Consider the following 168,066-nt stretch of genomic DNA (forward strand, 5'->3'; position numbering starts at 1 on the left):
CCAGTTGATCCGCTCCAGCCGGGCGCCATTGCCCAGGTGAAAGCGGGCAACCGGGTCAAGCGGACGAATACCGCTTTTCTTTTCACGCACCAGGTAATGCGCGCAAAGGGCCCGTAGCGGCTCGCACAGCCCTTCTTCCGGCGCCGTGCCACCGGCTTCCTTCAGCGCCTCGATCTGGGCCGGCGACAAGACCGCACAGGCGACACTTTCCGGATCGGCAAGCGCCCCGGACAGCCAGGCGCGGAATCCGGGTACCGGCGACAGGGTGACGAAGGTCTTCAGGTTCGGCAGGTCGCGGCGCAGTTCCTCCACCACCTGCTTGATCAAGAAGTTGCCGAAGGAAATGCCGCGCAAGCCCTCCTGGCAGTTGGAAATCGAGTAGAACACGGCGGTGGTGGCCTCACCGGCGGACACCTCGGCCCGCTCCTCGGCCAGGATCGGCGGGATCGCCTCGGGGATTGCCCGGGTCAGCGCCACTTCCACGAAGATCAGCGGATCATCGACCAGTGCCGGATGAAAGAAGGCATAGATCCGCCGGTCGGGCAGATCGATCCGCCGGCGCAGGTCCTCCCAATCACTGATCTCATGTACCGCCTCATAGCGGATGATCCGCTCCAGGATCGCCGCCGGGGTCGACCAGTCCATGCGCTGCATGACGAGGAAGCCACGGTTGAACCAGGAGGAGAACAGATGCTCGAAGTCCCGGTCCACGTCCTTCAGGGATGGATCGGCCCGCATGGCCGCAAGCAGGTCCGTGCGCATGCGCACCAGCGCCGAGGTTCCGCCCGGAGCAAGGTTCAGCCGACGGATCAACTCCTGGCGGCGCGGCTCGGACAGGGCATGCAAGCGGCGCAGCAAGGCCTCTTCACCCGGCGTCTTCAGCACCGCCGCCGCCACTTCGGCCACCCCATCGACATCCGGCCCGAACCGGGTCTTCAGGTCGTGGAAGAATGCGTAGCGCTCCGCGTCCGACAGGCCCGCGTAGCTGGTCAGCACATCGCGGGCCAGCGCCACCCCGGAGGCCTCGCCGCGCTGCGACAGCAGCGCTTCGCACAGGTCGCCGAGCCCCTTCCCGCTCGGCACCCGTTCCCGGCGAAGATCCAGCAGGTTGCGGCCCTGCTCGGCGATGGAGGACAAGAGGTCGTTGAAGAAGCTGGTACTGCTCATAAGGCGGTTCCCATCACGAGATTGGGCAGCCACAGGGCGATCCCCGGCATCAGACACAACAGCACGATTGCGGCGACCATGCAGCCGACATAGGGCAAGGAGCCCCGCAATATCTCCCCCAAAGTGATGTTCGGTGCAATGCCGTTGATCACGTAAAGGTTGAGCCCGACAGGCGGCGTGATCAACCCGATTTCCATATTGATGGTCAGCACCACCGCGAACCAGTAGGGATCGAAGCCGGCCTGGATGATGATCGGCAGCAGGATCGGCGCGGTCATCAGGATCACCGCCACCGGCGGCAGGAAGAAGCCGGCGAACAGCAGGAACACGTTGATGATCGCCATCAGAACCCAGGCGTTCACGTCAAGGGCGGCGATCCATTCGGCGATGGTCTGGGTGATGAACAGCGACGACAGGGCGAAGGAGAACAGCTCCGACGCGCCGATGATCATCATGATCATCACGCTTTCCTTCAGCGTGTCGCGGAACAGCGAATTGTAAAGCGACAAGCGCCACAGGCGATAGATCACGGCGACGAAGATCAGGCAGAACAGCGCGCCGACGCCCGCTGCCTCGGACGGGGTCGCGATGCCGCCATAGAGCACGAACAGGATCGCCGCGATGATGCCAAGGAACGGCAGCACCCGCGGCAGGGCGGCGAAGCGCTCGCGGAAGGTGAACCGCCGGCCCAGTGCATCAAGGCCGATGCCGCGCCGGCGGCAATCGAAGATGGTCCAGGCCATGAACAGCGCGGTCAGCAACGCGCCCGGCAGCAGACCAGCGAGAAACAGGCGGCCAATGGAGGTTTCCGTGGCGATGCCATAGACGATCATGGTGATCGACGGCGGAATGAGAATGCCCAGCGTCCCGCCGGCGGCGATCGAACCGGCGGCAATCTCGTTGGGATAGCCGCGCTTGGTCATCTCCGGGATGCCCATCTTGCCGATCGCGGCACAGGTGGCGGGCGAGGATCCGGACAAGGCGGCGAAGATCGAGCAGGCGCCGAGATTGGACAGCACCAGCCCGCCGGGCACCCGGTTGAGCCAGCGGTCAAGCGCCTCGTAGAGGTCCTTGCCGGCCGGCGAGGAGGCCACCGCAGCCCCCATCAGGATGAACATCGGGATGGACACCAGCCCGAAGGAGGCCAGCCCGCCGAAGAAGGTTTCGCCGAGGATCGACAGGCTGCCCCAGCCATCGGCGAGGATCAGCGCGGCGATGGAGACAAAGCCCAGCGCGAAGGCGATCGGGGTTCCGATCCCCAGAAGGAACAGGAGCGCGACGAGAACACCGGCCCCCCACAGCATCGGCGTCATCGCGCGCCTCCATAAAGCTTCATGATTTCGGCGATATACTGAAGGACCAGCAGGCCGACGCCCAAGGGCAGCGGCAGCACCGGGATCCAAAGCGGGATCGCCCAGACCGTGTCCGTCCGCCAGCCGCCGACCAGCGCCTCGTGAAAGAAGGTCCAGCCGGACCAGCCGAGAAGTGCGCAAAAGGCGATGCTGACGAGCGCCGACAGCAGTTGCATCAGCCGGCGCAGGGGCGGCTTTGCCTGCAGTTGCAAAAGATCGACATTCACATGCCCCTTTTCCAGCAGCACATAGGGCGAGCCGAGGAAGGTGGCGGCGACCAGCGCATAGATCACGTATTCGGTCTGCCAGATGGTGGATTCATTCAGGAAGTAGCGCAGCACCACCATCTGCGTGACCACCAGCGCCGCCGAGGCGGTCAAGAGCATGGCCAGAACCCCGAACACCCGCGACAGCGCCGAGATGGCGGAAATGTAAAGTTGCATGACGGAAGTCTTCTGATGCGACCGGACGACGAATGCCGGTTCGGTGTCGATCCGCCGCGCGGGGCCGGTGGTTGTCCGGCCAGCCGACGCGGCGTTCGGACCCGCAAGGGAGGGGGCGCCGGATGCTCCGACGGCCCTCCCCGCTGGGCGCGGCTTATTCGACGGCGAGCGCCTTGGCGATCAGCTCGTCACCGCCCGGAACCTTCTCGGAAAACTCCTTGTAGGAGGTCTTCTTGGCGATCTCCAGCCAGGCGGCATAGTCGTCGGCAGACATCTCCACCACCTCGACGCCCGCGTCCTTGTAGGCCTTGATCAGCTTGCCATCGAGCCCCTTGGCCTCTTCCAGGAAGTAGGCTTCCGCCACCTTGCCGGCAGCCATCAGCGCCTTCTGCTGGGCCTCGTCGAGCCGGTCCCAGCTGCGCTTGGACATCAGGATCGGCTCATACATGAACCACAGCGCATTGGCGCCCGGCGCGGTCAGGCACACCACCTGCTCGTAAAGGCGGTAGGAGACGAAGGAGCCGGAGGAGGTGTTGGCCGCGTCGAGAACGCCGGTCTGGAGCCCGGTGTAGATCTCCGAAGAGGGCATGGAGGCAATCGACGCCCCTGCCCCGACCAGCATCTGCTCAAACGCCGGACCAGCGGCGCGGGTCACCTGCCCCTTCATCGTCTCCGGCGAGGTGATGCACTCTTTCTTGGAGGCAAAGCCGCCGGCAAGCCAGGCATCGGCCAAAACGACGACGCCCGCATCGTTGACGATCTTCTTGATGTCATCCATGAACGGCGAGGCATTGAGGCGCGCGGCCCGGTCATGGTTGCGCACCAGACCAGGCATCAGGGTCGCGGAAAACTGCGGGTGACGGCCCGAGGCGTAGTCGAGCGGGAACGCGGCAATATCGAGCTGCCCCTTGGTCATCGCCCCCCACTGCTCACGCGCCTTGAACAGGGACTGGCCGGGATAGACCTTGATCTCAAGGCCGACATTCGCCTTCGCCACTTCGCGGGCAAGGATCTGCACCATCTCGTCGCGCACATCGCCCTTGCCGCCCGGCCATTGGTGCGACGCCTTCAACACCTTGTCCGCCGCCTGCGCCGCCGGAATGGCAAGCGCCAGCGCAGTGGTCAGCCCGAGGGCCGCCTTCGCCAGTTTCTGCAACATGTTGTTCCTCCCATCACCGTCCGACGGCCTTGCCGACGCCCGGCGTTTCTTTTGAAAATCCATTCCGTGGCTTGCGCCCAATGGCGGATCGCCACCAATCCCTGGCCGGTTCCTCCCGCCCGGACTGTAAGGCAATCACGCCCCACGCATTCAAGTCAACGGTTTTTGTATACAAGATGGAAGAATGTGCATATTCTGATCCTATGAGCACAGAGACCGCCCCCCATGCCCCCACCGCGACCCGTACCGCCAAGGCGCTGCGTGAAGTTCTGGAAGAGGACATTGCCGGCGGCGTCTACCCGCCGGGCACCCGGCTTGACGAAGCTTCGCTGGCGCGGCGTTTCGCCGTGTCGCGCACGCCGATCCGCGAGGCGCTGATCGAGCTTGCGGCCTCCGGGCTGATCGAGATTCGCCCCCGGCGCGGCGCCTTCGTGCGCGAAATCGGCATTCGCCGGCTGATCGAGATGTTCGAGGTGATGGCGGAGCTGGAGGCCATGTGCGGCCGTCTCGCCGCCCGGCGCATGACGGCCGACGAGCACACCCGGCTTGTCGCTGCCCATGAAGCCTGCGCCCGAGCCACCGAAAGCGGCGACCCCAGTGCCTATTTCGAGGCGAACGGCCAGTTTCACGAAGCGATCTACAGCGGCAGCGGCAACGAGTTTCTCGCCGAACAGGCACGAGTGCTGCAAAGCCGGCTGAAGCCCTATCGCCGGCTGCAACTGCATGTGCGCAACCGGGTGGGCACTTCATTTCAGGAGCATGAGGCGATCGTCGCGGCCATTCTCGACGGCGACGACGCGCGTGCGGAAGAGGCGCTGCGCGCCCATATCCTGATCCAGGGCGAGCGCTTCAACGACTTCGTCGCCTCGCTGCGCCCCCGGGGCGGCGCGGGCTAGGGTCCGCCCCCAAGCCGCGCCGTTTCCGTTTCAGCCCACTGCCATCAACTGGTCGAGTGGGCCTTGTCGAGCACCACCACCTTGGTGTGCAGCGGCACCCGGTTGAACAGGTCGATGATGTCCTGATGCCACATGCGGATGCAGCCGCTGGACACGCTGCGGCCAATGCTGTCCGGCTTCTTGGTGCCATGGATGCGATAGAGCGTGTCGACACTGCCCTGCCACAGGTCCATTGCCCGGGCGCCGAGCGGGTTCTTCGGGCCGCGCGGGTAGCCGTCCTTCCAGTATTTCTCCAGAGCCGGATTGCGGGCGATCATTTCCCGTGGAGGGCGCCAGATCGGCCACACGCGCTTCACCCGCACCTTGGCATCGCCGTTCCAGGCATAGCCGGCCCGGCCAACGCCGATGCCGTAGCGCAGAGCCTTGCCGCCGCCGAGCGTCCAGTACAGAAACTTGCCGTAAGGGTCGACGATGATCGTCCCGGCCCGCTCGCTGGTGTCGTAGTCCACCACCTGCCGCCAGTACTTGCGGTCATACTTCTTGTAGTTCAGCGCCGGGACCTTGAAGTCGTAATCGGTCGTCGCCGCATAGGCCGCCGCGTAATCGAACCCTTCCCCCGGCAGCGCAGGCTGATTGTGCAGCCCAACGACCGCGCTCGTCGCAACGCCCGAGGTCTGACACGCGGCCAGCACCAAGGGGGCCCCAAGAACGAGGCTGCGCCGCGTCAACGCGCCACTGGCGTCAAGGCGCCGTTTCATTTCCATGGATCACTCCCGAATACCCGATGTCCGGATCGTCCGTGTTGTAGCCGATCCCGCGACAAAGCGCGAGCGTGCATTCATGCGTCAACGACCCTGCCGTGCATCGGCTCCAGCGCGGCCGCCGCGATCAGGTCGCGCGTATAGGGATCGCGCGGCGCCTCGAAGATCGCCGCCGTCGGTCCGGCCTCCACCACCTTGCCGGTTTTCATCACCACCACCGTATCGGCCAGCGCCCGCACCACCGCCAAATCGTGACTGATGAAAACGTAGGTGAGCCGGTGTTCGGCCTGAAGTCCGCGCAACAGCTCGACGATCTGCTTCTGCACGGTGCGGTCGAGCGCCGAGGTCGGTTCGTCCAGCACCACCAGCCTTGGTTTCAGCACCATGGTGCGGGCAATGGCGATGCGCTGGCGCTGTCCGCCGGAAAACTCATGCGGGTAGCGGTTGCGCATCGCCGGGTCGAGCGAGACCTCTTCCAGCACCTGACAGGCCCGGCGATCGCGCTCGCCCGCCGACAGGCCCGGCTCATGCACCAGCAGCCCTTCGGTGACCACTTGGCCGACGGTCATGCGCGGGCTGAGCGAGCCGAACGGATCCTGAAACACAAGCTGCATCTGGCGGCGCAGCGGGCGCATCACCTGCTTGCCGGCGTTGGAGATGTCCTTGCCATCGAAATGCACCCGTCCGGAATGGGGCAGCAATTGCAGAAGCGCCCGCCCCAAGGTCGATTTCCCGGACCCGCTTTCGCCGACGATGCCAAGGGTCTGCCCCTCGCGCACCACCAGCGATACATCCTCCACCGCGTGAAACAAGGCCGGCGGTTTCATGAAGCCTCGCGGAATGGCAAAGGACACCCCGACCTTCTGACCGTCGATGACAATCGGCTTGTCCTCACCGACCGGCGGCTTCTCGCCCTCCGGCTCCGCATCCAGAAGCATCCGGGTATAGGGATGGGCCGGGCGGTCGAAGATCTTCGCCGTCTGCCCGGTTTCCACCACCTCCCCGTCCTTCATCACCACCACCCGGTCGGCGATGCGCCGGACGATGCCCAAATCATGGGTGATGAAGACCACGGCAATGCCGATGCGCTTCTGCAAATCGGCGAGCAGGTCCAGGATCTGCGCCTGGGTGGTCACGTCGAGCGCCGTCGTCGGCTCATCGGCGATCAGAACATCCGGGTCATTGGCCAGCGCCATGGCGATCATCACCCGCTGGCGCTGACCGCCGGACAGCTCATACGGATAGGCTTTGATCTTGTCTTCCGGCGCGGGAATGCCGACGAGCTTGAGCAGGTCCAGCGCCCGGGCGGCGGCCGCCTTGCGGCCCAGCCCGCCATGCTCGATCATCGGTTCGCACAACTGCCGCTCGATGGTGTAGAGCGGGTCGAGCGAGGTCATCGGCTCCTGGAAGATCATGGTGATGCGGGCGCCGCGCACCTTGTTGAGGCGCTTCAGCGGCAGGCCGAGGATGTCCTCCCCCCGGTAGAGCACCCGCCCCTCGGCCCGGCCGTTGTCGCTGAGCAGCCCCATCGCCGCCATCATGGTCTGGCTCTTGCCGGACCCGCTCTCGCCGACGATGGCGACCGTTTCGCCCTTGCTCACACTGATATCGACGCCGCGCACCGCCGCCACCGGACCATCGTTGGTCTGGAAGGTGACGCGCAGATCCTGAATGTCGAGAACGGTTTCCGCCGCTACCGCGTCCGTCATTGCCGTCATCTTTATCGGTCCTTCGGGTCGAGCGCATCGCGCAGGCCATCGCCGATGAAATTGAGGGCGAACAGCGTCGAGGTAAGGAACAGCGCCGGGAACAGCAGCATGGTCGGGTTGCCCTCGATGTCCCGCGCGCCTTCCGCGATGAGAACGCCCCAACTGGTCATCGGCTCCTGCACGCCAAGACCGAGGAACGACAGGAAGCTTTCCAGCAGGATCACCTTCGGCACCAGGAGCGTCATGTAGATCACCACCGGCCCGGTCAGGTTGGGGATGATGTGCCGGCGCAGGATGCCGATATTCTCCACCCCGAGCGCTTCGGCCGCCTGCACGAACTCCTGGCGTTTCAGGGTCAGGGTCTGGCCCCGGACGATCCGCGCCATGTCGAGCCATTCGACCGCGCCGACGGCAATGAACATCAGCACGAAATTGCGCCCGAAGAACACCACCAGCAGGATCACGAAGAAGATGAAGGGCAGCGAGTACAACACATCGACGATGCGCATCATCAACAGGTCCGCGCGTCCGCCGAGATAGCCGGACAGCGAGCCATAGGTGACGCCGATGACAATCGCCACCACCGTCGCCAAAAGGCCGATGGTCATGGAGATCCGCCCGGCGATCAGCGTGCGCGTCAGCAGGTCGCGGCCGGTCGCATCGGTGCCAAACAGGAAGGTGAGCTGCGCGATATCGGCGACGATCACCGCAGAGCGGCCATCGGCGGAAAGGTTCTCCAGCCGGCCGCCGGAGAAGATATCTCCCCGGTCGATGTAGCGCACGACGCGCTGGTCGAGTTCGCCTTCGGAGGAGACCGGAATGCGCACGATGCCGTCGCCGATGACGATATCCTCGCCGACCTCGACCCGGGCGCGGCGCAGCGCCCGCCGGGCTGCCGGCGCCACCGTCTCCGCTCGCGGATAGGGCGTCAGGCTCGGCCCCACCTTCACATAGGAGCGATACACCTGATCATAGCCATGACCGGTCAGCAGCGGCCCGATGATGCAGGCCAGCGCCATCGCCACGAGGAACCCCAGGCTGACGATTGCCGCCCTGTTGCGCTTCAGCCGGATCAGCGCGTCATCCCAGAGCGAACGCCCGCGAACCGGCGCGGCTGCGGTTGTGTCCATGGTCGCCATGTCGCTACCCCAGCCGCACGCGCGGGTCGATCAGCGCATAGAGCAGATCGACCACAAGGTTGAAGATGATGATGAAGATGGCGATGACGATCACCGTGCCCATCACCAGCGTGTAGTCGCGATTGAGCGCCGCCTGGACGAAATACCGGCCAATGCCAGGAATGCCGAAGATGGTCTCCACCACCACCGAGCCCGTCAGCAGCGCCGCCGCCGCCGGTCCGGAATAAGACACCACCGGCAGGATCGCCGAGCGCAGCGCATGCACGACAACGACGGTCCAGGGCTTCAGCCCATAGGCGCGCGCGGTGCGAATATGGTGCGAGCGCATCGCCTCGATCATCGCTCCGCGCGTCAGCCGGGTGACCACGGCGATCTGCGGCAAGGCCAGCGTCACCACCGGCAGGACCTTGTTGGCGAAGGCACCATCGCCCCAGCCGCCGGCCGGCAGCCACCCGAGCCAGACGCCGAAGACCAGCGACAGGAGCGGCGCGATGACGAAGGTGGGAATGGTGATGCCAAGGGTGGCGAGGCCGACAACGCCGTAATCCGCCGGCTGGTTCTGGCGCAAGGCGGCGGCAACGCCGAGCAGCGTGCCGAACACCAGCGCCAGCACCAGCGCCGAGGCGCCGATCTGCACCGAGACCGGCAGGCCCGAGGCGAACAGTTCGGACACCGAGAAGTCGCGATAGACGAAACTCGGGCCGAAGTCGCCGCGCATCAGATTGCCGAGATAATAGAGGTACTGTTCCCAGAGCGGCTTATCGAGATGATAGATCTTGTTCAGGTTCTCCATCACCTTGGCTTCGAGCGGCCGTTCCAGATTGAACGGTCCGCCCGGCGCGACGCGGATCAGGAAGAACGCCCCGGTGACAATGAAGAACAGGGTCGGGATCGCCGTGAACAGCCGGCGCAGCACGTAGCCGAGCATCAGATGCAGGCTCCAGGTTTGTCAGACAACGGGCGTCCACCGGTGGATGTCACGCCGGCGGAGCGACAGACGAGGCGGCGGGGCGGTCCGCGAAAGCCGGAACCTCCCCGCCGCCGGCCCGTCAGTTGCCGATCGACAGCAGCCGCGTCGGATGCACATTCATGAGATTGTCCTCCCAGCCGGACAGCTTGGGCGATACCAGGCTGTGCGAGGAGTAGTAGAGGATCGGCAGGAATGGCAGATCCCGAAGGAACATGGTCTCCGCCTGGCGCAGGATCTCCGCCCGTTTTTCCAGATCCGTCTCGGCGACGGCCTTGTCCATCAGCGCGTCATACTCGGGGTTGGCGTAATTCGCGTAGTTGAAGCCGACGTTGTCCGATTCCACCAGGAACAGGAAGTTCTGCGGGTCGGAATAGTCACCGATCCAGCCGGCACGGGCGATGTCGAAATCGCCCTTTTCACGCAGGTGGGCATAGTGACTGGCAAGGTCACGGTTGACCATCGAGGTCTCCACGCCAATGGTCTTCCACATGTCGGCAATGGCGATTGCCGTATTCTTGTGGTTCTCCGAGGTGTTGTACATGATCTCCAGCTTCAGGGGCTTGTCCGGACCGAAACCGGCCTCGCCGAGAAGCTTCAACGCCTCGTCCTCGCGGTCGAGCATCGCCTTGCCCTTGTAATCCGCCTCGACAGCCTCGCCGTAGTTGTTGATCCCCGGTGGCACCAGCGAATAGGCCGGCACCATGGTTCCGCCCCAGATGTCCTCGCCGATATATTCCCGGTCGACCACCAGGGACAGGGCGCGGCGCACCCGCGCATCATCAAGCGGCGGTTTTTTCATGTTGAACGCGTAATAATACGTTCCGAGATAAGGTGGTGTGTGCACCTGATCGCCAAACTTGGTGCGCAAGGCGGCGATCTGATCGGTCGGCAGGTCCGAGCAGGAATGAATTTCCCCGGCCTCGAAGCGGCGCACGCATGAAGCGCGATCCTCGATCGGATAGAAGATCACCTTGTCGATGGTGACGCTGTCGGCGCCGTGATAATTCGCGTTCTTCACCGCGACCAGCTTGTCGTTCGGCGTGAACTCGGTGAGCGTGTAGGCCCCGTTGGTGACAATGTTCTCCGGCTTGACGAAATCCGTTCCATGAGCTTCGACGCTGCCCGGATGCACCGGAAGGCTGGACTGATGGGTCAGGAGCTCCAGGAAATACGGGGTCGGTTGTTCCAGGGTAATTTCCAAGGTCTTGTCATCAAGAGCGACAGCCCCGAGCGTCTCCGGCTTCGCTTCGCCCTTGTTGATCGTCTCCGCATTCTTCACCGGATAGAACATGTTGGCGTATTTGGCACCGGTTTCCGGCATCATGAGGCGGCGCAGGGAATAGACGAAATCACCAGCGGTCACCGGCTCGCCGTTCGACCATTTCGCATCGCGCAGCTTGAAGGTATAGACCAACCCGTCATCCGACACCTCCACGCTTTCGGCCACGCCCGGCACCACCTTCGCCCTGGCATCGTGGAGCATCAGCCCCTCGTAGAGATCGCGCAGGATATGCCCCTCCGCGACGGTCGAGGTCTTGTGCTGGTCAAGGGTTTCCGGATTGCCGTCATTGCCCCGGTGATACACCACCTCGGCGGCGGCGGTCAGCGAAGTTGCGGTCAGCAACGCCCCGGCCAGCAGTGTGGCGCAGAACGCCGAACGGACAGTCTTGGTCATTGTTCTCTCCCTGGTATTTGCAATTCATGTGCCCGAAATCCGCAGACCCGCCCGTTTGCCGGTCGGCATCGACCGTGGCGCGCGCCCCACCTCTCCTCCAGGCTCGGGCAGCACACACCAGCGGTGGCATTTTTCAAACATTCCACCCTTGCCCCAGGAAGACAATAGCCCCGCCGCTCTCGATCCGGTAAACCACGTTGAAAACATATGATTTTCCGAAACTTCGAGGACTCCGGAAAATCATTCCTCTCTCAAGGATTCCGGCCGCATAATCTTCCCATTCGAAGGAGGCAGCTTCCCTCCGCGTCCCCGCACGTCCAACCGCGACTTTTCTGCGTCTGTCATGGGCGAGGCGGACACGCCCCTTGATTTGCAGGCGACAATGCGTGATGCCTTTGCCTGACCAATTCAGCGGATCCGCCGCAAGACAGAAGACGGACGCCATGCAGGATGTTGCGCCGCAGCTTCGCGGCAACCTCAAATCCGCCGTAGCGGAAACCATCGCACTGCGGATTCTCGACGGAACCTATCCGCCGGGCACCACGCTCCCCACCGAAGTGGACCTGCTCGCCGACCTTGGCGTCAGCCGCACCTGCCTGCGCGAAGCCTTGCAGACACTGGTCGGCAAGGGGCTGATCACCTCCCGGCCAAAGCATGGCACCAGTGTGCGCCCGGCGGTCGACTGGAACTACCTCGATGATCAGATGCTGCACTGGCGCCGCAAGGTGGTACCGCAGCATCAGATCCTGGACGAGCTTCTCAGCATCCGCGACCTGGTCGAACCGGAGGCCGCCGCCCTTTCGGCGGAGCACGCCAGCCCGCAGGACCTCGCCGATCTGCGCGAGGCCCTGGAGACCATGAGTTCGGCCGATGGTGGCCGCACCCAGGCGACACTCGATGCCGATGTGCGATTTCACCGGCTGCTGCTGGCCGCCAGCGGCAATGCGCTGATGTCCGGCCTCGGTGCCTGCATCGAGAATGCCTTGCGTGCCTCGATCGTCGTCACCTCCGATCCGCGCATCACCGACCCGATCGCTCTCGATCAGCATCGGCTGGTGCTGGAGGCGGTAGAGGCTGGCGACGCGGACCGCGCGCGCGCGGAAATGCGCAAGCTGATCGACATGACCCGCGTACTGCTGGAACGCGCCCGCACACTCACCTGACGCTCTGCGTCCGTTTCATCCACCGCATGCCGGAGCCGGTTCCCGCTTCGGCCATCTCTCAGGGTTTCAATCGGCTCATTCATGGCGCCTCCCGTTCTGCATCTTCGCGACATCTCCCTCACCTTTGGCGGCACGCCGCTGCTCACCAGCGCAGAAATCCAGGTCGGTGAAGGCGACCGGATCGGCCTTGTCGGCCGCAATGGCTGCGGCAAGTCCACGCTCTTGAAAATCGCCGCCGGTCTGATCGAGGCTGATTCCGGCGAGCGCTTCGTCCAGCCGGGGCGGACCATCCGCTATCTGCCGCAGGAGCCGGATCTCAGCGGCCATGACAGCGTCCTCGACTATGCCAGCGGCGGGCTTGCCCCCGGCGATGATCCGTACCGGGCGCAATATCTTCTGGACGTCCTTGGACTGACGGGGGCGGAGGATCCGCGCACCCTGTCAGGCGGCGAGAAGCGCCGGGCGGCGCTCGCCCGCACCCTGGCGCCGGAGCCCGACATTCTGCTGCTCGACGAGCCGACCAACCACCTTGACCTGCCGGCCATCGAATGGCTGGAAGGCGAAATCGCCTCGATGCGCTCGGCGCTGGTGCTGATCAGCCATGATCGCCGGTTCCTCGCCGACCTGACCCGGGCCACGGCCTGGCTCGACCGGGGCACCTCGCGGCGGCTCGACAAGGGCTTTGCCCATTTCGAGGCCTGGCGCGACGAGGTGTTCGAGCAGGAAGAACGGGACCAGGCCAAGCTCGCGCAGAAGATCAAGCGCGAGGAACACTGGATGACCTATGGGGTCACCGCCCGGCGCAAGCGCAACATGCGCCGGGTGCGCGAACTGGCCGATCTCAGGAGCCAGAAAAAGGCCCATCGCGGACCGCAAGGCAGCGTAACGCTCACCGTCGGCGAGGCGGAAACCTCCGGCAAGCGGGTGATGGAAGCGCGCGGGATCAGCAAGGACTTCGGCACCGGACCGATCGTGCGCGACTTCTCCACCCGGATCCTGCGCGGCGACCGGGTCGGACTGGTCGGTCCGAATGGCGCGGGCAAGACGACATTGCTGAAACTCCTGACCGGCTCGCTCCAGCCCGACGAAGGCACGGTCATCCTCGGCACTGCCCTGGAAATGGTGACCATGGATCAGGCGCGGGAGTCGCTGAAGGATGACGACACCGTCGCCGGCGTGCTGACCGGCGGCGGCGGCGACATGGTCACCCTGCCCTCCGGCACCCGCCATGTGATGTCCTACATGAAGGACTTCCTGTTCGCCCCCGAACAGGCCCGCACTCCCGTCGCCGCCCTGTCCGGCGGCGAGCGCGGCCGGCTGATGCTGGCCCGGGCCCTGGCCCGCCCGTCGAACCTTCTCGTGCTCGACGAGCCGACCAACGATCTCGATCTGGAAACCCTCGACCTGCTGCAGGAGATGCTGGCGGATTACCCCGGCACCGTGCTTCTGGTCAGCCACGACCGTGACTTCCTCGACCGGGTGGCAACCTCGCTGATCTTTGCCGAGGGCGATGGCCGCTGGACCGAATATGCCGGCGGCTATTCCGACATGGTCGCCCAGCGCGGCGCCGGCGTCGCGGCCCGCAAGGCCGCCTCCTCCGCGCCGGCGAAGGCGGCCGCGAAACCACGCCCGCAAGAAGAAAAGCCGAAGAAGAAGGCCCGCCTCAGCTTCACCCAGCAGCATCAGTTGAAGACCCTGCCCGGCGAGATCGACGCGCTCACCAGCCGGATCGCCACCATGCAGGGCGAGCTTGAGGACGCGAATCTTTTTGCCCGCGACCCGAAGCGCTTCGACAAGCTGATGGCCGAGATTTCCAAGGCACAGGACAAGCTGGCGGAGGCGGAGGAAACCTGGCTGGAGCTGGAGATGCTCGCCGAGGGGGACGGCGACTGAGCACCACCGGCCCGGCCCGTCCGCGAAACAGAGCGTTATCAAGAGACGACCGGGCCGCCCACGGGCGGCCCGAAACACATCAGAAGGCGCTGTCTTGCAGCAGCACCTTGCCATCGGCCAGAAGGCGCAGCGGCGCCGAGCGCCCGTCCGCGCTGACGGCCACCACCAGCCGCAAGGTGCTGGTATCCAGCCGTTCGATCTCGCGGCCCCGCCCCTCCGGCACGAAGAACGCATCAAGCCCGTAGTCGATGAGAACGCGGCCTCCCGCCGCAATCCGCCGCACCGTGCCGCTCAGGGCGACGCGCCCGGCGGCGGGCGGCGCGTGGAGCAGGTCCACCGCCCGGAAAATGCCGTCCGCATCCGGCTCCACCACGGTCCAGACCCGGTCGCCGGCCTGAAGGTTCTCGGGGCGCCCGACCTCGGAGACATCCACCTCGCCGATGGCCGGATTGAGGATCACATAGTCGCCGCGCAACAGATCGCGCGGATCGACCGGCCGCAGGGCCAGTGTCACCTCCACACCGGAATAATGCACCGACAGCCGGTCGGCGAGCGGCAGGGCGACCAGCAGGAGTTGGATCAGCGCGGCAAGCCCCCAGCGAAGCCAGGAAGAGCGCAAGGCGGTGCTCATGTCCGCTCCTCCGCCGTGGTCGCCGCCCGGCGACGCATCATCATCCGCGCGCTGACAAAGGCCACCGCAACCATCACCAGACCGGCAACCAGGAAGAACGCCGACTGCCCCAGGAGCGAGCCGATGGTCTCGTGCAACAGCAAAAGCAGCAAAATGGCGAGCCAGAGATTGCCCGCCACGGTCCAGGCCCCGACCGAAAGATAAACGCCAAGAGCGCTGACGGCGATCAGCGCCGCGCAGGCAATGGCGGCATGGAGCACCGTGGCATAGGGCAGCACCAGAAACAGCAGCGGCCCGGCAAGGTTCAAAAGGGCGACGATGCAGACCGCCCGCCGCGCCTTCTTGTCGGCGCCACCGGCCAGCATCAGGCCGCAGCCGATGAGGGCCGCCGCCAGCATGACCAGCACCGGCAGCAGATCGAAGATCACCGCAGCATCGAGCGCCAGCGGATCGCTCCGGCCGTCGAACAGCACGGCGGAGATGGTCAGAATGCTGGAAATCGACAAGAGCATGATGCCGCTGTTTTGCACCAACCCGGCGAACAACGGCAGGCCGGCCAGCATGGGATGCGAGCGCCCCAGCACCCGCCCGCCGCGCAGCAGCGTGCCCCAGACGGCAAGCGCGGCGGCAACGGCGGCGATGGCCAGCAGATATGGCCCCTCGTCATGGATCGCCGGAATCCACCAGGCCGCAACCCAGCCATAGACCGCCACCCCTTGCACCAGAACCGCCACGCGGCCGGCGAAGGAAGAAAAGCGCAGGACATGCAGAAGGCAGGCGACAAACAGTGCCGCCGAGGTCCAGAAGATCGACATGAGCTCCGTCGCCGGATCTTCCCACCAGGGAATGGCTGCAAGCGCGGCGATGGCGGCAATCACCAGCGCACCGCGCGACCGGGTCAGCCAGGCGGCAGCGAGCGCCCCCAGCGACACCAGCAGGGCGCCGCCTTCCCAATCGGCGGGCAGGTGATAGATCTGCCCGACCAGCGCGATGCCGGATATGAAGACGAGCGTTGCGAACATGGTGGCCATATCCGCCGCCCATTTGCGCCCCCGGCCCGCCAGCACAGCGGCGAGGCCATGCGCACCGGCAATCGCGGCGAAAATGCCGATCAGTTTCGCCACACGGGGGATGCCGTCCCAGTTGGCAGCCACGAAGGCGGCAATCGACAGGGCCAGGAAGATGACGCCGATTGCGCCAAGCAGCATCGGCACCCGCAGTCCGGCGGGCGCGCGTCCGGCGACGTCGGCCCGTAGCAGCCCCGCCGTCTCGGAGCTGATCAGCCCCTCGCCGGTCCAGCGCGCCAGATCCGCCTCGATCCTCTTCCGGTATCTCGTTTCAAACATGTTTCCTGCCTGCCGGCGTTGGGGCCACACCGCTCTGCTTCGACATTTCGGAACCCGTGCGAAGGATCAGCGAAGCCACTGCAAAGCGTACCAGATACACGCCGCCAGCGCCCCGGTCGAGGGAACCGTCACCACCCAGGCGGTGACGATCGTCAGCACATGGGCGCGGCGCACCAGCTTGCGGCGGCGCAGATCCGCCGGCTCCGCCTCCCTGAGCACACCGCGCTCATCGAAGGGCGAGCGGCGCCGCACCGCCTTCTGCAACCGGTCCCGGTTCATGAACCATTCGCGGTAGAAACCAACGCCGAACACCGCTCCGACCGCGATATGGGTGGAGGACACCGGCAGACCAAGCCCGCTCGCCATCAGCACCGTGATCCCGGTGGCCAGCGCCACGCAAAACGCCCGGATCGGATTGAGCCGGGTAATCCGCTCGCCGACCATGCGCACAAGGCGCGGCCCGAACAGCAGGAGACCGAAGGAAATGCCCGCCGCTCCGACGAGCAACACCGAAAACATAAGGCCGGAGCCGGACAGGCCGGGCCCCGCCCCCGCCAGACCGTTTGTCCCGCCGAGTGCGCCGACGATGGCCGCGACCGGGCCGACCGCATTGGCCACATCATTGGCGCCATGGGCAAAGGAGAGGATCGCCGCCGCCAGGATCAGCGGCCAACGAAAGAGATAGCGCAGTGACTGATTGCGATTGTCCAAACCTTCCGCAGCGCGCGCCACCATCGGTGCGGTCAGGGTCGCCGTCAGACCAGTCGCTGCAAGCCCGGTTGCCACGACCGCCGGTAGCGGAATGCTCGCCCCCGGCATGCCAATGGCCAGCAGATAGACCGCGAACACCCCGACCATGACGCCAAACAGCACCGGCACCCAGCATTTCGCGGCGGCGATCTTGTCCTGCCGGTAGATGATCCGATCCTTGATGAACGCGAGGCACAGGGCGGCGATCAGCGCCCCGAGCAGCGGCGAGGCCATCCAGCTTACGGCAATCGCGGTGATGGTGTGCCAGTCGAGCGCCACCGCCCCGGCAGTGGCCAGCGCCGCACCGAACACGCCGCCCACCACCGCATGGGTGGTGGAGACCGGTGCCCGCAGGATGGTCGCCAGATTGATCCAGAGCGCAGAAGCAATCAGCGCCGCCATCATCGCCAACGGAAAATCGGCCGGATCGGCGAACATCGCAGGATTGACGATGCGCGCGGAAATGGTTGTCACCACTTCCCGGCCGGCAATCAGAGCGCCCGCGCTTTCGCACAGGGCGGCCAGCAGCAGCGCACTGCCCATGGTGAGCACCCGCGCGCCCACCGCCGGGCCGACGTTGTTGGCCACGTCGTTCGCACCGATGTTCAGCGCAAGATAGCCACCGACGGCGATGGCCGCCGCGATCAGCAGCCAGTTCGGATTGCCCTGAAAGACAAGCGCGGCAACGCCGGCGCAGACCAGAAGGAACACCAGCCCCGCCGCCTGCGCCACGCGCGACCGCGACAGGAAGGTGGTGGCCTCCTCCACGTAGGTGAATTTTTCCAGATCCTTGTCGAGGGTCGTGGTCGAGGGCGGGCGAAAGACATTCATGGTCACCTTCCGCCTCTCACGTTCCCCGCACCGCACTGCCCCTCGCCAGTCTGGGCTGCGTCCGAGTCATCATGATGACAGATCGGCCGTGGAGATCATGCGCAGCAGCGCGGAAAGCTCCGGCTCGTGGACACGCCGCGCCGCCTCTTCCGGCGAGAACCAGCGCATCTCCCGCTGTCCCTTTTCCGGGAAGCTGTCCGCCTGCGAGGTCACCCGCAACGGAAAGACCGAGACGCGCACGCGGCGGTCGAAGCCATTGTCGAGGCGCTTGTTATAACCGTAGCTGCCCATGGCCTTCTCGCTCATGGTGCCGACCATACCGACCTCTTCCCAGGCCTCCTGCGCCGCCGACTGGCTCAGCGTGCGCCGCTTCTGCGGCCAGCCCTTGGGCAACACCCAGCGTCCGGTATCACGGCTCGTTGCGAGCAGCACCTCGACCTGGCCGGATGGCATCCGCCTCCAGGGCAACGCCGCCACCTGCACGGCCGGTGGCTTGCCACCAAGCCACAGGCGCACCAATTCGATGGCGCGGCCAAAGCGCATGGACAGAGTCGGGACAGGTGTGCTCGTCAGGGCCAAGATACCCGGACCCCCTTTCTGGTTTCCAAGAGAGATCGACAAACAGAGTCGCGGCGCCTTAAATATTCGCCGGCGAACATCCTAAGTAGTCGCGTTCGTCTCGCATTGCAAGAAAAAGCGCACAAATTACGCCTTTTTCACGAATACGTCAGAAACGTGGCAACCTCCGCCTCATTTCAGAGGCGGAGACCAGCGTTGCTGTCAGTCGGGCGTATGAACAATTTCCCGAGTTTCACGGAATCGAATCTCCGGATTCTTTTCGCCTACATAGGAGACTTCCCACGCGTTCTTGAACAGGAACACAGGCCGGTCATCCCGATCATAGGCAAGACTGCCCCGGCTGGCATCAAGAAAGCGGCGCAACACCTGGTCATCGTCGCACTCGATCCAGCGCGCGGTGTTGTACTGCACCGCATCGAAGCCGATTTCCGTCTGGTACTCGACCTGCAGCCGGTCGATCACCACATCGAGCTGCAGCACGCCGACGACACCGACGATCCAGTTGGAGCCAATGCTCGGCTTGAAGATCTGCACCAGCCCCTCCTCGGCCAGATCCTCCAGACCCTGGCGCATCTGCTTGACCCGCATGGTGTCGCTCAGCCGCACCCGCCTCAGCACCTCCGGCGCAAAGGCCGGCAGCCCGGTGACGTGGATTTCCTCGCCCTCCGTCAGCGTGTCGCCAACGCGCAGCTGGCCGTGGTTGGGCACGCCGATGACATCGCCGGGATAGGCGGTTTCGGCAATCTCGCGCTCTTCGGCGAAGAAGAAGATCGGCGCGGAGACGGCGATGGTCTTGCCGGCGCGCACATGCTTCAGCTTCATGCCACGCTTGAAGGTGCCCGAGCACAATCGGACGAAGGCGATCCGGTCCCGATGCTTGGGATCCATGTTGGCCTGCACCTTGAAGACGAAGCCAGACACCTTCGGTTCCTCGGGACGGATAACCCGGGCGGTGGCCGGCTGGGCGTGAGGTGCCGGGCCGAACGCGGCGATGAACTCGATGATCTCCTCAACGCCGTAGTCGCGCAGTGCCGAACCGAAGAACACCGGCGTCATATGTCCTTCGAGGAAGGCCTCGCGGTCGAACTCCGGATAGGCTTCGGCGCCCAGTTCCACGTTCTCCTCCAGCTCGGTCATCACGTTGGCAAAGACCGTCTCCGTCAGCACCGGATCCTCAAGACCCGATACCTCGCGCATGGTGTCGAAGCGCTGGCCACGCCCCTCGCTGGAGGTGAGAAAGCGTTTGTTGCGCCAGTCGTAGACACCGAAGAAGTCCGAGCCCATGCCGACCGGCCAGGTCATCGGCGTGACGTCGAGGGCCAGCGCCTCCTGGATCTCGTCCAGCGCCTCCAGCGGATGCCGGCCCTCCCGGTCGATCTTGTTGACGAAGGTAATGATCGGGATATCCCGCAGGCGGCAGACCTCGAACAGCTTGCGCGTCTGGGTCTCGATGCCCTTGGCCGCGTCGATCACCATGATCGCCGCGTCGACGGCGGTCAGCGTGCGATAGGTGTCCTCGGAGAAATCCTCGTGGCCCGGCGTGTCGAGCAGGTTGAAGGTGATGCCGCCGCGCTCGAAGGTCATCACCGAGGAGGACACCGAGATGCCGCGTTCCTGCTCGATCTTCATCCAGTCCGAACGGGCCCGGCGGCGCTCGCCGCGCGCGCGCACCTGACCGGCGGCGCGGATGGCGCCGCCCGAGAACAGCAGCTTTTCCGTCAGCGTCGTCTTGCCCGCATCCGGGTGCGAGATGATCGCGAAGGTGCGCCGCGACAGATAGGGGGCATTCTTGCCGGGCGCCTCGGCCGGCTGCGGAAGTTCGCTGAGGCTCATGCCTGCTCCTTAGAAATCGACTGCGGCGGCTTGCGCGGGTCCAGCGGACCGGGCTAAAGCTCCGGTCCTTGCCCATTACAACCGGCCGGGAGGGACCGGCTTCCCGGCCAGCCAGCCGGTTCGATCCCACCTCCGGGCCGGCTCATCGCCGCGCCACCCTTTGTTTCGTGCGCGGGACCCTAGTCAAGACCGGCGCAAAATACCAGTGCCACGAATGCGGGGCAGCATTCGTGGATTGCCTGCCCCATCCTTCTCCTCGCCTGCAACACCGGATCCGACGATGACCGCTTCCTCTTCCCGGCTTCTCCCCTTTTTCGTTGCTACGGCGCTGCTCGCAGCGACTGCGGCCATCTTGCTGGCCATGGGCCGGGTGCCGATCTGCACCTGCGGCGAGATCAAGCTGTGGACCGGCGATGTGATCTCAAGCGACAACTCCCAGCACCTGTCGGACTGGTACACCCCCTCACACATCATCCACGGGATGATCTTCTACGCCCTGTTCCACTTCACCGTGCCCCGGGTGCCGCTGGGCTGGCGGGCGGTTGGCGCCATTCTCATCGAGGCCGCGTGGGAGATCCTGGAAAACAGCCCGATCATCATCGACCGCTACCGGGAAGCGACCATTGCCGTCGGTTATGTCGGCGACAGCGTGATCAACTCGGTGGCCGATATCCTGTGGATGCTGGTCGGTTTCTGGCTCGCGGCCAAACTGCCCTGGCGCGTCACGCTCGGCCTCGCCCTGGTGATGGAGGCGGTTGCCGCCCTCGTCATCCGCGACAATCTCACCCTCAACGTCATCATGCTGCTGTGGCCGGTCGATGGCATCCGGGCGTGGCAATCAGGCCTTTGATCCCGCCCTCCCGCACAGATTTGCCGGACAGCCCGACCCGATCGCTCAGCACTTCGTGTCGGCTGAAACCGGCAGGGGACGATTGAAGACGAGCCTCAGGTTGCGCTTGATGACATTCGTCCAGAACAGGAACGGCAGGCCCTTGAAAAAATCCCCTGCCGCCCCCTTGCCCGCGCGCCTCAGGGTCTTGTGGACCGTGGCTGGCCGAGCCGGGCGGAAGTAGCTCTTGGCACGAATCGGCTTGCCGGTGATCAGGCTCTTCAGCGCACTGCGCGTTGCGCCTGGATTGTTCCACTCGGCCTTGTAAACGACACAGCCGTTCTTGTTGATGATGTAGACGGCATTGGGCATGCTGCCATAGGCCTTGTGTGCGGTCCCTTGAAAATCATCGACATAGACCAACCGGGTTTCGCCATCCTCCTCCTTGAGGCGGCGGGCGCAGGCTCGTTTGTCTGCGAAGGTCTTGTGCCCCTGGATGCCGGCTCCCGGATGCGCCTCGCGCACATAAAGCACAGCGCTTGAGACGTTGGGGAATTCCTGGCTCAGCGGGCTCATCACGCCACGGCGGCTTTGAAACAGAGGGCAGGTGATGCTGCCGAGCTCCAGAACCAGAAAGTCGCCCTCGAACTCCAGCAGGTTGCGGATTTCACCGTCACTTGTTTCCAGCTTGAAATCTGGAGCCTTGCGGCCAACCTCAGGCCCCGCCGCACGTTCGAAATCATAGTCATCGGTCGAAAAAGCATCGTAGTTGTAGCCAGTCATCTTGGTTTTCCTGACTTTTCGGGTTTCCCGGTCAGCGTTCCGGCATCAGATTTTGCGTCATCTGCCGGAGGGTCCGGACGGTGATCGCCAGATCGTTTCCAGAAATCCCGGCAACGGCCCTGGCGATCAGCGATTGGGCGATCGGGATCAGCAACGGCCGCAGACGTTCTCCCTCACAGCCAAGGCCGATCAGGGATCGGCGCCGGTCCGCGGGATCCTCGCGCCGTTGCGCCAGCTTCTTTGCGACCATGCCATCGACCAATCGGGTGATTGTCGTCCGGTCGCGTATGGTCATGTTGGCCAGGTGGCTTGGCGTCTGAGCCCCACGGCTCCAGAGAACGAGCAGAACCGCCCATTCTTCCGCGCTGACATCGTGCCCCGCCTCCCGGAACGCCTGCGCGAGCTCCTTGCGCACGAGAAAGCCGAGGCGGTTGACCCAATGCAGCGGGATATCTTCGTGATCGAACTTCATATGTGCATGATACACTAATTGTATCACACACGCAATATGACCCCATGCGCCCGGCCAGACCTTGACCCATGCGCCCCGACACAAGACCGCAACACCGGGTCTTGACTCCGAAGGCCCGGACCGCGACCTTCCGCGGCCCAGGTCCTCAAATTCACTCGGTTGCCATGTCCTTCGTTCTGCCGCTTGCCCTTGCCGCCGTCGGAGGCGGTATCGCCACCGCGATTTCGGTGCATGACTTCTTCGAGGGCGAAACGCTGATCGCCGACCTGCGGCGCGCGCGCCGGCTGTCCCGGCTCGACCTGGCAGAGCTCGACCGGAAAGTGGCCGCGACTGCGGTCCGCAGCCCGGCGATCGTCTCGCTGACGACGATCCCGAGCCGGATCGGCCATATCGCCATGACGCTGAAGAGCCTCATGGACCAATCGCTGCCGCCGGCTGAAATCCGCATCAACGTGCCCCACCATTCACGCCGGGAGAATTGCGGATACGAGATTCCACCGGAACTGGAAGGGCTTGCCACCGTGCGGATCATCCGCTGCGAAGATGTCGGCCCGGCGACCAAGCTGTTTCCGACCCTGACCGCCGTCGACGCCGACGCGCCCATCATCGTTGTCGATGATGACCGGATCTATCCGCCGGGCTTCATTGCCGGGCTGACCGCGGCTGCGGAAGCAGACCCAAATGCCGCGCCGGCGCTGTCCGGCTGGGTGGTGCCGGAGGATCTGACCGACCGCCCCACCACCATCCGCTCAAACCTTTACATGTTGCCGCCGGCGCCAATCCGCGCGCGGCGTCTCCGCCAGCGCCGGGAAATCGACATCCTGCAAGGGTTCTCCGGGTATCTGGTGCGCCCGCGCTTCTTCCCGGACATGGCCGGGATGCTGTCCCATGAGGGCGCGCCGGAGGCGGCATTCTTCGTCGACGATGTGTGGATCTCCGGCCATTGCGAGGCCCCGAAATACGTGATCCCGGCCGCCCGGGCCGGCTTTCAGCTCTGGTCGCACAAATCGCTGTATCGCGCCTCCAGCCTCGGGCTGATCAATCGTGGGGAAGGCGGAGACGAAGGCCGCAACAACACCATCGTCATCCGTCACATGGCTGAACGCTGGCGTGTGGGAGGCCCGGCGCAGCGCGCACCCCTAGGGTCTCAAGACGGCTGACCGCATCGGCGACAGCGGCGGTCACTGACGGGTCGCCGGCAAGAAACCGCTTTGCCACCGGGTCGATCGGCGCAAGACGCGGGCCGATGCCCGGCAGGCCGGAGGCAAAACCGAGCCGGTCGCGCACATCGAAGGTCACCGCCCCCTCACACATGGCCACATGATGCGGTGAGACCAGCGCCACCAGATCGGCGAGCGGATGACCGCGTCCCACCGGCGTTTCCGCGTAAGCCTCAGGCGTGAGCGGCGCGATCCGGCGCACCTCGGCCGCCTGGCCGTAATAATCCGTGTTCTTCTGGATCACCCGCATCGGCCCGTCCGCATCAAGGAACAGACTGCCGGCGCCGCGCCCATACCCATGCGAGCCATCGGCGAAATGCCGCGCCTCGTTCACCGGATGAGCGGTCAGCGCACCGGTCTCCAGATCGTCGGTGGAAAAGACATGAAGGGTCCGCGCGCCCTCCCCGCCCGCGCTCATGCAGGTCACCAGCCACCACTTCCCACCGCGGTGAAACACCTTGGTGTCGACCGCATCCACGTCATGGAAGAACCGGCGCACCCGGCGCCATTGGTCTGGAAAGCCGACGCATTCATAGAGATCGAGCGCACCGAGGGCACAGGTCTCCGGCACCATCATCAGACGCTCGCCGATCTGGAACAGATAGGGAAATGAGGAATGCTCGCGCAGCGGCAGCACCGGCTGCACCGGCCCGGGTCGCAGCGCGTCATCCAGCTCCATCGCCACCAACCGGCCGCATTGCTCCAGGTATTCAAACTCCTCGACGAACAGCCAGAGCCGGCCATCCCGGCGCATCAGGAACGGATCGGCATAGTAGCTCAAGGCTGGCGCACGCACCGGGGTCGGTGCCCTGTCACCGGGCCGCATGACGAAGACCTGGAAATGCTCCTTCGGCCAGCGGTGCAGGCCCAAGAGGCGCCGGGTGCAGAAATCCTGCCAGCGCAGATTGATCCTGTCGCCGACCTTGTAGGCTCGGTAGCCGAGACGCACCAGCGGATCGGCCCAGAGGGGCTGACCGCCAAGCACCTTGTTGCGGGAGCTGAGCCAGCGCACCGGGCGGAACGAACTGATGTCGATGTCGCCGGGGTTGAGCACCAACTCGCCGGCCTGCTCCATCCGGAATAAGACCACGCTCAGCACCGTCTGATCCGCATTGTGGCCAATCCGTTCGGCGGTAAAGGCGCGCGGATCAAGCGCCAGATCGCGCCAGGTGGCGATCAGCTTTCGCGCCGCCGGGGTGGCGGTATCCAGCCCCAGAACCCCGCCGATGCGCACCTGACGGTGCAGGAAATCCGGCTCGATCCGCAGATAGTCCCGCACCGCCGGTTCGCAGCACTGGTCGATGTTCGACTGCCCCTCCAGCGTATAGACCTGATGGCGGGCTAAGACCTCCAGCGGCTCACGAAGGTCACCGTGAAACAGGGTGGCGCTGTCGAGCCAGAACACCGTACCGCCGAAACGCTCGGCAACCTCGGCGATGATCAGCGGCTTCCAGGCGAAGGTCTTGGCCTCCACCGCCACATGCGCCGGATGATCCTCGAAGCGGAAGCGAACGATCTCGCACCAAGGGAAACGCGCGCTCAGATCCCGGCGCTGCTCCGGCGTCAGGCCGAGATCATAGGCAAGGATCCGGTGTTGGCTGTGCAGCCCCCGGCGCCTGACACTGAGCAGAAACTGCGCAAGAGTTCTGCCGAAAACCGCATTCGCGGCGGTGACGATGGTAACGGTCATGAAGGCTGCCAAATAGAGAACAACTTGAGCGGTTTCTTGTCACCGACAATCGTCGCGATGGCAAGGGCACGCCGTCACCCGCATTGATAGACTGGTGTGGACACTTGCGGACGTGGCACGCACTCCTCCCGCTTGTCACGACCGCCCGAGCCGCCGCAGCGGCCTGCCGGCAATCACCTTCTCCTCGATTTCCTCAAGGGCGCAGCCCCGGGTTTCCGGGATCCAGATCACGGCCACCACCAGCGCCAGTGCGCAGATGGCCGCAAACAGCATGAAGACAACCGCAAGGCCGAATGCCGTGACTCCCGTCAGGAAGAAAGCCGCCACCAGCGCGTTGAAGAGCCAAGAGGTGGCCGAGGCTGCCGACAGACCGCCTTCCCGATAGGTTGATGGCACCAGTTCGGCCATCAGCACGTAAGGCAGCGGCCCAAGGCTGATGGCGAAGGCGGCGATATAGACGCACAGGCCGGAAAGGCCGAGCAGCGGCAGGTCGAAGAGATTGGCGGCCACCACAGCGCACAGTCCAAGCACCATCACCGCCGCGCCGTAGATTGCCAATGGGCGGCGGCCCAGCCGGTCGACCACCAGGATGGCGATGACCGTCGCCACCACATTGACGAGCCCCAGGCCGAAGGTGGCGCCGAGCGCCGCCACACCGGCGGGAAAGCCCAATTCGATGAAGATCTTCGGCGCGTAATAGAGGATGCCGTCGATGCCGCTGAGGTTTTGCAGAATGAACATCGCGCAGCAAAGCGCCAGCACCGCCACGGTGGTCCCCTGGCGCAAGGAGCCGAACCGATCCCGCAAGGAAGAAGGAGCCGGTCGGTCCCGTTCTGAAAGCGCATTCACCGCCAGCACCGCCGGTTGATGCTCCACACCAAGGGCGGCGGCGGCACGCCGGGCCCGCTCGCTCCGGCCCGCGCTTTCCAGCCATAGCGGACTTTCCGGTACGCTCGCCAGCGCCGCAAGGCCCAACAGAGTGATGATCGCCCCGCCGCCGATGGCCGCCGGCCAGGCGTCAGGGTCCTCCAGCCACAACGGCACGGCATAGGCGGCGAGGATGCCGAGGGTCACGGCAAGCTGGAACAGCGACACCACGCCGCCCCGCCGGTGCGCCGGGGTCGCCTCGCCCGCATACATCGGCGCGACGGTGGAGGAGATGCCCACCGCCAGGCCCATCATCACACGGGCAATCACCAGCCAGCCAAGTCCCGGTGCCAGCACGGTGATGGAATACCCGCCGAGCGCCAGCAGGAAGGCCACCAGCAGGGCCGGACGGCGCCCGAACATCCGCGCCAATGGCGCGGCGGTCAGGGCGCCGGCGAAGCAGGAGATCACCAGCGAAACGGTAAAATACTCCTGTCCGGCGATCGACAGGTTGTAGGTGCCGGCGATCGGTTCCAGCCAGCCGGCGATGCTGGCGGTGCTGTAGCCGAACAACAGGCCGCTGGCGACGGTCAGCAGAGCAACACGCGCCAGCGAAAACGCCATCGGTCCTTCTATGGTCGGCAGGGGCTTCATGCGGTGGCCGCAAGCCCCCGCTTTTCCAGGTCCTCAAGGCTTGCGCCCTTGGTTTCCGGCGCCCGCGCCCAGGCGTAGACGGCTCCGAGCACGCAAAAGCCGCAGAAAATCGCGAAGGTGACCGCCGCGCCGGCCTCGGCAACCACGACCGGGAACAGGAACACCACCAGGAAGTTGCAGCCCCAATTGGCCACCGAGGCCATGGCCATGCCCCGGCTGCGCATGGACAACGGGAACAGCTCGGACATGTAGATCCACGGCAGCGGCCCGAGGCTGACGGCGAAGAAGGCGATGTAGACAAACAGGCCGACCAGCGCGACCGGCGCCATCTCCGGATCGCCCGAATTCATGGTCATGGCAATGACCGCGAGGCTGGCGGCTGCGCCGAGAAAACCGATGATGAACAAGGGCCGACGGCCGAGCCGGTCGACAATGAACATCGCCACCACGGTCATCAGCACATTGACGATGCCGATGCCGACGGTCGCGGCAAGCTGGGTGCTGGCACCATCGAACCCGGCATGACCGAGGATCGTCGGCGCATAGTAGATCACCGCGTTGATGCCGCTGACCTGCTGCAGCAGAAAGGCGATGATGGCGAAAGACGCGATCGGCCGCATCCGCGCCGACAGGAACCCGGACCAGTCCGGGCTCTTCGGTGCGGCGGCCTGCGCGGCGGCGATATCGCGAACCATACCGGCCGCAGCGTCGCGGCCCAGTCCGGGTTGTACGGCGGCGATGACCGCTTCCGCCTCCTCGTTGCGGCCGCGCATCACCAGCCAGCGCGGGCTTTCCGGCGCGAACCAGATGCCACCGAGCGTGACAATGGCCGGCACGGCACCGAGCGCCAGCATCCAGCGCCAGGCCCCGAGCGGCTCCAGCATCATATCGATCAGATAGGACACCAGAATGCCGATGGTGATCATCAACTGGAAGGCGGAGACCACCGCGCCGCGCTGACGCGCCGGAGCCAGTTCCGCCAGGAACATTGGCGCGGCGAGCGCCGAGGCACCGATGGCAATGCCCAGCAGCAGCCGCGCGACGACCAGAACGACCTCGCCGCTGGCAAGGCCACTGGCGAGCGCGCCGATGCCGAACAGCAGCGAGCAGATAATCAGCACCATGCGGCGACCGAGCGCATCCGCCCAGATCGCCGCCAGGACCGCACCGGCGACCGCACCGAGCGGCACGGCGGAGGTCACCATGCCCTCGCCCGCCGCGGTGATGCCGAACAGCTTGGTGATGAATGGCAGGGCGCCGGCGATCACCCCTTCGTCAAAGCCGAAGAGGAAGCCGAACAGCGCGGCCAGCGCAACAAGACGAATGAGCATGATCAGGCCTTTTCCTCAAGCTGAGCGGCAACGCCCTCGGCATGGCGCAAGGACCAGGCCGTGATGGTGAGATAGCTGTTGGCGGAGCCCTGCGACGGCCAGGCGGCGGAATCGGCAACCGACAGGTTGCCCAGCGACCAGAACCGCCCGTAGGTGTCGGTCACGCCGACGCCCGGCTCCGCCGACATGCGCAAGCCGCCGATCTCGTGCAGCGCTGCGCCCGGCGGGTTGATCTGGCTGCGCACCAGCTCCGCCCCCATGCCCTGGGCCACCTGCGGCAGGAAGGCGTTCATCTCGTCGAGAATGCGCAGGTCGCTCTCGGTCCGGTCGGCCAGCACCACATACTCGCCCATGCTCCCCGGCCCATCGCCGGCCTGCCCGGTCATGCGCACTTCATTGCTCTTGGCCGCCTCGCCGACGCCGAAGCAATAGGCCAGCAGGTAAAGCCCTTGCGGATCGCAATCGAGCCAGACCGTCGCGTGATACGGCGAGTACCAGGTTTCATCGAACGGCCCCTGAACCTGGATGTGATAGGGCCGGTTTTCGGCGGCTGGAATGAAGGTATAGATCGGCTCGTTCACCGGCGCGTTCAGCTTGAACAGGCCCTGAATGAACAGATGATCGGCAATGTGACTGCCGACCAGCGGATGCACGTCCTTCAACCCCGAGGCCAGGGCCAGCCGGGTCGACTGGATCGCGCCGCCGGCAAAGGCGTAGTGGCGGGCGACGAGGCGGAACCGCCGGTCATCCTGCGTGCCCCGGGCAATCAGGCCGGTGACCGCGTGACCATTGTGGTCGACCCGTTCGGCCAGCGTGTCCGGCACCAGAGTGATGCGCCCCCGGGCGACCGTCTGGCTCAGGAGGCCACTGCGCAGCAGGCGGTCGGCGGCGCAGTCGAACCCGCGCGGCACGTAGCCATTGCGCGATTCCTGCGTGTCGACACCAAGCGAGGCATGCTCGGCCTCGATACCGGCGCCGCGCAGACGCTCCAGGATCGTGTCCTGCGCCGCGCCGCGAAAGAACGGCGGCCGCTGCTCGCTGCGCCCGGAGACATGCATCAACGCCTCGGCGTGATCGTAGTAGGGGGCGAATTCCTCATAGTTCAGAGGCCAGTCGCCGAAATCCCACTCGGAAAAGCGCGGCGTGCAGCCGCCCCAAAACAGGGTGCGCCCACCCACCGCCGACCAGGCATCGTTGTTGAGCGGCGAAGCCACATCCTCGCGGTAGTTCGCCCGGTCGCTCCAGGCGGTGCGGTAGCGCACCAGATTGTGGATCTGCGGGGTGATCTCGCCCCGGCTGCGGAAGGGCGAGGAGCCGACGTGGTTCGGCAGGACAAAGGGCCCCGCCTCCAGGATCACCACCGAAAGTCCCTTGCGGGCCAGCTCGATGGCGCTGGTCACGCCGGCCGTACCCGAGCCGACGATCAGCACGTCGATGTTGGTGGTGGATTTCGAAATGGAAAAGGGATCGGACGCGAGAATGGATGAAAGAGTAGACATGGTTTTCCCGTTTTTAGCGGCGGAACAAGGCATTGGCGACTTTGCGGAAGGCCGCGACGATGTCGTCCACATCCGCGTCGGTCAGCTTCGAGGCAATCGTCAGCAACATCGACCGGCTGCAGAGATCATCGCAGCGCGGCAATGCACCCTTGTGATAGTCGATCTCATCGGCAAAGGCGTTCAGCGGATGGGTCCAGGGGAAACCGTCCCGGCTGTTGGACCGCTTTTCCGTCAGGCTGGGAATGTTGAAATACCAGTGCAGCCCCCATTCGCGCATGGCGAGGCACCCGAGCGAACCTTCCGGACCGTGAATGCCCTCAGCCCGCAGCGCGGCGACAAACCGGTCGCACAGATCCCCATCCGCGAAGCTGGCGATCAGGAACGGACCGCTGTCGCCATCCGGGTCCGGCACGGTGCGGAAGGTCAGTTCGGGAATATCCGACAGCGCCTCGCGGATCCGCCATTTGGCGGAGCGCATGGCACCGGTGATCTGCGCCAGCTTGCGCGACTGGGCCAGTGCCATGGCGCCCGCCAGATCGGACATACGCGCGCCAACGCCCCAAAGCTGGCAGGTTTCGTCCGAGGGATCGAGCCGGCCGGCGCTGTTTCGGGCATAGCCGAGGTCATGCAACGCGACGATGCGACGGAACAGGGCATCGTCATCGCTGACCACCATTCCGCCATCGCCGGCAGTCATGTTCTTGTTGAGCTGGAAACTGAAGGTCGCGATATCGCCGAACCGGCCAACCGACGTGCCATTCTGGCTGGCTCCCGCCGCCTGGGCACAATCCTCGACCAGCTTGATCCCATGCTCGCGGGCAATGGCGGCGATGCGGTCGACATGCCCCGGCGCGCCGCTCATGTGCACCAACAGGATCGCCCGGCTGCGCTCGTTGATCTTCCGCTTCAGATCCTCCGGATCCATGCAGAAGGTCTCGTCAATATCGACGAGACGGGGAATGGCGCCGCAGCGCACAATCGCTGAAACACAGCTGACCCACATGTAGCCGGCGATCAACACCTCGTCGCCCGGACCGATTTCCAGCGCCGAAAGGGCGATAGATAGAGCCGCGGTGCCGGAGGAGACCGCCAGCGCATGGCGATGGCCGTGGGTTTCGCACCACTCCCGCTCCAGCGTCTCGACCATATGTTGCGGATCCGGCCCGTAAAACCGGAAAGGACTTTGCGCCAACACCACCTTCTCGACCAGTGCGCGCTCTTCCTCACCGATCCAGTGGGCCCCCGGCAACTCCCAGGGCAACGGCTCGGTACGCACCGGATCGCCGCCTTCGATCGCAAGACGGTTCGCCATCACGGTATGATTATGGTCGGTCAAACGGTGTCTCCCCAAGCCGTAGAAGTCTGCGTCTTCCACCGTGACGGGGCCCCCTCCGGCGCACCCTTCACGGCGCCAGCCGAGGCTGGCAAGCGCCCGGCAGCGAAGGAATTCAACACGGAAGGTGTTATTGCTTTATTTCCAGACGTGTAAATTTTGACAGATACACCATGATTGCGAGAGGCGGTTGGCATCGACCGCGCCGCCCTGCGACCGGTCAGAAACGATAGGTGATACCGAGAACCGGCCCGCTGAGGGTCGTATCGAAGACATGGCCATTACGGGCATAGTCGGTGTCGAGAAGCTTGTACCCGGCGGACACCGAAAGATGGTCCGAGAACGTATAATTGGCAGTGACCAGGGCGGACCAGGTCATATCGGCGCCGACCCCGAACCCGCCGACATCGGCTTGCGCCTGTAGCGACAGGTTCTCGGCGACACGAAGAAAAGCACGCGCACCGATCACCGGATCGACCCAGCCAAAATCCTCGCCGTATTTGACGTTGCGCCCGGCCACCCGAACCCGAACATCATTGGAAACATGCCAAAGGCGCAGACCGCCCAAGGCATCCAGGGTGAAATCCGAACCATCGACCAGCCGATAGCCAGCCTGCCAGGTGGATGTGAACTGCCTGCTGTCGACCGAGGTATCGACCGCCCCCACGACCGGAACACCGCGCACAAACTTGCTGTCCGTGGTCGCGACATACAGAAGATCACCGGAGAACACGAAGCGCTCGTGGCGTCCCCAGATGTTGACGAAGCCACCAAGATTGAGATCACCGAGAACATCGGCGAAACTCTTCCGGGTGCCGATCGTCGGACCTCTCCGAAATGGCGAGATATCTCCGCTGATACCAGCCCCCCAGACATAGGGAGTAACCTGCAATGCCCAGGACCGGACGGGCACCACGTGGTTCACCTCTCCCGCTGAGGTTTTAGTCCCCTCCTCCGCGAGCGACACGGTGGCGCCGAGGACAGTCAGAAGAACAACCAACAACGTACGCAAGACTATGCCCCCAAAATGTTCTTCTGGATTTTCCCATCCTTCATGATGAGCTTCATGTTCGCATCTGGATCGGCGATAAGGCTAATGTCTTCCAGCGGGTTACCATCGAGTACCAGAATATCGGCAAGCGCACCGGTTTCGATCACCCCCAATTTGCCAGGATAGGGATTTCGTGGGCCGGACATCGCGAGAAGCTCTGCATTTCGGCTGGTCAGGAGCCGCAAGACATCGGCGTTTTCATACCATCTGGCGAATTTCACGAGCTGTTTGCCTTGAGTGCCCGTGGCCTTGGGATTGAACAGGATGTCGGTCCCAAGGGCCAGGTTCACATTGTGCTTCCGGGCGAGATCGATTGCCCGCACGGTGCCTTCCGCAATCATTTTCTGCTGCGCCCGCTGCTCGGCCGTCGCGTAGACGTTGGCATCCTCATCGGCGAGGAAGGGCTGAATGGACCACCACGCTCCCAGGTCAGCGATCTGGCGTACTGTCTCTTCATCCGCGAGCTGACCATGTTCGATCGACCTGACGCCACAGGCCAATGCGCGCCGGATACCCGGCGACGTGTAGACATGGGCACACACATAAGTGCCCCAATCCGCCGCCGCCGTTACCGCTGCGCGCATCTCATCTTCTGAAAACTGCAAGCTGTCGATCGGGTCATAGGTCGAGGCGACACCGCCCCCCGCCATGATCTTGATCTGGCTGGCGCCCAGCATGAGCTGTTCACGGACCCGGCGCAGCACCTCCGGAACGCCATCTGCGATCGCGGAGATCCCGGCCTTTTCCGTAGGGCTCAAATTGGTCAGCGTGGACCAGGGCAGTTCGCTGCGTTGACGAAAGTCGCCATGCCCCGATGTCTGCGACACCATCGCGCCCGAGGGGTAAATCCTGGGGCCGGCGATGCGTCCTTCGTTGATGGCCCGCTTGATCGCGAAAGATGGCCCACCCACATCACGAACCGTGGTGAAACCGCGCAGGACCGTGCGTTCGGCCTCCTGAGCCGCCACGAGATGCACATAGGCCACATCGGCCGTCGCGGCTGTCATCTGCGAAATGCCAGCAAGAATCGTATGCCAATGTGCGTCGATCAGCCCCGGCATGAGGGTCCCGCCGGAACAATCAATGACCTCGGCCCCCGCCACCTCATCACCAAGGCCCGGCAGTGCCGCGATCTTGTTGCCATCCACCAGAACGTTCCGACCTTCGGTCAATTGCGCCAACAGACCATCGAAGATCCGCACATTCTTGAGCAAGATCGGCTTGGCGGAGGACTGCGCGAAGGTTGGCGTCGCCATCCCCAGAGCGGGAGCCGCCAGGCTCGCGGCAATGCCGCGCAGCACGGAGCGACGCGACAACCCGTCTTCCACACGCTTGAAGAGATCGAGAGCTTCAGGGCTATGGCAAGCACAGTTCAGTCCATGAACCAGGTGCCCGTATTTTTCCCCTAGACGCAGCCGCATCCATCTCTCCATCGCCGATACAACCAGATGTGTGTCATGCCATCACCGACCCGAAGGGACAAGGCGTTTCACTCTGCTTTCAATACACCCGACATGTCCCGGTCACATCAAAACCGTAACTCTCGTAACGTCTGGAATTTCCAAAGAATTCACCGTCCCCGCAAATCGCGGCAATCCTCTTTGCACCATGCTCGCGCTTCGTCTACCGTTCAGTGAGTCGCGCGTCCTACTTCGCGTCTGAGGGGAAATGGCCAGGAGTAACGATGGCTTCCAGTCTGGTTTCGTCCACAATGTCGATGGCCCCTTCCGTCCCGCTTTTCGGAAGCTTCTTCCCGTCCTGGCTGATCAGCCTCTTCGCTGCGGTGATCTTCACTGTTGTCCTACGCGGCGTGTTCGTCGTCACGGGCTTTGATGACATTCTGCGCTGGCGGGTGCCGATGTACATGAGCATGGCGCTCGCGTTGACCTATCTGATCTCCCTTCTGTTCTTTGGACGCTGACTCATGACTTCCAAGACGACCGGCCGCATTGCCATCTTCGCCGGTACGGCCATCAGCCTCCTCGTGATCGCCTCGGCTGCAGGGCTTGCCTATCGAAGCCATCTGGTCTCCGAGGACAACCCCATGTCGGATGACGCCTCGGTCCTGGCGGAGGTCATCAAGGTGGCAACCGGTGTCGCGGGGCGGGTCAAGGCGGTGCACGTCAGCGAAAACGCCTTCGTTCGCAAGGGCGACATCCTGATCGAGCTGGATGACACCGCCTACCGGCTCGCAGTCGAGCAGACCCATGCCGACCTGGAGATCGCCCAGGCCGCCGCGAGCGATCAATCCCGCAACATCAAGGCCGAGCTTGCCAACGCGGAAATCGCAAACGAACAGGTCACCCGGGCACAGTCCAATCTCGACCTGGCCTCTCAATCCCTCGAAAGGCTTCTTCCCATGGCCGCCAAGGGGTATGTCTCGGCCCAGCAGGTGGACGACGCCCGGACGCTGAAGCGCGATGCGGAGGTAAGCCTGCGGGAGGCGCAGCGCCAACAGGAAGCCGCTCAAGCGCTGATCGGGGATGAAGTCGGTGCGGAAGCGCTGGTGCGCGCTCGCCGCGCCGCTCTGGCCATCGCGGAACATGAACTCGCCGGCACGGTTCTCCGCGCACCGCACGACGGACGCGTGGTCGGCCTCACGATCTCGGAAGGCGATTATGTCCTTCCGGCACAGGGCCTGTTCTCTCTCATCAAGACCGATGTCTGGTACGTCAACGCGAACTACACCGAAATGGTGATCCCGGGCATTTCGGTCGGAAACTGCGCCACGGTCTACGTGCTCGCCGACAGCAAGAGGCATATCAAGGGCGTGGTCGATGGCGTGGGCTGGGGCATTAGCTCAAAGGATCTGATCAATCTGCCCGTTTCGCTTCCCATCGTGCCGAAGTCGCTCGAATGGGTCCGTGTCCAGCAAAGATTTCCGGTGCGCATCCGTCTGACGGACCCGCCGCAAGACCTGATGAGGGTCGGAGCGTCCGCGGTCACAACCATTCATCGCGATAATGACGGCTGCTAGATCGCCCCTCGCTGAGTTGGTCGTGCAGGCCTGGCGCGACCTGCAACCGTTCGACGGTCGCCTTGCAATGACGTGGCGCATTGCGCTACTCTGCGCACTGGTGACTGGGGTGGCGATGGCCTACCACATCCCGGAAGCGGCGATCAGTTGCTATCTGGTCATTTTCTTGATGAAACCCGATGCGGTGATGAACTGCCTGCTCGGCGTCGGACTCATCGGCCTCGCCTCGTTTGTCGTGCTGCTGATGATTCCCGTGATCAACCTCAGCATCGACAGTCCGGCCATTCGCCTGGCCATCATGTTCTTTGCCTCCTATGTCTTCCTGTTCCTCAGTTCGACAACGCCGCTGGGAGAGCAGGCAGCGATCGTGGGCCTGATCATCGCCTTCATCATGACCCTGGTTACGGACGTTCCCGTCGGGCAGATCGGTGATCAGGGGCTTCTTGCTGCCTGGAAGATGGCCTGCATGCCGATGGCACTGATGGTGCTGTTCAACCTCCTGCTCGGCACACCATCGCATACGCACGTGCGGAACAGGATCGTCGACCGGCTTCGCGCTGCCGCCGATGCCCTTGAAACGCCTGAAAATCATGACAGGCTCGATGAGCTGCTGGCGGAAGGCAATGATGCTTCCCTTCAGCAAATGCTTCTGGTCAAGCTACTGCACCTTGTTCCGAAAGCTCAGGCGAGTTGGCTCAACGGTGCGGTGGAGACAAGCTACCGCATCGCGCTGACGGCGCAGGCTCCATCCGATACCATCTCCCCGCAACGGCGCGCAGCGCTCGCAGGAAGGCTGCGCGATGCGGCGGAACGCATCGCCGCGAGGGCGCGTCCCGAAGCACCGACTGCGGAACTTCCGGCAGAGAGTCGGGCTGAGCGGACCATCCTTGAAGCGCTTGGCAAGCTGAGTCAGGCGGACGGCGGCGGCAACCCGAAACCCGTGCCCGTCCCGCCGTTGGTCGCCGATGCCTTTTCCTCCCCCAAGCACCAGAGATATGCGCTGAAAACGTCGATCGCCGCAGTGCTCTGTTATCTGATCTATACGGCCATTGATTGGGACGGGATCCATACCGCTCTGATCACCTGCTATGTCGCCGCGCTCGGCACCACCGGTGAGACGGTGCGCAAGCTGACATTGCGGATTGTCGGATGCCTCGTCGGCGCGGCAATGGGCGTCGCTGCGCTGCTCTTCGTGATGCCCCATCTGACCAGCGTGGGCGGCCTGATGGCTCTCGTGTTCACCGCCGTGTTCATCGCCGCCTGGGTGTCCTCGGGCAATGAGCGAATTTCCTATGCCGGCGTACAGATCGCACTGGCGTTTTTGCTGACAACGCTCAATGGCTTCGGGCCGAGTTTTGAATTTTCACAAGCCGGCGACCGAATCCTGGGCATCCTGCTCGGCATCTTCGTGATCTACGTTCTCTTCACGCAGTTTTGGCCCACCAGCATCGTCAGCGACATCCGTGTCCGCCTCGGCAAGGTGGTGGACGCCCTTGGCTCGCTCGCGGAGCGCACTCCCGACGCGCGCATGGCCGATGTCACAGCCTCGGCCGACGTTCTAAAAACGCTGGAAGAAACGACCAACCTCCTGAGCATGGCCTATTTCGAACCGCGTCGGCATCGCGTCAGCAACGACCAGCTTCGGCGATTGCAGGCCATCCGGCAGGACCTGCTCGGCCTCTATTCCGAAATCCGTTTCCGATCGCAGATGCCCGCACAGGTGTCCACCAAGCTCGCCCGACTGGCCGAGGAACTGGCCAATGAACAGCCAGCCATCGCGCCGGCCGTCTCGCACGCGTAATCCCGATCCGCACTTAGAGAAAAGGTCATCGAAGCCATGTGTACCTCCCTCATCTACCGCGATGCTTCGGACAAGGTCTATTTCGGCCGGACCCTGGAGCTGACCATGGACCTTCCGTATCAGGTCGTCTATTTCCCGGCCGGCCTGCCCTATGCGTCCCAGCTCGAAGGACACCCGGCGCTGGAATACACCGGCAAGTACGGTCTTCTGGCCGTTACCATGCCCGCACGGATGCCCACCGCCGATGCGCCTCTCGGCATCGCCGATTTCAAGCCGTTGGAAGGTATGAACGATCAGGGGCTTACCTTCAGCCTGCTGTCCTACCCGGCGGCCGGCGGCGCGTCGCAATCCGTCTCCGCGACGCAGGCAGTGCTCTCGGCCTCGGATCTCGGGACCTGGGCACTCGGGCAATTCGCCACCGTGGCCGAGGTCAAGGCCGCGCTTGAAACTCAGCCTGTGTTGCTGGAAGCGCTGACGCTGCTGGGCGGCGTGGAATCCCCCTTCCACTATGTCGTCCATGACACGAGTGGCGCCTCCCTGGTGATCGAGTTCAACAACGGCAAGATGTCCGTCTATGACAATCCGGTCGGCGTGATGACCAATGGCCCCGACTTCCCCTGGCACCTGACCAACCTCAACAACTACACTTTCCTTACCAATGTCGACGCTTCCAGCGCCACCTTCGGCAGCTACAAGGCTGTTCAACCCGATTCCGGCATCGCCACGGCCGGACTTCCCGCGTCCAATACCTCCGTCGGCCGGTTTGTCCGTGCGGCCTATTACGCTCAATTCACCGAAAAGGCGGCAACGCCCGACCTGGCTGTTCTGACGCTGGCCCATGTCATGAACAACTTCGACCGCCCCCGAGGCGCCACCATCGATTATCCGAGCGCGGGCGGCGGTCATCTGGAGGTCGCGGGCCTTCCGCATGCCGACAACGAGACCTACGCGACCGAATTCACCTGCTGGACCAATCTGTCCGACCTCGATCGCAAGCGCTTCCATCTGCGGACCTATCGCAGCCTGAACTACGCCAGCTTCGACCTGGCCGCGCTCGCCGATGCGGGCCGTGTCTGCGTCCTCCCGATCGACCGTCTTGATGGTGTTTCGGGCGATACGACCGAAGCGCTCAAACAGGCCAAGGCGGCCTGACACTCCTCCACCTGCTTCGGGCCTTGCCGGAGACGCCCGATACGACCGCCTCTTTCCATTGCAACGGAGATCCCGATGAGCCGCAAATTCGATAGCCCGTATGACGAAGTCTATGGCGCGAGGGAACTTTCCCTGTCATTGCCAAAATCGGACTTTCCCGGGCGTGAGGAAGACCCGAGGCGGGTCTATTCCGCCGTACGCGACGAATTGATGCTCGACGGCAATGCCCGTCAGAATCTCGCGACCTTCTGCCAGACCTGGGAAGAGCCCGAGATCCACGACCTGATGGACCTGTGCATCGACAAGAACATGGTCGACAAGGACGAGTATCCGCAGACCGCCGAGATCGAAGCCCGCTGCGTGCGCATGCTCGCCGATCTCTGGCACGCGCCCGAGGGGCCGGCCACGGGCTGTTCCACCACCGGATCGAGCGAGGCGGCCATGCTTGGCGGTCTGGCGATGAAGCGCCGCTGGGAGGCCAAACGCCGCGCCGAGGGGAAACCGACCGACAAGCCGAACCTGATCACCGGACCGGTTCAGGTCTGCTGGCACAAGTTCACCCGCTACTGGGATGTCGAGCATCGCGAAATTCCGATGGAGAACGGCCGCTTCCTGATGACCCCAGAGGAGGTGCTGAAACTGTGCGACGAAAACACCATCGGCGTGGTTCCCACGCTCGGTGTGACCTTCACCGGCGAGTTCGAACCGGTGAAGGCGGTCAGCGATGCGCTGGACAAGCTGGAGCAGGACACCGGGCTGGACATTCCGATCCATGTGGATGGCGCCAGCGGAGGCTTTCTCGCTCCCTTCTGCGCCCCGGAACTTGAATGGGATTTCCGCCTGCCCCGGGTCCATTCGATCAACACCTCGGGCCATAAATTCGGTCTGGCTCCGCTCGGCGTCGGCTGGGTGATGTGGCGACAGGAAAGCGATCTGCCCGAGAACATGGTGTTCTGGGTGAACTACCTGGGCGGCGACATGAAGGACATCGCCCTCAACTTCTCCCGCCCCGGGGGGCAGATCGTCTGCCAGTACTACAACTTCCTGCGCCTCGGGCGCGAAGGGTACAAGAAGGTCCATGCGGCCTGCTATGACAGCGCCACCTATCTGGCCCGGGAGATTTCCGCGCTGGGGCCATTCGACATTGTGTTCGACGGCGACCGGAAGCGCGGTATTCCCGCCGTCTCCTGGAAGCTCAAGGATGGGACGGATCCCGGCTTTACCCTGTTCGACCTGGCCGACCGGCTGCGTGTGCGCGGCTGGCAGGTGCCGGCCTATACCCTGCCTGCCAATTGCGAGGAGCTGGCGATCCAGCGCATTCTCGTGCGCAATGGGGTGAGCCGGGACCTCTGCTCTCTGCTGATCGATGACATCAAGGCCGCACTCACTCATCTGGAAGCCCATCCGCGCAAAACGCCACTCGGCGAGGAGGATGCGTCGGGGTTCCATCATTGATGGCACCCCTGGCGGCTTACCAAACGCTAGAGCGCCCGCGATGAACGAAACGCTCTCCGCCAAACGCCCGGCCGACATGACGCTGGCCGGGCCGGCGCCCTTCATCACCTTGCGCCGTTTCCGGCTGCACGGGCGCCGCGCCCTCTGGCGCGCGCGCCAGAGCCGCAAGGGCCTGCTGCGGCATCCCGACCAGACGGAGGTCCCCTTCTGGCACCGCCCCGCCTACAACTGGTGGATCGGTCTTTTGTTCTCCGTGGGATCGCTCCACTTCATTGGCGCAGCGGTTCTCTCGATGGTGCCGACATCACTGACCCTCTGGCAGATCGGGCTCGTCTTCTTCCTGGGCTCGATCTTCTTCACGACGGCAGGCTTCCTGCAGAACCTTCAGGCAGCAAACGCGCCGGATTTCTCGCCCGCACCCCCTGCCCCAGTCAAAGCGGGAGAGCTTCATCTGATCGGCTGGCGCCCGTCCAATCTGGGCTGGCTCAGCACGATCACCCAGTTCGCCGGCACCGTGATGTTCAATTTCAACACCTTCGATGCCATCGTCCCGCCACCGGACTGGTACATCGCCGACCTGACGATCTGGCTTCCCGGCATGATCGGCTCGGTTCTGTTCCTGATTTCCGGCTCTCTTGCCTTCATGGAAATCAGTCATGCCTACTGGTCGTGGAAACCGAAAGATCTGGACTGGCAGATCGCCTTCGCCAATCTCCTGGGCTGCATCTTCTTCATGACCGCCGGCATTCTCGCCTATATCCCCAGAGGCCCCGAACCGGGGTGGATCGCGACCGTCGCCAACCTTCACCTGTGCCTCGGCGCCCTCGGCTTCCTGACCGGCGCACTGCTGATGATGCGGGAAAGCAAACAGACCGCAACAATGACGGCCTGAGCGAGGGGCAGGAGCACGTCCAGCGACCCGACCGCCTCCGTGCCTCAACTCATTTCAGGTAGATGCCCCGCAGCAGATGCCCCGCATCAGGGCATCGCCAGTCCCGGCGCTGTGCTCGATGTCATATTGCCGAGTGTAAAGGCGAGCGTGGATGCGGCAATCAGCGAGGCGGCATGCGCATCCGCCTGCGCTTGCCTGGCATCGAGCAAGCCACTTTCCGAAGTGGAAACGTCCGTCAGAGTGCCCAATCCGTTCCGGTAGGCTTCGAACGCGGCATCATAGGTCACCGAGGCCGCGCGGCGCAGCTCGCTCGCCGCCTCATAGGAGGCCAGCGCGGACTCCAGCGTGTTGGAGGCGATCAGGATTTCGCGCACCGCAGTATTTCGCGTCTGCTCATGTGCGGCTTCCGCAGCTGCCGTGGCGGAGGCCGCCTGACGTTCCTTATTTGCGCGGATATTGCCGTCATAGATCGGGATTGTCGCACCGAGCATGACGCCACTGGTCGTGCCCTGGAGACCAACACCGGGAAGACCTCCCGCTTGAACCCGGCCGCGATTGGCGGCGGCAACTGCCCCAAGATAGACCTTTGGCAAGAAGGCCGCCTCGGCCGCGCGCTCGTTCGCCTCGCTCGCCTTCACTGCGGCGTAGCTTGCCAGGACGTCCGGGCGGCGAGAAAGCGCCTGTTCGATGACCTTGTCCGTCGGCACGGCATGCGATTTGGGCAGTCGACGTGCAGCGGACGTCGCAATGCGAATGGTCGATTTCGGCGACAGGCCAACGGCACCGATCAGGCCCTGATATGCATCCTTCACGCTTTCCTGCGCCTGCACCATGCGGAAATTCGACTGGGCAACCAGTTGCTTTGCCTGCGCGGTCTCGATGCTCGTTCCCAACCCGTTCGAAAAACGCGCCTCCGCCGCCGCCTGCACCTTTCGGCTGTTCGCCAATGTCTGCTTGGCGATTGTGAAGTTCTGCTTGGCAGCGCCATATTGATAATAGGCCCGCGCAATGTTGTAGATCAGCGCCTGATGCGTGCCGTTGAAATTCACATTGGCCGCGTAAGCCGTGTGTTTCGACGCCTCAAGCAATGCCTGGCGCTCACCGAAATCGAAAAGCAGCCATTGCAGCGCGATATTTGGGGTAACCCCACCCGCCTGTGTGCTGACGTAATCCGTCCCTCCCCTAAGATTTGGAAGAGGCGTCACCACATCCTGATAGCCCGCGATCACATTCGCGGTGATGAGCGGCAGGAAGGTTCCCTCCACCATGCCAACGGCGGTCGCGGCCTGCCGCGCCTGCTGCCAGGCAATTCGAGTTGAAGGATGCCGTCTCTGGCCAAGATCAATCAACTCGACCAGACTGTAGGCTTTTCCGGTTTGCACCACGGCCGGTTCTTCGCGCCTGGCCTCCAGCGTCCCGCTAACGCCATAGTCGCCGGCTTGCCCCGACGAGGACCAGGGCTGATCGGGCGCCGCCGATGTCAGGCTCTCTGTATCGCTCAGGCAGCCCGATAGGATCGTGCAGGCACCGATCATGGCGAGGCGCCTCCACAGCGTAGGTTTTGCATGAACTACCATTTAAAGGCGATCGTGCATTTGCGCTGAAAATTCACTCGCGGCAACCGACTCATGGAGCAACTCGACGTTCCGAACGAAAAAATCATTCTATCAATGACATAGCATCAATGACCGGGCAATCTGTCGCCCGTTCATTTCTTAGCGCTTCAAGCCAATTCCAGTCCTAGGTACCCCGACACAAGACTGAGGGGGCCGCCTCGCCTGGAGCGCCGTCACCGCCTCGCGAAATCCCATAACCCAACCCGCGGCGGACCTAGGACTATCAGTCGTGACAAGATAGGCGCTTCAGATTGGCGGCGCGAAAACCAACACTTGCAGTAACAGGTGTGAAGCAGCACTCATATCCCGAGCGGGACGGCCAATCCCCCGGTTTCGCCGAAGCCTGACCTGCGACAGCCACAGGCCATGAGAATTTTCGGCCCGACCTGACCGCGGCCGACTTCTTTGCACTGAAGAGAGGGGGTGGTGCCCAGGGCCGGAATCGAACCAGCGACACGCGGATTTTCAATCCCGATGGACTTTCCGGACGCCAGCGCTTTAGCCGAAATTCCCCTGTCAAACCGACGACACGAAATCAAGCACTTAGCGGCGATTTGTCAAACGCGATTTCGGAGGAAATCCGGGATCTGGCGCGCCTTGTCCTGCGCATTGGAATGCGCCGGCACGCGACGCCGGAAAGCTACCTTGAGGACAAGCACGACGCGGCCGACCGCCTGCTGTTGCTCGCCGACCGGCTGGAGTGCAGCCGATGAACAGGGTCACGTCTCTGAAGGATCGCGGGCGCAAACCCGCCACCTACCGCATCCAGTATTCGGACAAGGCCAACTGGATGATGGCGCTTGGTATCGACCAGAGACTAACGCCAGCCGAAATGCGCATCGGCATCGTTCTGTGCGGCTACATCAACGCCCGATCCGGTAGAGCATGGCCAACGGTGCCCACCCTGGCGGAAGCCACGGGCACAAGCGACAGCAGCGCCAAGCGCGCTATTCGGAAGCTGGAGAAGGTCGGCTTGATTTCCGTGCATCGCAAGGGCGGGCGCGGGCACCCCAACTACTACGAACTGCGCTTTGATCGTCTCGTGGACACAGCCGAAAAGGGGGTCACCGGTGAACCCTTTTGTTCTGAAAAGGGGGCCAGCAATGAGCCGAAAGGGGTTCAAAACCACCCTGTAAAAGGGTTCACCGGTGACCCCCAAATAGAAAAGAAAGAAATAAAAAAAACGCGCGCGCATACGCGCGAGGAACACCCGCGACCGGAGAGCCCCGCACCAGCTCAGGGCGAAAGCGGCACCGACAACGCATCGCCTGCCCCGTCCTCACCTCCATCATCGGCAGAACAGGCGGGACGCCAGCGCGCCGAATTCGTGCCCCGGTCTGATCCGCGATGGGATCGGCTTTCGGAGGTCTATCACCAGCGCAAGGGCAAGCCGCCAATGACTATCCGATTGCATGGAGAAAAGGGGTGGCTGTTTCCCGTGGACGTTCTCGACGCCCTGGAGGACTGCCAGCGTTTGGGTCCTTCCTAGGCTCAGGCAATGCGGGGAGACACAGCCCGGCGTTTTTCTCGCTGAAGTCAAATTGATAGCTAAAAGCAAATGATGCCAACGGGTTAGATATGCGGAAGGTGCATATGTCGGACATGATCGGGGAGCCCCGGACCTTGCGGAAGTCGGATTTCGCCAAGGTCGCCAACGTGTCGCCGGGGCGGGTGTCACAGATGATCCGCGCCGGCCTGCCGGTGGAGCCGGACGGGCGGATTGACGTTGCGCGCGGCCGGCTGTGGATCCAGTCCAACATCGACCCCAAGCGATCCGCCGCCCAAAGCGACCAGGGCGACTTGCCGCTTGCCGCCCGCACCGACGCGGCGACCGAACGGGCGCGGCTGGTGAAGGAACAGGCGGACCATGCCGCGCTCAAGAACGCGCTGTTGCGCCAGGACCTGTTGCCCGCCGCCGATGTGGAACGGGAATGGACCGACATGCTGCGGCGCGTGCGCTCCCGGCTTCTCGCCGTCCCCTCCCGGCTGCGGCAGGTGCTGCCGCACCTGACCGCCCATGACGTCGGCGCCATCGACACGGAACTACGCCACGCGCTGGAGGACCTTGCCAATGCCGAATGAACCGCTTTCCCGCGTTCGCCGCGCCGCGCTGCGGGCGCTCCAGCCGCCGCCGCGCCTGGCGCTGTCCGACTGGATCGAAACCGAAATTCGCCTGCCGGCGGATGTGTCCGCCCTGCCCGGCCCGATCCGCCTCTATCCGTTCCAGCGCGGTATTGCCGATGCCATCAGCGATCCGGGCATCGAGCGGGTCACCGTCGTGAAATCCGCCCGCATCGGCTACACCACCTTGCTGGTCGGCGCGCTCGCCTCGCATGTGGTCAACGAGCCGGCGCCGGTGCTGTTCGTGCTGCCGACCGAGGACGATTGCCGAAACTTCGTCGTGACCAACGTGGAACCCACCTTCGAAGCCTCGCCGGTGCTGGCCGGGGCGCTGACCGGCGAAGCCGGCGGGGAGAACCGCAACACGCTGCTGTCGCGCCGGTTCCCCGGCGGATCGCTAAAGGTGGTGGCGTCGAAATCACCGCGCAACCTGCGCGCCCACAACACCCGCGTGCTGATCGTCGATGAGGCCGACGCCATGGAAATGACCGCCGAGGGCAGCCCCATCCTGCTGGCGGAAAAGCGCACCCTGTCGTTTCCTGATCGCAAGATTGTCATCGGCTCCACGCCGATCTTCGAAGAAACCTCGCATGTGCTGAACGCCTACGGCCGCTCCGACATGCGGGTGTTCGAGGTGCCTTGCCCCGGCTGCGGCGCGTTTCAGGAAATCACCTGGCGGGATATCCACTGGCCGGAGGGACAGCCGCAAGACGCGCATTGGGCCTGCCCGGCCTGCGGTTCGGTGGTGGAGGAACGGCACAAGCCGGCCATGATCGCCGGCGGCCGCTGGCGCGCCACCGCGCCGGAGGTGGAAGGGCATGCCGGCTTCCGCGTCAATGCGCTGGTGTCACCGCTGGCGAACGCCTCCTGGGGCAAGCTGGCGGCGGAATTCCTCACCGCGAAGGACACGCCGGAACTGCTCCAGACCTTCGTCAACACGGTGCTGGGGCAAGGCTGGCGCGCGGAAGGCGAGGAACTGGACGAAGCCGCACTTGCCGCCCGCGCGGAAGGGTTTTCGGTCGAGGCGCTGCCGGAAGACGTACTTGCGGTGACGGCGGGCGTGGACGTGCAGCGCGACCGGCTGGAAATCACCTTCGTCGGCTGGGGCCGGACGGGCGATGCCTTCGCCCTGGGGCATTCCGTGGTCTGGGGCCTGCCGGCCGATGGCGCCACCTGGGCGGAGCTGGACAGCCTCCTGAAAACCCGCTTCCCGCACCCCTCGGGCGGCACGCTGGCGCTCGATGCGGTGGCGATTGATTCCGGCGATGGCGAGACCATGGAAGCGGTCTATGCCTTCGCCTTCCCGCGCGCGGGGCGCAAGGTGCTGGCGATCAAGGGCGCGTCCGGCGCGCGGCCATGGATCGAGCGTTCCAAGAGCCGGATCAAGGGCGGCCGGCTGTGGATTGTCGGCGTGGACGGGATCAAGAGCCACCTGGCCGGCCGGCTTTCGTCCGGCACCAGCGTACGCTTTTCCCGGGAGCTGCCGGCGGTGTGGTTCGAACAGCTCGCCAGCGAGCGCGCCGTGGTGCGCTATGCTCGGGGACAACCGCAACGGCGGTTCGAGCGCATCGCCGGGCGACGGGCGGAAGCGCTCGACTGCATGGTCTACGCCTTCGCCGCCCGGCAGGTGATCAATCCGAATTGGGACGAACGGCGGGACGCACTTGCGCGGCCGGAGGTGCGGCCGACGAAGCCGGCGGGGGTGATCCGGTCGGGGTGGATGGGGTAGCGAGGTATTCGTGCCATACGAACACCCGAAGGGGCCTGCATGATGCAGGCCCCTCGCCATTGCCATCATGGCAATCCCTTCGCCGTCAACTGGTCGACCGATATAGTTCCAGTGCCTCTCTTTGCTCGGAATTGATGACCAGAAAACATCCACTTCCGCCATCGCCACCGAGGGCGTCATGCACTTCATTTTCGGTGCATCCGAGCTCCAAAGCGATCATCCGGAACGACAACTGTTGGTGCTTGCTCGGATCATCAGCGATCTGATGATTCACGTAGTTGACGATCTTCTCTACCAGCTTGTTCTTCCTCATAACTTCATCGTGGCTACGACCACGGCCAGGAGGGTAATAGACACCTCGAAAGGGGACGGTAGGGATCACTCGCCAAACTCCAGAATTATTTCACTTACCTTCGAGATAAAGGAAAACCATCCTCATCAGTTACGCGACGACCAAACGCTTGCCAAACTGCGGATACAGCGGAGTTAAAATTTCTCTCCGTTGCAGTTTTTATACGTCCAATCGATCTTTTTTCTTCATTCGTCAGAGATATATTATCTAGCTCAATTGTAATTTCGCGAATACGGCCCCAATCTAGGGGGCGTTTCATTTCTTTAAGCTCGTGGAGGATAGCCAAGGCAGTCATGTCTTCCGCAACCTCACGCCCGCCCCTTCGCCGTTCTCGTCAATGAAGATCACGCCGGCCGCCTCCAGGGCGGCGCGGATCGCCTCGACCGTGCGCGGCTTCAGCTCTTCCCCGCGTTCAAGGCGCGTGACGGTCGTGGGAGAGACCTTCGCCAAATCGGCAACCTCCCTGATTCCCAAGCCCAAAGCTGCACGCGCCATTCGGCATTGAGCCGCATTCATTGTGTTACCCTGTGACTATTTTGTCTTGACGTGACCGTTTCAGGATGCCTAATTGGTCACGTCGTTACACTTTTCATACCACAGGAGACACGGATGGGCATCCATTTTCGTGAACGGGGAAGGTGCGTCCCGGTCTGGCTGACAATCGAGCCGGCCACCCGCGCCCGCATCGAAGCGGCGATTGAGAACCTTGTCGCCCTGCTCGACCAGATCGACGGGGATTGTGACTACGAGGAAACCGGCGACGGCGAGCCCTACCTCTCCTGGCCGGGCGATGGCCCGCACCGGGAGCGCGGCGAGCGCGATCCCTCCGGCGAGGGCGAGTATCCCCACGGCTGGACGGTGCACGGATCGGAGCGGCAGGACAGCCGCTTGCACTTCTGGTCCTTCGATGAGCTGCACGCCCCGGCACTGGAACACGACCCAGCCGACCACGAGGACGACGGCACCGCCCCCGCCACGCGGCACGATCAACGCCAGTGGGCGCATGGCCACCAGGAGGGTTCCCGATGACTGACTGTCGTGTTGCGGCCATCGGCCGGGAACTTGCCGAGCTGTCGCGTGAATGGGCGCGGCTGGACGGGGAAGGATGCGCCGTGCAGGGCGCTCGCAAGATCCGGCTGGACCGCATGGAACGTGAGGTGCTGGACCGCATCGACCTGTTGCAGGCGGAAGCCTGCGGCACGCTGGCGACAAGCCCGGCCGGCGCCATGGTGCAAACCATGCTCGCCTATGATCTCGCCAACAAGCTTTACGAATTCATCCCCGACGACGCGCCGGCCTACGAGGTCTCCGCGCTTCTGCGGGCACTCACACGCGCGCTCTATTCCGCCGTGGACGCCATCGCCGCAACGACCGGCGAGGACCCCAATAGCCTCGGCGCCGATCACTTCATGGCCCACGAATGGCACCCGTTCCACCTGTGCGAAAGGGCGCACACCACAACTTCCAACAAATAATGTCACAAACAATTGACAGAGTGCCCCGCACCACCTATCAATATGCAACATTTATTGTTGGGAAAGGTGATCTTATGAGCAGGATGAGCGTCAAGGACATGACCGCACGTCTCGCACGCTGCACAGGTCAGGAAGAGGGCTATCTCGCACGGCAAATCCGTCACTGGACGGTGAACGGCCTGTTTATGTTCGAACCCCCGGAACGGTCGGGGAATGATCCTCATTCCCGATCCTACTACAACGACCGTCACCTGGCGGCGGCGAGGCTCTACAACTTCTTCGTCAACTCGGGCGTTCATGTATCCCGACTCGAAGGCCTGGGACGGGCCTTCAAGAACCTCGATCACAGATATCCGTGGATCCAGGAAGATGGATACCTGCGCCAGCCGAGCGGTATCGAGACGGTTGTAGACGCGGCAAAGCGGGGCGAACTCCACTGGCACTTCGTTTACGGGGGCGATCTGGAGGGCAACCTCATCGGCTTCTACTTCACGGAACATCCGTGGCCGAACGAACGGCTCATTTACGCTCTGGAAGGCGGCGGGGAAGACCTGTCGGAAGCGGACAAAGGGCTTATCCGGATGGCCCATAAGCGCCGGGCGCTGCGATACCCCCTCCACGGCGTGCTTTCTCTTGCCCCGCTCTTCCGTCGGCTGTTCACCCCGGACGCCGGCGGCGAGGCCTGACCCATGCGCCCCCTCGCCCGCCGCATCTTCGATGCCGTCTTCCCGAAACGCTCGCTCGACGCGGGCGGCGGCGGCCGCCGCTGGCGGGATGCGCCAACCGTCACCAGCGCCGGCACGCTGCACGGGGTTGCCTCCACGGTCGCCGCCCGAGCCCTGCACTACGGCCTCAACAACCCGACCGGGGTGCGGATGCTGGAATGCCTGGCGACCAACATTGCCGGCGACGGGATCAAGCCCCGCTCCGAACATGAGGACGAGGCGACCCGCCAGGCGCTGCACCGGCGCTTCAAGACCTGGACCGATGCGGCGGACGCGGACGGTCTGACAGACTTCTACGGCCTCCAGCAACTGGCGGTACGCGACCTTGCCAGCTTCGGCGAGGCGCTGTTCACCTTCACCCCCGATCCGGACACGGGCGCGCCGCAACTGCGCAGGCTGCACCCGGAACAGCTCGACCGCTCCATGACGCGCACCCACGAAAGCGGGGCCGCCGTTTATCAGGGCGTGGAATTCGACACCTTCGGGCGGATCACCGCCTATCACATTCGCCGGGCAGCGCCGGGCGATACGCTCGCCGGCCTTCCAAGCGCGCCCGCGCGGATGCCGGCGAGCGACATCATTCACCTGTTCCGTCCGCTGGTTCCCGGCCAGGTGCGCGGCCTGTCCTGGTTCGCCCCTGTCCTCTTGCCGGCACGGGAGCTGGATGCCCTTTGCGATGCGCTCTTGATGCGGGCCAAGGTCGCCGCCCTGCACGCCGGGTTCATCACCGAAACCGATGGCAGCCCCCTTTATGAAGGGGAACAAAGCGGGACCGTGCTGCAAGCCGGGCTGGAACCGGGCGCGCTCATTCCCCTGCCGCCGGGCAAGTCGGTGGAGTTCCCGGAGGTGCCCGACCAGGGCGGCGCGGGGGCGCTGATGGGCACCACCTTCCGCCTGATCGCCGCCGGCATGGGCGTCACCTACGAACAGGCGACCGGCGATTATTCCCAGGTGAACTATTCGAGCGCCCGGGCGGCGCTGCTGGAGTTCCGCCGCTTCTGCCAGTCGATCCAACACCATGTGATGGTGTTCGGCCTGTGCCGGCCGGTCTGGCGCTCCTTCATTCGCCACCAGGTGCTTGCCGGCACCATTCCGGCGACGGCCTATCAGGCAGACCCCGCCGCCTTCGAAGCGGCCAAGTGGCTTCCCCCGGCCTGGCCCTGGGTGGACCCGGAAAGCGATGCCAAGGCGGCGGAAGTCGCCTTGAACAACCGGCTGCGCAGCCGCTCCGAAATCATCGCCGAACGTGGCTATGACGCGGAAGACGTGGACGCGGAGATTGCCGCCGACGCGGCGCGGCTCGACCGGCTCGGGATCGGCCAACAGGAGGCAGTACAATGACCGCTCCGACCCTGATGCGGGCGGGTTTCACCCCCGCCACCGTGGACGACAAGGCGCGCACCGTCGAGCTGGTCGCCTCGACCGGCGCAGGCGTTCCCCGCCACGACATGCGCGGAACCTTTCTGGAGGTGCTGGAGGTCAGCGAAGGCGCGGTGGACCTGACCCGCCTGGAGGGCCTGCCGCTGCTGGACAGCCACCGGCAAGACGGCCTCGACAATGTGCTGGGCGTCGTTCGCTCGGTTCGCTTCGAGCCGGGGCGGCTGATCGTCAAGGTTCAGTTTTCCACCCGCCGCGATGACGTCTGGCAGGACGTCCGCGCCGGGATCATCCGAAACGTGAGTGTCGGCTATCTCCCGAAGACATGGCGCGACGGCAAGGACCCGAATTCGGGCGCACGGGTCCGCACCGTCACGCAGTGGGAGCTACGCGAAGTCAGCCTTGTGGCGGTCGGAGCCGACCCCGCCGCACAAATTCGAGGAACCACCATGCCCCCCGAAACACATACTCCGGACGCGCCCCCGGCCAATGCGGCGCCGGCGGCCACGCCGCCCGCCCCCACGGAAACCCGCGCGGCGGCAAATCAGGAAATCCGGGCGCTCGCCAATACCTTTGATCTGGGGTCCGATTGGGCAAATGCGCAGATCGACCGCGGCGCCAGCGAAACCGAGGCACGCGCCGCGGCGCTCGACACCCTGCGCACGCAGCGCGCGGCCGCACCGACCGCCCGCACCAGCGCAATGCACCACCATGATGACCCGGCGACCATCGCCACGCGGATGGGCGAAGCGGTCTATGCAACGCGGGTCAACCCGGCACATGAGCTGTCGGATCAGGCGCGGGCCTTCGCCGGCATGACGACGCTGGACATGGCGCGCGATTGCCTGCAGCGCTCGGGCGTCTCCACCACCGGCCTCAACCCGGCCGACACGATCACCCGGGCGCTGCACACCACCAGCGACTTTGCCACCATCTTCGCCGACACGGCGAACCGCACCCTGCGGGCGGCCTATGCCTCGGCACCGGGCACGCTGAAGCGGCTGGCACGGCAGACCACCCACAAGGACTTTCGCGCCAAGACCAAGGTGCAGGCGGCCGATATCGCCAGGCTGGAGAAGGTCAACGAGCATGGCGAATACAAGTATTCGGGCTTCGTGGAGGCGAAGGAAACCTACGCAATCGGCACCTACGGGACGATTGTCGGCCTGACCCGGCAAGCGCTGGTCAACGACGATCTCGGGGCCTTCACCGATCTGGCCGGCAAGCTCGGCACCGCGTCTTCGGAATTCGAGGCGCAATTCCTGGTGGACCTTCTCACCAAGGGCGGCGGCATCGGCCCGGTGATGGATGACGGCAAGCCGGTGTTCCACGCCGACCACGGCAACCTTGCCGCCGCTGGCGGGGCGCTTTCCAAGGACGCACTGTCCGCCGCACGGCTCGCCATGCGCCGGCAGAAAGGCATCAACGGCCGGCCGATCGCCATTGCCCCGAAATTCCTGGTGGTGCCGCCGGAGCTGGAGACCACGGCGGAGGAAATCCTTGCCGCGATCCAGCCGACCAAGACCGCCGACGTGAATGTGTTCGGCGGCAAGCTGGAACTGGTGGTGGAACCCCGCCTGACCGACGTGAAGCGCTGGTACATCGCCGCCGATCCGGCCACGGTCGAGGGGCTGGAATATGCCTATCTCATGGGTTCGGAAGGGCCGCAGACCGACAGCCGCGCCGGCTTCGAGGTCGATGGCGTGGAGGTCAAAGTTCGGCTCGACTACGGCGCTTCGTTTCTCGACTGGCGCGGCTGGTACATGAACGAGGGGCAGTAATGGCAACGCTCGCCGAGCTGGCAACACGGCTGGAGGCGCTGCGCAAGATCCGCGTCGGCGGCCGCCGCGCCATCGATTCGGATGGCAGCAAGGTCGAGTATCGCAGCGACGGCGAGCTTGCGGCAGCGATTGCCGACCTGGAGCGGCAGATATCCGCACACTCGGGCAAGCCCGCTGCCCGCGTCGTCTACATCAATTCCTCGAAAGGCACATGACATGAAGAACTTCGTGCAACAGGGAAAATTCGTGACCGTCACCGCGCCGGCCGGCGGCCTCAACGCCGGGGATGGCGTCCTGGTCGATCACCTGTTCGGCGTTGCCGCAAATTCGGCGCTGGAAGGCGAACAGGTGGAAATCGCCACCGATGGCGTGTTCGACCTGGACAAGGATGCCGGCGCCTCCCTGACGGCCGGTGCGCCGATCTACTGGGACGACACCGCCAAGGTGGTGACCACCACCGCAACCGCCAATCTGCGGATCGGCACCGCGCTTGAAGCCGCCGCGCTGGCGGCCGCCACCGGGCGCATCCTGATCACCGGCCACGCGATCTAGCGGCGGGCCTCCTGGGCGGCGCGGTCCCGCCTGAAGCCCATGCCCGCCGCCGCTGGCACCTCATGACGGGCATGGGCAGACCGCTTTTTTCAAGCGAGGTGAGACGATGAACAGAGCCCTTATTGAAGTGAATGTTCCCCCGTTCCGGATGCTCAAGAAATCCGCTGCGGCCAGCTACTGCGGAATGGCCGCCAAGGCATTCGAGGGCCTTTGCCCGGTCACCGCAGTGGAAATGCCGAACGGCCTGCGCCTGTGGGACGCTCGCGACCTCGACGCATGGCTTGATGGTCTCAAGGCGGGAGACGCCGACAGCGACGACGCCATCCTCGACAAGTTGGGCTGATCCCATGACCGTGGTGCGCGTGCGCGGCTTCCAGATCTTCAAGGACCGCTTCGGCAAGTGGCGGTGCTACCACCGCAAGACGCGGCAGAAAGTCAACCTGGACCGGGCGCCGCTTGGTTCGGCCGCCTTCTTCGCCGAGTGCCAGCGCATCACCGACGCGCTTGCCATCGCCGGCGAACCCAAGCCGGGAACGCTCGGCAAGCTCATTGAGAAATACCGCGCCAGCCCTGATTTCATGGAAAAGGCACCACGCACCCGCGCCGACTATCAACGGGTGTTCGATTACCTCTACCCGATCCGCGACACCGAACTTGCGAAATTCACCTCGCCGCTGGTGGTCAAGATCCGCGACCGGGCGGAAGCCAAACGGGGCGCGCGCTTCGGCACCTATGTCAAACAGGTGATTTCCCTTCTCTTCTCCTGGGGCAAGGAACGCGGGTTCGTGAAGGTCAACCCGGCGCTTGGTGTGCGAGGTGTGCGCCGGAAGCGCGGCGCACCCATGGCGAACCGCCCCTGGAGCGATGCCGAACGGCATGCGGTGCTGGAGGCTGCCCCCGCGCAAATGCTGCCGGCGCTCGGGCTGATGATGTTCACCGGCCTGGGACCGCAAGACGCGCTCACCCTGCCCCGCACCTTCTTCAAGAACGGCGCCATTGCAACGGAACGCTCCAAAACCGGCGCGCCGGTCTATTGGCCCGTTATCGCGCCGCTGCAAGACATCCTGGACGCGGCGCCGGCACACGACGCCCTGACGCTGTGCGCCAACTCAAAAGGCCGCCCCTGGACGGTCTCCGGCTTCCGGGCCTCCTGGACGACCTTGCGCCGAAACCTGGAGGATGCCGGCAAGGTGCAACCCGGCCTCACGCTCTACGGCCTGCGCCACACCGTGGCGACGATCCTTCGCGAAGCCGGCTGCGATGACCGCACCATTGCCGATGCACTCGGGCAGAAGACCGAGGACATGGCCCGGCACTACAGCAAGGCCGCCGACCTTCGCCGAAAGATGGGGGATGTGGGCGCCATTTTCGAAACCGCCGTGAACGACCGGCGAACAAAAACTGTCAAACCGGATTGAAAATCCCGTCAAACCGAGGGGCAACAGCGATGCCACCCGAAAAATCTTCTAACGATTTCAATGGGGTAAGTGGTGCCCAGGGCCGGAATCGAACCAGCGACACGCGGATTTTCAATCCGCTGCTCTACCAACTGAGCTACCTGGGCCCGAGCGCTGCGAAAAGGTGCTGAGCGCTTCGAAGTGCCGGTTTTATAGAAGACCCTTGCGGACCTGTCCAGTTGCCGGCTTCAAGTTTTACACAAGTGACTTTCACCCCGGGATTTTTCCGCCTCCCGCCGCCGCCGCCGTCCGGCAGCGCGCCCGGCTCCCTCCTTGCAAGAATGGCGGTTTTCTGTACCTTCCAGTACCCACCTCCCCCGTTGCGCTACTGGGAAGATCACCGGACGGAGAGACCCGGACCATCGACGCCCGGGGCGCTGCTCCTGTGCAAACCTCCCGCCCCTTGGCGAAGAATCAGCACCACAAACCTGCCTCAGAAGGTCTTGATGACGCTCAACGCCGTCGAGAAATTCGAAAAATCCTTGATCTGGTAGTTGGACTGCATCCGCCGGAATTCGGCGCTCAGCGCCAGGGCAACATCGAAACGCAGCGGAACCGTCACCGCACCGCGCAGCCAGAACTCATTGTCGTATTCGCTTTCGGTGAGGCTCACCGATGGATTGGGCGCCGCGAACTCGCGCCGGATGTAGCCTGCGTCGGCGTCCAGCAGCCAGGGCAAATCCAGCCGCTCGATGGGTGAGGCGAAGGAATAAGTGGCGCCGAGTGCGACGCCCAGTTCCCAGCTTTGCTCGAAATTGGCGCTCGCTTCCTCGAAATCCCCTAGCAGCTTGCCGCGCACCGCCCAGTTTTCTGTCACTTGCCGGGTATGGGTGATCTGGGCGAGCAGTTGATAGCCATCCCGATTGCTGATCGTGGGATAGGTCAGCGTGTCGCGGAACCAGCGCCGTCGGAACTCGACCCGGCCGGTCACGCTGGACAGCGATGACGGCAGGATGGCAAACCGCGTGCCCGCCCCCAGCGCGCCGGAGTAGTTGCCCTCGTTCAGACGCACGCCGCCAATGATGCCATAGACGCCGAGCCGGGCATCATCGATGTCGAACCGCGCCAGATTGAAGGACGGTCCGACGGTCAGTTCGGCCAACTCGGTATTGAGCCGGGTGATGTCCAGATAGCGCCCGCCATAGAACAGGAGATCGGCTTCCAGCAGGTCGCCCTGATTGCCAAGGTCATAGGCCCCATGCACGTTGCCGGCGACGAACACGTTCCAGTCCGGCTTGCCCGAGGAGGTGTTGTCGAGCAGATAGGGAAGTCCGTTCAGGACCACCACGCGCCCGCCGGGACCGGCATTGGCATTGGTCTGATAGCGCACACCGGTCATCAGCGTCGCGGACAGCGTCGCCGGCGCCTCTTGCCCGTCGATTTCCGTCAGGAAAGTCGCCGCGCGCGCGGCGACCTCCTCAGGGACGCTGGGCGTCTGAGATACTGCCTCGAAATGCGTCCGGGCCATGTCAAACGACCCGAGGCGGAAATAGAGCGCCCCCAGCTCCAACCGGATACGCGGCTGGTCGGGAGCAAAAACCAGCATCCGCTCAAGGGTCCCGACCGCAGCTTCCAAATCCCCGATCCGCGCGGATAGCGCGGCGTATTCGAAGGCGATGTCGAGATTTGCCGGATCACGCAGCATCGCGGCAAGAAGCTCCGCCTGGCGCGCAAGCAGCGCGGGATTTTCCACCTCAAGACCTGTCGTTCCGGGCAGATCCGCTTCCGCACATGCGGGCGCGCTCACCGCCCCGCAGACAACAAGCAACGCAAGACCGGACACCAGACACAGATTCGACCGGCCGCGCACTGCGCTCACCGCACCCTCCCGGAGGCTTTCAGGAAACCGAACATAACTCTAGGTCATGCCGTCCGATGAGTCCCACCCGGCGACCTCGCCCACCCCGGTTTCTCGCTGCATGTTGCCTTGTCACAACACCGCGCATTCCCTTGGCTTCAGAGCGAAGGCAACAAAAAACGCCGCCCGGGGAAACCGGACGGCGTCATAAGGCAGCAGGCGTAGAGCGCGCTCCACCTCCTGGCGCGGCGCTATTTCACCTCGCGCACGCGCCCGTCCAGATAGGGCGTGTATCCGCCTTGCAGGTTCCCGACATAGTCGGCGACCACCTCTTCAAGGCCCGGGCCATAGTCATAGGCATTGGCTCCGGCATCGGCGAAGATGCGATAGCCATCGCCGCCGCCGCGCATGTAGTTGTTCGACACGACGCCATAGACCTTCTCCGGGTCGAGCGGCACCCAGGTACCCTCCTCATCGACCTCAACGGAGATGATCCGCCCCTCCTTGGGCTTGCGCGCCCGGGTCCAGGAGTAGCGAATGCCGGCAACTTGCGGGAAACGGCCACCCGCCTCCTCCACCAGCGACACACCGTTTTCCAGCGCGGCGATCACATCGCTGCCCTTGAGCTGGAAGGTGGAGAGCGTGTTCTGGAACGGCAGGACGGTGATGACCTCGCCCATGGTCACCTCCCCAGCATCGATGGAGGCGCGCAGCCCGCCGCCGTTCTGAATGGCGATCTGCACGCCCTGGTCCTTGACCCGGGCCAGCATGGCATCGGCCACAAGATTGCCCATGGTGCATTCCTGCAAGCGACAGCTGTCGCGCGATCCGTCGATCGTGTCACTGGTGCTGCCTATGACCTTGGTACGCAGTTCCTCCAGCGGCACGGCGAGTTCCGCCACCCGGGCGGCGACCGCTTTGTCCGCCGGGACGGAAGCATCGAGCAGGATCGGGTTGCCCGCAGCGGAGACAACGTTGCCATCGTCATCGAACACCACCTCGATTTCGCCGAGGTACTTGCCATAGGCATAGGCCTGGACGACCGGCACCTGGCGGCCGCGCGGGTTCTGCACCAGCACCGGATAGGGACCAGCCGCCTTCTTGTCGGTATTGGAGAGCAGCGTGTGGGAATGACCACCGACGATCAGGTCGATGCCCGGCACCCGCGAGGCCACCTCCAGATCGCGCGGCAGACCCACATGGGTCAGGGCGATGATCTTGTCGACCCCTGCGGCCTCCATGCCCTCGACCGCCCCCTTGAGATAGGTCTCCGCCCGCAAGAAACCGACATTCTTGCCCGGCGAGGAGGTTTCGGCCGTATCCTCGGCCAGGACCGACACGATGCCGACCCGCTGCCCGCCGACATCGAGGATAACCGACCCCGGAACCTTCCCCTTCAGTGACGGCTCGTTCTCCACGCCGATGTTGCCCGACAGAACCGGGAACTCGACCTTTTCAAGGAAATCCGCCAGCCCTTGCGGACCATCGTCGAACTCATGATTGCCCACGGCCATGGCATCGAAGCCGATGGCATTCATGAACTCGGCCGCCGCCTTGCCCTTGTAGGTGGAGTAGAACAGCGAGCCCTGAAACTGGTCGCCGGCATCGAGGGTAATGACGTTCTTGCCTTCCGCCGCCAGCGCGGCGCGGCGCTCGTCGACCTTCGCCTTGACCCGGGCGATCCCACCAAAGCACTTGCCCTCGGCATCATCGTCGGCGGCGCAAGTGGAATCGTATTTGGTGATCGGTTCGAGGCGGGAATGCAGGTCGTTGATATGCAGGATGGTCAACGCATAGTCGGCCTGTGACGGTGTCGCGCCCAGCCCGAGCAGCGCCAGGCTCAATCCATAAACCAATTGTTTCATAGACCATCTCTCCCAATTGACATGCCGGCCCCACTGACATGCCGGGGCCTTCCGGGACGCCGTGAAAAAGAAGGCAGCGCCCCCCGAAACCGGCAGGCAAACAGTGCCACCATGGCTTGAAGAGGTCCAGTGAAAGCACTGCGACAGAGCGGGTTCTCTTCGCAATTCACCGCTGGTATCACGCAGCCAACAGCGCCGCAGGTAGGTTCGATCAGCGGCAATCAGGAGTGGTGGTCAGGCAAAGAAGAAGGAGCCAAGACCAAGCGTACCTCAGCACCCGTAGGTGCAAAGAACCTTTCGGGGGCCGGCATAGGCCTGGTTGGCGCGGTTGTAGTCGACGTAGCCATCCGGCGCGCGGCGCGGCGTGGACAGGATCACCGGCGCCGGGATCGGCTGACCCGGTTGCGGCGGCGTCGCCGAGTTGACGCTGGAAAAGCGTTGCAAGGCGGCTTCGGAGGGGGGCCGGCCAGATCCGCCCCGCCCGGTCAGCAATCGCGCCACCTCGCGGGTCATTGAGGGAGGCGTCCGGATCACACGCCCGGCGCCGCCGCTGGCCTCGATCGCGAAACCGGGCCGATAGACGCGCAGCTTGCGGCCATCCCGACCAACAAAGGTCAGGTCCTTGCCAAACAGGAACGAATAGATTGAGCGATCACCGCGATCGAGCAGGTTGGCCATGCCGCCGCGCACGCCGATGGTGCCCTGACGGGTGCGGATCGTCACGCCGCCGCGCGTCTTCGACAGCTTGCCACCGACATAGCGGGCAACGCCCTTGCCGAAGGTGGCGATCATCCGGCTGGTGCCCGCCGGCTGATAGACGAACTCGTCGATCACCAGATCGGAATTCGGCCCGATCAGGAAATTGGACCCATCGGCGAGCAGCACCTGCACAAGCCCCTTGCCGCCGGTTCGAATGCGCTCGTTCTGGAACACGGCCTTGCCGATCCGCACCGTTTTCAGCGGGCCGGCGCCGCGCTGGCTCCGGGCGCTCTGGTCGACAGCGCTGGCGACCCCTACCCCGTCCTCGGCCCGAGCTCCGGCAACGCTGCCGACAAGCAGAAGAGCCGGCAGAAGCAGAACAGCGGCGCGGGATAGGCGAAGAGGACAACAACGGCGCATCGTATCAGCCTCCAGAACGTTCGCCGCATGTCACCATGCGCAGAACCAACACTATACCTCTGAGCAGCGAGACGACGTGACCGGGATCACAGTGATCCGCAAGGTATCGTCCCGGCTCCCCGGCCAGGGTCAGCCTTCCTCCTGCCGGCGCGCCAGTTCCTCAAGGTCTTCCGGCTCGAGCTCGACAACAGGCACACTGTAGCTGCCGGACAGCCAGCGATTGAGATCCACATCGGCACAGCGCTTGGAGCAGAAGGGATAGAAGGCCTCCAACGACAGCTTTCCGCATTGCGGACAGGGCCGCACGGGCCGCTGTGCGGTCTTCTTGTCCTCAGAATCCGTCATGCCATTTCCCGTGTGGAGCGAGCCATGCCTGGCTCAAGTGTATGTCAGTGTGGCACGACCGTCGACCGCCCGCTATGCCAAGCGTGCGTGCATCGGCCTGCAAACGATCAGGCGCGGACCCGCGCCGGATCGTGCCAGGATCCCAGAACCGGGTATTTCAAACCGCCAAGCAGGGCCGATGTTTCCTGGAGCGGCAGGCCGACCACATTGGAATAGGAGCCGGTCAGTTTGACCACGAAGGCGCCGGCAAGCCCCTGGATGGCATAGCCCCCGGCCTTGCCCCGCCATTCACCGCTGGCCAGATAGGCCTCGATCTCGGCGCGAGACAGGCGCTTGAAGCGCACCCGCGTTTCCACGAGACGCTGGCGAGCGACATCCTTCGGCGCACTGACGCAAAGGCCCGTATAGACCCGGTGTCCACGCCCCGACAGCAGTTGCAGGCAGGCCTCGGCCTCCGCGCGGGTTTCGGCCTTCGGCAGAATGCGCCGGCCGACGGCGACAACCGTGTCGGCGGCCAGCACCAGCCCGTCGATGTTTTCCTCGACCCGATCGGCGGCGCGGCGCGCCACTTCCGCCTTGGTGCGTGCCAACCGCTGAGCCAGCGCGCGCGGGGTCTCGCCCTTGCGCGGGGTCTCGTCGATATCCGCCGGCATGAGCGTGTCCGGGTCGATCCCGATCTGCTGCAGCAGCGCAAGGCGCCGCGGCGAGGCGGACGCCAGGACAAGCTGGGGACGGTCGGTCATGTCAGGCGCGGCCTCTCGGTCCGCCGCGTGGCCGCCGGGGCGGCAACGACAGGCAGGATCACTTGAAACGGTAGGTGATGCGGCCCTTGGTCAGGTCGTAGGGCGTCATTTCCACCAGAACCCGGTCGCCGGCGAGCACGCGAATCCGGTTCTTGCGCATCCGGCCAGCGGTATGGGCAATGATCTCGTGGTCGTTTTCCAGCTTCACGCGAAAGGTCGCATTGGGGAGCAGTTCCGAAACCACCCCCGGAAACTCGAGGACTTCTTCCTTAGCCATATGGATTCCTGATTGTCATGCTAGATGTGGCGGCGAACCTAACGGATCGCAACAAGAAAGGGAACAGGCAGGTTTACGCGAAATCGCGGCGTTTTCGCCGCCACGGCATCCGTGCCCCGAACCATCAACCGCCGGGGGTCGGCGTCCAGCCAAACCGCTTCTTGATCCGCGTCTGTAGCAGATCTCGCACCTCGCGGTAACTGGAAAGAATTTGCTCGCGCGAGCCGGTGGCAAGGGTCGGGTCGGGGGTCGGCCAGTATTCGACCTCCACAGCCTCCGTCCGCGTCATCTCCAGCGCCTTGTGATGGGCCTCGGGAGCCAGCGTGATCACCAGGTCGAAGCCGGACTCGTCGAGCTGCTCGAAGGTCTTGGGCCGATGCCGGGCGAGATCGCAACCCACTTCCTGCATCACCGCGTCGACAAAGGGATCGGGCTCTCCTTCGCGCACACCGCAGGATTTGACATAGATGCGCTGCGGGAAAAGCAGGCGGGTCAGCGCCGCCGCCATCGGGGACCGCACCGCGTTCATGCCGCAGGCGAACAGGACGGCACCGGGCGCCTGTCCCGGCCGCGCCACCGCTCTCACCCCTTCCAGTGCAGGGCGCAGACCAGGGTAAACAGGCGCCGCGCCGTCTGCATGTCGACGCGAACCTTCCCCTCAAGGCGCTCCATCAGGATCTGAGAGCCCTCATTGTGCACCCCGCGCCGGCCCATGTCGATGGCCTCGATCTGGCTTGGCGTGGCCGTCTTGATCGCCTCGAAATAGCTTTCGCAGATCATGAAATAGTCCTTCACCACCTTGCGCAGCGGTGTCAGGGACAGAACATGGGTGACGATCGGCTCGCCGTCTTCCTGGGAAATGGCGAAGACCAGGCGCTTTTCCACCAGCGACAGGCGCAGGCGGAATGGCCCCTCGCCCACACCTTCGGGGGCGAACTCATTCTCGTCGATCAGATCATAGATCGCCACCGCCCGCTCGTGCTCGATATCGGGCGTCGAGCGAACGATGGATGCTTCGTCAAGCTCGACCGCGACCAGTCGGGCCGTATTGGTCCTGACCGCTTCCTGCGATGAAGTCATGGATGGTTCCCGTCCCCCGTCACGCCCATTTCCCACACCTATCGTGCCAGAGGCCCTTCCGACAAGCCGGAGATCCGCCTTCTGTGCAAACAGCCTAGAGATTGAGCCGCTGGGCCACCGATCGGCCATGGGCGGAGAGCCCTTCCGCCTCGGCCAGGGCAATCGCCGCCGGACCGAGCTCGCGCAGGCTTTCCGCCGTGCAGCGCAGCACCGAGGTGCGCTTGACGAAATCCAGCACCGAAAGGCCGGAGGAGAACCGCGCGGAGCGCGCCGTCGGCAGCACGTGGTTCGAGCCGCCGATATAATCGCCGATGGCCTCGGGCGTGTAGCGCCCCAGGAACGCGGCGCCGGCGTTGCGGATGCGAGCAAACAGGGCTTCCGGATCGGCCACGGCCAGTTCCAGATGCTCCGGCGCGATGGCATCGACCAGCGCCGGCGCCTCGGCCATGTCGCCCACCAGGATCACCGCGCCGAAATCGCGCCAGCTCGCGCCGGCGACCTCCGCCCGGGGCAACCGGGCGAGCTGCCGCTCCAGCGCCGTTTCGACGGCCGCCGCGAAACCGGCATCGTCGGTGATCAAAATCGACTGGGCGCTGGCATCGTGCTCGGCCTGGGACAGAAGATCGGCTGCGATCCAGTCCGGATCGTTCTCGCCATCGGCCACCACGAGGATTTCCGACGGACCGGCGATCATGTCGATGCCCACAGTGCCGAACACCCGCCGCTTGGCCGCAGCCACGAAAGCATTGCCCGGGCCGACGATCTTGGAAACGGCGGGAATGGTCTCGGTGCCGAAGGCGAGCGCGGCCACCGCCTGCGCCCCGCCGATGCGGTAGATCTCCTCCACGCCGGCCAGATGAGCGGCGGCAAGCACCAGCGGGTTGAGCACCCCGTCGGGGCTCGGCACCACCATGGCGATGCGCTCGACGCCGGCGACCTTGGCCGGAACCGCGTTCATCAGCACCGAGGAGGGATAGCTCGCCGTTCCACCCGGCACATAGAGCCCGACCGATTCGATGGCCGTCCAGCGCGACCCGAGTTCCACGCCGATGGCATCCGTGTAGCGGTCGTCCTCCGGCATCTGCCGACGGTGGTGGGAGGCGATCCGATCACGCGCCAGCGTCAGCGCGGCCAACGTCTCTTCCGGCACCGCCGCGACCGCAGCCGCGATCTCCTCGGCCGAGACGGTCAGCTCCGCCATGCTGGTCGCCGCCAGCCGGTCGAAGCGCTCGGTGTAGCGCAGCACCGCCGTATCGCCATGGCTGCGCACATCCTCCAGAATGTCACGCACCGCCGCATCGACATCGACCGACGCTTCGCGCTTGCCGGCGAGCAGCGCCGCGAAATCCTGGCTAAAGGTGTCATCCGAGGTCGCAAGCCGCTGGGCCAAGATCGTCTCTCCAGTTGGGTCCGCTCCGGCTTCCGGACGGAAATTTCAGGAAAACAGGAAGAGCAGCGCGCCATGTCCACGGTGACCGTGGCTCGCTCTTCCCTGCCCTTTTCACCAAGGGCGGATAGGGCAGGATGCGGCGTCGCGCAATCCCCGCGAGGCAAATTGCCGCCCCGCGCGCCCGGCGATCAGCCGATATCGTGGTTTGGACGATGTTCGGTTTCCCAGGCCGCGCCGAGATCGGTCAGCCGGGCCTCGATGCATTCGGCCTCAGCGGAGAGCGTGCCGCCGCCGGCAAAGACCAGCCGCAGACGGCCGGCCGGCGCCGCGCCTTCCTCGAATTCAACGGCCAGCAGCGACAGCACCGCGTCCTTGGCGTCCTGACGGATATTCTGTGCCTTGAGCGCGCTGACGCCGGCAAAGGACAGGGCGGCGCGGCGGCGCTCATGCCTCTTGCGCGATGCGCCGTTTTCCACGTCCCAGGCGAAACGGTTCATCACCAGCACCAGTTGCCCGTCCGCCGGATAATAGCGAATGTCGCCGACCTTCAGAACGGCGTCCTGTACCTGCGCGGAGATCACGGCAAGATCCTCCGCGTCGAGTGCCGCGAGTTTCAGCTGCTCCATTGACGAATGGCCCCGGTCGATAGATCGCCGCGCGCATCCCGCGCGGCCGTTGCGCCTAGACGTAATGATTTCGCCGCTCAAAGCAACATCGGAATGGTCCGAAGGCACTCCGTCCGCTCGCGCCTTCGCGCCGGATGGCCTATCCCGCCAGCTTGCGCTCCAGCCCAAGAAGCATGGCAAGACAGGCATCGAGCTGGTCGAGACTGACGAACTCGTCGGGCTTGTGCGCCTGCTCGATGGACCCGGGACCGCAGACCACCACCGACATGCCAAGCGACTGGAACAGCCCGGCTTCGGTGCCGAAGGAGACGACACCGGCGTCATTGGCACCAGTCAGCTCGGACAGAATCGCCCGGGCCTCGTTGTCGCTCGCCGGCACCAGCCCCTCCACCTCGCCGATCACATGGGTGACGATGGCCGCCTCCGGCGCCACGCCGCGCATCTCCGGCAGCAGGCTGTCCCGGGCGAAAGCCTCCATGGCCGCCAACAGCCGCGCGCGGTCCTCATGCCGGACGGGCCGCATTTCCCAATCGAGCACGCAATGGCCGGGGATCACATTGTGGGCAACGCCGCCGATCAACCGCCCAACCTGAACCGTGGTATGGGGCGGGTCGAACCGGCTGTCCCGCGGCGCATCGCGCTTTAGTTCCTCGCGCAATTCCATCAGCCGCGAGACGTAGCGCACCGCGTATTCGACCGCATTCACCCCCCGGTGCGGCAGCGAGCCGTGCCCTTCAAGACCGGTGAACACGGTGGTGTATTCACAGCAACCCTTGTGCCCCTCGATGATCTTCATGCCGGTCGGCTCGCCGATGATGGCGACCGCAGGCCTGATGTCCTGGGCGGCAAGCTCATCGACCAGATGCCGGGCACCGAGACAGCCGACCTCCTCGTCATAGGTGAGGCTGAAATGCACCGGCCGGCGCAGTTCTGCCGCCGCATAGCGCGGCGCCACTGCCAGACAGGCGGCGATGAAGCCCTTCATGTCGCAGCTGCCCCGGCCATAAAGCCGCCCTTCCGCCTCGCGCAAGGTGAAAGGATCGGAGGACCACTCCTGATCGGCCACCGGCACCACGTCGCTGTGGCCGGACAGAACGATGCCGCCGCCGGTGTCCGGTCCGAGCGTGGCGAACAGATTGGCCTTGCGGCCACTGTCGTCGCGCATCACGGAGATGCGCGCGCCCAGCGCGCCCAACCGGTCGGCGGCATAGGCGATCAACTCCAGATTGCTGTCCGACGAGATCGTCGGAAAGGCAATCAGGTCGGCGAGGATCGCCCGGGTCTCTTCCAGCAGCATCATGCCCTCTCAATGCTGAACGTAGAGCGCGCGCGGGCGCTGGCACAGACATTCCGCCGGTCCCTCAGGGGTGATCAGGATGCTTTCGGTGATCTCCAGCCCCCAATCCTGCATCCACAGGCCGGGCATGAAATGGAAGGTCATGCCCGGCTCCAGCACGGTGTCATCCTCCGGCCGCAGCGAAATGGTGCGCTCGCCCCAGTCGGGCGGATAGGAAATGCCGATGGGATAGCCACAGCGGGCGCTGCGCTCGATACCGGCGCGCTCCAGCGGCGCGGCCAGGGCACGGGCAACATCGGCCGCGGTGTTGCCGGCGCGGGCGGCATCGAGCCCGGCTTCCAACCCCTCCACCAGCGCCGCTTCCGCATCGCGCAGGTATTGCGGCGGCGTGCCGATGAACACCGTCCGGCAGAACGGGGCGTGATAGCGGCGGTAGCAGCCGGCGATCTCGAAGAAGGTCGCCATGTCCCGTTCGATCAGCCGCCCGTCCCAGGTCAGATGCGGCGCGGCGGCGTCCGATCCGCTCGGCAACAGCGGCACGATGGCCGGATAATCGCCCCAGGCATCGTCGGTTCCGCGAATGGCGTCGGCATAGATATCAGCAACGAGATCGGTCTTCTTCATGCCCGGGCGGATGCGCGACACGATGCCGTCGATGATCTTATCGGAAATGCGCGCCGCCCGGCGCATGAAGACGATTTCCTCATCGGATTTCACCGCCCGCTGCCAGTTGACCAGGGCGGTGGCGTCCGCCAGATCCGCTTCCGGCAGTTCCGCCTTGAGGGTCAGATAGGCTTTCGCCGAGAAATAGTAGTTCTCCAGCTCAAGGCCGATCCGGCGCGCGCCATAGCCCTTGTCGCGGATGATCGCCGCAAGGGTTTCCATCGGATGGCGCACGGTCGACTGGACGAAGTGATCCGGATAGGACGCCACCCGGTCATCCGCCATCCACACGGTGCGCACCGCACCATTGGCGTCCTGGCTCCGGCCCCACCAGATCGGATCCTCGTCGTGAAAGACCAACACCCCCTGATGGACGTAGAACGACCAGCCGTCATAGCCGGTCAACCAGGCGATGTTCGACGGGTCCTCGATGAACAGGAGGTCCAGCCCCGCCTCCGCCATCGCCGCGCGCACCTTTGCAAGGCGCCGCGCATATTCCCCACTGGTGAATGGAAGTTCGCTCGCCGGCATATCGCCTCCCCCAAAGCCCGATATCGCTCCCGGCGCGAATTGTTACACAGGCCCACCCGCGGTTGGACAGCCGATTTTTTGCGCGCGCCTCTCCGGCAACGGGCAGACGCGGCGATGGACAGGGGCCGCCGATGCCCGCTATGACGCCCGGTATGATCCGCCTCGACGACCGCGACATCGCCATCCTGAAGGTTCTGAGTGAAGAGGGCCGCCTGTCCAAGGCGGCGCTGGCCAAGCGCATCAACCTCAGCCCGACGCCCTGTTGGGAGCGGCTGAAGCGGCTTGAAAAAGCCGGCATCATCGAGGGCTACCGCGCGGAAATCTCGCTGCGCAAGACCGCCCCGCATGTCACCGTCTTCGTCACCCTGGAGCTGGAAACCCATAATGCCGCAGCGTTCCAGGCGTTCGAGCGGGCGGTGACCACCTATCCGGAGATCCTCCAGTGCTGGGCGCTCGGCGGCGGCTTCGACTATCTGCTTCAGGTGGTGACGCGCGATGTCGAAAGCTATCAGGCGCTGATCGACCGGCTGCTCGATCAGGGGCTGGGGCTTGCCCGCTACTACACCTATATCGTCACCAAGCCGATCAAGACCGGGCACGTCCTGCCTTTCGATACCCTGCTTTCGGCCGCAGACTGAACGGACCGGCAAGGGGCGTCAAAAAAGACGGATCGTCTGGCCGCCCGCCCCCTCTTCAGATGCATGTTCGGCCCGTTCCGGCCCATCCTCCGGGCAATGCGGACAGTGGTTCCGAGATACTGCCCGGCGCGCGGCGATTCCATCGGCTGTTGCGCCTTGCGCGGCAGGGCTATGCTCACGGACAACCGCGACGGACCGGGCGCCTTGCCAGGTCTGCCAGCGCCAAAACGGCCCGGCCATAAGGTCATTTGAGGGAGAGAGAAATGCTGACCAACGACCAACTCGCGCAATGGGACCGGGAGAACTTCTTCCACCCCTCGACCCACTTGGCCCAGCATGCACGAGGCGAGGCCCCGGGACGGGTCATTTCCAGCGGCGACGGTGTCTACATCTCCGACCGGGACGGCACCCGCCTGCTGGATGCTTTCGCCGGGCTTTACTGCGTCAATGTCGGCTATGGCCGCAGCGAGATTGCCGAGGCGATTGCCGCCCAGGCGCGGGAACTGGCCTATTATCACGCCTATGTGGGCCACGGCACGGAAGCCTCCATCACCCTGGCGAAGATGGTGCTGGACCGGGCGCCGGCCAACATGTCCAAGGTCTATTTCGGCCTCGGCGGCTCCGACGCCAACGAGACCAACGTCAAGCTGGTCTGGTATTACAACAACATCCTCGGCCGGCCGGAGAAGAAGAAGATCATCTCCCGCTGGCGCGGCTATCACGGTTCCGGGCTGATGACCGGCTCACTCACCGGCCTTGAGCTGTTTCACAAGAAGTTCGACCTGCCGCTGGCGCAGGTGCTGCACACCGAGGCGCCGGATTATTTCCGCCGGGCCGATCTCGACATGAGCGAGGCGGATTTCGTCGCCCATTGCGTTGCCGAGCTTGAAGCCCTGATCGCCCGCGAGGGCGCCGACACCATCGCCGCCTTCATCGGCGAGCCGATGCTCGGCACTGGCGGCATCGTGCCGCCGCCGGCCGGCTACTGGCCGGCGATCCAGGCGGTGCTGAAGCGGCACGACATCCTGCTGATCGCCGACGAGGTGGTCACCGGTTTCGGGCGTCTGGGCAGCATGTTCGGTTCCGATCACTATGGCATCGAGGCCGATATCATCACCATCGCCAAGGGGCTGACCTCGGCCTATGCGCCGCTGTCCGGCTCGATCATTGCCGACAAGGTCTGGAAAGTGCTGGAACAGGGCACCGACGAGAACGGACCGATCGGCCATGGCTGGACCTATTCCGCCCATCCGATCGGCGCGGCGGCGGGTGTGGCCAATCTCAAGCTGATCGACGACCTCGGGCTCGTCGCCAATGCGGGGGAAACCGGTGCCTATTTCAACGCCGAGATGCGCGCGGCACTTGGTGACCACGCCCATGTGGGCGACGTGCGCGGCGAAGGGCTGCTGTGCGCGGTGGAGATGGTCGAGGACAAGGCCAGCCGCCGCTTCTTCGATCCGGGCAAGAAGGTCGGCGCGGCGCTGGCCGCGGCGATGCTGCGCCGGGGGGTGATTGCCCGGGCGATGCCGCAGGGAGATATCCTCGGCTTCGCGCCACCGCTGTGCCTGACCCTTGAGGAAGCCGACACGATCGTCGCGGCAACCCGTGACGCGGTCGCCGAGGTTCTGGGCTAACGCTCAACCCCTCGTTTGCCGGCCTCTGCTTGCCTGACGCGCGCCCGTTCTTACCGGCCGGGGGCGCGTTGCCGTCTTACACGGAAATCCCCGCCTCGGTGCCCACCGGCACCTCATTCGGGTCGAGAATATCGGCCACGGTGCAAAAGGCGCGGACGATGGTCGCCCGCTCCTCGGGAGGCAACTCGCCGAACCGGGCGAAGAACGCTTCATGAAACAATGGCGGCGCTTCGGCGAGCAGCGCCCGCCCCCGTTCGGTCAGCCGCGAATGGACAATCCGGCGGTCGACCGTGCTGCGGTGCCGCTCGACGATGCCGCGCGCCTCCAGCTTTTCCAGAATGGTCACCGTGGTTGCCGCGCTGATGTTGGCGTGCCGCGAGATCGCCGCCGTGGTCGCTGCCTCGAAATCCCGCACCGCCTGAAGCACGACGATCTGCGGGATCGTCAGACCGGTCTCCCGCGCCACGCGCTTGGAGCGCACATCCATCGCCCGCACGATCCGGCGGATCGATCGCACGACGGTTACCGGATCCGCCGGCGGGGTCTCATTCTGTCGCGACATGATTTTCTCCAGATGCCTCCCCCTCGCTCGTTACACCACGAAATATTTGATTTCAAATCATTCGTGTACTAACTATTCGCCGACCTTTCCCGCAGCGCACACAAAACGGTCACTTGGCCATGTGAGGCTGCGGGATCGGAAGACATGACAGAAAACGAAAAGGTGCCAGTCAGATATGTGTGGAATTGCCGGTGAAATTCGCTTCGACGGACAGTTTGCCGATGCCCGGGCCGTGGCCCGGATGACCGAGCGACTGGCACCACGCGGCCCCGACAGTTCCGGCATCCTGGCGCAAGGACCCGTGGCGCTCGGCCATCGCCGGTTGAAGATCATCGACCTGTCGGACAAGGCGGCCCAGCCGATGGCCGACCCGCATCTCGATTTGTCGCTCGTCTTCAACGGCTGCATCTACAACTATCCGGAGCTGCGCAAGGAACTGGAGGAAAAGGGCTATTCCTTCTTCTCCCACGGCGACACCGAAGTCATCCTCAAGGCTTTCCATGCCTGGGGCGCGGAGTGCGTCAAACGGTTCCACGGCATGTTCGCCTTCGCCATTCTCGACCGCCGCGACGGCTCGGTGACACTGGCGCGCGACCGGTTCGGCATCAAGCCGCTCTACCTGGCGGAGACGGGCCAGCGCCTGCGCTTCGCCTCCTCGCTGCCGGCGCTCCTTGACGCCGGTGACGTCGACACCGGCATCGACCCGGCGGCCCTGCACAACTACATGAGCTTTCATGCGGTGGTGCCGGCGCCGCGCACCATTCTTTCGGGTGTGCGCAAGCTGCCGCCGGCAACGGTCCGGCGTATCGAGGCCGATGGCACCAGCCGGGAAACCCGTTACTGGTCGGCAGAATATGCAAGGCGCGAGGCCCATGCCGAACTTACCGCCGACGACTGGCGCGACCGGGTGCTGGAAGCCCTGCGCCTGGCCGTGCGCCGGCGGATGGTATCCGACGTGCCGGTCGGCGTGCTCCTGTCCGGCGGCGTCGATTCCAGCATGATCGTCGGGCTTCTGGCCGAGCAAGGGCAGAAGGACCTGATGACCTTCTCCATCGGCTTTGAAGGCGCCAATGGCGAGAAGGGCGACGAGTTCGTCTATTCGGACCTGATCGCCAAGCATTTTGCCACCGATCACCATCAGATCTTCGTGCCTTCGGCCGATCTGATGGGCGCCCTGCCCGACACCATCGCCGCCATGTCCGAGCCGATGGTCTCCTATGACAACATCGGCTTTTTTCTTCTAAGCCGCGAGGTTTCCAAGCACATCAAGGTGGTGCAGTCCGGCCAGGGCGCGGATGAGGTGTTCGGCGGCTATCACTGGTATCCGCCGCTGGCCGGCTCCAATGACGTGGTGTCGGACTATGCCCGCGTCTTCTTTGACCGGCCCCATGAGACGCTCGCCCGCCAGCTCTCGCCGGAGTGGCTGGCACAGACCGATGCCTCCCGGGAATTCGTCGCCGCGCATCTGATGCAGGCCGGCGCGGAAACGCCAGTCGACCGGGCCTTGCGGCTGGATTCGGAAATCATGCTGGTCGACGATCCGGTCAAGCGGGTCGACAACATGACCATGGCCTGGGGGCTGGAGGCCCGGGTGCCGTTCCTCGACCATGAGCTGGTGGAACTGGCCGCGACGATCCCGCCGGAGCACAAGCTGGCCCAGGGCGGCAAGGGCGTTCTCAAGGAAGCGGCCCGCCAGGTCGTGCCCAGCGCGGTCATCGACCGCAAGAAGGGGTACTTCCCCGTGCCGCAGCTCAAATACATTCAAGGTCCCTATCTCGACATGGTGCGCGACGCGCTGTCCTCGCAGGCGGCCCGCGAGCGCGGCCTGTTCCAGCAGGCGTATCTCGACACCCTGTTCGCCGATCCGACCGCGCATATCACGCCCTTGCGCGGCTCCGAGCTCTGGCAGGTGGCACTGCTGGAAATGTGGTTGCAGACCAACAACATCTGAGGCGCGACATGACCGGCAAGAAACCCGCTGGCGAGGGCTCGGGGCGCCCGCCCCGAGAGGCGCGCGGCCGCGATGCCTACACGCATCGGCTGAAGCGGATGCGTGAACACGGACTGAAACCGCCGATCGGCATGCAGGATCAGGACGGGCCGACGCTCGTCGAGAACTCCGCCCTCGACCTTGGCTGGGGGCGGCTGATCTTCGGCCAGACCTTCGCCGATCCGGAACCGCTGCTCGCCAAGCTGCAGGGCGAACTTCCCGACCGGCGCGACATTGCGGTCTATGTGCGCGATCCGCATGTGCTGCTGGCAAACGCGCCGCAGGAGCTGTTTCTCGACCCGTCCCATACCTTTCGTCTCAACCTGTCGACCTATCGCGCCTCACGCCGGGCGCCCAAGGGCTTCTTCCTGCGCCGGCTGACCGCCCAGGCCGATGCCAATGCCATCAACCGGATCTACGCGGCGCGCGGCATGGTGCCGGTGCCGCCGGATTTCTTCTGGGCCAAGCGCGACGCCCGTTCGATCTGCTATTTCGTCGCCGAAGACGAAGTCACCGGCGACATTCTCGGTACCGTGACCGGTGTCGACCACGCCCGAGCCTTCAACGATCCGGAGCGCGGCGGGTCGCTGTGGTGCCTCGCGGTCGATCCGCAGGCGCGCCATCCGGGCGTCGGCCAGGCGCTTGTCCGGCATCTGGCGGAGTATTTCTCCGCCCGCGGCCTCGCCCATCTCGATCTGTCGGTAATGCATGACAACGAGCAGGCCATCGCCCTTTACGAAAAGCTCGGCTTCGAGCGAGTCCCCTATTTCACCGTCAAGCGCAAGAACCCGATCAACGAGACCCTCTACACCGGCCCGGAGGTGGATAGCGCGCTCAACCCTTACGCCACGATCATCGTCAAGGAAGCCCGCCGGCGCGGCATTCATGTGGAGGTCAGCGACGCGGAGCGGGGGTTTTTCTCCCTGTCGCAAGGCGGGCGGACGATCCGCTGCCGCGAAAGCCTGTCGGACATGACCAGCGCGGTTGCCATGTCGATCTGCGATGACAAGACCGCCACCCGCGCCGTCGTCGAGGCGGCGGGCGTTGCCGTCCCGCAGCAGATCCAGGCCGACGCGGGCCCGGCGGAGCTGGAGGCCTTTCTCGCCGCCCATGGCAAGGTGGTGGTCAAGCCGGCGCGCGGCGAGCAGGGGCGCGGCGTCGCCGTCGGTCTCACCGACATGGCGGAGATCGCGGCGGCGGTGGAGACCGCAGGCAAGATTTGCGACACGGTGCTGATCGAGGAATGCGTCACCGGCGAGGACCTGCGCCTGATCGTCATCAACTACAAGCTGGTGGCCGCCGCCGTCCGGCGTCCGCCGGTGATCGTCGGTAATGGCCAGCAGCCGATCCGCGCGCTGATCGCCGCGCAAAGCCGGCGCCGCCTGGCGGCCACCGGCGGAGAATCGCACATTCCCATCGATGCGGAAACCGAACGCACCATTCGTCAGGCCGGCTACGACATGGACAGCGTTCTGGAGGCCGGCACCGAGCTGCAGGTGCGCCGCACCGCCAATCTTCATACCGGCGGCACCATCCATGACGTGACCGACATCGTTCATCCGGTGCTGGTGGAGGCGGCGGTGACGGCGGCGCGGGCCATCGACATTCCGGTCACCGGCATCGACCTGATGGTCAAGGCACCCACCCTGCCGGACTACCGTTTCATCGAGGCCAACGAGCGGCCGGGGCTGGCCAATCACGAGCCGCAGCCGACGGCGGAACGGTTCATCGACCTGTTGTTTCCCCTGTCCATTCCCGCACCGGTGCGGCAGGCTGCCTTGGAAACACCTCAGACGGCAAGCGAGGCATGATGCGCCTGACCATCGACACCGACTACCTGTCCGAAACACTCCAGGCGCTTTTGAACATCCCCAGCCCGACCGGGTACACCGACACGGTGGTCCGCTTCGTCTCGGTGGAGCTGGAACGACTCGGGCTCAAGGTGGAGCTGACCCGGCGCGGTGCGATCCGGGCGATCCGCAAGGGGGCCCGGGACAGCGGCGCCCGTGCCATCGTCTCCCATCTCGACACCCTCGGCGCGCAGGTCAAGTTCCTGAAGGACAATGGCCGCCTGTCGCTGGTGCCGATCGGCCACTGGTCGGCACGCTTTGCCGAAGGCGCCCGCACCACAATCTTCACCGGCTCGGGCGCCTATCGCGGCACCATCCTGCCGCTGAAATCCTCCGGTCACACCTTCAATGATGAAATCGACACCCTGCCGGTCGGCTGGGACCACGTCGAGATGCGCGTCGATGCACTGGCCTACAGCCGGGACGATCTCGACCGGCTCGGCATCGAGGTCGGCGACATCGTCTCCATCGACCCGCAGTCGGAATTCCTCGACAACGGTTTCATCATATCCCGCCACCTGGACAACAAGGCCGGGGTCGCGGTCACCCTCGCGGCGTTGAAGGCCTTGAACGAAGCCGGCGCGGAAACTCCGGTCGACATCCACTGGCTGTTCACCATCGCCGAGGAGGTGGGGGTCGGCGCCTCGTCGATCCTGATGCCGGAGGTCGCCTCCATGCTGACGGTGGACAATGGCACCACCGCCCCGGGGCAGAACTCCAGCGAGTTCGGTGTCACCTTCTCCATGGCCGACCAGACCGGCCCGTTCGACTACCACCTGACCAAGAAGCTGGTGGAGCTGTGTCAGGAGAACGACATCCGCTACCAGAAGGACGTGTTCCGCTACTACCGCTCGGATTCGGCCAGCGCCCTGGAAGCGGGGGCGGATGTGCGCACCGCGCTGATCACCTTCGGCGTGGACAGCTCGCACGGCTATGAGCGCATCCATATGCATGCGCTGCGCTCGCTGGCGGAGCTGATCACCTGCTATGTGGTGAGCCCGGTGGCCATCAAGCGGGACTATCAGGAAACCGCCGGCGTCAGCGGCTTCACCCGCCAGCCGACCGAGGAAGCGGAACAGTCCCTGACCGCCGACAGCGACGATCCGGCGACACCCTGAGGCGGCGCGGGCCTTCCGATCGCAGTTCATAAAACTGCCAAGAAACTGAAACCGCGCTGTTGCACCGATGTGTTCCAAGGCCCGGATCGGGGCGCGCTGGAAGCTCCTCCTTCCATGCCACCCCGCGCCAACTCATGGAGCCATCGGATGACTTTTCGCAGCCTTATCGCGGCCGGCCTGGCCGCGGCGACCCTGACGGGCGCCGCCTCCCCCGCCTTCGCCGAGGAAATCACCCTCACCCTCTGGTCCCGCGCCGACCGCTCGGGCCCGCTGCGCGCCGGCAACATCGTCGAAGCGGCCAAGACCCTCAACCAGATGCTGGCCGCCAGCGGCTCCGACAAGAGCGTCAAGGTCGAGCTGATCGAGACCAACGCCAAGGGCTTCGATGCCGACGCCCTCGATGTGCTGAAGGCGCATTCGGTCGGCGACACGCCGGACATCATCGTCGCCGCCCATGAGTGGATCGGCTCCTTCGTGAAGGCCGGCCTGGCCGCCAATCTGGAAGAGCACATCGCCGCCAACCCGAGCCTTTACGACGACATCATCCCTGCCCTCTGGAACGCGGTCAGCTACAAGGGCGCGCGCTACGGCGTGCCGCAGGACGGCGAAGTGCGGATGTTCTTCCTCAACAACGACATGCTGCGCAAGGCGGGCAAGTCCGAGGAGTTCATCGCCAGCCTGCCGGCCAAGGTCAACGCCGGTGAGTTCACCATGGCCGACATGTGCACCCTCGCCGCCGAGGTGAAGGATGCCGGTGCCTCCGAGCTCGGTCTGGTGCACCGCCCGAACGTCGGTCCGGACTTCCAGATGGCGATGGCCGCCTTCGGCATCGACATGTACAACGATGAGGAAGCCCGCCTGCAGGTCTCCAAATCCGGCCTGGAAAAATACTATGGCTGGCTGAAGACCTGCGTCGATCAGGGCGCGATCCCCGCCGACATGACCAGCTATTCCTGGGACAGCGTCCATGCCGCGTTCCGCGGCGAGAAGGCGATGGCCAAGTTCCACGGCATCTGGAACCTCGGCGCCCAGCTCGAAGCCTTCGGCATTGATCCGCTCGACAAGGACGCCTATTTCAAGAAGATCACCTGGATCAACGCTCCGGCCGGCGAAAAGGGCGGCACGCCGAAGAACCTGTCGCATCCCATCGTCTATGTGGTCGGCGACACGCCGAACAAGGACCTGGCGGCGATGCTCGTGGCCCTTGCCTCCCAGCATGTGCCGAACACCCGCCACGCGGTCACCACCAACCACACGCCGATCAACTACGGCCAGATGGCCATGCCCGCCTTCCAGAAGGAAGGCTGGGGTCTGGTCGCCGGCGTGCCGCTGCTGGAATACGCCGAGTTCATGCCGAACCATCCGCGCGTCGGCCAGTACAACGCCATCACCTTCCAGGGCGTGCAGGCGGTGGAAACTGGCGAAATGACCGTGGATGAGGCGGTCGAGATGGTCCTCGAAGAGCTCGAAACCGAGCTTGGCGAAGACGTCATCATTCTCGACTGATCCCCTTTCATCCGGGGGGCGCGGCGCTGCCGTGCCCCCAACCATCCGGTTCCCAGCCCATGCCCTCCTCAGCTTCCGCGCGCCAGGCCAGCAACGCGCTCATCTTTCTCGGCCCGGCGATCCTTCTCCTGTTTGCCCTGCTCGTCGTGCCCATCGTCGTCGATCTGGTGGTCGCCTTCACCGACATGGCCCAGACGGTCACCATCGGCGAATTCACCACGCGCCAGTTCGACAAGCTGGTCCGGCCCAGCAAGGATGCCTGGTTCGGCTTCGAGCTGCGCGGCTCGTTCTACCGCGCGCTGTCGCTGACCGCGATCTACGTCTTCTGCACCCTGACGATCTTCAACATCACCTTCGGCCTGATCCTGGCGCTGACGACAACCGCCTTGAGCGACCGGCTCGGCGCGTTCTTCCGCGCGGTCTGGCTATTGCCGCGCATGTCCCCTTCCGTGGTTTACGGCCTGTTGTGGATCTGGGTGGTGGACCCGACCGAACGCGGGCTGCTCAATCAGGTCCTGATCAATGTCTTCGGCATGGAGCCGATCAACATGATGCTGGATCACCCGATGGTCCTGATCGTGATGGCAAACGGCTTCATCGGCGCCTCCATCGGCATGCTGATCCTGACCAGCGCCATTCGCTCGATCCCCAAGCATCTGTTTCACGCGGCGCGGGCCGACGGCGCCGGGCCGATGGCCATCACCTGGCACATCGTCCTGCCGGCACTGCGCTGGCCGCTCAGCTACATCACCGTGTTCCAGACCCTCTCTCTGCTGGTGAGCTTTGAGTACATCTTCCTGATCATGGGCGCCTCGCGCTCGACCATGACCATGGCGATGCTGGCCTATACCAAGACCCTCGCGCCGGACATCGGCTCTGGCCAATACGCCTATGGCGCGGCGATCACCCTGATCCTGATCGTCATCGGCATGGCAACGGCCATGTTCATGTGGCGCATGTCCAACATGAAGGCGTTGCTCGCCAAGCCGAAAATCGAGGTGCAGTGATGACCGCCATTGACTGGAACCGGCTCGCAACGCGAGCCCGGCGCGGCCGGCGTGTGCGCAGCGCCCTGCTGCTTGCCTTCCTGACGCTGGTGTCGCTGCCTGTGATCCTGCCGTTCTTCTGGGTGGTGGTGATCTCCGTCTCCGCCCGCACCGGCGGAGTCGAGGCCGCCGTCCTGTGGAAGGCCTGCGCCGTGCTGGTGCCTTGCGTTCTCGCCTATGCAGGCGTGCATACCTTCATCGCGTCCGTCCGCGCGCGGATCATCGCCGGCCTGTTGCTCGGCGGCCTTTGCCTCATCGGGCTTTACGTGCTGATCGGCGCGGACCTTCACCTCAACAACTACCGCTTTCTCGTCAATCCCAACCTGATCGAGGACATTCGCGGGGCGGCGACCATCGGCGGCCAGTTCCCCTGGGTTTGGGAAGCCTTCGGCAACTCGCTGCTGGTCGCCCTCACCTCCATGACCCTGAAGGTGATCGTTGCCACGCTGGCCGGCTACTACCTGTCGCGCTTTGCCTTTCGCGGCCGCTCCTTCTTCCTGCAAAGCCTTTTGCTGCTGGAAGTGTTCCACCCGTGGATGCTGACGATCCCGATCTTCCTGGTGATCTTCTGGGTCGGCCTGCTCAACACCCTCAGCGGTCCGATCCTGGTTCTCACGGTGATCGACCTGCCCTTCTACATCTTCATCATGAAGGGCTTCTTCGACGCGGTTCCCTGGGACATCGAGATGAGCGCGATGACCGATGGCGCGACCCGCCGTCAGGCGTTCCGCCATGTGGTCCTACCGCAGGTGCGCGGCGGCATCATCGCCATCTCCGTGCTCGGTTTCATCAAGGGCTGGGAGGAATACGTGTTCGTCACCGCCCTCCGGACCGGCAACTCCTACTGGGTGATGTCCACCTATCTCTACTATGTCGCGGAAGATGTCATGGGCGTCGACTATGGCCTCGTCGCCGCCGTCAGCGTGTTCTACATGCTGCCGAGCCTCCTGCTCTACCTCTTCCTCCAGAAATACCTCACGCAACTGACGCTTGGCGGCGTCAAAGGATAAATCATGGCCCGCGTCGATCTACAGAACGTCACCAAGGACTGGGGGACGGCCGTTGCCGTCGATGACATCAGCCTCGATCTCAAGGATGGCGAATTCGTCGCCGTTCTCGGCCCCTCCGGCTGCGGCAAGTCCACCACGCTGTTCATGCTGGCCGGCATCTACGCGCCGAGCAGCGGCGACATCCGTTTCGACGGCGCCCGCGTCAACGACGTGGAAGCACGCGACCGCAATGTCGGCATCGTGTTCCAATCCTACGCGCTCTATCCGAACATGACCGTCTTGCAGAACATCCTCTTTCCGCTGCGCTTCCAGAAGGTGCCCCGGACTGACGCGGAACGGGAGGCACGGGAGATCGCCCGGCTGGTGCAGATCGAAAACCTGCTCGACCGGCGCCCAGGGCAGCTCTCCGGCGGCCAGCAGCAGCGGGTGGCGCTCGCCCGCGCGCTGGTCAAGAAGCCGAACCTGCTCCTGCTCGATGAGCCGCTGTCCAACCTCGACGCCACCTTGCGCCTGTCCATGCGCGCGGAAATCCGCCGTATCCAGCGCGAACTCGGGGTGACGACCATCCTCGTCACCCACGACCAGATCGAGGCGACCACCATGGCCGACAGGATCATCTGCATGAATGCGGGCCGGGTCGAGCAGATCGGCACGCCGACCGATCTGTACCGGGCGCCGGAGACCACCTTCGTCGCCGCCTTCATCGGCTCGCCGCCGATCAACCTGATCGACGCCCGGCTTGCCGGCGACACGCTGGAGATCGGCGACAAGCGCCTGCGCGCGACCGGAGCCGGCACCGAGCACGGCGGCCCGGTCAAGCTGGGATTGCGGCCGGAGCATATCCGCGAGGCCGCGACGGGGCTGGCCGCGACGATCACCGCCAGTGAGCCGATGGGCCGGGAAACGCTCTACACCGCCGATACGCCGATCGGCTCCCTGCACTTCCTCGAAGCGACCTCGATGCCACGCCTTGCGCCCGGCGCGAAACTTTCCCTTACCTTCGATGGGGCCGACAGTCTAGTGTTCGACGCCGCGACCACGCGGCTGATGCATGGAGTTTGCGCCCATGTCTGAGCGCTCCACCTGGCCGGTCGTCACCGCCTCCTCCGCCACCCTGACGCCGCCGTCCGAAGACTGGCGCGCGGCCGCCAATAGCGGCACCGCCACGCCGGAACGGCATGCGGAGCTGCGCCGCACCTCCGGCTGTTTCGACCATGTGCGCCTCTGCCAGCCTGGCATCGCCGCCGCACCAGCCACCCGGCTGAGGGTGGTCTCCTGGAACCTGGAACGCTGCAAGCATGTGGAGCAAAGCGCCGCCGTTCTGGCTCGCGAGCAGGCGGATATCTGCCTGTTGACGGAGCTGGACCTGGGCATGGCGCGCGCCGGCAACCGGGACACCTCGGCGGAGCTGGCCGAACGGCTGGCCATGGGGGAGGCCTTCGGCACCGAATTCATCGAACTGGGGCTCGGCGATCAGCGCGAGCAGTCCGAGCACGCGGGCGAACGCAACCTGGGGGGCTTGCATGGCAACGCGGTGCTGAGCCGCCTTGCCATCGACCGGGCGGCATTGTTGCCGCTCGACGATGACGGTTTCTGGTACATCGACGCGGCGCAGCGCGATCAACGCCGCATCGGCAGCCGGATGGCGATCGCCGTACGCCACACGGCGCCCCGCCCGTTCTGGGTGGTGGCGGTGCATTTCGAAAGCCGCCTCGGTCCGGAGGAGCGCGGCCAGGAAATGGCGGCCCTGCTGGCGCATGTAGCTCAGCTTTGCGGCGACGAGCCGGTGCTGATCGGCGGCGACTTCAACAGCATCGGGCTAATGCATGCCGGGCTGGAGGGCGCGGCGCTGCTGGAACGCCCGCAAGACGCGGAACCGATGTTCGCCCGGCTTGCCGATGCCGGCTTCGACTGGCACACCTGCAACACCGCCGAGCCCACCACCCGCAACCATCCCTGGACGGCGGCCGATGACCGCAGGCTGAAGAAGATCGACTGGTTCTTCGCCCGTGGCCTTGCCTGTTCCGCCCCCGCCGTCGTCGCCGCCATCGGCCCCGATGGCAAAAACCTTTCCGATCACGAAGCAATCCGCGTGGAGATTTCGTTTTGACCCGCACGAAAATGGTCTGTCATCGCGGCGCCTGCCGGCTCGCGCCCGAAAACACCTTCGCCTCGGCGGAAAAGGCCCTGGAGCTGGGCGGCGCCTATATCGAACTGGACGTGCGCGAAAGCGCCGATGGCGTGCTCTACGTGATGCATGACCAGACCGTCGACCGCACCACCAACGGCTCCGGCGCAATCGCCCGGATGAGCTCGGCGGAGATCGACGCGCTCGATGCGGGAAGCTGGTTCGATCCCCGGTTTTCCGGCGAACGGGTGCCCCGCCTCGATGCCTTCCTGGAAAACCTCAAGGGCCGCGCCGGCGCCTATGTGGAGCTGAAGTGGTGCGACCCGGCGAAGCTGGCGCGGATGATCCGCGACCTCGGCATGGCCAAGGATATCTTCTGGTTCTCCTTCAAGCCGGAGATGCGCGCGGCCATGCGCGCGGCCGCCCCCGACATGCGGGCGATGATCACCCTCGACATTGCCCGCACCCCTTCCCTCGCCCGGCCGCTGTTTGGCGCGGCGATGGTCGAAATGGAGGTGGATGAGGCAACGCCGGCGGTGCTCGCCTCCTGCCGCGAGCTCGATCACGAGACCATGATCTACTACCCCGGTGAGGATCCGGCGGTGTTCCGGCAGATCGCCGAGGCCGGCGTCGACTATGTCAATCTTGACCAGCCCGCGCTCTATGCCGCGGCCGAGGCGGAGCTTTCGGCATGAGGATCATCAGCTACAACATCCAGTACGGCCTTGGCATCGATGGTCGCTACGACCTCGCGCGCATCGCCGACGAGATCCGCGATGGCGACATCATCGGCCTGCAGGAGGTCGAGCGCTACTGGCAGCGTTCGGGCATGGTCGATGAGGCGGAGGCGCTGGCCGCGCTGCTGCCGGACCATCATTGGGTCTATGGCGCCAATCTCGACATGGACGCCAGCTACCGCGATGAGGGCGGCAAGCTGGTCAACCGGCGGCGCCAGTTCGGCACCATGGTGCTGTCGCGCTTCCCGATCCTCTCCTCGCGCAACTTTCCACTGCCGAAATTCGGCACCCTCGACCAGCATTCGATCCAGCAGGGTCTGCTGGAAACGGTGATCGACCCGGGCATCGGGCCGATCCGCTTCTACAGCGTCCACCTCAGTCATCTGTGTTCGGAAACCCGCATGCCGCAGGTCGAGGCAATCCTCGACATCCTGCGCCGGGCCCCTGCGGAGGGCGGCGCCTGGTGCGGCGGGCACCCGGACCCGGCGGCAGGCTGGACGGAAGGCGAGATGCCGCCGATGCCGCGTGACGTGGTGCTGGTCGGCGACATGAACTGCACCAACACCAGCCCGGAATATACCACCCTCACCGGACCGATGACCGGCCGCTATGGCCGGCTGTGCAACACCGACGGGCTGGTGGATGCCTATGTGGCGGCCGGCAATGACGAAAACGGCGGCAGCAGCCATCCGGCCGGCAGCCGCATCGACCATTGCTTTGTCTCCGCCTCCCTGCGCCACCGGGTCCGCGCGGTCAGCATCGATGATACGGCGACCGGGTCGGACCACTGGCCGGTGCGGATCGATCTCGACTAAAAGGCCGCTCTCGCCGCCCGGAGCCTGGCGCGGAATTGCTTCCACGCCGAGCCATGACATCGGCGCTACAGCGCCTTGGTCTCCTGCGGCCGAAAGAGCCGATAGCCGTTGCCGCCCTCTTGCTTGACCTGATAGAGGGCGGCATCGGCATTTCTCATGACGGCACGGATATCGCTTGCTCCGGTCGGCATGCGGGCAATGCCCAGGCTGACGCCGACCGACGCCAGGTTCTCGCCGACATCGACAGCCTGCCCCAGGGTCTCGATGATCCGCCCGGCGATGCCCGCAAGCTCGCGGTCCTCGACCTTTTCCAGAATGACCGCGAATTCATCGCCGCCGAACCGGGCGACTAGATCCGTATCGCGAACGGACTTGCGAAGACGCCGCGCCACCTCCTCAAGCAGCGCATCGCCGGCCCCATGGCCATAAGTATCGTTCACGGCCTTGAACCGGTCGAGGTCCAGCAGCATCAGCACATAGCCTGCGGTCCCGCCGGCCGCGTCGGCAACTGCATCTTCAAGGCGCCGGTTGAACAGCGAGCGATTGGCGAGACCGGTCAGCGTGTCATGATGCGCCGCATGCAGGATCCGTTCGGAAGCCTTGTCCTGCTCCGTCACATCCTCGTGGGTGCCGATCCAGCCCCCATCGGGTAACGGAGCGTGGACCGTGAGAACGGTACGGCCACAGCCCAGATGGAACCGCACCCGCACCACCTCGCCAGCCTGCAGCCGCGCCCGCAGGTCCGCCACGTAACCCGCTACATCCCCTTCGAAATCCCCCCGCGCCTTCTTGGCCTCGACCAACTCGGTCAGGGGGGCGCCGGTCCACGCCTCCTCGGGATTCATCTCGAACAGGTCGATATACTGACGGTTCCAGAGCACCAGACGGCCCTCGCCGTCGAACACACTCACCCCCTGGTTCATGTTCGCAAGGGTGATTTCAAGCTCGGTCGATTTCTCCCGCGCGATCCGTTCATTCTCGATATAGCGCCGCTCGGTCTGCTTGCGTTCGGTGATGTCCGCGAAGGTCAGCACAAGGCCGCCTCCGGGGACCGGCGTGCCCTTGATTTCAAGAACCGTCCCATCCGGTCGCACCCGCTCGTAGCTGTGCGCCTCGCCGCTGCACAGGCGCTCCACCCGCTCGCGGATAATCGTATCGGCCTCGCCCTCGCCATACTCGCTGCGGTTCACATTGAACCGGAAATAGGCTTCCAGATCCGGTTTTTGCGCCAAAAATTCGTCGGGAAGGTCAAGCAGTTGCTTGAACGCCTCGTTATAGGCCTGCAACCGCATGTCCCGATCGAAGAAGACGACGCCGCCCGGAAAGTTTTCGAACACGCCAGCCAGCATGTCCGCCTGACGCTTCCCGTCGGTAATATCGGTCAATGAGACGACCATCGCCGCCTCGCCATCCTCATACCGCTCGGCGATCCGCACCACGTTGATCGTCAACCAGCGCTGGCCCGTCTCGCCATCACCGCAAAGGCCTAGGGTCGCGGTTTTCGCTTCCTCGGCTTCCAGAACACGCAGGAACGGATTGCCCTGCTCCCCCCCCACGCTCGTATCCGGACCAAACAACCGAGCGATTTCACCGATATGCGCCGTGGCCAGTTGCTCCGCCGACAGGCCGAGAATCCGGCAGGCGGCCGGGTTGTAAGAGCAGATCTGCCCATCCCGCCCCAGGACGAGAATCCCCTCCGTCAGAGCCTCGAGCGTCGATTTGTAAAGGGTTTCGGACCGACGAATGTGCAGATCCGCGGCTTTTTGCGGTGTGACGTCACGAATGGCGCCCACAAGGCGACAGACCTCGTCATTTTCGACGATAACCCGCCCCACCGCATGGACCCAGCGCGGGCGACCGGTGGCGGTGCGGAACGGCACTTCAAGGTCCCAGCCCGCGCCATCGGTCTGGCAGCGCCCGATGGCCTCGGTGATTTTCGTCCGCGCTTCCAGCGGATAAAACGCCAGCGCCGTCTCCAGCGTGGGCTGATAATCCTCAGCGACTTCGTGGATCTGCCGCGTCTGCCGGGTCCAGGTCACCTGGCGCGTTTTCATATCCAATTGCCAGCCGCCGACGCCGGCCACACCGACGACGTCCTCCAACAACGCCAGCCGTTCCCGGTGTTTCTGGTTCAGGCGGTCGGCCTCGGCTCTGGCCCGCGTCACCTCCAGCGCATGTGCATGCGAGCGGATCAGGCCTTCCACGGCCGTTGCCAGCCGGCAGAGCTGGCGCATCTGCGCCTCGCTCGGCTGACGCGGCACATAGTCGACCACACACAAGGCACCGAGGCGATGCACGCCGTCGATCGAAACCGGGCAGCCGGCGTAAAAGCGGACATACGGATCGCCGGTGACCAGCGGATTGTTACAAAAGCGGGGATCCTTGGTGGCATCCGGCACGATCAATGGGCTCGCGCTACGAATGGTCCAGTTGCAAAAGGCAACATCCATCGGAGTGCCGTCGAGGTCGATCCCACAGCGGGCCTTGAACCACTGGTAGTCATCATCCACCAGCGATACCAGCCCTATCGGGCAGTCGAAAATCTCAGCAACAGCTTCGACGATGGCATCGAATTCCGGCGTGCGCTCCGTGTTCAGGATCGCGATCGCACGCAATGCCTCAAGACGCTTGGCCTCATTTTCCAAAATACCATGCATCGACTTCGGAGCCTTGTCCTTACAGGTCAGCAATAGCTCAGAGCAATTGACAAACCCTGAAATACTTCCCTCCAACACCGCCGGCTTGCCTTTACCGCCGATGCTCGCCCCCACCGGAACGCAATCGTTCATCTACGAAAAAACACGTAATGCCATCCGCCGCCGCCAAAGGCAAATCCACAAGCGGCCGATCGGCGGATCGGGCGCCGCCGTCCCCTTTTCGGACGCTTGCGCCTATTCGCCGGTGCACAGCTGCGGGAAAGCTGTCGGGATCGGGCACGAACGTCTTGCGACATGCGGCCATCTGGCTATCATGAGCGGCAACCATCCCGATATGTGACCATATCGCTGACCTTTCAGATCAAACCGACACACGCCTGAATGTTTCCCACTCATTCTCACTGCCCATAAGGTCGAACTCGGGCCGTCCGAACACAGACAGCTCTCGTCAGAATCCCCCGCGGAGGAGGGGCTTCGGTTCTGACGATGGTTTTTCAGGACGCGCCCCAAAGGATATTGACGTTACATATTATTGTCGCACAACTTGGTCAGCATGGGAGCTGATTCAAGAATTCGATAAGAAGAACCGCTCAGGCGTGAACGGTCTTAATGCAGGGAGGATTAATGCTGTTCCGCTTTATCGACGGCATAAATGAGGTTGTGGGACGGGTCGTCTGTGTCATTGCCATCATTTTTGCGGGTATCATCATCTATGACGTCATCATGCGCTACGCATTCAACGACCCAACCCGCTGGGCCTTTGACGTTTCCAAACAGATGTTCGGGTTCTACTTTGTCCTGCTTGGCGGCTATGCGCTGCGCCATCAGGCGCATGTGAAGGTCGACCTCATCACCGGCGCGCTCCGGCCGACGCCGCGCCGCTGGATCGAGGCCGCCGGGTATCCGATCTTCTTCTTCCCCTTCGCCTGGGTGTTCTTCACCCGCTCCTGGGAGTTCGCCCAGCGCTCCTGGGCGCAAGGCGAGACAACCTACGGCTCCGTGCAATTGCCGGTCTATCCGCTGAAGATCGCCATGTGCGTGGCCGCCGGGCTCTTGCTGCTGCAGGGAATTTCCGAGTTCCTCAAGCTGGTCCTGAACAGGGAAGAGTACAACCGACATGACGCCTGATCTCATTGCAGCTTCCATGTTCGGCCTGTTGCTGCTGGGCCTGTTCATGGGGCATCCGCTGGCCTTCGTCCTTGGCGGCACAGCGGTTCTCGGCGCGCTGATCGCCGGCAAGCCGCTGGTTCTGGGCATCGTCATCAACCGTATCTTCGGCGATGTGCTGGACAACTACACCCTGATCGCCATTCCGCTGTTCGTGCTGATGGCCCGGTTCCTGTCCGATTCCGGCGTCACCGACCGCATGTTCGAGACCCTGCGACTGCTGATGTCCAATGTGCGCGGCGGCCTCGCCCTTGCCGTGGTCTTCATCTCGATCCTGCTCGCGGCGACGACCGGCATCATCGGCGCCTCGATCACCGTGATGGGCGTGATGGCGCTGCGGCCGATGCTGCAATACGGCTACAGCCCGCGGTTGACGACCGGCGTGATCGCATCTTCGGGCTGCCTCGGCATCCTGATCCCGCCATCGATCATGCTGATCCTGATGGCCAGCTACTCGCCGCTTTCGGTCGGCGAGCTGTTCGCCGGTTCGATGGTTCCGGGCGTGTTGCTCGGCCTGCTGTACGCTGGCTGGGTCGCCGTCGTCGCCGTGCTGCGGCCCGACATGGCGCCGTCGGTGGAGCCGGACGAGAAGGTCAGCCGGGGTCAGCTCCTGCGTCTTCTGGCGATTGAGGCGGCCCCGCCGCTGGTGTTGATCCTCGGCATTCTCGGCAGCCTGCTGGCGGGTATCGCCACCGCGACCGAGGCCTCGGCGATCGGTGCGGCGCTGGCGCTGGGGATCGTCATCCTGCGCGGCAAGTTCCGGCTCGATACCTTTTACGGCGCCCTGAAGGAGACCGGCCGCACCTCGGCGATGATCCTGTTCATCGTCATCGGCGCCACCGCGTTCACCGGTGTCTTCAACATCACCGGCGGCTTGCGTGCGGTGCAGGAGATCATCCGTGCGCTGGACATGGAGCCCTGGCTGCTGATCACGATGATGATGTTCATCGTCTTCCTGCTGGGCGCCTTCCTCGACTGGACCGGCATCGTGCTGCTGTCCTTCCCGATCTTCCTGCCGATCGTGCAGGAGATGAACATCAACCTGTTGTGGTTCGTCGTTTTGATGGCGGTGGTTCTTCAGACATCGTTCCTGACCCCGCCCTTCGGCTATGCGCTGTTCTACTTGCGCGCCATAGCCCCAAGGGAGGTCAAAACGGCCGATATCATCATGGGGGTCCTGCCTTTTATCGGCTTGATCATCATGATGTGCATCGTCGTGGCCCTGTTCCCCGCATTGGTGACATGGCTGCCGGACGTTCTTTACGCGACCAAATAAGAGTGGGAGAATCTTATATGCTTAAAGCAACGAAGCTGATGGCCGGCGTGGCCCTGCTGGCCCTTGTCGGCAGCCCGGCCAGTGCCGGCGACACGTGGACCATGACCACGACCTGGCCCTCCTCGCTTGAATTGATCGCCACCGATCAGCACTTCGTGGAGCTGGCCAACAAGCTGACCGGCGACGACCTCAAGATCGACTTCTACGAAGGCGGCAGCCTGGTGCCCGCCGGCGAGGTGTTCGGCGCGGTCGAATCCGGCACCATCCAGGCCGGCGCCGACTGGCCGGGCTACTGGGCCGGCCGCGACCCCGCCTTCTCGCCGCTCGCCACCACCGCGAGCCTGTTCAACGCCGTCGACTACGTCAACTGGATCCAGCAGTGGGGCGGCGCCAAGATCTATGACGAGGTTTATGGCAAGTTCGGCATGGTCTACCTGCCCTATGGCGTGACCAACAACGAATCCGGCTTCCGCACCAACTCGCCGATCCGCACGCTGGAAGACCTCAAGGGCAAGCGCCTGCGCCTGTCCGGTCTGGAGCAGGGCCGTCTGCTGGAGCAGCTCGGCGGCAATCAGGTGTCGATGGCCGGCGGCGAGATCTACCAGTCGCTGGAACGCGGCGTGATCGACGGTGCCGAATTCTCCACGCCGAACGTGGACTACTCCGGCGGCTTCCATCAGGTCACGACCCACTGGGCGACCCCGGGCTGGCACCAGTCCGCCTCGGTGTTCGGGGTGATGATCAACAAGCAGGCCTGGGACGCGCTGTCGCCGGAGACCCAGGAGAAGCTGAAGATCGCGGCCGACGCCACCTTGCTGTGGTCGCTCGCCTTCACGGAAAAGCGCGCCTCGGAAGCCTACCGGCAGTTCCAGGAAGCGGGCGTCGAAATCACCCGCTATGACGACGAGACGCTGGAGAAGGTCCAGCTGATGGCAAACAAGGTGATCGAGGACACCGCCTGCGAGAACCCGTCCTCGGCCAAGGTCTACCTCAGCCAGCTCAGCTACCTGCAGGATTACAGCGGCTGGCGCGATGCCTCCGCGCCGTTCAATCTCGGCCGCACGCCGAACGGTCCGGATCTGGAGAAGATCCGCGCCTGCGCCGAAAAGTAATCGGCAACCTTGCTCTGAAGCGCCGGGGTGTCTGGGCTGAGAAGCCCGACGCTCCGGCGTTTTCCGTTTGGCCCCGCGTTTTCTGAACTGCTACCGTTGCGGGTTTCCTCGATCCGCCGCGCCATGGGTTGCGGTTGGCCTGCGTTTTCTGAACTGCTACCGTTTACGGCAACAATCTCTCCCCCGCGGATAGTTGCGGTTGGCCTGCGTTTTCTGAACTGCTACCGTAGATAAGGGCCCAATCCCTTGAAAACCCAAGCGGATTGGGCCTTTCTCGGCGGCAAATTCGCCCAGCCTTTGCTAGAAAAGCGCGATCTGTTCGGGATTCTTTTTGCGCGCGCGGCGCGACTGATCGCTGAAGCGAACGATGTTTTCGTATTGCCGATCGGTAAATTGAAAGATGAAGACATCGCCCCGCTCCGGCAGATTGGCTTCGATCCGGCGCACATGCGTCTCGAACTGCTCCAGGCCGTTCACCAGCCGCAGATAATTCGACAACTGGCTCATTTCAAAACCCTGATCCAGCAGATATTGCCGGAATTTGGTCGCGGCGGCACGCTGTTTCTTCGTCTCCACCGGCAAGTCAAAGGTCACGAGCATCCACATCAGCCTGTAAGCGGACAGGTATGTCGGCGCCGTCCGCTCTCCCCGTTTCTGTGTGTAAAGCGTGGTCATGACAGCGCCTCCCCTTCCCGGCCCAGACCGACGAGGACAAGCGGTTCGGGCGCACGCGGCAGGTCGAGCTCACCCTTTCCCGCCTGAAAGGCTGCACCGAGCTGTTGTGCCAGCCGGGCCGCATGAAGATGCAGCGGTGTCATGCCCTGAACACTGGCGAGGTCGAACCCGCTCAAAGCCGCCAGCACACGCTTGGCCTCGGGCGTCACCGTCTCGGTGCCGTCGCGGCTGAGGTTGAAAACCAGACGGTCGACCAGCGGCCGGTACGGCTCCATCAGATCGTCGGCCAGCGCGAAGGCATTGCCGCGATTGCTGTGGTGCAGCCCGATGGTGGGGTGCAATCCGGCGGCGCAGATGGCCCGGGCCACCGTCGCCCGCAGCACCGTGTAGCCATAGTTCAGCAGCGCATTCACGCCGTCGCCACCGGTGTCGCGGCGGAATTCCGGGCCCATCAAGGCCTGCCAGTAACGACGCGCGGCCTGCGCCTCCACATTATCCGGATCGCCCGAGCGCACCTTGCGCGCCAGAAGGTCGAAGGCCCCCGCTTCACCGCCGGCGGAGGCGAGCACCGCCCCTTGCATCCGGATCTTGGCGGCGACGATATCGCGCCAGAGGCGCTTTGACAGAGGGCGTGCCGCCCCGACTTGGGCATTCAGCCGGGCGCCTTGCGCGTGATGCCCCTCCAGCGGCCAGACGCAGGCAATCGGCGCATGATTGGCCGCACACAGCACCACCGGCACGGACCGTTCGGCCAGACGGTGAAAACGGTGTTCGACCAACTCAACCCATGGGCATGGGCAATGACCGCGCCAATGTCATCGAGCGCCACGCGCCCCTGTTCCTCACGGTCCTTCGAGACCGTGAGGAACCCCCGGTGGACGGCCACATGCAGGCCGTCGGATGACAGATCGACCACGCGTTGCATGGAGACATACTACCACCAGATGCGACCTGCCGCGCGCGCAAGGTTAATCCGTGGTTAATCCGGCGCCTTCTCCCACCATGCGCCCGGGTCGAACACCTGGCCGATTTCATCGATGCGCACCTGGCGCGCCCGGTCCCGGCGCAGGGTCGAGGCCCCGCGAGAGATATATTTGAACGGGTCCTGCTTGTCGGCATCACGGCTCTTCAGAGCACCCGCCTCGTGATGATCGCAAAGTATCAACTGACCACTCTCGGCGAATTTCACCACGCGGCAGAGCCGGCGCCCGTCCTCGCCCTCCAGCGCCACGCAGTCACCCTGCTGCAGGCTGAAAACCTTCTTCGCCGTCGGGTGCTCGGCACGCAAGGGCGAACACCACCCCGGCTGGTGCGCATCGAAGGTGGAGACCACCTCCGCCTTCCATTTGCCATCAAGCAACTGCCAGACGTCGTAGCGGTGATTGCTGTCGCCCTTGTAGCCCTTGTAGGCACGGCCATTGGCATCGCGGATCGGGATCGTTTTCAGCGGCTCGACCACCCGCACATGGCGGATGCCGGCGAATTTGTCGTCTTTCTCGATGAACCGCTGCACCGCCGCCTCGAAGGCCTTGCCTTCGGTGTCGCGCGTTGCCTCCCACAGCCGGTCGCGCAATTCCGAATGACCATGGGCGTTGCCGCGGATCGCCATCAGGTCCGCCGGCTTCTTGAAATGCGACAGCGGCACCCGCCGCACCACCAGATCGTTCCCCTTGGCGTCTTTTTCGCCGGTGTAGCCATAGGCGGTGTCGTTGTGCAGCTTGCCGGCGGTCTGGCCGCGCCCGTTGGCATAGCCGCCGCGCGACACGGTGCCATGATCGGGCTTGTGGCTGACGGTGGTGGCGCGCACCTTCTCGCGCAGCTCGTCACGGAAGGTCGGCCAGGGCGGCCGGACCTCGCGGGCAACCCGCTCCGCCCCCTCAGTTTCCGCCCGGGCGGAGGCCGAGGCCAGCTTCTGGATCAACGCCCGCGAGGTGCAAGCGATCACCGCCGCATCGATGGCATGGTGGCGATGGTCGAGCCGGTTCTTGGATTTCACCACCTCGGCGTGATTGTGGTCGTAGAGAAGATCGTTGAGGCCCCAGTTGCGGCGCAGCATCTCGGTCATGCGCCCGGGCAGCGCCCGTACCCGGCTGTGCTGACGGAACACCCCGTCAATGCCCGCTTCCTCCGCCGGGTAGAGCGCCGCCAGATAGGTGAGCGCCAACCGCGACATGTATTGCATGTCGGTCACCTGCCGGGCGAGGAAGCCCTCCTCCTCGCCATGGCGTGTCATGGCATCCTCGGCGAAGCGCCATTGCTTGTTTTTCGGCAAGGTGGTGGCGCGGGCGAGGATCTCGTCATAGCGGCCCCGCCACTGCGGCACCTCCGCCGGCGCGCGGTTGCGCTTTTCCCGGTTGCAGGGCTGGCAGCAGAGCAGTTTGTTGCCCTCGCCGTCATCCAGGGTTTTGGAATAGGGCAGGATATGATCCACATCGGCCTCGCCATTGAACAGCATGTTGCCGCTGATCGGCTTGCCGCAATAGATGCAGACCCGGTTGACCGGTTGGGGGTTGAGCTCTTCCCAGAGCTTCAGCCGCAAGCGGTTGTAGCCGGTATCGGGCTGCTTGTGGGTTTCGATCAGCTTCTCGGACCGCTCCTTCGCCGCCCTGGTATTCGCGCCGATCCGCTTGTTGACCTCCTGCCGCTTCTGCTCGTTCAGCTTCAACTCGCGCCCCAGCTCGATGGCGATGCGGTTCGGGCGGCCATGCTTGGCGATGACGCCATTGACCACGCGGCGCAGTTGGTTGAGGGCAATATGCACCGTCGGATTGGTGATGCGGCCCATCACCTCGTCCCATTCCGGGGCCTTGGGGTCGGCCTTGCCGCCGGTGCCGGGGGGAATGTGCCGCTCCAGGATCTGCTGATACTTCGGCAAATCCTCCTCCGCCTCGCGGTTGGGATCGCCTTGCGAGTTGGTGCGGCCATAGACCCGGATCGCCGCCTCCGCCTCGGTGATGACGAAGCCGTTGTCGTCCACGCCTCGGGTCATTTCGTCGAGCAGTGAGGACAGCGCGGTCTCGCCCAGCCGACCGAAGCCCTCCGGCACAACGGTATCGGCAACAGCGCGGGCGTTATCAGCGGCAAGACCGCAGTCGGTGCGCAGCCAGACGATCAGCTCATCCCGGTCGCTCGCGGTGCGCAGCCGTTCCGTGATCTCCGCCTGGCGGGCCATCGGCAGCGCGCTCCAGTCATTGCCGAAACACTCCGGCCGCGACAGGCGGAAATACACCACATCGCCATCAAGGCCCTAGCGGTTGTCGCTTTCCTTGTTGAAGCGGACCTCCTTGCCGAGCTTCAACTGGCGCCGCAGCTTGGAAAAGGGCGCATTGCCCTGTTTGTTGAGGCCGGTGCGCAGCAGCAGGACCAGCGCGTCGCGCTGCTCGGGCGTCAGCTTCCGGTGTTTCTGGTCCTCGCCGACGATTTCCAGCTCGTTGACCTCCTTCATCAGCCGGAAGGCCTGAAACAGCGGATGCGCCTTCGGCAGGCGGCTTTCCGCCGGGTTGTAGGAGCATCTGCCCGGGATCACCGGCCGCAAGGGCCGCTGGTGGAAGATCACCTCGCGCAGCTCCGCCACCAGCCCCTCGGTGAGAAGGTCGGCGTGAAACAGCCGCTGCCGGTCGCAGATGCGGTCGAACTCCCGCTCCAGAACGGCGCGCGAGGGGTAGAAATCATAGCCCTTGCCGTCGGCGGTCATGCGGGCGCGCACGGACAGGCCGGCGCGGCGGCGCATGTCGAGCCATTCGCCGAAGCTGCGGGCCTGGTCCTCCAGCATCCGCTCTTCCAGACGGGTCACGGCGGCGGCGATCTTGCCCTGCTCCGCATCGTTGCTGTCGGTCTTGCGGTTGGACTTGAAGCCGCGCCGCTGATTGAGCTGAAACAGCACCCGCCCCAGCTCATGCGGCGTCAAGGCATGGTCGAGCGCGCGGGCGCGCAAGGCATGGACGGAGGCGTCCAGATCGCCGCCCTTGCCGTCGGAGGTCTCCTTCAGCAACCGAGCCCGCGCCTCGGGCTCCGCCGGCATCAGGCCGCTTTCGGTCAGAAGGTCAAGCAACCGGGCGCGGCGCTTCAGATAGCGGTCGCGGCGGCGGCGCATGCCGCGCGCCTCGCGCCGGGCCACCGCCAGCGAGGCCTTCGACTGCGGGTCACGGCCAGCCATTTCCGCCTGCGAGAAGATCCGCACGCCGATGTCGACAATGCGCCCCTCCTCCCGCGCGCCGGGCTCGCCCGTGGTTTCGATCAGGCACCAGCCCAGCGAGTTGGTTCCAAGGTCGAGGCCCAGAGTGGTAATTTTCGTCATCCCATCCCCCAGATTGCTCACGGCAGGATTGACAAAAACGACGCCATGTACAATATTGGTTGCGTTCAGAAAACGCAGTCCAGCCGTTAACAAGCTGAGATATGCACCAGATAAGGTCAGCGCTCCGGCGCTGGCTTTTTTGGTTTCCGGCGCCCCCTGCTGCCCCTAGCTCCTTAGGCGTCCTGATAGCGCTCCACGTAGCGTTCGAAGGTCTCGACCAGTGCGGCACATTCGCCGCTCAGCTTGTCGCCAAGGGGCTTGATGATCGAATACTCGAAGCGCTCAATGACCTCGATCGGCCGGACAATGCCGCCCATGCGCGCGTGATCTTCGGCGGTGAAGGCATCGATGATGCCAACGCCGATGCCGCGCAGCACCAGCGCGGAGACGATATGCGACAGGTAGGATTTCATCTTCGGCAGTGGCGGGTGGCGCATCTTGGCGAACAGCCGGTCGAAGGTCCGCCCGGACATGGTGGAATCGACGAAGCCGACGAAATCGAGCCCTGACAGATCGCGCAGGCGGATCACCTGCCGCGCGCCCAGCGGATGATCCGGCGGGGCAATAAAGCGGAAGGGCACGGATCCGCTGCGGATCACGTCGATTTCGAACTTGTGCTGGCTCGGAATGCCAAAGCCGATCTGACACTGGCGCAGTGCCACCTGCCGCACCACTGGCAGGGTCGTCATCGACAGGAACTCGGCGCGAAATTCCGGCCGTTCCGCCAGCATCAAGGCGACCACCTCGGGAAGCGCGGACTGGGCGATGGCCGGTGCCGCGGCAATCGTCAGGGTCGCCCGGTGCCCCTGCTTGATCTGTGCCGCCGCCCGTTCGATCTGGGTCAGGCCGACGAAGCTGCGCTCGACCTCGGTCCAGAGTTCGTGCGCCTCGCGGGTGGCGACGACACGGCCGCCGTAGCGGCGAAACAAGGACAACTCAAGCCGCTCCTCAAGGTCGCGGATCAAGCGGCTGACCGCCGGCTGAGAGACCGCCAATTCCTCGGCGGCTGCGGAGACCGTGCCGGTGCGCATGACGGCCTGAAACGCCTCGAGTGAACGTTGCGACAGCATTTTCGCTATAACATTTCCGTATGTGTAACGAAGGAAACGGTATTTGCGTTATATCCACAGCCTGCCCACTGTGACAAGCTGACACATGTCGGGAGAGCACTGTGAGCGGGATGGAAGAGCGGTCGGCGCTGCCGGAAAAGAGCCAGGTCGTCATTATTGGCGGCGGAATCGTCGGCGTCTGCACGGCGCTTTATCTTGCCGAAAAAGGCATTCCGGTCGTCCTGTGCGAAAAGGGCCGGATTGCGGCCGAGCAGTCCTCGCGAAACTGGGGCTGGATCCGCAAGGCGGGACGCGATTCCCGCGAGCTGCAACTGATGATCGAGAGCGCCAGGCTGTGGCGCGAGATCGCCCCCCGGCTCGGCGAGGACATCGGCTATGGCATTCGCGGCACCACCTATCTCGCCGGTAACGCGGCCGAGCTTGCCCGGCACGAGGCCTGGCTGACGGAAAACGCCGCCTTCGATCATGGCGCGCGACTGCTTTCCCCCCGAGAGACCGACGATCTTCTGAAGCGCGACGACCGCCGCTTCGCCGGCGCCCTGCACACGCCCTCCGACGCGACCGCCGAGCCGGCGCTTGCGGTTCCGGCGATGGCGCGCCTTGCCGCGCGCTGCGGCGCGGTGATCCTGGAAGGCTGCGCGGTGCGGTCGGTGGAGCGCCTGGGCGGACGGGTCAGCAGTGTCGTCACCGAGCGGGGCGAGATCGCCTGCGAGACAGTGGTTCTCGCCGGCGGCGCCTGGTCGCGGACCTTTCTGGAAAACCTTGATATTTTCCTGCCGCAACTGGCGATCAAATCCTCGGTGCTGCGCACCGCGCCGGCGCCGGAAATCATCGCCGGCACCGTGGGGGCGACCAAGGCGTCGCTGCGGCGGCGGGCCGATGGCGGCTACACCATCGCCCGCTCGGGCGCGGCGGAATTCCAGATCATCCCCGCCGCCTTTCGGCACCTGCGCGCCTTCCTGCCGGTGATCGCCGACCGCTGGCGCATCCTGAAGATCCGCGTTGGCGGCGAGTTCTTCGGCCCGCTCGGACGGCACCGCTGGCAGGCCGACGAGGTCACCCCGTTTGAACAGGTCCGGGTGCTCGATCCGGCACCGGATCAGGCGCTGCTGGCCTCCGTGCTGGCCGCCGCCAAGGCGCTGCATCCCCGGCTTGAGGGCATCGAGGTCGCGGAGACCTGGGGCAGCTTCATCGACGTGATGCCCGACGAGATCCCGGTGATCGACGAGCCGGCCGGCTGGCCCGGACTGGTGATCGCCACCGGGCTCTCCGGCCATGGCTTCGGCATCGGCCCCGGGGTGGCCAAGCTCGTTGTCCAGCACATCGAGGGTCAAGAACCGCTGGTCGACATGGCCCCCTTCGCCCTCGCCCGCTTCGGCAGGAAGGTTGCCGCATGACCGGCGCGCCCCTCCCCGCACCGGATGTGCTCGTCATCGGCGCCGGGATCACCGGGACCGCTGCGGCGCTGGAGCTGGCGGAAAGCGGCGCAAGGGTCGAACTGATCGACCGCTATGGCCCGGCGGCGATGGCCTCTGGCTGGACGCTGGCCGGGGTGCGCCAGTCTGGGCGCCACCCGGCGGAACTGCCGCTGGCGCGTAGCGCCGTCGCCCTGTGGCCGGAGCTCGACGAACGGCTCGGCGCGGAGACCGGCTATCGCCGCTCCGGCAATCTGCGGCTGGCACGCAATGCGGCAGAGGCCGAGACCATCCGGGCGCTGGTCGCCGACCAGTCTGCCGCAGGCCTCGATCTGCGCTATCTTGCGGACCTCGCCGCGATCCGCGAGATCGCCCCGCCCCTGTCCGACGAGGTGATCGCAGCGTCCTTCTGCCTGACCGATGGGCATGCGGACCCGGTCGCCACCGTCTCCGCCTATGCCCGGCGGGCCGGCGATCAAGGCGCGGTGCTGTCCTTCGGCGAGACCGTCCGCCATTTCGAGACCCAAGGCGGGCGCATCACCCGTGTCGTCACCGACCGGCGCGCGCTTGCCCCCGGAGCGGTGCTGCTTGCCGCCGGCTTCCTGGCGAACGACCTTCTGGCTCCGCTCGGCGTGCGCCTCCCCTTGCGCCGACCGATGGTCACGGTGCTCAGAAGCGCGCCCATCGCTCCCCTTCTCGCCCCGGTGCTCGGCGTTGCCAATGCGGATATGGCGGCCCGGCAGGAACTCACCGGACGATTGCGGGTGACGAGCGGCGCGGAGGACTGGGCCGGCGGCCTGGTCGAGCGCGCCGGCGTTCCGGCCATCCGCCCCCGCATACGTTCGGTTCAGGCGACCATCGACAAGGTGCGCCGCGTGCTTCCGGCCTTTGCCGAGGCGGAGCTGGAAGACGTCTGGGCCGGCGCCCTCGACCTCACGCCGGACGCCCTTCCCGTCATCGACCGGGTGCCGGGGGTTGAAAATCTCGTCGTCGCCGCTGGCTTCTCCGGGCACGGCTTCGGCATCGGCCCGGTGACGGGGCCGATGGCCGCGCGGCTCGCCATTGGGGAGGAACCGGACGACCGGCTTGCCTCCTTCCGCTTCGACCGGTTCGCCGATGGCGCCGTCGCCACTGCCCCCCTCACCCTGCACGGATAAGGAGAGCCCATTGCTCAACCCCGAAGGTCGCGTCATCATGGTTTCCGGAGCGAGCCGGGGGATCGGTCTCGCCATTGCCCGAACGCTTCTTGCCAAGGGCTATGCTGTCAGCGCCGGCGCGCGAGACCCGGAACGGGTGCAAGCCGGCCTGAAAGGGGCACCCGGGGGGGACAAGCTTCTGTGCGCACGCTATGACGCGGCCGACCGGGCCAGCCACGAAGCCTGGCTCGGCGCCACGCTCGACCGGTTCGGCCGGCTCGACGGGCTGGTCAACAATGCCGGCACCTCCAACACATTCTCGATCGAGGAAGGCGAGGAAGCGGAGCTGGATGCGCTCTGGGCGATCAACGTCAAGGGGCCGCTGTTCCTGACCCGGATCTGCCTGCCGCATCTGAAGGCGGCCGGCAATGGCCGGGTGATCAACGTCGCCTCGCTCTCCGGCAAGAGGGTGCGCAACGAGAACATCGCCTACAACATGACCAAGCACGCGGTGATGGCGCTGACCCATGGCACCCGCCGCATCGGCTGGGATCATGGCGTGCGCGCCACGGCGATCTGCCCGAGCTTCGTTGCCACCGACCTGACCGACGGGGTCACCAAGATCAGCCGCGAGGCGATGATCGACCCGGAGGATTTCGCGGAAATAACCGCCCTGGCACTGGCCCTGCCGAATACGGCAGCCATGGCGGAAATGCTGGTGAATTGCCGGCTGGAGGACACGCTTTAGAACCCAGACAATAGGGAACGGCGTGAACCTGGGTCATCCATAAAAAAAGAACCAACCGACCAGAGGACGAAAACATGAAAGCAAGGATGGGAATTGCGCTGGCGGGACTGCTGGTGGCGGGCAATGCCTTTGCCGCCGGCACCACGCTGAATGTGGGCATGGGCAGCGCCGACGCCGGCAAGCTCGACCCGCATGTTGCCACCTCGACCCCGGACAAGGGGCTATTGCACTGGATGTTCAGCGGCCTGGTGCGGATCAAGCCGGGCGAAGCCAGCCCGGAGTTCATCGAGCCGGACATCGCCAAGAGCTGGACCACCTCCGACGACGGGCTGACCTGGACCTTTTCCCTGCGCGACGACGTGGAATGCCACGGTGACTACGGCAAGATCGATGCGGAGGATGTGGTCTATTCGCTGAAACGGTCGGCCAATCCGGAGGTCTCCGCCTTCGCCAAGGACTACACCGCCTTTGACAGCATCGAGGCGACCGGTCCGCTCGAGGTGACGATCAAGCTGAAGAACACCGTGCCGAGCCTGCTTGGCCTGCTGGTGCCCTATCACGGCGGCAACATCGTCTGCAAGGATGCGGTCGAGGCGCTTGGCGAGGAGTATCAGCGCACGCCGATCGGCACCGGTCCCTTCATGTTCGCCGAGTATCAGCCGCAGCAATACGTCAAGCTGGTCGCCAATCCGGAGTATTATCGCGGCGAGCCGAAGATCAAGGAAATCTACTACCGCTACATTCCCTCCGATTCCTCGCGCGACCTTGCCTTCCAGGCCGGCGAGATCGACATGATCTACGGCAAACAGGAACAGACCTGGGTCGAGCGGATCCAGAAAGTCCCCGGCACCAAGGTCACGGTGATGAAGCCGGGCGAAATGTCCGTCATCCATCTCAACATGACCATGCCGCCGCTGGACGATGTGCGGGTGCGCCGGGCCGTCGCCCATGCCATCAACCGGGATGCGATGGTGCAGTTCAAGGGACCGGACGTCACGCTGGCCGCGCTTTCGCCGGTGCCGGAGGGCCATCTTGGCTTCACCGCCGACGTGCCGACCTATGAGTATTCCATCGACAAGGCCAAGGCGCTGCTGGCCGAAGCCGGTCATCCGGACGGGGTGACGATCAAGGCGATCCACACCACCCTGCCCGGCATGCTCTCGACCATGGAAGCGGTCCAGGCGCTCTTGCGCGAAGCCGGCATCACCCTGGAGATCGAGACCGTCGAACACGCCACCTTCCATGAGCAGATCCGCAAGGACATGAGCCAGGTCACCCACTATGCGGCGGCCCGGTTCCCGGTGGCCGACGTCTACCTCTCCCAGTTCTTCCATTCGGATGCCACGGTCGGCACCGAGACGGCCATTGCCAACTTCTCGCATTGCGCTGTTGCCGATGCGGAGATCGCGGCGGCCCGCGTCGAAACCGATCCGGCCAAGCAGCTCGCCCTGTGGGCCACCGCCCAGCAGAAGATCATGGACGAGGTCTGTGCCGTTCCGGTGGTGCAGAGCATGCAGCTCTGGGCCTGGAAGGACACGCTCGACCTCGGCGTCACCGTCAACGGATCGCTGAACCTCAGCCCGCCCGTCACCGAGCAAGCCGCCTTCTCCGAGTAATCGGACCGCGCATGGCCGGCGCCGGGGTCGCGACACGGCGGCCCCGGCATGTGACGACGCATCGCCCTTCCGGGGGCGGCACTCATCCGCCGTGCGGCGGACCTTTCGTCCTGGCGACAGGGTCCGCCGCACGCGACAGGGGCGCGCTTACCCATGACAGCATTTATCCTGAAGCGGCTCGGCTTTGCCGCGATCACGCTCTTTGCCGTTCTGACCATCGTCTTCTTCATCGTCCGGGTGCTGCCCGGCGATCCGGCGCTGGCAATCCTTGGCGACCAGGCCAGCCAGGCCGCGCTGGAGGCCCTCAGGGTCCGGCTGGGGCTGGATGTTCCGCTTTATCAGCAATATGTGGCGTTTCTCGGCGGGGTTCTGGTCGGTGACTGGGGCATCTCCATGGTGTCCGGCCGACCGGTGATCGAGGAGATCATCAAGGTTCTGCCGGCAACGCTGGAGCTGACCATCGCCTCGCTGATCCTCGGCGTCGTGGTCGGCATCCCCATCGGCGTCTGGTCGGCGGTGCGGCGCAACAAGCTGCCGGACTACCTCGCCCGCATCGGCTCGCTGCTTGGCCTGTCCTTTCCCGCCTTTGTCTCGGCGGTGCTGCTGCTGCTGTTCTTCTCCATCCAGCTCCGCTGGTTCCCGGTGATCAGCTCCGGTCAGGGCGGCAGCCTTGCCGACCGGCTGCGCGATCTGGCCCTTCCGGCGATCAATCTGGGGCTGATCATGGCCGCCTACATCACCCGGGTGACCCGCTCGGCCATGCTGGAGGTGCTTAACCAGGACTATGTGCGCACCGCCCATGCCAAGGGGCTGGTGTTCGCCGTCATCGTCTGGCGCCACTGCCTCCGGAACGCGCTGATCCCGGTGGTCACCGTGGTCGGTCTCTACCTCGGCATCCTGATCGGCAATTCGGTGCTGACCGAAATCGTCTTCAACCGTCCCGGCCTCGGCAAGCTGATCGTCGGCGCGCTCAACCAGCGCGACTACACCATGCTGCAGGGCATGATGGTGATCTACACGCTGATCGTCGTCCTGGTGAACCTTGTCACCGACCTGACCTACGGCCTGATCGACCCGAGGATCAAATACGCATGACGTCGCCCTCGCACTCTCCCCGCCTGTCGCGGTCGGCCTATCTCCGGATCGCGCTCGCCTCTCTCGCCGCAGGCTTGTTCAAGGCATTCAACGCCAACAAGACCTCCTGGATCGGGCTGGCAGTGTTCCTGATCGTCGCACTGCTCGCCCTGCTGGCGCCGGTCATCGCTCCTTATGACCCGCTCGACCAGAACATCCTCAACCGCCTCAAACCGCCCTCGGCGGCGCATTGGCTCGGCACCGATTATTACGGCCGCGACACGCTCTCGCGCATTCTCTGGGGCGCGCGGATCTCCCTCACCATCGGCCTGATGGCGATCGGATCGGCCATGGTCATCGGCACATTGATCGGCATGATCGCCGGCTATTTCGGCGGCCGGACGGATCTTCTCATCATGCAGGTGATGGATGTGCTGCTCGCCTTCCCGTCGCTGATCCTCGGCCTGATCGTCGTCGCCATGCTCGGCCCGTCGGTCGCCAATCTGGTGATCGCCATCGCCCTGACCGCCATTCCGCCGTTTTCGCGGATCGCCCGGGCGCCGACCATTGCGGTCAAGAACCGCGAGTTCATCGAGGCGGGCCATGCGCTCGGCTACTCGCATCCGCGGCTGATGTTCGGGCATATCCTGCCCAACATCGCACCTGAGGTGCTGGTGATGGGCTCCCTTTGGCTGGCGACCGCCATCCGGGTGGAGGCGTCGCTCGCCTTCATCGGCCTTGGCGTCAACCCGCCGACCGCCACCTGGGGCGGCATGATCCGCGAGGGCTTCGAGAACATTCTCGACAGTTTCTGGCTGGCCCTTTTCCCCTCGCTCGCGATCCTGATCGTCGTCTTTTCCTTGAACCTTCTGGGCGATGGCCTGCGCGATGCGGTCGATCCCCGGCTGAAGGGGGAACAATGACCCATCCCATCCTTTCGGTAGACAATCTGACCACCTCCTTCCGGGTCGATGGCGACTGGGTTCCGGTGGTGCGGGACGTCAGCTTCACCGTCGACCGGGGCGAGACCGTCGCCATCGTCGGCGAATCCGGGTCCGGCAAATCGGTCACCGCCCTGTCGATCATGCGGCTGGTGCAACAGAGCCACGGCCGGATCGAAGGAGCGATCACCCTTGATGGCGTTGACCTTCTCGGCCTCGACGAGCCGGCAATGCGCGATGTGCGCGGCGGCGATATCGGCATGATCTTCCAGGAGCCGATGACCAGCCTCAACCCGGTGCTGAAGATCGGCTTTCAGGTCGGCGAGGTGCTGCGCCGGCATCGCGGCATGAGCGCCGCCGAGGCGGACCGGGAGGTTCTGCGGCTGTTCGATCTGGTGCGCATTCCCGACGCGCGGCGGCGGATCGACGAGTACCCGCACAGCTTTTCCGGCGGCATGCGCCAGCGGGCGATGATCGCCATGGCACTCGCCTGCCAGCCCAAGCTTCTGATCGCCGACGAGCCGACCACGGCGCTCGACGTAACGATCCAGGCGCAGATCCTGGAGCTGATCCGCGAGCTTCAAAAAGAGATCGGCATGGCGGTGATGTTCATCACCCATGACATGGGCGTGGTCGCCGAGATTTCCGACCGGGTCGTGGTCATGCTGCGCGGCGACAAGGTCGAGGAAGCGCCGGTGCGCGAGCTCTTCGCCGCGCCAAAGCACAATTACACCCGGATGCTGCTCGGCGCCGTGCCGAAGCTCGGCGGGCTGGGCGACACGCAGACGCCGCGGCGCTTCCCCACGCTCGACAGCAACGGCACCGGCCCGGAGCCGGACAACGAGGCCGATCACCGGGGCAAGACCATTCTGGAGGTTCGCAACCTGACCACGCGCTTTGCCGTGCGCGGCGGGCTCCTGAACCGCCCGGTCGGCAATGTCCATGCGGTGGAGAATGTGTCCCTGTCGCTCGCCGCCGGTGAAACCCTCGCCCTTGTCGGCGAATCCGGCTGCGGCAAGTCGACCACCGGACGCTCGATCCTGCGGTTGATCGAACCGGTGGCCGGCGAAATCCTGTTCGAGGGGCAGGACCTGATGGCGGCCAGCCACGCCGAGCTGCGTCAGGCGCGCCGGCGGATGCAGATGATCTTTCAGGACCCTTACGGCTCGCTCAACCCGCGCAAGGCGGTCGGCGCCGCCATCGCCGAACCGATGCATGTGCATGGGCTGATGGACAGCGCGCGGATCGGCGAGCGCGTCACCGAGCTTCTGCGTCTGGTCGGGCTGGACGAGGAGCACGCCCTCCGCTTCCCGCACGAGTTTTCCGGCGGGCAGCGCCAGCGTATCTGCATCGCCCGCAGCCTTGCCCTCAACCCCAGCCTGATCGTCGCCGATGAATCGGTCTCCGCCCTCGATGCCTCGATCAAGGCACAGGTGGTGAACCTGATGCTCGACCTCCAGCGGGAACTGGATCTGGCCTATCTGTTCATCAGCCACGACATCGCCGTGGTGGAGCGGGTCAGCCACCGCATCGCCGTGATGCTGCTGGGCGAGATCGTCGAGACCGGCCCCAGGGACAAGATCCTGCGCGATCCGCAACACCCCTACACGAAAAAGCTGATCGAGGCGGTGCCGATCCCCAACCCGGAGACGCGGCGCGAGCGCGGCGGCCTGATCACCGACGAATTGATGAGCCCGGTGCGCGCCCTCGACTGGACCCATCCGGCCACCCGGATGCACGCCGTGTCCGAGGATCATTTCGTGCGCGAGTTCTAGGCACGCGCGTTGATCGCGGCTACCGATGGCGCAAGGCCCGCGCCATCAGCACGCACACCTACCGCCGTTGCGGCGTCCTGTTGCGCGGCCGATGCAAGGTGGTGGCCGGCGCCTCGCCGAACTGCGCGCGATAGGCGCGCGAGAAATTGGCCACATGCCGGTAGCCGAGCCGGATCGCCACTTCGCTGACGGGCAGCTTCTCCTCATGCAACAGGCGCCGGGCGGCCCGCAGCCGCTCGCCGCGCACGAAGGCCGCCAGGCTGACACCGCGCAGCGCCTTGAACATCTGCTCCACCCGCGCCAGCTTCAACCCCGCCTGGGCGGCGAAGGTGCGGCCGGCGAGAGTGTCATCGAGATGGTCGCGGATATGCGCCAACATCTCGTCGAAGCGCATCAGCTCCCAGGCGGTGAAGGGCTGCCCGACCGGATTGTGCTCGCAAAACGCGCGAAGCGCCTGGCTGAACAGTTGTTTGCCCAGCCCCTCGATGGTCATCGCCCGCAGCGGCCCGTCGAGGCTGGGGCCAAAAAGATCCGTCGCCAGTGTCTTGACGCTGGCTGGCAACGGCAAGGTCTCGAACCGCTCCAGCGTCTTGCCGCGCTCCATGAAGGGGGCGAGCCGCAGCGGCATGGTTCCGTTCAGTTGCTGCTTCAGGATGCGCAAGGACACCGCCACGCCGGTATGCCGGATCAACATTCCGGCGGGCAGGTCCAGCACGAACCCGGAAGGGCCCACCCGCATCAGCGCCAAAGTGTCTTCCGCCATGGCGCAGGTCTTGCCGCCAAGGGTGCTCAGCGCGGCGGACCCGGCCAGTTGCACTGAAAAGCCGAGCCAGGGCTGCGGCAACTGGTTGGGGACGGTGAAGCGACAATCGGCGACCGCTTCGATCTCCGAGCGGTAGATGGCAACGCCCTTGTCGAAGACGAGCCGTTCGACCCGTCCCTGGGCGCCGGGAATGGCAATGGCGTTGCCACCGACCATGCGCCATTCCGGCGCGTCAACGCCTTGATCCATGCGCTCCGCCGTGCCCCCACCCTTGCCCGCTGTTTTGCACACCTCGTCACCGCGCGTCATGACAAATGATAACTCCCCGTCAAAATGATAAAAAAATCAGATGGCTATTCCAATAGCGGACTTTTACCGTTCGGCCAATCTCCGGATCCGCGGATCTCCGGACCCTTGATCATTTGAATAGCCAGAGACGTCCCCCATGAAATCAGTGATGCCGTCGAGACCCTGCACCGCGCGGAAGACGATGGAGGCGAGAAAGACCTGGCTGCGTGCCAGCACCGCGTTGTTGGCCGCGGCATTGATGTGTCCCGCCTCTTCCGGATGGGCTCAGGAGGTCATCAACGGGTCTTATGAAACCGTCGATGGCGGCGGCACCGGCACCCGGCCAAGTCCCTGGACAATCCCGGGCAGCCTGACCGTCAGCGAGACCCTGACCAGCGGATTGTACATCCAGAATGGCGGCGTCGTCAGCGCCAGCGAGGTTCTGCTGGGTGCAAACCCGGGCGGGGATGGAACGCTTCGGCTCACAGGCACGGTTTCCCAGCGCGGCGCTCTGGAAACCGGTCAGGTCAGCGTGGGCGCGGGCAGCGGCACGCTCCGCTTTGACGGCGGCATCCTCCGCCTCACTGGCGATCAGACGGATCTGTTCGCCGGCTTCGACCCCGGCGACATCACGATCGGCTACAACAACGCGTATATCGACACGCAAGGATTTTCGGTCAAAACCTCCCACGGTCTCCAGGGCTTGGGCGGTGTGCTCAAATCCGGGTCCGGCACGCTGACCCTGACCGGCGACAACAGCTACGCGGGGGGCACCACGGTGTACGGCGGCACCCTGGAGGTCGACGGCGGCAGCATCGACCACGCCTCCGGGCACGTCTACGTCGCAGTAAGCAGTGGCGACAACGCTTCCCTCGTCATTCGCAATGGCGGCACGGTTGACGCCTACAACGGTCAGATCGGCTGGGGCACGGGAGCAACCGGCGCGGTGTTGGTGACGGATGCCGGCTCGCGCTGGAGCAGTGGCGGTATCCTGAATGTCGGCGGCTTCGGCGCAGGCACGCTGACCATCCAGAATGGCGGTCTGGTCGAGAGCCAGAACAGCCACATCGGCTATTCCAGCACTGGCACCGGCCAGGTCCTGGTCTCCGGCAGCGGATCGCGCTGGACGGTCACGGGCGAATTGCAGGTCGGCCGCATGGGCACCGGTGCCATGGTCATTGAGGATGGCGGAACGGTCAGCAGCACCCGCGCCATGCTCGGCGATGAAGGAACCGGCACCGGCACCGTCCTGGTGACCGGTTCTGGGTCGCTCTGGGACGTTGCAGGCGAACTCGCCGTCGGCTTTGCCGGGCAAGGCACCCTCACCATCGCCGATGGTGCCCGGGTGTCGTCGGACACCACAGTTGTCGGCAGCTTCAGCGCCGCCAGCGGCACGGTGATCCTCAGCGGGACGCCGGGCGCGCGCGGTGTCTTGGAAACCAATCAGGTCTCCGAACGCTCTGGCGACGGCAATTTCATCTTCGATGGCGGCATTCTGCGCCTGACCGACAATCAGACCAATCTGTTTGCCGCCTTCGATGCCGGCGACATCACCCTTGCCGCCGGAGGCGGCTTCATCGACACCCAGGGCTTTTCGGTCTACAGCAGCGCGGTTCTTGACGGCGTCGGCGGCTTGACCAAGCAAGGCAGCGGCAAGCTGACGCTGAGCGGCGCCAATACCTACACCGGGGCTACGGTGGTTGAAGCCGGCACGCTGGTGCTGACCAACGGTCAGGCGATCGCCGACACCGGCGCGGTGGTCCTCCAGGGCGGCGTGCTACGGCTCATAAGCAGCGAGACCATTGGCTCCCTGAGCGGCCTTGCCGGGACCAGTATCGAGCTTCAGGGCAACACGCTGACAGCTGGTGGCAATGGTGCCAACACCACGCTGGCGGGCACCTTCACCGGCCCCGGCGGGTTTCACAAGACCGGCGCCGGCACGCTGACCCTGACCGGAGACAACTCCGGCTTCAACGGGACCACTGAAGTTTCTGGCGGCACGCTGATCGTCGGGGTTGGCGGCAGCGGCGCGCTGGGCGGCACGCTGGATGTTCTGAACGGCGGCGCGCTGGGCGGCTCGGGCACGGTGGGCACAGTCACCGTTGGCTCCGGGGGCATCTTGCGGCCGGGCAATTCCATCAGCACACAGAACGTGGCCGGCGACCTGACCTTTGAGAGCGGCTCGGCCTATGAGGTGGAGGTCGACAGCGCCGGACACAGCGACCTGATCGCCGCGACCGGCCAGGTGACCATCAATGGCGGCACGGTCAATGTCCGTGCCGAAAACGGCCTGGATGACGGATCGACCTACGATCCAAGCACCACCTACACCATCCTGACCGGGACCGGCGGTGTCACCGGCACCTTCGACACGGTGACGGACAACTTCGCCTTCCTCAACGCTTCGCTTTCCTATGATCCCAACGCCGTTCATCTCACCCTTGTGCGCAACGACACGGATTTCGCCAGCCTCGCCGACACGCCCAATCAGCGGCACGCGGCCCAGGGCGCCGAAAGCCTCGACCCGACCAACGACCTCGTCAAGGCGATCGTCGGGCTGAGCACCACCGAAGCCCCCCGGGCCTTCGATGCCATCTCCGGCGAAATCCACGCCTCGGCGAAGACCGGCTTCATCACCGACAGCCGCCTGATCCGCGACCTGGCCACCAACCGGGTGCGCGTTGCCTTCGAGGAGGCCGCAGCCGCCGCGCCGGTCGGAACGGACCGCTCCACGCCAGTGGCGCTCTGGGGCGCCGGCTTCGGCTCCTGGAACAACATCTCCGGCAACGGCAACGCGGCCGGCAGCACGCACTCCAGCGGCGGCCTGCTCGTGGGCGCCGATGCGATGGCCGGAGACTGGCGCCTCGGCCTGATGGCCGGCTACAGTCACTCGTCTTTCCAGGTGGATGAACGCGCCTCCTCCGGCAGCAGCGACAACTTCCACCTCGGTTTTTACGGCGGGCGGCAATGGGGCGCGGTCGGCCTGAGCGCCGGTGTTGCCTACTCCTGGCATGACATCGGAACCACCCGCACCGTTGCCTTCAGCGGCTTCCGCGACACGCTTTCGGGCAAGTATCACGCAGGCACCGCGCAAGCCTTCGGTGAATTGGGCTACCGGGTCGAAACGAAAGCGGTGACCCTCGATCCATTCGTCAGCCTGGCGCATGTCAGCCATTCGACCGGCGGCTATACCGAAAAGGGCGGCGCGGCGGCGCTGGTGGCAGGGCGTCAGACCACCGATGTCACCTTCACCACGCTCGGCCTGCGTGCCAGACGGGATATTCGCCTTGGCGGCCTCAGCGGTGTGCTGCACGGCATGGGCGGCTGGCAGCACGCCTTCGGCGACATCACCCCCGACGCCACCCACGCGCTTGTCGGCGGCAGTGCCTTCACCGTGACCGGGGTTCCGCTCGCCACCGACGCGGCCATCATTGAGGCCGGGTTGAACCTTGGCCTTGAGGCCGGCGCCGTGCTGGGGCTGTCCTACAATGGGCAAATCGCCGGTGATGCGCAGAGCCACAGCCTCAACGCCAAGCTCGGCTTCGCGTTCTGATCCAGCGCCAAACAGATGATGTCGGCTTTCAGGATATCGGGGGGCGTCCCGGCCTTGTCCTGAAAGCCGGCCTTCACCGCCCGCCCTCCTCCTTCCAGCCAGAAGCGGCCCGGTCGATCAGGGCATCGACCTCCGCCTTCAGGGTTTCACCCGCTGCTGCCGCCGATTGCGCCTTTTGCGCCAGCCGGTCGGCCACGAGCGCGGTGCCCCGCACCTCTCCCCTTTCGGGATGCTGTCTCCATCCCCAGCAATCTCCCACCGGCACAAGCCCCGGGTCAGGCTGCGGAAAGCCTGCGTCCTCCGGCCAGAGCACCCCGCCGAAAGCTCCCGGCCAATTCGCCACCGTGCTGACCAGCGGCCGCTCGAACCGTTTGCGGGTCTTGAAATGGCCGAAGTCAACCACTTCCAGGCCGCTGCTGCGTCCCGACCGGGCGATCTGAATGTTCACCCCCTCCACCTCAATGGGAAACCGGCGTCCCTCGAAACCGGCGAGCAGCGCCTCCGGTACCCGCGCCGGCGCCTTCAGACCCGGGCAGTCGCTCAGCCAGACACCGTCGGGCTTCCTGTCGAGGCGGATCGGGTCATCCGCCGAGCTGGTCAGGCCGAAGCGGCGCAGCATCAGCTCCACGCTCAGACAAGCGCGCTGCTCCTCCGAGCGGGCAATCGGCAGATCCGAGACCCAGGAGCGCAGATGCCCACGCCGCACGCAGACCGCCGCCGGCAAGCGTGCGCCGGTTTCGTCCAGGATTGCAAAGCCAAGATCGATGATCGCGTAGATCGGCAGGCTGGCGCAGGGCGCCTCGCAGTGGTGGAACACCGCGCCGACAAGGCGCGACCACAGATACTCCTCAAAGGCCTCGGACAGGCTCATCAACCCGTTGGAATAGGCGCGCCGCTGCGGCGTGCAGCCGGGCCCCACGCCGACACCCTTGATATCGAGCCACACCTTGTCCGGGCGTGGCTCGACCACGCTCGCACCCGCCAGATGTGGCAGGTTCGACCGCGCCCAGCCGGGCACCGGATCGTCGACAAGGCGAAAGCAGGCGCGGCCATAGCGCGGCGGCCGGAACCCCTCAAGCTTCCGGTCGCCGACGGGGATGGCAGCGTTCACCGTGTCATGGGAAAGCTGCTCTTGCGAGACGATCGCGGCTTCCTGCAACAGCCAAGCGCGCATTGCCGCGACAAAGCCGGCGCGGACCTTTGGCGTCAGCCTTGCCAAATCCACATCCAGATCCATGGCCAGAGCCGGCGCGTCGAACAGCACGACGCGCCCCGTTTCCACGGCCCGGAACCGCTCGCTCAAGGATGGCGCGCGGTCCGGCGAGGGGGGATCGGGACTGGGCGAGGCAAGCGATGCGGTCGTCAACGGCCTTCGACGCTATCCGCCATCAGCTCGGCATAGCTCGACACCTGTTCAAGGGTCCTGGCCAGTTCGGCGCCCGCAGCGGGGAGCGTCTCGAACGACTGCGCCAGTGCGCCCAGCGCATGGGCCGCGCCCTCGATATTCTCGGCGATCTGCGGTGCCCCCTCAAGCGTTGGGGCCATCGGTTCGGCGGAAAGCGCAAGATCCCTCAGGGCATTGGCAATCGGGCCGGATTCAACCGAATGCAGGATGCCTTCCATATTCTCCATCAAGGCCTCCGCCGAACGGACAGCCCCGACGGAGGGCACCGGCCCGGTTTCCAACCCCGCCATCTGCCCCGGAGCGGTTTCAAGGCCCAGCGCCGCCGGATCGGTTTCCACACCAGTAAGCACAGCCGGCTCGGCTTCCAGATTGGCCATCCCGGGCATGGCCTCGATCCCGGCTGGCACCGATTTCGCGTTGGCTTCGACGCCGTTCGCAATGGCCGACAAAGCCTCGATCGCCTGCGGCAGCTTGTCGACCAGATCATCGGCCAACCGGCGGGCCCGCTCGTATTCGCTCGCTCCGGACATCATTACCTCCACACACAACCAAAACGATACGCGCAATCAAGAAACAACTCACTCTGAAAGTCAATCTCATCTGCCCAAGGGGCAGCAGAGCGCCGGAAACGGATCGCCCTAGCGTCTCACCAACTCAATCAAAAAGAGATTTTCCGAACTTGAACAACCAAAAACCCTTGATAGTATTGCGTGCATAGTGTCCCAGACGAGGATCCAAGGTGGCGGCAGGACGGACGGGCTGGATTGCGGGGGTAAACCATGGTGCCCACGATGCGTCCGCAGTGCTGCTTCACGAGGGCCGGCTGGTCGTCTGGGTCGAGCAGGAACGGCTCTCCCGCACCAAACACGCGATCGACGAGCCGCCTGCGGAGGCGCTGCGGGCCTGTCTGGAGTTTGCCGGCATCGGCCCGGCGGATCTCGACTGCATTGCCCTAGGGTCGGATCACGACGCGCTCGCACGCTGGCTCTGCCTTGACGCAGAGCAAAGGCGAAAGGTGCTGCCCTTCGACCGGCCCGAGCGCATTCTCCCCGCCGATCTTCTTGACGGCGGCGCACCTCCTCCGATGGTCTCCGTCCGACATCATCTCGCCCATGCGGCCAGCGCCTTTTACCCGAGCGGCTTCGACCGGGCGGCGGGGCTGGTGATGGATGCGATGGGCGAAGACGCCTCGACCAGCCTTGCCGTCTGTCAGAACAAGGAGCTCTCGCTGCCCGTGTCCTACGGTGTCGAGGAGTCCCTCGGGTTCTTTTATGAAGCCGCCGCGCTCTATGCCGGCTTCTCCCGCCTCCAGACCGGCAAGCTGATGGGGCTTGCCTCCTACGGCACCCCCGGCCAGCCGATGCCGCTTGAGGCCGACCGCAACCAGAGCGGCCGGCTCTGGACCCTGCGGCACAATGCGCGAACGCCCGGGCGGACCGGCATCAACAACCGGGAAGAAGACCTTCTGGCGTTCTTCGGCGAGCAATCGTTTCCGCATTGCCGGCGGGAGACGGCAGAGGTAATGGCGTATCAGGACTTCGCCGCCTCCGCCCAGGCCGCCCTTGAAGACGCCATCCTGACGCTCGCCGAACGGGCTGTCAGCCTGGCGGGATCGCGCGATCTGACGCTGTCCGGCGGCGTGGCGCTGAATTGCTCGGCCAATGGCGTCCTGTCCCGCTCCGGCCTTTGCGACAGGCTCTTCGTGCAGCCGGCTTCAACAGATTCCGGCGTTGCCTATGGGGCAGCGCTGGTCAAGGCACGGGAGCTCTACGGCACCGCCTTCCAGCCCGGCGAGATGCGTGACGCCTATTGGGGGCTTGAGAGCACGCGCACGGAAATCCGCGCCGCGCTCGACACCTCCGGCCTGCCCTACCGGGAACTGGCCGCACCCGCCCTGTGCGAGGCAGCCGCAGACGTAATCGCCCGCGATGGCATCCTTGCTTGGCATCAGGGACGGGCGGAAATCGGCCCGCGTTCGCTCGGCGCACGCAGTCTTCTGGGCAACCCGGCGCGGCGCGCGACCCTTGCCCGCATCAACCGGATCAAGCAGCGCGAGGTCTGGCGGCCGCTGGCGCCGAGCGTTCTGGACACGCACTTCAGCAGCTATTTCGACGGAACGCCCAACCCGTTCATGATCGTGTCCGCGCTGGTCAGACCGGAGATGCGCCGTCGCATTCCCGCCGTCACCCATGTGGATGGCACCGCCCGGCCGCAGTTGGTCACGCGCAGCGCCAATCCCCGCTTTCACGACCTTCTGACCCATCTTCATCGCAAGACCGGCACGCCCATCGCGATCAACACCTCGCTCAACGGCCCGGAGGAGCCGATCTGCCTCCGTCCGGCGGAAACGATCCGCCTGTTTCAGTCCACCGAGATCGATGCGCTGGCGCTGGGAGATTTCCTTGTCGAGAAGCCCCATGGCTGAAATCCGGTTTCCGTTCTGCCGCTCAAGAGCCGTCTTTCGGCGCGGCGCTGATCCGCGGCCGGGCAGACCCGCCATGCTCTACCTCACCAACAAGCTGCGGCGGTATCCGGATTCCGGCGGCGCCCGGCGGGAGCATGAGTTGCTGCGCCGCCTGACCGGCCGGTTCGACATCCACTATGTCGCCTTCACGCCGGACTTTCCGGAAGAGGCCGGCGCGGTCGAGGCGCCGCCGCTGGCCTTTGCCTCCACCACGGTGGTTGCCGCCGGCGATGCCGCCCCCCCTGCCGCCGGCCCTTCCCTGCCCGAGCGCATCAGTGCCCATGCAGCCCCGATCGGGCGGGAGGTGATCGCCTGGCTGGCCCGCAGCTTCGCCCCCGGCTTGGTGCATTGCGAAGGCTACTTCCTGATGCAGCACCTTCCGGAGAACCTTGGCCTGCCCATTGTTCTGCAAGAGGAAAACATCGAGTTCGAGCTCGACCGCGACCGGACCCGGGTTCAGGGCGAGGAGCGGAGCGCCGCCGCGGTGCATTCCCTCGCGGAGGAGATCGAGGTTGCCTGCTGGCGCCGGGCCGCCGCGTGCATCGCGGTTACCCGCGAGGATGCGGATATCCTGCGGGCACGGGCACCCAAAGTGCCGACGGTCTGTCTGGTCAATGGCGGTGAAGCCGCGCCGCAGCCGCTGGCGGCGCCGGAAAGCGGCCGGGCGCTCTATGTCGCCAATTTCAAATGGGCGCCCAGCCGCGATGCCTGCAGCTACCTGCTGCGGGACATCTGGCCCCGTGTCAGGCAGTTGAACCCGGAGGCCGAGCTTCTCCTTGCCGGGGCAGAGATGGACGACGGGCTGAGGCGCCAGGCCGCACTTGCCGAAGGGGTGGAGATCGAAAGCCCCTTCGACACGTTTTCCGAAGTGGCCGCCCGCTGCGCCCTCCTCGTCAGCCCGCTGCGGTTCGGCGGCGGCCACAAGATGAAGATCGTCGAAGCCCTGTGCGCCGGATTGCCGATCGTGGCAACGCCGCTTTCCCTGCGCGGCTTCGGCGAGGAGGTCCGGCGGACGGTGGCGGCGACCGCCAACCCCACCGCCTTTGCCGCCCTCACCGCCGCGCTTCTCACCTCGCCCGAGGTTTGCCGCAACATGGCCCGCGCCTCCCTCCTTGCTGCCCGCGAACTGCCCGGCTGGGACCAGGTGACCGACGGGCTGGCGGAGGTCTGGCTTGGCGCGCTCACACCCGGCCTTGCGGCGGCCACGGCGGCTTCTTCTTCGCCCGCACCGCATCCGGCCGTGCAATCAGGGGACTGACAGGCAATGTATATTCTCGGCCTCAATGCGCCTCCCCTTGGCTGGCACGACCCGAGCGCGGCGCTGATCGACGCCGACGGCACCGTGCTGGCGCTGGTAGAGGAAGAACGGGTCTCGCGCCGCAAGCACGGCCTGCACCAGTACCCCACAGGGGCCATCAAGGCCTGCCTCGACATCGCCGGGATCGGAGTGGAGGAGATCGCCACGGTCGCCATCGGCTGGGACCTGCCACGGCAATGGCCAAGGCGCGACCGGGATGCGCTCGATCCGCCGCTGCCCGGCCGGCTCTGGAGTTTCGACGACTGGGCCGCCTATCTCGATGCCTGCCTGGGCACGAGTTGCCGCAACCGGCCGGACCTCGTGTTCGTGCCGCATCACACCGCCCATGCGCTCAGCACGTTTCACGGCTCGGGTTGGCCCTCCGCCGCCATTCTCATCGTCGATGGCAATGGCGACGACGAGGCCATCTCGGTCTACCACGCCAAGCGCGGCGCCTTTCCGGTGCGCAAGGCCCGGCTGCCGTTCAGCCATTCCATCGGCACCATGTACGATACGGTGAGCAACTGGATCGGCCTCAGCTTCCTGGAGGCGGGCAAGACCATGGGACTTGCCGCCTATGGCCGCGGTACTGAGGCCGCCGGCGAGATGTTCCGCATCCGCGAGGACGGCATCGCCCCGCCCTTCGACCTGCCGCGCGACAGCGAATACGATGCGGTGGTGGCCGAATGGAACCGGCATTTCGAACGTTCGGGCTTTCGCAAATCCTCCAGACCGGTGGCGGAGCTTCACACCTGCGCGGATGCGGTGTCGCTGTCATGGGCGGCGCAGTCCGGGCTTGAGACGCTGATGGGGCAACTGGTGGACTGGGCGCGCGAACTGACCGGGGAGACCCGCCTGTGCCTTGCCGGCGGGGTGGCGCTGAACTGTTCCGCCAACGGGCTGCTGCCCGAGCCGGTCTATGTGCCGCCGGTGCCGCATGACGCTGGTGTCGCCCTTGGCGCGGCGTGGTTCGTGGCCCCGCCAAGGATCGCCGCGCCGCTTTCTCCTTACCTTGGGCGCGGCGCCAGCGAGGCGGAGATCCACCGCGCGATCCGCGCCAGCGGCCTGTCACGCACGCCGTTCGAGGCCGCACGCCTTGCCGGGGAGTTGGCGGAGGGGCGCATCGGCGCGCTCTTCACCGGTCGGTCCGAAGCCGGCCCCCGCGCGCTCTGCCACCGCTCGATCCTCGCCCGCCCCCATAGCGCCGAGGCGCGCGATACGGTCAACAGCCGCAAGTCCCGCGAATTGTGGCGGCCGCTCAGCCCGGTCGCCCTTGCCGGCCATTGCAACGCCTATTGGCAGGATGCGCCAAACCTTCATCGCTACATGGTGGGCGCGGCCACGGTCAGCGAAACCTGCCGGCAGGTGGCGCCGGGCGTCGTTCACGTGGATGGCACCGCGCGGCCGCAGCGGGTGGAGGACGACGGCGAACCGGTCGCCCGGATCCTGCGGGCGATGGAGGGCGCCGGCGCTCCCGGGCTTCTCATCAACACCTCGTTCAACCGGCGCGGCGAACCGATCGTCGACGATCCGCTGACAGCGATAGACGCCTTCCGCGCCATGCGGCTCGATTTTCTGGTCTTCGACGACAAATGGGTGGTGCATGATCATGGATGAGACAGTGAGCGATGCGCTCGGCCGCCTGGCAGACACGGGCTTCTGCGTCATCGAAGGAGCGTTGACGCCCGATACCATCGCCGTGCTCAAGGCAGAGATCGACGCCGTTGCCGCACGCGAGCGCGCGGAGGAAACCTGCTGGTACTCCCATGGCAATCAACGCATTTTCATGCTCGCCAACAAGGGTAAGGCCTTTCTCGACCTGATCGAGCATCCGCTTGCCCTGGCGCTTGCCCGGGCCGTTCTGGATCCGGACTGCCTGCTGTCGAGCATCACCGCCAACATCGCCAATCCGGGCAATACCTCCCAGCACCTCCACGCGGATCAGGGCTACATCCCCCTGCCCTGGCCACGGGCGGAAGTGGTCAACTTCATCTGGGTGGTCGACCCGTTTACCGAGCGGAACGGGGCAACCCGGATCATCCCGGGGTCTCACAAGTGCATGACACCGCCCGCCCCGGACGCCGAGACCCTGCCACTCTGCGCTCCGCAAGGCGCGCTTGTGTGCATGGATGGCCGGGTCTGGCACGGGACCGGCAGCAATCTCACGCAAGACATGCCCCGCCGGGGCATCTTCGCCTATTACTGCCGGCCCTATATCCGCCAGCAGGAGAACTTCACCCGCTCGCTGCGTCGTGAGTTGCTCGCCGAGTTGTCCGACACCCAGCGGAGGCTGCTCGGCTTCGATATCTGGCAGGGGCTTGGCGCGGTCAATGGCCTGCCGACCGCCTGGATGGACGGACGCCGGCGCGTCGGCCCGACCGACGAGGACGGCCTGTTCGCTGCCGCCGCGAAGGACCCGACCCGGTGAAGGCGATCGGCTTCAGCGGCGGACCGGACCACATCGCCTTTCCCGCCGTCGCGCCGGGCCTGTCACCGCTGTTCTTTCATGACGCGGCGGCGGCATTGGCGATTGATGGTGAGGTGCTGTTCGCAGTCGAGCAGGAGCGGCTGTCGCGACAAAAGCATACAAATGCCTTCCCGGTGGAGGCCTTGCGGGCCTGCACCGCCTTTGGCGGCCTCGCCCCTGGAGAGATCGACGCCTTCGCCTTCTTCTTCGAGGAGGCCTATTACGACCGGTCGCTGCAGGACGATTGCCGCAAGCTCGGCCTGCCCGCGCCGCCGCCGGTGCGCCAATTGCTGCGTGAGCGCCTGTCGGCGACCTTCGAGACGGAGATTGCCGACGAAAAGCTGTTTTTCATCAATCATCACAAGGCGCACGCCCTTTCCGCCTACCGCGCCTCGGGTCTCAATCACGCGCTGGTGCTGGTGGTCGACGGCAATGGCGAGGATGTATCGTCCAGCCTCTTCGATGCCCGAGGGGGCGACTTGCGCCTCCTGACCAACCATGGTGCCGCCCATTCCCTGGGGCACTTCTTTCGTCTGGCGACAAAGCTGGGCGGGTTTCGCGATTTCGAGGAATACAAGTTCATGGGGCTCGCCCCCTATGGTGATGCGGCGGCGCTGCAAACCGGGATGATGGCGCTGTTCACCCCGCTCGCCGACGGCGGCTATGAGCTGGACCTGGACGGGTTGACGGCACTGGCGGCTCGTCATCGGGTCGGCGGCAAAAGTGCGGGAATGCCGGACCGGGTGACCGCCGATTTCGCTGCCGCCGCCCAGGCGCTGCTGGAACGGGCCGTCCAACATCTCCTGGCCCCCTGGGTGGGGCGAACCGGCGCCCGCGCGCTTTGCCTTGCCGGCGGCGTTGCCCAGAACTGTGTCATGAACGCGCGCCTTGCCCGCACCGAAGACTTCGACACGGTGTTCGCCTACCCCGCCGCCTATGACGCGGGCGCGGCAATCGGCGCGGCACTGGCCGTCTCCCCTCCACCCCGCCCAGCGCCCTGCCCGACAGCAACGGCAACCGGCGCCGCTTATTCTGCCTTTCTCGGACCGGAGCTGGAGCGCGATGCGGAGATCGCGGCGGAGCTGGAGCGGTTCGGTCTGCTGGTTGAAGCGCGCCCCATCGCGGCGCCCGAAGAACGGGCCGCCGAGTGCCTGGCGGAAGGAGAGATCATCGGCTTTGCCGCCGGACGTTCGGAGTTCGGCCCCCGCGCCCTCGGGGCACGGTCCATTCTCGCCGACCCCCGCCCCAAGGAGAACTGGCAGCGGATCAACCTCGCCATCAAGCAGCGGGAAAGCTTTCGCCCCTTTGCCCCGGCGGCGCTGGCCGAGGAGGCGACGGCGCTGTTCGACACGCCCGATGCGGCACTGAACCTCGACCACATGACCTTCGTCAGCCGCGTCCGCCCGGTTCACCAGGCCCAGCTCGGCGCAGTCACCCATGTGGATGGCAGCGCGCGGCTGCAGACCGTGGCGGCCTCCTCCAACCCCGCACTTTACAGCCTTATCAGCGCCTTCAAGGCGCGGACCGGCTGCCCGGTTCTGCTCAACACCTCCTTCAACAACAGTCACGAGCCCATCGTCCAGAGCGCCAGGGACGCACTGCGCACCTTCCTCACCACCGAACTGGATTGCCTGTTCGTCGGCGGCTTCGAGGTCCGCAAGGCCGGCGCGCTGATCGACCATCTCCCGGCCCTGCGCTGGCGCCTCGATCCCTGGGTCGAGATCACAAAGGAAGACGCGGAGCAGGTGACCCTGACCCGGGCCGGGCGGTATCGCACCACCCTGCCCGCCCCCTTGTTCGCAATGCTGCTTGAGCCGGAGGAAAATGGCGCGCGCGGGTCGCAGTCCCCCAGACAAGCAGACCAGGACCAACACCAGATTGCCGACGCGGTCGCAACGCTCTGGCGGCAACGGTTCATCGACGTGCATCATGCGTGCTGACGCGGCCGCCACGGAGGAGGTTCGGCGCTGGGCGACGAGACTTGTCGGCAGCGCCCCGGACCGGCTGACCCGCCTTGCCGGCGGTCAGGGCTCGGGATCGGATGTGTTCCGCGCCGACTGGACTGACCTGCCCGCGAAAGCCCGCCCCCTTGTCATCCGCCGCCATGGCGACCGGCAATGGCTTGCGCGGGAACCCGACCTGCCAGAGCGGGAAGCCCGGATGCTGGGTTTCGCGGCGGCAAGCGGCCTGCCCGCACCGCGCCTTGTCGGGCAGATATCCGCCCCCTCGCCAATGCTCGCCATGACCGCCCTGCCCGGGCGGACGATCCCGCCGCGCCATCTCACGGCGGCGCATCTGGACTGCGCCGCGCGTGCTGCCCGGCACCTGCATCAAGTGCCGATCCCGCAGGAACAGCGGGCGACGCTCCCCCGCTATGCACCGCATTACATCACCGGAACGCTGCCCATCCTCGCCCCGGACTGGAGCCATCGGCCGGAGATCTGGCGCCGCGCCATCGAGCTCTACTTTCTCTGGCCAGAGGATTTGGAACACGGCAGCCACGGTCCCCATCTGGTGCACAGGGACTTTCACTTCGGCAACCTTCTGTTCGAGGGCGAGGCGCTTTGCGGCGTCGTCGACTGGGTCACCTCCTGTATCGGCGACCCGCAGGCCGACATCGGCCACATGCGCTGGAATCTGGTGCATGACCTCGGCTTTGACGCCGCCGACCGTTTCACCGCGCTTTATTGCGAAGGCAGCGGCGCCGCGCCCTACCACCGGAAGTGGGATCTTTATGCGCTCGTCGGCGCCCTGCCCGACCTGCCGCCGCTTCCCCTTGAAGTCCGCTCCCGACTGGAGGCCTTTCTGGCCGAAACCCTGAATGTGCTTGAAGGAACCACGCCATGGAGGGAGCAGCCATGACGGGTGCCCCCATTGCCGTGACCTGCGACGACGGGGTCGACGCGCCGGGCTTCGCCGCACTGATCGGCGCTCTGCGCAAGGGAGGTTGGCCGCTCCGGGCCGGGGCGACGACCCGCTCCTGGCCGAGCAACGGCACGGCCACGGGCTTTGCCGCACCGGAAGACCTTGATCATGCACGCTTCGATCTGGCGGAGGTGGCCGGGATCAGGTGCCGGGTCCATGACGCCGCGCCCGCCTTTGTCGCCCGGTGCCTGCTTGCCGGCGCGAGCGAGGACGCCCCGGCACCGCGTCTCCTGATCGCCGGGGTCAATGCGGGACCGAACGTCGGCCGCGACCTCATTCATTCGGGAACCTTCGGCGCGGCCCTCACCGCCATGTGGCTTGGCCTTCCGGCCATCGCCGTCAGTCTCGACGATGTTCATTCGGTCGATGAGCGCAACCCCGGACCGCTGCGATACGATCTGGCGGCCCGGGTCGCGGCGCTGGCGCTTGGCTCTCTGCTTGACGCACCAGCGCCACATCTTGTGAACCTCAACATTCCCAATTCGATATCCTCGGACCGCGCCCGCTTTCATGCCGCGACGCCGCATCCGGGCGACGGATCGGGCCTCGACGGCGATATCGACGCCTTGAGGCGCGGTCTGGTGGCCGTCTCGGTCTTTCGCGGGCGCGACCTTTCCTGCGACGGGCAGGAGAGCCGCGATCTGGCGGCGGCCCTTGGCCGCTCCTGGTAGGGCGATCAGGCCACGCAGGCGCTAGCCACCTCCGCGAAGGCGTTCCGCGCGGCGGCGACCGTCCCGGCGATATCCTCCTCGGTCATCGCCAGGCAGGTGAACCAGTGATGGGCCGGATGCAGCAGGACGCCACGCTTCAGCATCGCCTTGCAGAAGGTCCGCATCGCCGCCTGATCGAGCGCGGGATCGCCGTGGTCGAAGCGCAGGAAGGGCATGACGGGCAATCCGGCCGGGCGGGCCGGCACACGGGCCTCGCTTGCGGCCCGGGCAAGACCATCGGACAGCGCCTGCCCCAGCGACCAGAGCCGCCGGTAGGGAGCGCCGCCCTCCAGCCGGTCGAGGGTCGCATGGGCTGCGGCGAAACCATCGGCGCCGCGAAAGAACACCGAGGAGGCGGACACATCCGCCATGCCCTGCATGATCGCACGCCGACCGGCAACGGCGGAGATCGCGTGCCCGTTCGCCATCGCCTTGCTGAGGCAGACAAGATCGGCGGCAATGCCGAAATGGCTCTGCGCGCCCCCGGGGGCCAGCCGAAAGCCGGTGCGCACCTCGTCAAACACCAGCGGAATGCCGTGATGATCGCAGGCCGCCCGAACCGCCTCCAGAAACCCCGGTTCCGGCGGATCGATTTCAACCGGCATCATGATGACACAGGCGACCGCCTCGCCATCGCGCTGCAAGCGGGCCACCAAACCCTCGGCATCATTGTAGGTGAACGCTGCGGTTCGCGCGCGCACCTCCGCCGGTATGCCGCCGGGACGCGGCGCGCACCAGTCATGCCAGCCATGATAGCCCCAGCGCAGCACCAGATCGCGTTTCCGGTAGGCCCGGCATAGGCGCACGGCGAGCGAGGTGGCATCGGACCCGGTCTTCAGGAAGGCAGCCATCTCCGCCCCGGGAACCGTTCGCACCAGCCGTTCGGCCAGTGTCACCTGGCTCTCAAGATGCAGGGATGGCGCAACTCCATCGGCCAGCGCTGCCGTGACAGCGGCGGAAACCTGCGGATCGGCATGGCCAAGCACCACCGAGCCGAAGCCTTGCAGGAAGTCGAGATAGCGGTTGCCGTCGACGTCCTCGACATGCGCGCCCGAGGCACGCCGGACGAAGACCGGATAGGCATCGCCCGGACCATACCCGGCGGACAGCACGCCTGCTCGGCCCTGAAACGACGCATCCACGGCCTGGGCCCGGTCGAGCCATGCCATTCCGACCGCCAGGGATTGCGACCTCTCCCCCACCTCCATCGACGCCTCCACGCGCAAGGCGCGCCCGCGAGCGAGCAAATCGCAGGACGCACAATCACAAGATGTGAAGACACCTTAGCGGCGGTCCCGGGGTTTGTCTTCTCCCGACTGCACGGAACGGGCGCGAATGGCCACGCCGATGCTGCCCTCGGCGAGAACCGTGCCGGTGGCGTCCAGCACCTCGACCTGTGCCACCATACGCCGTCCGCTCCGGTGGCTGACATGACCAGTGGCGGTGAAGGGACCGCGGTCGAGCCTGCCCGGCGCAAGGTAGCGTACGGCAAGATCCGAGGTCAGGATGGTTTCGTGCGCGCCGATCAGGGTCATCGCCGCACCGCCGCCGCCCATGTCGATCAGCGAGGCGGTCACGCCGCCATGGACGAGGCCGGCAAGATTGGCGTGGCCGGCGTCGATCTCGCAGCGCAGCATCATCCGGCCGGTTGAGACCTCTGTCGGTTCGACCCGCAGCCGCTCGAAGAACCCGCCCGGCTGGCGCTGTTCAAGCCACCGCTGCGCCAGTTCGTAGCCGGTCTTGTCCGGGTCGAGCGAGAAGTCCACGGCCCGCGCCGTCATGCGGGGACCTTCGCCGAAAGCTGCGCGATCGCCGCGCGGTATTCGGCCTCCAGCGTGGCAACGATCTCGGACACCGGCTCGATGGCGCGGCTCTTCCCGACCCCCTGGCCCGCCGCCCAGATATCGCGCCAGCGCTTGGCCACATCGCCGGAGTATTCCCGCTTGGCCGGGGCGCCCGGGCTCGCCGGGTCATAGCCCGCCGCCTCCAGGCTGGCGTTCAGCCAGGACGCAGGTGTGCCGGTCACCGCCGACGTGACGGTCAGATCGTCGATCCCCGCATCGAGCACCATCGCCTTGTAGGCCGGGGCGGCGCGGCTTTCGGTGGCGGGCAGGAAGCGGGTGCCCATGTAGACCAGATCGGCACCGGCGGCGATGGCGCCGGCAATTCCCGCGCCATCGGAGATCCCGCCGCCCACCGCGATCATCCCGCCAAAGAAACTGCGCACGGCGGAGATGAAGGCGAAGGGCGAAAGATGCCCGGTGTGACCGCCGGCACCGGTGCTGATGCAGGCCATGCCATCCACCCCCGCCTCGGCGGCCTTGCGCGCCAGCTTGAGGTTGACCACATCGGCGAACACCTTGCCGCCATAGCCCTTGATCGTTTCCATCACCGGCTTCGGGCTGCCCAGTGCGGTGATGACCAGCGGCGGCTTGTATTCCGCCACCAGCGCCAGATCGTCGGCCAGCCGGGTATTGCTGGAATGGGTGATGAGATTGGCCGCCCAGGGCCCGTCACCCGGCTCAAGCGCCTGGGTGATCGTGCCCATCCATTCATCAAGCTCGGCGGGGGTGCGCAGGTTGGTGGTGGGAAAGGCACCGCCGATCCCGGCCTTGGCCGCCGCGATCACCAGCTCGGGCCCGGAGACAAGGAACATCGGCGCGCAGATCACCGGCAGGCGCATGGAGGCGAGAAGCGGCTCGGTCATCAGGCGAACTCCGCGCGCAGCTCGCGCTTGAGCAGCTTGCCGACCGGGTTGCGCGGCAGTTGCTCCTTCTCTTCCAGCCGCTCGATCTGCTTGAAGATGGCGACGTGCTTCTCCTCGCGCAGGAACCGGTTGAGCTCGTCCTTGCCGGCGCTCTGTCCCGCCTTGAACACGACAAAGGCGCAAAGCCGCTCGCCCAGCTTGTCGTCCGGCTCTCCGACAATGGCCACATCCGCCACCGCCGGATGGGCCAGCAGATAGCCCTCGATCTCCTCCGACGAAATGTTCTGCCCGCCGCGAATGATGATGTCCTTGCAGCGCCCGACGAAGCGGTAGAACTGATCCTTGTCGCCGGCGATCTCGAACATATCGCCGGTGCGGAACCAGCCATCGGCATCGAACACGCGGGCGGTCGCCTCCGGGTTCTCCCAGTAACCGGCGAAAACCGACGGTCCCTTCATGCGCAGCTCCCCAGGGATGCCGGGTTCGCTCACGGGCTGCTCGGTCGCCGGGTCGACCAGTCGGGTCTCGCACCGGTCATGCAGCACCGCCTTCCAGGTAAAGCGCGGATCGAAGCGGGGGAAGAACGCCGCGCGCTGCGCCGGATCGGGAAAGTCGTGATAGGTGCTGGGAAAGGCCGCGCCCTCGTTGGAGCCGAAATAGTTGGCGATCTCGATGCCGAACTTTTCCTTGAAGCCCCGAACCATCCATTCCGACAAGGGCGCGGATCCGGAGCCGATGTTGCGCAAGTGGCTGAAATCGACCCCGTCCACCAGCGCCTCGTTCTGAAGCAGCATGTTGAGGATCGCCGGCGGCGCGACGGTATAGGCCACCTTCTCCTCCTGGATCTGCCGCAGAAACAGCCCCAGATCGAACGGGTGATGCTGGACGAGCGTGCCACTGGTCATCAGCCAGGCGACAAAGCCGGTGGAGATTCCGGCCATGTTGACCATCGGGAAAGGGTTCAGCATGCGGTCGCCGGTTTCCAGCTCGGCGGCATCGGCCACCACCTCGCCCATCACCAGCCACTCATTGTGGTTGCGCGGCACGCCCTTGGGCCGCGCCTCGGTGCCGGACGTCCAGCAGATGGTGACGATATCATCGGCAGTGATCGCGGCGGCCTCTATGGCCGCTTTCGCCGCCTGCCGCATCGCCGGAGTGACCCCGGTCAGCGCCGCATCGAGCCCGACGCTGCCCGCGACGGTCTCGCCGAGCGAGAACACCACCTCAAGGCTCGCCACCTCCTCCTTGACCTGCAAGGCGGCGGCAGTGCCGGCATAGCCGGCGATCCGCGCCGCGCTGACCATGCCCTTGGCCCGAATGCTTGCGGCGATGAAGGCAAGCTCGTTTTCCCGGTACTGCACCGGTGTCGGGCTGACGATGACGCCAAGCCGGCAGCACGCAAGGTAGATCGCCGGCAAGTCGACCAGATTGGGCAGTTGCACCACCAGAGCGTCGTCCTTGCCGATGCCATGGGCGGTCAGCACCGCCGCATAGCGCTCGGCCAGATCGTCAAGCGCTTCCCAGCTCAGGCGCTGCGGCGCCCGGCCGATCAGATCCTCGCAATTGAGCGGATCGACGGCCGCCTCGGCACCCGGGTCACGGGCGAGATTGCGGGCAAAAAGGTCCTGAAGGCGCGTGTCTCCCCACCAGCCCCTGGCCTTGTAGCTCGCGATCTTGTCCTGCGGTATGATGATCATTGCGCGCGTTTCCTCCCTGAAATCTACGCTTGTTCTTGTGACACGAGGGTCCGGACATCACTGCGGACCACTTTGCCCACTGGATTGCGCGGCAGCCCCGCGACCCGGTGAAACCGTTTTGGTGTGCGCACCGGGCCGACCCGCTCACGCATGAAGGCGTGCAGCTCCTCGACCGACGCCCCCGTTACCACGGCCACCTCCAGCCGTTCCCCCCAAACCGGATCCTCCACCCCGAAGGCACAGGCGTCGCGCACCCCGGGATGCGCCACCAGCGCCTGCTCCACCTCCGCGAAGTAGACATTATAGCCACCGGTGATGATCATCTCCTTCGCCCGCCCGACAATGGCAAGCGCGCCATCCACCCCGATCCGGCCGATGTCGCCGGTCCTGAGCCAGCCTTTGTGACGGGCCTCGGCGGTGAGATCAGGAGCATCGAGATAGAAGGTCTCGGTCAGATCGCCGCGCACCAGCACCTCGCCGGTCGCCTCATGGGTTGCCACCTTGCCCTCCTCCGTCAGAACCGCCAGTTCTATGCCAGGAAAGGGGAAACCGACGGTGGCGCGCAGCTCCGGCCGGGCGAGTTGATCCGGGGTGAGCCCGGTGATCGCCATCGGCGCCTCGGTCTGGCCATAGAGGGTGGAGAGCACCGGACCGAAACGGGAAATCGCCTCCTCGATGACCGCAGGGGCCATCGGCGCCGCCGAATAGGTGATGTGGCGCAGAGCCGGGAAATCGGCGGGGCCGAAATCCGCCTCATCCATCAGCATCCGGATCACGGTCGGCGGCAGGAACACCACCGAAACCCGGCGCTTCAGCTCTTCGAGGATCGCCGCCCGGTCGGGCCGGGCAAGCACCACATGGGCCGCACCGGCGGCCAGCACCGGCAGGATGTAATGGGAAGCCCCATGCGAGAGCGGCGCGACGGCAAGATGCACATCCTCCGGACCGAACCGGTAGAACGCCTCCAGCGAGGCAAGGGCCGCGCCCGCGCTGCGCGTGGTCTGCACCACCCCCTTGGGCACGCCCGTGGACCCACCGGTGAACTTGATCGCGAAGGCTGCGGCAGGCCGGTCGGCGATGGCCGGCAACTCGCCCGTGGGCAGCGGTCCGGCGAGCCAGCCATCGAGACCGATCACCGGCGCTGCGGGATCGCCGAGGCTGGTGCGCGAGGCGTCATCGCACAGGGCCAGCGCCAGCCCTGCCCGCGCCATCAGCGCGCTGTTCAGCCCCGCGCCGTTGTTGGGGTTGATCGGCACCCAGACCGCGCCGGCACGCAGGATCGCCAGATAGGCGACGATGTTGCCCCAGGAGTTTTCCGCGCATAACCCGATCCGCGCGCCCGGCGCCACCTGCCGTAAGAGATCGGCCGCCGCCCGGTCAACCAGATCAACCAGCGCGCCGTAGCGCATCGTGGTCGCGCCGTCGTGGATCGCCACCCGGTCGCGCTTCGTGTCGAGATCGCGATAGAGCGCGGAAATCGGGTGCGCGCTCATGCCGGCCCCTCCAACACGGTGACGACGGTCACGCCCTCTTCGACCCCGAGAAAGCCGCCGCCATTCTCGGCAACGGCGATGCGCGCGCCCGCAACCTGCCGCGCGCCCGCCTCACCGCGCAGCTGGGTGACGAGCTCATGAAGCTGGGCAATGCCGGTCGCGCCGATCGGATGCCCCTTGGCCAGCAATCCGCCGGAGGGGTTCACCGGGCTCTTGCCGCCCAGCGCGAAGTCGCCCGCCCGCAGCCGCGCCCCGACGGTGCCGGGTTCGGCCAGGCCAAGGTTCTCGATCTGCTGCACCTCGGCGTAGGCGGTTGCATCATGCACCTCGGCGACATCCACATCCGAGGGAGAAATGCCGGCCATCTCATAAGCGGCCTCTGCCGCCCGGCGACCAACGTGGCTCGCATAGTCATCCCTGGCCCGCTCGGTTGCGCTCCTGAGCGCACAGCCGCGCACACGCACGCTGCGCGGCGCGCCGAGGCGCCGTAGCGCCCGTTCGCCGACCACCACGGCGGCAGCGGCCCCATCGCTCACCGGAGCGCACATGGCACGGGTGAAAGGGAAGACGATGGGCTTGTCGGCCAACACCTCTTCTACCGTGAAGGGGGTGCGGTATTGCGCGTTGGGGTTCAGCGCGCCGGCGGAGTGGTTCTTGGCGGCGACGCGGGCAAAATCCTCCTGGAGGGTGCCGAAGCGCGCCATGTGACTGCGGGCCTGAGCCGCATAAAGGTCCATGAACAGGCTCCGGCCCGGCCCCGGGCGCTCGCCGCCGATCGATACGATGTAGTCGAGCACCCCGTCGCGATCATGAACATCAGTGCCGCCGGCAAAGGCCGCCGCGACCTGTTCCGGCCGGTCCGGATAGACCATCTTCTCGGTGCCGACGATCAACGCCACCTCGACCATTCCGGCACGGATCGCCGCCATCGCCTGCCACAGGGCGGTCGAGCCCGAGGCGCAGGCGTTTTCCACCGTGGCTATGGGAATGCCGGTGATGCCGGCCGCCCGCAGGGCAATCTGGCCGCGAATGGTGTTCTGCCCCTCCAGCATCGGCTGGCGGGTGTTGGCAAACCACGCCGCCTCGATATCGCCGGTGCCGAGCCCCGCGTCAGTGAGTGCCGCCGCCACCGCCGTGGCGGTGAGGCTCTTCACGCTCTCGGCGGGATGCTTGCCAAAGCGCGTCATCGCCGCGCCGAGGATATGAACGCCGCTCATGCGCCGGACCTCATCGGACGCCGGCTTTGCACGATGCGAAAGCGCGCGGCGACAAAGGCGGCGTCAGCCAGACAGGCATTGCCCGCCGGATTGAGGCCGGTGACGTGATAGTCGCTGTAGGCGGCGGCGAAGTTGATCCACATCGCCCCGGTGAGATTGATGGTCAGGTTCGCCCCGGCGCTCTCATAAAGCGGCAGCGCCCGGTCGGTGAACGCCTCGTCGGTGGAATAGAGATAACAGGAGATCGTGCCCCGGGTCCGGGCCAGCTCGGTGGCCTCCTCCACCGCCGCACGCCCGCTCTCGGCGGCGACGATGAAGAGCACCGGGCCGAACCGCTCCTCGGCGTAAAGCTCCACCTGCTGCGGCTCGACCGCCAGTACCAGCGGTGTGAGAGTGCGCGCTTTCGGATAGTGCGGATGCGCATAAGGGCCGGCCTTGCGCAGAACGCGCAAGCCCTCGCGCGCGGCGGTCGCCGCCAGATCGGCCACCACATCGAGGCTCACCTGCCCCTGCACCGCCCCCATGATACCGGCGGCCATGGCCGGATCCCGGGCGATGGCGTCGATCTCATCGACCAAAGCCTGCGCGACCTCATCGAAGGAGACATGTCCGGCGGCGGTGTCGATACCGTCCCTGGGCACATAGATCACTTGCGGGCTGGTGCACATCTGCGCCGAGAATAGCGAACTGGCCCGGGCGATGGCCCGCATGGCAGAGGTCAGATCCTCGGCGCTTTCCACCACCACCGAATTGACCCCGGCGGTCTCGGTGTAAAGCAGCTTGCCGGTGATCGTGGTTTCCAGCTCGCGGCCATAGCGCGGGCTGCCGGTGAAGTCGATGATCTGCACCGCCGGATGGGCGATGATCCGGCCGGCGACGGGCTCCGCCCGGGTGTCGACGGCCAGCGTCACCAGATTGGGATCGAAGCCATATTCCGTCAGCACCGCACGGGCGATCTCCACCGCAAGCGCCATCGGTGCCACCGCAATGGGATGGGGCTTGACGATCACCGGATTGCCGGTGGCAAGGCTGGCGAACATGGCCGGATAGGCATTCCACGTGGGGAACGAGGCGCAGCAGATCACCAGTCCGATGCCACGCGGCACCAGCGTGTAGCGCTTGGTCAGCGCCACGTCCTCGCGCCCGAAGGTCCGGCGATACTCCGCCTCCGGAACCACCGCCTCCATGGCACGGGCGGCATGGGCAAGGGCTTCCAGCCCTCGGTCGAGCGCATTCGGACCGGAACCGGAGAACGCCTGGGTGTAGCTTTGTCCGGTGGTGTGCATGATGAGATGGGTCATCTCGAAATTGCGGTCATAGAGCCGCATCGCTATCTCGGCGCAGAGCGCCACCCGCAACGCCGGCGCGGCAGTGGCCCACGCCCCTTGCGCCGCATCGGCAGCGGCGATCAGCGCCTCCGGGTCGCTGACCGGATAGGTGATGCCCAATGGCTCGCCGGTATAGGGCGAGACCTCTTCCCCGCTCCATCCCAGCACGCCGGGCTGGCCCAGATCGTAAGGGCGGCCAAGGCGTTCCTCGAACGCGGCCTTGCCGGTGCGGGGCTTTTCCGGCCCATGCACCTTCGTCGATGGCGTATCGTGAAACGGGCTCCAGCTCTCGCGGCTGCCGACCGCCGCGATCGCCCGGGCGACAAGCGGGGCATGCGCGGCCACCAGCGCGGCGCGTTTGTCGATCACGTCCATGGCTCAATCCCCTGCCGTTCGACGATCATCGCGGAACCGGTGCCGGACGCGCCGGTCGCCACCACCAACCCATACCGCCCCCCCGATGCATCAAGCGCATCCAGCAATGTGGAGAGCAGGATCGCGCCGGATGCACCCAGCGGATGGCCCTTGGCCATGTGTCCGCCACTGACATTCACCTTGTCCGGGTCGGGCCCACAGTCGCGCATGAATTTCGCGATTGTGACGCCGAAGGCTTCCATGAACTCGATCCGGTCCATCTGCTCCAGCCGCAACCCGGCGCGGTCGAGCGCCCGGTCCATCGCCGCGAAACCGGCGGTGAGCGAGGCAGCAGGATCTCCCCCGACCTCGGCCCAGGCAAGGATGCGGGCGCGGGGGGCGGCCTCAACCACGCCTTCGGCGCCGACAAGGGCGAGCGCCGCGCCGTCACACATGGGCGGGGCATGGGCGATGGTGTGCCGGTGGTCGAGCCGCCGGCCCTGCAGCGCCTCGGCATAGGCCCCGGCCAGTTCGGCAAAGGCGGGCGCCAGTGCCGCCAGCGCCTCGGCGGAGGTCGCCCGGACGCTTTCCTCCCGGTCGAGCCCGGCGACAGGAATGCGCGAGGCGGTCAGCGTGGTGCCCTCCGCCCCGGCGGCGCGGCGCTGGGACAGGAGCGCCAGCGCATCCATCTCCTCGCGGGAAATGCCCTCATCCTCCGCGAGCCGGTCGGCGGCCAGCGCCACGGGAAGAAACCGCGTGCGCGGCGGGAAGCTGGCGTCGGTGTAGTAGCTTGCCTTGTCGGCAAGGAACGGCACCGCCGACATCATTTCCACCCCGCCGGCGAGCGCGCTTCCGGCCTGACCACTGGCGACCATCGCCGCAGCCTGACCGATGACGGTGAGCCCGGAGACACAGTAGTTGTTCACGGTGAAGGCGCTGGCGCCCTCATCGAGCCCGGCAGCCAGTTTCGAGACCAGCGCGAGATTGCCGCCCTGGGCGCCGATCTGGCCGACACAGCCAAGGATCAGCGCTTCGGGCGCGAGCGCCGCACCGACACGGCTCCCGATCGCCGCGACAAGCGCGGCGACGAGATCCTGGGGTTTTTGCGCGGCAAGACCGCCGTCGGGCCTCGCCTTGCCGCGTGCGGTTCGCACCGCATCGTAGATGAATGCGGTCATGTCAGCGAACGAACGCCTCGCCCGGCGCCCAAGTGCCATGGAACCCGGCCGGCATGCGCTGCGGCAGGATCACCCGGGCCACCGGCGCATCGGAGAAGTTCCGGGCATCGAGGATCCGCACCTCGGAACGGCCCGTCGCCTCGTCGGTGACGAAGGTGATGACATAGCCATCATCCTCGGCCGTGGCGCCGACACGCGGGGCGAAGGCCGGCTCGGAGCCATAGACCCCGGGCTCGAACATGTGTTCCTCGGCCTTGCCGGACAGAAGATCGTATTTGTAAAGGCCGTCGAACAGCAGGCGGATCTCGTCGGACTTGATCGAGACATGGTAGGACCAGCGGCTGTGGTAGCCGGTATGCTCAAGGTTCACCACCGGGAACTCGCCGATGCGGTCGTCGAGCTGGCGCTGGGTGCAGGCGCCGGTACGCATGTTCATGCGCCATTCCACCGGGACCGCGTGCAGGCTCAGCACCTCGACCATCGGTCCGTAGGCACCGAATTCGCTGCCGGCGCGGTGACCATGCGGCTGCATCTTGCAGGCCACCATCACCACTTCGTCGCCTTCCTCCCAGCAATTCACCACGTGGTAGATGTAGCAGCTGTCGGTCTCGAACCACTTGACCTGATCGCCGCGCCCGTTGCGCGGCACCACGCCGAAGCGGGCCGGTTGATCGGCGTGGCGGATGTTCCAGGTGCCCCGGCGCAGCCCGGTTTCCGTCATCAGCACCGGCAGGTCATGCAGGATCAGATAATTCTCGGTCAGCCCCATATCATGGGGAAGGCGCGGCCCGGGCAGCTCCACCCGGTCGAAATTCACCAGCTCATTGTTCGCCGACACCACACCGAAGCTCATCCACGGCTCGGTCAGGGAATAGTCGAAGAAGACGAACTCGCCGGTGCGCCCGTCGACCTTCGAATGCGCCGAGACATGGCGCGGCAGCTTGCCGCCAAAGGTCTCGTTGCCGATGGTCTCCAGCGTGCGCGGGTTCACCCGCACCGGCGTGCCGGAGACATACCACAGCGCCATCAACTCGCCATTGTGCAGCACCACGTCCGTATTGGCGGTGTCCTTGTAGACGGTACCGGACCGCTCACGATTGGCCGGCAGCAGAATGCCGCCCGCGTCGAGCGTGCCGGCGACTTCCGCCCGGTGGTCGTCGGTCTGGATGTAGCGGTTGCGGTACTCGGCCTTGCCGTTCTCGAAATAGATCGCGTGCAGCATGCCGTCGCCGTCAAACCAGTGATGCAGCGCGGTCGGGGCATGCACCGGATTGGGGCCGTTGCGGTAGTAGCCACCGAAAAGGTCTTTCGGAATCTCGCCGATCACCTCCAGCTCAAGCGCGGTCACTTCGCGCTTCACCGGCTCATAGACCCCTTGCAGATACGGGTTCAGCGTGTTGATCCCGGTCAGCTCGCCGGTCTCGATCCGTTTCGTCGCAGCATCCATCGACACCCCCCCACTTGCATAATCGAACTCATTGGCGACGGTAGCATGTAAGTTCGGTAATGCAAGCAACTTTGTCGCATCACGCCATCACGACACAGCCAGCGCTGAAACGGAGTGGCGAAAATGCGCGCTCAGCCTGGCGAGAAATCGAAGCGCACATCACGCGGATGAAGCGGTTTTCTACAGCAGGAACAGACCACTGCGGCATCGAGCGGATGGGCATCCGCGCCATGAAACAGAAGCAGCGGCGACCCTTCGGCGGCCGCGAAATAGCTGTCGCCCCAGCGCAGCAGCATGACCAGCACCGGGTAGTAGTCGATGGATTTGCGGGTGAGCCGATAGCCGCCCCGACCGGATGCCTCATCGCCCTCGCGGCTGGCGACGAGCCCCTGGCTCTGCAGCCAGCTGAGCCGCTCGGACAGGATGTTGGTGGCCATCCCGCTGTCGGCGCGGATCTTCTCGAAGCTGGTGATCCCGGTGAAGAGCGCCCGCAGCACGAGGCTTGCCCAGCGATCGCCGATGATCTGCGCCGCTTCGACCATCAGCACCGGACCGTCCGGGCGTGCCGCCACCGCTTCCCGGTGCTGGCGCCTTCGCGCATAGGCCTCGGGCATCAGCCCCACCCCCGGCCCTTCGCGCCAGCTCACGTCAAAGGCACTGAACTCCTCGCCGCAGGTCAGGCACTGCGGCACCGGCTCGAACTCCCCGCCGCAGGAGACATGGGTCAGCCGCACCGCATCGCGTGCCTTGCCGGAGCCCCATTTGCGCTCCCAGCGCAGCATCATCAGCGACACCCAGTAAAGATCGATCCCCATCTGCGAGAGCCGGTATTCATAGCGCGGCGGCCGCTGCGAATAGGGCACCTTCACCATCACGCCGGCCTCGACCAGGCGCTTGAGCCGGGCGCTGATCAGCGCCTTGCGCAAGCCTGTCATCTCCAGAAACTGGTCGAACCGCTTGGCCCCGAGCCACGAGGCCTCGATGATCATGACGATGGAGGCATCGCCGATCACCTCCAGCGCGCGCCAGATGGAGCAGGTGCGGATCTGTTTCTGCGTTGACATCGGGCAGCGCTCGGGGGCCAGAGGGAGGTTCTGCTCTCGCTGCTAGCACAGTCTCCCAAGTCTTTGCCAGCGCGGAGCGCCGGGCGCGGCGGCTTCTCAGGCAATGCCCCCGGGAGGCACCGCCTTCGATCAATGCGTTCCGCGCAGGATCAGCTCCGGTTCGATCCAGGCGACCTCATTGTCCTTGCCGGGAGCTTCAAGCCGCGCGCTCAACAGGCGCAGGATCTGCGAAACGGTCTGGTCCATGTCGTTTCGCACGGTGGTGAGATCGAACCCCGGCCAGGCCGCCATCGAAATATCGTCAAAGCCGATGATCGACAGATCCTCAGGGATGCTGAGGCCGCCTTCCTGCCTGGCCGCCGCCATCACGCCGAGCGCCATTGCGTCATTGGCACAGAACAGCCCATCGATCTCTGCCCCCCCGGCCAGCAGATCCCGTGCCGCCGCATAGCCGCCCTCGAAACTGTAGTCCGCATGCGCCAGCACGGCCGGTGAAAGGCCTTCCTCGGCGAGCGCGGCTTCAAATCCGGTGCGCCGGTCCTGATCGGACGACAGATGGGGCACCCCGCCGAGATAGCCCAGCTTTCGGCGCCCCCGCGCCACAAGCGCCCGCACCGCCATCGCCGCACCGCGCGCATTGTCACAACAGACACAGTCGACGCCCGGTGCGGTCATCACCCGGCCTGACAGGATCATCGGGATGTTCAGCTTGGCGCAATGCAGCGCCACGGATTCGGCGACACTGCCGCCGCGCAGAATCAGCGCGTCGAGTGGATAGCCCAGCACGCCGAGCACATCCTCTTCTCGCAGGTCCTCATGCCCGCCCAGCACCACCGGCCACTTGCCCAGACCACGCAGGGACTGGACGAGCCGCGCCAGAATTTCCGCATCGTAATGGTTGACCAGATCGCCGGTCACGATGGCCACAAGGTCGGAACGGCCGGCGGCTTGCAGCCCGGCGGCCAGCGCATTGGGGCGATAGCCAAGCTCTTGCGCGACCTTCAGGATCTTCTCGCGTTTGGCCCGATCGAGATAGGCGCCCGCGGTAAAGGCGCGCGACACGGCGGAACGCGATACGCCTGCCGCCTCCGCCACCTGGGCTGCCGTGATCCGGCGGGACGGCCGGTCCTTGTTCTGCATCGCTTAAGAATCCCGCCTTCGCTGTTTGCCGGCACCCTGCCGCAATTTGCAAAATTATTGGTCACGTCACAAACTTGTTACTTCACGCAGTTATGTGAACACGTGTTCATAGCATTCACCCAGATTTTGTGGAAGGCACCGAATGCCCCTGGATCAGTCCGCTCTCGCTAACGCTCCCCTCAAGCTCGGCGCAGGTATCAGCCTCAGCGACCTGCGCGTGGGCTATTCCGAGCAGGACGTTCTGTCGGGCATCAATCTGGAGGTTGCCGCAGGCGAGTTTGTCGCCCTGCTCGGCGCCTCGGGCTGCGGCAAGACCACGCTGCTGCGGGCGCTTGCCGGGTTCGTTCCTGTGCGGGGTGGCGCCATGCATGTGGACGGGCACGACATGACCGGGGTGGGCCCGGAAAAGCGCGGCATGGCGATGATGTTCCAGTCCTACGCGCTGTGGCCGCACATGAACGTGGCGCAGAACATCGGCTATGGCCTGAAGCTCCGGCGCAAGTCGCGCGCGGAAATCGAGACGCGGGTGAAGGAAATGGCCCATCTGGTGGGCCTGCAAGATCTGCTTCATCGCAGGATCGCGGCCCTTTCGGGCGGTCAGCGTCAGCGGGTGGCGCTGGCACGGGCGCTGGCGATCGACCCGCCCGTCCTGCTGCTCGATGAACCCCTGTCGAACCTCGACGCCGGCATCCGCGCCACCATGCGCCACGAAATCCGCGACCTTCAGCAACGCCTCGGCCTGACCACCATTCTCGTCACTCATGATCGGGAAGAGGCCATGTCGATGGCCGACCGGGTGGTGATCCTGAACGCGGGCCGCATCGCCCAGGTCGGCACGCCGGAGGAGGTGTTTCACACGCCGGCCAATGCCTATGTGGCCCGGTTCATGGGCGCGGGCAACACGCTTCACGCCACCGCCCGCCTCATCGGAGGGGCTGTCGAGCTTCAGCTGGACGACGCCACCTGCCAGCTTCCCCGGGCAAGCGGATCTGAGGCCGGGGTCCATTTCCCAAAGGCCCAGGACGGCCCCGTGGAGGTGATGTTTCACAGCGATGCCGTGCGGCTTGGCCCGGCGCCACAGCCGGGCGAGAGCCTGGCCCTCAAGGGCACGGTCATCCAGCATTCCTATCTGGGATCGGTTTATCGCCACGAGGTGCGGATCGGCAGCACCCGTATTCTGGCGGACGATCCCGCGAAGGTGCCCATCGGCAGTGCGATCGATGTGAGCATACCGGCCACGGCCCTCAGTCTGTTTCCTGCATAGCCCCAGACACCCGTGACCGGAAATGGGCGGCCCCTGGCCCGCCTCACCCCCTGAATGGAGAAACTCCATGGCACTCAAGATTACGAACCTTCTGGCCTCGGCGGCCATTGTCCTTGCCGGCACGGGCGCCGCGCAGGCACAGAACGTGCTGAACGTCGTCTCGGGCGGCTCGGAGAACATGGTCGACTATGTCACCGACTATCTCGGCCCCCTCTTTGAGGAACAGAACCCGGGCTGGACGGTGAAGATCGTCGGCACCGGCGCCGGCGATGCCGGCTCGCAGACGATCATGGAAAAGCTGGTCGCCCAGTCCGGCAACGATGCCTGGGATACCGACGTGGTCGTCGTCACCCAGCTCAAGGCCGGTGAAATGGTCACCGACGGCCTGCTGCAGGCCTATGTCGGCGATATCGCCACCGGCAAGCTGGCGACCCGCGACACCGCCAAGGTCGCGCTCGGCACCAATGTCGAGGGCTATGTGATGCCGATGTTCCACAGCCAGACCGCGATCGCCTACAACCCGGACGTCGTCGCCAACCCGCCCAAGAGCTTTGACGAGCTGAAGGCATGGACGGCCGAGCATCCCGGCGCGTTCGGCTACAACGGCATCAAGAACGGCATGTCCGGCGTCGCCTTCACCACCGGCTGGATGTACGCCTATGCGGGCAACACCGACCAGCTGATGAACGGCCCCTACGATCCGGAGCTGAAGGCGGGCTGGGACAAGGCCCTCACTGAGCTGAAGGCCTTCAACGAGAACGTGACCTTCACCCCGGGCAATGCCGGCACGCTCGACATGATGAACCGAGGCGAGATCGTCATGGGTCCGGTCTGGGTCGACATGTTCTACACCTGGCAGGCCGACGGCCGCCTGAACCCGAACCTCAAGCTGCTGTTGCCGGAGCCGGGCATGCCGGGCCAGCCCTACTACTATGCGATCCCGGCCAAGGCCGCCAATGCCGAAGCCGCGCGCAAGTTCATCGAGCTGGCCACCAGCCCCGACGTGCAGGCCGAAGGCATCGTCAAGCGGTTCAACTGGTATCCGGGCATCGACGCCCAGCATGTGGAGAGCACTCTGGACAAGGCCACCTGGGACAAGCTGTTCACCGACGTGACCCCGGCCGATCTGGCCGCCAAGGGCAAGCCGTTCCCGCTCGGCCCGTTCTTCGATGACATCCGCGAAGCCTATGAAGTGAAGGTTTCCAACTGATCGCCTCACGGCATCGAAGCGCGAGCCCCCGCAAGGCTCGCGCTTTTTCTCTTGCGAAGGCTCCCCGATGCTCTCACGTCGCGCCTCTCTGTTCCTGATCGCCCCAGCCGTCGTGCTGCTCGGCCTGCTCTTCCTCTACCCGCTCAGCTATTCGCTGATCTGGGCCTTCAGCGACGAGGACCTCGGTGGCTGGGGCCTGCAGAACTTCATCAAGGCCTGGGGTCTTTATTCCTGGGACGTGCTGTTCACGCTGATCATCGTCACATTGTCGACCCTGATCATCGGCGCCATGTCGGTGGCCATCGGCGGCTACCTGACCCTTGGCGAGAACCGGGTGGCGCTGACCGTGTTGCGCACGCTCTATCGCTGGCCGCTGTTCATCCCCTTCGTGGTCTCGGCCCAGCTCATGCGCACCTTTCTGGCCAAGAACGGCATGATGAACAACATCATCACCTCCACCGGACTGATGGATCCGCTCGCCGCCGCCAGCTTTCTCGACTGGCGCGGCATCGTCATCACCTTCGTGTGGAAACAGACGCCCTTCGTGGCGCTCTTGGTCGCCGGCGCCATGGCCGCGCTTGACCGGTCGACCATCGAGGCCGCGCGCAACCTGGGGGCCGGCCGGCTGCGCATTCTCCTCGGCATCGTCGTGCCGCAGGTCGGCACCACGCTGATGGTCGGGCTGATCCTGTCCTATGTGGTGATGATGTCGGTGCTGTCGGTGCCGCTGATGATCAACGCCCAGACGCCGACCATGATCACCGTCGACATGGCCTGGCGCATCAATGCCTACAGCGACTATGGCGTCGCCAACGCGCTTGGCTTCATCACCTATGCAATGACCGCGGTGATTGCCTGGATTTATCTGCGCCAGGGCGTGCGCGAAGGGGGACGGCCGCAATGAACATCCTGCGCACCAGTATCATCGCCGTCCTTCTGGCGCTGCTGGCCTTCGCCATTTTCGGACCGATCACCAATCTCCTGATCTGGTCGGTGGCCGAAACCTGGTATTTCCCCGCCAAGCTGCCGCAAAGCTACGGTTTCGCTTTCTGGGAGCGGGTCTTCCGCCCTCAGGGCAACGCGATGGAATCTCTCGGGAATTCGGTCCTGATCGCAGTGTTCACCGTGATCGCGTCCCTCGCCGTGGCCATTCCGGCAGGGCTGGCGCTCGGGCGCGGCAGGCTGCCGTGGCGCTCCGCCTTCCTGCTTCTGTTCCTGCTGCCGCAGGCGTTTCCCTCGCTCGCCGTACACATGAACATTGCCCGGATCTTCTACAGCCTCGGGCTCAACGGCACCTATACTGGCGTCGTGCTGGTGCATACCATCCAGGGGCTCGTCTTCTCGGTCTGGATCGCCACCGCCGCCTTTTCGGCCGTAGACCGGGAGTTGGAGGAAGCAGCGGCCAATATGGGCGCCTCCCCCTTCACCGTGTTCCGCACCATTACCCTGCCGCTGGCGTTGCCGGGATTGATGGCAAGCGCGATCTTCGTTTTCCTCATCTCGCTCGATGAATTCACCGGCACGTTCTTCGTCGGCGTTCCCGATGTCACCACCATGCCGCTCTTGCTGTTCACCGCGTCGATGGAGGGCAACTATCAGATCGCCTCGATCACCGCGCTCATCCTGCTGGTGCCCTCGGTCGGCTTCATGCTGTTCATCGAACGGTTCCTGAAGGCCGATGTGCTGGCCAAGGTGGGGAGCTGAAAAGCCCCCATCCCGGGCAGCCGAACGCACATCCCCCTGCCCGCGCGGGCCGAAGCGCGGACAGGCCCACGCCGGTCAGTGCGGCACCGCGAACACCAGTTCCACGCTCGCCATCGGCCAGCAGCCACGGTTGAACTCGATCGCCGCACCGGAGGCATCGCAGTTGATCGCCGTCACATACTGCACCGGCGTCTTCGGCGAGATTTCGAGAACCTCGGCCTCGCTGCGGCTTGCAAGCCCGCCGAGAACCCGCGTTTCGGACCGGTAAAAACTGTCGATGCCGGCACTCTGAAACACGTCCTTGACCGAACCGCTCTGGCGATAGCGCGCCTCGAACTCAGGGAACCGGGCGGCGGGAAACTCCTTGCGCGACACATAGATCGGCGCACCATCCAGTTGGCGCAGCCGATGCAGGCAGATCACCTCGTCATCCGGCGCGATGCCGAAAAGCTCTGCCGCTTCGGGACTGGGCCTCTGCCTGCCGAGCCAGAGGGTCCTGGAGGTGATGTCACCCCCATCGACCGCAAGCGACTCGGCGAACTGCATGTCATTGCGGATGAGAAACCGGCGCGGCCGCGAGCGGACAAAGATGCCCACCCCCTTGCGCGCCTGCAACAGCCCCTCATTCTGGTGCAGGGCGAGCGCGCGCCGCATGGTGATGCGGCTCACGCCGAACAGATCGGCCAGATAGACCTCTCCCGGCAATTTCGCCCCGGGCGCCACGACCTCCCTGCGGATCACATCCGCAAGCCGGTCGTAGATCTGCAACCAGATGGGGCGCACCGACCTTGCCTTGTAGGGCATGGCGGCAAGCGCCGCCAGCTCGGAAAGCCCTTCCTGATTCGCACTTCCCGGGGGCACATCAGCCACGCTCGAACACCTTCCTTCCCGCGACGAACACGGCCCGAATGTCGCGCGTGGCGCGGTCCATGACAAGAAGGTCGCCGCGCAGACCCGGGGCGATCCGTCCCCGATCCGTCAGCCCGGCCGCCTCGGCGGGGTTCGCAGAGACGATCGGCCACGCTTCTTCCAACGGCAAGGCGCCATCGTCCAGAAGCCGGAACATCGCATGGCGCTGTGCGGGATAGTAGTAATCGGACGCCAGCACGGAGCACTGGCCGGCCCGGACCGCACTGCCGGCGCATAGCGCGCCATTATGGCTGCCACCGCGTACGACATTCGGCGCGCCCATGATCACATGCTCTCCCGCTTCACGTGCGGCAATGGCCATCTGTTCGGTCATCGGGAACTCCGAGACCGTCACGCCGTGGCGCCGGCCTTCCGCCCTGCCCTCCGGGGTCACCTCATCATGCGCCAGGATCGGCACGTTGCGGTGGCGCGCGCCCTCGCACAGCCGCGCCATGGCCTCCGGAACCTCATCGCGGCGCGCCCAGATCTCGTCGATCAGCCGCTTTGCCTGCACTGCGGAAACACCCATGCGCGCCGCCATGCGCTCAAGCTTGGGCGCGCCCGCCTCCAGGGTGCGATTGGCGCTCGTGTGGTCGTTGATCGACAGAATGTCGCCGGACCCGCTGTCCAGCCAGGCAAGGACCTGGTCGACATGGTCGATGGCGAAGGTTTCCCAGCGGATGTTCAGGCGGGTGTCGCCCCCGAGACGCGGCGCAATCGCGCGATGCGCGGCGACAAGGTCGCGCGCGTGGTCGATGCTACGCAACCCCGGTTCCCAGGAAACCGTGAGCCCGTGATAGGCCGTGGTGATCCCGTTGGCGAGAAGCTGGGCACCCGCTTCGGCAAAGGCAACCTCGGGCGGAAACCGGACACCCGGTCGCGGCTCGAGAATGCGTTCGAACGCATCGCCATGAACATCGACGATGCCAGGCAGCACCCAGGCGCCGGATGCATCGAACCGCTGCGCTCCGGCACTGCCCTCCTCCTGAATGATTCCATCACCCAGATGCAGCGGCTGCGCTGCAAACCCTTCCTCCGTCAGCACCTCACCGCCGGAGATCACCCACTCATTCGCCATGTTCGACACCGCTCCACTCGTCACGAAAGTGTTATGCGGCTCCTCTATGAACGCGGTGTGTGACATCCCTGTGTATACAGCAATCTGTTGGAGAAAAGATGATCCGCTCACTCGTCACCGCCGCCGCTCTGGTCCTCGCCGGGGCCGCTCAGGCAGAGCCAATCAAATTCGCCGTGACCGACATCGAAGGGCTGGAAGCACTCCAACAGGAGTTTGCGCCCTTCGAGAAAGCTCTTGAGGAGGCATCCGGCCAGGATATCGAACTTCTGCCGGTCAATTCCCGCACGGCCGCGGTCGAAGCGCTGAAGCAGGGACTGGTGGACCTGGTGCTGACCGGGCCGGCCGAATATGTCGTCATCAACGGGCTGACGGACGCCAAGATCGTTACCGCCTGGCAGCGTCCGAACTACTACGCTCAGATCGTCGCCATGTCGTCGGGACCGATCAAATCGGTCAACGATCTCAAGGGCAAGACCGTCACCTTCGGGTCCGTCGGCTCGACCTCGCAGCACCTCGGCCCGGCGCAGGTTCTCGCCGATTTCGGCCTGGCCTATGGCTCCGACTACAAGCCCCAGATCATCTCGCGCAATGTGGCGGCGGAAGCGCTCATTCGCGGCGATGTCCAGGCCATCGGCATGAACGAAGGGCATCTGGCGTCGATCCGCAAGGCGTTCCCCGACCAGTCCTTCACCGTCATCGCGCGCGGGCGTGACCTGCCCAACGACATTCTGGTGGCGCGCAAGGATGCCGACCCCGAAGCCATCGCCGCGATCAAGAAGGCCTTTGTCGAACAATCCGACAAGCTGATGGCTGCGATCCTCAAGGGCGACGATAACCAGAAATACAAGGGCGGCTTCTTCCTCAACGAGGTGAGCGACAGCGATTACGACTACGTCCGCTCCATGTATGCAACCATTGGCGTCGACAGCAATGCTTTCGTCGGCGAGTGAGGCCCTTCTCGACCGGCCCGCGCGGGAGCCCCAGCGGCTTCCCGCGCGTGCGGACGTGACAGATGGGCGGCCGACCCCGGCCGCCCGAAGCGGCACGCCTGTCATCGACGCCCGGGGCTTGATGAAGTCCTATGACCAGCGTCGTCCGATCCTCAAGGGTGTCGATCTCGCCATTTCCGCCGGCGAGCGCGTGGCCCTCATCGGATCGAACGGCTCTGGGAAATCCACACTCCTGCGATGCCTGATCGGCCTGCATGGCATCTCGGGCGGTTCGCTGGCGACCATGAACCAGAACCTGTCCGCCAGAAACCACCGGGCCGTGCAAGACAGCATTCGCCTGAAGACCGGCTTCGTGTTTCAGAAACACTGCCTGGTGCGACGCAGAACCGTCCTGTCAAACGTCGTACATGGTTTCTTCGGCACACCGGGAAGCTGGCGCGCCCATTCGCACCATCTTGCGCCGACGGCCTGGCGGATGCGTGCGATGGAGGCACTCGACGACGTGCGCCTTGCCGACCGCGCCCTCGCTCGCGCCGACACCCTGTCGGGCGGGCAACAACAGCGTGTCGCCATTGCACGAGCGCTGGTGCGCCAGCCGCGTCTTCTGATCGCCGACGAGCCGGCGGCCAGTCTCGATCCGCTCTCCGGCCAAAACGTGATGGAACTGTTCGCGCGGCTGTGCGCCGACCATGGCATCACGCTGCTGTTCACCTCGCACGACATGGACCACGCCCTCACCTATGCCAACCGTGTGGTGGCGCTCAAGAACGGGCGGATCCTGTTCGACAAGGCGAGCGACAAGGTCTCGCAAGAAGATCTGAAAGACACATTCGATGACTGATATCCGGCACGCGGCTCCCAGTCGCCTTTCCGGCCTCACACCCACGCATTTCGTTGCCATCGTGACGCTGGGCGCCTTGATCCTGGCCTCCATGGGGCAGGTTGCCCCCTCCCCGCAGCAGCTCGCCACCGGCCTCCCGGGCATGGTCGATCTTGTCGGCAGGATGCTGCCGCCGAACACCGAGCCGGCCTTTCTCTGGCGTGTCGGCGTGCGCATTCTGGAGACCTTCCAGATCGCCCTGGTCGGTGCGGCCATCGGCATCGTCCTCAGCCTGCCGGTCGCCTGGCTCGCAGCGCGCGGCGTCTCGCCGCTGGGGCGCGGACACTATGTCTTCAAGGCGTTTGTCTCGTTCTTGCGAACCGTGCCCGATCTGGTCTGGGCCCTTCTGTTCGTCGCCACCGTCGGCCTTGGCGCCGTCGCCGGAACCATGACCATCATGGTCGACACCATCGGCTTTTGCGGCCGCTTCTTCGCCGAAGCGATGGAAGATGCCGAAAAGGATCCGCAGGACGCGCTGACGGCCATCGGCGCCCGCCGCAGTTCCATTCTCGCCGGCGCGATCCTGCCGGACATCGCGCCGTCGCTGACCAATTCATCGCTGTTTGCGCTGGAAAAAGCCGTGCGTTCCTCGGTCGTCCTTGGCCTCGTGGGCGCCGGCGGCATCGGTCAGGAGTTGAAGGTTGCGTTCGACCTCTTTCAGTACCGCAACGCCTCGACGATCATTCTCGTGATCTTCGTGATCGTGCTGGCCATGGAACTGATCACCGACAAGCTCCGCGCCCGCATCCAGTAGCGAAACGCTCGCAGGGCCAGCCGCACAGGCCATCCGCCCGAAACAGCAAATCGCACCAGTCACGTTCCCGGTTTCGGCAAGCGGTGCGAAGAACGACCGGACGATGGGGCGACTCTGTCTCCGCCCACCCCCGTCTCCGCCCGTCCCATGACCTTCAATTGACGTTAAGTTGCAGTCCGGGATCCCGAAAGCAGGAGCCCGGGCTGCGCCCTGCCCATTCGTATGCGCCGCCCTTCCCTTGCGGATCTCCCTAATTCATTTCGGGTCATCCACTCAACAATCCTCTGATCCGTCATCACTTCTCTTTCATGGTCATTCGTTGTTACGACACTAACCTCCAGCGAGAATTCATTACGCAATTTTTACAATCTAAAGGCACATAGAATCTTCTTGACAACCGCAGGGATAGTCAATGATCCTGACAAGGACAGTCTTGCTTACATAATTGCAGATCGCATCTTGGGGGGGAAATGTGATGCCGGAAGCTGTCGCGGACGTTCGCGTGGAGAAGGAAGGGCTGAATTTCCGGGGCCTGTCCGGTGAAAGAAAGCCGGCAGAAGAATTCCGCTTCTGCGAGGGCCAGGCCGGGGACATGTCTCTGGTGGCCGACGTGCTGGAGGGGCGCCAGCTGGGTGTCATCTACCGGAATTATCTTCACCAGGAAGCCTGCGACGCGATCAAGGACAACTTCTGGCGGAACACCTTCCGCTATTCGCGGGGAGCCGACGCTCCTGCCGAGTATCTCGGCACCTATCACTACCGAAAGCCCTTGCACCGTTACGCCGGGGAATCGGCGGAGGCCAACAGGCACCTGCCGGGGCTCTTCGAAGGCCTGACGAACCCGGTGGAAGCATTCCGAAATGATCTGAACCGGGAGCTTGGCCGGCGCGGGCGCCGCCTGAGACAGGCGGTCTGCAAGGGGCAGGAGACTTGCCGCTTCGTGATGCGGTCCTGGAGCGGCGAAAAGGAGTTCGCGCTCGAAGCCCACGACGATGAGTCCCAGTGCCTCGATCCCTTGCAGGACGGTTTCGAGATCCAGACGGCGGCGCGCAGGAACGCTCTCGGCGCGGTCAACCTTTGCCTTGAAAACGGATCGGGCGGCCTGCTGCGCATGTGGAACATCCGGCCGGATCTGGCTTCAAAGGTCGCGCTGGGGCTTGAGGTGACCGGATCGCCGTATCCGCCGGAGTGCCTTGATGGGATCGAGTGCTTCGACGTGCCCATAAGGGCGGGTGACCTTTACGTTTTCGACGGCCGCTTCGTCCATGCCGTCACCATCCTGGAGGGGCACCAGCAAACCGGACGGGCGACGATCTCGTTCCTGCTCGCGAACCTCGACGATCGTGAAACCATAAGCTGGACCTGAAACGCGTAGGCGCGAGCAACAATGGCTATCCGGAGCGTGGGGGGAGCATGCGCATATTGTCGTTCAAACCAGGTCATGACGGCCACATCTGTCTGGTCGAGAATGGCCGGCTGGTCTTCAGCATGGAGGCCGAGAAGGATTCCTGGCCCCGCTACGAGGTCGTCACGCCAGCCCTGGTGCAAAGGGCGATGGAATTGTGTCCGGATATGCCGGACGTGATCGCCATGTCCGGCTGGGCAAAGGGATTTCACTCAGTTTCCGCTCCGACGGACGGCAGGTATTTCGGCTGGGACGACGACTGCGTCATTTCGCAAACCCGCCGCATCTTCGGCCAGGAGATCAAATATTTCGCGTCGTCGCACGAACGCTCTCACATCTTCTGTTCGTTTGCGCTATCGCCTTTCCCGCAAGGGGAGCCGTTCTACGCGCTGGTGTGGGAGGGCAACATCGGCTCGTTCTACCGGGTGGACGGCGGCATGACCGTCGAGCACATCGGCCAGCCGTTGGTCGATCCCGGCAACAAGTATGCCTATCTCTATGCCCTTGCCGATCCGTCCTTCCCGGTTGGTCTCGGCCACTTCCGCTTCGAGGATGCGGGCAAGCTGATGGCCCTTGCCTCCTACGGCAGTCCGGGCACTCCCGATGCGGAGCAACGGCGCGTCATCGACCGGATCCTGGAACAGGACTCCATCCTTCTGACGCTCGACAAGGCGACCTTCAAGAACAGTCCCTACTTCAATATCGGCATTCAATCCGACGCTTTCAAACAGCTCGCGAGATTTCACTCCGACGCGATTTTCGAGAGGTTCCATTCATTCGCCAAGGCGAACCTGACGGAAGGTCTTCCGCTCGTCATCTCCGGTGGTTGCGGTCTCAATTGCGACTGGAACTCGGCCTGGAAGGCAAGCGGGCTGTTTGCCGATGTCTTCGTCCCGCCCTGCACCAACGATTCAGGCTCGGCGATCGGCACCGCGGCCGAAGCCCAGCATCACTACACCGGCTCGGCGAAACTGGCGTGGAGCGTCTATGCGGGCGAGCCGTTCATCAATGACGTCGATGACGGCGAGATCGACGTCGCAGAGAAGCGTGCGCTGGACCTTCACGAGATCGCCGAGGATCTGGCGCGCGGCCACGTCATCGCCTGGGTGCAGGGCAACTACGAGATCGGCCCACGGGCGCTCGGCAACCGCTCCCTCCTCGCATCGCCGCTGACAAAGGAGATGCATGCCCGCCTGAACGCGGTCAAGGCGCGGGAGGGGTTTCGGCCGATTGCACCGATCTGCCTCGAAGAGGAAGTGGACAGGCTGTTCGAAAACGACGGCGCCAGCCCTCACATGCTCTACTTCCAGAAGGTGAAGACCGACGCCATCCCGGCCGTGACGCACGTTGACGGCTCCGCCAGGCTCCAGTCGGTAAACCGCGACGACAACCCTGAAGTTCACGCCCTGCTTTCCGCCTTCAAGCAAAGGACGGGCTACGGGGTGCTGTGCAACACCTCGCTCAACTTCAAGGGGACAGGATTCATCAATCGCCTGAGCGACCTTCACCGCTATGCCGTGGAGCATGGACTCGACGGCTATGTCGTCGGAAAGACCTACTACAAGCTGAATGAGGCCCGAAATGAACGCCAACAGCTTATCGAAGTCGCATGACACCGAGCGCGGGCCCGATCCCAGAGAGAGCTTTCGCCGGTTCCCGTCGTGGGTCCAGCCAGCGATCACCTTCATCAGCGGAAAGCCGCTTTCCGGAAGCCGGCCGTTGGTCATCTTCTCGCCGGTCGGCGCGCTGGCCTATGACTACGCCAAATACTTCATCGGCATCCTAGGCGCTGCTGCCGCCTTCAATCTGGGCGGCGCCTGGCTCCTGACCGTGCCGCTGTTCTGGCTGGCGACCGTAAACGGCGCACGTGCCCTTGCCAGCGATGCCCACTACGCCGGGCACGCGGCGCTTACCTTCAAACAGCGCTGGGATCACATCCTGGGTAATCTCATCAGCCTGTCGATCATCTCGGCGAACATGGAGGATTATGCCCACCGGCATAACCACGATCATCACGGAAAAACGGGCATCTGCACGACGGAGGACCCGGATATCGCGATGATCGGGCTGATGGGGTTCGAGCTTGGGCGCAAGGAAAGCTATTACCTGCCGCGGCTCATGCTCACTCTGATTTCTCCGCGATATCACCTTCTCTCGTTCTTCTTCCGGATGAAGACCACCTTCGTGACGGCGCCCGTCTGGCGAATGGTCGTCGCCGTTCTGGGGGCGGCCACGATCGCTGCGGTGACCTACGCGACCAACGGGTTCGAGACGCTGCTGGTCGCCTGGTTGCTGCCGGTGCTTCCAGGCTTTGCCTTGAGTTCCGCCCTCCAGTTCCCGAGCGAACACAACTGGCTCGCGCCGCGCGGCAAGGAAGAGCCCTATCGCGACTACGTCATGAGGGCCTCCTGGGGACGGTTCTTCCTGATCGAAGCGCCCCAGCCGGGCCTTGGCGTCGTGGGCGGGGGCCTTGCCTGGACCGCATGGGCCATACGCATGATCCCGCACCTTCTCGCCCGAAGCAGTGTCTGCGTCGTCACCCTTCCCGCCCACGACTTTCATCATCGTTTCGCACGGCGGGAAGACTGGCCCATGGCTCTCTACCTGCGGCAGGCGGAACAGGACCAGGGCATCCACTACGTCGACTACTACGGGCTCGGCGCTCCCATGCGAAAGGTCTTCCGGAACTGGTCCACCCTTGCTCCGGAAACGCTTGGCAAGCCGTCGACCTGCCTCGCGCTGGCCGAATCCGTTCTCGCCCGTTTCCGCAGACGAAGCCTGGAGGTGCAAAGCCAATGACTGCCATCGATATCCACGCAGGCCAGCCGGCATCCGCCGAGGCCGCCACATCCGTTCCGTTCGGCATGTTTCAGGCCATCGATGGCGAAGACTGGCCGACGCTTGCGGCAATGTTCCACCCGACGGCGATCTACGAAAGGCCCGGCTACGCGCCCCTCCTTGGCCGGGACGAGATCATGGAGTTCTACCGCAATGTGCGGAACGTCCGGGTCGGCCGGCACCAGGTGGTCGACATCGTGCAGGACGCCGACACAGTGGTCTGCCAGGGCAGGTTTTCCTGCCACACGAAGGATGGCGCACGCCTCAACGCCGAGTTCTGCGACATCTATGCGCTGAAGGACGGACAGATCCGCCGGCGGAAAACCTATTTCTACAAAGAAACGGTCTGAGATGAACTTCGTGAACCGCACGCCCCCTCAGTCGGTCAGGGTCTCGCAGATCGCCAGCGAACTGGCTCCCAATGCGATCCGCAACGTGCTGTCGGTTCTGGACAGGCCCGACATCATCTCCTTTGCCGGCGGGATTCCCGACCCGACCCTGTTCCCGCGCGAGCGTATCCGGCACGCCTTCGCAAACGCGCTCGAAGACAGCGGGAGCGACGTGCTGCAATATGGAGCCTCGCAGGGACATCCGGACCTGCGGCAGGCCCTGGCCGAGCACATGGCGGCCAGGGGCGTTCCGTGCGGCCCTGAGAACATTCTCGTCACGACGGGGTCACAGCAGGCAATCGAGCTTTGCACCCGCGTCTTTGCCGACCGCGAACTTTCGGTTCTGGTCGATTCCCCGTCATACCTGGGGGCGTTGCAGGTCTTCCGGGGGCTGGGCGTCCCCATGGTGGAGTTCTCCGACCAGCCCCCCGGGGCATCCAGCCCCGGCATGGCCTACGTGGTCCCGGACTTCGCCAACCCGACCGGATACACACTGAGCGAAGACCAGCGTCTGGCACTTCTTGGAAGGGCCGACAAGGAGGGCTTCGTGGTCATCGAGGACGCAGCCTATACGGAGCTGCGCTACCGCTCCCAGCGAACGAAGTCGATCCTTCAGCTCGATTGCGAGCGGACCGGTGCAATCGAAGGCACGCGCACCCTTTATTGCGGCACCCTGTCAAAGACACTCGCGCCGGGCATCAGGATCGGCTGGGTTTGTGCGTCGACCGACCTCCTGACGCTTCTGGTCCGGCAGAAGGAAAACGCCGACCTTTTGACGAACCCCATCAGCCAGGCCGCCGCGGCGCGCCTTCTTGGCGACGGTTTCGACACTCATGTGGACCGGTTGCGCGACGTCTACTCGCAAAGACTGGACGCCCTCCTTGAGGCGATCGCGGAGCTGTTCCCTGCCGAAGTCGAGTGCCGTCGCCCCGACGGGGGAATGTTCGTGTGGCTCACGCTTCCCGAACACATGGACACGGAAGCGATCTTCGCGAAATCGATCCAGGCGAGCAAGGTCGCCTACGTGCCCGGACGCGAGTTCTTCTCCCGGCAGAACCAGCGGCATCATCTCAGGCTGAACTTCACCCTGAACCCTGAACCGAAGGCGCGCGATGGACTGAAACGGCTCGCAGACCTGCTGCACGACGAGTTCGGCCTGTCCCGTGCTGTTCCCCGTTCCGGACCGGGGGGAAAAGCCTGATGTGCGGTCTTACCGGGTTCTTTACAGGATGCCAGTTCGCGCGCGATTGCGACAAGGCGCACACCGCCTGCCCCCACCGGATGGGTCCTCGCCTCTTCGCCAACTGGCACGAGAAGGCCAGCGTCCGGCGATCCCCCCGCAGAGTGATCGACCCGGAGGACGTCCACCTCGACCTCTTCCCCAGAGACCTCGTGCCGGTCGCCAGTCACGAGATCGTCACGTCGCGGTATCCGGAGAAGATCCCGCACCTTCTGGCACTCTGGCTCTATCGCTACCTGACGTTCACGGTGAATCTCGAGACGCTCGTGGTCAACACGACAACCAGCAGGCTGGTGTCCAACAAGGCTCCCGTTGCGCTTTCCGGGGACGAGATCCTGTTTGCCTACAAGGTCTATTGCGACGAGGCCTATCACGCCCTGTTCTGTGCCGACATGCTGCAACAGGTGTACAGTCAGAGCGACTTCCGTCCGGCACCGCAAGGGCGCCCCAGCTTCCTGCTTGAATACGAAAAGATCGATGGAGACCCGGTCGAGACGGCAATCAGGCAGTTCATTTTCACGGCCGTCTCGGAGATGCTGATCACCGTCAGCCTGAACAACGTGCGCGAGGGGCTGAAGGAAAACACGCCCCTCGCGATCCGGCAGATCATGACCGACCATGCCCAGGATGAAAGCCGGCATCACGCCTTCTATCGGGACATATTGAAGACCTTTCTCGGACAGCTTGCGAAGGACGAGGCGGTTCGCCTTGCGGCAAGCATGCCGAACTACCTGATGGCGTTCGTGGCTCCCGATATCCCGAACATTGTCGCCGAGTTGGAGTTCGTCGGCCTGAGCCCGGATGAGGCTCGCCAGGTCTGTGCCGAAACCTATCGCGACCAGACTGTCACCGATTACGCGAGAGCCTGCTCTACGGGCCTGGCCGGCCTGCTGGAGGAAACCGGACTGCTCGAACGCGAGGATGTCGCCGAGCGTTTTGCGACTGCCGGCATAACAGGCTGAGCGCGTCGCACCGGCAAACGATGCAAGGCCAACGAGGGGGAAACCATGGGAACGGCGAAAGAACAACCTGCACTGGTCGACCAATACAGCGAAAGGGGCGCGGTCTTCGACTTCCTGGATCCGGATGGAAGTGTTCCCGCGGAAACGCTCCCGGGACACGCCTACGAACCGACGACGACGACGATCCTCGACGCGCTCATGAAGAAGGTGGCCGCGCCGGTGCTGCTCGATATCGGCGCACATTACGGCTACTTCACCTGCCTGATGTCGCAACTCTACCCGCACGCCGACATCCACGCCTTCGAACCGGGCGCCGTGCAGTTCGACGTGTTGCAACAGAACCTCGCGCTCAACCGACTGCCCGCAAGGCTGCACAAGGTCGCGCTGTCGGACAGCAACGGAACCGTCTCGTTTACCGACCGGACCATGAGGGCGAAGGACGGATTTCCCACCGAGACGGTCGAGGCCGCGCGCTGGGACGACTATGCGGCGCGGGAAGACATCGACGCGAACATCGCCAAGATCGACGTGCACGGCGCCGAGGGGAAGGTCCTGGCTGGCATGGCGGAAACGCTCGGCAGACAGATCCGTCACGTTCTGGTCGAGGTGCACGCCGACGACCTTCTGGTCGACTACTCGCATGACCAGATCCTCGCGATGCTCAGGGACGCGGGCATGACGATCTACGAATGCCTCGACTTCCGGACCTGCGAGCAGCCGCACTTCCACCCGATGAGCGACGACGACCGGAAATCCTTTGCCGATCCGGAACAATGGACGGCGAAGCAGATCAAGTACGAAAGGCTCATCTACGCCACGACCGACAGTCAGATCTGGGAGTGAGGAACGATGGCGAATGCTGCAGCGGCCACAGGGCAGAAGAACGATTCCGCCGCGACCAGAGAAACCCCATCCGTCAGCGGCAAGGAGGATCCCGCGAAGGGGCACGCGGACAACCTCATGACCCTGGGTGACGGCCTCGGGGCGGGAAACGGAAGCTGGACCTTTGCCGGCAACGTCCACAAGGTGTTCGATCAACACGTGTCGAAGTCCGTTCCGCTTTACACGGAAAGCCACGAAGTGGGCGTCCAGATGTCGGATTTCTTCATTCACGAAGGGTCGGTCGTCTACGACATCGGCTGTTCCACAGGGACACTCCTGCGGAAACTGGCGACGTACCACAAGGGCAAGAACGTCCGGTTTGTCGGCATCGATCCGGTGCCCGACATGATCGCGGACGCGCGGGAGAGGTCTCGGGATTTCGACAACATCGAGTATGTCGTCGCTGACGTGGTCGACTTCGACTTCCTGAAAGCCGACCTGATCCTCTCCTACTACACGCTTCAGTTTGTTTTGCCGAAGCATCGCCAGGAGGTCTTCGACAAGATCTTCTCCTCCCTCAACTGGGGGGGTGGCTTGATCCTTTTCGAGAAGATGAGGTTTCCCGACGCCCGCTTTCAGGACATCACTATGCAGCTCTATCAGGAGTTCAAGCTGATGAACGGTTATTCGGCGACCGACATCATCGGCAAGAGCCGGAGCCTGAAGGGGGTTCTGGAGCCGTTTTCCGAGGCGGCGAACCGCGACCTCATGTCGAGAGCCGGCTTCACCGACATGACAAGCATCATGCGGTACCTGTCGTTCGTCGGCTACCTGGCGATCAAGTAGCTGCAACCGGGCCAAAAGCTGCAACCGGTCATACCGCTGCCGCGCGACTTTCGCACAGACAGCATCAGGAAGAGAACAGATGTCCACCGACCATGCTGCTACGGCGCCGGGAACCTACAGGCTCGCAACCGACAGCATCTACCTGCGTTCCTGGGCATGCGTGTTGCTGTCCATGTCCGGGACCTTTCTTCTGCTCCTTTCCATCTCCGCGCTGGTTTACGAGCAGACCGGTTCGGCCTTCCTGTCCTCGGCGGTTTTCGGCACGCAGTGGCTCCTTGCCATCGCCAGCCCGCCCGCGGTCGGCTGGCTCACCTCCCGGTTCAAGATCATCGACATCCTTGTCTGGAACGACGTCGCGGCGGCGGGTCTGGTGGTCCTGGTGGCACTCGCCCTGCAGTGGTCGGTGTGGCTGTGCCTCGGACTTCTGGCGGTTCACGGGTTTCTGGAGGCGACGAACAAATCCCTGCGGATACTTCCCTTGAAGGCACATGTGCCGCCGACGTCGATCAAGCAGGCAATCTCGTATTTTGCCACCTCCCAGTATCTGGCCTCCTCCTTCGGCGCCATACTCGGACTGCTGATGATCAACCGGATCTCTATTCTGGAGATTGCCTATCTGGATGCCCTGACCTTCCTGGCATCCGCACTCCTTTACCGAAGCCTGAAGAGTGTCCGGATCGATGTCCCGAAGGGAGCGCAACGCCGGCGGGAAGTGGTGGCGCTGGCGAAGACTGATCCTGTCCTCTTGCGGGCGGCCTGCTACCTGGTGCTGTCCACCGCCGTCTTCCAAGGCTATCACAACGTCGCGCGCACGGAATTTGCCTTCCAGTACCTAAACCTTGATCACGACGGAACGATGTACATTCAGATCGTCAGCAGTATCGGGATCATGGTCGGAGCGGTTGCCGCCGGTCGCCTGCAAGGGTTCATGAACGCGTACAGGTCCGCCCTGCCGCTGGTTGCCGCGGTAGGGATGCTCTGCATCGGCACATTCCTTCCTCTGGGGCCAGTTGGACGGTTGGCGATGTACGGGCTGTTCATCATGACCTTCGAGGTCGCGTTCGTCGTTTTCCAGGCTGACATGGTTGCACGAACCCCCATCGAACTCCTGCCCACGGTCAATGCCTACAGCCTCGCCGGCATGACCAGCGGCATGATGCTGGTGGTCTATCTCGGAGCCTGGGCGACCGACATGACTTCGCTGCTGGCGGTGGCATCGGCACTCGCTATAGTGGCAGTATTCGTCAGCCTCGCAGTCAACCTGCGAACCAATCCGGAGCGCCCGGCCTGATGGCACACGTACTTTTCGGAAGTATCAATCAGATGGGCCTCGGCGCGCTGCGCTCCGCGGTCGCACGCGGCCACTCGGTCTCGATGATCACCACGCCCGATCTGGCGAGCTTTTTCCGCGACGACCCGGAAAACCCAATACTCGACAAGGTCAACGTCGAGACCATCGACGACTACACCGATACCGATGCATTGACCGAGGCGGTGCAACGCATCCACCAGCGGTATCCCATTGATGCCGGCATCCCGATCTTCTCTGCCTCCGCCTGGCCGCTCACCGAGGCATGTGCACGCCTGGGGATACGCTCCACTTCGGCAAAAGCCACCCATCTTGCAGGAGCAAAGTTCGCTTGCCGGCAGCGCCTTGCCGAACGCGGCATCTGCGATCTGCCATGCATGCTGGCGGAAAGCGCTGCGGACGCCCTGGATTTCGCCTCGAGGTACGGGTTTCCGATAGTCCTGAAACCAAACCGGGGTCTGGGCAGCATCGCCGCTAAGGTTGTCTCCACTCCTGAGGAGATCGAGGAATACTACCGGGACTACAACAACCTTCTGTCCTCCTTGACGGGAGGTCTCAGGCAGGAGTTTTCCGCAGATGGCCGCATCATTGCCGAGGCCTTTCTGGACGGCACGCTCTGCTCTGCGGAAGTGGCGGTGGCAAGCGACGGCTTCAAGCTTCTCGCACTCTCGCGCCGGAAGAGGTCCGGAACCACGGATATCAACGAACTCGGTTCGACGATGCCCGGCGTCACGGATCCCGACAGCGTCGCCCACATCCACGACTATGTGGCATCCGTGATCGATGCGCTCGGTTTCGATCGCGGCATCTTCCATGTCGAACTCATTCTCGATGCCGATGAAAAGCCCAGTCTGCTTGAGGTGAACCCCCGGCTGATGGGCGGGACGCTGCCTCTGCTCTACAAGAGCCTCACCGGCGCCGACGTCTACGATATTCTCATCGACACATTTCTCGACAAGCCGATGGGCCCTCCGCCGGCGATGACGGCATCGGTCGCCTCGCGGGTGCTGGGCGCGCGCGAACGCGCCACGGCAAGAGCCGATCTCGACGACAACTGGCAGGCGGCCTTCGCAGCCGATACGGTCTTTTGCGACATCCCCCTGCAAAAGGGTCAGACGGTGGAGAGGCTCGACCACAATCTCTGCTCGTTCGGGATGTTCGCCGTATCGGCGGCGACACCGGAGGAAGCCGATGCGAAGGCAGATCGACTTCTCAAGCAGATGGAAAAGGTTATCGGCATCCCGCTCTGTCACTGACAGGGCGCGGCATGCCGGCGCCGCCGCGCTGCCATTGCCCGGCCCGCGACCTTGCTGTCGCGGTCTTCTGCCGGCAATGCCTTTTCGGCGCCCGGCGTACCGCGCATCCAATCGGCTTTGCCGCAGAACGCCGGTTCGCCATTTCCTCATGATGCGCCATGACAACCCGGCCAGGATCTTGACAGCGACCCCACGCGGCTTGTGAAAGGAACAGAGATGTACGTCCCCCCCCATTTCGATGAGCCCAACCAGGACGTCCTTCACGAACTGATCGAAAACAACCCGCTCGGCGCCTTGATCACCCACGGAAAGAGCGGACTGGACGCCAATCACATTCCCTTCGAACTCAACCGGACCCAGGGGAAGCATGGCACTCTTCATTGCCACGTCGCGCGTGCAAACCCGGTCTGGCAGGACGTGAAGACCGGCGACGAAGTGCTCATCGTGTTCCGGGCCGGCGATGCTTACATCTCGCCAAACTGGTATCCGAGCAAGCACGTGTTTCACACGCAGGTTCCGACATGGAACTACCGTGTTGCACATGCCTACGGCCGCATCACGGTCCATGATGACACGGCCTATGTCCGCCGCAATGTCGCCCGGTTGAGCCACATGCACGAGGCCGCCCAGCCCGCCCCATGGAAGATGGGCGACGCTCCAAGGGACTTCATCGAGACCATGGTCAAGGCGATCGTCGGGCTGGAGGTCGAGATTACTCGCCTGGTCGGCAAGGCCAAGCTCAGCCAGAACAAGGAGCCGAAAGACATCCGCAATGCCGGCGAAATGCTGAATGCCCAGGGCGACCGGCACCTCGGCAACGCAATGCTTTCAGCCGCCGCCCGAAAGTCCGGCGGGGACTGAGACGCGCGCCGCATCCCGTCGACGCCACGGCTCGGCCCTCCTGTTCTCATCCCATGCCCCGGGAACTGCCGGCGCCATGCGCTTCGGCGATCAAGCGCGGGATAGGACCGCCGGCCTGGCTCAGCGCCGTGATCCAGACCGATCCGGTGAACTGCGATCCCTGATCTGTGTCCATTGTCTCGGGCTGCCCGTGGCTGGCGATGGCCCGTTCTGCGCCTCGTTGCAGAAGTCGGCATGCATCGTGTTGCCGAACCGCCAACTCAAAACCTTGCGGGAGGCCCAGTCCAGTCTGTCAGGACCGGCGTTGCGGATCTCAGCGAGCCTATCGCTCCGCCCCGTGCGCCAAAATGGCGAAGTCGTATTTGGGCTGGCGCGTCCCAACGATCCACAAGGAGGGGCCGCAAGGCCAGGTTTCGCAACGTCTAACCGACGGGATCGGCGGAAAAGCTGCCGAACTGCCCTGCATGGAACAGCAGTGGCGCAGCTTCCTGGTCATGATCCAGATGCCGGACATGGCCCAGGAAAAGGACATGATCCCCTGCCTCGACCTGTTGTACGACATCGGCCACTATCAGAGCTGCGGCGCCGCGCAATACCGGCAGCCCGTGGCGTTCAAGGAAGACATCCGGCAATGTCGCGTCCGGTCGCCCCGCGAAATGCAGCGCATACGGGTGCAAGCGCTGGGACAGGATGTTCACCGCATAACGACCCGATTTCCGGAGTTTTCCCAGCATTTTCGACCGGCGATCGAGACAGATGGAGACCATCGGCGGGTCAAGCGAGACAGACATGAAGGCGCTGACCGTCATACCGTGATCGCCCTCGGACGTGCGGGTGGTGATGACCGTGACACCGGTGGCGAAACGGCCGCAGCAATCGCGCAAGGCACGTGGGTCGATGGCCCCCTGAGCGGTGACGTCAGACATGGAGATGTTCTCCTGACAAAAGGTGAAGCAGGCGCATATCCTCAAAGACCTGCGCTGCAATGAGGCGCGCGATCATCGCGGCACAGACGTGCGCTCGCCCTTAAACTGGCCGTTCGCGCCTTTTGCGGATCCTATTGCCGCTTGGACGCGCAGAAATCGTGCCACCGGAGAAAGTGCGTTGGCCTTCCCCGTCCGCACCCCAACAGGTCCCGCACGCAATACGCCGAGCCAAGCCGCTTCAGTTTATAGCGAACAGGAGCTTTGGAACGCTCCAGGCAACGCCCTCATAAATAAGGCCGACATGGCATGGGAATTGGCAAAGCCCCCCGAGGATGGGTGTGCGTCGCGGGCTTGTTGCCCGGTCAGCCGCGCTGACCACGCAGGGGTAAAGCCATATCGATCTCATTTAGGTATCTGGACGTTGGGACGTGGGCGCAAGCCGTTTTGGTCGCGACTTACTCCGCCGCCAAGGAGACCGAAAGCTCCTGCCGGACGATCTCAGCGCCTGCGCCGAGCGCCCTGAGCTTGCCGCGAGCGACATCGCGGGAAAGCGGCGCCATTCCGCAATTGGTGCAGGGATAGAGCTTGTCCGCATCCACGAATTGCAGCGCCTTGCGCAAGGTCTCGGCCACCTTTTCCGGGGTTTCGACCGTATTGCTCGCCACGTCGATGGCGCCGACCATCACCTTCTTGCCGCGCAAGAGCTCGATCAGGTCCATAGGGACGTGCGAATTCTGGCATTCCAGCGAAACCAGGTCGATATTGGAGGCCTGGAGCTTGGGGAAGGTCCGCTCATACTGGCGCCATTCCGAGCCGAGGGTCTTCTTCCAGTCAGTATTGGCCTTGATGCCGTAGCCGTAGCAGATATGGACGGCCGTCTCGCATTTCAGCCCTTCAATCGCACGTTCCAAGGTGGCAATGCCCCAGTCATTCACCTCATCGAAGAACACGTTGAAGGCGGGTTCGTCGAACTGGATGATATCGACCCCGGCGGCCTCGAGCTCGCGGGCTTCCTGATTGAGGATCGTTGCGAATTCCCATGCCAGTTTCTCGCGGCTGCGGTAGTGGGCATCGTAGAGCGTGTCGATCATCGTCATCGGTCCCGGCAGCGCCCATTTGATCGGACTGTCGGTCTGCGCGCGCAGGAATTTCGCATCCTCGACGAAGACCGGCTTGTCGCGGGATACGGCCCCCACAACGGTGGGAACGCTCGCGTCATAGCGGTCGCGGATCTTCACGGTCTCGCGCTTCTCGAAATCGACGCCGGTCAGATGCTCGATGAAGGTGGTGACGAAATGCTGACGGGTCTGTTCTCCGTCAGAGACGATATCAATCCCCGCGCGCTGTTGCTCAGAGAGGGTCACGCGCAAGGCGTCCTGCTTGCCCTCCACAAGCGCCGCGCCTTGTAGCTTCCAGGGCGACCAGAGCTTTTCGGGCTCGGCGAGCCAGCAGGGCTTGGGGAGACTGCCGGCGGTCGAGGTGGGGAGCAGCTTAGTCATCGGATAACCTTGTCTTTCTTGAGGTGGGTCAGGCGGCGAACCGGGCGGACCATGCGTCCAGAACAGCCCGATGCGGCTTGATGAAGTGGTCTTCGGCAAATCTGCCCTGCTGGGCGGCCAGTTGGCTTCGCTCTTCGCGGTCGTAGACGATGCGGGTCAGCGAGTGATCCTGATGCTCCAGGCTCGGCTGATAGCAATCGCCGGCGGCGGAATTGGCGTTGTAGATCTCGGGCCGGTAGATCTTCTGGAATGTCTCCATCGTGGCGATGGTCCCGATCAGTTCCAGATTCGAGTAGTCATTGAGAAGATCCCCGAAGAAGTAGAAGGCCAGCGGCGCCGCGCTCTCCGGGGGCATGAAGTAGCGGACCTGAAGCCCCATCTTCTGGAAGTACTGCTCGGTCAGGGAACTTTCGTTCGGCTGGTATTCAAAGCCCAGAACGGGGTGGTGATTAGCTGTCCGTCGATAGATCTTGTTGTGGGAGACGCTCAGGCAGATCACCGGAAGTTTACGGAACTGCGCCCTGTAGGTTTCTGAGGACACGAAGCCCTTGAACAGCTTGCCGTGCAGATCGCCGAAGTCGTCCGGAATGCCGAAGCCGGCACGATCCTTGTTGTACTCCGGCAGCCGGACGCTGAAGTCGTAGTCTCGCACATAGGAGGAGAAGTTGTTCCCGACGAGCCCTTCGATAAGCGCGTCGGCCTTGCGGTCGTGGATCGTCGTCTTCAGGACCTCGATGGCCGGAAAGGCGCTCCCGCCGCCATCGATATCCAGATCGACCGAGATGATATCCAGCTCAACGCCGTAGCGGTCACCCACGGGATTGTCCCACACCGCTAGGCTGTTGAAGCGGTTGTCGATCATCTGCAGCGCATTGCGCAGGTTCTGCTGCCGGCTCTCCCCTCTTGCGAGATTCGCAAAATTGGTGGTGAGCCGGGTGCTGTCGGCTGGCGCGTAATCTTCGTCGAAACGAATGCTCTTGATCGTGAAGGTGAAGTCTCTGATCATCGTTGTCTGGTCTCCTGGCTGCCGAGACAAAGCCCGAGGCCATTTCTTTCCTGTTCAGTGAGCGCCCGAGTGCGTTTTCAGATGGGCACAGCCTGTGGCCAGCCTGTGCCGACGCGTTGGGCCACATCTGTTGTATGCCCGAGCCAGAACATGAAGAAAAATGATGATAATTCAGAGAACCATGACTCGCTGTCATGTGAAGCGCAGTCCACGCCTGAAACGGCTATGTCTGCGAGCATACAAATGTGCCCAGGGCGAAGGGAAAGCCTGCCCCGACCGAGCGGCGCCAATTCAGATTTGGACACTCTTGGCCAGATGGATGAATCCGTCCAGATAACTGGCCGTTTTGCCTGTGCGATGGCCCAAATGAATGGACTTCGCGAGACCCTCGCCGAGCGAAACGCCTGTCACCCCTTTTGCCTCGCGCAGAAGCCAGTTAGGGGTCGCACTGACGGCACGCCCCGAAGCCACCAGCCGCAACATCAGATCGGTCGTTTCCACCGTGCGATGGCGTCGCGGCAGGGCATGGGCCGGAACGAGAAAGCGGGTATAGATATCCAGCCTCTCGCGCGAGACGGGGTAGGTAATCAGGGTCTCGCTAGTCAGGTCTTGGGGCTGGACCCGCTGTTTCTGCGCCAGAGGATGTGTCTCGGCCACCGCCAGAACCAGTTCATAATCGAAAACGGGTGTGTATTCGAGGCCCGGACGCTCAACGGGGTCGGGGGTGACGAGAACGTCGATCTCATGGCCCAGGAGCGCAGCCAGCCCGCCGAATTGGAAGGCCGTGGTCACATCCAAATCCACATCGGGCCATTCCGCCAGAAACGGGTCCACCACCCGCATCAGCCAGTCCTGGCAGGGGTGACATTCCATCCCCACGCGGATCGCGCCGCGCCGTCCGCGCGCAAAGTCTTCAAGCACCGTCGCGCCGTGTTCCAGCTGCGGGAGCACCCGCAGCGCCAACCCCAGAAGATAGTCTCCCGTCTGTGTGAGGCGAAGTTTGTGCCCCTCGCGCTCCCAGAGCTTGACGTCATGACGCTCCTCGAATCGCCGGATCGCGTGGCTGACCGCCGATTGGGTCAGATTCAAACGGTCGGCGGCAAGGGTCAGGCTGCCTGTCCGGTCGATCTCGCGCAGGATGGTCAGAGGCTGAATGTCGATCATTGGAGATGACTCCTTGTCACACATCCTACCTGTAATTTGGATTCTCTGTCATCACCACTCCCAGCTGGGTTGCTCTCAGTGAGAGGCAAACAGACAAAGGATGGCCATGCGAGGGAGCGAGCTATACCTTCCACTCAGGCGCGACAGAGGCGGCGATGCTCTGATCCAGCGCCTCGAAGGCGTTGAGCCCGATCGTGTCATACAACTCCTTGCGGGTTTGCATTTCAGGGATCATCACCGTGGTGGCCCCGTCGCGGGCGAGGGCCGCATAAAGCCGTTCCTGCGCCTTGTTGGCGACGCGCAGGGACGAGACCGGCCAGATCACCATGTCATAGCCAAGATCCTGGAACTCCTGTGCGGTCAATGCAGGCGTCCGGCCGAACTCGGTCATATTGGCCAGAAGCTTCACACCGGGCAGTGCCGCGCGGACCTCCTTGAACATCTCGACCGAAGTCAAGGCCTCGGGAAAGATCGCATTGGCCCCGGCCTCGACATAGAGTTTCGCGCGGGCGATCGCGCCCTCGATCCCCTCCGAGGCTGCCGCATCGGTGCGGGCGATGACCACGAGATCGCGCGCCGCTTTCGCCGCCGCCGCCACCTTGGCCGCCATATCCGCCGCCGGGGCGAGCTTCTTGTCGTTCAGGTGCCCGCATTTCTTCGGCAGAAGCTGGTCTTCCAGATGCACCGCCCCGGCACCGGCCTCCTCGAAGGCGCGCACCATATGCATGACGTTCAGCGCCTCGCCATAGCCGGTGTCGCCATCAACCAGAAGCGGCAGACCGGACGCCCGCGCGATCTGTCGAATGAAGAAACACGCCTCGTCGATGGTGATGATCCCCAGATCGGGCAACCCCATCGACGCGGTCATCGCCGCGCCCGAAAGGTAGAGCGCATCGAAGCCGGCGGCTTTCGCCTGCAAGGCCGCCTGGCCGTTATGGGCGCCGGGAAGCCGTAGGATTCCCGGTTGGTTCAACACCTTGCGGAACCGTCGCCCGGCGCTTTCCATCGGCAGGTCATCGGCAATCAGATAGGTCATGATATCACTCCGCAGCGGCAGACAGGGACAGGCCGCGCTTGTCGAGCGGCACGAAGACACGGTTGTCCGGCCCGGTGTAATTGGCCGAGGGCCGGATAATCTTGTTGTCCTCGCGCTGCTCGATCACATGGGCGCCCCATCCGGCGGTGCGCGAGATCACGAAGATCGGCGTGAACATCGCCGTCGGCACCCCGAGCAGGTGGTAGGAGACCGCTGAATACCAGTCGAGGTTCGGAAACATCTTCTTGGCATCCATCATCACCGCTTCGATCCGTTCGGCGATGGCGAACATCTTCGTCGAGCGCGCTTGATCCGACAACGCTCGGGCGACGCGCTTGATCACCACATTTCGGGGGTCCGAGACGGTATAGACCGGGTGTCCGAAGCCGATCACGACTTCCTTCCGCTCCATCCTTGTCCGGATGTCCGCTTCGGCCTCATCGGGCGTGGTGTAGCGCTTCTGGATCTCGAAGGCGACCTCATTCGCCCCGCCGTGCTTCGGTCCGCGCAACGCGCCAATGGCCCCCGTCACCGCCGAATAGACATCCGATCCCGTTCCCGCGATGGAGCGTGCGGTGAAGGTTGAGGCGTTGAACTCATGCTCGGCATACAGGTTCAGCGTGGTCTGCATCGCCCGTACTTGATCCTCGGACGGCGCCCGCCCGTGCAGCAGGTGCAGAAAATGCCCGGCGATGGACTCGTCCTCGGTTTCCACCTCGATGCGGCGACCGTTCTGGGCGTAGTGATACCAGTAGAGCAGCATCGAGCCCTGCGCGGCGATCAACCGGTCGATGATGTCGCGCGCGCCGGGCGTGTTGTGATCCGCCGCCTCGGGCAGCGCGCAGCCCACCGCCGAGACGCCCGAGCGCAGCACATCCATCGGATGGGCGGCGGCCGGAATCGCTTCCAGCGTCTCACGTACCGCCTTGGGCAGGCCGCGCAGGCCCCGGAGTTTGGCGCGATAGGCCGTCAGCTCGGCCGCAGTGGGCAGGTGCCCGTGGATCAGCAGATGCGCCACTTCCTCGTAGTCGCAGGCCTCGGCCAGATCGAGGATGTCATAGCCGCGATAATGCAGGTCATTACCGCTCTGGCCCACGGAACAAAGTGCGGTATTGCCCGCCGTGACCCCCGAAAGCGCCACGGATTTCTTCGGTTTTCTGACGTCACCGCTCATTTCGTCCCCCAGTCAAAGATGCCATGCGGACGCGGCGCACCGAGCATGTCGGCGTCGACCGCGAAGTTGAGTTTCCCCAGATCGCCTGCCTTGAGATCGGTCAGCCCCTCGCCCACATCGAGGAAGCGCTGCTGCTCGGATGCGCTCAGCACACCTTCCGAAAGGGTCAGGAACTTTCTGACGTAATTTGCGCGCACGAAGGGGCGCGCCCCATCAGGATGGGCATCAGCAAGCGCCAGTTCGTCGATGATCGTCGCCCCATCCTCGAGCGTGACCGTGACCCGCCCGCCGAAGGCCTTTTCCTTCGGATTACGGGCGTGATAGCGGCGCGTCCATTCGGGATCCTCGGCGGTCGAGATCTTGTGCCAGAGCGCCACGGTCGAGGATCGCTTGGCGCGCTCGGGCGCATAGCTCTTCTCGTGATGCCAGCCGCCATCCTCCAGCGCGACCGCAAAGATATACATGATCGAATGGTCCAGCGTCTCGCGGCTGGCGCCCGGGTCCATTTTCTGCGGGTCGTTCGCGCCGGTGCCGATCACGTAATGGGTGTGGTGCGAGGTTTCGATCAGGATAGATTTCACCTTCGACAGATCGCCGATCTTGGACCCCATCCGGCGCGCAAGGTCGATCAGCGCCTGACTCTGGTACTCGGCGGAATGTTCCTTGGTATAGGTGTCGAGGATCGCGCGCTTGGCCTCGCCCTTTTCGGGCAGTGGCACCTGATAGACAGCTTCGGGCCCCGACAGCAGCCAGGCGATAAAGCCGTCCTCGCCTTCCCAGGCGGGGCTGGGGGCACCTTCACCGCGCATCACCCGGTCAACCGCCTCGATTGCCATCTTGCCGGCGAAGGCAGGGGCATAGGCCTTCCACGAGGAAATCTCGCCCTTGCGGGATTGACGAGTGGTGGTCGTCACATGCAGCGCCTGTTGCACCGCCTGATAGATCATCTCGGTGGGCAGGTTCAGCGCCGTGCCAATACCAGCAGCGGCAGAAGGGCCGAGATGGGCGATATGGTCGATCTTGTGCTCGTGCAGGCAGATGCCCTTCACCAGATCCACCTGAATTTCATAGCCGGTGGCCAGACCCCGGATCAGGTCAGCACCGGACCGGCCGCAATGCTGCGCCACGGCGAGGATTGGCGGGATGTTATCGCCAGGATGCGAATAGTCCCCCGCCAGGAAGGTGTCGTGGAAATCCAGCTCCCGCACCGCCGTGCCGTTGGCCCAGGCCGCCCATTCCGGACTGACCCGGGTCTCTGCCGGCATGCCGAAGACGGTCGCGCCCGGGGCATAGGGGTGGCACAGCGCCTGCGCCCGGGCCGAGGCGACGGGGCGGCGCGCCAGCGAGGCGGCTGCGACCGCCGCATTGTCGATCACCCGGTTGATGATCATCTCGGTGACATCGGCCTCGACCGCAACCGGATCGGCCGCCACTTCGGCGATCTTCCAGGCCAGTTGGTCTTCACGGGCCAGATGTTCGGCGGATTTATACGTCCGCACCTCATGCGTCTTCATGCAGTCTCTTCCTCTTTCTGAACCGTGCTTGCGATGGCGCGGGGGCGCCCGGCCGCGTCAACGGCCACCATCTCGAACCGACCTGACAGAACGTCGCGACGGGTGCTGCCATCGAGATCCCATGCCTCGGCCGTGACCTCGACGCTCATGGAACTGCACCCGACGCGGATGACCGCAGCGCGCAACTCCAGCAGCTCCCCCACCCGTACCGGCGTGGTGAAATCCACCCGGTCGGAGCGGGCCATCACCACCGCACAGCCAGCCCGCCGCGTCGCGGCTACAAAGGCGGCCTTGGCCATCAACGACAGGGCGTTGCCACCGAACAGCGTGCCGTAGTGATTTGCCTGTTCGGGAAAGATCATCTCGACCAGCACGGCATCGGGCATGGCCGGATCATCTGGAGTCTGGGGCATCTGAAGCTCCGCCTTGATCCTTCGCAAGATTAACAAGACCAGCTTCCCACAGCTTGATATCTCCATTAAACTACTGAAAAAGCGTTATTTTGCGAAGATTTGCAGCAACATCTGCGAATGTTGCGAAGGGGGCAATTTGAAGAAAGCGTTCATGGGGGTGCGACTGCGGCGCCTGCGCGAGGAACGGGGATTGACACAAGCAGCGCTGGCGCGGGCGCTGGAGCTGTCACCCAGCTATCTGAATCAGATGGAGAAGAACCAACGTCCGCTGACCGTGCCCGTTCTGTTACGGCTCAACGCCGTCTTCGGCCTGGATGTGCAATTGTTCTCGCAAGGAGAAGAGGCGCGGCTGATCCCGGATCTGCGGGCCGCGTTGGCAGATCAGGGCGCCGGCGCCTCGCTAGCGGAGGTGCGCGAGATCGCAGCCAACATGCCCGCCGTCGCACGAACCATCATTGCCATGCAGGCGCGACTGCGCGAGACCGCCGAGCGCATCGATGCTATGAGCGATCACCTGAGCGGAGAGCCAGGCACTTCACGCGCCCCTTTCGAGGCGGTGCGCGATTATTTCTACGACCACCGAAACTATATTCCCCTGCTCGACGAGGCCGCGGAAGCGATTGGCCGGGGCCTGCGACCGGGACGCATGGCCGAGGGATTGACCGACCGGCTGGCTGGGCGCCATGGCATCCGCGTCGCCCTCGAAGAACGAGCCCAAACCTTGCGGCGCTTCGATCGCGCGGCTGGTATCCTGCACCTGTCCACCCGCCTCGCTCCGGGACAACAGGCGTTTCAGATGGCGACGCAACTGGCCTTGCTGGAACAGGGGGCGGAAATCGAACGCCTGGTGGAGGGGGCCTGCATGGACAGCGCCGAGGCCCGCGATCTGCTGCGGATCGGTCTCGCCAACTATTTCGCGGGCGCGTTGATCCTCCCCTATGGCGCCTTCCTGGAAGCGGCAGAGACGGAAAGCTATGACATCGAATTGCTTGCCCGACGGTTCGGCGTCGGGTTCGAGACCACCTGCCACCGGCTATCGACCTTGCAACGCCCGACCGCGCGCGGCGTGCCGTTCTTTTTCATCCGGGTGGATCGGGCAGGAAATATCTCGAAGCGGCAATCAGCCACGGATTTCCATTTTTCACGGATCGGAGGGTCCTGCCCGCTCTGGAATGTCTATGAAGCCTTCTCCCGCCCCGGCGAGGTGCTGACGCAGGTCGCGCAGATGCCCGACGGACGCAGCTACCTGTGGGTCGCCCGCACCGTGAGCCACGGTGCGGGCGGATATGGTGCCCCGGTCAAGCGGTTTGCGGTGGCGCTGGGCTGCGACCTTGCCCATGCCGACCGCCTCGTCTACGCACGTGGCCTCGATCTGCGTACTCCCGACCTTGCCACACCGATCGGCGCGGGCTGCAAGGTCTGCGACCGGCCGGCCTGCCCGCAGCGCGCCTTCCCCATGGGAGGGCGCGAACTGGCGCCGGACCCCAACCGCTCGCTTTTCGCCCCCTATTCCTCGGGAAAACCCCAGAAGACAACCTGAGCGGATGCAGCCGGTGGCCGAGAAAACCGCCGGTTCAACTGGCCTCCGCGGTCAAGGCACGGGGCTCACGCACCGTCGGCACGATCTGGTCGCCCCAGGTCCCACCGCCACTGTGGTGACGAGAGACGCGGATCAGCTCGACCGACACCCCTTCGTCCACGGCCCGCTGGACGGCTTCGTTCAACCGATGCACCGCATCGGCAACGCGGTGAATGGCGCGGGTCTGGCCGTCGGTTTCGGGCTGCTCGACCCGTCGAAAATCCGTGGAGGTATTCATGACCGTTTCTCCCTGTTTCCGGTATCCGGGCCGCCCATGATTGGTGCAGGCGGCCCGGGACATGCCTACTCGGCAGCAAACTGGTTCATGGTGTTCGCCGCACCACCAGCCTTGAGCGCACGCTCGCCGCCGACCATCTCCTTGAAGGCATCGCCCAGATCGGATCCGACCTCGTGCTGATGCTTGACCGCAGAGATGCCGCGGCGGATTTCCTCGCGCTGGACGGTGGCAACATAGGCCAGCATCTTGTCCTCGCCGAAATAACCACGACTGAGCTCGTCCACCGATTTCGCGGTGAGGTGGAAGGTGGGCAAGGTGATCAGGTTGTGGAACACGCCGGCCCGGGCGGAAATATCCGTCTGAAAGGCACGCAACCGGGCATCGGCCTCATGTCCGAGATCGGAGTCGTCGAAATCGGCTTTCATCAATGCGTTGCCATCGGGATAATCGCCCTCGGCGATCCTGCCCTCGGCGATCCACTGGGCACGGACCTGCTTGCGCAGGTTCAGTGTCCAGTTAAAGCTGGGCGAGTTGTTATAGGTGAGCTTGGCGCCCGGTGCCTTTTCCCGGATTTCCGCCACCATGGAGGCGATCTCGTCGACATTGGGCGTGTCGGTCTCGATCCACAGGAGGTCAGCGCCGCCTTCGTTCAGGGAGGCGATGCAATCCTCGATCACGCGCGCCCGGCCGGTATTCGGCTTGAAGGGGAAAAGCCCGTTGGGCAGGCGGCGCGGCTTGACGAACGCCCCGTTCTGATAGAGCGCCAGTTCACCCTCCTGGATCGGGTTGGCCCCGGTGATCGGTTCGGTGTCGAGCCATTTGATGTATTCAGCGGCCAGGTCGCCCGGCCGGACCGAGACCGGCACTTTCTGCGTCAATCCCGCCCCCAGGGAGTCGGTACGGGCGACGATCACGCCGTCATCCACGCCCAGTTCCTCGAAGGCCAGACGGCAGGCGCGCAGCTTTTCGATGAAATCCTCGCGCGGGACCGTGACCTTGCCATCCTGGTGGCCGCATTGCTTGGCGTCGGACACCTGGTTCTCGATCTGCAACGCGCAGGCGCCCGCCTTGATCAGCTCCTTCGCCAGCAGATAGGTGGCGTGTTCGTTGCCGAAGCCCGCGTCGATATCGGCGATGATCGGCACGACATGGGTTTCGAAGCTGTCGATCTTCGCGATCGCTGTGGCGCGCTCGGCCTCGGTGTTCGCAGCCTTCAGCTCCTTGAACAGATCGTTGAGCGCGACTTCGTCGGCCTGGCGCAGCGAGGTGTAGATCTCCTCGATCAGGTCGGCGACGGCTGTTTTCTCGTGCATGGACTGGTCCGGCAGATGCCCCCAGCGATTGCGCAGGCCGGCAACCATCCAGCCGGAGAGGTAGACATAGGTGCCCTTGGTCGTGCCCCGCAGCCGCTTGACGGCCTTGATCATCTGCTGTGCGTGGAAACCCGACCAGCAGCCCAGCGACTGGGTGAAATTCGCCGGATCAGCGTCATAGGCCGCCATGTCAGCGCGCATCACGCCGGCCATCTCGCGGGCAATGTCGAGATGGGTCGCCCAGGTATTCTGGAGCTTCAGCTGCACGATGTCGTTCACCGACACCCCTCCAGGCGTCCGTCCGGACGGATAGCGGGACAGGACCTCCTCATGCAGGGCGGCATAGGACGGCTGTTGCGACATGTCGTATCTCCTTGTCGGGCAATTGGATGTCTGGCAAAGGGCGAAAGCGCCCAAAATCTGCGGATCGCCAAAGGGGGAAGCGGTGCGAAGCGGATCCATCAGTCACACCCGTTCCGTATCCCACACGCGTCGGCCCGGGTGTTTCGCGGCCCCAACCGGGACGGTGGAAGGAATGGGGCAAGTGTCATCGCATCGACCTTTCTTTGACGTCGGCAGGCAGATGTGATGTTAGTAACATGACCGAGAAAATGAACTATCATATTGTTATATATGGGTTTTATTGTAATCCTTGTAACACCTGAACCGGTGGTCTTGTTAGGATTGTCATGACAAAGCGCGGAGAGAAGCTGATCATCGGCGCCCGGCTCAAGCGGCTGCGGCGCACATTGGGACTAACCCAGGCGCAGATGGCACAAGACCTGGATGTCTCTGCTTCGTACATCACCTTGATCGAGGCCAATCAGCGCCCGGTTTCCGCCAATCTGCTGGTCAAGCTCAGTCAGGTCTATGATTTCTCGGCCGGAGAGATCGCCGGCGGTGGCGATCTGCAATTGCAAGCCGATCTGGAGGCGACTCTGAAGGATCCACTCTTTGCCGAAAGCGTACCGCGCGCGGAAATCGAAGAGGTGGTGAATGCTTCCCCGGCGCTGGCGCGTGGACTTTTACGACTGCATGAGAAATACCGCACCATGGCGATGGCCGCGATTTCCGAGGAGAATCCGTTTTCCGACCGCGACAAGGTGGAACTGCTGGAACAGACCGTGCGTCCGGTCGACGAGGTGCGAGCGCATTTTCACGCTCGCCGCAATCACATCGACGCGCTCGACCGCGCAGCGGAGGCCCTGGCCGACGATCTGACGATCTGGCGGACCGAGCCGCAGATCGTGCTGAACGACCGCCTGCGCGAGGCGCATGGCTATCGCGTCCGCATCCTGCCGCAAGAGGTGATGCCCGGCCTGCTGCGGCTGCTGGACCCGCACCGCAAGCACCTGAACCTGTCGGAGCGGCTCGATCAGCCCGGACGGCGGTTCCAGATCGCGGTGCAGCTGGCGCGGCTGGAATATGACGATCTGATTGCGGCCGAGGCTGCGGGCGCAGGCGTCTCCGACGCTGCCCTGCCGCTGGCGCGGGCCAGCTTTGCCAATTATTTTGCCGCCGCCCTCCTGATGCCTTATCGACGCTTCCTGAAGGCGGCGGAGGGCGCGCGCTACGATGTGGAACTGCTGTGCCAGCGCTTCGGCACCAGTTTCGAACAGGTGGCGCATCGCCTTACCACCCTGCAACGCCCCGAGGCGCGTGGCGTGCCCTTCTTTTTCGTGCGCATGGACCGCGCCGGCAACGTGTCGAAACGCTTCAGCGCTGGGCGCTTCCACTTCTCGAAGTTCGGCGGATCCTGCCCCTTGTGGAACATTCATAGCTGTTTCGAGACGCCCGACAGGGTGCAGACCCAGGTGATCGCCATGCCCGACGGCACCACCTATTTCTCCATCGCGCGCACGGTGACGCGGCAGGTCGGCACCTATGCCAGCCCGGCAGCGCGCTTTGCCATCGGGCTGGGCTGCGACATCGCCTATGCGCCGCGGCTGATCTATGCGCAGGATCTGGACCTCGGCGCGGTGCAGCCGGTGCCGATCGGGGTGAATTGTTATCTCTGCGAACGACCCGATTGCCCGTCCCGCGCCTATCCGCCGATCAACCGGCCCTTCAGCTTTTCCGAACGCGCCCGAGGGGTGTCGAGCTTTGGTTTCGCATCGGACAGCACATGACCCCACCGGCTGAAGAGCAATGGTCTGTTTCAGGTCAATCAGCGTCGCGAACAATGGATCGAATCCCGTACGCAGAGCTAGGCTGAAAGCACATGTCAGGTGCGAGCGCTGGTGATTTTCCAGTTTTTGACAGATGGCAAGCCGGCGAAAGGCGCGCACCGCCCCGCGCAACCGTAAGGAACGAAGAACCTCGACAAGGGCCACTGGGGAGGCGTTTCCCCGGCAAGGCGTCACGACTACAACAATGTCCGCCCGCACAGCGCAATCGGCAACACGCCCCCGAAATCGCTCATGAAAGGCTCATCAGCGCCTTCCGCCGCCTGCGCCAGCCCCCCCGGAAGTTCCGGTGCGAGGCGATCCTGCCCGACATCGCGCCCTCGCTGACCAATTCATCGCTGTTCGCTCCGGAAAAAGCCGTGCGCTCCTCGGTCGTCCTCGGCCTCGTCGGCGCAGGCGGCATCGGTCAGGAGTTGAAGGTCGCATTCGACCTCTTTCAGTACCGCAACGCCTCGCCGATCATTCTCGTGATCTTCGTCATCGTCCTTGCGATGGAACTGATCACCGACAACCTCCGCGCCCGTATCCAGTAGCAGCACCGGGCACCTTCGCTGGACGCTCTATCCAGCTCCCAGCGGGTCTTAGCTCTACGCTTCCAAGAAACATCAGCCCTCCGAAGGCGTGATCCGCTTGCTCTACTCGAAATGCCAATCGCGGGTCTTTGAGGGATAGTAACCCCCATGGATTCGCACTGCGTTTTCGGAGACTCCGCCAAGAACTATCTTGAGGCGGCACCGAGAGCGTTCCCGCTAAATTCGGCATTGGCTCGCCTACCGGCTTTTTTTATAAATTTCTGCTTCGCCGTCAACATTACATTCGACTTCAAGTATTATCTAACTTTTAATACTACCTATCGAGCTCTTCAATTTAAGTCCAGATATTTGCCCCCTTTCCCCCAATAATTCCCTCAAAACGATCGAAGACTCCGTTCTTTTAAAGCTTTCGCAAAACTTCCATCTTCGGTGAGGAGACACCAGAAATAATATTTTTTAACGCCATCCCTATACTTCACCCCAAGCTCTATCATCCCCTGCTCTCGGTCTCGAAAAAATAAAAACCGCTCTTTATGCTTTGCTTGAAACCTATTCGCCAATTTTGCGCGTTGCCGTTCCAGCTTGAATTTCTTCCACGCTCCGTCGGCGCCCCAATCGAGTCGCAGTATTACACTTGGGCTTAGTGGAAACGGCACGACGGCGTTGCGATTGCTCAGCCCGAACCCATAGTCTTGAAGGTCGGCCGGCCCACCCCCCTTGACCCAAAACACTGGATTGTCGCTTGTGACTAATTGCTGGCTGTCACAGATTTCAAAACTCCAGGTCATTCGACTCATGAGCCTAGCCAAGGTCTCTGCCTCCTGAAACGCAAGGAGCCCGACTCGACGATCGATATTCATCTTATACATGTCGTTGTTGTGGATTATTTCACGAACGGCAAGATCCTCGATTGAAACCTCGCCAGCCTTTTCCCTCTGCCTATAATCTCGTTCCACTTCTTGTCTGCCGGCCCATAAAGCCATCTCGCCCATGAATTGAGCAAACTGCCTGATCTGAGCCGGGCTCCGGGTGAACATCGTGGCCAAGAATACCGCAAAGTCGAATTTCGCGCCCTCACCCAACCGCTTAAAATCCAAAAGTTCTGAATAGATTTCGGCGGCTCGCGACTCGATTTTCGCAAGCGACTCCTCGATCAAATCAATCCGAGAACCACCCTCACCAAGCGGCGTATAGATATTCGTCTCAAAGGCCGTCTTTTCAGGCGTTGTCTTTCGAGCCACCCCGGCAACACAGTCGTGGGTCCAAAGCTCGCCATCCGGCTGCGCGAAATAGCGCAAGTAGAACCGCGGCACCACATGTTGTCGTTTAGTCCGCCCGCTCATCTCCCGCCTCCACTTTCCCCCCCTATCGACTCAACAACCTGATCATACACCCCACACGCGAAACCTTCTCATACGCATTCGTTCCCTGTGTTCAAGCGACCTGCGGGTGCAACCAAACGACCGCAGGCGCATCGTCGGCGCGCCTCGCCAGGCCGACCCAAGGGGCAAAGTGGCTTGTTTGGACGCGGGGGTTCTTCCTCCACCAGCGCCCAGACCGACGACATCGCCCGCTCGTCCCCTCGGACCAGCCGCAGACAAAGCGTTCATCGATCTCTGATGATAGATGACTAGGTGTTCGGCGCAGGCATCATCAAGGTATTGCTTGTACGCTGCCGGTGAGCGGATCGCGTATGACAAAGAACGCCTCAGAAGCCATCAAAATCCCGGTGGCGGGTTATGTTGGTCGGGTCGAGGCGCCTGAACGCAAAAACCTCCGCGGCGAGGCCTGCGGAGGTTTTTTGTGATTTTGGTTGCGGGGGCAGGATTTGAACCTGCGACCTTCAGGTTATGAGCCTGACGAGCTACCGGGCTGCTCCACCCCGCGCCGAGTTGTGACGCGTGCGAACTCTTGGCGCGCTTGGCGCGCTTTGAGGATCGTGCGGTTGTTGTAGAGATTTTTTGTTTGCGCTTTGCAGGCCTGGCGGCGACCTACTCTCCCACGTCTTGAGACGCAGTACCATTGGCGCTGGGGCGTTTCACGGCCGAGTTCGGGATGGGATCGGGTGTTGAGGTCCCCGCAATGGCCACCAGGCC

147 protein-coding genes, 2 tRNA genes, 1 rRNA gene and 2 pseudogenes (1 of these 152 cut by a window edge) are annotated in these 168,066 nt (G+C 64.6%); 76 read left to right on the forward strand and 76 right to left on the reverse strand.

Translation table 11 applies throughout. The annotated features are described in order from the left end of the window. The 4 genes from LC062_RS08905 to LC062_RS08920 all read right to left on the reverse strand — a co-directional run. Positions 1-1,167, reverse strand: the 5' portion of a protein-coding gene (locus LC062_RS08905) for a malonyl-CoA decarboxylase (protein WP_224910682.1). It extends 192 nt beyond the left edge of the window; the window shows 1,167 of its 1,359 coding nt (coding positions 1-1,167); it begins with the start codon at positions 1,165-1,167; its stop codon lies beyond the left edge, outside the window. Beyond that, the gene (locus LC062_RS08910; RefSeq protein WP_224910683.1) at positions 1,164-2,480 is read right to left on the reverse strand and encodes a TRAP transporter large permease; all 1,317 of its coding nucleotides are present in this window, start codon (positions 2,478-2,480) and stop codon (positions 1,164-1,166) included. The genes LC062_RS08905 and LC062_RS08910 overlap by 4 nt, the downstream gene beginning before the upstream one ends. Then, positions 2,477-2,962 (reverse strand): TRAP transporter small permease subunit, encoded by a 486-nt coding sequence (locus tag LC062_RS08915; RefSeq protein WP_224910684.1) that lies wholly within the window; start codon positions 2,960-2,962, stop codon positions 2,477-2,479. Before LC062_RS08915 ends, LC062_RS08910 begins: the two co-directional genes overlap by 4 nt. A gap of 154 nt (positions 2,963-3,116) precedes the next feature. Further along, a complete protein-coding gene (locus LC062_RS08920; protein WP_224910685.1) occupies positions 3,117-4,121 on the reverse strand; it encodes a TRAP transporter substrate-binding protein in 1,005 nt (334 codons plus the stop codon). A 203-nt stretch (positions 4,122-4,324) separates the two neighbouring features. Here LC062_RS08920 and LC062_RS08925 point away from each other — a divergent pair, with 203 nt between their 5' ends. Then, positions 4,325-5,017, forward strand: coding sequence for a GntR family transcriptional regulator (locus LC062_RS08925; RefSeq protein WP_224910686.1), 693 nt, complete (start codon positions 4,325-4,327; stop codon positions 5,015-5,017). Between the two features lie 44 nt (positions 5,018-5,061). Here the strand turns inward: LC062_RS08925 and LC062_RS08930 are convergent, their stop codons facing one another. The 5 genes from LC062_RS08930 to LC062_RS08950 all read right to left on the reverse strand — a co-directional run bounded on the left by LC062_RS08930 (position 5,062) and on the right by LC062_RS08950 (position 11,271). After that, positions 5,062-5,781 (reverse strand): L,D-transpeptidase, encoded by a 720-nt coding sequence (locus tag LC062_RS08930; RefSeq protein ID WP_224910687.1) that lies wholly within the window; start codon positions 5,779-5,781, stop codon positions 5,062-5,064. Between the two features lie 74 nt (positions 5,782-5,855). Then, the gene (locus tag LC062_RS08935; RefSeq protein WP_224910688.1) at positions 5,856-7,496 is read right to left on the reverse strand and encodes an ABC transporter ATP-binding protein; all 1,641 of its coding nucleotides are present in this window, start codon (positions 7,494-7,496) and stop codon (positions 5,856-5,858) included. A 2-nt stretch (positions 7,497-7,498) separates the two neighbouring features. Beyond that, positions 7,499-8,617: an ABC transporter permease subunit gene (locus LC062_RS08940; RefSeq protein ID WP_224910689.1), complete on the reverse strand. Its 1,119-nt coding sequence runs from the start codon at positions 8,615-8,617 to the stop codon at positions 7,499-7,501. A 13-nt stretch (positions 8,618-8,630) separates the two neighbouring features. Continuing rightward, a complete protein-coding gene (gene oppB / locus LC062_RS08945) occupies positions 8,631-9,554 on the reverse strand; it encodes an oligopeptide ABC transporter permease OppB (RefSeq protein ID WP_224910690.1) in 924 nt (307 codons plus the stop codon). 121 nt (positions 9,555-9,675) lie between these two features. Continuing rightward, a complete protein-coding gene (locus LC062_RS08950; RefSeq protein WP_224910691.1) occupies positions 9,676-11,271 on the reverse strand; it encodes a peptide ABC transporter substrate-binding protein in 1,596 nt (531 codons plus the stop codon). Positions 11,272-11,714: 443 nt separating this feature from the next. On the opposite strand from LC062_RS08950, the gene LC062_RS08955 reads away from it, so the two are divergent. Together LC062_RS08955 and LC062_RS08960 are read left to right on the forward strand one after the other, a co-directional pair. Beyond that, positions 11,715-12,434 (forward strand): FadR/GntR family transcriptional regulator, encoded by a 720-nt coding sequence (locus tag LC062_RS08955; RefSeq protein ID WP_224910692.1) that lies wholly within the window; start codon positions 11,715-11,717, stop codon positions 12,432-12,434. A gap of 81 nt (positions 12,435-12,515) precedes the next feature. Further along, a complete protein-coding gene (locus LC062_RS08960) occupies positions 12,516-14,327 on the forward strand; it encodes an ABC-F family ATP-binding cassette domain-containing protein (RefSeq protein WP_224910693.1) in 1,812 nt (603 codons plus the stop codon). Positions 14,328-14,406: 79 nt separating this feature from the next. On the opposite strand, the gene LC062_RS08965 is transcribed toward LC062_RS08960, so the two are convergent. The 5 genes from LC062_RS08965 to LC062_RS08985 form a co-directional block, all read right to left on the reverse strand. Continuing rightward, positions 14,407-14,958, reverse strand: coding sequence for a GDYXXLXY domain-containing protein (locus LC062_RS08965; protein WP_224910694.1), 552 nt, complete (start codon positions 14,956-14,958; stop codon positions 14,407-14,409). Continuing rightward, positions 14,955-16,304 (reverse strand): DUF2157 domain-containing protein, encoded by a 1,350-nt coding sequence (locus LC062_RS08970; protein ID WP_224910695.1) that lies wholly within the window; start codon positions 16,302-16,304, stop codon positions 14,955-14,957. Before LC062_RS08970 ends, LC062_RS08965 begins: the two co-directional genes overlap by 4 nt. 66 nt (positions 16,305-16,370) lie before the next feature. Further along, a complete protein-coding gene (locus LC062_RS08975) occupies positions 16,371-17,885 on the reverse strand; it encodes an inorganic phosphate transporter (RefSeq protein WP_224910830.1) in 1,515 nt (504 codons plus the stop codon). A gap of 69 nt (positions 17,886-17,954) precedes the next feature. Beyond that, positions 17,955-18,464 (reverse strand): NUDIX hydrolase, encoded by a 510-nt coding sequence (locus tag LC062_RS08980; protein WP_224910696.1) that lies wholly within the window; start codon positions 18,462-18,464, stop codon positions 17,955-17,957. A 201-nt stretch (positions 18,465-18,665) separates the two neighbouring features. Further along, on the reverse strand, positions 18,666-20,297 hold the full coding sequence (locus LC062_RS08985) for a peptide chain release factor 3 (protein ID WP_224910697.1): 1,632 nt from the start codon (positions 20,295-20,297) through the stop codon (positions 18,666-18,668). 280 nt (positions 20,298-20,577) lie between these two features. Between LC062_RS08985 and LC062_RS08990 the strand changes: the two genes are divergently transcribed. Further along, the gene (locus LC062_RS08990; protein WP_224910698.1) at positions 20,578-21,147 is read left to right on the forward strand and encodes a DUF2585 domain-containing protein; all 570 of its coding nucleotides are present in this window, start codon (positions 20,578-20,580) and stop codon (positions 21,145-21,147) included. Between the two features lie 45 nt (positions 21,148-21,192). Here the strand turns inward: LC062_RS08990 and LC062_RS08995 are convergent, their stop codons facing one another. Continuing rightward, complete coding sequence (locus LC062_RS08995; RefSeq protein ID WP_224910699.1) at positions 21,193-21,909, reverse strand: deiodinase-like protein; 717 nt, start codon at positions 21,907-21,909, stop codon at positions 21,193-21,195. Positions 21,910-21,940: 31 nt separating this feature from the next. Next, complete coding sequence (locus tag LC062_RS09000) at positions 21,941-22,396, reverse strand: MarR family winged helix-turn-helix transcriptional regulator (RefSeq protein ID WP_224910700.1); 456 nt, start codon at positions 22,394-22,396, stop codon at positions 21,941-21,943. A 149-nt stretch (positions 22,397-22,545) separates the two neighbouring features. Here LC062_RS09000 and LC062_RS09005 point away from each other — a divergent pair, with 149 nt between their 5' ends. Further along, entirely contained in the window at positions 22,546-23,541 is a 996-nt protein-coding gene (locus tag LC062_RS09005; RefSeq protein ID WP_224910701.1) for a hypothetical protein, read from the forward strand. On the opposite strand, the gene LC062_RS09010 is transcribed toward LC062_RS09005, so the two are convergent. From LC062_RS09010 to LC062_RS09040, 7 genes are all read right to left on the reverse strand, one after another. After that, positions 23,465-25,291, reverse strand: coding sequence for a glucosamine inositolphosphorylceramide transferase family protein (locus LC062_RS09010; protein ID WP_224910702.1), 1,827 nt, complete (start codon positions 25,289-25,291; stop codon positions 23,465-23,467). The two genes, LC062_RS09005 and LC062_RS09010, sit on opposite strands and share 77 nt — an antisense overlap. A 135-nt stretch (positions 25,292-25,426) precedes the next feature. Beyond that, entirely contained in the window at positions 25,427-26,782 is a 1,356-nt protein-coding gene (locus LC062_RS09015; RefSeq protein WP_224910703.1) for a sugar porter family MFS transporter, read from the reverse strand. Positions 26,783-26,808: 26 nt separating this feature from the next. Next, positions 26,809-28,143, reverse strand: coding sequence for a sugar porter family MFS transporter (locus LC062_RS09020; RefSeq protein ID WP_224910704.1), 1,335 nt, complete (start codon positions 28,141-28,143; stop codon positions 26,809-26,811). 2 nt (positions 28,144-28,145) lie between these two features. After that, positions 28,146-29,642, reverse strand: coding sequence for an FAD-dependent oxidoreductase (locus LC062_RS09025; protein ID WP_224910705.1), 1,497 nt, complete (start codon positions 29,640-29,642; stop codon positions 28,146-28,148). A gap of 13 nt (positions 29,643-29,655) precedes the next feature. Continuing rightward, complete coding sequence (locus LC062_RS09030; protein ID WP_224910706.1) at positions 29,656-30,978, reverse strand: DegT/DnrJ/EryC1/StrS family aminotransferase; 1,323 nt, start codon at positions 30,976-30,978, stop codon at positions 29,656-29,658. 217 nt (positions 30,979-31,195) lie between these two features. Next, the gene (locus LC062_RS09035; RefSeq protein WP_224910707.1) at positions 31,196-31,987 is read right to left on the reverse strand and encodes a hypothetical protein; all 792 of its coding nucleotides are present in this window, start codon (positions 31,985-31,987) and stop codon (positions 31,196-31,198) included. Positions 31,988-31,989: 2 nt separating this feature from the next. Continuing rightward, positions 31,990-33,447: a metal-dependent hydrolase family protein gene (locus tag LC062_RS09040; RefSeq protein WP_224910708.1), complete on the reverse strand. Its 1,458-nt coding sequence runs from the start codon at positions 33,445-33,447 to the stop codon at positions 31,990-31,992. A gap of 263 nt (positions 33,448-33,710) precedes the next feature. On the opposite strand from LC062_RS09040, the gene LC062_RS09045 reads away from it, so the two are divergent. From LC062_RS09045 to LC062_RS09070, 6 genes are all read left to right on the forward strand, one after another. Continuing rightward, positions 33,711-33,947 (forward strand): YtcA family lipoprotein, encoded by a 237-nt coding sequence (locus tag LC062_RS09045; RefSeq protein WP_224910709.1) that lies wholly within the window; start codon positions 33,711-33,713, stop codon positions 33,945-33,947. Between the two features lie 3 nt (positions 33,948-33,950). Beyond that, positions 33,951-35,003, forward strand: coding sequence for a multidrug transporter subunit MdtN (gene mdtN / locus LC062_RS09050; RefSeq protein ID WP_224910710.1), 1,053 nt, complete (start codon positions 33,951-33,953; stop codon positions 35,001-35,003). Between the two features lie 22 nt (positions 35,004-35,025). After that, entirely contained in the window at positions 35,026-36,804 is a 1,779-nt protein-coding gene (locus LC062_RS09055; RefSeq protein WP_224910711.1) for an FUSC family protein, read from the forward strand. A 36-nt stretch (positions 36,805-36,840) separates the two neighbouring features. Further along, positions 36,841-37,956, forward strand: coding sequence for a linear amide C-N hydrolase (locus LC062_RS09060; RefSeq protein ID WP_224910712.1), 1,116 nt, complete (start codon positions 36,841-36,843; stop codon positions 37,954-37,956). 75 nt (positions 37,957-38,031) lie between these two features. After that, positions 38,032-39,411, forward strand: coding sequence for a glutamate decarboxylase (locus LC062_RS09065; protein ID WP_224910713.1), 1,380 nt, complete (start codon positions 38,032-38,034; stop codon positions 39,409-39,411). 40 nt (positions 39,412-39,451) lie between these two features. Beyond that, on the forward strand, positions 39,452-40,303 hold the full coding sequence (locus LC062_RS09070) for a hypothetical protein (protein WP_224910714.1): 852 nt from the start codon (positions 39,452-39,454) through the stop codon (positions 40,301-40,303). An 86-nt stretch (positions 40,304-40,389) separates the two neighbouring features. On the opposite strand, the gene LC062_RS09075 is transcribed toward LC062_RS09070, so the two are convergent. Further along, positions 40,390-41,838, reverse strand: a complete 1,449-nt coding sequence (locus LC062_RS09075; RefSeq protein WP_224910715.1) for a TolC family protein — start codon at positions 41,836-41,838, stop codon at positions 40,390-40,392. A 635-nt stretch (positions 41,839-42,473) separates the two neighbouring features. Between LC062_RS09075 and LC062_RS09080 the strand changes: the two genes are divergently transcribed. From LC062_RS09080 to LC062_RS09095, 4 genes are all read left to right on the forward strand, one after another. Further along, positions 42,474-42,632: a hypothetical protein gene (locus LC062_RS09080; RefSeq protein ID WP_224910716.1), complete on the forward strand. Its 159-nt coding sequence runs from the start codon at positions 42,474-42,476 to the stop codon at positions 42,630-42,632. Beyond that, positions 42,629-43,408, forward strand: coding sequence for a helix-turn-helix domain-containing protein (locus LC062_RS09085; protein ID WP_224910717.1), 780 nt, complete (start codon positions 42,629-42,631; stop codon positions 43,406-43,408). Before LC062_RS09080 ends, LC062_RS09085 begins: the two co-directional genes overlap by 4 nt. Positions 43,409-43,512: 104 nt before the next feature. Beyond that, a complete protein-coding gene (locus tag LC062_RS09090) occupies positions 43,513-44,001 on the forward strand; it encodes a DNA packaging protein (RefSeq protein WP_224910718.1) in 489 nt (162 codons plus the stop codon). After that, complete coding sequence (locus LC062_RS09095) at positions 43,991-45,769, forward strand: phage terminase large subunit family protein (RefSeq protein ID WP_224910719.1); 1,779 nt, start codon at positions 43,991-43,993, stop codon at positions 45,767-45,769. The genes LC062_RS09090 and LC062_RS09095 overlap by 11 nt, the downstream gene beginning before the upstream one ends. A gap of 85 nt (positions 45,770-45,854) precedes the next feature. Here LC062_RS09095 and LC062_RS09100 read toward each other — a convergent pair whose 3' ends face one another. From LC062_RS09100 to LC062_RS09110, 3 genes are all read right to left on the reverse strand, one after another. After that, entirely contained in the window at positions 45,855-46,082 is a 228-nt protein-coding gene (locus LC062_RS09100; RefSeq protein ID WP_224910720.1) for a hypothetical protein, read from the reverse strand. 94 nt (positions 46,083-46,176) lie between these two features. Next, the gene (locus tag LC062_RS09105) at positions 46,177-46,416 is read right to left on the reverse strand and encodes a hypothetical protein (RefSeq protein ID WP_224910721.1); all 240 of its coding nucleotides are present in this window, start codon (positions 46,414-46,416) and stop codon (positions 46,177-46,179) included. Next, positions 46,413-46,616, reverse strand: coding sequence for a helix-turn-helix domain-containing protein (locus LC062_RS09110; protein WP_263625553.1), 204 nt, complete (start codon positions 46,614-46,616; stop codon positions 46,413-46,415). Before LC062_RS09110 ends, LC062_RS09105 begins: the two co-directional genes overlap by 4 nt. A 114-nt stretch (positions 46,617-46,730) precedes the next feature. Here LC062_RS09110 and LC062_RS09115 point away from each other — a divergent pair, with 114 nt between their 5' ends. The 9 genes from LC062_RS09115 to LC062_RS09155 all read left to right on the forward strand — a co-directional run bounded on the left by LC062_RS09115 (position 46,731) and on the right by LC062_RS09155 (position 53,449). After that, entirely contained in the window at positions 46,731-47,150 is a 420-nt protein-coding gene (locus LC062_RS09115) for a hypothetical protein (RefSeq protein WP_224910723.1), read from the forward strand. Further along, positions 47,147-47,596: a hypothetical protein gene (locus tag LC062_RS09120; protein ID WP_224910724.1), complete on the forward strand. Its 450-nt coding sequence runs from the start codon at positions 47,147-47,149 to the stop codon at positions 47,594-47,596. The genes LC062_RS09115 and LC062_RS09120 overlap by 4 nt, the downstream gene beginning before the upstream one ends. An 83-nt stretch (positions 47,597-47,679) precedes the next feature. After that, the gene (locus LC062_RS09125) at positions 47,680-48,282 is read left to right on the forward strand and encodes a hypothetical protein (protein ID WP_224910725.1); all 603 of its coding nucleotides are present in this window, start codon (positions 47,680-47,682) and stop codon (positions 48,280-48,282) included. 3 nt (positions 48,283-48,285) lie between these two features. Then, positions 48,286-49,662, forward strand: a complete 1,377-nt coding sequence (locus tag LC062_RS09130; protein ID WP_224910726.1) for a phage portal protein — start codon at positions 48,286-48,288, stop codon at positions 49,660-49,662. Then, positions 49,659-51,479, forward strand: a complete 1,821-nt coding sequence (locus tag LC062_RS09135) for a prohead protease/major capsid protein fusion protein (RefSeq protein ID WP_224910727.1) — start codon at positions 49,659-49,661, stop codon at positions 51,477-51,479. Before LC062_RS09130 ends, LC062_RS09135 begins: the two co-directional genes overlap by 4 nt. Continuing rightward, entirely contained in the window at positions 51,479-51,694 is a 216-nt protein-coding gene (locus tag LC062_RS09140; RefSeq protein WP_224910728.1) for a phage head-tail joining protein, read from the forward strand. Before LC062_RS09135 ends, LC062_RS09140 begins: the two co-directional genes overlap by 1 nt. A 1-nt stretch (position 51,695) precedes the next feature. Continuing rightward, a complete protein-coding gene (locus tag LC062_RS09145) occupies positions 51,696-52,031 on the forward strand; it encodes a DUF2190 family protein (RefSeq protein ID WP_224910729.1) in 336 nt (111 codons plus the stop codon). Between the two features lie 106 nt (positions 52,032-52,137). Then, the gene (locus LC062_RS09150) at positions 52,138-52,374 is read left to right on the forward strand and encodes a hypothetical protein (RefSeq protein WP_224910730.1); all 237 of its coding nucleotides are present in this window, start codon (positions 52,138-52,140) and stop codon (positions 52,372-52,374) included. A gap of 4 nt (positions 52,375-52,378) precedes the next feature. Beyond that, a complete protein-coding gene (locus LC062_RS09155) occupies positions 52,379-53,449 on the forward strand; it encodes a tyrosine-type recombinase/integrase (RefSeq protein WP_224910731.1) in 1,071 nt (356 codons plus the stop codon). Between the two features lie 70 nt (positions 53,450-53,519). On the opposite strand, the gene LC062_RS09160 is transcribed toward LC062_RS09155, so the two are convergent. The 13 genes from LC062_RS09160 to LC062_RS09220 all read right to left on the reverse strand — a co-directional run bounded on the left by LC062_RS09160 (position 53,520) and on the right by LC062_RS09220 (position 65,222). Beyond that, positions 53,520-53,595: transfer RNA gene (locus LC062_RS09160), tRNA-Phe, on the reverse strand. A gap of 326 nt (positions 53,596-53,921) precedes the next feature. Beyond that, the gene (locus LC062_RS09165) at positions 53,922-55,307 is read right to left on the reverse strand and encodes a tetratricopeptide repeat protein (RefSeq protein WP_224910732.1); all 1,386 of its coding nucleotides are present in this window, start codon (positions 55,305-55,307) and stop codon (positions 53,922-53,924) included. A gap of 230 nt (positions 55,308-55,537) precedes the next feature. Then, positions 55,538-57,151, reverse strand: coding sequence for a bifunctional metallophosphatase/5'-nucleotidase (locus tag LC062_RS09170; protein ID WP_224910733.1), 1,614 nt, complete (start codon positions 57,149-57,151; stop codon positions 55,538-55,540). A 270-nt stretch (positions 57,152-57,421) separates the two neighbouring features. Further along, complete coding sequence (locus LC062_RS09175; RefSeq protein ID WP_224910734.1) at positions 57,422-58,270, reverse strand: FecR family protein; 849 nt, start codon at positions 58,268-58,270, stop codon at positions 57,422-57,424. A gap of 129 nt (positions 58,271-58,399) precedes the next feature. Then, entirely contained in the window at positions 58,400-58,615 is a 216-nt protein-coding gene (gene yacG, locus LC062_RS09180; RefSeq protein WP_181761702.1) for a DNA gyrase inhibitor YacG, read from the reverse strand. A 107-nt stretch (positions 58,616-58,722) separates the two neighbouring features. Further along, positions 58,723-59,358, reverse strand: a complete 636-nt coding sequence (locus LC062_RS09185; RefSeq protein ID WP_224910735.1) for a Maf-like protein — start codon at positions 59,356-59,358, stop codon at positions 58,723-58,725. 58 nt (positions 59,359-59,416) lie between these two features. Next, entirely contained in the window at positions 59,417-59,635 is a 219-nt protein-coding gene (gene infA, locus LC062_RS09190) for a translation initiation factor IF-1 (RefSeq protein ID WP_181761704.1), read from the reverse strand. 124 nt (positions 59,636-59,759) lie between these two features. Beyond that, the gene (locus LC062_RS09195; RefSeq protein WP_404829699.1) at positions 59,760-60,221 is read right to left on the reverse strand and encodes an arsenate-mycothiol transferase ArsC; all 462 of its coding nucleotides are present in this window, start codon (positions 60,219-60,221) and stop codon (positions 59,760-59,762) included. Beyond that, positions 60,218-60,715, reverse strand: coding sequence for a UPF0262 family protein (locus LC062_RS09200; protein ID WP_224910737.1), 498 nt, complete (start codon positions 60,713-60,715; stop codon positions 60,218-60,220). The genes LC062_RS09195 and LC062_RS09200 overlap by 4 nt, the downstream gene beginning before the upstream one ends. 94 nt (positions 60,716-60,809) lie before the next feature. Continuing rightward, positions 60,810-62,105, reverse strand: a complete 1,296-nt coding sequence (gene hisD, locus LC062_RS09205; protein ID WP_224910738.1) for a histidinol dehydrogenase — start codon at positions 62,103-62,105, stop codon at positions 60,810-60,812. A gap of 188 nt (positions 62,106-62,293) precedes the next feature. Next, positions 62,294-62,731, reverse strand: a complete 438-nt coding sequence (locus LC062_RS09210; RefSeq protein WP_224910739.1) for a DUF2948 family protein — start codon at positions 62,729-62,731, stop codon at positions 62,294-62,296. A 139-nt stretch (positions 62,732-62,870) separates the two neighbouring features. Further along, a complete protein-coding gene (gene argE / locus LC062_RS09215) occupies positions 62,871-64,031 on the reverse strand; it encodes an acetylornithine deacetylase (RefSeq protein WP_224910740.1) in 1,161 nt (386 codons plus the stop codon). Between the two features lie 6 nt (positions 64,032-64,037). Next, entirely contained in the window at positions 64,038-65,222 is a 1,185-nt protein-coding gene (locus LC062_RS09220; RefSeq protein WP_224910741.1) for a M24 family metallopeptidase, read from the reverse strand. 131 nt (positions 65,223-65,353) lie between these two features. On the opposite strand from LC062_RS09220, the gene LC062_RS09225 reads away from it, so the two are divergent. Continuing rightward, the gene (locus LC062_RS09225) at positions 65,354-65,860 is read left to right on the forward strand and encodes an Lrp/AsnC family transcriptional regulator (protein ID WP_404829700.1); all 507 of its coding nucleotides are present in this window, start codon (positions 65,354-65,356) and stop codon (positions 65,858-65,860) included. A 263-nt stretch (positions 65,861-66,123) separates the two neighbouring features. Beyond that, the gene (locus LC062_RS09230; RefSeq protein ID WP_224910742.1) at positions 66,124-67,494 is read left to right on the forward strand and encodes an aspartate aminotransferase family protein; all 1,371 of its coding nucleotides are present in this window, start codon (positions 66,124-66,126) and stop codon (positions 67,492-67,494) included. 76 nt (positions 67,495-67,570) lie between these two features. On the opposite strand, the gene LC062_RS09235 is transcribed toward LC062_RS09230, so the two are convergent. Then, a complete protein-coding gene (locus tag LC062_RS09235; protein ID WP_224910743.1) occupies positions 67,571-68,056 on the reverse strand; it encodes a MarR family winged helix-turn-helix transcriptional regulator in 486 nt (161 codons plus the stop codon). A 175-nt stretch (positions 68,057-68,231) separates the two neighbouring features. Between LC062_RS09235 and LC062_RS09240 the strand changes: the two genes are divergently transcribed. The 10 genes from LC062_RS09240 to LC062_RS09285 all read left to right on the forward strand — a co-directional run bounded on the left by LC062_RS09240 (position 68,232) and on the right by LC062_RS09285 (position 80,256). Next, positions 68,232-70,007: an N-acetylglutaminylglutamine amidotransferase gene (locus tag LC062_RS09240; protein WP_224910744.1), complete on the forward strand. Its 1,776-nt coding sequence runs from the start codon at positions 68,232-68,234 to the stop codon at positions 70,005-70,007. Between the two features lie 8 nt (positions 70,008-70,015). Next, the gene (ngg, locus tag LC062_RS09245; RefSeq protein ID WP_224910745.1) at positions 70,016-71,857 is read left to right on the forward strand and encodes an N-acetylglutaminylglutamine synthetase; all 1,842 of its coding nucleotides are present in this window, start codon (positions 70,016-70,018) and stop codon (positions 71,855-71,857) included. Further along, positions 71,854-73,014, forward strand: a complete 1,161-nt coding sequence (locus LC062_RS09250) for an osmoprotectant NAGGN system M42 family peptidase (RefSeq protein WP_224910746.1) — start codon at positions 71,854-71,856, stop codon at positions 73,012-73,014. The genes ngg and LC062_RS09250 overlap by 4 nt, the downstream gene beginning before the upstream one ends. Before the next feature lie 147 nt (positions 73,015-73,161). Then, positions 73,162-74,520: a sugar ABC transporter substrate-binding protein gene (locus LC062_RS09255; RefSeq protein ID WP_224910747.1), complete on the forward strand. Its 1,359-nt coding sequence runs from the start codon at positions 73,162-73,164 to the stop codon at positions 74,518-74,520. Positions 74,521-74,579: 59 nt separating this feature from the next. Beyond that, a complete protein-coding gene (locus LC062_RS09260; protein WP_224910748.1) occupies positions 74,580-75,527 on the forward strand; it encodes a carbohydrate ABC transporter permease in 948 nt (315 codons plus the stop codon). Continuing rightward, complete coding sequence (locus tag LC062_RS09265; protein WP_224910749.1) at positions 75,527-76,576, forward strand: carbohydrate ABC transporter permease; 1,050 nt, start codon at positions 75,527-75,529, stop codon at positions 76,574-76,576. Before LC062_RS09260 ends, LC062_RS09265 begins: the two co-directional genes overlap by 1 nt. 3 nt (positions 76,577-76,579) lie before the next feature. Further along, entirely contained in the window at positions 76,580-77,650 is a 1,071-nt protein-coding gene (locus LC062_RS09270; protein ID WP_224910750.1) for an ABC transporter ATP-binding protein, read from the forward strand. Continuing rightward, positions 77,643-78,686: an endonuclease/exonuclease/phosphatase family protein gene (locus tag LC062_RS09275; protein ID WP_224910751.1), complete on the forward strand. Its 1,044-nt coding sequence runs from the start codon at positions 77,643-77,645 to the stop codon at positions 78,684-78,686. Before LC062_RS09270 ends, LC062_RS09275 begins: the two co-directional genes overlap by 8 nt. Further along, positions 78,683-79,399, forward strand: coding sequence for a glycerophosphodiester phosphodiesterase (locus LC062_RS09280; protein WP_224910752.1), 717 nt, complete (start codon positions 78,683-78,685; stop codon positions 79,397-79,399). Before LC062_RS09275 ends, LC062_RS09280 begins: the two co-directional genes overlap by 4 nt. Beyond that, positions 79,396-80,256, forward strand: a complete 861-nt coding sequence (locus tag LC062_RS09285; RefSeq protein WP_224910753.1) for an endonuclease/exonuclease/phosphatase family protein — start codon at positions 79,396-79,398, stop codon at positions 80,254-80,256. The genes LC062_RS09280 and LC062_RS09285 overlap by 4 nt, the downstream gene beginning before the upstream one ends. A 65-nt stretch (positions 80,257-80,321) precedes the next feature. On the opposite strand, the gene LC062_RS09290 is transcribed toward LC062_RS09285, so the two are convergent. Beyond that, the gene (locus tag LC062_RS09290; RefSeq protein WP_224910754.1) at positions 80,322-82,913 is read right to left on the reverse strand and encodes a PAS-domain containing protein; all 2,592 of its coding nucleotides are present in this window, start codon (positions 82,911-82,913) and stop codon (positions 80,322-80,324) included. A gap of 13 nt (positions 82,914-82,926) precedes the next feature. Here LC062_RS09290 and LC062_RS09295 point away from each other — a divergent pair, with 13 nt between their 5' ends. The 4 genes from LC062_RS09295 (at position 82,927) to dctP (ending at position 86,468) form a co-directional block, all read left to right on the forward strand. Further along, positions 82,927-83,253, forward strand: coding sequence for a hypothetical protein (locus LC062_RS09295; RefSeq protein WP_224910755.1), 327 nt, complete (start codon positions 82,927-82,929; stop codon positions 83,251-83,253). A gap of 284 nt (positions 83,254-83,537) precedes the next feature. Continuing rightward, positions 83,538-84,041 (forward strand): TRAP transporter small permease subunit, encoded by a 504-nt coding sequence (locus tag LC062_RS09300; protein ID WP_224910756.1) that lies wholly within the window; start codon positions 83,538-83,540, stop codon positions 84,039-84,041. Further along, positions 84,031-85,356: a TRAP transporter large permease gene (locus LC062_RS09305; protein ID WP_224910757.1), complete on the forward strand. Its 1,326-nt coding sequence runs from the start codon at positions 84,031-84,033 to the stop codon at positions 85,354-85,356. The genes LC062_RS09300 and LC062_RS09305 overlap by 11 nt, the downstream gene beginning before the upstream one ends. Positions 85,357-85,373: 17 nt before the next feature. Continuing rightward, positions 85,374-86,468, forward strand: coding sequence for a TRAP transporter substrate-binding protein DctP (gene dctP / locus LC062_RS09310; protein ID WP_224910758.1), 1,095 nt, complete (start codon positions 85,374-85,376; stop codon positions 86,466-86,468). 300 nt (positions 86,469-86,768) lie between these two features. Here the strand turns inward: dctP and cas2 are convergent, their stop codons facing one another. The 4 genes and pseudogenes from cas2 to LC062_RS09335 all read right to left on the reverse strand — a co-directional run bounded on the left by cas2 (position 86,769) and on the right by LC062_RS09335 (position 92,510). Next, on the reverse strand, positions 86,769-87,143 hold the full coding sequence (gene cas2 / locus LC062_RS09315; protein ID WP_224910759.1) for a CRISPR-associated endonuclease Cas2: 375 nt from the start codon (positions 87,141-87,143) through the stop codon (positions 86,769-86,771). Beyond that, on the reverse strand, positions 87,140-87,922 hold the full coding sequence (gene cas1 / locus LC062_RS09320; RefSeq protein ID WP_224910760.1) for a type II CRISPR-associated endonuclease Cas1: 783 nt from the start codon (positions 87,920-87,922) through the stop codon (positions 87,140-87,142). Before cas1 ends, cas2 begins: the two co-directional genes overlap by 4 nt. 200 nt (positions 87,923-88,122) lie before the next feature. After that, positions 88,123-91,440, reverse strand: a pseudogene (gene cas9, locus LC062_RS09325) (type II CRISPR RNA-guided endonuclease Cas9). A gap of 173 nt (positions 91,441-91,613) precedes the next feature. Further along, on the reverse strand, positions 91,614-92,510 hold the full coding sequence (locus LC062_RS09335; protein WP_224910763.1) for a LysR family transcriptional regulator: 897 nt from the start codon (positions 92,508-92,510) through the stop codon (positions 91,614-91,616). A 110-nt stretch (positions 92,511-92,620) separates the two neighbouring features. Here LC062_RS09335 and LC062_RS09340 point away from each other — a divergent pair, with 110 nt between their 5' ends. The 7 genes from LC062_RS09340 (at position 92,621) to LC062_RS09370 (ending at position 101,215) form a co-directional block, all read left to right on the forward strand. Next, the gene (locus LC062_RS09340; protein WP_224910832.1) at positions 92,621-93,907 is read left to right on the forward strand and encodes an NAD(P)/FAD-dependent oxidoreductase; all 1,287 of its coding nucleotides are present in this window, start codon (positions 92,621-92,623) and stop codon (positions 93,905-93,907) included. Continuing rightward, positions 93,904-95,082, forward strand: coding sequence for an NAD(P)/FAD-dependent oxidoreductase (locus tag LC062_RS09345; RefSeq protein WP_224910764.1), 1,179 nt, complete (start codon positions 93,904-93,906; stop codon positions 95,080-95,082). The genes LC062_RS09340 and LC062_RS09345 overlap by 4 nt, the downstream gene beginning before the upstream one ends. Positions 95,083-95,092: 10 nt before the next feature. Continuing rightward, positions 95,093-95,809, forward strand: a complete 717-nt coding sequence (locus tag LC062_RS09350) for an SDR family NAD(P)-dependent oxidoreductase (protein WP_224910765.1) — start codon at positions 95,093-95,095, stop codon at positions 95,807-95,809. A 74-nt stretch (positions 95,810-95,883) separates the two neighbouring features. Then, the gene (locus LC062_RS09355; RefSeq protein ID WP_224910766.1) at positions 95,884-97,425 is read left to right on the forward strand and encodes an ABC transporter substrate-binding protein; all 1,542 of its coding nucleotides are present in this window, start codon (positions 95,884-95,886) and stop codon (positions 97,423-97,425) included. A 153-nt stretch (positions 97,426-97,578) separates the two neighbouring features. Further along, positions 97,579-98,520 carry an ABC transporter permease gene (locus LC062_RS09360; protein ID WP_224910767.1) on the forward strand — a complete coding sequence of 314 codons (942 nt, stop codon included), beginning with the start codon at positions 97,579-97,581 and terminating at the stop codon, positions 98,518-98,520. Then, on the forward strand, positions 98,517-99,422 hold the full coding sequence (locus LC062_RS09365) for an ABC transporter permease (protein ID WP_224910768.1): 906 nt from the start codon (positions 98,517-98,519) through the stop codon (positions 99,420-99,422). The genes LC062_RS09360 and LC062_RS09365 overlap by 4 nt, the downstream gene beginning before the upstream one ends. Then, a complete protein-coding gene (locus LC062_RS09370) occupies positions 99,419-101,215 on the forward strand; it encodes an ABC transporter ATP-binding protein (protein ID WP_224910769.1) in 1,797 nt (598 codons plus the stop codon). The genes LC062_RS09365 and LC062_RS09370 overlap by 4 nt, the downstream gene beginning before the upstream one ends. A gap of 58 nt (positions 101,216-101,273) precedes the next feature. Here the strand turns inward: LC062_RS09370 and LC062_RS09375 are convergent, their stop codons facing one another. Then, positions 101,274-102,227 (reverse strand): helix-turn-helix transcriptional regulator, encoded by a 954-nt coding sequence (locus LC062_RS09375; protein WP_224910770.1) that lies wholly within the window; start codon positions 102,225-102,227, stop codon positions 101,274-101,276. Between the two features lie 208 nt (positions 102,228-102,435). Between LC062_RS09375 and LC062_RS09380 the strand changes: the two genes are divergently transcribed. Further along, positions 102,436-105,819: an autotransporter domain-containing protein gene (locus tag LC062_RS09380; protein ID WP_224910771.1), complete on the forward strand. Its 3,384-nt coding sequence runs from the start codon at positions 102,436-102,438 to the stop codon at positions 105,817-105,819. 73 nt (positions 105,820-105,892) lie between these two features. Here the strand turns inward: LC062_RS09380 and LC062_RS09385 are convergent, their stop codons facing one another. Continuing rightward, positions 105,893-107,122, reverse strand: a complete 1,230-nt coding sequence (locus LC062_RS09385) for a hypothetical protein (protein WP_224910772.1) — start codon at positions 107,120-107,122, stop codon at positions 105,893-105,895. A gap of 59 nt (positions 107,123-107,181) precedes the next feature. Further along, entirely contained in the window at positions 107,182-107,754 is a 573-nt protein-coding gene (locus tag LC062_RS09390; RefSeq protein WP_224910773.1) for a hypothetical protein, read from the reverse strand. Positions 107,755-108,026: 272 nt separating this feature from the next. Here LC062_RS09390 and LC062_RS09395 point away from each other — a divergent pair, with 272 nt between their 5' ends. The 7 genes from LC062_RS09395 (at position 108,027) to LC062_RS09425 (ending at position 117,048) form a co-directional block, all read left to right on the forward strand. Next, positions 108,027-109,649, forward strand: coding sequence for a carbamoyltransferase family protein (locus LC062_RS09395; RefSeq protein ID WP_224910774.1), 1,623 nt, complete (start codon positions 108,027-108,029; stop codon positions 109,647-109,649). Between the two features lie 73 nt (positions 109,650-109,722). After that, positions 109,723-110,946: a glycosyltransferase gene (locus LC062_RS09400; protein ID WP_224910775.1), complete on the forward strand. Its 1,224-nt coding sequence runs from the start codon at positions 109,723-109,725 to the stop codon at positions 110,944-110,946. Positions 110,947-110,952: 6 nt separating this feature from the next. Continuing rightward, entirely contained in the window at positions 110,953-112,602 is a 1,650-nt protein-coding gene (locus LC062_RS09405; RefSeq protein WP_224910776.1) for a carbamoyltransferase C-terminal domain-containing protein, read from the forward strand. After that, positions 112,595-113,413, forward strand: coding sequence for a phytanoyl-CoA dioxygenase family protein (locus tag LC062_RS09410; RefSeq protein WP_224910777.1), 819 nt, complete (start codon positions 112,595-112,597; stop codon positions 113,411-113,413). Before LC062_RS09405 ends, LC062_RS09410 begins: the two co-directional genes overlap by 8 nt. Beyond that, positions 113,410-115,392: a carbamoyltransferase family protein gene (locus LC062_RS09415; RefSeq protein WP_224910778.1), complete on the forward strand. Its 1,983-nt coding sequence runs from the start codon at positions 113,410-113,412 to the stop codon at positions 115,390-115,392. The genes LC062_RS09410 and LC062_RS09415 overlap by 4 nt, the downstream gene beginning before the upstream one ends. Next, positions 115,382-116,314, forward strand: a complete 933-nt coding sequence (locus LC062_RS09420; protein WP_224910779.1) for a phosphotransferase family protein — start codon at positions 115,382-115,384, stop codon at positions 116,312-116,314. The genes LC062_RS09415 and LC062_RS09420 overlap by 11 nt, the downstream gene beginning before the upstream one ends. Beyond that, entirely contained in the window at positions 116,311-117,048 is a 738-nt protein-coding gene (locus tag LC062_RS09425) for a 5'/3'-nucleotidase SurE (protein ID WP_224910780.1), read from the forward strand. The genes LC062_RS09420 and LC062_RS09425 overlap by 4 nt, the downstream gene beginning before the upstream one ends. A gap of 5 nt (positions 117,049-117,053) precedes the next feature. On the opposite strand, the gene LC062_RS09430 is transcribed toward LC062_RS09425, so the two are convergent. From LC062_RS09430 to LC062_RS09480, 11 genes are all read right to left on the reverse strand, one after another. Beyond that, positions 117,054-118,256 carry an aspartate aminotransferase family protein gene (locus LC062_RS09430; protein ID WP_224910781.1) on the reverse strand — a complete coding sequence of 401 codons (1,203 nt, stop codon included), beginning with the start codon at positions 118,254-118,256 and terminating at the stop codon, positions 117,054-117,056. Positions 118,257-118,370: 114 nt separating this feature from the next. Next, complete coding sequence (locus LC062_RS09435; protein WP_224910782.1) at positions 118,371-118,868, reverse strand: PaaI family thioesterase; 498 nt, start codon at positions 118,866-118,868, stop codon at positions 118,371-118,373. Further along, complete coding sequence (locus LC062_RS09440; protein ID WP_224910783.1) at positions 118,865-119,794, reverse strand: NAD(P)H-dependent flavin oxidoreductase; 930 nt, start codon at positions 119,792-119,794, stop codon at positions 118,865-118,867. Before LC062_RS09440 ends, LC062_RS09435 begins: the two co-directional genes overlap by 4 nt. Beyond that, positions 119,794-121,491, reverse strand: a complete 1,698-nt coding sequence (locus LC062_RS09445; protein ID WP_224910784.1) for a class I adenylate-forming enzyme family protein — start codon at positions 121,489-121,491, stop codon at positions 119,794-119,796. The genes LC062_RS09440 and LC062_RS09445 overlap by 1 nt, the downstream gene beginning before the upstream one ends. Positions 121,492-121,514: 23 nt before the next feature. After that, positions 121,515-122,984 carry a class I adenylate-forming enzyme family protein gene (locus LC062_RS09450; protein ID WP_224910785.1) on the reverse strand — a complete coding sequence of 490 codons (1,470 nt, stop codon included), beginning with the start codon at positions 122,982-122,984 and terminating at the stop codon, positions 121,515-121,517. Continuing rightward, the gene (locus tag LC062_RS09455) at positions 122,981-124,201 is read right to left on the reverse strand and encodes a thiolase family protein (RefSeq protein WP_224910786.1); all 1,221 of its coding nucleotides are present in this window, start codon (positions 124,199-124,201) and stop codon (positions 122,981-122,983) included. Before LC062_RS09455 ends, LC062_RS09450 begins: the two co-directional genes overlap by 4 nt. Then, positions 124,198-125,904: a phenylacetic acid degradation protein PaaN gene (gene paaN, locus LC062_RS09460; protein WP_224910787.1), complete on the reverse strand. Its 1,707-nt coding sequence runs from the start codon at positions 125,902-125,904 to the stop codon at positions 124,198-124,200. The genes LC062_RS09455 and paaN overlap by 4 nt, the downstream gene beginning before the upstream one ends. Continuing rightward, positions 125,895-127,061, reverse strand: coding sequence for an acetyl-CoA C-acyltransferase (locus LC062_RS09465; protein ID WP_224910788.1), 1,167 nt, complete (start codon positions 127,059-127,061; stop codon positions 125,895-125,897). Before LC062_RS09465 ends, paaN begins: the two co-directional genes overlap by 10 nt. A gap of 1 nt (position 127,062) precedes the next feature. Then, positions 127,063-128,508, reverse strand: a complete 1,446-nt coding sequence (locus tag LC062_RS09470; RefSeq protein ID WP_224910789.1) for a carotenoid oxygenase family protein — start codon at positions 128,506-128,508, stop codon at positions 127,063-127,065. 131 nt (positions 128,509-128,639) lie between these two features. Further along, positions 128,640-129,572, reverse strand: a complete 933-nt coding sequence (locus LC062_RS09475) for a winged helix-turn-helix transcriptional regulator (protein WP_224910790.1) — start codon at positions 129,570-129,572, stop codon at positions 128,640-128,642. 129 nt (positions 129,573-129,701) lie between these two features. Continuing rightward, positions 129,702-130,712 carry a LacI family DNA-binding transcriptional regulator gene (locus LC062_RS09480; RefSeq protein WP_224910791.1) on the reverse strand — a complete coding sequence of 337 codons (1,011 nt, stop codon included), beginning with the start codon at positions 130,710-130,712 and terminating at the stop codon, positions 129,702-129,704. 142 nt (positions 130,713-130,854) lie between these two features. On the opposite strand from LC062_RS09480, the gene LC062_RS09485 reads away from it, so the two are divergent. The 4 genes from LC062_RS09485 (at position 130,855) to LC062_RS09500 (ending at position 134,890) form a co-directional block, all read left to right on the forward strand. Beyond that, positions 130,855-131,976, forward strand: coding sequence for an ABC transporter ATP-binding protein (locus tag LC062_RS09485; RefSeq protein WP_224910792.1), 1,122 nt, complete (start codon positions 130,855-130,857; stop codon positions 131,974-131,976). 67 nt (positions 131,977-132,043) lie between these two features. Beyond that, the gene (locus tag LC062_RS09490; protein ID WP_224910793.1) at positions 132,044-133,186 is read left to right on the forward strand and encodes an extracellular solute-binding protein; all 1,143 of its coding nucleotides are present in this window, start codon (positions 132,044-132,046) and stop codon (positions 133,184-133,186) included. 67 nt (positions 133,187-133,253) lie between these two features. Next, on the forward strand, positions 133,254-134,090 hold the full coding sequence (locus LC062_RS09495; RefSeq protein ID WP_224910794.1) for an ABC transporter permease: 837 nt from the start codon (positions 133,254-133,256) through the stop codon (positions 134,088-134,090). After that, on the forward strand, positions 134,087-134,890 hold the full coding sequence (locus tag LC062_RS09500) for an ABC transporter permease (protein ID WP_224910795.1): 804 nt from the start codon (positions 134,087-134,089) through the stop codon (positions 134,888-134,890). The genes LC062_RS09495 and LC062_RS09500 overlap by 4 nt, the downstream gene beginning before the upstream one ends. A gap of 75 nt (positions 134,891-134,965) precedes the next feature. Here the strand turns inward: LC062_RS09500 and LC062_RS09505 are convergent, their stop codons facing one another. Continuing rightward, positions 134,966-135,760: a GntR family transcriptional regulator gene (locus LC062_RS09505; RefSeq protein WP_224910796.1), complete on the reverse strand. Its 795-nt coding sequence runs from the start codon at positions 135,758-135,760 to the stop codon at positions 134,966-134,968. After that, the gene (locus LC062_RS09510; RefSeq protein ID WP_224910797.1) at positions 135,753-136,901 is read right to left on the reverse strand and encodes an alpha-D-ribose 1-methylphosphonate 5-triphosphate diphosphatase; all 1,149 of its coding nucleotides are present in this window, start codon (positions 136,899-136,901) and stop codon (positions 135,753-135,755) included. Before LC062_RS09510 ends, LC062_RS09505 begins: the two co-directional genes overlap by 8 nt. Before the next feature lie 74 nt (positions 136,902-136,975). On the opposite strand from LC062_RS09510, the gene LC062_RS09515 reads away from it, so the two are divergent. The 14 genes from LC062_RS09515 to LC062_RS09580 all read left to right on the forward strand — a co-directional run bounded on the left by LC062_RS09515 (position 136,976) and on the right by LC062_RS09580 (position 151,389). Further along, positions 136,976-137,827 carry a PhnD/SsuA/transferrin family substrate-binding protein gene (locus tag LC062_RS09515; protein ID WP_224910798.1) on the forward strand — a complete coding sequence of 284 codons (852 nt, stop codon included), beginning with the start codon at positions 136,976-136,978 and terminating at the stop codon, positions 137,825-137,827. Positions 137,828-137,882: 55 nt separating this feature from the next. Further along, the gene (locus LC062_RS09520; protein WP_224910799.1) at positions 137,883-138,668 is read left to right on the forward strand and encodes a phosphonate ABC transporter ATP-binding protein; all 786 of its coding nucleotides are present in this window, start codon (positions 137,883-137,885) and stop codon (positions 138,666-138,668) included. Beyond that, positions 138,661-139,461 carry a phosphonate ABC transporter, permease protein PhnE gene (phnE, locus tag LC062_RS09525; RefSeq protein WP_224910800.1) on the forward strand — a complete coding sequence of 267 codons (801 nt, stop codon included), beginning with the start codon at positions 138,661-138,663 and terminating at the stop codon, positions 139,459-139,461. Before LC062_RS09520 ends, phnE begins: the two co-directional genes overlap by 8 nt. A gap of 475 nt (positions 139,462-139,936) precedes the next feature. Then, positions 139,937-140,827 (forward strand): hypothetical protein, encoded by an 891-nt coding sequence (locus LC062_RS09530; protein WP_224910801.1) that lies wholly within the window; start codon positions 139,937-139,939, stop codon positions 140,825-140,827. 56 nt (positions 140,828-140,883) lie between these two features. Then, entirely contained in the window at positions 140,884-142,479 is a 1,596-nt protein-coding gene (locus tag LC062_RS09535) for a carbamoyltransferase C-terminal domain-containing protein (protein ID WP_224910802.1), read from the forward strand. After that, positions 142,448-143,665, forward strand: coding sequence for a fatty acid desaturase (locus LC062_RS09540; protein WP_224910803.1), 1,218 nt, complete (start codon positions 142,448-142,450; stop codon positions 143,663-143,665). Before LC062_RS09535 ends, LC062_RS09540 begins: the two co-directional genes overlap by 32 nt. Next, complete coding sequence (locus LC062_RS09545) at positions 143,662-144,054, forward strand: nuclear transport factor 2 family protein (protein ID WP_224910804.1); 393 nt, start codon at positions 143,662-143,664, stop codon at positions 144,052-144,054. The genes LC062_RS09540 and LC062_RS09545 overlap by 4 nt, the downstream gene beginning before the upstream one ends. 1 nt (position 144,055) lies before the next feature. Next, positions 144,056-145,294 carry an aminotransferase-like domain-containing protein gene (locus LC062_RS09550; protein WP_224910805.1) on the forward strand — a complete coding sequence of 413 codons (1,239 nt, stop codon included), beginning with the start codon at positions 144,056-144,058 and terminating at the stop codon, positions 145,292-145,294. Further along, positions 145,294-146,295, forward strand: a complete 1,002-nt coding sequence (locus tag LC062_RS09555) for an acyl-ACP desaturase (protein ID WP_224910806.1) — start codon at positions 145,294-145,296, stop codon at positions 146,293-146,295. The genes LC062_RS09550 and LC062_RS09555 overlap by 1 nt, the downstream gene beginning before the upstream one ends. 45 nt (positions 146,296-146,340) lie before the next feature. Beyond that, positions 146,341-147,138: an FkbM family methyltransferase gene (locus tag LC062_RS09560; RefSeq protein WP_224910807.1), complete on the forward strand. Its 798-nt coding sequence runs from the start codon at positions 146,341-146,343 to the stop codon at positions 147,136-147,138. A gap of 117 nt (positions 147,139-147,255) precedes the next feature. After that, positions 147,256-147,963, forward strand: a complete 708-nt coding sequence (locus LC062_RS09565) for a methyltransferase domain-containing protein (protein WP_224910808.1) — start codon at positions 147,256-147,258, stop codon at positions 147,961-147,963. 79 nt (positions 147,964-148,042) lie between these two features. After that, on the forward strand, positions 148,043-149,254 hold the full coding sequence (locus LC062_RS09570) for an MFS transporter (protein ID WP_224910809.1): 1,212 nt from the start codon (positions 148,043-148,045) through the stop codon (positions 149,252-149,254). Positions 149,255-149,286: 32 nt separating this feature from the next. Beyond that, positions 149,287-150,528, forward strand: coding sequence for an ATP-grasp domain-containing protein (locus tag LC062_RS09575; RefSeq protein ID WP_224910810.1), 1,242 nt, complete (start codon positions 149,287-149,289; stop codon positions 150,526-150,528). A gap of 216 nt (positions 150,529-150,744) precedes the next feature. Next, positions 150,745-151,389, forward strand: a complete 645-nt coding sequence (locus tag LC062_RS09580) for an FMN-binding negative transcriptional regulator (protein WP_224910811.1) — start codon at positions 150,745-150,747, stop codon at positions 151,387-151,389. A gap of 145 nt (positions 151,390-151,534) precedes the next feature. Here LC062_RS09580 and LC062_RS09585 read toward each other — a convergent pair. The 9 genes and pseudogenes from LC062_RS09585 to LC062_RS09625 form a co-directional block, all read right to left on the reverse strand. Then, positions 151,535-151,677: pseudogene (locus LC062_RS09585) on the reverse strand (DDE-type integrase/transposase/recombinase); the annotation flags it as partial. Positions 151,678-151,811: 134 nt separating this feature from the next. Further along, positions 151,812-152,315, reverse strand: a complete 504-nt coding sequence (locus LC062_RS09590) for a flavin reductase family protein (protein WP_224910812.1) — start codon at positions 152,313-152,315, stop codon at positions 151,812-151,814. Positions 152,316-152,770: 455 nt separating this feature from the next. Further along, positions 152,771-153,814 (reverse strand): methionine synthase, encoded by a 1,044-nt coding sequence (locus LC062_RS09595; RefSeq protein WP_224910813.1) that lies wholly within the window; start codon positions 153,812-153,814, stop codon positions 152,771-152,773. Between the two features lie 28 nt (positions 153,815-153,842). Further along, positions 153,843-154,820 (reverse strand): DUF1852 domain-containing protein, encoded by a 978-nt coding sequence (locus LC062_RS09600; RefSeq protein WP_224910814.1) that lies wholly within the window; start codon positions 154,818-154,820, stop codon positions 153,843-153,845. A 291-nt stretch (positions 154,821-155,111) separates the two neighbouring features. Then, positions 155,112-155,984, reverse strand: coding sequence for a LysR family transcriptional regulator (locus tag LC062_RS09605; protein ID WP_224910815.1), 873 nt, complete (start codon positions 155,982-155,984; stop codon positions 155,112-155,114). 121 nt (positions 155,985-156,105) lie between these two features. Further along, entirely contained in the window at positions 156,106-157,020 is a 915-nt protein-coding gene (gene prpB / locus LC062_RS09610) for a methylisocitrate lyase (RefSeq protein WP_224910816.1), read from the reverse strand. A gap of 4 nt (positions 157,021-157,024) precedes the next feature. Beyond that, positions 157,025-158,194, reverse strand: coding sequence for a bifunctional 2-methylcitrate synthase/citrate synthase (gene prpC, locus LC062_RS09615; RefSeq protein WP_224910817.1), 1,170 nt, complete (start codon positions 158,192-158,194; stop codon positions 157,025-157,027). Beyond that, complete coding sequence (locus tag LC062_RS09620) at positions 158,191-159,708, reverse strand: MmgE/PrpD family protein (protein WP_224910818.1); 1,518 nt, start codon at positions 159,706-159,708, stop codon at positions 158,191-158,193. Before LC062_RS09620 ends, prpC begins: the two co-directional genes overlap by 4 nt. Further along, positions 159,705-160,121: an acyl-CoA thioesterase gene (locus LC062_RS09625; protein ID WP_224910819.1), complete on the reverse strand. Its 417-nt coding sequence runs from the start codon at positions 160,119-160,121 to the stop codon at positions 159,705-159,707. The genes LC062_RS09620 and LC062_RS09625 overlap by 4 nt, the downstream gene beginning before the upstream one ends. 13 nt (positions 160,122-160,134) lie before the next feature. Between LC062_RS09625 and LC062_RS09630 the strand changes: the two genes are divergently transcribed. Continuing rightward, the gene (locus LC062_RS09630; protein ID WP_318246100.1) at positions 160,135-161,661 is read left to right on the forward strand and encodes a short-chain fatty acyl-CoA regulator family protein; all 1,527 of its coding nucleotides are present in this window, start codon (positions 160,135-160,137) and stop codon (positions 161,659-161,661) included. A gap of 34 nt (positions 161,662-161,695) precedes the next feature. Here the strand turns inward: LC062_RS09630 and LC062_RS09635 are convergent, their stop codons facing one another. Beyond that, positions 161,696-161,938 (reverse strand): SMc00767 family acetate metabolism repressor, encoded by a 243-nt coding sequence (locus LC062_RS09635; protein ID WP_224910820.1) that lies wholly within the window; start codon positions 161,936-161,938, stop codon positions 161,696-161,698. A gap of 65 nt (positions 161,939-162,003) precedes the next feature. Further along, positions 162,004-163,614 (reverse strand): isocitrate lyase, encoded by a 1,611-nt coding sequence (locus LC062_RS09640; RefSeq protein ID WP_224910821.1) that lies wholly within the window; start codon positions 163,612-163,614, stop codon positions 162,004-162,006. Between the two features lie 326 nt (positions 163,615-163,940). Between LC062_RS09640 and LC062_RS09645 the strand changes: the two genes are divergently transcribed. Both LC062_RS09645 and LC062_RS09650 read left to right on the forward strand, forming a co-directional pair. After that, entirely contained in the window at positions 163,941-165,380 is a 1,440-nt protein-coding gene (locus LC062_RS09645) for a helix-turn-helix domain-containing protein (RefSeq protein WP_224910822.1), read from the forward strand. Positions 165,381-165,472: 92 nt separating this feature from the next. Continuing rightward, a complete protein-coding gene (locus tag LC062_RS09650; RefSeq protein ID WP_224910823.1) occupies positions 165,473-165,970 on the forward strand; it encodes a PhnE/PtxC family ABC transporter permease in 498 nt (165 codons plus the stop codon). A 374-nt stretch (positions 165,971-166,344) separates the two neighbouring features. On the opposite strand, the gene LC062_RS09655 is transcribed toward LC062_RS09650, so the two are convergent. From LC062_RS09655 to rrf, 3 genes are all read right to left on the reverse strand, one after another. After that, positions 166,345-167,313, reverse strand: coding sequence for a DUF4238 domain-containing protein (locus tag LC062_RS09655; RefSeq protein ID WP_224910824.1), 969 nt, complete (start codon positions 167,311-167,313; stop codon positions 166,345-166,347). Positions 167,314-167,780: 467 nt separating this feature from the next. After that, positions 167,781-167,857 (reverse strand) — tRNA-Met (locus tag LC062_RS09660). Between the two features lie 91 nt (positions 167,858-167,948). After that, positions 167,949-168,064 (reverse strand): 5S ribosomal RNA (gene rrf / locus LC062_RS09665). Positions 168,065-168,066: the final 2 nt, after the last annotated feature.

This window comes from Stappia indica, assembly GCF_020177335.1.
Lineage (GTDB): Bacteria > Pseudomonadota > Alphaproteobacteria > Rhizobiales > Stappiaceae > Stappia > Stappia indica_B.

Coding starts and splice junctions, on each gene's coding strand:
- LC062_RS08910 (WP_224910683.1), bottom strand. CDS start 2,480: ATGACGCCGATGCTGTGGGGGGCCGGTGTTCTCGTCGCGCTCCTGTTC.
- LC062_RS08915 (WP_224910684.1), bottom strand. CDS start 2,962: ATGCAACTTTACATTTCCGCCATCTCGGCGCTGTCGCGGGTGTTCGGG.
- LC062_RS08920 (WP_224910685.1), bottom strand. CDS start 4,121: ATGTTGCAGAAACTGGCGAAGGCGGCCCTCGGGCTGACCACTGCGCTG.
- LC062_RS08925 (WP_224910686.1), top strand. CDS start 4,325: ATGAGCACAGAGACCGCCCCCCATGCCCCCACCGCGACCCGTACCGCC.
- LC062_RS08930 (WP_224910687.1), bottom strand. CDS start 5,781: ATGGAAATGAAACGGCGCCTTGACGCCAGTGGCGCGTTGACGCGGCGC.
- LC062_RS08935 (WP_224910688.1), bottom strand. CDS start 7,496: ATGACGGCAATGACGGACGCGGTAGCGGCGGAAACCGTTCTCGACATT.
- LC062_RS08940 (WP_224910689.1), bottom strand. CDS start 8,617: ATGGACACAACCGCAGCCGCGCCGGTTCGCGGGCGTTCGCTCTGGGAT.
- oppB (WP_224910690.1), bottom strand. CDS start 9,554: ATGCTCGGCTACGTGCTGCGCCGGCTGTTCACGGCGATCCCGACCCTG.
- LC062_RS08950 (WP_224910691.1), bottom strand. CDS start 11,271: ATGACCAAGACTGTCCGTTCGGCGTTCTGCGCCACACTGCTGGCCGGG.
- LC062_RS08955 (WP_224910692.1), top strand. CDS start 11,715: ATGCAGGATGTTGCGCCGCAGCTTCGCGGCAACCTCAAATCCGCCGTA.
- LC062_RS08960 (WP_224910693.1), top strand. CDS start 12,516: ATGGCGCCTCCCGTTCTGCATCTTCGCGACATCTCCCTCACCTTTGGC.
- LC062_RS08965 (WP_224910694.1), bottom strand. CDS start 14,958: ATGAGCACCGCCTTGCGCTCTTCCTGGCTTCGCTGGGGGCTTGCCGCG.
- LC062_RS08970 (WP_224910695.1), bottom strand. CDS start 16,304: ATGTTTGAAACGAGATACCGGAAGAGGATCGAGGCGGATCTGGCGCGC.
- LC062_RS08975 (WP_224910830.1), bottom strand. CDS start 17,885: ATGAATGTCTTTCGCCCGCCCTCGACCACGACCCTCGACAAGGATCTG.
- LC062_RS08985 (WP_224910697.1), bottom strand. CDS start 20,297: ATGAGCCTCAGCGAACTTCCGCAGCCGGCCGAGGCGCCCGGCAAGAAT.
- LC062_RS08990 (WP_224910698.1), top strand. CDS start 20,578: ATGACCGCTTCCTCTTCCCGGCTTCTCCCCTTTTTCGTTGCTACGGCG.
- LC062_RS08995 (WP_224910699.1), bottom strand. CDS start 21,909: ATGACTGGCTACAACTACGATGCTTTTTCGACCGATGACTATGATTTC.
- LC062_RS09005 (WP_224910701.1), top strand. CDS start 22,546: ATGTCCTTCGTTCTGCCGCTTGCCCTTGCCGCCGTCGGAGGCGGTATC.
- LC062_RS09010 (WP_224910702.1), bottom strand. CDS start 25,291: ATGACCGTTACCATCGTCACCGCCGCGAATGCGGTTTTCGGCAGAACT.
- LC062_RS09015 (WP_224910703.1), bottom strand. CDS start 26,782: ATGGCGTTTTCGCTGGCGCGTGTTGCTCTGCTGACCGTCGCCAGCGGC.
- LC062_RS09020 (WP_224910704.1), bottom strand. CDS start 28,143: ATGCTCATTCGTCTTGTTGCGCTGGCCGCGCTGTTCGGCTTCCTCTTC.
- LC062_RS09025 (WP_224910705.1), bottom strand. CDS start 29,642: ATGTCTACTCTTTCATCCATTCTCGCGTCCGATCCCTTTTCCATTTCG.
- LC062_RS09040 (WP_224910708.1), bottom strand. CDS start 33,447: ATGCGGCTGCGTCTAGGGGAAAAATACGGGCACCTGGTTCATGGACTG.
- LC062_RS09045 (WP_224910709.1), top strand. CDS start 33,711: ATGGCTTCCAGTCTGGTTTCGTCCACAATGTCGATGGCCCCTTCCGTC.
- mdtN (WP_224910710.1), top strand. CDS start 33,951: ATGACTTCCAAGACGACCGGCCGCATTGCCATCTTCGCCGGTACGGCC.
- LC062_RS09060 (WP_224910712.1), top strand. CDS start 36,841: ATGTGTACCTCCCTCATCTACCGCGATGCTTCGGACAAGGTCTATTTC.
- LC062_RS09065 (WP_224910713.1), top strand. CDS start 38,032: ATGAGCCGCAAATTCGATAGCCCGTATGACGAAGTCTATGGCGCGAGG.
- LC062_RS09070 (WP_224910714.1), top strand. CDS start 39,452: ATGAACGAAACGCTCTCCGCCAAACGCCCGGCCGACATGACGCTGGCC.
- LC062_RS09075 (WP_224910715.1), bottom strand. CDS start 41,838: ATGATCGGTGCCTGCACGATCCTATCGGGCTGCCTGAGCGATACAGAG.
- LC062_RS09085 (WP_224910717.1), top strand. CDS start 42,629: ATGAACAGGGTCACGTCTCTGAAGGATCGCGGGCGCAAACCCGCCACC.
- LC062_RS09090 (WP_224910718.1), top strand. CDS start 43,513: ATGTCGGACATGATCGGGGAGCCCCGGACCTTGCGGAAGTCGGATTTC.
- LC062_RS09095 (WP_224910719.1), top strand. CDS start 43,991: ATGCCGAATGAACCGCTTTCCCGCGTTCGCCGCGCCGCGCTGCGGGCG.
- LC062_RS09100 (WP_224910720.1), bottom strand. CDS start 46,082: ATGAGGAAGAACAAGCTGGTAGAGAAGATCGTCAACTACGTGAATCAT.
- LC062_RS09105 (WP_224910721.1), bottom strand. CDS start 46,416: ATGACTGCCTTGGCTATCCTCCACGAGCTTAAAGAAATGAAACGCCCC.
- LC062_RS09110 (WP_263625553.1), bottom strand. CDS start 46,616: ATGGCGCGTGCAGCTTTGGGCTTGGGAATCAGGGAGGTTGCCGATTTG.
- LC062_RS09115 (WP_224910723.1), top strand. CDS start 46,731: ATGGGCATCCATTTTCGTGAACGGGGAAGGTGCGTCCCGGTCTGGCTG.
- LC062_RS09120 (WP_224910724.1), top strand. CDS start 47,147: ATGACTGACTGTCGTGTTGCGGCCATCGGCCGGGAACTTGCCGAGCTG.
- LC062_RS09125 (WP_224910725.1), top strand. CDS start 47,680: ATGAGCGTCAAGGACATGACCGCACGTCTCGCACGCTGCACAGGTCAG.
- LC062_RS09130 (WP_224910726.1), top strand. CDS start 48,286: ATGCGCCCCCTCGCCCGCCGCATCTTCGATGCCGTCTTCCCGAAACGC.
- LC062_RS09135 (WP_224910727.1), top strand. CDS start 49,659: ATGACCGCTCCGACCCTGATGCGGGCGGGTTTCACCCCCGCCACCGTG.
- LC062_RS09140 (WP_224910728.1), top strand. CDS start 51,479: ATGGCAACGCTCGCCGAGCTGGCAACACGGCTGGAGGCGCTGCGCAAG.
- LC062_RS09145 (WP_224910729.1), top strand. CDS start 51,696: ATGAAGAACTTCGTGCAACAGGGAAAATTCGTGACCGTCACCGCGCCG.
- LC062_RS09150 (WP_224910730.1), top strand. CDS start 52,138: ATGAACAGAGCCCTTATTGAAGTGAATGTTCCCCCGTTCCGGATGCTC.
- LC062_RS09155 (WP_224910731.1), top strand. CDS start 52,379: ATGACCGTGGTGCGCGTGCGCGGCTTCCAGATCTTCAAGGACCGCTTC.
- LC062_RS09170 (WP_224910733.1), bottom strand. CDS start 57,151: ATGAAACAATTGGTTTATGGATTGAGCCTGGCGCTGCTCGGGCTGGGC.
- LC062_RS09175 (WP_224910734.1), bottom strand. CDS start 58,270: ATGCGCCGTTGTTGTCCTCTTCGCCTATCCCGCGCCGCTGTTCTGCTT.
- yacG (WP_181761702.1), bottom strand. CDS start 58,615: ATGACGGATTCTGAGGACAAGAAGACCGCACAGCGGCCCGTGCGGCCC.
- LC062_RS09185 (WP_224910735.1), bottom strand. CDS start 59,358: ATGACCGACCGTCCCCAGCTTGTCCTGGCGTCCGCCTCGCCGCGGCGC.
- infA (WP_181761704.1), bottom strand. CDS start 59,635: ATGGCTAAGGAAGAAGTCCTCGAGTTTCCGGGGGTGGTTTCGGAACTG.
- LC062_RS09200 (WP_224910737.1), bottom strand. CDS start 60,715: ATGACTTCATCGCAGGAAGCGGTCAGGACCAATACGGCCCGACTGGTC.
- LC062_RS09210 (WP_224910739.1), bottom strand. CDS start 62,731: ATGGAGCAGCTGAAACTCGCGGCACTCGACGCGGAGGATCTTGCCGTG.
- argE (WP_224910740.1), bottom strand. CDS start 64,031: ATGATGCTGCTGGAAGAGACCCGGGCGATCCTCGCCGACCTGATTGCC.
- LC062_RS09220 (WP_224910741.1), bottom strand. CDS start 65,222: ATGCCGGCGAGCGAACTTCCATTCACCAGTGGGGAATATGCGCGGCGC.
- LC062_RS09225 (WP_404829700.1), top strand. CDS start 65,354: ATGCCCGCTATGACGCCCGGTATGATCCGCCTCGACGACCGCGACATC.
- LC062_RS09230 (WP_224910742.1), top strand. CDS start 66,124: ATGCTGACCAACGACCAACTCGCGCAATGGGACCGGGAGAACTTCTTC.
- LC062_RS09235 (WP_224910743.1), bottom strand. CDS start 68,056: ATGTCGCGACAGAATGAGACCCCGCCGGCGGATCCGGTAACCGTCGTG.
- LC062_RS09240 (WP_224910744.1), top strand. CDS start 68,232: ATGTGTGGAATTGCCGGTGAAATTCGCTTCGACGGACAGTTTGCCGAT.
- ngg (WP_224910745.1), top strand. CDS start 70,016: ATGACCGGCAAGAAACCCGCTGGCGAGGGCTCGGGGCGCCCGCCCCGA.
- LC062_RS09250 (WP_224910746.1), top strand. CDS start 71,854: ATGATGCGCCTGACCATCGACACCGACTACCTGTCCGAAACACTCCAG.
- LC062_RS09255 (WP_224910747.1), top strand. CDS start 73,162: ATGACTTTTCGCAGCCTTATCGCGGCCGGCCTGGCCGCGGCGACCCTG.
- LC062_RS09260 (WP_224910748.1), top strand. CDS start 74,580: ATGCCCTCCTCAGCTTCCGCGCGCCAGGCCAGCAACGCGCTCATCTTT.
- LC062_RS09265 (WP_224910749.1), top strand. CDS start 75,527: ATGACCGCCATTGACTGGAACCGGCTCGCAACGCGAGCCCGGCGCGGC.
- LC062_RS09270 (WP_224910750.1), top strand. CDS start 76,580: ATGGCCCGCGTCGATCTACAGAACGTCACCAAGGACTGGGGGACGGCC.
- LC062_RS09275 (WP_224910751.1), top strand. CDS start 77,643: ATGTCTGAGCGCTCCACCTGGCCGGTCGTCACCGCCTCCTCCGCCACC.
- LC062_RS09285 (WP_224910753.1), top strand. CDS start 79,396: ATGAGGATCATCAGCTACAACATCCAGTACGGCCTTGGCATCGATGGT.
- LC062_RS09290 (WP_224910754.1), bottom strand. CDS start 82,913: ATGCATGGTATTTTGGAAAATGAGGCCAAGCGTCTTGAGGCATTGCGT.
- LC062_RS09300 (WP_224910756.1), top strand. CDS start 83,538: ATGCTGTTCCGCTTTATCGACGGCATAAATGAGGTTGTGGGACGGGTC.
- LC062_RS09305 (WP_224910757.1), top strand. CDS start 84,031: ATGACGCCTGATCTCATTGCAGCTTCCATGTTCGGCCTGTTGCTGCTG.
- dctP (WP_224910758.1), top strand. CDS start 85,374: ATGCTTAAAGCAACGAAGCTGATGGCCGGCGTGGCCCTGCTGGCCCTT.
- cas2 (WP_224910759.1), bottom strand. CDS start 87,143: ATGACCACGCTTTACACACAGAAACGGGGAGAGCGGACGGCGCCGACA.
- LC062_RS09335 (WP_224910763.1), bottom strand. CDS start 92,510: ATGCTGTCGCAACGTTCACTCGAGGCGTTTCAGGCCGTCATGCGCACC.
- LC062_RS09340 (WP_224910832.1), top strand. CDS start 92,621: ATGGAAGAGCGGTCGGCGCTGCCGGAAAAGAGCCAGGTCGTCATTATT.
- LC062_RS09345 (WP_224910764.1), top strand. CDS start 93,904: ATGACCGGCGCGCCCCTCCCCGCACCGGATGTGCTCGTCATCGGCGCC.
- LC062_RS09355 (WP_224910766.1), top strand. CDS start 95,884: ATGAAAGCAAGGATGGGAATTGCGCTGGCGGGACTGCTGGTGGCGGGC.
- LC062_RS09360 (WP_224910767.1), top strand. CDS start 97,579: ATGACAGCATTTATCCTGAAGCGGCTCGGCTTTGCCGCGATCACGCTC.
- LC062_RS09365 (WP_224910768.1), top strand. CDS start 98,517: ATGACGTCGCCCTCGCACTCTCCCCGCCTGTCGCGGTCGGCCTATCTC.
- LC062_RS09370 (WP_224910769.1), top strand. CDS start 99,419: ATGACCCATCCCATCCTTTCGGTAGACAATCTGACCACCTCCTTCCGG.
- LC062_RS09375 (WP_224910770.1), bottom strand. CDS start 102,227: ATGGATCAAGGCGTTGACGCGCCGGAATGGCGCATGGTCGGTGGCAAC.
- LC062_RS09380 (WP_224910771.1), top strand. CDS start 102,436: ATGCCGTCGAGACCCTGCACCGCGCGGAAGACGATGGAGGCGAGAAAG.
- LC062_RS09390 (WP_224910773.1), bottom strand. CDS start 107,754: ATGTCCGGAGCGAGCGAATACGAGCGGGCCCGCCGGTTGGCCGATGAT.
- LC062_RS09400 (WP_224910775.1), top strand. CDS start 109,723: ATGCTCTACCTCACCAACAAGCTGCGGCGGTATCCGGATTCCGGCGGC.
- LC062_RS09405 (WP_224910776.1), top strand. CDS start 110,953: ATGTATATTCTCGGCCTCAATGCGCCTCCCCTTGGCTGGCACGACCCG.
- LC062_RS09410 (WP_224910777.1), top strand. CDS start 112,595: ATGGATGAGACAGTGAGCGATGCGCTCGGCCGCCTGGCAGACACGGGC.
- LC062_RS09420 (WP_224910779.1), top strand. CDS start 115,382: ATGCGTGCTGACGCGGCCGCCACGGAGGAGGTTCGGCGCTGGGCGACG.
- LC062_RS09425 (WP_224910780.1), top strand. CDS start 116,311: ATGACGGGTGCCCCCATTGCCGTGACCTGCGACGACGGGGTCGACGCG.
- LC062_RS09430 (WP_224910781.1), bottom strand. CDS start 118,256: ATGGCATGGCTCGACCGGGCCCAGGCCGTGGATGCGTCGTTTCAGGGC.
- LC062_RS09435 (WP_224910782.1), bottom strand. CDS start 118,868: ATGACGGCGCGGGCCGTGGACTTCTCGCTCGACCCGGACAAGACCGGC.
- LC062_RS09440 (WP_224910783.1), bottom strand. CDS start 119,794: ATGACCGAGCCGCTTCTCGCCTCCATGCGCCTGCCGGTGATCTGCGCG.
- LC062_RS09445 (WP_224910784.1), bottom strand. CDS start 121,491: ATGATCATCATACCGCAGGACAAGATCGCGAGCTACAAGGCCAGGGGC.
- LC062_RS09450 (WP_224910785.1), bottom strand. CDS start 122,984: ATGAGCGCGCACCCGATTTCCGCGCTCTATCGCGATCTCGACACGAAG.
- LC062_RS09455 (WP_224910786.1), bottom strand. CDS start 124,201: ATGAGCGGCGTTCATATCCTCGGCGCGGCGATGACGCGCTTTGGCAAG.
- paaN (WP_224910787.1), bottom strand. CDS start 125,904: ATGGACGTGATCGACAAACGCGCCGCGCTGGTGGCCGCGCATGCCCCG.
- LC062_RS09465 (WP_224910788.1), bottom strand. CDS start 127,061: ATGACCGCATTCATCTACGATGCGGTGCGAACCGCACGCGGCAAGGCG.
- LC062_RS09470 (WP_224910789.1), bottom strand. CDS start 128,508: ATGGATGCTGCGACGAAACGGATCGAGACCGGCGAGCTGACCGGGATC.
- LC062_RS09475 (WP_224910790.1), bottom strand. CDS start 129,572: ATGTCAACGCAGAAACAGATCCGCACCTGCTCCATCTGGCGCGCGCTG.
- LC062_RS09480 (WP_224910791.1), bottom strand. CDS start 130,712: ATGCAGAACAAGGACCGGCCGTCCCGCCGGATCACGGCAGCCCAGGTG.
- LC062_RS09485 (WP_224910792.1), top strand. CDS start 130,855: ATGCCCCTGGATCAGTCCGCTCTCGCTAACGCTCCCCTCAAGCTCGGC.
- LC062_RS09490 (WP_224910793.1), top strand. CDS start 132,044: ATGGCACTCAAGATTACGAACCTTCTGGCCTCGGCGGCCATTGTCCTT.
- LC062_RS09495 (WP_224910794.1), top strand. CDS start 133,254: ATGCTCTCACGTCGCGCCTCTCTGTTCCTGATCGCCCCAGCCGTCGTG.
- LC062_RS09500 (WP_224910795.1), top strand. CDS start 134,087: ATGAACATCCTGCGCACCAGTATCATCGCCGTCCTTCTGGCGCTGCTG.
- LC062_RS09515 (WP_224910798.1), top strand. CDS start 136,976: ATGATCCGCTCACTCGTCACCGCCGCCGCTCTGGTCCTCGCCGGGGCC.
- phnE (WP_224910800.1), top strand. CDS start 138,661: ATGACTGATATCCGGCACGCGGCTCCCAGTCGCCTTTCCGGCCTCACA.
- LC062_RS09530 (WP_224910801.1), top strand. CDS start 139,937: ATGCCGGAAGCTGTCGCGGACGTTCGCGTGGAGAAGGAAGGGCTGAAT.
- LC062_RS09540 (WP_224910803.1), top strand. CDS start 142,448: ATGAACGCCAACAGCTTATCGAAGTCGCATGACACCGAGCGCGGGCCC.
- LC062_RS09545 (WP_224910804.1), top strand. CDS start 143,662: ATGACTGCCATCGATATCCACGCAGGCCAGCCGGCATCCGCCGAGGCC.
- LC062_RS09550 (WP_224910805.1), top strand. CDS start 144,056: ATGAACTTCGTGAACCGCACGCCCCCTCAGTCGGTCAGGGTCTCGCAG.
- LC062_RS09555 (WP_224910806.1), top strand. CDS start 145,294: ATGTGCGGTCTTACCGGGTTCTTTACAGGATGCCAGTTCGCGCGCGAT.
- LC062_RS09560 (WP_224910807.1), top strand. CDS start 146,341: ATGGGAACGGCGAAAGAACAACCTGCACTGGTCGACCAATACAGCGAA.
- LC062_RS09565 (WP_224910808.1), top strand. CDS start 147,256: ATGACCCTGGGTGACGGCCTCGGGGCGGGAAACGGAAGCTGGACCTTT.
- LC062_RS09570 (WP_224910809.1), top strand. CDS start 148,043: ATGTCCACCGACCATGCTGCTACGGCGCCGGGAACCTACAGGCTCGCA.
- LC062_RS09575 (WP_224910810.1), top strand. CDS start 149,287: ATGGGCCTCGGCGCGCTGCGCTCCGCGGTCGCACGCGGCCACTCGGTC.
- LC062_RS09580 (WP_224910811.1), top strand. CDS start 150,745: ATGTACGTCCCCCCCCATTTCGATGAGCCCAACCAGGACGTCCTTCAC.
- LC062_RS09590 (WP_224910812.1), bottom strand. CDS start 152,315: ATGTCTGACGTCACCGCTCAGGGGGCCATCGACCCACGTGCCTTGCGC.
- LC062_RS09595 (WP_224910813.1), bottom strand. CDS start 153,814: ATGACTAAGCTGCTCCCCACCTCGACCGCCGGCAGTCTCCCCAAGCCC.
- LC062_RS09600 (WP_224910814.1), bottom strand. CDS start 154,820: ATGATCAGAGACTTCACCTTCACGATCAAGAGCATTCGTTTCGACGAA.
- LC062_RS09605 (WP_224910815.1), bottom strand. CDS start 155,984: ATGATCGACATTCAGCCTCTGACCATCCTGCGCGAGATCGACCGGACA.
- prpB (WP_224910816.1), bottom strand. CDS start 157,020: ATGACCTATCTGATTGCCGATGACCTGCCGATGGAAAGCGCCGGGCGA.
- prpC (WP_224910817.1), bottom strand. CDS start 158,194: ATGAGCGGTGACGTCAGAAAACCGAAGAAATCCGTGGCGCTTTCGGGG.
- LC062_RS09620 (WP_224910818.1), bottom strand. CDS start 159,708: ATGAAGACGCATGAGGTGCGGACGTATAAATCCGCCGAACATCTGGCC.
- LC062_RS09625 (WP_224910819.1), bottom strand. CDS start 160,121: ATGCCCCAGACTCCAGATGATCCGGCCATGCCCGATGCCGTGCTGGTC.
- LC062_RS09635 (WP_224910820.1), bottom strand. CDS start 161,938: ATGAATACCTCCACGGATTTTCGACGGGTCGAGCAGCCCGAAACCGAC.
- LC062_RS09640 (WP_224910821.1), bottom strand. CDS start 163,614: ATGTCGCAACAGCCGTCCTATGCCGCCCTGCATGAGGAGGTCCTGTCC.
- LC062_RS09645 (WP_224910822.1), top strand. CDS start 163,941: ATGACAAAGCGCGGAGAGAAGCTGATCATCGGCGCCCGGCTCAAGCGG.
- LC062_RS09650 (WP_224910823.1), top strand. CDS start 165,473: ATGTCAGGTGCGAGCGCTGGTGATTTTCCAGTTTTTGACAGATGGCAA.
- LC062_RS09655 (WP_224910824.1), bottom strand. CDS start 167,313: ATGAGCGGGCGGACTAAACGACAACATGTGGTGCCGCGGTTCTACTTG.